The sequence below is a fragment of the Algoriphagus yeomjeoni genome, from assembly GCF_003259505.1.
In the GTDB taxonomy this organism is placed as follows: Bacteria; Bacteroidota; Bacteroidia; order Cytophagales; family Cyclobacteriaceae; genus Algoriphagus; species Algoriphagus yeomjeoni.
Genome location: NZ_QLLK01000005.1, coordinates 57,672 through 288,357, shown reverse-complemented (window position 1 = coordinate 288,357; position 230,686 = coordinate 57,672). Strand labels below are relative to the sequence as shown.

The 230,686-nt window shown below is 40.5% G+C and carries 207 protein-coding genes, 7 tRNA genes and 2 pseudogenes (2 of these 216 only partly in view); 89 read left to right on the top strand and 127 right to left on the bottom strand.

The genetic code is table 11. The features are described 5' to 3' along the window. From LV83_RS10600 to LV83_RS10525, 16 genes are all read right to left on the bottom strand, one after another. A protein-coding gene (locus LV83_RS10600; protein ID WP_111611501.1) for an MFS transporter crosses the window boundary here: on the bottom strand, nucleotides 1–358 show its beginning. The gene continues 830 nt to the left of window position 1, outside the view; the window shows 358 of its 1,188 coding nt (coding positions 1–358); its start codon is at nucleotides 356–358; its stop codon lies beyond the left edge, outside the window. Nucleotides 359–420: 62 nt separating this feature from the next. Next, the gene (locus tag LV83_RS10595; RefSeq protein ID WP_111611500.1) at nucleotides 421–1,890 is read right to left on the bottom strand and encodes an NAD(P)H-hydrate dehydratase; all 1,470 of its coding nucleotides are present in this window, start codon (nucleotides 1,888–1,890) and stop codon (nucleotides 421–423) included. A 1-nt stretch (nucleotide 1,891) separates the two neighbouring features. Beyond that, on the bottom strand, nucleotides 1,892–3,205 hold the full coding sequence (locus tag LV83_RS10590) for an MFS transporter (RefSeq protein WP_111611499.1): 1,314 nt from the start codon (nucleotides 3,203–3,205) through the stop codon (nucleotides 1,892–1,894). A 63-nt stretch (nucleotides 3,206–3,268) separates the two neighbouring features. Continuing rightward, complete coding sequence (locus LV83_RS10585; RefSeq protein ID WP_111611498.1) at nucleotides 3,269–3,733, bottom strand: ExbD/TolR family protein; 465 nt, start codon at nucleotides 3,731–3,733, stop codon at nucleotides 3,269–3,271. 1 nt (nucleotide 3,734) lies between these two features. Next, the gene (locus tag LV83_RS10580; protein WP_111611497.1) at nucleotides 3,735–4,370 is read right to left on the bottom strand and encodes an ExbD/TolR family protein; all 636 of its coding nucleotides are present in this window, start codon (nucleotides 4,368–4,370) and stop codon (nucleotides 3,735–3,737) included. Between the two features lies 1 nt (nucleotide 4,371). Beyond that, the gene (locus tag LV83_RS10575) at nucleotides 4,372–4,701 is read right to left on the bottom strand and encodes a hypothetical protein (protein WP_111611496.1); all 330 of its coding nucleotides are present in this window, start codon (nucleotides 4,699–4,701) and stop codon (nucleotides 4,372–4,374) included. A 56-nt stretch (nucleotides 4,702–4,757) separates the two neighbouring features. Continuing rightward, nucleotides 4,758–5,564, bottom strand: coding sequence for a MotA/TolQ/ExbB proton channel family protein (locus LV83_RS10570; protein WP_111611495.1), 807 nt, complete (start codon nucleotides 5,562–5,564; stop codon nucleotides 4,758–4,760). Between the two features lie 1,068 nt (nucleotides 5,565–6,632). Then, nucleotides 6,633–6,722: transfer RNA gene (locus LV83_RS10565), tRNA-Ser, on the bottom strand. Nucleotides 6,723–6,876: 154 nt separating this feature from the next. After that, complete coding sequence (locus tag LV83_RS10560; protein WP_111611494.1) at nucleotides 6,877–7,548, bottom strand: hypothetical protein; 672 nt, start codon at nucleotides 7,546–7,548, stop codon at nucleotides 6,877–6,879. Nucleotides 7,549–7,715: 167 nt separating this feature from the next. After that, the gene (locus LV83_RS10555; protein ID WP_111611493.1) at nucleotides 7,716–8,783 is read right to left on the bottom strand and encodes an asparaginase; all 1,068 of its coding nucleotides are present in this window, start codon (nucleotides 8,781–8,783) and stop codon (nucleotides 7,716–7,718) included. Beyond that, complete coding sequence (locus LV83_RS10550) at nucleotides 8,780–9,556, bottom strand: TatD family hydrolase (protein ID WP_111611492.1); 777 nt, start codon at nucleotides 9,554–9,556, stop codon at nucleotides 8,780–8,782. Before LV83_RS10550 ends, LV83_RS10555 begins: the two co-directional genes overlap by 4 nt. Nucleotides 9,557–9,685: 129 nt before the next feature. Continuing rightward, a complete protein-coding gene (locus LV83_RS10545; RefSeq protein WP_111611491.1) occupies nucleotides 9,686–10,795 on the bottom strand; it encodes a glycosyltransferase in 1,110 nt (369 codons plus the stop codon). Next, nucleotides 10,792–11,418, bottom strand: a complete 627-nt coding sequence (locus LV83_RS10540) for a polysaccharide deacetylase family protein (protein ID WP_111611490.1) — start codon at nucleotides 11,416–11,418, stop codon at nucleotides 10,792–10,794. The genes LV83_RS10545 and LV83_RS10540 overlap by 4 nt, the downstream gene beginning before the upstream one ends. Continuing rightward, the gene (locus LV83_RS10535) at nucleotides 11,419–12,630 is read right to left on the bottom strand and encodes a PP2C family protein-serine/threonine phosphatase (RefSeq protein WP_111611489.1); all 1,212 of its coding nucleotides are present in this window, start codon (nucleotides 12,628–12,630) and stop codon (nucleotides 11,419–11,421) included. It lies immediately after the preceding gene. 2 nt (nucleotides 12,631–12,632) lie between these two features. Continuing rightward, a complete protein-coding gene (locus LV83_RS10530) occupies nucleotides 12,633–12,884 on the bottom strand; it encodes a hypothetical protein (RefSeq protein WP_111611488.1) in 252 nt (83 codons plus the stop codon). 33 nt (nucleotides 12,885–12,917) lie between these two features. Next, nucleotides 12,918–14,018, bottom strand: coding sequence for a glycosyltransferase (locus LV83_RS10525; protein WP_111611487.1), 1,101 nt, complete (start codon nucleotides 14,016–14,018; stop codon nucleotides 12,918–12,920). A gap of 21 nt (nucleotides 14,019–14,039) precedes the next feature. Here LV83_RS10525 and ruvC point away from each other — a divergent pair, with 21 nt between their 5' ends. Next, entirely contained in the window at nucleotides 14,040–14,615 is a 576-nt protein-coding gene (ruvC, locus tag LV83_RS10520; protein ID WP_111611486.1) for a crossover junction endodeoxyribonuclease RuvC, read from the top strand. Between the two features lie 49 nt (nucleotides 14,616–14,664). Here ruvC and LV83_RS10515 read toward each other — a convergent pair whose 3' ends face one another. Then, the gene (locus tag LV83_RS10515) at nucleotides 14,665–15,216 is read right to left on the bottom strand and encodes a porin family protein (RefSeq protein WP_111611485.1); all 552 of its coding nucleotides are present in this window, start codon (nucleotides 15,214–15,216) and stop codon (nucleotides 14,665–14,667) included. Nucleotides 15,217–15,396: 180 nt separating this feature from the next. Here LV83_RS10515 and LV83_RS10510 point away from each other — a divergent pair, with 180 nt between their 5' ends. Beyond that, nucleotides 15,397–15,960, top strand: a complete 564-nt coding sequence (locus tag LV83_RS10510) for a Crp/Fnr family transcriptional regulator (RefSeq protein ID WP_111611484.1) — start codon at nucleotides 15,397–15,399, stop codon at nucleotides 15,958–15,960. 20 nt (nucleotides 15,961–15,980) lie between these two features. Here the strand turns inward: LV83_RS10510 and LV83_RS10505 are convergent, their stop codons facing one another. From LV83_RS10505 to LV83_RS10495, 3 genes are all read right to left on the bottom strand, one after another. Beyond that, nucleotides 15,981–16,520 (bottom strand): hypothetical protein, encoded by a 540-nt coding sequence (locus tag LV83_RS10505; protein ID WP_111611483.1) that lies wholly within the window; start codon nucleotides 16,518–16,520, stop codon nucleotides 15,981–15,983. A gap of 159 nt (nucleotides 16,521–16,679) precedes the next feature. Further along, nucleotides 16,680–17,849, bottom strand: coding sequence for a PepSY-associated TM helix domain-containing protein (locus LV83_RS10500; RefSeq protein WP_111611482.1), 1,170 nt, complete (start codon nucleotides 17,847–17,849; stop codon nucleotides 16,680–16,682). Beyond that, complete coding sequence (locus tag LV83_RS10495) at nucleotides 17,849–20,227, bottom strand: TonB-dependent receptor (protein ID WP_111611481.1); 2,379 nt, start codon at nucleotides 20,225–20,227, stop codon at nucleotides 17,849–17,851. The genes LV83_RS10500 and LV83_RS10495 overlap by 1 nt, the downstream gene beginning before the upstream one ends. 199 nt (nucleotides 20,228–20,426) lie before the next feature. Here LV83_RS10495 and LV83_RS10490 point away from each other — a divergent pair, with 199 nt between their 5' ends. From LV83_RS10490 to LV83_RS10435, 11 genes are all read left to right on the top strand, one after another. Further along, nucleotides 20,427–21,035, top strand: coding sequence for a hypothetical protein (locus LV83_RS10490; RefSeq protein ID WP_111611480.1), 609 nt, complete (start codon nucleotides 20,427–20,429; stop codon nucleotides 21,033–21,035). A 71-nt stretch (nucleotides 21,036–21,106) separates the two neighbouring features. Further along, nucleotides 21,107–22,477: a purple acid phosphatase family protein gene (locus LV83_RS10485; protein ID WP_111611479.1), complete on the top strand. Its 1,371-nt coding sequence runs from the start codon at nucleotides 21,107–21,109 to the stop codon at nucleotides 22,475–22,477. A 261-nt stretch (nucleotides 22,478–22,738) separates the two neighbouring features. Next, the gene (locus tag LV83_RS10480; RefSeq protein ID WP_245947033.1) at nucleotides 22,739–27,655 is read left to right on the top strand and encodes a translocation/assembly module TamB domain-containing protein; all 4,917 of its coding nucleotides are present in this window, start codon (nucleotides 22,739–22,741) and stop codon (nucleotides 27,653–27,655) included. Continuing rightward, nucleotides 27,597–29,942 carry a translocation and assembly module lipoprotein TamL gene (gene tamL / locus LV83_RS10475; RefSeq protein WP_449353830.1) on the top strand — a complete coding sequence of 782 codons (2,346 nt, stop codon included), beginning with the start codon at nucleotides 27,597–27,599 and terminating at the stop codon, nucleotides 29,940–29,942. Before LV83_RS10480 ends, tamL begins: the two co-directional genes overlap by 59 nt. A 126-nt stretch (nucleotides 29,943–30,068) precedes the next feature. Beyond that, nucleotides 30,069–30,527, top strand: a complete 459-nt coding sequence (locus tag LV83_RS10470) for a DinB family protein (RefSeq protein WP_111611477.1) — start codon at nucleotides 30,069–30,071, stop codon at nucleotides 30,525–30,527. Between the two features lie 137 nt (nucleotides 30,528–30,664). After that, nucleotides 30,665–31,036, top strand: coding sequence for a VOC family protein (locus LV83_RS10465; RefSeq protein WP_111611622.1), 372 nt, complete (start codon nucleotides 30,665–30,667; stop codon nucleotides 31,034–31,036). A gap of 51 nt (nucleotides 31,037–31,087) precedes the next feature. Then, nucleotides 31,088–32,299: a class I SAM-dependent methyltransferase gene (locus LV83_RS21610; protein ID WP_245947032.1), complete on the top strand. Its 1,212-nt coding sequence runs from the start codon at nucleotides 31,088–31,090 to the stop codon at nucleotides 32,297–32,299. A 220-nt stretch (nucleotides 32,300–32,519) separates the two neighbouring features. Continuing rightward, the gene (locus LV83_RS10450) at nucleotides 32,520–34,265 is read left to right on the top strand and encodes a hypothetical protein (protein ID WP_111611476.1); all 1,746 of its coding nucleotides are present in this window, start codon (nucleotides 32,520–32,522) and stop codon (nucleotides 34,263–34,265) included. An 11-nt stretch (nucleotides 34,266–34,276) separates the two neighbouring features. Further along, complete coding sequence (locus LV83_RS10445; RefSeq protein ID WP_111611475.1) at nucleotides 34,277–35,371, top strand: ferritin-like domain-containing protein; 1,095 nt, start codon at nucleotides 34,277–34,279, stop codon at nucleotides 35,369–35,371. Nucleotides 35,372–35,382: 11 nt separating this feature from the next. Then, nucleotides 35,383–35,832, top strand: coding sequence for a VOC family protein (locus LV83_RS10440; RefSeq protein WP_111611474.1), 450 nt, complete (start codon nucleotides 35,383–35,385; stop codon nucleotides 35,830–35,832). A 144-nt stretch (nucleotides 35,833–35,976) separates the two neighbouring features. Next, nucleotides 35,977–37,083 (top strand): acyltransferase family protein, encoded by a 1,107-nt coding sequence (locus tag LV83_RS10435; protein WP_111611473.1) that lies wholly within the window; start codon nucleotides 35,977–35,979, stop codon nucleotides 37,081–37,083. 186 nt (nucleotides 37,084–37,269) lie between these two features. Here the strand turns inward: LV83_RS10435 and LV83_RS10430 are convergent, their stop codons facing one another. From LV83_RS10430 to LV83_RS10160, 55 genes are all read right to left on the bottom strand, one after another. After that, on the bottom strand, nucleotides 37,270–37,806 hold the full coding sequence (locus LV83_RS10430) for a pyridoxamine 5'-phosphate oxidase family protein (RefSeq protein WP_111611472.1): 537 nt from the start codon (nucleotides 37,804–37,806) through the stop codon (nucleotides 37,270–37,272). Between the two features lie 281 nt (nucleotides 37,807–38,087). Further along, nucleotides 38,088–38,963, bottom strand: coding sequence for a cysteine synthase CysM (gene cysM, locus LV83_RS10425; RefSeq protein WP_111611471.1), 876 nt, complete (start codon nucleotides 38,961–38,963; stop codon nucleotides 38,088–38,090). A 73-nt stretch (nucleotides 38,964–39,036) separates the two neighbouring features. Next, nucleotides 39,037–39,885, bottom strand: coding sequence for a serine O-acetyltransferase (locus tag LV83_RS10420; RefSeq protein ID WP_111611470.1), 849 nt, complete (start codon nucleotides 39,883–39,885; stop codon nucleotides 39,037–39,039). 20 nt (nucleotides 39,886–39,905) lie between these two features. After that, complete coding sequence (locus tag LV83_RS10415) at nucleotides 39,906–40,457, bottom strand: hypothetical protein (RefSeq protein WP_111611469.1); 552 nt, start codon at nucleotides 40,455–40,457, stop codon at nucleotides 39,906–39,908. Further along, on the bottom strand, nucleotides 40,438–40,725 hold the full coding sequence (locus LV83_RS10410) for an FtsB family cell division protein (protein WP_111611468.1): 288 nt from the start codon (nucleotides 40,723–40,725) through the stop codon (nucleotides 40,438–40,440). The genes LV83_RS10415 and LV83_RS10410 overlap by 20 nt, the downstream gene beginning before the upstream one ends. Nucleotides 40,726–40,829: 104 nt before the next feature. Continuing rightward, complete coding sequence (gene eno / locus LV83_RS10405; protein ID WP_111611467.1) at nucleotides 40,830–42,110, bottom strand: phosphopyruvate hydratase; 1,281 nt, start codon at nucleotides 42,108–42,110, stop codon at nucleotides 40,830–40,832. 22 nt (nucleotides 42,111–42,132) lie between these two features. Then, nucleotides 42,133–43,230, bottom strand: coding sequence for a glutamine-hydrolyzing carbamoyl-phosphate synthase small subunit (carA, locus tag LV83_RS10400; RefSeq protein WP_111611466.1), 1,098 nt, complete (start codon nucleotides 43,228–43,230; stop codon nucleotides 42,133–42,135). A gap of 119 nt (nucleotides 43,231–43,349) precedes the next feature. Beyond that, on the bottom strand, nucleotides 43,350–43,898 hold the full coding sequence (rplQ, locus tag LV83_RS10395; RefSeq protein WP_111611465.1) for a 50S ribosomal protein L17: 549 nt from the start codon (nucleotides 43,896–43,898) through the stop codon (nucleotides 43,350–43,352). Nucleotides 43,899–43,904: 6 nt separating this feature from the next. Beyond that, nucleotides 43,905–44,894, bottom strand: coding sequence for a DNA-directed RNA polymerase subunit alpha (locus tag LV83_RS10390; RefSeq protein ID WP_111611464.1), 990 nt, complete (start codon nucleotides 44,892–44,894; stop codon nucleotides 43,905–43,907). A 39-nt stretch (nucleotides 44,895–44,933) separates the two neighbouring features. After that, the gene (gene rpsD / locus LV83_RS10385) at nucleotides 44,934–45,539 is read right to left on the bottom strand and encodes a 30S ribosomal protein S4 (RefSeq protein WP_111611463.1); all 606 of its coding nucleotides are present in this window, start codon (nucleotides 45,537–45,539) and stop codon (nucleotides 44,934–44,936) included. A gap of 18 nt (nucleotides 45,540–45,557) precedes the next feature. Then, complete coding sequence (rpsK, locus tag LV83_RS10380) at nucleotides 45,558–45,956, bottom strand: 30S ribosomal protein S11 (protein WP_057939435.1); 399 nt, start codon at nucleotides 45,954–45,956, stop codon at nucleotides 45,558–45,560. 14 nt (nucleotides 45,957–45,970) lie between these two features. Next, on the bottom strand, nucleotides 45,971–46,348 hold the full coding sequence (rpsM, locus tag LV83_RS10375; protein ID WP_091692107.1) for a 30S ribosomal protein S13: 378 nt from the start codon (nucleotides 46,346–46,348) through the stop codon (nucleotides 45,971–45,973). 3 nt (nucleotides 46,349–46,351) lie between these two features. Then, nucleotides 46,352–46,468, bottom strand: coding sequence for a 50S ribosomal protein L36 (gene rpmJ / locus LV83_RS10370; protein ID WP_082632371.1), 117 nt, complete (start codon nucleotides 46,466–46,468; stop codon nucleotides 46,352–46,354). A 7-nt stretch (nucleotides 46,469–46,475) separates the two neighbouring features. Beyond that, complete coding sequence (gene infA / locus LV83_RS10365) at nucleotides 46,476–46,694, bottom strand: translation initiation factor IF-1 (RefSeq protein ID WP_057939437.1); 219 nt, start codon at nucleotides 46,692–46,694, stop codon at nucleotides 46,476–46,478. A 1-nt stretch (nucleotide 46,695) separates the two neighbouring features. Beyond that, nucleotides 46,696–47,469: a type I methionyl aminopeptidase gene (gene map / locus LV83_RS10360; protein ID WP_111611462.1), complete on the bottom strand. Its 774-nt coding sequence runs from the start codon at nucleotides 47,467–47,469 to the stop codon at nucleotides 46,696–46,698. Nucleotides 47,470–47,471: 2 nt separating this feature from the next. Next, nucleotides 47,472–48,791: a preprotein translocase subunit SecY gene (secY, locus tag LV83_RS10355; RefSeq protein ID WP_111611461.1), complete on the bottom strand. Its 1,320-nt coding sequence runs from the start codon at nucleotides 48,789–48,791 to the stop codon at nucleotides 47,472–47,474. Between the two features lie 4 nt (nucleotides 48,792–48,795). Then, entirely contained in the window at nucleotides 48,796–49,242 is a 447-nt protein-coding gene (gene rplO, locus LV83_RS10350) for a 50S ribosomal protein L15 (protein WP_111611460.1), read from the bottom strand. Between the two features lie 2 nt (nucleotides 49,243–49,244). Next, entirely contained in the window at nucleotides 49,245–49,424 is a 180-nt protein-coding gene (rpmD, locus tag LV83_RS10345; protein WP_057939441.1) for a 50S ribosomal protein L30, read from the bottom strand. Between the two features lie 5 nt (nucleotides 49,425–49,429). After that, a complete protein-coding gene (gene rpsE / locus LV83_RS10340; RefSeq protein ID WP_111611459.1) occupies nucleotides 49,430–49,948 on the bottom strand; it encodes a 30S ribosomal protein S5 in 519 nt (172 codons plus the stop codon). 6 nt (nucleotides 49,949–49,954) lie between these two features. Next, entirely contained in the window at nucleotides 49,955–50,305 is a 351-nt protein-coding gene (gene rplR / locus LV83_RS10335; protein ID WP_111611458.1) for a 50S ribosomal protein L18, read from the bottom strand. A 6-nt stretch (nucleotides 50,306–50,311) separates the two neighbouring features. Then, on the bottom strand, nucleotides 50,312–50,869 hold the full coding sequence (gene rplF / locus LV83_RS10330; RefSeq protein ID WP_111611457.1) for a 50S ribosomal protein L6: 558 nt from the start codon (nucleotides 50,867–50,869) through the stop codon (nucleotides 50,312–50,314). Nucleotides 50,870–50,878: 9 nt separating this feature from the next. Next, a complete protein-coding gene (gene rpsH / locus LV83_RS10325) occupies nucleotides 50,879–51,274 on the bottom strand; it encodes a 30S ribosomal protein S8 (RefSeq protein ID WP_092894627.1) in 396 nt (131 codons plus the stop codon). A gap of 82 nt (nucleotides 51,275–51,356) precedes the next feature. Continuing rightward, nucleotides 51,357–51,626: a 30S ribosomal protein S14 gene (gene rpsN / locus LV83_RS10320; RefSeq protein WP_086539683.1), complete on the bottom strand. Its 270-nt coding sequence runs from the start codon at nucleotides 51,624–51,626 to the stop codon at nucleotides 51,357–51,359. A 2-nt stretch (nucleotides 51,627–51,628) separates the two neighbouring features. Then, entirely contained in the window at nucleotides 51,629–52,189 is a 561-nt protein-coding gene (rplE, locus tag LV83_RS10315) for a 50S ribosomal protein L5 (RefSeq protein WP_086539684.1), read from the bottom strand. Next, a complete protein-coding gene (rplX, locus tag LV83_RS10310; RefSeq protein ID WP_111611456.1) occupies nucleotides 52,182–52,526 on the bottom strand; it encodes a 50S ribosomal protein L24 in 345 nt (114 codons plus the stop codon). Before rplX ends, rplE begins: the two co-directional genes overlap by 8 nt. A 2-nt stretch (nucleotides 52,527–52,528) precedes the next feature. Further along, a complete protein-coding gene (gene rplN / locus LV83_RS10305) occupies nucleotides 52,529–52,897 on the bottom strand; it encodes a 50S ribosomal protein L14 (RefSeq protein ID WP_086500285.1) in 369 nt (122 codons plus the stop codon). Between the two features lie 2 nt (nucleotides 52,898–52,899). Then, on the bottom strand, nucleotides 52,900–53,163 hold the full coding sequence (gene rpsQ, locus LV83_RS10300; RefSeq protein ID WP_111611455.1) for a 30S ribosomal protein S17: 264 nt from the start codon (nucleotides 53,161–53,163) through the stop codon (nucleotides 52,900–52,902). Between the two features lie 18 nt (nucleotides 53,164–53,181). Next, the gene (rpmC, locus tag LV83_RS10295) at nucleotides 53,182–53,364 is read right to left on the bottom strand and encodes a 50S ribosomal protein L29 (protein WP_086500279.1); all 183 of its coding nucleotides are present in this window, start codon (nucleotides 53,362–53,364) and stop codon (nucleotides 53,182–53,184) included. Nucleotides 53,365–53,373: 9 nt separating this feature from the next. Continuing rightward, the gene (rplP, locus tag LV83_RS10290; protein WP_111611454.1) at nucleotides 53,374–53,793 is read right to left on the bottom strand and encodes a 50S ribosomal protein L16; all 420 of its coding nucleotides are present in this window, start codon (nucleotides 53,791–53,793) and stop codon (nucleotides 53,374–53,376) included. Nucleotides 53,794–53,816: 23 nt separating this feature from the next. Then, nucleotides 53,817–54,548: a 30S ribosomal protein S3 gene (gene rpsC / locus LV83_RS10285; RefSeq protein ID WP_086500275.1), complete on the bottom strand. Its 732-nt coding sequence runs from the start codon at nucleotides 54,546–54,548 to the stop codon at nucleotides 53,817–53,819. Nucleotides 54,549–54,557: 9 nt separating this feature from the next. Beyond that, nucleotides 54,558–54,950 carry a 50S ribosomal protein L22 gene (rplV, locus tag LV83_RS10280; protein WP_111611453.1) on the bottom strand — a complete coding sequence of 131 codons (393 nt, stop codon included), beginning with the start codon at nucleotides 54,948–54,950 and terminating at the stop codon, nucleotides 54,558–54,560. Nucleotides 54,951–54,952: 2 nt separating this feature from the next. Beyond that, the gene (gene rpsS, locus LV83_RS10275) at nucleotides 54,953–55,231 is read right to left on the bottom strand and encodes a 30S ribosomal protein S19 (protein ID WP_057939455.1); all 279 of its coding nucleotides are present in this window, start codon (nucleotides 55,229–55,231) and stop codon (nucleotides 54,953–54,955) included. A 2-nt stretch (nucleotides 55,232–55,233) separates the two neighbouring features. Beyond that, complete coding sequence (gene rplB, locus LV83_RS10270) at nucleotides 55,234–56,058, bottom strand: 50S ribosomal protein L2 (protein WP_111611452.1); 825 nt, start codon at nucleotides 56,056–56,058, stop codon at nucleotides 55,234–55,236. A 13-nt stretch (nucleotides 56,059–56,071) separates the two neighbouring features. Further along, a complete protein-coding gene (gene rplW / locus LV83_RS10265; RefSeq protein ID WP_111611451.1) occupies nucleotides 56,072–56,359 on the bottom strand; it encodes a 50S ribosomal protein L23 in 288 nt (95 codons plus the stop codon). Between the two features lie 4 nt (nucleotides 56,360–56,363). Next, nucleotides 56,364–56,993, bottom strand: a complete 630-nt coding sequence (gene rplD / locus LV83_RS10260) for a 50S ribosomal protein L4 (RefSeq protein WP_111611450.1) — start codon at nucleotides 56,991–56,993, stop codon at nucleotides 56,364–56,366. Nucleotides 56,994–56,996: 3 nt separating this feature from the next. After that, complete coding sequence (gene rplC / locus LV83_RS10255) at nucleotides 56,997–57,629, bottom strand: 50S ribosomal protein L3 (protein WP_091692120.1); 633 nt, start codon at nucleotides 57,627–57,629, stop codon at nucleotides 56,997–56,999. 238 nt (nucleotides 57,630–57,867) lie between these two features. Next, entirely contained in the window at nucleotides 57,868–58,173 is a 306-nt protein-coding gene (rpsJ, locus tag LV83_RS10250; protein WP_008203035.1) for a 30S ribosomal protein S10, read from the bottom strand. A gap of 12 nt (nucleotides 58,174–58,185) precedes the next feature. Beyond that, nucleotides 58,186–60,309, bottom strand: a complete 2,124-nt coding sequence (gene fusA / locus LV83_RS10245) for an elongation factor G (RefSeq protein ID WP_111611449.1) — start codon at nucleotides 60,307–60,309, stop codon at nucleotides 58,186–58,188. A gap of 5 nt (nucleotides 60,310–60,314) precedes the next feature. Continuing rightward, complete coding sequence (gene rpsG / locus LV83_RS10240) at nucleotides 60,315–60,782, bottom strand: 30S ribosomal protein S7 (protein ID WP_111611448.1); 468 nt, start codon at nucleotides 60,780–60,782, stop codon at nucleotides 60,315–60,317. A gap of 18 nt (nucleotides 60,783–60,800) precedes the next feature. Then, nucleotides 60,801–61,208 (bottom strand): 30S ribosomal protein S12, encoded by a 408-nt coding sequence (gene rpsL / locus LV83_RS10235; protein WP_111611447.1) that lies wholly within the window; start codon nucleotides 61,206–61,208, stop codon nucleotides 60,801–60,803. A gap of 98 nt (nucleotides 61,209–61,306) precedes the next feature. Further along, complete coding sequence (locus tag LV83_RS10230) at nucleotides 61,307–61,630, bottom strand: DUF3467 domain-containing protein (RefSeq protein WP_111611446.1); 324 nt, start codon at nucleotides 61,628–61,630, stop codon at nucleotides 61,307–61,309. A 323-nt stretch (nucleotides 61,631–61,953) separates the two neighbouring features. After that, nucleotides 61,954–66,267 (bottom strand): DNA-directed RNA polymerase subunit beta', encoded by a 4,314-nt coding sequence (gene rpoC, locus LV83_RS10225; RefSeq protein WP_111611445.1) that lies wholly within the window; start codon nucleotides 66,265–66,267, stop codon nucleotides 61,954–61,956. 48 nt (nucleotides 66,268–66,315) lie between these two features. Beyond that, nucleotides 66,316–70,191, bottom strand: a complete 3,876-nt coding sequence (rpoB, locus tag LV83_RS10220) for a DNA-directed RNA polymerase subunit beta (protein WP_111611444.1) — start codon at nucleotides 70,189–70,191, stop codon at nucleotides 66,316–66,318. A gap of 156 nt (nucleotides 70,192–70,347) precedes the next feature. After that, entirely contained in the window at nucleotides 70,348–70,728 is a 381-nt protein-coding gene (rplL, locus tag LV83_RS10215; protein WP_057939465.1) for a 50S ribosomal protein L7/L12, read from the bottom strand. Between the two features lie 42 nt (nucleotides 70,729–70,770). Further along, on the bottom strand, nucleotides 70,771–71,313 hold the full coding sequence (gene rplJ / locus LV83_RS10210) for a 50S ribosomal protein L10 (protein ID WP_111611443.1): 543 nt from the start codon (nucleotides 71,311–71,313) through the stop codon (nucleotides 70,771–70,773). 2 nt (nucleotides 71,314–71,315) lie between these two features. Further along, nucleotides 71,316–72,014, bottom strand: a complete 699-nt coding sequence (gene rplA, locus LV83_RS10205) for a 50S ribosomal protein L1 (RefSeq protein ID WP_057939467.1) — start codon at nucleotides 72,012–72,014, stop codon at nucleotides 71,316–71,318. Nucleotides 72,015–72,024: 10 nt separating this feature from the next. Beyond that, nucleotides 72,025–72,468, bottom strand: a complete 444-nt coding sequence (rplK, locus tag LV83_RS10200; protein WP_091692127.1) for a 50S ribosomal protein L11 — start codon at nucleotides 72,466–72,468, stop codon at nucleotides 72,025–72,027. Nucleotides 72,469–72,471: 3 nt separating this feature from the next. After that, nucleotides 72,472–73,029, bottom strand: coding sequence for a transcription termination/antitermination protein NusG (gene nusG, locus LV83_RS10195; RefSeq protein ID WP_111611442.1), 558 nt, complete (start codon nucleotides 73,027–73,029; stop codon nucleotides 72,472–72,474). A gap of 18 nt (nucleotides 73,030–73,047) precedes the next feature. Further along, nucleotides 73,048–73,236 carry a preprotein translocase subunit SecE gene (gene secE, locus LV83_RS10190; protein WP_086500235.1) on the bottom strand — a complete coding sequence of 63 codons (189 nt, stop codon included), beginning with the start codon at nucleotides 73,234–73,236 and terminating at the stop codon, nucleotides 73,048–73,050. 16 nt (nucleotides 73,237–73,252) lie between these two features. Next, nucleotides 73,253–73,326 (bottom strand) — tRNA-Trp (locus LV83_RS10185). A 119-nt stretch (nucleotides 73,327–73,445) separates the two neighbouring features. Then, entirely contained in the window at nucleotides 73,446–74,633 is a 1,188-nt protein-coding gene (gene tuf, locus LV83_RS10180) for an elongation factor Tu (protein ID WP_111611441.1), read from the bottom strand. 63 nt (nucleotides 74,634–74,696) lie between these two features. Then, nucleotides 74,697–74,768, bottom strand: a tRNA-Thr gene (locus tag LV83_RS10175). A gap of 32 nt (nucleotides 74,769–74,800) precedes the next feature. After that, nucleotides 74,801–74,873: transfer RNA gene (locus LV83_RS10170), tRNA-Gly, on the bottom strand. Between the two features lie 158 nt (nucleotides 74,874–75,031). Beyond that, nucleotides 75,032–75,114: transfer RNA gene (locus LV83_RS10165), tRNA-Tyr, on the bottom strand. A 149-nt stretch (nucleotides 75,115–75,263) separates the two neighbouring features. Then, on the bottom strand, nucleotides 75,264–77,876 hold the full coding sequence (locus LV83_RS10160; RefSeq protein ID WP_111611440.1) for a M1 family metallopeptidase: 2,613 nt from the start codon (nucleotides 77,874–77,876) through the stop codon (nucleotides 75,264–75,266). Nucleotides 77,877–77,942: 66 nt separating this feature from the next. Between LV83_RS10160 and LV83_RS10155 the strand changes: the two genes are divergently transcribed. The 3 genes from LV83_RS10155 to frr all read left to right on the top strand — a co-directional run bounded on the left by LV83_RS10155 (nucleotide 77,943) and on the right by frr (nucleotide 79,904). Next, nucleotides 77,943–78,437, top strand: coding sequence for an acetyl-CoA carboxylase biotin carboxyl carrier protein subunit (locus LV83_RS10155; protein ID WP_111611439.1), 495 nt, complete (start codon nucleotides 77,943–77,945; stop codon nucleotides 78,435–78,437). A gap of 185 nt (nucleotides 78,438–78,622) precedes the next feature. Beyond that, nucleotides 78,623–79,333: a UMP kinase gene (pyrH, locus tag LV83_RS10150; protein ID WP_111611438.1), complete on the top strand. Its 711-nt coding sequence runs from the start codon at nucleotides 78,623–78,625 to the stop codon at nucleotides 79,331–79,333. Between the two features lie 10 nt (nucleotides 79,334–79,343). Continuing rightward, complete coding sequence (gene frr / locus LV83_RS10145) at nucleotides 79,344–79,904, top strand: ribosome recycling factor (protein WP_111611437.1); 561 nt, start codon at nucleotides 79,344–79,346, stop codon at nucleotides 79,902–79,904. 56 nt (nucleotides 79,905–79,960) lie between these two features. Here the strand turns inward: frr and LV83_RS10140 are convergent, their stop codons facing one another. The 5 genes from LV83_RS10140 to LV83_RS10120 form a co-directional block, all read right to left on the bottom strand. Next, nucleotides 79,961–82,621 (bottom strand): DUF5686 and carboxypeptidase regulatory-like domain-containing protein, encoded by a 2,661-nt coding sequence (locus LV83_RS10140; protein ID WP_111611436.1) that lies wholly within the window; start codon nucleotides 82,619–82,621, stop codon nucleotides 79,961–79,963. Nucleotides 82,622–83,090: 469 nt separating this feature from the next. Next, a complete protein-coding gene (locus LV83_RS10135; RefSeq protein WP_111611435.1) occupies nucleotides 83,091–86,441 on the bottom strand; it encodes an FG-GAP-like repeat-containing protein in 3,351 nt (1,116 codons plus the stop codon). Between the two features lie 103 nt (nucleotides 86,442–86,544). Further along, nucleotides 86,545–87,147 (bottom strand): hypothetical protein, encoded by a 603-nt coding sequence (locus tag LV83_RS10130; protein WP_111611434.1) that lies wholly within the window; start codon nucleotides 87,145–87,147, stop codon nucleotides 86,545–86,547. A 182-nt stretch (nucleotides 87,148–87,329) separates the two neighbouring features. Further along, nucleotides 87,330–88,964 carry a RagB/SusD family nutrient uptake outer membrane protein gene (locus tag LV83_RS10125; protein ID WP_111611433.1) on the bottom strand — a complete coding sequence of 545 codons (1,635 nt, stop codon included), beginning with the start codon at nucleotides 88,962–88,964 and terminating at the stop codon, nucleotides 87,330–87,332. An 18-nt stretch (nucleotides 88,965–88,982) separates the two neighbouring features. Beyond that, nucleotides 88,983–91,949: a SusC/RagA family TonB-linked outer membrane protein gene (locus LV83_RS10120; protein ID WP_111611432.1), complete on the bottom strand. Its 2,967-nt coding sequence runs from the start codon at nucleotides 91,947–91,949 to the stop codon at nucleotides 88,983–88,985. A gap of 1,001 nt (nucleotides 91,950–92,950) precedes the next feature. Here LV83_RS10120 and LV83_RS10115 point away from each other — a divergent pair. The 4 genes from LV83_RS10115 to LV83_RS10095 all read left to right on the top strand — a co-directional run bounded on the left by LV83_RS10115 (nucleotide 92,951) and on the right by LV83_RS10095 (nucleotide 103,802). Further along, the gene (locus LV83_RS10115; protein ID WP_111611431.1) at nucleotides 92,951–96,241 is read left to right on the top strand and encodes a VCBS repeat-containing protein; all 3,291 of its coding nucleotides are present in this window, start codon (nucleotides 92,951–92,953) and stop codon (nucleotides 96,239–96,241) included. A 390-nt stretch (nucleotides 96,242–96,631) separates the two neighbouring features. After that, complete coding sequence (locus LV83_RS10105; RefSeq protein ID WP_111611429.1) at nucleotides 96,632–99,934, top strand: VCBS repeat-containing protein; 3,303 nt, start codon at nucleotides 96,632–96,634, stop codon at nucleotides 99,932–99,934. A gap of 179 nt (nucleotides 99,935–100,113) precedes the next feature. Continuing rightward, on the top strand, nucleotides 100,114–101,454 hold the full coding sequence (locus tag LV83_RS10100; RefSeq protein ID WP_111611620.1) for a vanadium-dependent haloperoxidase: 1,341 nt from the start codon (nucleotides 100,114–100,116) through the stop codon (nucleotides 101,452–101,454). A gap of 173 nt (nucleotides 101,455–101,627) precedes the next feature. Continuing rightward, the gene (locus tag LV83_RS10095; RefSeq protein ID WP_111611428.1) at nucleotides 101,628–103,802 is read left to right on the top strand and encodes a bifunctional alpha,alpha-trehalose-phosphate synthase (UDP-forming)/trehalose-phosphatase; all 2,175 of its coding nucleotides are present in this window, start codon (nucleotides 101,628–101,630) and stop codon (nucleotides 103,800–103,802) included. A gap of 285 nt (nucleotides 103,803–104,087) precedes the next feature. On the opposite strand, the gene LV83_RS10090 is transcribed toward LV83_RS10095, so the two are convergent. From LV83_RS10090 to LV83_RS10050, 9 genes are all read right to left on the bottom strand, one after another. Continuing rightward, nucleotides 104,088–104,981: an N-acetylmuramoyl-L-alanine amidase gene (locus LV83_RS10090; RefSeq protein WP_111611427.1), complete on the bottom strand. Its 894-nt coding sequence runs from the start codon at nucleotides 104,979–104,981 to the stop codon at nucleotides 104,088–104,090. A 587-nt stretch (nucleotides 104,982–105,568) separates the two neighbouring features. Continuing rightward, nucleotides 105,569–107,350 (bottom strand): glycoside hydrolase family 15 protein, encoded by a 1,782-nt coding sequence (locus tag LV83_RS10085; RefSeq protein WP_111611426.1) that lies wholly within the window; start codon nucleotides 107,348–107,350, stop codon nucleotides 105,569–105,571. 167 nt (nucleotides 107,351–107,517) lie between these two features. After that, nucleotides 107,518–108,657, bottom strand: a complete 1,140-nt coding sequence (locus tag LV83_RS10080) for a 6-bladed beta-propeller (protein WP_111611425.1) — start codon at nucleotides 108,655–108,657, stop codon at nucleotides 107,518–107,520. 71 nt (nucleotides 108,658–108,728) lie between these two features. Then, nucleotides 108,729–108,950: a hypothetical protein gene (locus tag LV83_RS10075; RefSeq protein WP_111611424.1), complete on the bottom strand. Its 222-nt coding sequence runs from the start codon at nucleotides 108,948–108,950 to the stop codon at nucleotides 108,729–108,731. A gap of 372 nt (nucleotides 108,951–109,322) precedes the next feature. Then, the gene (locus LV83_RS10070) at nucleotides 109,323–110,456 is read right to left on the bottom strand and encodes a 6-bladed beta-propeller (protein WP_111611423.1); all 1,134 of its coding nucleotides are present in this window, start codon (nucleotides 110,454–110,456) and stop codon (nucleotides 109,323–109,325) included. Nucleotides 110,457–110,962: 506 nt separating this feature from the next. Beyond that, nucleotides 110,963–111,529 (bottom strand): nicotinate (nicotinamide) nucleotide adenylyltransferase, encoded by a 567-nt coding sequence (gene nadD, locus LV83_RS10065; RefSeq protein ID WP_111611422.1) that lies wholly within the window; start codon nucleotides 111,527–111,529, stop codon nucleotides 110,963–110,965. Between the two features lie 3 nt (nucleotides 111,530–111,532). Beyond that, nucleotides 111,533–112,105, bottom strand: coding sequence for a guanylate kinase (gene gmk / locus LV83_RS10060; protein ID WP_111611421.1), 573 nt, complete (start codon nucleotides 112,103–112,105; stop codon nucleotides 111,533–111,535). 2 nt (nucleotides 112,106–112,107) lie between these two features. Further along, a complete protein-coding gene (locus LV83_RS10055; RefSeq protein WP_111611420.1) occupies nucleotides 112,108–112,380 on the bottom strand; it encodes a mycothiol system anti-sigma-R factor in 273 nt (90 codons plus the stop codon). A 12-nt stretch (nucleotides 112,381–112,392) separates the two neighbouring features. Further along, nucleotides 112,393–112,986 (bottom strand): sigma-70 family RNA polymerase sigma factor, encoded by a 594-nt coding sequence (locus LV83_RS10050; protein ID WP_111611419.1) that lies wholly within the window; start codon nucleotides 112,984–112,986, stop codon nucleotides 112,393–112,395. 285 nt (nucleotides 112,987–113,271) lie between these two features. On the opposite strand from LV83_RS10050, the gene LV83_RS10045 reads away from it, so the two are divergent. From LV83_RS10045 to LV83_RS09975, 16 genes are all read left to right on the top strand, one after another. Continuing rightward, on the top strand, nucleotides 113,272–114,111 hold the full coding sequence (locus tag LV83_RS10045) for a lysophospholipid acyltransferase family protein (RefSeq protein WP_111611418.1): 840 nt from the start codon (nucleotides 113,272–113,274) through the stop codon (nucleotides 114,109–114,111). Between the two features lie 153 nt (nucleotides 114,112–114,264). Continuing rightward, on the top strand, nucleotides 114,265–116,535 hold the full coding sequence (locus LV83_RS10040) for an ATP-dependent helicase (protein ID WP_111611417.1): 2,271 nt from the start codon (nucleotides 114,265–114,267) through the stop codon (nucleotides 116,533–116,535). 65 nt (nucleotides 116,536–116,600) lie between these two features. Beyond that, nucleotides 116,601–117,269, top strand: a complete 669-nt coding sequence (locus LV83_RS10035; RefSeq protein WP_111611416.1) for a DUF4290 domain-containing protein — start codon at nucleotides 116,601–116,603, stop codon at nucleotides 117,267–117,269. Then, nucleotides 117,269–118,576 (top strand): UDP-N-acetylglucosamine 1-carboxyvinyltransferase, encoded by a 1,308-nt coding sequence (gene murA / locus LV83_RS10030; RefSeq protein WP_111611415.1) that lies wholly within the window; start codon nucleotides 117,269–117,271, stop codon nucleotides 118,574–118,576. Before LV83_RS10035 ends, murA begins: the two co-directional genes overlap by 1 nt. A gap of 272 nt (nucleotides 118,577–118,848) precedes the next feature. Further along, the gene (locus tag LV83_RS10025) at nucleotides 118,849–120,567 is read left to right on the top strand and encodes an IlvD/Edd family dehydratase (protein ID WP_111611414.1); all 1,719 of its coding nucleotides are present in this window, start codon (nucleotides 118,849–118,851) and stop codon (nucleotides 120,565–120,567) included. 1 nt (nucleotide 120,568) lies between these two features. Next, complete coding sequence (locus tag LV83_RS10020; protein ID WP_111611413.1) at nucleotides 120,569–121,330, top strand: SDR family NAD(P)-dependent oxidoreductase; 762 nt, start codon at nucleotides 120,569–120,571, stop codon at nucleotides 121,328–121,330. Beyond that, the gene (locus LV83_RS10015) at nucleotides 121,323–121,997 is read left to right on the top strand and encodes an acetoacetate decarboxylase family protein (protein ID WP_111611412.1); all 675 of its coding nucleotides are present in this window, start codon (nucleotides 121,323–121,325) and stop codon (nucleotides 121,995–121,997) included. The genes LV83_RS10020 and LV83_RS10015 overlap by 8 nt, the downstream gene beginning before the upstream one ends. A 286-nt stretch (nucleotides 121,998–122,283) precedes the next feature. Then, the gene (locus LV83_RS10010; RefSeq protein WP_111611411.1) at nucleotides 122,284–122,943 is read left to right on the top strand and encodes a hypothetical protein; all 660 of its coding nucleotides are present in this window, start codon (nucleotides 122,284–122,286) and stop codon (nucleotides 122,941–122,943) included. Nucleotides 122,944–123,051: 108 nt separating this feature from the next. Beyond that, entirely contained in the window at nucleotides 123,052–123,312 is a 261-nt protein-coding gene (locus LV83_RS21295; RefSeq protein ID WP_146613704.1) for a hypothetical protein, read from the top strand. Between the two features lie 33 nt (nucleotides 123,313–123,345). Next, on the top strand, nucleotides 123,346–124,632 hold the full coding sequence (locus LV83_RS10005) for a M20/M25/M40 family metallo-hydrolase (protein WP_111611410.1): 1,287 nt from the start codon (nucleotides 123,346–123,348) through the stop codon (nucleotides 124,630–124,632). Nucleotides 124,633–124,673: 41 nt separating this feature from the next. Further along, on the top strand, nucleotides 124,674–125,468 hold the full coding sequence (locus LV83_RS10000) for a glycoside hydrolase family 25 protein (protein ID WP_111611409.1): 795 nt from the start codon (nucleotides 124,674–124,676) through the stop codon (nucleotides 125,466–125,468). A gap of 137 nt (nucleotides 125,469–125,605) precedes the next feature. Beyond that, entirely contained in the window at nucleotides 125,606–127,150 is a 1,545-nt protein-coding gene (locus LV83_RS09995; RefSeq protein WP_111611408.1) for a cupin domain-containing protein, read from the top strand. Between the two features lie 179 nt (nucleotides 127,151–127,329). Continuing rightward, complete coding sequence (locus LV83_RS09990; protein WP_111611407.1) at nucleotides 127,330–127,764, top strand: hypothetical protein; 435 nt, start codon at nucleotides 127,330–127,332, stop codon at nucleotides 127,762–127,764. 476 nt (nucleotides 127,765–128,240) lie between these two features. Beyond that, complete coding sequence (locus LV83_RS09985; protein WP_170124566.1) at nucleotides 128,241–129,320, top strand: fatty acid desaturase family protein; 1,080 nt, start codon at nucleotides 128,241–128,243, stop codon at nucleotides 129,318–129,320. Nucleotides 129,321–129,414: 94 nt separating this feature from the next. Continuing rightward, on the top strand, nucleotides 129,415–130,935 hold the full coding sequence (locus LV83_RS09980) for a sulfatase family protein (protein WP_111611406.1): 1,521 nt from the start codon (nucleotides 129,415–129,417) through the stop codon (nucleotides 130,933–130,935). A gap of 75 nt (nucleotides 130,936–131,010) precedes the next feature. Beyond that, nucleotides 131,011–131,769 carry an SDR family NAD(P)-dependent oxidoreductase gene (locus tag LV83_RS09975; protein WP_111611405.1) on the top strand — a complete coding sequence of 253 codons (759 nt, stop codon included), beginning with the start codon at nucleotides 131,011–131,013 and terminating at the stop codon, nucleotides 131,767–131,769. A gap of 91 nt (nucleotides 131,770–131,860) precedes the next feature. Here the strand turns inward: LV83_RS09975 and LV83_RS09970 are convergent, their stop codons facing one another. Then, on the bottom strand, nucleotides 131,861–133,492 hold the full coding sequence (locus tag LV83_RS09970) for a sulfatase family protein (protein WP_111611404.1): 1,632 nt from the start codon (nucleotides 133,490–133,492) through the stop codon (nucleotides 131,861–131,863). A gap of 192 nt (nucleotides 133,493–133,684) precedes the next feature. Here LV83_RS09970 and LV83_RS09965 point away from each other — a divergent pair, with 192 nt between their 5' ends. From LV83_RS09965 to LV83_RS09955, 3 genes are all read left to right on the top strand, one after another. Then, the gene (locus tag LV83_RS09965; protein ID WP_111611403.1) at nucleotides 133,685–134,071 is read left to right on the top strand and encodes a VOC family protein; all 387 of its coding nucleotides are present in this window, start codon (nucleotides 133,685–133,687) and stop codon (nucleotides 134,069–134,071) included. A gap of 49 nt (nucleotides 134,072–134,120) precedes the next feature. Next, on the top strand, nucleotides 134,121–134,507 hold the full coding sequence (locus LV83_RS09960; RefSeq protein WP_111611402.1) for a VOC family protein: 387 nt from the start codon (nucleotides 134,121–134,123) through the stop codon (nucleotides 134,505–134,507). A 150-nt stretch (nucleotides 134,508–134,657) separates the two neighbouring features. Continuing rightward, entirely contained in the window at nucleotides 134,658–134,888 is a 231-nt protein-coding gene (locus LV83_RS09955) for a VF530 family protein (protein ID WP_111611401.1), read from the top strand. A gap of 217 nt (nucleotides 134,889–135,105) precedes the next feature. Here the strand turns inward: LV83_RS09955 and dnaN are convergent, their stop codons facing one another. The 6 genes from dnaN to LV83_RS09925 all read right to left on the bottom strand — a co-directional run bounded on the left by dnaN (nucleotide 135,106) and on the right by LV83_RS09925 (nucleotide 141,389). Next, on the bottom strand, nucleotides 135,106–136,230 hold the full coding sequence (dnaN, locus tag LV83_RS09950) for a DNA polymerase III subunit beta (protein ID WP_111611400.1): 1,125 nt from the start codon (nucleotides 136,228–136,230) through the stop codon (nucleotides 135,106–135,108). A 240-nt stretch (nucleotides 136,231–136,470) separates the two neighbouring features. Next, nucleotides 136,471–138,159, bottom strand: a complete 1,689-nt coding sequence (gene gldG / locus LV83_RS09945) for a gliding motility-associated ABC transporter substrate-binding protein GldG (protein WP_111611399.1) — start codon at nucleotides 138,157–138,159, stop codon at nucleotides 136,471–136,473. Continuing rightward, complete coding sequence (gldF, locus tag LV83_RS09940; RefSeq protein ID WP_111611398.1) at nucleotides 138,156–138,875, bottom strand: gliding motility-associated ABC transporter permease subunit GldF; 720 nt, start codon at nucleotides 138,873–138,875, stop codon at nucleotides 138,156–138,158. The genes gldG and gldF overlap by 4 nt, the downstream gene beginning before the upstream one ends. Beyond that, nucleotides 138,872–139,777, bottom strand: a complete 906-nt coding sequence (gene gldA / locus LV83_RS09935; RefSeq protein ID WP_111611397.1) for a gliding motility-associated ABC transporter ATP-binding subunit GldA — start codon at nucleotides 139,775–139,777, stop codon at nucleotides 138,872–138,874. Before gldA ends, gldF begins: the two co-directional genes overlap by 4 nt. A gap of 233 nt (nucleotides 139,778–140,010) precedes the next feature. Continuing rightward, nucleotides 140,011–140,529, bottom strand: a complete 519-nt coding sequence (locus tag LV83_RS09930; protein ID WP_111611396.1) for a peroxiredoxin family protein — start codon at nucleotides 140,527–140,529, stop codon at nucleotides 140,011–140,013. A 161-nt stretch (nucleotides 140,530–140,690) separates the two neighbouring features. Then, nucleotides 140,691–141,389 (bottom strand): SDR family oxidoreductase, encoded by a 699-nt coding sequence (locus tag LV83_RS09925; protein ID WP_111611395.1) that lies wholly within the window; start codon nucleotides 141,387–141,389, stop codon nucleotides 140,691–140,693. A gap of 147 nt (nucleotides 141,390–141,536) precedes the next feature. Here LV83_RS09925 and LV83_RS09920 point away from each other — a divergent pair, with 147 nt between their 5' ends. Next, nucleotides 141,537–142,838: an amidohydrolase gene (locus LV83_RS09920; RefSeq protein WP_111611394.1), complete on the top strand. Its 1,302-nt coding sequence runs from the start codon at nucleotides 141,537–141,539 to the stop codon at nucleotides 142,836–142,838. A gap of 22 nt (nucleotides 142,839–142,860) precedes the next feature. Then, on the top strand, nucleotides 142,861–143,322 hold the full coding sequence (locus LV83_RS09915; protein WP_111611618.1) for a DUF3995 domain-containing protein: 462 nt from the start codon (nucleotides 142,861–142,863) through the stop codon (nucleotides 143,320–143,322). A 1-nt stretch (nucleotide 143,323) separates the two neighbouring features. Here the strand turns inward: LV83_RS09915 and LV83_RS09910 are convergent, their stop codons facing one another. Together LV83_RS09910 and LV83_RS09905 are read right to left on the bottom strand one after the other, a co-directional pair. Next, nucleotides 143,324–144,487 carry an alpha/beta fold hydrolase gene (locus tag LV83_RS09910; RefSeq protein ID WP_111611393.1) on the bottom strand — a complete coding sequence of 388 codons (1,164 nt, stop codon included), beginning with the start codon at nucleotides 144,485–144,487 and terminating at the stop codon, nucleotides 143,324–143,326. Between the two features lie 79 nt (nucleotides 144,488–144,566). Beyond that, a complete protein-coding gene (locus LV83_RS09905; RefSeq protein WP_111611392.1) occupies nucleotides 144,567–145,943 on the bottom strand; it encodes a DEAD/DEAH box helicase in 1,377 nt (458 codons plus the stop codon). Nucleotides 145,944–145,990: 47 nt separating this feature from the next. On the opposite strand from LV83_RS09905, the gene LV83_RS09900 reads away from it, so the two are divergent. The 6 genes from LV83_RS09900 (at nucleotide 145,991) to LV83_RS09875 (ending at nucleotide 153,770) form a co-directional block, all read left to right on the top strand. After that, complete coding sequence (locus LV83_RS09900) at nucleotides 145,991–147,334, top strand: dihydroorotase (RefSeq protein WP_111611391.1); 1,344 nt, start codon at nucleotides 145,991–145,993, stop codon at nucleotides 147,332–147,334. Nucleotides 147,335–147,410: 76 nt separating this feature from the next. Further along, nucleotides 147,411–147,486: transfer RNA gene (locus LV83_RS09895), tRNA-His, on the top strand. 343 nt (nucleotides 147,487–147,829) lie between these two features. Beyond that, on the top strand, nucleotides 147,830–149,746 hold the full coding sequence (locus tag LV83_RS09890; RefSeq protein WP_111611390.1) for an amylo-alpha-1,6-glucosidase: 1,917 nt from the start codon (nucleotides 147,830–147,832) through the stop codon (nucleotides 149,744–149,746). Between the two features lie 10 nt (nucleotides 149,747–149,756). Beyond that, entirely contained in the window at nucleotides 149,757–151,043 is a 1,287-nt protein-coding gene (locus LV83_RS09885) for a glycosyltransferase family 4 protein (RefSeq protein WP_111611389.1), read from the top strand. Then, a complete protein-coding gene (locus LV83_RS09880; RefSeq protein WP_111611388.1) occupies nucleotides 151,040–152,251 on the top strand; it encodes a glycoside hydrolase family 57 protein in 1,212 nt (403 codons plus the stop codon). Before LV83_RS09885 ends, LV83_RS09880 begins: the two co-directional genes overlap by 4 nt. A 433-nt stretch (nucleotides 152,252–152,684) precedes the next feature. Further along, a complete protein-coding gene (locus tag LV83_RS09875) occupies nucleotides 152,685–153,770 on the top strand; it encodes a hypothetical protein (RefSeq protein WP_111611387.1) in 1,086 nt (361 codons plus the stop codon). Between the two features lie 62 nt (nucleotides 153,771–153,832). Here the strand turns inward: LV83_RS09875 and panB are convergent, their stop codons facing one another. From panB to LV83_RS09855, 4 genes are all read right to left on the bottom strand, one after another. Next, the gene (gene panB, locus LV83_RS09870) at nucleotides 153,833–154,654 is read right to left on the bottom strand and encodes a 3-methyl-2-oxobutanoate hydroxymethyltransferase (protein ID WP_111611386.1); all 822 of its coding nucleotides are present in this window, start codon (nucleotides 154,652–154,654) and stop codon (nucleotides 153,833–153,835) included. 4 nt (nucleotides 154,655–154,658) lie between these two features. Continuing rightward, nucleotides 154,659–155,150, bottom strand: coding sequence for a phosphoribosyltransferase family protein (locus tag LV83_RS09865; RefSeq protein WP_111611385.1), 492 nt, complete (start codon nucleotides 155,148–155,150; stop codon nucleotides 154,659–154,661). A 61-nt stretch (nucleotides 155,151–155,211) separates the two neighbouring features. Then, on the bottom strand, nucleotides 155,212–156,135 hold the full coding sequence (gene rsgA, locus LV83_RS09860; protein ID WP_111611384.1) for a ribosome small subunit-dependent GTPase A: 924 nt from the start codon (nucleotides 156,133–156,135) through the stop codon (nucleotides 155,212–155,214). Between the two features lie 25 nt (nucleotides 156,136–156,160). Next, entirely contained in the window at nucleotides 156,161–157,399 is a 1,239-nt protein-coding gene (locus LV83_RS09855) for a 3-deoxy-D-manno-octulosonic acid transferase (protein ID WP_111611383.1), read from the bottom strand. A gap of 187 nt (nucleotides 157,400–157,586) precedes the next feature. Here LV83_RS09855 and LV83_RS09850 point away from each other — a divergent pair, with 187 nt between their 5' ends. Both LV83_RS09850 and LV83_RS09845 read left to right on the top strand, forming a co-directional pair. Further along, nucleotides 157,587–158,072 (top strand): low molecular weight protein-tyrosine-phosphatase, encoded by a 486-nt coding sequence (locus tag LV83_RS09850; RefSeq protein WP_111611382.1) that lies wholly within the window; start codon nucleotides 157,587–157,589, stop codon nucleotides 158,070–158,072. After that, nucleotides 158,065–158,940, top strand: coding sequence for a fructosamine kinase family protein (locus LV83_RS09845; RefSeq protein WP_111611381.1), 876 nt, complete (start codon nucleotides 158,065–158,067; stop codon nucleotides 158,938–158,940). The genes LV83_RS09850 and LV83_RS09845 overlap by 8 nt, the downstream gene beginning before the upstream one ends. Nucleotides 158,941–158,959: 19 nt before the next feature. Here the strand turns inward: LV83_RS09845 and LV83_RS09840 are convergent, their stop codons facing one another. Both LV83_RS09840 and LV83_RS09835 read right to left on the bottom strand, forming a co-directional pair. After that, on the bottom strand, nucleotides 158,960–160,084 hold the full coding sequence (locus LV83_RS09840; RefSeq protein ID WP_111611380.1) for a Gfo/Idh/MocA family protein: 1,125 nt from the start codon (nucleotides 160,082–160,084) through the stop codon (nucleotides 158,960–158,962). 93 nt (nucleotides 160,085–160,177) lie between these two features. Then, nucleotides 160,178–161,446, bottom strand: coding sequence for an aspartate kinase (locus LV83_RS09835; RefSeq protein WP_111611379.1), 1,269 nt, complete (start codon nucleotides 161,444–161,446; stop codon nucleotides 160,178–160,180). A gap of 57 nt (nucleotides 161,447–161,503) precedes the next feature. Here LV83_RS09835 and fbp point away from each other — a divergent pair, with 57 nt between their 5' ends. Together fbp and LV83_RS09825 are read left to right on the top strand one after the other, a co-directional pair. Next, nucleotides 161,504–162,526 (top strand): class 1 fructose-bisphosphatase, encoded by a 1,023-nt coding sequence (gene fbp / locus LV83_RS09830; RefSeq protein ID WP_111611378.1) that lies wholly within the window; start codon nucleotides 161,504–161,506, stop codon nucleotides 162,524–162,526. 82 nt (nucleotides 162,527–162,608) lie between these two features. After that, nucleotides 162,609–163,775: a PQQ-dependent sugar dehydrogenase gene (locus LV83_RS09825; RefSeq protein ID WP_111611377.1), complete on the top strand. Its 1,167-nt coding sequence runs from the start codon at nucleotides 162,609–162,611 to the stop codon at nucleotides 163,773–163,775. Between the two features lie 183 nt (nucleotides 163,776–163,958). Here LV83_RS09825 and LV83_RS09820 read toward each other — a convergent pair whose 3' ends face one another. From LV83_RS09820 to LV83_RS09810, 3 genes are all read right to left on the bottom strand, one after another. Further along, entirely contained in the window at nucleotides 163,959–165,017 is a 1,059-nt protein-coding gene (locus LV83_RS09820; protein WP_111611376.1) for an NAD(P)H-dependent glycerol-3-phosphate dehydrogenase, read from the bottom strand. Further along, nucleotides 164,995–166,692 (bottom strand): 1-acyl-sn-glycerol-3-phosphate acyltransferase, encoded by a 1,698-nt coding sequence (locus LV83_RS09815; protein ID WP_111611375.1) that lies wholly within the window; start codon nucleotides 166,690–166,692, stop codon nucleotides 164,995–164,997. Before LV83_RS09815 ends, LV83_RS09820 begins: the two co-directional genes overlap by 23 nt. Before the next feature lie 89 nt (nucleotides 166,693–166,781). Continuing rightward, nucleotides 166,782–167,258 (bottom strand): DUF4199 domain-containing protein, encoded by a 477-nt coding sequence (locus tag LV83_RS09810; protein WP_111611374.1) that lies wholly within the window; start codon nucleotides 167,256–167,258, stop codon nucleotides 166,782–166,784. Nucleotides 167,259–167,405: 147 nt separating this feature from the next. Here LV83_RS09810 and LV83_RS09805 point away from each other — a divergent pair, with 147 nt between their 5' ends. The 3 genes from LV83_RS09805 (at nucleotide 167,406) to LV83_RS09790 (ending at nucleotide 170,943) form a co-directional block, all read left to right on the top strand. After that, nucleotides 167,406–168,380, top strand: a complete 975-nt coding sequence (locus LV83_RS09805; RefSeq protein ID WP_111611373.1) for a polyprenyl synthetase family protein — start codon at nucleotides 167,406–167,408, stop codon at nucleotides 168,378–168,380. A gap of 243 nt (nucleotides 168,381–168,623) precedes the next feature. After that, a complete protein-coding gene (locus LV83_RS09800) occupies nucleotides 168,624–169,583 on the top strand; it encodes a Fic family protein (RefSeq protein ID WP_111611372.1) in 960 nt (319 codons plus the stop codon). A 403-nt stretch (nucleotides 169,584–169,986) separates the two neighbouring features. After that, nucleotides 169,987–170,943, top strand: coding sequence for a hypothetical protein (locus LV83_RS09790; protein WP_111611370.1), 957 nt, complete (start codon nucleotides 169,987–169,989; stop codon nucleotides 170,941–170,943). Here the strand turns inward: LV83_RS09790 and thrC are convergent. The 3 genes from thrC to thrA are packed head-to-tail and all read right to left on the bottom strand — an operon-like array spanning nucleotide 170,935 to nucleotide 175,623. After that, complete coding sequence (thrC, locus tag LV83_RS09785; protein WP_111611369.1) at nucleotides 170,935–172,233, bottom strand: threonine synthase; 1,299 nt, start codon at nucleotides 172,231–172,233, stop codon at nucleotides 170,935–170,937. The genes LV83_RS09790 and thrC overlap by 9 nt on opposite strands. A gap of 4 nt (nucleotides 172,234–172,237) precedes the next feature. Then, the gene (locus LV83_RS09780; protein WP_111611368.1) at nucleotides 172,238–173,173 is read right to left on the bottom strand and encodes a homoserine kinase; all 936 of its coding nucleotides are present in this window, start codon (nucleotides 173,171–173,173) and stop codon (nucleotides 172,238–172,240) included. After that, nucleotides 173,173–175,623 carry a bifunctional aspartate kinase/homoserine dehydrogenase I gene (thrA, locus tag LV83_RS09775; protein ID WP_111611367.1) on the bottom strand — a complete coding sequence of 817 codons (2,451 nt, stop codon included), beginning with the start codon at nucleotides 175,621–175,623 and terminating at the stop codon, nucleotides 173,173–173,175. Before thrA ends, LV83_RS09780 begins: the two co-directional genes overlap by 1 nt. A gap of 530 nt (nucleotides 175,624–176,153) precedes the next feature. On the opposite strand from thrA, the gene LV83_RS09770 reads away from it, so the two are divergent. Next, nucleotides 176,154–176,576, top strand: a complete 423-nt coding sequence (locus tag LV83_RS09770; RefSeq protein WP_111611366.1) for an META domain-containing protein — start codon at nucleotides 176,154–176,156, stop codon at nucleotides 176,574–176,576. Between the two features lie 6 nt (nucleotides 176,577–176,582). On the opposite strand, the gene LV83_RS09765 is transcribed toward LV83_RS09770, so the two are convergent. Genes LV83_RS09765 through LV83_RS09755 form a run of 3 tightly spaced genes read right to left on the bottom strand, consistent with a single transcriptional unit; the run spans nucleotide 176,583 to nucleotide 178,191 of the window. Further along, nucleotides 176,583–177,038 carry a hypothetical protein gene (locus LV83_RS09765; protein ID WP_111611365.1) on the bottom strand — a complete coding sequence of 152 codons (456 nt, stop codon included), beginning with the start codon at nucleotides 177,036–177,038 and terminating at the stop codon, nucleotides 176,583–176,585. Nucleotides 177,039–177,044: 6 nt separating this feature from the next. Then, nucleotides 177,045–177,497: a nuclear transport factor 2 family protein gene (locus tag LV83_RS09760; RefSeq protein ID WP_111611617.1), complete on the bottom strand. Its 453-nt coding sequence runs from the start codon at nucleotides 177,495–177,497 to the stop codon at nucleotides 177,045–177,047. A gap of 16 nt (nucleotides 177,498–177,513) precedes the next feature. Next, entirely contained in the window at nucleotides 177,514–178,191 is a 678-nt protein-coding gene (locus tag LV83_RS09755) for an SDR family NAD(P)-dependent oxidoreductase (protein WP_111611364.1), read from the bottom strand. Nucleotides 178,192–178,250: 59 nt separating this feature from the next. Here LV83_RS09755 and LV83_RS09750 point away from each other — a divergent pair, with 59 nt between their 5' ends. Both LV83_RS09750 and LV83_RS09745 read left to right on the top strand, forming a co-directional pair. After that, the gene (locus LV83_RS09750; RefSeq protein ID WP_111611363.1) at nucleotides 178,251–179,144 is read left to right on the top strand and encodes a mechanosensitive ion channel family protein; all 894 of its coding nucleotides are present in this window, start codon (nucleotides 178,251–178,253) and stop codon (nucleotides 179,142–179,144) included. After that, nucleotides 179,125–179,463, top strand: coding sequence for an MGMT family protein (locus LV83_RS09745; RefSeq protein ID WP_111611362.1), 339 nt, complete (start codon nucleotides 179,125–179,127; stop codon nucleotides 179,461–179,463). Before LV83_RS09750 ends, LV83_RS09745 begins: the two co-directional genes overlap by 20 nt. Here the strand turns inward: LV83_RS09745 and LV83_RS09740 are convergent. Further along, entirely contained in the window at nucleotides 179,458–180,906 is a 1,449-nt protein-coding gene (locus tag LV83_RS09740; RefSeq protein ID WP_111611361.1) for a sodium:solute symporter, read from the bottom strand. The genes LV83_RS09745 and LV83_RS09740 overlap by 6 nt on opposite strands. A 53-nt stretch (nucleotides 180,907–180,959) precedes the next feature. Between LV83_RS09740 and LV83_RS09735 the strand changes: the two genes are divergently transcribed. The 7 genes from LV83_RS09735 (at nucleotide 180,960) to LV83_RS09705 (ending at nucleotide 184,152) form a co-directional block, all read left to right on the top strand. Continuing rightward, nucleotides 180,960–181,253, top strand: coding sequence for an ATP-dependent Clp protease adaptor ClpS (locus LV83_RS09735; protein WP_111611360.1), 294 nt, complete (start codon nucleotides 180,960–180,962; stop codon nucleotides 181,251–181,253). Nucleotides 181,254–181,268: 15 nt separating this feature from the next. Next, nucleotides 181,269–181,889: a recombination mediator RecR gene (recR, locus tag LV83_RS09730; protein WP_111611359.1), complete on the top strand. Its 621-nt coding sequence runs from the start codon at nucleotides 181,269–181,271 to the stop codon at nucleotides 181,887–181,889. 49 nt (nucleotides 181,890–181,938) lie between these two features. Further along, nucleotides 181,939–182,012: transfer RNA gene (locus tag LV83_RS09725), tRNA-Ala, on the top strand. Nucleotides 182,013–182,150: 138 nt separating this feature from the next. Next, nucleotides 182,151–182,570: a hypothetical protein gene (locus LV83_RS09720; protein ID WP_111611358.1), complete on the top strand. Its 420-nt coding sequence runs from the start codon at nucleotides 182,151–182,153 to the stop codon at nucleotides 182,568–182,570. 44 nt (nucleotides 182,571–182,614) lie between these two features. Continuing rightward, nucleotides 182,615–183,037, top strand: a complete 423-nt coding sequence (locus LV83_RS09715) for a hypothetical protein (protein ID WP_146613703.1) — start codon at nucleotides 182,615–182,617, stop codon at nucleotides 183,035–183,037. A 15-nt stretch (nucleotides 183,038–183,052) separates the two neighbouring features. Next, a complete protein-coding gene (locus LV83_RS09710) occupies nucleotides 183,053–183,325 on the top strand; it encodes a hypothetical protein (protein ID WP_111611356.1) in 273 nt (90 codons plus the stop codon). After that, nucleotides 183,325–184,152 carry a Cof-type HAD-IIB family hydrolase gene (locus tag LV83_RS09705; RefSeq protein WP_111611355.1) on the top strand — a complete coding sequence of 276 codons (828 nt, stop codon included), beginning with the start codon at nucleotides 183,325–183,327 and terminating at the stop codon, nucleotides 184,150–184,152. Before LV83_RS09710 ends, LV83_RS09705 begins: the two co-directional genes overlap by 1 nt. Before the next feature lie 118 nt (nucleotides 184,153–184,270). On the opposite strand, the gene LV83_RS09700 is transcribed toward LV83_RS09705, so the two are convergent. Then, nucleotides 184,271–184,948: a DUF2461 domain-containing protein gene (locus tag LV83_RS09700; protein WP_111611354.1), complete on the bottom strand. Its 678-nt coding sequence runs from the start codon at nucleotides 184,946–184,948 to the stop codon at nucleotides 184,271–184,273. Nucleotides 184,949–185,146: 198 nt separating this feature from the next. Continuing rightward, on the bottom strand, nucleotides 185,147–186,442 hold the full coding sequence (locus tag LV83_RS09695) for a UDP-N-acetylmuramoyl-tripeptide--D-alanyl-D-alanine ligase (RefSeq protein ID WP_111611353.1): 1,296 nt from the start codon (nucleotides 186,440–186,442) through the stop codon (nucleotides 185,147–185,149). Nucleotides 186,443–186,535: 93 nt separating this feature from the next. Between LV83_RS09695 and LV83_RS09690 the strand changes: the two genes are divergently transcribed. The 13 genes from LV83_RS09690 to LV83_RS09625 all read left to right on the top strand — a co-directional run bounded on the left by LV83_RS09690 (nucleotide 186,536) and on the right by LV83_RS09625 (nucleotide 203,191). Next, complete coding sequence (locus LV83_RS09690) at nucleotides 186,536–188,620, top strand: T9SS type A sorting domain-containing protein (RefSeq protein WP_111611352.1); 2,085 nt, start codon at nucleotides 186,536–186,538, stop codon at nucleotides 188,618–188,620. Nucleotides 188,621–188,680: 60 nt separating this feature from the next. Beyond that, complete coding sequence (locus tag LV83_RS09685) at nucleotides 188,681–190,384, top strand: amidohydrolase (protein WP_111611351.1); 1,704 nt, start codon at nucleotides 188,681–188,683, stop codon at nucleotides 190,382–190,384. Between the two features lie 356 nt (nucleotides 190,385–190,740). Then, nucleotides 190,741–193,674 carry a S9 family peptidase gene (locus LV83_RS09675; protein ID WP_111611350.1) on the top strand — a complete coding sequence of 978 codons (2,934 nt, stop codon included), beginning with the start codon at nucleotides 190,741–190,743 and terminating at the stop codon, nucleotides 193,672–193,674. 262 nt (nucleotides 193,675–193,936) lie between these two features. Beyond that, complete coding sequence (locus LV83_RS09670; protein WP_111611349.1) at nucleotides 193,937–194,518, top strand: hypothetical protein; 582 nt, start codon at nucleotides 193,937–193,939, stop codon at nucleotides 194,516–194,518. Nucleotides 194,519–194,633: 115 nt separating this feature from the next. After that, nucleotides 194,634–196,025, top strand: a complete 1,392-nt coding sequence (locus LV83_RS09665; protein WP_111611348.1) for a mercuric reductase — start codon at nucleotides 194,634–194,636, stop codon at nucleotides 196,023–196,025. Nucleotides 196,026–196,029: 4 nt separating this feature from the next. Beyond that, a complete protein-coding gene (locus LV83_RS09660; RefSeq protein WP_111611347.1) occupies nucleotides 196,030–196,824 on the top strand; it encodes a tryptophan-rich sensory protein in 795 nt (264 codons plus the stop codon). Between the two features lie 8 nt (nucleotides 196,825–196,832). Then, entirely contained in the window at nucleotides 196,833–197,381 is a 549-nt protein-coding gene (locus LV83_RS09655; protein WP_211320475.1) for a lipocalin family protein, read from the top strand. Between the two features lie 190 nt (nucleotides 197,382–197,571). Next, nucleotides 197,572–198,138, top strand: coding sequence for an NfeD family protein (locus LV83_RS09650; RefSeq protein WP_111611346.1), 567 nt, complete (start codon nucleotides 197,572–197,574; stop codon nucleotides 198,136–198,138). Between the two features lie 12 nt (nucleotides 198,139–198,150). Continuing rightward, entirely contained in the window at nucleotides 198,151–199,665 is a 1,515-nt protein-coding gene (locus tag LV83_RS09645) for a flotillin family protein (RefSeq protein ID WP_111611345.1), read from the top strand. Between the two features lie 112 nt (nucleotides 199,666–199,777). Continuing rightward, the gene (locus tag LV83_RS09640) at nucleotides 199,778–201,076 is read left to right on the top strand and encodes an OmpA family protein (protein ID WP_111611344.1); all 1,299 of its coding nucleotides are present in this window, start codon (nucleotides 199,778–199,780) and stop codon (nucleotides 201,074–201,076) included. A gap of 66 nt (nucleotides 201,077–201,142) precedes the next feature. Beyond that, on the top strand, nucleotides 201,143–201,787 hold the full coding sequence (upp, locus tag LV83_RS09635) for a uracil phosphoribosyltransferase (RefSeq protein WP_111611343.1): 645 nt from the start codon (nucleotides 201,143–201,145) through the stop codon (nucleotides 201,785–201,787). Nucleotides 201,788–201,794: 7 nt separating this feature from the next. Next, entirely contained in the window at nucleotides 201,795–202,733 is a 939-nt protein-coding gene (locus LV83_RS09630) for a calcium/sodium antiporter (protein WP_111611342.1), read from the top strand. Further along, on the top strand, nucleotides 202,730–203,191 hold the full coding sequence (locus LV83_RS09625) for a hypothetical protein (protein WP_111611341.1): 462 nt from the start codon (nucleotides 202,730–202,732) through the stop codon (nucleotides 203,189–203,191). Before LV83_RS09630 ends, LV83_RS09625 begins: the two co-directional genes overlap by 4 nt. Here LV83_RS09625 and sdaAA read toward each other — a convergent pair. Continuing rightward, entirely contained in the window at nucleotides 203,180–204,088 is a 909-nt protein-coding gene (gene sdaAA, locus LV83_RS09620; RefSeq protein ID WP_111611340.1) for an L-serine ammonia-lyase, iron-sulfur-dependent, subunit alpha, read from the bottom strand. The two genes, LV83_RS09625 and sdaAA, sit on opposite strands and share 12 nt — an antisense overlap. Before the next feature lie 144 nt (nucleotides 204,089–204,232). Next, nucleotides 204,233–204,637 carry an OsmC family protein gene (locus tag LV83_RS09615; RefSeq protein ID WP_111611339.1) on the bottom strand — a complete coding sequence of 135 codons (405 nt, stop codon included), beginning with the start codon at nucleotides 204,635–204,637 and terminating at the stop codon, nucleotides 204,233–204,235. Nucleotides 204,638–204,707: 70 nt separating this feature from the next. Here LV83_RS09615 and LV83_RS09610 point away from each other — a divergent pair, with 70 nt between their 5' ends. The 3 genes from LV83_RS09610 (at nucleotide 204,708) to LV83_RS09600 (ending at nucleotide 206,929) form a co-directional block, all read left to right on the top strand. Further along, nucleotides 204,708–205,436, top strand: coding sequence for a hypothetical protein (locus tag LV83_RS09610; protein WP_111611338.1), 729 nt, complete (start codon nucleotides 204,708–204,710; stop codon nucleotides 205,434–205,436). 54 nt (nucleotides 205,437–205,490) lie between these two features. After that, nucleotides 205,491–206,369 carry a lipoyl synthase gene (lipA, locus tag LV83_RS09605; RefSeq protein ID WP_111611337.1) on the top strand — a complete coding sequence of 293 codons (879 nt, stop codon included), beginning with the start codon at nucleotides 205,491–205,493 and terminating at the stop codon, nucleotides 206,367–206,369. 245 nt (nucleotides 206,370–206,614) lie between these two features. Beyond that, nucleotides 206,615–206,929: a hypothetical protein gene (locus tag LV83_RS09600; protein ID WP_111611336.1), complete on the top strand. Its 315-nt coding sequence runs from the start codon at nucleotides 206,615–206,617 to the stop codon at nucleotides 206,927–206,929. A gap of 192 nt (nucleotides 206,930–207,121) precedes the next feature. Here the strand turns inward: LV83_RS09600 and gcvP are convergent, their stop codons facing one another. Then, on the bottom strand, nucleotides 207,122–210,010 hold the full coding sequence (gene gcvP, locus LV83_RS09595) for an aminomethyl-transferring glycine dehydrogenase (protein ID WP_111611335.1): 2,889 nt from the start codon (nucleotides 210,008–210,010) through the stop codon (nucleotides 207,122–207,124). 278 nt (nucleotides 210,011–210,288) lie between these two features. Here gcvP and LV83_RS09590 point away from each other — a divergent pair, with 278 nt between their 5' ends. From LV83_RS09590 to LV83_RS09570, 5 genes are all read left to right on the top strand, one after another. Beyond that, on the top strand, nucleotides 210,289–211,785 hold the full coding sequence (locus LV83_RS09590) for a M28 family peptidase (protein WP_111611334.1): 1,497 nt from the start codon (nucleotides 210,289–210,291) through the stop codon (nucleotides 211,783–211,785). Between the two features lie 215 nt (nucleotides 211,786–212,000). Next, nucleotides 212,001–213,041: a quinone-dependent dihydroorotate dehydrogenase gene (locus LV83_RS09585; protein WP_111611333.1), complete on the top strand. Its 1,041-nt coding sequence runs from the start codon at nucleotides 212,001–212,003 to the stop codon at nucleotides 213,039–213,041. A gap of 53 nt (nucleotides 213,042–213,094) precedes the next feature. Then, nucleotides 213,095–215,599: an FtsK/SpoIIIE family DNA translocase gene (locus LV83_RS09580; RefSeq protein WP_111611332.1), complete on the top strand. Its 2,505-nt coding sequence runs from the start codon at nucleotides 213,095–213,097 to the stop codon at nucleotides 215,597–215,599. Between the two features lie 33 nt (nucleotides 215,600–215,632). Further along, complete coding sequence (locus LV83_RS09575) at nucleotides 215,633–216,286, top strand: LolA family protein (RefSeq protein WP_111611331.1); 654 nt, start codon at nucleotides 215,633–215,635, stop codon at nucleotides 216,284–216,286. 42 nt (nucleotides 216,287–216,328) lie between these two features. Next, nucleotides 216,329–217,519, top strand: coding sequence for a 6-bladed beta-propeller (locus LV83_RS09570; protein WP_111611330.1), 1,191 nt, complete (start codon nucleotides 216,329–216,331; stop codon nucleotides 217,517–217,519). A 68-nt stretch (nucleotides 217,520–217,587) separates the two neighbouring features. Here the strand turns inward: LV83_RS09570 and LV83_RS09565 are convergent, their stop codons facing one another. Together LV83_RS09565 and LV83_RS09560 are read right to left on the bottom strand one after the other, a co-directional pair. Continuing rightward, a complete protein-coding gene (locus LV83_RS09565) occupies nucleotides 217,588–218,457 on the bottom strand; it encodes a VOC family protein (RefSeq protein WP_111611329.1) in 870 nt (289 codons plus the stop codon). Next, nucleotides 218,450–219,334: an SRPBCC family protein gene (locus LV83_RS09560; protein ID WP_111611328.1), complete on the bottom strand. Its 885-nt coding sequence runs from the start codon at nucleotides 219,332–219,334 to the stop codon at nucleotides 218,450–218,452. Before LV83_RS09560 ends, LV83_RS09565 begins: the two co-directional genes overlap by 8 nt. Before the next feature lie 236 nt (nucleotides 219,335–219,570). Between LV83_RS09560 and LV83_RS09555 the strand changes: the two genes are divergently transcribed. After that, complete coding sequence (locus tag LV83_RS09555; protein ID WP_111611327.1) at nucleotides 219,571–220,551, top strand: GlxA family transcriptional regulator; 981 nt, start codon at nucleotides 219,571–219,573, stop codon at nucleotides 220,549–220,551. A 233-nt stretch (nucleotides 220,552–220,784) separates the two neighbouring features. Then, nucleotides 220,785–221,414, top strand: a pseudogene (gene ribB, locus LV83_RS09550) (3,4-dihydroxy-2-butanone-4-phosphate synthase); the annotation flags it as partial. Between the two features lie 189 nt (nucleotides 221,415–221,603). Here the strand turns inward: ribB and LV83_RS21795 are convergent. The 6 genes and pseudogenes from LV83_RS21795 to LV83_RS09525 all read right to left on the bottom strand — a co-directional run. Then, nucleotides 221,604–222,176: pseudogene (locus tag LV83_RS21795) on the bottom strand (glycoside hydrolase family 127 protein); the annotation flags it as partial. 15 nt (nucleotides 222,177–222,191) lie between these two features. Next, nucleotides 222,192–223,655, bottom strand: a complete 1,464-nt coding sequence (locus LV83_RS09545) for a glycoside hydrolase family 127 protein (RefSeq protein WP_394335800.1) — start codon at nucleotides 223,653–223,655, stop codon at nucleotides 222,192–222,194. A 202-nt stretch (nucleotides 223,656–223,857) separates the two neighbouring features. Then, the gene (locus LV83_RS09540) at nucleotides 223,858–224,856 is read right to left on the bottom strand and encodes a DUF1593 domain-containing protein (RefSeq protein WP_111611326.1); all 999 of its coding nucleotides are present in this window, start codon (nucleotides 224,854–224,856) and stop codon (nucleotides 223,858–223,860) included. A 9-nt stretch (nucleotides 224,857–224,865) separates the two neighbouring features. Further along, nucleotides 224,866–226,260 carry a DUF1593 domain-containing protein gene (locus LV83_RS09535; protein ID WP_111611325.1) on the bottom strand — a complete coding sequence of 465 codons (1,395 nt, stop codon included), beginning with the start codon at nucleotides 226,258–226,260 and terminating at the stop codon, nucleotides 224,866–224,868. 90 nt (nucleotides 226,261–226,350) lie between these two features. After that, on the bottom strand, nucleotides 226,351–227,739 hold the full coding sequence (locus LV83_RS09530; RefSeq protein ID WP_111611324.1) for a pectate lyase family protein: 1,389 nt from the start codon (nucleotides 227,737–227,739) through the stop codon (nucleotides 226,351–226,353). Nucleotides 227,740–227,784: 45 nt separating this feature from the next. Next, the gene (locus LV83_RS09525) at nucleotides 227,785–229,089 is read right to left on the bottom strand and encodes a nucleoside hydrolase-like domain-containing protein (RefSeq protein ID WP_245947031.1); all 1,305 of its coding nucleotides are present in this window, start codon (nucleotides 229,087–229,089) and stop codon (nucleotides 227,785–227,787) included. 553 nt (nucleotides 229,090–229,642) lie between these two features. Between LV83_RS09525 and LV83_RS09520 the strand changes: the two genes are divergently transcribed. Both LV83_RS09520 and LV83_RS09515 read left to right on the top strand, forming a co-directional pair. Beyond that, a complete protein-coding gene (locus LV83_RS09520; RefSeq protein ID WP_111611323.1) occupies nucleotides 229,643–230,419 on the top strand; it encodes a DeoR/GlpR family DNA-binding transcription regulator in 777 nt (258 codons plus the stop codon). 25 nt (nucleotides 230,420–230,444) lie between these two features. After that, nucleotides 230,445–230,686, top strand: the 5' portion of a protein-coding gene (locus LV83_RS09515; protein ID WP_111611322.1) for an L-fucose/L-arabinose isomerase family protein. Its footprint extends 1,174 nt past the window's final position; only the first 242 of its 1,416 coding nucleotides appear in the window; the start codon lies at nucleotides 230,445–230,447; its stop codon lies off the right edge, out of view.

The window sequence follows — 230,686 nt, the reverse complement described above, 5'->3', positions numbered from 1 at the left end:
CAATAATAGCTAAAATCAAAGCCGATGTTAACCCACCGAATAAACCTGAGATCACTCGAGCAGCCAAAAGAACTGGGTAGCTAGGTGATAATGCACATCCTAAAGTGGCAATAGCGAAACCTATGTACACCCAAACCAATATTTTTTTTCGATCAAAACGGTCTAAGACAAAGGCTCCAAAAAAACTTGAAATTCCTGCGCTAAATGTATAGCATGAAACTAAAAGTCCAAATTCACGCGGTGAAATATCAAAGATCCGCATGAGCTGAGGCCCTAAGGGCATCAAAATCATAAAATCGACAATGTGAATAAAATTGATGGCGGCTAAAGTCCAGAGTAAAAGCTTCTCTTTGTTCATAGTAAAAATGGATAAATGAGAAACCTCAGGAAAACTGATAAAGTTTGCTTAAACAGAAATAATCAAGAAATATTCAAGTGAAGGTAAGTCGCTGGAATTGCTTCTATGATATCACTTGCAACCATAGATCTCCTCTTAGTACGTGAGGCTATTTCTCCTGCCAAACCGTGATGATAAACGCCACAAAGCGCAGCATTTTCAGGAGTGTACCCCATACCTAGATAAGAAGTAATCATTCCTGTAAGCACATCTCCAGAACCTCCAGTTGCCATATATTTAGTCCCAGAAGAATTGACAACTTGTCTTCCATCAGGTAAACTTACAACTGTATTTGCTCCTTTTAGCACCAAAATTAATTGGTTCTCTAAAGCAAATGCTTTTGCCTTTTCTAACCGCTCTGGATGATTCCCCGCAGCGCCAACGAGTCTTGTAAACTCTCCGATGTGAGGAGTAAGAATAGAACTCTTTGGAAGCAAGGGCACCAAATCACGATACCTCGCTAATAGATTCAATCCGTCTGCATCTATTACAATAGGCTTTTTAAAGTCCTGTAGAAACTGCCGGAATAAACGCTCCCTATTTTCCGTCCCCCAGCCTGGACCTATCCCTACCGAATCGTAAAATTCAGGATTTGGGATCAGTCCCCATGAGGCCATCGCTTCAGGAACAGCAGTTTGGATAATAAAACGTTCTGAATCCTCCATGTGACAAGTAACCAAGCCTGAACCTGTTCGCAAGGCACTTTTAGCACATAGAATAAGTGCTCCCATTTTTCCAGGACTCCCGCCCATCAGCAGTACCTTACCCATATCTCCTTTGTAACTAAACCTGCTAAAAGATTTATGCAATGGAGGAATGTCTTGTGCTTCCAGATAATATAATGATGAATCTATCCCATTGTAGGCTGCATTTACTACCCCAATTTTCAGGACTACTAATTCACCAACAAATTCACCGTGCTCTGGTAAAATCAATGAAAGCTTCGGAAATTCAAAACTAACAGTAAAGTCTGCTTTTATCGCTGTATTTGATACAATGTCATCGGAAGGCAAGCCCGAAGGGATATCAATGCTGATTACCTTTCCATCATATTCATTCAACCGAGTAATATACTTCTTCGCAACTGGTCTAAGCTCTCCCTTTAAACCAACGCCAAGAAATGCGTCAATCAATATGGAATCCTCTGGAAACTCCCAATTTTCAAAAGATATAAGGTCAATCGACTTGGGAAGATTGTTATAGTTCAAAAGTCCATCAGGACTCAATTTGTCAATAGATTCAAAACATTGAAGTATTGAAACTGAAAATGATTTCTCAGTTAATAATCTCGCAATTGCCAACCCATCGCCTCCGTTATTTCCACCTCCTACAGCAATTAGAACAGGAGAGTTTAGAGAAAAATTTTGGTCCACAAACCAATTCACAAAAGAATGCGCAGCCGCCTCCATTAACTCATGGCTTTCTTGCCCGCATAATTTCAGGTGTTGTGAATCAAGATCTTTGACTTGATTTCCAGCTAGTATTTTTTGCATGTTATCCTACTTCAGGTCCCAACCCCTTCTTAGGGATAGTAACTAAAAGTAGGAAACCTAAGCCAACAAGAAAAAATAAACCTAGAGAAAGAGCAGAGTTCCTCATACTTCCTGTGATTTGCTCTATAAATCCATAGGAGAAAGTACCTAGGACAATAGCTACCTTCTCGGTCACGTCATAAAAGCTAAAATAGGAAGCATGGTCTGTGGTGTCTCTCGGGATTAACTTGGAGAATGTTGATCTAGATAAGGACTGTATTCCTCCCATCACCAATCCGACTACAAAAGCCAAGGCAAAAAACTCATATACAGTATAGACATAATATGCACCTGCGCATATCCCTACCCAGATCAAAACCATAATCACCAAACTCTGCTTATTCCCATATTTTTTGGAAATAAACGCAAAGAAATAGCTACCTGCTATGGCCACTATCTGAATAATCAAAATAGTCATGATTAACTGATCACCAGGTAATCCAAGTTCCTTATCTCCAAACGTGGCAGCTAAGTACATTACTGTTTGGACACCCATAGAATAAAAAAAGAAGGAAGCGAGAAATCGATTCATCACTTTTATTTGCTTTACCTCATTCCACACTTTTCGTATTTCTTGGTAACCTTTGAGCAAAAACTCTTTTCTAATATCCTTTCCAAATGGGTTTTGTGGTAGTATTCTGAAAGGAATCTGAGAAAATCCAGCCCACCATAGACCCGTAATTAAAAATGAAAAACGTGCTGCCATGCCATCATCAGAAAGCATAAACCAAGATGGAAACTGGATCATTAGCAAATTCACAACTAATAATATAACACTACCAATGTATCCCAGGGCAAACCCCTTTGCACTTAAAAGATCAAATTTATCAGGAGTGGTAATCTCTGGTAAATAGGCATTGTAAAAAACAATACTTCCAGCATACCCCACACTTGCTAAGACACTAAAACATATCCCCCACTCAAGATTATTTCCATCAAAAAAGAAAAGAGCAACACATGAAAGAGAGCCCATATAGGCAAAAAACTTCATGAATTGAAGTTTTTTTCCGCTTGCATCAGCAATACCAGACAGTATTGGAGAGATCAAAGCAATAATTAAAAAGGAAAAGGAAATGGAATAAGAATATAAAACTGTGTTTACGATTTCAAAACCAAAAAAATCAACAGCATCATTAGCGCTTAACCCCTTTGTAACACTATTAAAATAAACTGGAAAAATCGTCGAAGTAATCACCAAACTGTAAACTGAATTTGCCCAGTCATACATCGCCCAGGCATTTTGAATTTTCTGGGTGTCTTTAAGAGAAGCTAGCATAGGTACTACAAAAAAAAGCTATCCCTGGAATTGGGATAGCTTTTATATAATCAATAGAAAATATTAATCGTTCTTAACTTTACCTGTAGAAGCGTAAAGTATTCTTCTTGCATCTGCCTCTCTTAGTTCAGTCTGAACATCAGAGATAGGACCCATTTTCACATCTCTATCAGCTTTCATGGAAATAGTAATTAATCCACGATCAGATTCAGGAAGCAAATCACGCTCTTGGTTCACCCACTGAACAATATCAGGAGTATTCAATAAGGCATCATTCGCTTGTACTCTAGGTTCTGTACCATAAAGTGCTGTATTCTTAGGCTTACCAATGAAGATATAAGAAATAAGCGTCTTTTTCTGAAGCTTTTGAAGCTGGGTTGCTTGAGGAATTTTCTGCTCCACCAATATCTCCTGATCTCTTAACACGGTTGTTACCATGAAAAAGAAGAGTAACATAAAGATAATATCCGGTAACGCTGAGGTTGGGATATTCTCCGAGACTTTATTTTTCTTTCCGAACTTTCCCATTTTAATTTCCTCCTATCTTATTAGGTTCTGCAATAGATATAGCCATCGGAATTCCTTCCTTGCCTTTATCCTGTAAACTTACTTCAGCATCATTTTTACCAGTCAATGCTCTATACTCATCAGTACTTAAATTAACTCGAGCAGCATAAATATCGAAGTATGCCTTCTTAGTTAAATCAAATACTTCAAGATATTTGTCATAGCTGGTACCACGGTCTGTTTTTATCGAAACTACCGCCTCTCCTGGATCATCCGAAGAATCTGGAAGTTTTGCTGACAATGCTTTCAAGGAAGCTGGAAGCGTGTTATAAAGCGCTGTACCCTCTTCATCTGGCTGACCAAAATTCAAGATAAACGCCTTAACATCTTCATCTAATCCATCAGGATTATCTCTGAATTCACCTTCAACCAACAACTGATCATTGGCATTAAGTAGAATAGTGAAGATATTTCGCTCATTCAGATCAATTTCTGGAGGAGGATTGTTTGGATCAAGCTTCGGAGGAAGAATATTTAAAATACCCTTATCCGATGCGATCGTAGTGGTGACGAGAAAGAAGATCAGTAGCAGGAAAGCAATATCTGCCATAGAGCCTGCATTGACCTCCGTACTCATTCTATTTTTCTTTCTGGCCATATTACTTTATCGCTTTATTCAATTCTGTCAATACGATGCTACCTAAAGCAACGAGTGCAAGAATATAGGTGGTGATAAGCATTCCGCCAACTAACTGAGATCCCGCAGGAGTCAAGTTAAAAGGAGAAGCTTCAAATTTTGGAAGTACTTCATTGCTTGAAATTGAGTAAGCTATGAAGAACAAAACAACTATACCAACAATTCCCACTGCAGTTTTAAGCAAGCTTTTTGGATTATCCAAAGACTTGATCAATGGCATAAAAACAGCCACTACAGCACCAACTGCGATTAGGATGTAACTTCCGTATAATAAGATGTCATAAGTATCCATAATGTAGTTTTTCTTTGAGGTTAACGTATAAATTCAGGTCCAACAAAATTGACGGCTTACTTGCCAGTCAATTTATGCTTAACCAAGATGTCAACCAATGTTATGGAAGCATCTTCCATGTCATTAACCAAAGAATCAATTTTAGCTACACAATAGTTGTAGAACAACTGAAGGATGATCGCTACGATCAAACCAGCAACTGTAGTCAAAAGGGCGATTTTGATACCACCCGCAACTAGAGATGGAGAGATATCACCAGCTGCTTCGATAGAATCGAATGCACCGATCATACCAATTACTGTACCCATGAATCCTAACATTGGAGCTAGAGAGATGAAAAGTGAGATCCATACCAGACCTTTTTCCAATCTACCCATTTCTACAGAACCATAAGAAATAATAGATTTCTCCACCATCTCGATTCCTTCTGAATATCTCATCAGACCTTGAGTAAAGATAGAAGCTACAGGACCTTTAGTGTTTTTAGTAACATCTTTGGCTGCTTCTACTCCTCCTGATTCAAGAGCATCTTCCACTTTAGTCAACAATTTCTTAGTGTTGGTCGTAGAAAGGTTCAGGGTGATGATTCTTTCCAATGCAACCGCAAGACCCAAGATCAAACAGATCAATACTGGAGTCATGTAAAGAGGATCACCTTCGATGAATTTCTCCTTTACAACTTGGTGGAAGCTTAGCTCCTCTTCAACGATCTCATCGTCAATAATTGTAGGAGATGCAGCAGGCTCAACTGCTACTGGGGTTGGTTCTTCTTGTGCTGCGGTATCTGCTGCATCTTGTGCGTTAGCGATGACAGGTGCGAAAAGGATGCCTGCAAGCATGAACAAAGCGATTAACTTTCTCATAATGTGGATTTTAAATAGACTTTTGATAAAGGTTAAATGGTTTCTACTCTAGAATCGAGTTTTAAAGTTATCATTTTTTAAATTCAAAAAACAAACGACTCTTTTAGAATTTTGTGAAAAATCAGGCTTATATCTCAGGATTAAGCAAGCTTTTACACGAACGGAAGTAATTCCTTTTACATTTTAAAAGATCATATATCTCCAAAACTCGGTGTAAGGTTCTTATTTTTTCGCAGAAAGAAAAATTAAAATGTCTAAGAGAGCCAAGCTTTCTTATAATTGATCATAAAACACTGACTAATCGATTATTACAACCTGAAACATTTTAATACTATTCCTCAATGAAATTTTTCTAATTGTCTATAAGTTGCAAAAATCCTTGAAGAAACGAACTATACTCCTAATCATATTTAACAAAGTTTAAATTTTTCACTGTTGCTTTTCCTGACATATTCCCAAAAGCTATTCCGTAATAGCATATGTAGCTTTCTATTATTTCTTCTAGTAAATAATTAACCTTCCAAGTAAGGTTTAGTGAAGTAAAAAAGACCCAATACACCTTGGGATATGATTAGAACCACAAGCTTTATTACTTTGAGTTGATTTGCATTTCGATAAAAATAGTTTCAGCATTTGATCCCGTGATCTATCCATCGCCTTCATGACCAAAACACATTAGAGGCACCTAGAAAAGGAAAATATTAATTAGAATCTCGTTATGCTTTTTCCAGAACCTCAGGATGAGAGACAATAAAATCCAATGATGTATCGATGAGACTTTTGAAAGTCCCAACTCAAGGCGAATAACATTCTGGTCTATTAGTACTTAAGCCTAGCCTACAACCTGCAATTACTAAAACAATCAAATCTTAACTATCATTATTTCAGATAGTTAGGGCAATACTCTGTAGAGAGGACGGGATTGCTCATATGCACAGCCATGCCGCACCATCTCTCGCGTATCTCCCGATGTTCGATTTCAAACCCCAGAGTTCTCATCCCCTTCCACTTTTGTACTTGAATAAATGAAATAGAAAAAGCCAGTTTTATTGCTAAAACTGGCTTTTCTGGTAGAGAGGAAGGGATTCGAACCCTCGATACCCTCACGAGTATACACGCTTTCCAAGCGTGCGCCTTCAGCCACTCGGCCACCTCTCTAGGTTGGCTTCCGATCCAGTATTCCGAATCGGAGTGCAAAGAAATGAATAAATTGAGCCTCCTACAAACTATATCTAAAAAAAACACAGGAATCTAATTCCCATTCTTTTCATTTAAGAAGGTTTTCAAGAAAACACGTTTAGAATTTCAAATTTCAGCCTACTTCAGTTTCAAGGATTCCTGCGCATTCAATTAGGAAACTGAAATTCGCATATGGAGTGCTTAGCTGATTTTGATCTAGCTGAAACTCCAAATTAAACCAGGAATCAAATTGGACTATTTTAGCAGGTTTGGACTCAAAACTTCTACTGTGGATATTCTGACTATCAACTAGGACTAGGTTAGATTCTAAATAATGGCCAGGCTGCCATTGTGAGTTGTGAATGAAAATCTTGAGAATATTTGTTTTGGTATTTAGCAATCCGAAATAAGGTCTTTTCACAGCACGCTCAGAGGAACCAAAATTTCGCATAACTAATACCCATCCATCCTTTGAATAAATATCTTTTTCAATCGTATTAAGCGGGTTGCCCTGTGTATACCAAGGTGCCGGAATAGTAAGTTGCGAAATAGTTGGGGACTGAGGAAAGTCAATGTATGCAGACACCATTTGATTTACTGATTGCCAGTCCCATGATAAATCGGTTCCTGATTCACTCAAAATATCCTGCTCACTATGGTTGATGGAAAACCTAAAAACAGTCTCCTTAACGATAATTTTTGCTTCTTGAATTCCCTCTATCTGATCATCCATTTGGCAAGAAAACGCGAAAACTGCTGTTGCTATGAAAAATGCAGCTGTTGAAAATGACTTCAAATTCCTCATCCGTATATAGTATTAAAAACCCTTTAAAACTAAGTGTTTTATTCAATGAAATTTGCGCTAGCCTCTTGAAAAGTGAAATATTAACAATAATTTAAAAAAAAGCTGTCTCCTTTTTTCTAACTAAACGGAACAATATACTCAAATGCGAAATTGAGCTTCCCCAAGAGTTAAGCACTCATCTCTCCTGCCAATGGCACCTTCAGCTTTGCAATAATCTCCGAATGCTTATTTTCCTGGCCTAGTAAAAACATCAATTTCGTCACTGCTGCTTCGGTAGTCATATCCGTACCACTGATCACACCTACATTCAGAAGCTCCTTACTTGTTTCGTATCTGCCTTGGATAACTCTTCCGCCATTACACTGGGATACATTAAGAATAATTATCCCTTTTTTGATTGCTTTTTGGAGTGAATCCATAAACCACTCTTCACTTGGACTATTTCCAGAACCATAGGTTTCCAGCACTATCGCCTTCAATCCCTTTATATTTAGCGTCGCATCGATCACATTCTGAGTGATTCCTGGAAACAACTTTAGGATAAGTACATTGTTATCCAGTGAGTTTCTATTCACTAATTTCTTATGGGTTTCAATGGGGCGAATGGCCTGGGTATTATAATCTATGACAATCCCAGACTCGGCCAGTGGCGGATAATTCTCTGATTCGAAGGCATCAAAGTGAACGCTCTGCACCTTCTTGGAGCGATTTCCCCTTAGCAACAGGTGGTTAAAGAAAATACATACCTCTGGCACTATTGGCTCTCCATTGATTTTTGCGGTAGCAATTTCTAAAGATGTCATCAGATTTTCCCGAGCATCAGATCTCATTGCTGAAATTGGCAATTGCGCTCCCGTAAAAATCACCGGCTTGTTCAATCCTTGAAGCATATAGCTTAGCATGGAAGCTGAATAAGCCATGGTATCTGTACCGTGTAGAACTACAAAACCATCGTAACTATCGTAATTCTCATAGATTATATACGCCATGTCCTTCCAGTGGCTCATCGTGACATTAGAAGAATCAATCGGCTCAGGGAATGAAATCACCGTGATAGCGATATCCATCGTGTATAGAATAGGGATTTTCTCCAGAATCTGCCCAAAGTTAAACGGCACCAATGCACCACTATCATCATAGGCCATGCCAAGCGTTCCTCCAGTATATACAATAAGGACAGAAGAAGTTTTACTCGTGCGAAGAGCTGTATTTAATCTAACTATTTTATAATTCATGATCCAATCTCACGGAATAGGTTAAGGGCATTTTGTTTTGTTTGAAGAGCTACCTCCTCCTTCGAAATCTGCAAGAAATCTCCGATTTTCTCTGCAATAATAGGTAAATATGCCGGAGAGTTCCTTTTCCCCCTAAAAGGTACGGGGGCTAGGTAAGGAGCGTCAGTTTCCAGCACTAAATGCGCTATACTGATTTCAGGAATGACTTTATCCAATCCCCCATTTTTGAAAGTCGCCACACCACCTATTCCAAGTAGAAATCCCATTTCAATAATTCGCTTGGCCTGAGCTAGATCTCCAGTAAAACAATGGAAAATTCCTTTTAGGTTACCATTGTGCTCCTCCTGAACAATAGCTATGGTTTCGTCAATAGAGTCCCTACAGTGCAAAACAATGGGTAAATCTCTTTCTTTTGCCCAATTGATCTGAATTCTCAGCGCTTCTTTTTGCTGCTCAAAAAATGTTTTGTCCCAATAGAGATCCAATCCGATTTCACCCACTGCTGCAAATTGCCTCCTATTTAGCCAATCCTCCATGATCACTAACTGATCCCGAAAGTCTTCCTTCACATCACATGGATGCAATCCCATCATCGGAATACATAATCCTGGATATTTCTCCTCACAGTCAAGCATTGCCGCGATCGTTTCCACATCCACATTCGGCATATAAACGCGCTCAACCCCAGCTTCTCTGATATCTTGGATCACCTGATCCCTATCGGAGTCAAACTTGGAAGAGTAAATATGCGCGTGTGTTTCTATATAATTCATAGGGTTATATCTTACTTTTAAAGGCCATTACTTGGCCAGGTACCTAGGGGTGGAATCTCGTATACATTACACTTTTCCCCATGTGTTCCAATTTCAGTCATACCGCCGATCTGCATGGCAGGCTCAGTTTCATGGGTATTCTCTGGATTTCCATTTGGTTTTGGAAGGCCAAAAATAGTAAAGAATAGTAAGGAGGATAGTACTGAAATTATAAAAATCAAAAACCAGCAAGGAAACCCAACCTAATTTAACTCCCACTTTTCTGGCTAACGCAATAAGAAACACGCTTTGTAACAACGATTTCATCAAAGCTAGAATAATCCCAAGCGATGGGTAAAGTAGGATTAAACCTGTAATCACTACAAAATAAATAAATTGAAATGATAGAATAAACTTCCAATAATATGGCAAAGTCATCACTCCACTCATCCAGCGCTTCCGCTGTTCAAGTAAAGCCGAAAAATTGATTTCTGGCTTGGTGATGGCAAGCATTCTAGGACTCACTTGATGTGCTATTTTAAATCCTGATTGCTGAATGGCTCTTGAGATCTCGAGATCTTCGGTAAGGCAAAAGGGCAAATTTTTAAATCCTCCAGATCGTCCATAGGCCTCTTTACTAATAGCCATGTTGTTACCAAGTCCTGTTGTCTGAACTCCCAAATCCGTAGCCACTTTGACAAAACCCAATGTCAACCACCAATCAATCTCCTGAAACTTCTCTAACAAACTTTTTGCCTTGACTTTAGTAATTCCAATCACCAGACCAATAGTTTCACCGAAACAAGAAACTCCTTCGCGAATCCAATTTGGGTTTACCTCACAGTCTGCATCTGTAAAAAAATAATATTCCCCAATCGCCTTTTCTCCCAAAATTGCCAAGGCATTTGCCTTACCATTTTGGTTATATAATCCAGTTTGGAGTGGAGCAATAGTTAAGAAAGTTCGATTAGGTTGTTTCCCACACCAATTTCCCAAAATCTCAGGGGTAGAGTCTGAACTTTGGTCATCAGCAAACAGGAACTGGATTCGATCAGAAGGGTAATCCAACTTTTCCAAGGAGCATAGAAGGTCAGGGAGATCTACTTCTTCATTTCGTGCTGCAACTAAAACTGAAACTAATGGTAAATCAAAATCAGTATCCTTAGCATGGTTTTTCCAGAAAAATCTCATTCGAATCAGCAGAACAACAAACTGTATCTGAATCAATGCCAAAGCGCCAATGAACAGCCAAATGATCATAACAGTCCAGTTTTCCACCCCATTTCCTGTATGTAATCAAGGTATGATGGCAAAATTTTTGGCAAAAGTGCTTTAGTTTTTAACTGATCATGGAAAACTGCAATAGAGCCTACGCGAGTATGCTTTATAGATTTTCTCAACACCACTTCAGGCTCAATACGTTGATCATAATCTCCTGATAGCATCGTCCACATTACAATATCATAGAATTTGGACACCTCCACTGACTGGTTCGATTTGATCAAACCATAGGGTGGACGAAAAATTTTCGTCTTTATGCTCAAAACATCCTGAAGGGTTTTATCGCAGAGTTCAATGTTTTCTAAATAGTCGGGATCTACTGTTTTCCAGCCATTTATATGGTTGAATGTATGATTTCCTAGTTTATGACCTGCCTTGATGATCTCGTGAGCTAAGGTTGGGTTCTTTCTAACGTTATCACCGACCACAAAAAAGGTAGCTTGCTGATTTCTTTTGGCCAATTCCTGCAAAACATAGTCGGTAACTCCAGGCACTGGACCATCGTCAAAAGTCAAGTAAATCGTATTATCATCTACACTTTTCTTCCAAATCCTCTCAGGATAAAGCATCTGAAAAAACCTTGGAACGGTATGCAAAATCATCTATTGAAACTTTAAACTAAGCAACGTCAAGTCATCTCTCAGAGGAACATTTTTTGAAAAAGAATTGATCTTCTTCAAGAACTTTCGGTGAAAGTCATCTGGATCCAAGCCTCCATTTTTACTTACAAATTTCTCTAATCGCTCCTCCCCAAACTCCTCTCCGGTTGGATTCATAGCTTCGGTCAGCCCATCAGTATATAGATGCAAAGAAAAGTTATTGAGACCTTCTCGCTTTCCTATTTCCAGAAAAGGCAGTTCATCAAAAGCCCCAAGAATCGTCGTCCCAGCATCTAAATTCTCACCTTTATCCGCTCCTTCTCTATACAACAATGGCGGATTATGCCCAGCGTTGACATAGGAAAGTTCCCGGGTTTTGAAGTTGAAGTAACCAAGGAAAAAAGTAATGAATCGCTCACCATTGGTATTTTCAAACAAGGTGTAATTCAATTGCTTTACCACCATTTCCAAATCAGCATCGCTTCGCAAAAGTGTACGAAGTGCTGCCTGAAAATTAGACATGAGCAAGGCAGCAGAAATTCCTTTTCCAGAAACATCGGCAATACAGAAATAGACTTCATCTTTTGATTTGCGGATCAAATCATAATAATCTCCTCCCACCATACTATGAGGTAAATAAGTCACTTTTGCCTTGAGTTCTTTATCAATAGGAAGTTCTGCTGGAAAAAGCATTTGCTGCACCTGAGAGGCTATCGCTACCTCACGATTCAAGATCTCCTGTTCCAACTGTTTTCTGGCGAATCGCTTATTTTCCAAAGCCACCACCAAAATATTGGTTAAAGCTTGGGTGAAGTTCAGATCTAAATCCAAACTCAAATCCTTTCGCTTGAGAAAGAGAATCGCAAGCATCTTGTCTTTGTGGTAGACTGGCAGATAGGTTTCGAGCTCCGCAAAGGAATATTGCTCTTCCAATTCCAACCTCAATTCTCCTGTAGACTTTTCATCCAAAACTTGGTCGGTAGAAATCAACTTAGGCACATTCCCCTTCACTCCGTGGGAAATTTTATTTTCAAAAGCTCCTTCCTTTGCCACGTATAGAATCAGCGCTTTGATATTCAAATGGACTAGGCAGGTAAACTTGAAAATATTGAGCAAAACTGCTTCAGACTGATTTTCATTAATAGCCTGAGTGATCTCTAGCAGAGATTTAAGTTGCAGTTCCTTCCGTTGGAATTTGTGTGTTTCTTTGATCAATTTTAAAGTGTATTATGTGCCATTAGGCCTTTTTTCGTTGCCAAAAAATATAAATCTTTTCCTTCTTTGCTGATGTCAACAGCCCCAAATCTTTCTGTATCAGGATCATCTAGACATTTGATTAAGCCTTGAGCATAGAGACTCTGTAAAGTTGCTAATAGCAATTCATCTTCCCAAGCTAAGGTTTCGATAAGGTAGGTATAGGGCTGGACAAAATAGAGTTCGTCCATCAAGTCAAATTCTGCTTCGCTCATGATCTAAGTTTCAGATTGTAAATTAACACTTCTCTAGTTCTCCCTACCTTTCCAAGTAAATTTTCCGCTTAAAGCTGCAATCCCAACTCGCAAAACATAAAATGGATGCACCAGGGAAGTTTGAAGCATAGAAATATTACTCGGTTGCGCATCCAGCATTTTAAGGACTTTTCCCAAACTCAACTTTTCTGCTGCGATTTTGATCAGCCAAACTAACCCAAAAGCTACAATTCCCTTTGCTCCAAGAAAAACTAAATAGGCGCTTCCTATCCATATCAACTGAGTCAGAAAAGCTCCCGCTGCCGATAACGCATGAGAAAAAGAAAAATGCGCCTTCCATTTACTCGCCCACCGAACGCGCTGATTGATCAAGGAATCCCAGGTAGGTTCAGGCTTCGTCTTAACTAGAGTTTCTGCTGAAGTTAAATAGAGACAAGCTCCTCTGCCATATTCCTTATGGATTTTCTTCAGCAAAAACTCATCGTCGCCGGAAGCAAACTCCCGATTACCCTCATATCCATTTACTTGCTCAAAAGCCCCCTTTCTGTAAGCCAGATTCGCAGCACTGCACATCAAAGGATTTTGGTGAACAAAGGAGTAATTGGTAAGCAATAAAATACTTGCCCAGTCTAAAGTTTGAAAAGCTTCTAAAAACCCAGCTCCTCTTTCGGTGAGAACAGTTCCTGCTACCAACTGAACTTTGGGTTCCTGAAAAGGCAAGACCATCTTTTCTACCCAAAACTCTGAAAATTCACAGTCGGCATCTGAGCAAAGTATGATTTGACTTTTAGCTTCATTTACTCCAAATTCCAGCGCTCGCTTCTTGCCAGTTTTCTCACTTCTTACTATTTGAACATTTTCATTTTTCCTTAAGGACTCTTGTAAAAGCTCAAATGAGATATCTTCAGAATGATCGTCTATCAACAGTACCTCTAGGTTTGGGTAGTTGAGCTTCTTAATATTGGAACTTAGTCTATCGATACTTTTAGCTTCATTTCTGAAAGGAATGAGCAATGTTACTTTGGGAATAAATGTCTGATTAGGTGATTTATCAGATTTAATCGACCAAAATCTACCCATCCACCAAAGCAATGTGAAGTAACTCAGGGACCAAATGAGGTAAAAACTTAGCATGTTTTGGGCTAACTTGCGGGGGTGAGCAAAGAACAAGAAAAAGCACCAAAGGAAAAAATCATCTTAGGGATAGATCCCGGGACGAACGTGATGGGTTACGGGGTGATTTTGACTGAGGGCAAAAAGTATAAACTCCTGCAATACGGCGTAATTCATCTGAAAAAGTATGAAACTCATGAGTTGAAACTCAAGAAAATTTTTGAACGAATCACAGGAATTATAGAGGAATTTTTACCCGACAGCGTTGCCCTGGAAGCTCCTTTCTTTGGTGTCAATGTGCAATCCATGCTAAAGCTTGGTCGTGCGCAGGGAGTCGCTATGGCTGCAGCTTTGGCTAGGGACATTCCTATCACCGAATATTCTCCTAAAAAAGTGAAGCAGTCTGTAACCGGAAATGGAAATGCTTCCAAAGAACAAGTGGCTGCCATGCTTCAGACCCTATTTTCATTGACTGAACTTCCAAAAATGTTGGATGCTACAGATGCTTTAGCTGTCGCACTTTGCCATCATTTTCATGAGGGAAGATTACAGACCAAGGGAAGAAATGCGGGATGGAAATCATTTATTGAAGATAATCCAAGCAGGGTTAAAAAGTAAAAACCCGGCCTAAACCGGGTTTTAATAATTTTCAAAGACAATTGATCAATTAGAAATCATATCCTAAAGACACCTTCAACACATTGTTTTTAACATCCTGATTGTAATAATTGACACTTTGGAAACCTATATCGTAACTCAACTGCGCATTGATACCCAATGGTAAGTTTGCTCCTACACCTATCACACCGGCTATATCATACCCTCTGATAGGCTCTGTGGTAGATTCTGTGCTTCCGTCTGAAAACTCCCGCTCCCTAGACACCAGTACTGAAGCCTGTGGACCAGCAAAAACATTTAGGAATGGAAGGAAATTAACGCGGACTAAGACGGGAAGATCCACATAATTCAAAAGTTCTTTTTCTGTGAATGGAGATCCGTTCATAAGATTCCTGTATCCTTTCTGCGAATATTGAATTCCGGGTTCAACAGCCAGAAAACCATCACCTACCTTGTAATATGCTCCTACATGAAATCCGGAGAGCGCATCAGTATCAAAATCAGAGAAATTCGCACTGCTATAACCTGCACGAACACCGAATTGTGCATTTGCTGTAGCAAACAGGCCTAGAAAGAAAACGAATGCTAAAATATTTTTCATGGTAGTTATGATTTAGTTAATGCGATTTCTGGAATAAAAACAACGGTTTGATCAATAAAAACTGATATAATTCCTGATTTAGGACAAGCGTTAGATAGCTTCTTTTTAAATTAACCGCATAAATTTATGCTAAAGGTCACAAGTTAAAATTGGCTGCTGTTACTTTTTAATACCGAACTAATGGAAAATTTCTCAAGCTTATTCAGCAAATTCCCTACCATAAGTGATGAGGCAAAGCGTGCATTCGCCAGTCAACTAGAAGAATTTGAAGTAGAAAAAGGATACTTACTTGAAAGAGAAGGGCAAATAAGCAAGTACCTCTATTTTGTAGCGGTAGGTTCTGCGAGAAGTTATTATATCCGTGACAACAGGGATATTACTGTTTCCTTTACGCTAGATGAAGAGTTTGTCACCGCAATGCATTCTTTCATTACGAGGAAACCTTCTTACGAAAACATTGAAACAATGGAAAAAAGTAAGGTATTCAAAATCTCCTACGATAATCTCCAAGCCTGTTTTTTGAAATTCCCAGAACTGGAACGTGCTTATAGAATGATCTTGGAGCAATATTATATAGTATTGGAGGAGCAACAGATCTTCACCAAATTCAAAACTGCTAGGGAAAGATACCTCGAATTGATGCAATACCGGCCAAAAGTGATCCATAAGGCATCTGTAGGTCAGATTGCCTCATTTCTCGATATGACTATTGAAACTCTCAGTAGGATCAGAGCAAGAATCTAGCTTTTTCAAACAAACAGCTATCAGCTTCCACTTCCCTTGAACTGATCTTCTTTATAGGCGAATAGCACATTGAAGGTAGTTAAGGAGCCGTAACATCTGGTGATGTATTGCTGCATATTAATACGGTCTTCGTCGTCAAGTTTGGGATGATTATTAATGTTTTGCTCCAAAACTCTCAGCTTCTCTCTCACCATTACAATCTTGTGAAAGAAAGTAGCCATAGGAATTTCTTTTGGCTGAAGACTTTTATCATTTGGCTCAAAAATCACATTTCCACCCATCCATTTACCCCCGAGAGGTATAATCGGTGCTCGTTCAGAAGTTTGAATTAAAGCTTCCCGAATTGCCTTTTCTACATCCTTCATCGTCAGCATAGGGAAGTCTGGAACCTTAGCTTCCTCCACTGTAAAACCCTCGTAATCCCTTGCGAGTGTCTTTACTTCTTCAGTCGAATAAAAATAGATTTTATAATAGGTGTCGTCCACAGAAAGAATCATTCCTGTCCCGAATTTCGGATGTACCAATTTGCTTCCCGGAGCTAATTCACTTGCTGATGCCATTTTAAAAATGTTTAGGCCACCAAAATAAGGAATTTTGACAAAAACTAAACCCTTACCTATCCAAGAAATACCCTATCACACTGTCTCAAAAAAGAAAGGTTGCAAAACCTTGCAACCTTTCCACCTTACAACTTTTTAATTTTCACTTTTTACTTGAACTCAAGCCTCCGTCAACTCACGCCTCACCTCCTTAATCTCAGCGACCGGCTCTTTTTTAGGTTTATTTCTCCTTCCCCACCAAATCATAAAACCTGTCACCGGAAGTGAGGCAAATATCGCACTCAATAAGAAAGCTAAGACTTTTCCAGGCAAACCAGCTATAGCCCCTACATGGACATCGTAGTTCATCCGCATGATTTTCTGAGCCACAGTAGCCTCTTCAAACCGATTGTAAAAATGCGTTACTGGGATTTCCTCCAAGGTATTTTGATCAAAATATCGGTAATCCGATTTCCAATAAGTCATGGCATCCGGGTTGGCATTGGCGGCAAGCGCCGAACCTTCGAATTCAGGGGGATGCACTTCTATCCAGTCTGCATTCGGATATTCCTGATTCATTTTCATCCAGACTGCATCCAAAGCGGGAATCTCACCCTGATAAGTTTTCGTAGAATCCGAAAGTGGATTGTAGTACTCCACAAACTTTTCCCCGCCGGAAGCCACGAAATAAACTCCGTCTCTAAACCATACAAATCCCCAAACCAAACCAGTGATTGCAAAAACCAGGGCAAAAGTCATGGCATAGAAGCCTAGCACTTGATGCAAATCGTAGTTCTTTCTTCTCCATCTAGCAGACCATTTTATCTTCAGACTTTGCTTCAGATTCTTCTTTTTCTTTGGCCACCAAAGAATCAGTCCCGAGATCACCATAAAAAGAAAGATCAAGGTAAAACTCGCCACTACAGGTTGTCCGATCTCAGGAGGCAGCCAGAGATAGAAATGCCCATCCAAAACTATTCGGAAAAAGTCAGCATACTCATCTTTTAGCTTGAGTACTTCGCCTGAATAAGGGTTGATGTAAGCGATCTGGTAGTGATCGTTTCCTTCCCCGTAGCTGAAGAAAATCGCCTGAACAGATTTTTCTTTCTTAGGGTAAAGAATCGCATGAAGATGCCCTTCGGGAAAGGTTGCCTGTGCGATTTCACTGATTTCACTGGGTGGCAAAACAGCTTTTTCCTGAGGCTCGACAGACATAAATGAATATGTCAAATCTTTGATCTCAGCCTGAAAAGCGTAGATACATCCAGTCACTGCCACTATAAACACCACTAGCCCGGACGAAAGTCCGAGCCACAGGTGAAGCTTATTTATTGTCTTTTTTAGATTCATTAAAATCTATAATTAAGGCTTAGAGATACGTTTCGAAGATTCTGAGGAGTCACTGTGGACCAACCTGAATAGTATTTCTGATCTGTCAGATTGTTTACTTTCAAGGCTAAGAAATATTGCGACCCTGTATAAGAAAGAGATGCGTTAAATACTTGGTAAGCCGGCAATGCAAATGACCCAATATTATCTCTGTTGAGTGTTAAATGCTCGCTTGCAGCATTTCCACCAAAGCCAAGACCGAATCCTTTCAATGTCCCAGCTGAGAAAGAATAACTTGCCCAGAAATTTACCAAATCAGCTGGACCCGCCTCTTCTGGCCGCATTCCCAAATAACCACTTTCTGGATAATCCTTCGTCACTTCGGCGTCGTTATGGCTGAAACCAGCTACCAAATTCAAGCCTACAACTGGCGTGGCAATCACACTGAATTCAAAACCCTTACTCACCACTTCACCTCCTTGAATGGAATTATTGATGTTGTTAGGATCGGTCATCACACGATTTTTTACTGTGATATTATAATAGCTGGCGGTGGCGGCGATCTTATCTTTCAATAAGTTTGTCTTCACTCCAAACTCGTACTGATTGGCATTTTCAGGATCAAAAGTCTTGAATCTTGCATTGGTCCCGTCTGCATCAGTCACAGTGGTTGGAGCCACATTCGAGAACCCATTCATGTAGTTACCAAAGATGGAAACCTTGTCTTTTATTGGCTGATAAACGATCCCAAATTTTGGAGAAACAGCAGTCTGGGTATTTTCTTCGGTATCATCGCCCCAAGCTTCATTTTTGAAATTGTCTATTCTTACACTTGCCATCACAGAAAGCTGAGAAGTCAATTCTATCACATCGGACACATATGCACTTAATACTCGGGTATTTCCGGTTGTATTTCCTTCAAAGGTATCTTTCAGTAATTCATCAACTCCAGCTTGAGTCAAAACTCCTGTGTCGTTTCCATCGGAAAGTGTCACTACGCCATTTCCAACCCATCCACTACTGCTGTTGAGAATATCCTGATCGTAGTAATCAACACCTGCGATTAGTTTATTCCTCATAGATCCCAACTTGAAATCCCCGATGAAATTTTGCTGGATATCGGTAGAAATTGTTTGGCCATTTCGATCAGAAATATATCTGTAGAAGGAGTCTCCATCACTTCCGTCAAACAAATAGTGGTAGTACCCGTCAGTTTTTGTGGTACTTCTAGAGACTACAGTCTGAGAAGTCCAGTTATTGGAAAGTTTGTAGAAAGCCTGAGCCTGAAGTGCGTAAGAGCTGTTATTAATGCTTAATTCGTTTCCGGTAAAGGATCGCTCATAATTTCTTTCAAATGGTTCAATTGAGTCAAAAGTCAAAGGGTTTGATCTGTTTAAGAAAATCATTGGAGCATTCACAGAATTAGCATTCAAAAATTCTGTGTTGATCAAAAACGAAAGTCTTTCGCTTGCTTGAAACTTGAATGAAGGGGCGATAAAAAAGGAGTTTCTTCCACCTGCATCCTGAAACGTATTGTTTGACTGGTATGCGGTATTCACTCGCATGGATGCATTTTCATTCAAAGGCACATTCACATCACCTGTGATTCTGTTCAATCCATAACTTCCCGTGATAAAGCCGACTTCACCTTTAAAAGTTTCGGTTGGACGCTTAGTGGTGATATTGATCAATCCACCATAGGAAATCACGGAACTTCCGAAAAGTGTCCCCGAAGGCCCTTTAATTACGTCTACAGTTTCCACATTTGCAGGGTCAAGGCCACCGTTATTCAAGCTTGGCATTCCATTGACCATAGTTGGCTGTACCGAAAATCCCCTCATAGAATAATATTCTGCACCGTCACCTCCACGCCCAGTTGATTCCCAAAGCCGTGTCACTCCAGTCGCATTTTTCAGGGCATCATTCATATTCGTCACCACTTGCTCTTTCAAAAGTTTCGAAGAAACAGAGTTGTAAACTTGAGGGTTTTGCAAATCTGTCAAAGGAAGCTTTGCCACTGTGAAATTGCTATCCGCATAAAACCTGTTGGATGTCTGATCTGTGACGATTACTTCTGAGAGATCTGTGGAGCTTTCTGACAACGTGAAATTCACAGAAAGCGTCTCGCCAGCACTTAACTGGATAGTTCTCTCCTGCTTTTCTATACCTACAAATGAGGCATAAACAGTGTAGATTCCCGGAGCGATATTCTTGATTTCGAAAAAACCATTCCTGTCAGTTGCATTTCCTTTTGCAAGGCCTTGAATCCCTACATTTACAAATTCCATCGGCTGATTATCCGAGGTAGTTACAAATCCTTTGATGCTTGCTGACTGAGCAAATGCACCAAAAATCGAGAGATAAAATAGAGCGGATAGGTAAAGTCTTCTAAGGTTCATGTTGTTTTAACTTTCAAATATTCCACAAACCTATTACTTAGATTAATTCTAAACAAGCACTATTTAGAATTAATCTAAAAAAAATATTACACCGCAGTTATGCATCTGATTTCTCCAATAATTTTGCATCAAACCATTGGAGAAATCACTATTAAGAAGATTTTGAATAAATTGAATCCTTAGATTTTCCAAAATTCACATGAATACTATTCCGAAACTGATTCTAAGTGGTATCTCTATTTTTCTTGGCTTCACCTTTTGGGGGGCTGGTATGGCAAAACTTTTTCATGATCACCAGTTTTTTGGCTGGATTGGGCCGGTATGGTTGATCGAAGAACTGGAACCCTATGGATTAGGATTCTATGGTAAGTTTATAGCCTTCAGCCAAATTATAATAGGATATCTTTTGGTCACTACACGATACAAATTACTCGGTAGCATTATGATGATTCCTTTGATTGGAAATATATTGATGGTGACTATTTCCTTGCAGTGGCGCGGAACACCGCTTGTCTTGGCTTTCCTGCTAGTTCTGGATCTAATTTTACTTTGGCAATACAGAGATTTCTTTAGACCATTAATTGATGAAGGCAAAAGCAGTCATGATATTAAAGTGAGAAAAATACGGACTGTAAACGGTCACCTCGTTTGGTTTGCAGGCCTTGCACTTCAACTTTTTGCAATTCCGGTTTCTTATTGGAATTGGATAGTTGCCTGCGCGATAGTTTTGATTGGTCTTACCCTATCCGGATTAAGCTTTCGAGTAGATAGGATTTTGACTAATAAGGATGATTTAAGAATTACTTAATACAGCTTTTGAAAAGAACTTCTCTTTTATGGGCTTCTTTACATAAAAATTTTTACCAAAACTCTGAATTAATGCACACCTCAATTAAGATTGCTATGACCATGCTGTTTATTGCAGCATCCTCATCTGCACTTTTCGCTCAGAATTTTAAGCCTTCAGAATTCCCTGACCGCATCATTCTTACTTGGTCTGATGACCCGATGACCACCCAATCGGTCACTTGGAGAACTTCTCCTGACGTGAAAGTTTCGAAGGCACAATTCATTTTGGCCCCAAATACCCCAATTTATCTAGACAGTGTCGAGACGTTGCCTGCAAGCACTGAATTTCTCGACGTAGATAGTGTAGCAGCAAACTACCATTCGGTTACTTTTCAGGAGCTTCAAGCAGCAACAACCTATGCCTATCGTGTGGGAAATGAAGGCACGTGGTCAGAATGGTTTCAGTTTACCACCGCACCAAAAAAGGGAACACCTTTTACTTTCGCCTATTTTGGAGATGCGCAAAACAATCTCAAATCTCAATGGTCAAGAGTTATTCGGCAGGCCTATTCCAACCTTCCAAAAGCGGCATTCATGGTTCACGCAGGTGATCTCATCAACAGCACGCAATCCGACTCCGAATGGGGTGAGTGGAACTATGCTGGGGGATTTATCAATGCGATGATCCCTAGTGTAAGCACTCCTGGTAACCATGAATATGACAGCGAGGAAGATGGGACTTTAGTTTTAGATTACCATTGGCAAAAGCAATTTACATTTCCTATAAATGGCCCAAGCGAGTTTTCGGAGACTGTTTATTACATCGATTATTCAGATTTGCGATTGATTTCTTTGAACTCACAGGAGATAGTTCAAAATGAAAAATCCATGGAGACCCAGCGAGTTTGGTTGGAAAAAGTACTTGCTGGTAATACTCAAAAATGGACAGTCATCACTTTTCATCATCCGATTTATTCCTCAGGAACCGGTCGTGACAACAAAGAATTTAGAGAGGCATTCAAACCAATTTTTGACAAATACAAAGTTGACCTCGTGCTACAGGGACACGACCATTCCTATGGTAGAGGAAGAAACCTTCCTTCTGGCGTAGCTAATCAAGATCCAGCAGCGCAAGGTCCGGTATATGTAGTTTCAGTTAGTGGACCAAAAATGTACAATCTGACTTTTGACAAGTGGATGGATCGGGCAGCTTCGAACACCCAATTATTCCAATTGATTAGCATAGAAGGAGATCGACTTAGCTATGGGGCATACACTGCCACAGGAGATTTATATGATGCCTTCGACCTGATCAAGACAGAAAATCAGCCAAAGCAATTCATCGATAGAGCCGATAAAGCAATCCAAGAGGCAATAGAATTGACTCCAGGATCTGAAAAGAAAATGACTCCTGAAGAAATGGCAGAGTACATGCGGACTTACAAAAAGGGGAGTAAATGAGGCTTATCTAAATCAATTATCTCAACAAAACAAAGAGCAGGCAGGTTAAAAGTATAGGTAATATTAGGCAAACTGGCTTATTTATTGCCCCATTATAGTCTTAGGGACATGTACATTTACGCCACTATTTAAACGCTCAATTCCATTAAAAGCTTTTTAGCCAAACTTTTAAAAATTCTAGGTATCACAATTATTACTATTCTGGTGATAGTTGGTGCCCTGATTCTCTTTATTCGTAGCCCTTGGGGCCAGGGGATAATTGTGGATAAAGCGACTAGTTATGTTTCGGACAAAACAGGCACTGAAGTATCTGTAAAGCGACTTTTCATCACTTTTTCGGGTAATATTTATCTGGAAGATTTATACTTGGAAGACACCGATGGAGACACCTTAATCTACTCCAAAAACCTTGAAGCTGGTCTTGCTTTTGCTCCCTTAATATCCTCCGGCAATATCAATGTAACCAAGCTAGAATGGCAAGGTCTAGTCGCCAGAGTGAGTAGAAGTGAAACCACCGAAAAATTCAACTTCAACTTTCTTATTGAGGCTTTTGCTTCTCAAACTGCGGATTCGACGCAAACTGTTACTGCCGATACGACTGCTTCAGCCCCACTCAACATCAATCTTTCACCTATTTCACTAAGGGATTTTGACATCACATTTGTAGATGAAGTGATGGGAATAGATGCCGCACTTAGGTTAGGTGAATTAGAGGTCACCATCCCTGGACTTGATTTTGAAAAATATGAGTTTGACATTAAAAAAATAACCCTCCAAAACACCCAAATCAAATACCATCAGACTAAGCCTTTCCCACCAACCGAAGATTCTTCAGAGGAGACTTTAATTCCTCTTATAAATCTGGATGAATTCAGATTGGTAGATGTGTCTGCGGATTATGCCAGTGCACCAGATAATCAGGAAGCACAAGTCCAGATTGGCGATTTACTTATTGTACTGCCTGAAGCTGATCTGCAATCTCAGACAGTCAAGCTGAAGACCTTGGACTTAAGAAACGCTTCTATTCTTTTTCATGATTTCTCGATTCCTACGCCTATTGAACCTAGCACATCAAGTCCTTCTACTCCATTTGAATGGCCTGATTGGATAGTAGAAGCTGATAAATTAACAATTGATTCGACTGACATTGAATATAAATCTGCTGATGTCCAAATCAAAAAAGGTGAATTCAATCCTGAATTTATTACCCTTACTAACTTGATTTTTGATGCTGAAGATTTTTACCTAAAAGATGAAAAAGTAGGCCTAATCCTACAGGAGTTGCACTTCCAAGAAGGAAGTGGTTTTGACCTAAACGAATTCCATTTTTCCTTTGAAGCTGGCAATAATTCAGCTAAGGTTGAGAACTTGGTGCTGGCTACCAATCGAAGTAAACTCGACGCAGAACTAGCTGTTGAATACCCATCAATTCAAGCACTCATCGATAATTATGAGACTCTTAAATTTGACGTAACTGTTGAAGAATCTGCGTTGGACGTACGGGACAGCTACTTTTTTGACCCAACACTGGCGCAGGACACACTTATACAAGAGCTTTCAAAAGCCCCGGTGTTGTTGGATTTTATAGCAAAGGGAGACCTCAAAGCGATGGATATCCCAAGCCTAAACCTGAATTGGGGGAAAAGTGTCTTCAAGGCAAATGGAACGGTTCAAAACCCATTGGAGGTAGAGAAGCTTGCATTCGATTTCCCTGAAATAAATATTCAAACAACTAGAGAAACCTTACTGAAATTCGTCAAGGAAGAGGAGTATGGAATCAAATTTCCTGAGCAGATCGACCTACAAGCAAATACCAGAGGAATGCTAGATGACCTTCTGGCCAACTTGGATTTGGAGACGAGCATGGGAAATGTATTGCTTGATGGCTCTTACCAAGATAACGGGAGCATAGCTTTCAAGGCAGACCTCAAAGTGAACCAGTTGCAACTGGGTAATCTTCTTAATCAACCAGAACTGGATACGCTTACATTTGAAATCAGGGCTACTGGTACAGGATCTAGCCTGAATGAGCTAAATGCGGAATTATCCTCCACATTTGAGCGTCTCAGACTCTATGGCTCGGATTATTCAGGATTGAAACTAGAGGGTAAATTAACAGATGGCGCAGGAGATTTAGAGGCGGGATTAGATTCAGAGTATTTAGATTTTGAGCTGATAACCAAATTGGTTCTTGACTCAGTAAATTCAAAAATAGATCTCAACCTAGACCTAATAGGAGCTGATTTCTATGAGCTTGGGCTTACTGATAAAAGTGCTAGAGCAAGGCTAAAGTTAGACGCCAAATTCAATGGGAATCTTGATGAATTTGAGCTTGATGCTCAATTGCAGGATGGGATTTTATTATATGATGAAGCGAATTATCCAATTGGAAAAGCTGCGATCGATGCGAATGTGGGAGAAGATTCTACCAACGCAGTTATTTCCAGTAAAATTCTAAATGGTTTTGTCCGAACTAATACTAATATCACTGATTTGACTGCAGCCATTTCAGAACATTTTCGACAGTATTTAGATAAAGCCGACTCGGTAAATTTGACTGGCAATCGAGGAATAGTCATGAATATGGATTTGAGCATCTCGGATGATCCTTTATTGAATGATGTCCTTTTGCAAGGAGTGGAAAGATTTGACTCGGCGAGAATTAAGGTTGATTATTTTCAAAAAATAGATTCTCTTACAGCTGATATTTCCTTTCCTTATGTCAACTATTCGGGTACGGAAGTGGATAGTTTGGGACTGAGAATAAACTCAAACAAAGAAGATCTCAACCTTTATGTTGGTTTTCAAGATTTGACCTCAGGTCCTTTGCGTATCGGCAAAACATTCCTGACTGGTGATTTAGATGACGGCCGAATGTATTTGGATTTTAATTCGTACGAAGAAGATGAACTAAAGTACCATGTGGCTTCTGACATTGGACTGAATGGTGACACGATCGACTATCATATTTCTTTTCTTGACTTAATTCTGAAGGGAGAAGAATGGACTATAGCGGATAATAATCTGGTAGCCTATTCTGGCGAAAGTCTCGACTTCAGAGATTTTAAGTTCACAAAAGGAAATCAAGAAATCTCCTTTGTAAATAATGTAGAAGGATTTACAGACGAAAATATTGCAATGGTATTTAGGGATTTCAGACTTTCTACCATTACCAGTTTATTGAATCCCACAGAAATTATTGCCGGGGGAAAATTGGATGGTCGACTGGTTGTAGAGAACCCTTTCGGCGCAACTGGGCTAATGGGCGAGCTAAAAGTAGATAGTCTTAAAGTCGTAAATGTACCGCTTGGCAACCTCAGCCTGGAAGCTACCGCAAAAAGTCTTGGTGATTATATTATCAAACTTGGGTTGAAAGACGGTGGGTTTGACCTGGACTTAACAGGAGATTTTGTAGCAGATGAAACAGGCGGAAACTTTGACCTGAAGTTAGACCTGAATAGAATAGAAATGGATAAAGTAGCTGCCATTTCTCAAGATCAAATCTTGGATGCCACAGGTTTTCTCTCCGGAACCATTACAGCGAACGGAACAACAAATGATCCTAAGTACACAGGAGAGATTCAGTTTAATGAAACTTCATTTGTGCCAGCTGAACTCAGCACAAAATACATTCTATCCGATGAAACGCTGAAAGTAGACAATGCTGGAGTTTATTTTGATCAATTCACCATCAGAGATGCTGAAAGTAACTCCTTCGTTATTGACGGTACGGTAGGCACAGAAAGCTACATCAACCCAACATTCGACCTGAAGCTTACCGCCAAAAACTTCATGGCAGTAAATTCTACTGATAAAGAGAATGAATTGATATATGGCACAGGATCTCTTGATGCAGATGTCACTATCCAAGGAGATTTGCTACTGCCAGTAGTTAAGGCAAATCTGGGAGTAAAAGACAATACCGACTTAACAGTCATCATTCCGGAATCTCAGATTGACTTAGTGGAAAGACAGGGCGTCGTTTTATTCGTAAACAAGGAAAACCCAGATGATATCTTAACGCGTCAATCTGAAGAAACTACAAGTGCTTTCTCTGGGTTTGATATACAAGCAATATTAACTGTAGATCCTGAAGCACTTTTTACCATAGTAATAGATCCTTCCACGGGTGACAACCTTCAAATTGCTGGTGATGCGAACCTCCAAATGGATATTAACCCTAACGGGCGAATCACATTAAGTGGCAACTATGAGATCTCAGGAGGCAACTACGAAATGTCCCTCTATAATCTCGTGAGTAAAAAGTTTGAAATCAATCAGGGGAGTCGTATCACATGGAATGGGGATCCAATGGATGCAAACATGGACATTCAGGCAATTTATAGGGTAGAAACCGCGGCCTCTGAACTTATGTCTGCACAGCTCACTGGCAGCACTAATCAAACGCAAGTTCAGTATCAGCAAAAGCTTCCTTTCTTGGTATACCTTAATGTGGAAGGTGAGTTGCTAAAACCAGAAATCACATTTAGACTAGATATGCCTGAGAATCAACGGGGAGCATTTGGAGGAAATGTGTATTCACGAGTACTACAAATAAACGAACAAGAAGACGAGTTGAACAAGCAGGTATTTTCACTGCTTGTTCTCAATAGATTTTTCCCATCCACTGGTAGTGATGGTTCCAATGGAGGTGCAGAGGCAATAGCTAGAAATTCGGTGAGTCAAGTGCTTTCTGATCAAATGAATGCGTTGTCAAATAAACTCTTTGGAGACAGCGGATTCCAAGTTGGCTTTGATGTAGATAGCTATCAAGATTATCAATCGGGAAGTGCACAAAATAGGACTGATCTCAATATAAATGCGCAGCAAACTCTCTTTGATGACCGCCTGGTGGTGCAGGTAGGAAGCCAAATGGATCTGGAAGGAAGTACCCAAAACTCAGACCAGCCTAATTCTATCTTGGCAAATATCAGTTTTGAATACTTGCTCACAGAAGATGGGCGTTGGAGAATCCGTGCTTTCCGTAAAAATCAATTTGAAAGTATCATTGACGGACAACTTATCGTCACAGGAGGTGGCTTAATTTTCAATCGGGAGTTCAATGAATTCTCCGAACTATGGAAGGCACCTATAGATCCAAATAAGGAAAACCCGATAGATGAGTTGGAAGAAAATAAGGAAAAGCAAGCTAAAGAATCGGAAGAAAATGAGGATTAAGAGGTTCATATCGGTTATCTATTTAATTCTACTTGCAACTATGATTGGCTGCAGCGTGAAGAAGTATATACCCGAGGATGAATTCCTTTATACAGGAGCCGATCTTAATCTCCAGACGGAAGTTGAAGATATCAAAGGACTAGAAGATGTAGAGGAAGAATTGAATGAACTTCTCCGTCCTGAGCCAAACTCAAAATTCCTAGGAATGTACATCGGTCTTTGGGCTCATTATAAAGGAACTCAAGAAAAACCTGGATTCATCAATCGCTTTTTAAACAAAAAAATCGGAGAAAAACCGGTGTATTTTAGTCAAGTAACGCCAAGCCGAACAGAAGAACTGATCATAAATAGACTGGAAAACCGAGGGTTCTTTTACAGCACGACAAATTCTGAGGTGATTCGAAAAGATAAATTTGCTAAGGTTGATTACACAGCTACAATCTCGGAACCTTACAAACTCACAGAGGTAGTAGTCGAAAGGGATAGTCTAGAATTGGAAAAAGTAATCATCGAGCTGATGAAGGAAACTACCCTCGACTCGGGAAGCAGGTTTGACCTACAAACATTGACCGCTGAAAGAAACAGAATTGATTTAGCGCTAAAAGATAGAGGCTATTACAACTTTAACAGCGACTACCTAATTTTCGAAGCAGATACAAACATCTCTGACAGCGCAAGGCTATTCAAGCTTTATCTCAGGCTGAAAAATAATGTGCCATCCAATGGAATAATCCCCTATATGGTAGACACTATCAATGTTTTCCCAAATTATTCTATTGACGAAAACAGTGTGAAATCTGATACGGTAACGCTAGCTGGCAAAAACTTCATTCAGGATAAGAAAGTCTTCAAGCCAAAACTATTGAATGACTATATCCTGATCCAAAAGAATGAACGATATAACCCGACCCTTTCCCGACTTTCCAGTAATAGGCTAAGTTCAATCGGTAATTATAAGTTTGTAAATCTGCGCTATAAGGAGTTAGCAACTTCTGACTCACTTGGTCATCTCACCGCCAATTTCTATTTATCTCCAATGACCAAACGCTCCTTAAGGGCTGAACTTTTGGCAGTATCCAAATCAAACAACTTCGCTGGCCCTGCTTTGAATTTGGTTTATAGAAATAGGAATCTATTCAAAGGTGGTGAAACACTCAATTTGACTGGAAAGGTGGGGTATGAGTTCCAAATAGCTGGAGGAGAAGGCAGGAAAGGGCTTCAATCCTTGGAGCTGGGCTTAGGCGCTGATTTAATTTTCCCGAGGGTCATCTTCTTCGTTCCTATCACAGAAAAGTTCAGCTACTCGGTCCCTAAAACCAAAATGGGACTAAGTGCAGAATACCTCAGCCGAGGTGGACTTTACCGTTTGAACTCAATTTCAGCGAAATATGGCTATTTCTGGAACGCTAACCAGTTTGCCTATCACGAGATAAATCCGATCAGCGTAAGCGTAGTAAACCTCAGTAAAACTTCTCCTGAATTTGAGCAAATTTTAGATGACAACCCTTTCTTGAGACGTAGTTTTGAGCAGAATTTCATCGCAGGCATCAATTACACTTTTAACTATAATAAGTTAAATGACAGGTTCCGTACACATGGCTATTTCTTTGGGCTGGGGCTAGACTTTGCCGGAAATACGATAAATCTACTCAATAAAATATCCGGGAAGGATGATGGGAAATTCTTGGGGCTGGAATATGCCCAATACGGCAAAATTGATTTTGATCTACGATATCATCTGAATATTGATAAAAAGCAAACCATCGCCACCAGACTTTTTGCAGGCTTCGGGTTGCCTTTTGGCAATTCACAATCTTTGCCATATATCAAGCAGTATTTTTCTGGTGGACCAAATAGCGTAAGGGCATTCCGAATACGCTCCATAGGACCTGGAACCTATAGACCTGAGGACTTTAGTCTCAATTCATTCTTCGATCAATCTGGAGATGTGCGCATTGAAGGTAATATAGAATACAGATTCCCGATCGTGTCTTTGCTGAAAGGAGCGCTATTCATGGATGCAGGAAATATCTGGCTGATGAACGAAAATGAAGCCTTGCCCGGCGGTAAATTCACATCTAACTGGTGGAATCAGTTAGCTGTAGGAACTGGGTTTGGGTTACGTGTCGATATTGAGTTTTTTGTGATTCGCTTCGATTTGGCGACACCACTACGCATACCATATTTGGAGGAGGGGGAGCGCTGGGGAAATAGCTTTGATGTAGGTAGCAAAACTTGGAGAAAACAAAACCTGATCTTCAACTTTGCAATTGGATATCCATTCTAAAGTGCTCAGATTGCTACTTTTTATTTCAGAATAGCTTACCTAGTTAAAGCTGTTTTTTTACTTTCTCAGTATATTGTTAAAAATAAGCTCTGGCAACATGAGCATAAAAACCTGTAACTAGCCTCTATGAATAACGACTTTCACATCTGGGAAAACAATCGGAAAATCTACCTGAAGTTTCTTATTCACAATTCTTTGGAACAATTGAATGAAGTGCCTAAGGGTTTCAATAATAACTTGCTTTGGAATATCGGCCATGTAATCGTGGTGCAGCAACGCCTCGTCTATGGACTCGCCAATGTACCATTGAATATTTCTGATGATATTTTTCAAAAATATAAGCCCGGAACTAAGCCTAGCATCCCCGAATCTCAGGACACCATTGAGCTATTCAAGGAGCTTCTGATCAAGCCAATCACACAGACAAAGGCTGATTTTGCAACAGGAAAACTGCAACAATACACACCTTACACCACATCCAAGGGCTTTCATCTAGCCAAGGTAGAGGATGCAATAAGTTTCAATAATTACCATGAAGCCATGCATTTGGGCACCATGATAAGTCTCTTGAAATTCATTAAATAAACCTAATCAATCTTGATATGAACCGTTTTGTTCTTTTTAGCAGCGCAGTAATGACATCCTTTATCCTAGGTTTTTTCTTAAATTCTTTTTTGGAATCAAACCCTGCAAATACATCTAAAAACATAAACTACACAGCTATGAAACTAGGAGCATTTTCTATTAGTCTCAGCGTCAAAGACCTTGAAGCTTCCCGAGCATTTTATGAAAACCTTGGCTTTACCCAGTTTGGTGGAGCTATGGAAAGTAATTACTTGATTATGAAAAATGAGAGTACCCTGATTGGGTTGTTTCAAGGCATGTTTGAAGAGAATATCTTGACTTTCAATCCAGGTTGGGATGAAAATGCTCAGGAAGTGGAAGGTTACCTGGATGTAAGAAAAATCCAGCAGCACTTAAAGTCTGCCGGCGAAGAAATCATCAACCCGGCTGATGAGAACACATCAGGACCAGGCAGCTTTTTAGTCAAAGATCCAGATGGAAATATGATTCTTTTTGATCAGCACTTATAAGCAACCCATTTCAAATTACTAATTGTCATTTTTCACCCCACAATCTTACCAATGAATAAGTCAAGTGTCTCAGAAATCCGCGAAAGATTCGATAATGATGTAGAACGATTTTCAAACCTAGATACAGGCCAAGTGGCTACTATCGATGCTACGATTTCTCTGGAACTAATTACTGAAGCCGCAAAACGAATCGTCCCCAAAGCAGAAAGTATTCTTGATGTGGGTTGCGGAGCGGGAAATTATGCATTGAAAATGCTTAGCAAAGTTCCTGATCTGTCGTGCACATTAGTGGATTTAAGTGGGAATATGCTTGAGAAGGCAGTAGAACGGGTTTCAGCTGAAACTCAAGGTAAAGTATCAGCTTTCCAAGGAGACATACGGGATATTTGGCTTCCTGAAGGAAGTTTCGACATTATTTTAGCTGGAGCAGTTTTGCATCATCTTCGGGAAGATGAAGACTGGGAAAGAACCTTTGCTAAACTTTTTAAGCTGCTCAAACCAGGAGGATGTCTCATGATATCTGATTTGATTACGCAAGATACTGACTTGCTCAATGCCTACACGTGGGAGCGCTATGGTGAATACCTAGAAGAAATCGGCGGAAAAGATTATCGTGAAAAAGTACTGGCTTATGTAGCCAAGGAAGATTCGCCAAGATCAATGAATTACCAGCTAGACCTGATGAAACAGGTAGGATTTAGCCAGGTTGAGATTCTGCATAAGAATATGTGCTTCGGGGCTTTTGGGGGAATTAAAGCGAAAACACCTTTGCCTAAATCTAAAGAAGACACCAAAAACACGAAAATCATCTTTGATTTCCTAGAGGAAATCGGAATACCTACAAAATCTCAAAAACTTGATAACACCTTCCTACCTGGGCTAAAAATTGAAAAAGGCGTTTTATTATATGACCTGGAAACACTTTTATATCCAGGTGATTTACTCCATGAAGCTGGACATATCGCGTTGATGACCGAGGAAGAGCGAAAAACAATTGTAGGTAATGTCAAAGAATATAGAGCACCAGGACAAGATGATGAAATTGGCGTGATGCTTTGGTCCTATGCTGCTTTGAAGTATTTGAATCTTAATCCGGAAGTAGTCTTTCATCCTGATGGATACAAAGGAGATGCTCAGATGCTAATTGACTCCTATGAATCTGGGGATTTTAAAGGGTTACCATTATTGGTATGGATGGACTTATGCGACTCAACGGAATTTCCCAAAATGAAAAATTGGATTAGGAAAGAACTTAACAACTGAGCTAACCATATATATTACAATTATATATTAGCAAACAACATTATACTACTCTTATAATCAAATTTTTATGAAATTGTCCAACCCCACAATAGGATTATCTCGATATTATAAATAATTAAATAACTTATTATCAGATATTTATAATTAATTTATTAGCTTTTAAAAAAGACATCAACTAACTTAAGATTATACTTTTTATTAATCTTTTAAACTTATAAAAATGTCTTATTTAAACTCACCCCGATTAACTTTTTCGGGGCAATTCCAGGCTGACCCCTCTACGGTCAACAATGATCCCACACATTTCAACAATGTATCATTCCGACCTGAGTATCAACAATACACGGAAGGAAAGAACGCAAATGGCTGGTGGAATCCTGATGGTACAGGAAACTGGAGATTTCTAGGATGTACTGTGAAAAGCGTTACCTACTTGGATGGCACCAGCACGTTTCACCATGCAGATGACCCCATCATCGGAATGTCTATCATGGATTCTGACTCCAAGGTCTGTGGTAAAATAGTGGATCTAGACTCCCAACAGCAGGGTGTTTCTGCGCTTTGGGGATTAATTGTCAGACTAGTTTCGGGCGAAAAGGATCTATTTAAAGCCGACTATGAAGTTGCCGCATTTACCAACTTATGGTTTACCAGGTCGCTGGATCAGACCCACGATGGAGCGGCATCCGCCACTTACCAGTCTATTTTGAAAAACATAACTTGGGATTTAGAAGAGAGTAATTCCAGGTATCTCAAAGAATTGTTTGGGTGCAGCCCGGATCAGCTTTCCATCCAGTTTACTGTGGATAGATACAATGGCGACCACACTTCCCCTCAATTCACATTGGGAAGAATAGTAGGCTCAATCGGTCCTTCCACTACTTCTGAACCTAAGCATTTCACCGTTGGCAGGCAGTTTTTCCCTACTAATTCAAGTATTAGCTGCTACGCCTCAGCTGTGCTGGACTCTCAAGTAAAATGCCTTTCACTCGATCTTAGTAACTCCTTCCAGTTCGACGTAGATAAAGCTACAGGTCATGTGGTTTTAGCCCAACATAATAAGCTAATTCTAGCTGTGGATAAAGGAGCTACGAATTATCCAGACTACGAATTTCTGGCAAACATTCCCTACCATGAGCCTGATTGGTACCTAGGCTCTTCTGGGGTTTGTAGCATTCCGCTCAGTGAAACTCAATTTGAACTAGCAGAAAAATACCCTCTAGTTATAGTCACTCCAAACAATCCCAACGATCCTGACTTAATCGCATCTACGAAACAATCAACCCCAGTTTTTCAAGAATTCAAAGAATACGTCTGCGCCGATTACCCGGTGTTTTACTTGAATCCTGGAGAGTCATGCGAAGCCCAGTTATACGCTTCTTCACTAGGCAAGCCTTTACCAAATCGTTCGGTTTCATTCGCAAGAAACATAAATGCGTTGGGCCCAAATCCTCCAGTTATAGGTGTGCCGGTAGAAGCAATTGATTTCCCTGAAACCTTAACCACCGACGCTGAAGGAAAGCTAAGCTTACCCGTGAAAGCTGGCGATCCAGGTAATCCTAGATCCTATATAGATGGGCAAGTATACGGAATAGCCTATAACTTAAGCAACACCTATTTTTCCAATTGCAACCAGAATAACTTCATCAGTCTGTTGGTTTTTGACAGCGTGGAACAAACTAAGATCGACAATCCTACCTGGTCAGACTTACAGCCTACCATGCAGCAATACGCCAATCTTTATCCATTGATGTCAAAAGGGATTTTCAATCTGGCTGATCAAGAAGTAGTTGATAAAAATGCTGAGATATTAAAATTTGTCTTCGGAAAAGAGAAATCTGATCCAAACTACATGCCTGTGACGCGAGATCTCTCGAGGGATAAACAACAAATGATTCTCAATTACCTGGATGGCATACTTAGCCAAACCGGAAAAAAAGATGAAATCACTTATAAAAAACTTTAATCCCTCCACTCATGATCTTACTTAAAAAAATAACTATCGACTCAATCGAGGACTTAAGAAATGCTGTACAAACAGCCATAGAACTCGAGCATTCAACTATCCCACCCTATTTGACTGCAAATTTCACATTGCACAATACCGGAAATGATGAAATCTCCAATATCATAGGCTCCGTGGTCGGAGAAGAAATGCTGCACCTTTCGATTGCGAGTAACTTACTGACAGCCATTGGTGGAAAGCCTTGCTTAAATAAACCTGATTTTATTCCTACCTATCCGGGACCATTACCGGGAGGCGTTGATTCCGGGCTAACTGTTCCTTTGGAGAAATTCTCGGTGGACTTGGTCCAAAATGTCTTTATGTCCATTGAAGAGCCAGAACATCCCATATCTATCAAGGCATTAGCTAATTATGCTGGCAGTGATGAACCGATGACCATAGGACAGTTTTATCAAAAAATTAAAGACAAATTAAAACGAATGGAAGAAGCTGCAGGTCCTGGGAAAACAATTTTTACTGGCAAAATTGAAGATCAAATGACTTTTGAGAAGTTCTTTCCGGCAAATCTGCTATTTCCTATCACAGATTTAGATTCAGCAATTAGAGGAATAGATATCATTGTAGATCAAGGTGAAGGTACTAGCACTGATCCTTTTGTCAATCCTGACGATTCTGAAATTGAAGAGCCTGCACATTATTACCGGTTTCAGGAGATTGTCAAAGGCAAAAAACTGGTCAAAGATCCTAATGCAGAAAATGGCTACTCCTATTCGGGAGCACCGGTTCCATTGGACAGTACCCATATTCCGAATATGTGGCCGAACCCAAAAATGTCAGATTATCCGACGAATTCCTTAGCGTTTGTGAACAGCAAGTTTTTCAACTATTCCTATACGTATTTGCTCAATAGCCTGCATCGCACATTCAATGGAGAACCTGAACAAATTAATGAAGCTATGGGCTTGATGTTTTCACTTAGGCTATATGCCTTAACTCTTTTGAAAACTCCAGATCCAAACCATCCAGGATTTATGGCTGGACCTAGCTTTGAATTTGTGACTGGAGAGGATTTGACTCCAGCTGAAAGAGCCAAACTGAAGCACTGAACTCAACTTCTATGACTTTCAACTATGAACAGCAGGTCACCAAAATCTCAGTAAGTGATATGGTAAAGTCTCTCACGTTCTACAGAGACATCCTAGGCTATGAAGTAGAAGACAAGTACACAATTAACGCTGGTGGGTCTTATGAAAAAAACTCCTATATACAGATGAACCTAAATGTAGATGAGGGACTAAAATCTACAATTGGGTTATTTGTTGATATAGAAAAGCCATTTGACCCGCCACCGGATAGTGGAACCGTCCCAAGCCTTATTGTATCAGACATTAAAAAGGGCCTGGAATATCTTCAGTGTAAAAATGTAGCTATAGATCCCGTTTCTGATGAGGAATTTATAATTGAAAACATATCAGACGAAGGCTACGTAGATCGGTTTTTCTTCTTTCGAGACCCAGACAACAATTCTCTGGTAATGAGACAAAATCTAAAAGAGAAGGAGAAATAAGTAAGCAATAATTCTATTCAAGTAGTTAAGGGAAGACGCTAATAAAGCCTCTTCCCTTTTTTGATTTCCACTGGTCAAGTTTACAATAATATAAACTTCCATTTTTTATATCTTAGAAAAACCACTGACTCTAAACCCATACCCATGAGTAACCTGAAACTTTCTAACCAAAACAGGCTTGTTTCCCTAGATGTATTTCGAGGAATAACTATGTTCTTACTTGTAGCTGAAGCAGCATCAGTTTACCATACACTTTTGGAGGCTAATCCTGAAGGAGCATTCCTTCATCCTTTTTTCACACAATTCACCCATCATCCTTGGCATGGGCTGCGGTTTTGGGATTTGATCCAGCCATTTTTCATGTTTATCGTAGGTGTAGCTATGCCGTTTTCTCTGAACAAAAGAATGGCGGTAGTTAGTGACCGAAGCAAGGTAACCCGCCACATTCTGAAACGATGCCTCTTACTATTTCTCTTCGGGACAGGTTTGCATTGCGTCTATGCAGGAGAATTGGTATTCGAGCTGTGGAATGTCCTAACTCAATTATCTTTCACCATTTTGGTCACTTATTTTCTTTTAGACAGATCATGGAAAGTACAATTAGGAGTTTCATTGGCTCTACTTGCCTTGACGGAAATTTTGTATAGACTTTACAATCCTGAAGTTCCATATGAGCATGGAACCAACTTTGGAAATTATATAGATCAAATTCTGATGGGGCAGGTAAATAATGGAGGCTGGGTAGCTATTAATTGCATTCCGACGGCTGCCCATACGATTTGGGGAGCGATTTGTGGGAATTTACTTCTTTCCAAAAGGTCAGAAAAAGAAAAGATAAAAGCGCTCGTAATAGCTGGAGTAATTGCCTTGGCAATCGGTTATGGATTGGATATAGCAGGAATCACCCCTATTGTAAAGCGGATCAGTACCACCGCATTTGCTTTTGCTTCTGGTGGTTGGGCGATGTTGGCATTAGCTTTCTGCTATTGGTTGGTGGATGTCAAAAAAGTAAATTCCTGGGTTTTCCCATTTGTGATAGTTGGGATGAATTCCATATTCATTTATCTCTTTGCAGAGACTTTAGGACATCGCTGGCTTTATGGCTTTATAGAAATTTTCAGCGGTGGGGTCTTAGAATCGATTGGAATAGGAGAAGCTGTCATCGCTATTATTACTGCATTTCTGACTCTGGGTGCAATGTGGTATTTATGCTACTTCCTTTATAAAAAGAAGATCTTTTTCAGGATCTAACTGTCTCGCGGCGACGCAACGCCGCGGCGAAATTATGTTGATATTGTTACCGTTACACATCTTCTCCTTCCGCTCAATTTCCCTTTCCATCCAAAACCTTTGCGCTTTCTTCGTGTCCTTCGTGGCTAAGAAATAAAAAAATGTGATCCAGTTTCCCAGATCACATTCGAACTTTAAAGTCCCCCATTATACTTTCAAAGTTCCTTCAATGGAATCATCCATTGTTTTCCCTGAAATCGCACTGATCAAAACTTTGATTCCAGCGACAGTATTTCCATGCTTGTTGTCCCAATAATATCCGCTATCAGGGATAAATTGTATGACTGAGATTCTAGGATCATCTTTTCCTTCGGTAAACCATGCCTTAACTGTTGGGTCCCAAAGTTCTTCAATTTTTGCGCGATCATCTGTAATTACAGCATGACCATTCAATTCTAAGAAATCTGAATATGATGAACCTTGAAAATATAGCGTCACGTCCGTATCAGCTGCAATTTCCATATTCTTCATACTATCCTTTGCGCTGAGAAACCAGATATTCCCAGCTTCATCAGTCTTTTGGACAGACATAGGACGAGACTTATGAGAGTTATTGAGACTTGTTGAAGTCACAAAAAAACATGATCCTGATTTATCAATCAATTCACGGATTTTCTTCACTGCTTCCTGTCCAGCAAGGTTTTCTCTGTTATGTTCTTCCTGATTTTCATTAATTGAGTTCATGGTCTAGTTGGTTTAAAATTTCAAATTAAAACCCAGTAATCGGGTTCATTAGAAATAATGCAAACCAGCTGCCCATTGAGACCTTGTAGCAACAAATTCTTTTACCGTAAAGAAAAACCCCTCTGAGAACCACATATAGGCTAATTTTTCACCTATGCCTTTTTTGAAGGATAAACCTGAATGGGTTCAGGCTATATCTTTTATACCTAGATCGGGGAAAATGATTCCTACCAGAGTTGATGGATTCAACTTATAAAATCAGAATACGAGTAAAGGGCATATCACCCAAAAAGATCGGAGCTCAAATATCTATCACCACGGTCACAGGTAATACAAACAATCACTCCTTCTTTCAAAGTTTTGGAAAGCTCGATAGCTGCATGTAATGCTCCTCCGCTGCTCATCCCGGCAAGGATACCTTCTTCTCTTGCCATTCGTCGAGTCATTTCAGTGGCCTGATCCTGACTAACATCTATCACCTGATCAACTCTACTCGAGTCAAAAATCTTTGGCAAAAACTCGGGTGACCATCTCCTGATACCGGGTATGCTTGAGCCATCAGTTGGCTGAGTTCCTACAATTTGAATTTCAGGATTTCTCTCTTTCAAATACTTGGAAACTCCCATGATTGTCCCTGTGGTCCCCATCGCAGATACAAAATGAGTCACTTCACCATCTGTAGCCTCCCATATTTCTGGTCCAGTTGTTTTGTAGTGAGCTAGGTAATTATCCGGATTAGCGAATTGGTCCAACATCAAATAACCCTCCTTGCTCATCTTCTCTGCCAAGGTTCTAGAATATTCGATTGTTTTTGCCGCTGGCGTGAGAATCACTGTAGCTCCGTAAGCTTCCATAGAAATCACACGCTCTTTAGTGGAATTATCAGGCATGATTAACGTCATTTCCAGTCCAAGAACTTTGGCAACCATCGCCAAGGCAATTCCTGTGTTTCCGCTGGTTGCTTCTACTAGCTTATCTCCGGCTTTAATATCGCCGCGATCCATGGCACTTCTAAGCATATTATATGCTGCACGATCTTTCACACTTCCTCCTGGATTTTGACCTTCCAGTTTACAAAAAATCTTGACTTTGGGATTTACTGGAATATGATCTAGCTCTACAAGTGGGGTATTGCCTATAAGTTCAAATAGTTTCATGCGTTTAGTATTGATAGAAGTTTGCTCGCATGGAATTCGCTCGCTAAAATATTATTCTTTCCTAGAATAAATACTAGTGGCTCATTTCATCTTGATCATTTTTGAAAACGTACATATCTGTCACAGCAGAGTCTGCGTGGTACATTTGAGTTTGGTAATAAACTTTGCTTTTTGGGGCGACACTTTTCGTCAGCCAAACATTGCCACCTATTGTACTGCCTTTCCCAATAACCGTATTACCGCCAAGAATAGTCGCTCCCGAATAAATCACGACTTCATCTTCTATGGTCGGATGCCTTTTGTTATCTGCATCCGCTTTATCTACGCTCAATGCTCCGAGAGTAACGCCTTGATAGATCTTCACGTGATTCCCAATGATAGTCGTCTCACCAATCACCACTCCGGTACCATGATCAATACAGAAATGCTTCCCAATGGTTGCCCCTGGATGAATATCTATTCCCGTACGGCTATGTGCAAATTCTGTGATGATTCTTGGAATCAAATTGATACCTAAGCCCAGAAGAGAATGCGCAATTCTATAGGCTGCGATAGCATAGAAGCCTGGGTAGCTTCTAAGTATTTCCGTCCTTGACTTGGCAGCAGGATCTCCAGCATACATGGCATCAACATCCTGATTTATCCAGTCATAAATCTGTTCCAGATTATCAAAAAAGACCTTCGCTAGTTGTGAACCTTTGCCCTTATGTAAATGAGGGTTTCTCTCCAAAATAAAAGATAAATCATCCTGCAGAATAAGTAAAGCCGCTTCTATTTGCAACCTATCTTCGATCTTTTCTACGGTATACTCCGGGAAAAGGAGCCCAAGCGTATCTTCAAAAAACTTCTGAATCACCTTTGGTGAAGGGCATTCAGAACAATCCTGATGAGCTTTGTGAAGTTTTGAAATAAAGGATTCCATTAAAAATGTATTAGGTGTATCTACAGCACAAAACCAACACGAATCACGTATGGTTCACCATAAGGCGAACGAAGATTATCATGCAATACATTATAGAGGAATGTAAAGTTTGCACCTCCTCTTGGGCCAAACGGGGCGAAATAACCACCACCTAAGAAGATTGCATTGGACCAAATCCGTTCAAATCGCTCTGAAAATCGATTATAATTATCGAAGTTGATAGATTCATATTCCGCATGAAGGAAGATATTTGGAAAGATATTATATCGACTGAAAAGCCTGCCACCGTAGGAGGATGTTTCTCCACCTATGTAGCGTCTATCATTAAAATATTGATAGGTGATCCCAACACCTGATGAAAACTTCGGGGTAATCATCACACCGACTAGAGGAGAAAAGTCAATTAAAGTGACGGTTCCAAATTGCATCCCAAAGTTCCCCCCATAATACAATCGATCTTTAAGCTGAATAGAATCACCTTCATAAATCTCACGCTGCGCAAATGTGGACGATTGAAAAAGGGCAAAAGCAAGAAAAAATAGGAGTAGGTATTTACTTTTTAACAATGACATAGAGATCTTCAGTGTTTTTTTTCATTAAGTACTTCTCACGGGCAAACTTCTCTAAGAGTTCTGGATTGCTCATCAATTCTTCTCTTTCTGCTTTTATTTTCTCTCTTCTCTCAAGGTAAAACTCTTTTTGATCTTCCAACTGACCCAACTTAGAGCTCAACTTAACTTGGTTAACTACGTTGTTTGAGTCAATAAAAATCATCCATGCTACAAAAAAAACAAGTCCTAGAAAATAAAAGCTTTTGGTGTACTTAAGGTATTTGCTCATATGAAATGATTGATATTCTAAGTCAAGTTACAAAAATGATGCAAAAAAAAGACAGCTCACTAATGTAAGCTGTCTTTTAAAGAAATCTATAAAATCGGATCTAATTAGAATTTACCATTGAAAACAGCTGCATCACCTAATTGTTCTTCGATTCTGAGTAGTTGATTGTATTTAGCCATACGATCAGATCTAGACGCAGAACCTGTCTTGATTTGTCCACAGTTCAATGCCACAGCTAGATCAGCGATAGTTGAATCTTCAGTTTCACCAGATCTGTGTGACATTACTGCTGTAAAACCTGCCTTATGGGCAAGATTAACTGCATTGATGGTCTCAGTCAAGGTACCGATTTGGTTTACTTTGATTAGGATAGAATTTGCAGATTTCTCTTCGATTCCTCTCTGAAGAAACTTAACGTTTGTAACGAAAAGATCATCACCTACCAATTGAATTTTGTCACCGATTTTAGCTGTCAACATAGCCCAACCTTCCCAATCTTCTTCAGCACAACCATCTTCGATAGAGTCGATAGGATATTTTTCAGTCAGTTCAGCTAAGTAAGCAACTTGCTCTGCTCTGCTTCTTGCTACTCCAGTTGAACCTTCAAATTTTGTATAGTCGTATTTTCCGTCTACAAAGAACTCAGAAGCTGCACAATCCAAGGCGATTGTTACGTCGTCACCTGCTTTGTATCCAGCTTTAGCAATAGCGTCCAAAATACTTCCAAGAGCTTCTTCAGTTCCTCCAGAGAAGTTAGGTGCAAATCCACCTTCATCACCTACAGCAGTGCTAAGTCCCTTGTCATGAAGAATTTTCTTGAGGTTGTGGAAGATCTCAGTTCCCATTCTCATTGCTTCTGAGAAAGTAGGTGCACCAACTGGACGGATCATGAACTCCTGGAATGCGATAGGTGCATCAGAGTGAGAACCACCATTGATAATGTTCATCATAGGAACTGGTAATGTGTTTGCATTCACACCACCTACATACCTGTATAGAGGTTGATTTGACTCCATAGCGGCAGCCTTGGCAACAGCTAGAGAAACACCCAAAATTGCATTTGCACCAAGATTACCTTTGTTTGGGGTGCCATCAAGATCGATCATAATCTGATCAATCATATTTTGCTCAAATACATCAAAGCCTACTAATTCAGAAGCGATAATGTCATTCACATTTGCTACTGCTTTAGTAACACCTTTGCCCATATAGGCACCTTTATCTCCATCGCGAAGCTCTACTGCTTCATTGATACCTGTAGATGCACCACTTGGTACAGCTGCGCGGCCAAAAGCTCCATTTTCTGTATATACATCTACTTCTATAGTAGGATTTCCTCTAGAATCGAGGATTTGTCTTGCATGAATTGATTGAATCAACGTCATAGTTTTAAAAGGTTTAAGGGTATTAATTTTTATTGATTAAAGAAATAAAATCGTCAAACAGATAGCGGGAATCATGTGGTCCAGGAGATGATTCAGGGTGGTATTGAACTGAAAACGCAGGCTTGTTTTTAAGACGAATTCCAGCAACTGTATTGTCATTCAGATGAACATGCGTGATTTCTACATCAGGATTTTTCTCTGTATCCTCTCGCGTGATATTAAAGCCATGATTCTGGGAAGTGATTTCACTTTTACCGGTCAAAACGTTTTTAATAGGATGGTTTAATCCTCTGTGACCATGGTGCATTTTGTAGGTAGAAATCCCGCAAGACTCAGCAAGGATTTGGTGTCCTAGGCAAATTCCAAATACGGGCTTGCCTGTTTCTAAAATATCCTTGGTAGTTTTCACTGCATATTCCATTACTGCCGGATCACCTGGACCATTAGAAAGGAAATATGCATTTGGCGCCCATTCTTCCATTTCTGAAAGAGTTGCCTTAGCGGGAAAAACCTTGCAATAAACGCCACGGTCAGCTAGGCTTCTTAGAATATTCTTTTTGATTCCAAAATCCATGCAAGCAACCTTAATTGAAGAATTTTCATCTCCAAAATAATAAGGTTCTTGAGTAGAGACAGTAGAAGAAAGCTCAAGACCATCCATATTAGGCACCTTTTCAAGCTCAGCTTGTAAGCCCTCAAGATTATCTTCAAATTCGGAACTAATAATGGCATTCATTGCACCTTTAGACCGAAGGTGCCTAACCAGTTGCCTAGTATCAATATCTGCAATACCAGTGATACCGTTCTTTACCAAATAATCCTGTAAAGAACCAGAGGCATCTAGGCGAGAATAAACGTCTGAAAAGGTGTTCACTACAATTCCTCCGATAGTAGGGTGGTCAGATTCCACCTCTTCATCAATCACACCGTAGTTTCCTATGTGAGAAGTAGTAGTTACAATGATTTGCCCAGTGTAGGATGGGTCGGTATAAATTTCCTGATACCCGGTCATTCCGGTGTTGAAACAAATTTCTCCACCATTTGTCCCAGGATTACCAATTAAAGAACCGTGAAAGACCGTACCATCGGCCAAGAGTAATGTTGCTTTTTGTTTGATCATTTTGCTGAATAATTGCCCAAAGTTAAATATTTATTGGGAAGGAAGATAAATGAAAAGGGTATAAAAAAAGGATTGAACTTATGTCCAATCCTTTCAATATCGTCAAGTCACCGATCAACTTATTTGTTATCAGTTTCTTCGTCCGCAGAATCTGCAGATGCCTCAGGAGCTTTTGGCTCTTCAGTAGCTTCTTCTTTAGCTGGTGCGACCTCTGCTTTCGCAGTATCTTCAGCACCTGCTGCTTTACCAGTACCTCTACGAGATCTTCTAGTAGTTTTCTTAGCAGGCTTAGTATCTTTCAACATCAACTCGTTGAAGTCAACCAATTCGATGATACACATTTCAGCGTTATCACCTAATCTGAAACCAGTTTTGATAATTCTGGTATATCCACCTGGACGAGTAGCTACTTTAGAGATCACTTCACCAAATAGTTCGATGATAGCTTCCTTATTTTTCAAATAAGCAAAAGCCATACGTCTATTATGCGTAGTATCTTCTTTAGCTCTAGTCACTAGTGGCTCCAAGTACTTCTTCAATTCTTTTGCCTTGGCAAGCGTGGTTGAGATACGCTTGTGAAGAATCAGCGAAGTTGCCATATTAGAAAGCATTGCTTTTCTATGAGCGGCCTTCCTTCCAAGGTGGTTAAATTTCTTACCGTGTCTCATTATTATTTATTCTTCATCAAGTTTATACTTAGAAATATCCATCCCGAAGGTCAGGCTTTTTTCTTGAATAAGTTGCTCTAGCTCAGCTAAGGACTTCTTACCAAAGTTTCTGAATTTCATCATATCAGAAATCTCAAGTTTGGCAAGATCACCTAAAGTCTTCACGTCAGCAGCTTTAAGACAGTTGAATGCTCGAACAGAAAGGTCAAGGTCACCCAAATTGGTCTTAAGAAGCTTTCTCATATGCAAGAATTCTTCGTCAATTGGCTCCGGCTCCGCGATACCAGTTGAATCTAGAACCATAGTCTGGTCAGAGAACAACATGAAGTGTTGGATAAGGATTTTGGCAGATTCCTGAAGGGCTTTTTCCGGGTGGATTGAGCCGTCAGTAGAAACTTCCATGATCAATTTTTCAAAGTCAGTCTTCTGCTCTACCCGCGTATTCTCCACACTGTATTTCACATTTTTAATTGGCGTGAATACAGCATCAATAGCGATAGTACCGAAGATTTGCTCTTTTGGTTTGGATTCTTCAGCTGGTAGATACCCTCTTCCTTTCTCCATCGTCAATTCGATCTCAAAGTTTTTAGTCTCGTCGATGTGACAGATTACCAACTCTGGATTTAAGATCTCGAAGGAAGAAGTAAACTTAGCAATGTCACCTGCAGTGAAGACAGATTGATTCTTAATCTCAACAGTGATTTTCCCGTCAAATGCCTCATGCACTTTCTTGAATCTCACTTGCTTAAGGTTCAAAATAATATCTGTAACGTCTTCAACTACACCTTCGATGGTCGAAAACTCATGCACTACACCAGGTATTTTGATGGCAGTGATGGCATAACCTTCCAAGGAAGAAAGCAAAATTCTTCTCAGGGCGTTACCGATTGTAACTCCATAGCCTTTTTCGAGTGGTTTGAATGTGAATAAGCCATGAAAATCATCGGCTTTTTCCATTACCACTTTCTCGGGCATTTGAAATGCTAGTATGGACATATATCTCGTTCTTTTTTAAAAGCTGAAAATAGTAAAATATTACTTAGAGTAAAGTTCGACAATGAGTTGCTCCTTGATATTCTCAGGAATATCATCTCTGCCTGGAACACTGACGAATTTGCCGGTCAACGATGTGCCATCCCACTCTAACCAGGAATATTTATTAGCACCTCTACCTGCTAAGCTACTTGTGATTGCTTCTAGAGACTTCGATCTCTCTCTTACAGAAACTACATCACCTGGCTTAAGTGTAAACGAAGGAATGTTAACTACCTCACCGTTTACAAGCACATGCTTGTGAGATACTAGTTGTCTAGCGCCTCTTCTGGTAGGGGAAATTCCCATTCTATATACCGTGTTGTCCAATCTTGCTTCTAGAAGCTGAAGAAGGTTCTCTCCGGTGATTCCAGTTTTTCTGGAAGCAATATCAAACATCTTAGCGAATTGTCTTTCCAATACTCCGTAGATGTATTTTGCTTTTTGCTTTTCAGCAAGCTGGATTGCGTATTCAGACTGCTTTTTTCTTCTACCTCTTCCGTGCATGCCAGGAGGGTAGTTCTTCTTTGCAAGTGCTTTGCTATGTCCTTCTATAGCTTCGCCGAATTTTCTGGCAATTTTTGCTTTAGGACCTGTATATCTAGCCATTGTATTACAATTTTAAAATTAAACTCTTCTACGCTTAGGTGGACGACAACCGTTGTGCGGCATTGGAGTCACATCGATGATCGTAGTCACGTCCAATCCTACATTTTGCAATGTTCTGATCGCTGATTCACGACCAGATCCTGGACCTTTTACAAATACTTCGATTTTTCTCAAACCTAAGTCATATGCTACTTGTCCACAGTTTTGCGCCGCCATTTGAGCTGCGTAAGGAGTATTTTTCTTTGAACCTCTGAAACCCATTTTACCGGCAGAAGCCCAAGATATTACTTGACCTGCATTGTTGGTAAGAGAGATAATGATGTTGTTGAAGGACGCTCTGATGTGAGCTTGACCTACAGCTTCGACCTTTACTACTCTTTTTTTACCCTTTGCTTTATCGTTTCTTTTCTGAGCCATAATCTAATCAGGTTTTATTTAGTTGCTTTTTTCTTGTTAGCAACTGTTTTTCTCTTACCCTTCCTTGTTCTGGCGTTGTTCTTGGTGTGCTGACCACGAACTGGAAGTCCTTTTCTGTGTCTCAAACCTCTGTAGCAACCAATATCTTGTAGTCGCTTGATGTTCAATTGGATCTCTGACTTTAATACACCTTCGGTTCTGAACTCTTCAGCGATAATGTTACGGATAGCAGTTGACTCATCGTCATCCCACTCACCTGCTTTTTTATCGAAAGAGATACCGGCCTTGGTCAGGATAGCTTTGGCTGCAGATCTACCTATTCCGAAGATATAGGTAAGACCGATTACGCCACGCTTATTGTCTGGTATATCTACACCTGCAATTCTAGCCATAATTTAACCTTGTCTTTGTTTAAACTTAGGATTCTTCTTATTGATGACATACAAAACCCCTTTTCTACGGATTAGCTTGCAGTCAGCACTTCTTTTTTTGATGGATGTTTTTACTTTCATCTCAGTCTTATTTATATCGATATACAATTCTGCCTTTACTCAAATCATAGGGAGACAGTTCCAACTTTACTCGATCACCAGGAAGAATCTTGATATAATTCATCCTCATCTTCCCAGATATGTGAGCGATCAGTTGATGCCCATTCTCTAGTTCCACTTTGAACATCGCATTAGACAATGCCTCTTTGATCGTACCGTCTTGCTCTATTGATGTTTGCTTGGCCATATTAGAATTTAAAATTCTCTTCTATGTATTTATGAGAGGTTAATACCTCTGTTCTATCTTCAAATATCGCTACTGTATGCTCATAATGTGCTGATGGCTTTCTATCCGCAGTGCGAATAGTCCATCCATCCCGCTCTTGTACAATATTTCGTGTTCCAAGATTAATCATGGGCTCAATTGCGATCACCATTCCTTCTTTTATCAAAGGACCGCTGCCCTTCTTTCCATAATTGGGAACTTCTGGTGCTTCGTGCAGACTTCTACCTAATCCATGTCCGACTAACTCTCTGACTACAGTGTAGCCTTTAGCTTCGACAAACTTTTGAATAGCATTGCCTACATCACCGATGCGCTTCCCATAGACAGCTTGCTCAATTCCAATGTAAAGTGAATCTTTGGTGGCTTTTAATAATGCTTTAACAGCAGGAGAGACCTCACCAATGGGGTATGTATAAGCGGAATCGCTATGAAAACCTTGGTGAAAGACTCCACAATCTACTGAGATTATATCGCCATCTTTCAATTCATATTCACTGGGAAAACCATGTACAACTACTTCATTTATAGAAATACATAGCGAAGAAGGAAACCCATTGTAGCCCTTGAAAGAAGGAACTCCATTGTGATCCCTGATAAACTCCTCAGCAACCTTATCTAGAAAAGAGGTCTTTACCCCTTCCTTGACATATTTCGCTACTTCCCCATGGGCTTTAGCTAGTATATCGGCACTTTCTTTTATTAACTTAACTTCTTCCGAAGTCTTATAATTGATCATCTTTAGGCAACTTGGTAATTAGAAGGGTTATTCTTCACATTACCACTTTTCATCATGCCTTCGTAGTGTCTCATCAACAAATAACTTTCAATCTGTCTCAATGTATCCATGATAACCCCTACCATAATTAGTAGAGAAGTACCACCATAGAACTGAGCAAACTCTCCACCCACACCGGATATAATCGCAAGAGCAGGAAGAATCGCTACTGCAGCTAAGAGAATAGATCCCGGAAGTGTAATCTTGGAAATAATTCCATCGATGAATTCCGATGTAGGAGCTCCAGGCTTAATCCCTGGAACAAATCCTCCATTTCTCTTCATATCTTCAGCGATCTGCTCAGGATTAACTGTGATAGCAGTGTAAAAGAAAGTGAAAAGGATGATCATTGCTGCGAAAAGCAGATTGTATTGCCAAGAAGTGAAATCACTGAAAGTAGCTCCAATGTAGTTAGCGATGTCATTCTCTGAAGCCCAGATCTGAGCGATCAAAGCAGGAACGAACATCAAAGACTGAGCAAAGATGATTGGCATAACTCCAGACGCATTTACCTTAATAGGTATATACTGTCTTTGTCCACCATAAACTTTACCCCCTACTACTTGCTTAGCATACTGCACAGGAATTCTTCTTGTCGCTTCGGTCAAGGCAATTACCCCAACAACCACGAAGAACAATACAGCGGCTTCAATAAGAAGAAGCAACATACCTGAAGTACCTTTCTCCAGACCTTCGGCAATGATCGCTCCAGGGAATCTAGATATGATACCAATCATAATAAGCATTGAGATACCATTACCTATACCTTTTTCAGTGATTTTCTCTCCCAGCCACATGCAGAACATGGTACCAGCGGAAAGTAAAACCAAAGAACTAAACATAAATAAAGTAGAGCTAACCATCACTGCTCCTGTAGGCATAATAGTAGCGGACACATAACCGATACCTTGTGCAATAGTGATTAGGATAGTCAAAACTCGAGTGATCTGGTTGATTCTTTTTCTTCCAGATTCACCCTCTTTTTGCATTTTCTGAAAATATGGTACTCCGACAGTCAATAACTGCAACACGATGGAAGCAGATATATATGGCATGATGCCTAGACCGAAGATAGATGCGTTACTGAACGCTCCACCAAGGAAGGTATCGATCAATCCAAAGATTCCTTCGGGCGCATCTCCTAAACGAGAAGGATCAACACCAGGCAGAACTATGAACGACCCTAATCTGAATATGATCAGAAATCCGATCGTATTCATGATTCTAACTCTAAGGTCTTCGATAGAGAAAATGTTCTTAACTGTCGAAATAAACTTTTTCATTAATTTAAATTGTGTTTACCGTTCCACCCAACTTCTCAATAGCTGCTGCTGCAGTTGCTGAGAATTTATGAGCAGTTACGTCTAATTTGGATTTCAATTCACCTCCACCGAGGATTTTGATTTTGTCATTCTTAGAAGCAATACCATGAGAAACCAACGCTTCCATGTTTACTACTTCAAGATTGTATTGCTCAGCAATGCTTTGCAATGTATCCAAATTTACTGGTTTGAACTCTACTCTATTCAAGCTTTTGAATCCAAATTTAGGAACTCTTCTCTGAAGTGGCATTTGACCACCTTCGAAACCTAGTTTAGACTTATAGCCTGATCTAGATTTAGCTCCTTTATGACCTCTTGTAGAAGTTCCACCTCTACCTGAACCTGTACCTCTACCAATTCTCTTACGATTTTTGGTAGATCCTTCAGCTGGTGTTAATGTATGCAGTTTCATAATTAAGCTTCCTCCACTTTTACAAGGTGATTAACTTTATTTACCATACCGGCAATCTGAGGCGTATTTTCTACGGTCACTGATTTGCTGATACGACCTAGACCCAAAGCAGTGATTGTTGCTTTTTGATCTTTTGGTCTATCAATGGTACTTTTGGTTTGCGTGATTTTGATCTTAGCCATTTCGATTATCCGTTAAATACTTTAGACATTTTAATGCTTCTCTGTTGTGAAACAGCGATAGCATCTCTTAGCTGAGTCAAAGCTTCAATAGTAGCTTTTACCACGTTGTGAGGGTTAGATGATCCTTTAGATTTTGCCAATACGTCAGTAACGCCAGCACTCTCTAAAACTGCACGCATTGCACCACCTGCGATAACGCCTGTACCTGCTGCTGCTGGTTTGATCAAAACAAATCCTCCACCATATTTTCCAATCTGCTCATGAGGGATCGTACCCTTTAAAATTGGAACTTTAACCAAATTCTTTTTTGCGTCCTCGATGCCTTTCGTGATTGCATCAGTTACTTCATTGGCTTTACCCAAACCGTAACCTACAACACCCTGACCATCTCCTACTACAACGATTGCTGAAAAAGAGAATCTTCTACCGCCCTTTACCACTTTGGCAACACGGTTGATTGCTACTACTTTTTCTTTTAAATCTGTATCTGTAGCCCTGATAGGCTTTCTTCTTAGTTGAGACATAGCTTATTAAAATTTAAGGCCTCCTTCTCTGGCACCATCTGCCAAAGCTTTCACATTCCCATGATACAAGTAGCCATTTCTGTCAAATACTACGGAGTCCACTCCGTTCGCAACAGCTCTTTCAGCAAGTTTTTTACCTACTTCTTTGGAAACTGATACATTAGCGTTAGCCTTTGCTCCCAATTCTTTGGAAGAAGCCTGTGCCACAGTCTGACCTTTAAGGTCATCGATAAGCTGAGCGTAGATGCCAGTATTACTTTTGAAAACTGACAAACGAGGTCTGGAATCAGTACCAGAAATCTTTCTTCTGATACCCTGCTTGATTCTAAGTCTTCTGGAATTCTTATTAAATGCCATAACCTATTATTTTTTAGCGGCAGTTTTACCAGCCTTACGTCTAACTTGTTCACCAACGAAGCGCACACCTTTTCCTTTGTAAGGTTCAACCTTACGAAGAGATCTGATTTTTGCAGCTACTTGTCCAATCAATTCTTTATCTATCGATTCTAAGGTAATGATTGGATTCTTACCTTTTGCAGTCTCAGCTTTAAGAGCTACCTCATCAGGAAGCATCATAAAGATATTGTGAGAGTAACCAAGATTCAATTCAAGAATCTGTCCTTGGTTAGACGCTTTAAAACCTACACCTACAAGCTCCAAATCTTTCTTGTATCCTTCAGAAACACCAATCACCATATTGTTGATTAGCGATCTGTAAAGACCGTGAATAGACTTGTGTCTCTTAGAATCAGTAGGTCTAGTAACAACGATCTCGTTGTCTTCTACTTTCACTGTGATATCAGGATTCACATCCTGCACCAGTGTACCTTTTGGACCTTTAACAGTCACAGTACCTTTGTCTGTGACGTCTACAGTAACACCGCCAGGTATATTTATTGGTTTTTTACCTATTCTAGACATGATAGTAAATTAGTATACGTAGCAAAGAACTTCTCCACCTACACCCTCAGTACGGGCTTCTTTGTCAGTCATTACTCCTTTAGAAGTGGAAACGATTGCTATACCAAGACCATTGATTACTCTTGGAAGCTCCGTATGTTTCACATATTTTCTCAAACCTGGCGTACTAACTCTTTTCAAGCTTACAATTGCGTTTTGCTTTGTAACCGGATTAAATTTCAGAGCAATTTTGATAGATCCCTGAGGACCGTTTTCTTCAAACTTGTAATTCTGAATATATCCTTTCTCGTGCAATACTTTTGTAATCTCTTTTTTGATGTTAGAAGCAGGGATTTCTACGATTCGGTGAGATGCCTTGATGGCGTTTCTCAACCTAGTCAGATAATCAGCTATTGGATCAGTCATTGTATTTTATAGTCTAGCTACACCCGTTTTGGGCGTGCAAAGTTACGAATTGATTTTTATAATAAAAACTACTGTCGTTATTTTACCAGCTGGACTTTGTCACTCCAGGGATTTTGCCTGCTGAGGCCATTTCTCTGAAGGTTACCCTGTTGATACCGAACTTTCTCATGTAGCCCTTAGGACGACCAGTTAGTTTACATCTATTGTGAAGTCTAACTGGAGACGCGTTCTTTGGCAATTTGTCAAGTGCTTCATAATCGCCAGCTGCTTTAAGCGCGGCTCTTTTATCTGCATACTTGGCTACCAGACGCTCTCTTTTTCTCTCACGAGCTTTGATTGACTCTTTTGCCATGACTATTCTTCTTTAGTTTTTTTAACGAAAGGCATTCCGAAAGCCTTAAACAATTCTAAACTTTCTTCATCTGTTTTAGCAGAAGTCACAAAAGTAATATCCATTCCAGAGATTCTGTTGACTTTCTCAATGCTGATTTCAGGGAAGATAATTTGCTCTTGTACACCTAGTGTATAATTACCTCTTCCGTCAAAACCCTTATCAGAAATACCTTTGAAGTCTCTCACACGTGGAAGTGCGATAGTGATCAAACGATCAAGGAATTCGTACATAGTCTGACCTCTCAAAGTAACTTTAGCTCCGATAGGCATTCCTTCTCTCAACTTAAAGTTGGAAACAGAAGTCTTTGCGATTGTCGAAACAGCTCTCTGACCAGTGATCAAAGAAAGCTCTTCTACACCTTGGTCAACCAATTTCTTATCTGCTACAGCTGCGCCGATACCTTTGTTAAGAACGATTTTCTCCAACTTAGGTACTTGCATTACTGAAGAGTATTGAAACTTCTCTTTCAAAGCAGGGACGATCTCGTCCACATATTTTTGCTTGATTCTTGGATTAGCCATTGATCACCTCCCCAGTTTTCTTAGAGTATCTTACTAATTTACCATTTTCACCTTCCTTGCGACCTGTTCTAGTGGCTTCACCAGATTTAGGATCTACAAGCATAAGGTTACTAATATGCATGGAAGCTTCTTTCTTATCGATACCGCCCTGAGGCTTAGCTGCAGTAGGCTTCACGTGCTTAGTGATCATATTAAGACCCTCAACGATTGCTCTACTTTTTTGCTTATCTACGGAAAGTACTTTTCCTGTTTTGCCTTTGTCATCACCTGCGATCACTTTGACAGTGTCACCAGTTTTGATATGAAGCTTTGGTTGCTTGTTCATTTTTCTTTCCATGATTACAATACTTCAGGAGCCAATGAAACGATTTTCATAAACTGCTTCTCTCTCAACTCTCTAGCCACTGGGCCGAAGATACGCGTGCCTCTAGGCTCGTCGTTGTTGTTCAATAACACAGCTGCGTTGTCCTCGAAACGGATGTAAGAACCGTCTTTTCTTCTTATTTCCTTACGAGTACGCACGATTACCGCTCTTGACACGGTACCTTTTTTCATGCTGCTGGAAGATAGAGCTGACTTTACTGTCACTACGACTTTATCGCCGATTGAAGCATATCGCTTTTTTGTTCCTCCCAATACACGGATTACTAGCACCTCTTTGGCACCAGAGTTATCCGCTACGCTTAGTCTTGATTCTTGTTGGATCATAATTACTTAGCCCTTTCAATAATTTCAACTACTCTCCAACGCTTGTTCTTACTCAGCGGACGAGTTTCGCTGATTTTCACCAAGTCGCCTGGGTTACAATCATTTGTCTCGTCATGAGCCATAAATTTGGTTGTTTTGGTAACAAACTTACCGTAGATGGCATGCTTTACACGACGCTCAATTACTACAGTGATGGATTTATCCATCTTGTTGCTTACCACTTTACCAATTCTTTCTTTTCGAAGATTTCTCTCTATCGTAGCCATATTCTTTTTGTTAGCTAGTTATTTGGCAGCCAATGCAGTCTTTAATCTTGCGATAAAGCGCTTGGTCTCGCGGATTCTGTTAGGATTCTCTATAGGAGATATCGAGTGCGCAAACCTAAGTTTGGTTAGATTCTCCTGCTCAGCGACTAGTCGCTCGGCGATTTCACTGTTTGAAAGTGAATTGATTTCAGTATTTTTCATAGTGCTTTCTTATTCAGCGTAATCTCTACGAACAACAAATCTGGTACTTACAGGTAACTTCTGCTGTGCAAGTCTCAACGCCTCTTTAGCTGTCTCCTGGCTCACGCCAGTAGCTTCGAAAAGGATCGTTCCTGGTTTAATAACGGCCACCCAATATTCTGGAGCACCTTTACCTTTACCCATACGAACCTCTGCGGGCTTTTTAGTGATAGGCTTGTCAGGGAAAATTCTGATCCAAACCTGTCCTTCTCTTTTCATTGCTCTCGTCATTGCGATACGAGCTGCCTCGATCTGACGGGATGTGATCCATCCTGGCTCAAGGGACTTGATGCCAAAGTTGCCAAAAGAAAGCGTATGCCCTCTTTGTGCAATGCCTTTGACACGGCCCTTTTGCATTTTCCTATATTTAGTTCTTTTTGGCTGTAACATGAGTTCTCACTTATGGGTGAAAATTAGTTATTTCTTTTTCTTCGTCTTGGACCATCATTTCTCTTAGGACCGGCATTACGAGCACCTTTAGGCTCATTTGCAGCTCCTTGATTCGGAGAAAGATCTCTTTTACCGTACACTTCACCTTTGAAGATCCAAACTTTGATCCCGATCAATCCATAAACCGTAAGGGCTTCTGAAAGTGCGTAATCAATATCTGCTCTCAATGTGTGAAGAGGAATTCTTCCTTCTTTGTACATTTCAGAACGGGCCATTTCAGCTCCGCCTAGACGTCCAGAAAGTTTAACTTTGATTCCTTCCGCTCCCACTCTCATGGATGCTGCGATAGCTTGCTTCATAGCTCTTCTAAAAGAAATTCTTGCTTGAAGCTGCTGAGCGATCGATTCACCTACCAATTTCGCATCTAATTCAGGACGCTTGATTTCGAAGATATTAATCTGAATATCCTTATTTGTGATATTCTTAAGTTCTTCTTTCAGCTTATCTACTTCGGCTCCACCTTTACCAATTACAACACCTGGACGGGCAGTATGTATCGTAAGAGTGATTCTCTTAAGCGTACGCTCGATAATCACTTTAGAAATACCTCCCTTAGGAATTCTGGCAAGGACGTACTTACGGATTTTCTGATCTTCGTATAGTTTTTCAGCGAAGTCTTTCCCACCATACCAGTTGGAATCCCAGCCTTTGACTACACCAAGTCTAAATCCTATTGGGTTGATCTTTTGTCCCATAGTCTGTTCTTAATTTGCCTTTTCGTTTGTTTCTACTACATCAGCGGTAACTTCTTGAACGTCGAATGAATCAACGATAAGCGTTACATGATTTGATCTCTTGCGGATTCTGTGACCTCTACCTTGAGGAGCTGGTCTTAATCTCTTAAGCATTCTACCTTCATCTACCATTACGGTTTTGATGAATAGGTCAGCCTCCTCCAGTTTAGCGTCAGGGTTTTTCGCCTGCCAGTTGGCTATAGCGGAAAGTAACAACTTCTCAAGTCGAGCAGCTCCATGGTTAGGAGTGAACTTCAATATGCTAAGTGCTAATCCTACTCTCTTGCCCCTGACAAGGTCAGCCACAAGGCGCATCTTACGCGGAGATGTAGGGACATTATTTAATTTTGCTAATGCTTCCATGATTATCTCTTTCCTTTATCTTTTTTGGCAATGTGGCCTCTGAAATTTCTGGTAGGAGCAAATTCACCTAGCTTATGACCTACCATGTTGTCTGTTACAAATACTGGAATGAACTTATTCCCATTATGCACAGCGAAGGTATGTCCTACGAAATCCGGAGAAATCATTGATTTTCTTGACCAAGTCTTGATTACCGATTTCTTTCCTGATTCGTTCTGAGCATCCACTTTCTTCACAAGATGGTGCTCGATATAAGGACCTTTTTTTAATGAACGTGCCATAATTATTTAGATCTTTTGCTTACGATGAACTTGTTTGAATACTTCTTAGGAGATCTTGTTTTCTTTCCTTTAGACAATAGACCTTTTCTAGATCTAGGGTGTCCTCCAGAAGAACGACCTTCACCACCACCCATTGGGTGATCTACTGGGTTCATTGCTACACCTCTTACACGAGGGCGAGCTCCGAGCCATCTCTTACGACCGGCTTTACCCAATACTACGTTCATGTGGTCTCCATTGGAAACAGTTCCAATAGTTGCCATACACGTATTTAGTACAAGTCTCATCTCACCAGATGGAAGTTTCACCGTCACGTATTTCCCATCACGGGCTACGATCTGTGCATAACCTCCAGCACTTCTTACCATTGCGGCACCTTTTCCTGGCTTCAATTCCACACAGTGTACAATTGTACCCATTGGAATATTCACCACTGGCATCGCGTTGCCCACTTCTGGAGCAACTTGCTCACCGGAAATCACTGTTTGTCCCACTGACAAACCTTCCGGGGCGATAATGTAGGCCTTAGCACCATCTGCATAATATAGTAGGGCGAGACGTGCCGTTCTGTTTGGATCATACTCGATAGCTTTCACTACTGCTGGTACACCGAACTTATTTCTTTTGAAGTCTACAATACGTAGTCTTCTCTTATGACCTCCACCGATATTGCGGACAGTCATTTTGCCTTCATTATTTCGTCCACCTGACTTCTTGATAGGAGCAAGAAGAGATTTTTCCGGCTTCGACTTTGTAATCTCGTCGAACGCTGGAGCTACTCTGAATCTTGTCCCTGGAGTTACAGGCTTCAACTTTTTAATTGCCATGATATAGATTCAATTAAATTTCTCCGTAAAAATCAATCACTTCACCGTCGGCTACTTGCACGATTGCTTTCTTGAAAGCATTGGTAAAGCCTGAAACCACTTTAGCTTTAGTGTATCTAGATTTATGCTTTGCAGCATATCTGATGGTTCTGATAGAAACCACTTTCACACCAAACGTTTTTTCTACAGCAAGTTTGATTTCCGGTTTCTTCGCAGTTTTTTCCACGATGAATCCATAAACGCCTCTTTCGTTCATGGCAGAAATCTTTTCTGTAATTAAAGGCTGCTTTAGAATATCCATTGTCTTATTTCGATAAAATGGTTTCCAACTTACTTAAAGAACCTTCACAGATCACTAGGTGATCAGCGTTAAGAACTTGGTAAGTATTTACATCATTTACAGTCACAACTTTTGCCTTTGGCAAGTTTCTGCTAGAAAGGAACACGTTAGCATTTTCCTCAGGAAGGACTAGTAACGTCTTCTTATCTCCTAGAGACAAACCGTTAAGCAATGCCATGTAGCTCTTAGTTTTGGGAGAGTCAAATGAAATGCTTTCCAATACTGACAAGCTGTTATCTTTCACTTTATATGTAAGTGCAGATTTTCTGGCTAGTTGTTTTACCTTTTTATTCAATTTGAAAGAATAGTCTCTTGGCTGTGGGCCAAATACTCTTCCTCCTCCTCGGAATAGCGGCGACTTGATAGATCCAGCACGTGCACTACCAGTGCCCTTTTGCTTCTTGATCTTACGAGTAGAGCCAGCTATCTCATTTCTCTCTTTAGACTTGTGCGTACCTTGTCTTTGGTTAGCCAAGTACTGCTTTACATCAAGGTAGATCGCGTGATCGTTAGGTTCGATTGCGAAGATCTCATCAGACAAGCTGATTTTTCTACCTGTGTCTTCTCCTTTTTGATTAATTACTGCTAATTCCATGGCTTACTTCTCTAGAATAACGAAAGAATTTTTAGGACCAGGTACAGAACCAGAAACCAATAGTAGGTTTTTGTCAGCATAGATTTTCAACACTCTAAGGTTGACCACCTTTACTCTGTCTCCGCCCGTTCTACCAGCCATTCTCATTCCTTTGAATACTCTGGATGGCCAAGAACATGCACCAATTGAACCTGGGTGTCTGCCTCTGTTGTGCTGACCGTGAGTTTGTCCACCCACACCAGCAAAACCATGACGTTTTACTACACCCTGGAATCCTTTACCTTTTGAAGTTCCGATAGCATCTACGAAGTCACCTTCGATAAATACTTCACCAGCCTTCACAGTAGCTCCTAGATTTACCTGGCCTTCAAACTCGACCCGGAATTCTCTGAACTCAACAACTTTGTGCTTTGGTGTTGTACCAGCCTTTTTAAAATGACCGATTAATGGTTTTGGCGTATTTTTCTCTTTACGCTCACCATAAGCCAACTGCACTGCGTTGTACCCGTCTGTTTCAACGTTTTTTACTTGCGTCACTACACAAGGACCAGCTTCTATTAGCGTGCATGCGACGTTACGTCCATCGGCACTGAAAATGCTAGTCATTCCTACTTTTCTACCTATTATACCAGACATCTTTTATAAGATAATATAATAACCCACAGGCATTTGTCTGCCGGGGCTCCTTTTAAAGGACTGCAAAGTTACTGAAATAAAATTCTGTAACAAATCCGAAATCCTATATTTTACTATGAATATGAAATTTTTCAATTGTGACTCAGGCATTTATAGCCTTCGCATAACAACTAGAACCTCCTGAAGCAAAAAAGACCTGCTCCGAAAAGCAGGCCTTTAGTATATTAACCCAGTCCGATCAAACTTTGATCTCTACATCTACTCCACTTGGAAGCTCGATTTTCATCAAAGCATCTACAGTTTTTGAAGAGTTAGAGTAGATATCTACCAACCTTTTGTAAGTACACAGTTGGTATTGATCTCTAGCTTTTTTAGACACGTGTGGAGATTTCAAAACTGTGAATTTCTCCTTTTTAGTAGGCAATGGAATTGGACCTACTACTACTGCGCCAGTGGCTTTCACTGCCTTTACAATCTTCTCTGATGACTTATCCACCAGGCTGTGATCGTATGATTTTAGTTTTATTCTGATTTTCTGATTCATCGCAAATATTATTTAGTCCTTCTGACCTTTTACTGTAGCAATTACACCTTCGGCAATGTTGTTAGGCACTGACTCATAGTGAGAGAATGTCAATGAAGCTGTAGCTCTACCTGATGTGATAGTTCTTAGATCAGTAATGTAACCGAACAACTCAGACAATGGTACAGATGCTTTGATTACGGACGAAGTACCTTTGGTATCCATTCCTTTCATCAAACCTCTTCTTCTGTTCAAGTCACCAGTGATTGGACCAGTGTACTCATCAGGAGAAACTACATCTACTGCCATGATTGGCTCAAGTAATTGAGGCTTACATCTTTTAGCTGCATCTTTGAAGCCAAGTCTTGCTGCTAATTCGAAAGAAAGAGCATCTGAATCGACATCGTGGAATGATCCGTGGAACAATCTCACTTTCATAGACTCGATAGGGTATCCTGCCAATGGACCATTTTTCATGGACTCAGCAAAACCTTTCTGTATAGAAGGGATAAATTCCTTAGGAATCACACCACCTACGATCGCGTTTACAAAGTCAAGTCCTGGTTTGATCTCTCCAGTTTCTGGATCTGGATCTCTAGGACTAAGCTCAAAGGAGATATCCGCAAATTTACCTTTACCACCTGTCTGCTTCTTGTATACTTCTTTGTGTTCAACAGAACCAAACAAAGCTTCCTTGTAAGCAACCTGAGGAGCACCTTGGTTGATTTCAACCTTGAATTCTCTTTTCAGACGGTCAATAATGATATCTAGGTGAAGCTCACCCATTCCTCTCAAGATAGTCTGACCAGTCTCATGATCAGTATTTACTTGAAGTGTAGGATCTTCTTCTACCAATTTGGCGATAGCCATACCCAATTTATCAACATCCGCTTGAGTCTTAGGCTCAATTGCGTATCCGATAACTGGCTCAGGGAACACCATTGATTCAAGAACTACTTTACGCTTTTCGTCGCAAAGTGTATCTCCAGTTTTGATATCTTTAAAGCCTACTACTGCACCAATATCACCTGCTCTTAGGGCATCGATTTGGTTTTGCTTGTTAGCATGCATTTGGAAAACTCTTGAGATACGCTCTTTATTTCCAGAACGGCTATTGAATACATAAGAACCAGAATTCAAGATTCCAGAATATGCTCTTACGAAACATAGACGACCTACGAATGGATCTGTAGCGATTTTGAACGCAAGTCCTGCAAATGGCTCAGTTTCATCTGGAGAGATTCTGACATCTTTCTCCTCATCATCTAGATCATGTGCAATAATGTCATCCTTGTCCATTGGAGAAGGAAGCAGTTCCATTACAAGATCAAGCATAGTCTGAACACCTTTATTTTTGAAAGAAGAACCACATACCATTGGTACAATCTTCATATCAATAACTGCTTTTCTCAAAGCAGTAAGGATTTCTTCCTCAGTGATTGATTCAGAATCTTCGAAGAATTTCTCCATTAAAGACTCATCGTAATCAGCAACTGCTTCTAAAAGATATTCTCTGTATTCAGCAACTTCCTCTAGCATATCTTCAGGAATCGGAACTTCTTCGAAAGTCATTCCGAAATCTTCCTCATTCCATACGATAGCTCGATTGTTGATCAAATCAACTACACCGCGGAATCTATCTTCTGCACCGATTGGAAGCTGCAAAGGAACAGCGTAGCTGCCTAGCATTTCTTTCACCTGCTTACAAACCTCAAGGAAGTTTGCACCGGCACGGTCCATTTTGTTTACGAATCCAATACGGGCAACTTTATAGTTATCCGCAAGTCTCCAGTTAGTCTCGGACTGTGGCTCTACGCCATCTACAGCACTGAAAAGGAATACCAATCCATCGAGAACACGAAGTGATCTGTTTACTTCAACAGTAAAATCAACGTGACCGGGAGTATCGATGATGTTGATCTGGTATTTTTTCTCTCTGTAATTCCAAAAAACGGTAGTCGCAGCTGAAGTAATAGTAATACCTCTCTCCTGCTCCTGAGCCATCCAGTCCATGGTGGCTGCACCGTCGTGAACCTCACCTATTTTGTGAGATACGCCCGAATAAAAAAGAATTCGTTCTGTCGTCGTCGTCTTGCCCGCATCAATGTGCGCAGCAATACCAATATTTCTGGTAAGTGTTAAATCTCTTTTAGCCATATTGATTAGAATCTAAAGTGGGAGAATGCTTTGTTGGCTTCAGCCATTCTGTGCGTATCATCTTTCTTCTTCACGCCGGCACCTTCGCCTTTGGAAGCAGCGATAATTTCGCCAGCTAGTCTGTCCATCATTGTCTTCTCACCTCTTCTTCTGGCGTAGCTGATCATCCATTTCATTCCCAATGCAACCTTTCTGTCAGGACGGACTTCCATTGGAACCTGGAATGTAGCACCACCAACTCTACGACTCTTCACCTCAACGGATGGAGAAATATTGTTTAGCGCTTTTTTCCAAACTTCAAGACCATTCTCACCTACTTTGGATTCTACCTTTTCTACTGCATCGTAGAAAATTCTGTAAGCAATACTCTTCTTCCCATCGACCATTAGATTGTTCACAAACCTAGTTACTAGGGTGTCATTGAACTTTGGATCAGGAAGAATATATCTCTTCTTTGGTTTCGCTTTTCTCATTTTTTCTAAATGTTTTTATTATTTTTTCTTTGCCGGAGCTGCAGCACCTTTGCCTGCCTTCGGTCTTTTAGCACCATACTTAGAGCGACCTTGCTTGCGGTCTTTAACTCCTGCGGTATCTAGTGCACCTCGGATGATGTGATATCTCACACCCGGTAGATCCTTCACACGACCACCTCTGATCAAGACGATCGAGTGCTCTTGTAGATTGTGACCTTCTCCAGGAATGTAAGCATTCACTTCTTTTCCGTTTGTCAATCTCACCCTCGCCACTTTTCTCATTGCAGAGTTTGGCTTCTTAGGGGTTGTAGTGTATACTCTGGTACAAACTCCTCTACGCTGCGGACATGCGTCCAATGCTCTAGATTTTGATTTGGTTTCCAGTGTTACTCTACCTTTTCGTACTAACTGTTGAATAGTAGGCATTAACTGATAAAATTTAGTTTTCCCGTAAACTGTTAAATTTTGGACTGCAAAGGTAAACAAAGTAATAAGAGTAACAAAGCTAAGCAGTTATATTTTTACTAGGCTTCTCCAGGGCTTCCAAAGCTAATCGGAAATTGCGGAGCTCCTCCCGATTGGTTGATCTTCCCAAATGCTGCTTCATACTTCTCAATGTTATCTTTCAGTGCTGAAAGCAATCGCTTGGCATGATCCGGAGTGACGATGATTCTTGACTTTACTTTTGCCTTTGGTACGCCTGGCATCAAGCGAATGAAATCGATCACAAATTCAGAATTTGAATGTGCAATCATCGCCAAATTAGAATAAACCCCCTCAGCTACTTCTTCTGAAAGTTCTACATTGATCTGCTGATCTCCTTTTTTTTGTCCGTTGTCGTCTTGCATGGTTGATATTTTATGTAATTAGAAGCACTGATGCCAAAAGCCCTATTTCTTTTGATTTACTTGTTGGAAGACCGAAGACCGAAGACCGAAGTGGCCTCAATTCCATTGTTGACCTAACCCTATAATGCTTTTGTCTCTTTACTTCTAATTAAGATTACATTTCTATTAGGACTTCAGTAGTCTTATTTATCGAGTTGTCAAATCTAGTTTCTACGAAAATATATTGATTGTGTACTCTGTGAAAAACTCAGCGTCCACTGCGGTTAAGTTTAAGAAAAAAGGCCTGTCGTGAAACAGGCCTTTTAATTTAATTTATTTGAATATTACAGGATTGCTTCGCTAGATCGTTTAGCATTTCGCTCCATGTTTTCTGAAAGCTTCTCATATTCTTCTTGAGAACCCACAATCATCGGTTGCAATCTTCGCTGACCGGTACCGGCAGGAATCAAGTGACCAACAATTACGTTTTCTTTCAGACCTTTCAATTCATCTCTCTTACCTCTAATCGCTGCCTCAGAAAGCACCTTAGTAGTCTCCTGGAAGGAAGCTGCAGAAATAAATGATTCAGTACCCAAAGATGCCGCAGTGATACCTTGTAGTGTAGGCTTAGAAACCGCAGTTTCAGCATCACGTACCTGTACCAACTTAAGATCCTTACGCTTCAAGCTAGAGTTCTCATCTCTCAATCTTCTTGCAGAGATAATCATACCTGGCTTCAGCGTAGAAGAATCACCTGCATCCATGACCACTTTACGGTCAAGAATATTATCATTCTCTTCTCTAAATGCCCACTTATCAACTACCTGGTTCTGAAGGAATCCAGTATCACCTGCATCAAGGATCTCAACTTTCTGCATCATTTGAGATACGATCACCTCGATGTGCTTATCGTTGATTTTTACACCTTGAAGACGATATACTTCCTGGATTTCATTTACCAAGTACTCTTGAACAGCAGTTGGGCCTTTGATAGACAAGATGTCATTTGGAGTGATTGCTCCATCAGAAAGTGGCTCACCAGCTCTGATAAAGTCATTCTCCTGAACCAGGATGTGCTTAGAAAGAGACACCATGTATTTCTTAATTACGCCATCTTTCGACTCAATGATGATTTCTCTGTTACCTCTCTTGATACCACCGTAAGATACTACACCATCGATTTCAGAAACTACAGCCGGATTGGAAGGGTTTCTTGCTTCGAATAGCTCAGTAACTCGTGGAAGACCACCGGTAATATCTCTAGTCTTACCTACAGATCTTGGGATTTTCACCAAGATTTGTCCAGACCTTACTTTATCACCTGCCTCAATTGCCAAGTGAGCACCTACTGGAATATTGTATCCTTTAGACTCTTCACCGTAGTTTACAATAATTGCAGGGTTCTTAGTTCTATCTTTTGTATCGATGATTACTTTCTCACGGAAACCTGTCTGATCATCGGACACTTCCTTGTAAGTAACACCTTCTACAATAGCTTCAAATTCAATCTTACCATCAAATTCAGAAAGGATAACTGCATTGTATGGATCCCACTTACAAAGAGTCTGACCCTTAGTAACTTTTTCACCATCTTTCACATTTACAATAGCGCCATATGGAGCATGATTAGACACTATAGTCTTACCTGTCTTAGAGTCATTGATCTTGATCTCACCGGATCTACCCATGACAACCGTCACCGGCTCGCCATCTTTATTTGTAGTCTCAATTAATCTTAACTCCTCGTCAAATTCCACTACACCGTCGAACTTCGCGATAACACTGGCTTCTACGGCCATGTTGGATGCTGTACCACCTACGTGGAAAGTTCTCAATGTAAGCTGCGTACCTGGCTCACCGATAGACTGTGCAGCGATAACACCTACAGATTCACCTGTCTGTACCATATGGCCAGATGAGGTTAGATTTCTTCCGTAACATTTTCCACAAACACCTCTACGAGTCTCACAAGTCAATACAGATCTGATTTCAACTTCGTCTATACCAGATTCATCGATCAAACTAGCTACCTCATCGCTAATCATTACACCAGATTCAATAATTAACTCATCGGTTTCTGGATGGTAAATATCATGAACGGAAACTCTACCAAGAACTCTTTCAGAAAGTGGCTCTACGATATCGTCATTATCTCTCAATGGCTGTACCATAAGTCCTCTCAAGCTACCACAATCGTCTTCAGTGACGATCATATCCTGAGCTACATCTACCAGACGTCTGGTTAAGTAACCAGCATCGGCAGTTTTCAATGCAGTATCGGCTAGACCTTTACGTGCACCGTGAGTAGAGATAAAGTACTCCAATACATCCAGACCTTCTTTGAAGTTAGAAAGAATCGGGTTTTCGATGATCTCACCTACAGAACCTTGAAGGTTTTTCTGTGGCTTAGCCATCAAACCTCTCATACCACCCAACTGACGAATTTGTTCTCTGGAACCACGAGCTCCTGAGTGCATCATCATGTAGATCGCATTGAATCCTTGCTTATCCTCTTCCATCTGCTTCATCAGATTATTAGTCAAATGAGAGTTGGTACGAGTCCAGATATCAATTACTTGATTGTATCGTTCGTTGTCCGTGATTAGACCCATTAGGTAGTTGTTCCATACTTGGTCAACTTCTTCTTTGGCCTTGGTAATCATCGGCTCTTTTTCTTCTGGGATAATTACATCATTCAGCCCCATAGATAGACCGCCTTTGTAGGCCATCTGGAATCCAAGGTTTTTTATATCATCCAAGAATTGAGCTGTACGTGCCATTCCACATACTTTAACCACTTTGGCAATAATCTGCTGAAGTTTTTTCTTGGTCAAAAGCTCATTTACATAACCTACTTCTTTTGGCACAAACTGGTTGAAAATCAATCGACCAGCTACGGTCTCAACGATTTCATCCTTATAACCTCCATCTTCGGTTCTTAGTTGTACTTTACATTTGATGTTCGCATGTTTGGAGATTTGCTCTTCATTCATGGCGATAATCACTTCCTCAACACTGTAGAAAGTCATTCCTTCACCAGCCACAACCTCATCAGGAGTAGATTTCTTACCCTTAGTCACGTAGTAAAGGCCCAACACCATATCCTGAGACGGTACAGTGATTGGAGCTCCATTCGCTGGGTTAAGTATATTGTGCGAAGAAAGCATTAAAGTAGAAGCTTCCAAAATTGCCTCATGTCCTAGAGGAACGTGAACCGCCATCTGGTCACCGTCAAAATCGGCGTTGAATGCAGTACACACCAATGGGTGAAGCTGAATAGCTTTTCCTTCTATTAGTTTTGGTTGGAAAGCTTGGATACCTAGTCTATGAAGTGTAGGAGCACGGTTAAGAAGCACAGGATGCCCTTTCAGTACATTTTCCAAAATATCCCAAACCACTGGATCTTTACGATCCACGATTTTCTTAGCTGACTTTACTGTCTTTACAATTCCTCTTTCGATCAGTTTTCTGATGATAAAAGGCTTGAAAAGTTCAGCAGCCATATTTTTAGGAAGACCGCACTCGTGAAGCTTCAACTCTGGTCCTACCACGATCACAGAACGACCGGAGTAATCCACACGCTTACCGAGCAAGTTTTGACGGAATCGACCTTGCTTACCTTTCAACATATCAGAAAGGGATTTCAGAGCACGGTTTCCATCGGATCTTACCGCATTTACTTTTCTAGAGTTATCGAAAAGAGAATCTACAGCTTCCTGAAGCATTCTTTTTTCATTTCTCAAAATCACCTCCGGAGCTTTGATATCGATCAATCTCTTAAGACGGTTGTTTCTGATAATAACTCTTCTGTAAAGGTCATTCAAATCGGAAGTCGCAAAACGACCACCATCTAAAGGAACCAATGGACGCAATTCCGGTGGAATCACTGGAACCATACGAACTACCATCCACTCTGGGCGGTTTTCGATTCTAGTTCTAGCATCACGGAATGCTTCAACAACTTTCAGTCTCTTCAGTGCTTCTGCTTTTCTCTGCTGAGAAGTATCAGTTGCAGCTTGGTGACGAAGTGAGTATGAAAGATCATCCAGATCAATTCTTGCCAAAAGCATCTCCAACGCTTCAGCGCCCATTTTGGCGATGAACTTGTTAGGATCCTCATCGTCAAGCATATGGTTCTCCTTAGGAAGCTTGTCCATGATATCCAAGTATTCATCTTCAGTCAGGAAGTCTAGATACTGAACTCCCTCTTCTGCTTTGATACCTGGCTGAACAACAGCGTAACGCTCGTAATAAACAATCTGATCAAGCTTCTTAGTCGGAAGACCAAGAAGATAACCGATTTTATTAGGAAGAGATTTGAAATACCAAATGTGAGCAACTGGTACTACCAGCTCGATGTGCCCCATTCTCTCTCTTCTCACTTTCTTCTCTGTAACCTCTACACCGCAGCGATCACAGATAATACCTTTATACCTGATGCGCTTGTACTTGCCACAATGACACTCCCAATCCTTTACAGGACCAAAGATTCTCTCACAGAACAAACCGCCCATTTCAGGCTTGTATGTTCTGTAATTGATAGTCTCTGGCTGGGTCACTTCACCGTTTGAGCTATCCAGAATAGATTCTGGGGAAGCCAAACTGATGGTGACTCTGGAAAAATCATTGTTAAGTTTTTTATTTTTTCTGAACGCCATAGTTTTTTGAAAGATATGTAAAGGGCTCTTGCGAGCCCATTCGCTTTATTAATCTAGGGTAATTTCAAGAGCCAAACCTCTCAACTCATGAACCAATACGTTGAATGATTCAGGAATATTAGGCTTAGGAAGGTTTTCACCTTTCACAATCGCTTCGTAAGCTTTTGCTCTACCAATTACGTCATCAGACTTCACTGTCAGGATTTCCTGAAGTACGTGTGATGCACCGAATGCCTCTAGTGCCCAAACTTCCATCTCTCCGAAACGCTGACCACCAAACTGTGCTTTACCACCCAATGGCTGCTGCGTAATCAACGAGTATGGTCCGATTGAACGTGCGTGCATCTTATCATCTACCAAGTGACCCAATTTCAGCATGTATGCAATACCTACTGTAATCGGCTGATCGAATTTCACACCTGAAAGACCATCGTAAAGGTAAGTACGACCATAAGCTGGTAGACCTGCCAATTCCAATTCGTGAGATACTTCTTCCATAGAAGCACCATCAAAGATTGGTGTAGCATATTTCTTATCCAGTTTCTGACCGGCCCAAGCCAATACAGTTTCAAAGATCTGTCCGATGTTCATACGAGAAGGTACACCTAGTGGATTCAACACGATATCCATTGGGGTTCCATCCTCTAGGAATGGCATATCCTCGTCTCTTACGATTCTTGCTACGATACCTTTGTTACCGTGACGACCTGCCATCTTATCACCTACTTTAAGCTTACGCTTCTTAGCGATGTAAACTTTGGCAAGCTGAACGATACCAGCAGGAAGTTCGTCTCCTACCTCAAGAGTGAATCTTTCTCTTTTGAAGGTACCAGCAATCTCATTTCTTGAATTGATAAAGTTTTTCACCAAGTGGACGATCAACTCATTCACATGAGCATCGTTTGTCCAATCGTCAAGAACAATATCAGAAATAAGGTTAGCCTCTTCCGGGACATTGTAATTGCTCTCATCTCTGTAAGGATTCTTAGCAGGGAAAAGATTATTTTCAATGTTTTTAGCATTAAACTTCTGGCCTTTCGTGATGATTTCATCACCAAACTTATGCTTAACGCCTTGTGAAGTTTTACCATCAAGGATAGTCACCATTTTATTGATCATTCGGGCTCTAATAGCCAAAAGATCTTTGGAGTATCTAGCTTTCAGTTTTTCAACTTCAGCTTTAGCTTTAGCTCTGACATCCTTATCTTTCTTAGGTCTAGCGAAAAGCTTGGTCTCGATCACAACACCATTCAAGGAAGGTGAAGCTTTCAAGGAAGCATCTTTTACGTCACCAGCTTTATCACCAAAGATTGCTCTAAGCAATTTTTCTTCTGGAGTCGGATCAGTTTCTCCTTTTGGAGTGATCTTACCGATGATGATATCGCCTTCTTTTACCTCAGCTCCAATCGCAATGATACCATGCTCATCAAGATTTTTAACTGCTTCTTCAGAGACGTTAGGGATTTCAGAAGTCAATTCTTCTTCACCTCTTTTCGTATCACGAACTTCCAGTTGGAATTCTTCTACGTGGATCGAAGTAAAGATATCTTCTCTAACTACTCTCTCCGAGATTACGATCGCATCCTCAAAGTTGTATCCTTGCCATGGCATGTAAGCCACTTTCAAGTTTTTACCAAGAGCAAGCTCACCGTTATTAGTAGAGTAACCTTCTACCAATACCTGACCTTTTTTCACCTTCTGGCCTTTCAGCACCAAAGGAGTAAGGTTGATCGTGGTATCCTGGTTAGTTCTTCTGAATTTGATCAAGTCATAAGACTTGTATTCGTCTGTGAAATTCACCAAAAGCTCATCATCAGTCAGATCGTATTTGATGACAATTTTCTTAGCGTCCACATAATCTACTACACCACTTGCTTCGGCAATGATGAGAGATCTAGAATCTACAGCAGCTTTTGCTTCCAAACCAGTACCTACGATAGGCGCTTCAGCTTTCAACAAAGGAACTGCCTGACGTTGCATGTTTGATCCCATCAATGCACGGTTGGCATCATCATGCTCCAAGAATGGAATCAAAGAAGCCGCAACAGATACAATTTGGTTAGGAGCAACGTCCATATAGCTAATTTCAGATGGCTCCAATACTGGGAAGTCACCTTCAAATCTTGCTTTTACTTTTTCATTGATAAACTTGCCAGTCTCGTCCAAAGGAGCGTTTGCCTGTGCAATGTTGTGATCATCTTCTTCTTCAGCAGTTAGGAACAATACATCCTCAGCTTTCAAGCTTGCTTTGCCGTCCTTCACCTTACGATAAGGAGTTTCAAGGAAGCCCATTGAGTTCACTTTTGCGTGAACACAAAGAGAAGAAATCAAACCAATGTTTGGACCTTCTGGAGTTTCGATAGTACACAAACGACCGTAGTGCGTATAGTGAACATCTCGAACTTCAAATCCTGCTCTTTCTCTAGATAGACCCCCTGGACCCAAAGCTGAAAGTCTTCTCTTGTGAGTCAACTCCGCCAAAGGATTGGTTTGATCCATGAACTGAGAAAGTTGGTTGGTACCAAAGAAGGAGTTAATCACAGAAGAAAGCGTACGCGCGTTGATCAAATCGACTGGTTTGAAGTCTTCATTGTCACGAACGTTCATTCGTTCACGGATCGTTCTTGCCATTCTGGCCAAACCTACACCGAATTGGCTGTAAAGCTGCTCGCCTACAGTTCTTACTCGTCTATTGCTCAAGTGGTCAATATCATCGACTACTGCCTTAGAGTTGATAAGTCCAATTAGGTATTTTACGATGTTGATAATATCTTCCTTCGTAAGGACGATTTTATCTGAATCGATGTCAAGACCTAGTTTCTTGTTGATTCTATAACGACCAACTTCACCTAGATCATAACGCTTATCAGAGAAGAACAAGCTATGAATCACCTCACGAGCAGTAGACTCATCAGGTGCTTCAGTATTTCTCAACTGACGGTAGATAACTTCCACAGCCTCTTTTTCAGAGTTAGAGCTATCTTTTTGTAATGTATTATAGATGATAGAGTAATCAGCCACATTCACATCTTCTCTATGGAGAATGATGCTCTTCGAGCCTGAATCCAAGATCATTTCAATGTCTTCGTCTGTAAGTACAGTATCACGCTCAAGCAATACCTCATTTCTATCGATAGAAACTACTTCACCAGTATCTTCATCAACGAAATCTTCTACCCAAGTTCTTAGAACCCTTGCAGCTAGCTTACGGCCAGCTACTTTTTTCATTGCTGTTTTCGTAGCATTGACTTCTTCAGATAGTCCGAACAGATCAAGAATATCTTTATCAGAGCCATAGCCAATTGATCTTAGCAAAGTTGTAACAGGAAACTTCTTCTTACGATCGATGTATGCATACATGACATTATTAATGTCAGTCGCAAATTCAATCCAAGATCCTTTGAAAGGGATAATTCTGGCAGAGTAAAGTTTCGTACCATTTGTATGCTTGCTTTGCGCAAAGAATACACCTGGAGAACGGTGAAGTTGTGAAACAATAACTCGCTCAGCACCATTAATTACAAATGACCCTTTCTCGGTCATATACGGAAGATTACCTAAGAATACTTCTTGCTCAATCGTTTCGAAATCTTCATTATCCTCGTCGTGACAAAGTAATCTCAACTTTGCTTTCAACGGTACAGAGTAGGTCAAGCCACGGTCAATGCATTCGCTCACAGAATATTTCGGTGGGTCTACTGCGTAATCAATGAATTCGAGAGTAAAATTTTCTCTGGAATCACTGATAGGGAAGTTTTCTGCGAATACTTTAAATAAACCGTCTGCCCGGCGCTTTTCTGCAGGAGTATCCAATTGGAAAAAGTCTTTGAAAGACTGCAACTGAATATCTAGAAAATCCGGATAGCTTTTGACCACCTTAATGGAGGAGAAACTTTTCCTTTCGGTTTGATTCTTGATAGCCAAGGTAGTGTATGTTTATGGTGAAATTTTAATAGCGAAATAATTCTATTTTCGCTTAGAATAATGCAATTTTGAACCCGTGCATAAACAGGAAAAGACCTGACTAAAATAGTCAGGTCTTAGGTGTGAACCCCAACCTAATAGTTGCGGTTCAGCAAATTATTTGATCTCTACTTCAGCACCAGCTTCTTCCAAAGACTTCTTCAAGCCTTCAGCTTCGTCTTTAGCAACGCCTTCTTTCAATGCTTTAGGAGCTCCGTCAACTAGTTCTTTAGCCTCTTTAAGACCAAGACCAGTCAATTCTTTTACAAGCTTAACGACTGCCAATTTAGATCCACCAGCAGCTTTCAAGATTACGTCGAAAGTCGACTTCTCTTCTTCAGCTGCAGCTTCTCCAGCACCAGCACCACCTGCTACAACTACTGCGCCTGCAGCAGCTGGCTCGATGCCATACTGATCCTTAAGGATATCTGTCAATTCTTTAACCTCTTTTACAGTCAAGTTTACCAACTGATCTGCAAGTTGCGTAAGATCTGCCATTGTATTTGAAATTTAATATTTGTTTGAATTATTTTTTTTAACTTATTTTTCTTCTCTATCAGCAAGCGTATTAAGCACACCAGTAATATTGTTCTGGCCACTTTGCAATGCTGAGATCAGATTCATCGCTGGAGACTGCAACAAGCCGATTAGATCGCCTAGCAATTCTTCCTTTGACTTCAACTTAGATAACATCTCTAGGTTTTCTTCTCCGATGAAAATATCTGCATCGATAGAAGCGCCTTTGAATGCTGGCTTAGTTGCTTTTTTACCTAATTTTTTTCTAAAATCCAGCAATACGTTTGCTGGTAAATTACTCGTCTCTTTTGAGAATAAAATTCCAGAGAATCCTTTCAATGCTTTATCTGATAACTCAGTAAAGTCAGCATCTAAATTTTCCAGTGCTTTAGTGACCAAGGTATTTTTGTACACTTTGTACTCCACGCCTTTGTCAAAACAAGCTCTTCTGAAAGCATTCACTTGAGCTACAGAAAAACCTGAAGCATCAGTGATATAGAAGAAAGGGTTTTCCTTAAATTTCTCAGTAAGACCGTCGATTATTACTTTCTTTTCGTCTCTAGTCATGATTAAATTCCTTGAATGCTACCCTTGTCCACTGCTATACCAGGAGACATTGTACTGGATAAATGAATACTCTTGAAATATGTTCCTTTAGAGGATGAAGGCTTAAGCTTAGAAATAGTAAGGATAAGTTCTTTTACATTTTCTTCGATCTGCGCTGCAGTGAAGGATGCCTTACCAATACCTGCGTGAATAATTCCAAATTTATCTACTTTGAAATCGATTTTACCCGCTTTTACTTCTCTTACTGCCTTAGCTACATCCAGAGTAACAGTTCCTGATTTAGGATTTGGCATAAGACCTCTTGGTCCTAATACTCTACCCAATCTACCTACTTTAGCCATTACGTTAGGCATAGTGATGATGACATCAATGTCAGTCCATCCGCCTTCGATTTTAGCTATGTAGTCGTCCAAGCCTGCGTAATCTGCACCTGCTTCGGTTGCTTCTGCTACTTTGTCAGGAGTACAAAGCACCAATACTTTGATGTCTTTGCCTGTACCATGAGGAAGCGCAACAACGCCTCTTACCATTTGATCTGCTTTACGTGGATCCACACCCAAACGGATGTCAAGATCTACAGAAGCATCAAACTTCGTCATAGTAATATCCTTCACGATAGTAGAAGCTGCCTCCAGGGAGTACACTTGGCTTGGGTCGTACTTAGAAAGAGCTTCTTTTTGCTTTTTTGTTAACTTAGCCATTGTTTTTTATTTATACTTCCCAAGGGGCTTTTCCAGATACTGTGATTCCCATGCTTCTTGCTGTACCAGCTACCATTTTCATAGCAGACTCAACTTTGAAAGCATTAAGGTCAGGCATTTTTACCTCCGCTATCTCCTTAACCTGATCCCAGGTTACTGATCCTACCTTTTTACGGTTTGGCTCAGCAGATCCGCTTTTAATTTTCGCAGCCTCTAGCAACATATTCGCTGCAGGAGGTGTTTTTACTACGAAGTCAAAAGACTTATCTGAGTAGATCGTAATCAATACAGGAAGCACTTGACCCATTTTATCCTGGGTACGTGCATTGTATTGCTTACAAAACTCCATTATGTTCAGACCCTTGGAACCAAGAGCCGGACCTACTGGAGGCGACGGGTTTGCCTGGCCACCTTTCACTTGTAGTTTTAAATAACCAGTGATTTCCTTAGCCATTGCTTAGTCTTGTTTTTCTACTTGTATAAAGTTTAATTCGACAGGAGTATTTCTTCCGAAGATCTTAACCATAACATTAAGTTTCTTCTTCTCTTCAAATATCTCCTCTATTGTTCCGGTAAATCCACTGAAAGGACCGTCCATTACTTTGACAGTCTCTCCGACTATAAATGGTGTATCCAGTTTCTCTGCGAACTCGTCGATCTCTTCAACCTTACCTAAAATACGGTTGATTTCTGACTGACGAAGTGGCTCAGGGGTTTTGGAAGCCCCGCCTGAGTTTGATCCTAAGAAACCGATTACTCCCGGAATGCTTGTAATTACGTGATTGGCTTCACCATTCGAGAGATCTGCATTGACCAAAACGTAGCCAGGAAAGAAATTTCTCTCCCTAACACGCTTTTTGCCATTACGCATCTCATATACTTTCTCAGAAGGTATTAAGACTTCAGGAATAAAGTCGCCGATATCCTGTCTGGAAATTTCATTGTCCAAATAGGTTTTAGTTTTCTTTTCCTGTCCCGCTACTACTCTGAGTACGTACCATTTATGTTCAGCCATTCTGTAATGTCAATTCAATTAGAATAAATCATAAAACCATTTCATGATGTTCTCGAATCCTAGATCAACTACCCCGATAAAAAGGGCAAAGATCAAAGATGCTACTAACACCAAAACTGCACTATTTTGAAGAAATGAATATTTAGGCCATGTGACCTTATTCACCATTTCATCATAAGATTCTAGAACAAAGTTTTTCAGATTCATAGTATACTTAACTTACTGGCACGGGCAGAGAGATTCGAACTCCCATCAACGGTTTTGGAGACCGCTATTCTGCCGTTGAACTATGCCCGTGTAAATGAACGCCCCGCTAATGGGAACGCAAAATTAGGTATTGATTGCTAAAGAAACAAATGCGATCCCAAAATAATTTGAGATCGCATTGTATAAATAGTCAATCTGTGATTGATGAATTAGTCAAGAATTTCAGTAACCTGACCAGCTCCTACTGTTCTACCACCCTCACGGATCGCAAAACGAAGACCTTTCTCAAGAGCAACCGCGTTTAGCAAAGTTACTTCGATAGTCACGTTATCACCTGGCATTACCATTTCAACGTTTTCTGGAAGTTTGATCTCGCCAGTTACATCTGTAGTTCTAAGGTAGAACTGTGGACGGTATTTGTTGAAGAATGGAGTGTGACGTCCACCTTCTTCTTTAGAAAGAACGTAAACTTCAGCGTTAAAGTGAGCGTGAGGCTTCACAGATCCTGGCTTACAGATAATCATACCACGTTTGATTTGTGATTTTTCAATACCTCTTAGCAATAGACCTACGTTATCACCTGCTTCACCTCTGTCAAGAATCTTACGGAACATCTCAACACCAGTTACTGTAGACTTAAGGCCTTCAGCACCCATACCGATGATGTCAACTCCTTCACCAGAGTTGATAACTCCTCTCTCGATTCTACCAGTAGCTACAGTACCACGACCAGTGATCGAGAATACGTCCTCTACAGGCATTAAGAATTCTTTATCAATCGCTCTCTCTGGAAGAGGAATGTAATCATCTACTGCGTTCATCAATTCCATTACAGTCTCAACCCACTTCTCTTCACCGTTCAATGCACCAAGTGCAGAACCAGCGATTACAGGGATGTTGTCACCGTCGAAATCATAGAAAGAAAGTAGTTCTCTGATTTCCATTTCCACAAGCTCAAGAAGCTCAGGATCGTCAACCATATCTACTTTGTTCATGAAAACTACTAGTTGAGGTACACCTACCTGACGAGCTAGAAGAATATGCTCTCTAGTTTGAGGCATTGGTCCGTCAGTAGCTGCAACTACTAGAATCGCGCCATCCATTTGGGCGGCACCTGTTACCATGTTCTTTACGTAATCAGCGTGACCTGGACAATCTACGTGAGCGTAGTGTCTTTTTTCAGTCTGATATTCTACGTGAGAGGTGTTAATGGTGATACCTCTTTCTTTTTCTTCTGGTGCGTTATCGATTGAAGAAAAGTCTCTTAATTCAGATAGACCCTTACTAGCCAGTACGGTAGTGATGGCAGCAGTCAAAGTGGTCTTTCCATGATCTACGTGACCAATCGTACCGATATTAACGTGCGGCTTGGAACGGTCGAATTGTGCTTTTGCCATGCGTGAAAATCCTCAGTTTAAGTTTAAAGATATATTTAATTTTTTTTCAATTTAATCGAAATGAGCCAACGAGGGGATTTGAACCCCTGACCCCTTCCTTACCAAGGAAGTACTCTACCCCTGAGCTACGTCGGCTTAGACTCTTATGCTTTCTTGCGAAAGCAAAGAGCGGGAGACGAGGCTCGAACCCGCGACCTGCAGCTTGGAAGGCTGCCGCTCTACCAACTGAGCTACTCCCGCTTGTAATCTTTCGAGATGATATCATCTCTGCCGCTCTACCTCTAAGTATTTGATCTTTCGATTGATACCTTGGAGAGCTACTTCCATATAAATCTGGTCTTGTCCAGATTTTTTCGCCCTGCAAAATTAGAAAAAAATTTTGCATTAAGGCAATGGTGTGGGGGAAATAGGATTCGAACCTATGAAGACTTAAGTCAACGGATTTACAGTCCGTCCCAGTTGGCCGCTTTGGTATTCCCCCAACTAACGTTACTTTCCGAACCTTTTTGTTCGGCTTTTCTATCGTAACGGATGGCAAAATTAGAGGCTTTTATTAAAGATTCAAAACATGCATTTCAAAATTGATGAGATTTTATCAGTTTTATTTCCAAACGTTTATAAATCAATGCATTAATTTTCATCTTTTAAGCTTTCTAGAAAATAGTTGTAATAGGATACCAGCTCGCTATCGACTTCCAGGGCTGCCACCTCACTGATTCTATTTAAAACCTCGGGATTATCTGAAAATCCAAGTAGCCCGAGAAACGCCGCTTTACGAATATAATCTCTAGTATTATTCCTCATCTTGTCTAATAAAAAATTTATAGCTTGGCCTTCACCTGCAGCTGGAAAACGGGTAAAGTATTCACTAAAATATCCTAAGAAGTAGTACAAGCCTTCACCCGAAATGGTATTTGCCTGATCAAGAAACCAGCCCCCCTTATCTTCTATCGCATTGATAATATAATAGTCTGCTAGGGGAATCACCATTCTGAAATTTGTCTCCTTCGCGTAATTTTCTATCAGCAATGGGTCAATTTTTTCAACATCACCACTTACCAAGCCCATCAAGGCCGATCCAGCAACCAGATAAGATGAATCCTTGGCGAGTTCTACAAAAGTGTCATAATAGTCATCAGGTGAAAATGCTGAAAGCGCATCTATTGCACCTGCTCTTACTGAATTTCTTGAATCATTTTTTGCAATCTGAAGTACTTTTCTAGCTAATTCCGGGGTATCCTTTAGCCACTCAGGATATCCTTGAAGAATGGACAAAGCAGATTCCCTCACAGACCAAAACTCATCCTCCAGCGCTTCTGCAATTATAGATTCTAATTCTGTTACTGCTGCCCAGCTAGCTAAACTATCTAGCGCCTCATAGCGAGCTATTCCAAATTTGGAAGTTTGGAACTGAGCTCGCATTTGATCTGCATTTAACTCCATGGATTTAGTAGCAAGTAGGTTTTTCTCTTCATCAATGAATAGTAACTCTATTGGCGACTCATTATTCAGAGAAAATTGCTGAGAGGCTTTGGTGACCATGAATTCCTTTCTTTTCCTAACTCCCTCTTCATACCAGCTGATTTCCAAGGGAAGTTGATAAAGTGGTGTATCACGCAAATCTTGCAGCTGTTTAATGGAAATATTAATGTTTGTTGGGTCTGAATAATCCACTTCAACATGAAGATCAGGATGCCCTTTTGCTAAAAACCATTGATCAAAAAACCAATTCAAGTCTTCTCCACTAACTTTCTCTAAGGCTATACGAAGGTCATTCACTTCTACATTCTCAAAAGCATGTTCAGTTAAGTAGTAGTTCAGTCCTTCATAAAAGACTTCTGAACCTAAGTATTCGCGAAGCATGTGCAGAATAGCACCACCTTTTGAATAGCTATGTGAATCAAACATATCTTCAGCATCTTCATAATCGAAGCGAATCAGATTGACTTGCTTTGTCTCTGCTTCCGAAAAGTAATTTTCTGTCTCCGCAATGAGCTTAAGCTTTGCCTCATCTGGCCCAAATTTGTATTCATTCCAGAGGAACTCACTATAATTTGCAAAGCCTTCATTTAACGTGAGGTTTGCCCATGATTCTATTGTGACGTAATCACCAAACCATTGGTGAAATAGCTCATGTGCAATAATGAAATCCATTTCAGAATCTATCGCCTCCCGTTCTGTCATGCGCAATTCCTCCATGAAAACAGACACCGTAGTATTCTCCATCGCACCAGAGACAAAATCTCGGACAACTACCTGATCATACTTAGGCCAGGGATACCTCACCCCAAGTAATTCCGAAAAGAAACCAATCATCTCAGGGGTATTTTGAAAAACCTGTTCTGCTCCCTTTTCATATCCTTTTTCTACAAAGTAACCCAATGGAATATCCTCCCAATTTGCCTCCACTTTTCCAAAATCTCCTATAGCAAATGCAGCCAAGTAAGCCGAGTGAGGAAGCTTCATTTCCCAGTGATCCTTTCTAAACCCATTCCCCAAATCTTCCTGATTGACCAATTCTCCATTACCAATCGAAATCAAGGAATCTGCAACGGTTAATTTTATCAACTGGGTGAATTTATCATTAGGAGAATCGATCGTAGGAAACCACTTAGAGTTATGTGCAGTCTCCCCCTGAGTCCAAATCATTGTTGGCTTATTAGGAATAGTATCCAGAGGATCAATAAAATAAAGCCCTTTGGTGTCGGTAATTGCCTCACTACCACCTCCAGCGTTTCGCTCGGGAAAACCTGTGTAATTTATTTCTATTTGAAAAGTATCAGTTTTAGTTAATTTCCTTGGAAGGTGAATTTGAATTTTCTCCTCATCATATTCATATTTTAATGACTGCTGCTCCCCACCCTCAAGGAAAAATAATTCCTTTAATTCAAAATCTTGGGCATCGAGCAAAAGCTCTGTAGCTGGAGAGGAATAAGGTTTGATAGTCAGTAATGCTTTCCCTAAAACAGTTTGATTTTGATAATCAAATAACAAGTCCAAGTCAGTATGTAAGATATCAAAGGTCTTAGTCGCCGAAGGTTGATAGGATTCTATAGCTTGCTCTTTTTCTGCAATAAGCCTTTTCAAACCCAACCTGTCCGATTTTGCATCTTGATTATCATTGCTTTCAAGATCAGAAACAGCGACAGATTTACAGGATATTATAAAAAGAAGGGAAAAAATCACACAAAGGATAGATAAACACCAAACTGGCCTTTGTTTTAATTCTTGAGATTGATTCATATTTAATGCTTACGAAAAAGAGTCTGTTTTATGGGAAATTGTATATTCGAGTTCAAATTAACATGAATGTTTACAGTTACAATCCAAAATAAAACCTATTCGGTCGAAAAAACCGACGAGGCAATGCAGGTAAATGGCAAATCAATACATTGGGATCTTCAGTGGATTTCAGAGCGAAAAATTCACCTGATTTCTGAAAAAAAGTCTATTGAAGCTGAATTGATTGATATTGATAAAGCCACCAAATCAATCCAAATCAAACTGGGGAATAAAATTTCTAAGGTTCATCTCAAAGACAGATTCGACCTGCTTTTAGAGCAAATGGGAATGAATAACATGACCACACAAGCGCTAAAAGAAATAAAAGCACCAATGCCGGGGCTCATATTGGACCTAAAAGTAAAGCCAGGAGATGAGGTCAAAAAAGGAGAGGTGGTATTAATCCTAGAGGCTATGAAAATGGAAAATATCCTGAAATCTCCAGGAGATGGAATCGTGAAAGCAGTCAAAGTTTCTCTCAATCAAAGTGTAGAAAAAAACCAAGTCCTGATTCAATTTTAGCTTTTAAGCCTAGCATAATGAATTGAAGAAATTATATTTGTCGGATTATTTTGTCCAAATCGTTCATCTTCCGATTCCTTTTCAGTCAATCAGCTAATTTCATTTTAGTTCTATGCTGGGAAAAATTTGGCTTAAATAATCGCTAAAACAGCGATAACCAACCTCTGAAAAACAATTAAAAACCGATGAAATACAAGAGAATACTGCTCAAACTCAGTGGAGAAGCGCTAATGGGTGATAAGAGTTATGGCATTGATCCAGTTAGGCTGCAGCAATATACACAGGAGATCAAAAAAGTCCATGACATGGGTGTGGAAGTAGCTATTGTAATTGGAGGTGGAAATATTTTCAGAGGAGTACAAGCCGAAAAGTCCGGAATCGACAGAGTACAGGGTGACTACATGGGCATGCTTGCTACCTTGATCAACGCTATGGCGCTGCAAAGTGCTCTTGAGCAAGGAGGAATGTACACTCGCCTTATGTCTGGTATCAAAATCGAAAGCGTTTGCGAGCCGTTCATCCGTAGAAGAGCTATCCGTCATTTAGAAAAAGGGCGTATTGTTATTTTCGGAGCAGGTATTGGCAATCCATACTTTACAACTGATTCTACAGCCAGTCTAAGAGCGATAGAAGTAGAGGCAGACATCGTATTGAAAGGTACTCGAGTAGATGGTGTATACACCGCAGATCCGGAGAAAGACCCATCAGCCACAAAATATAAAACCATTTCATTTCACGAAGTGTACGAAAAGAACCTCAACGTCATGGACATGACGGCCTTTACCCTTTGCCAGGAAAACAATCTGCCAATCATCGTTTTTGACATGAATGTGACAGGAAATCTAAGCAAATTGGTACAAGGCGAAGAAATTGGTACTTTGATCACTTCTCTTTAAGCTAACTATCATGGAAGAAATCGAATTATACTTAGACGAAGCAAAAGAATTGATGCAGAAAGCAGTAGAACACACTTCTGCTGAACTTTTGAAAATACGTGCAGGTAAAGCAATGCCAAATCTTTTGGATGGTATTATGGTTCAATATTACGGAGCTAATACTCCGTTGAATCAAGTATCTTCTGTAAACACCCCTGATGCCCGAACGCTTTCTATCAAGCCCTTTGAGCGCTCGATGATTTCAGAAATAGAAAAAGCAATCATCAACTCGGACCTTGGACTAGCTCCTCAAAACAATGGAGAGGTAATCATTTTGACTATTCCAGCGCTTACCGAGGAAAGACGTATTTCTCTTGTCAAGCAGGCAAAGCACGAATGCGAAGGAGGAAAAATCTCTCTTAGAACTGTTCGAAAAGACATCAATGATGAGCTGAAAAAACTTCAAAAAGAGGGAGCTTCAGAGGATGAAATTAAAAGAGCTGAGGATGTTGTTCAAAAACTAACAGATCAATATTCCACGAAAATAGATGAGCTTCTTGCGAAAAAAGAAGTGGACATCATGAAAGTCTAACTCATAAAAAAACCCGGTTTTAAGCCGGGTTTTTTTTATGAATTTATTTTCCTCTTTTAATTACTAGTACTGATATTGATAAAAGTAGCCACTCCAAACCTCACCCCGCCGCGAAGAAATTTGGCATCTTCAAATCCTGCACCCAGCTCCACTCGGAAAATTCGAAATAGGTTATCCAGCGAGTACCCGATTTCCCAATAGTTGGGAGAATTGTCTGTTTTTAGGTAATTGAAGAAGATATTTTCTCGCACTCCAGAGAACCTTAGCATTGGCAATTGGGTGAAAATAAATTTCCTAAATTGGTAGTGAACTATGCCTGAAAAGTACTTGGAATTAGTACTGTATTTATAATAATCCATGAAGCGGTAATTAGAGGCTGGACCAAAATTGGAAAAAATGGTACGGTTTCCTCCGAAGTGCTGAAAATCCGGGAAGTAGACTTGGTCGTTCGATAAAAAGGCTCCAGCTGAAAGGTTGAAATCTAGCTTTCCGCTAACTCCAAATGTATAATCATGCTGAATTCCAAGCTCCAAGTGATCAAAATCGGCAGCCATTCCATCATTACTTATTCCGCCAAATGCTTTGTTGTAAGCTAACTTTATCAAGGGAGAGCGACCCGTTATAGGATACTTTCGGCCATTTCGAATCCCATATTTCACCCCCGGTCGCCATTCCAGCTCTGCATTTAATTTTAGTATATCATGATCATCAAAGGAATTGATGCCTGTCTCCACATTTTCTGGCTGATTTGGAGTATAAACTCTTTCCGGCTTTTTGTAAAAGCTGTAATTATTGGTGTTGAAAAGTTCGGTTCGATGCGCATAGGTCATGTTCACCCGATACGTAATCCCGCCATTTACCCTGTGAGCCCAATAGGCCTGAGCAAAGTCCTGCTCATATAGCTTCATATAATTCTGCCTAAAAAGCAGAGAGTAGACTGCGTTTACCTGTTCGTTGATAGGTTCTCCACCATTAAACTGATAGATATATCTTCCACCCCTAACTCCAAAAGTAGTACCCGAGATAGGTAAAGTACTGGACCATCGAAAATCGATTTTTCCATAAAAGCGATTGCTCGAAAATCCGTACCGAAGCTCAGGCTCTATATTGAAGCTTTTGCGATGCCTGCTTACGCTATCTGCCAATTTTGTCACAGACTCTTTTCTATAAAACAGTCCCATCCCAAGTTTGAAACCCTCTACAGTATTGAAGGAAATCTTGGTCCAATTTTGCTTAAATCCAACTGAAGCTCCTTTTCCTAAATTGTAAGTGGCCCCGTTCATAAAGTCCAGTGGCTTATACTTACTTCTTGCTTTTTTAGCGACCGAATCCACCTCACTCATCTTTGCTACTTCTACTGTCGCCAGACTATCATCCCGATTATATCCTTGAATTTCACTCTCTGTCAAAGGTACAGGGCGAATGCTATCCCAATAAGCTTGACCATATTTCTTGGCCATAGAGTCCACCTCATAATAGCTTTCCTCTATCACCTCTGGCTCATCCCGCTCTTTCAGCGATTCTTTCTCATACTCATTCATGAGCTTACGATATTCCTTCCGGGTCTTGGGTTCCTCTTTAGCTAGCTGCTCTAATGCAGAAACAGACTTGTTAAACCCAACTGCCTCATCTGGCACTTCCTGTACTTTTTCATCTATAATCTCAGGGACCACTTCCAAGTCAGGATTCAGCTCAATTTCATACTCTCTGGTAGAAGCCAGGTATTTGAAGTTACCTTCAAACCCAAATATCTTACCTCCAAAATCATAGGTGTGAGTCAGTGGCATCCACACGTTTTCTGCTACAGGAGCATATTGCTGCTTTGCTGTAATCTGAAAGCCAAGTAAAGAAGTCTGCAAATTCAAACTATGAATTGCCCACAAGTCTTCGATAATATAAATGAATCCCTCAAAAACCTGCTCGCCTCTGGATCGTGGAGTGACTTTAATCTTGCTGACCATCACATCCTGGTCAAAAAAGCTTCCTTCGTATTTAAATTTATAATAGATAAATGCCGAACGGGAAAGGGGTGAAATAATCCCATTAATTTTCTCTTGATAGAACGTAGTTTGAATATATGGCGCAGGAGAGGTGGACTGATTATCCCCATTCGTACGAATAGAAATCACCCTTTCTTCCACTTTGTTTGGCTGCGTAAAGGTGATTCTGGAAACTGACTCTGAGGTATATGCCTCATTGAGTTTGAAACCTTCCTTTTCTATAGTTTTTCTGAGAAAAAATGGAGCATCGGTCAATTTCCCCGTACCTTTTAGATAAACCGTCATGCTATATTTCTGAATCTGCAGCTTATGGTATTTTGCTTTTGCAATCGCTTTTCGCATAATAGTCAAAGCAGGATCTTCCGCTCCAGCCCTCACTTCCACTTCAGCCAGCGTATATTCTTGCGGCTCCATCACAAAATCTTTTGTAATCCATTCATCGGTCACGATAATGGTTTCAAGTTGAGATTTGTATCCTAGGTATTGGATCAGCACGTCATAAACACCTTTTGGGAGCTTGTATTCAAAACTCCCTTCTTCATTTGTCGGTACTCCGTCTCCTAAATTTCGAATATAGACTGATGCATAAGCTAAGGGTTGCCCATCTACTGATCTCACAGTTCCTTTGATTCCTTGTGCCAAAATAGAACTCTCAGAAACTAAGAGGCTTAGTAACAAAAAAACAGATCGAATAAAAATCTTAAAGAATAATCGCATAAATTAAATTATGGCACTAAATATACCTGATTACCTGTGGTTGAATATAACTTCTTAATATGATTTAAGGATTTAAAAAACGCTAACCGGTTATCCTAGTATATACACAGTTCAATTTTCACTTTTTATTGGTCTTCCTTCGTTACCCGACCTCCCGTTGTATACTTGAAAAGATTTTGAGTTTCCAATAATCCCAGATCGAGAAAAATTGAAAAATCAATTTATCAAACTACCCCCTCCAACGTGAGGAATTAAGAAGCAAAGAGGAAAATTCAAAAGAAAAATTCACCATCTAGGCTTTGCCTTTCCAAGGTGAAACGTAGGCTAAATTATTGAAGTTTAGACCCTCTTGACATGAAAAACACCTAGTAGGTTATCTTTTTAGTATTCAGTTCACAGTACTAACTAAATAAAATTGTCTGTGTCTTAAATCGGTAGTCTTAATGACTCTTAGCTTTTCAAAAAAAAACTACTTAAGCAATTTTACCTCATCGATCTGAATTACCTCTAGTGAATCGCTATTTTTTGCATAAATCAACCAAGTAAGATCCTTGACTGATATCTTTTTGATCCCTCTCACATCACCTCGAATTTTAAGCCGGTTTTGAGTATCAGCCCTAAAACTCCCAAGAGAATCTCCTAATAAAATCTGACCCCAACTCCCCTGATAAGCCCCATAATAAGGTGATGCACCAGTTTTGTTACCCCCTAATACCAAATCGAGATGTCCGTCCTGATTCACATCTACCACCTCAATCGCCTCAAGTGGCGCAAATTGAGCCTCCGCAGGCAAATTTTGAATGCGGAAATCCAGACCGTCTTGATTTACCAATACGATAGATTCAAACATATGGGCTTCGAGGTATTTCGCCTCCTTTGCATTTAAATAAGACAACAATTCCTCTACACTCTTTCCTGCAAAATCGCGGTAGCGTAAAAACTCCTTTTTGAGGATTGGCATTTGCTTTACAAGCTCATCTTTAGAAGCTACCGTATAATATTTTCCTTCCACTGGATAAGAAATAATCTGCTCTGAAGTTCCATTTTGGTCAAAATCATTTACAATCATTTTAACAGGCTCCGTTTTGGAGGCTTTCAAGCGACTATTCAATCCCAAATTTCCAATCACCAGATCTGGAAAACCATCCCCATTTAGATCTTCTGCAGCAATTGTATTCCACCAACCTTTTGATTTTTCCAGTCCAAATGAAATGGTCTCATTAATTAATTTTCCTCCTCGATTCATGAAAATGCTGATTGGCATCCATTCGCCCACTACAATCAAATCGAGATTTCCATCTAGGTCCAAATCTTCCCAAACCGCATCCTTTACCATCCCTATCCATTCCAAATCTGGAGCAATTTCCTTCGTTCGGTTTACATAGTTATTTCCTCCTTGATTTTGGAATAAATAACTCTTGGGGCTATATCCATATTTACCAGCCACGTTTCTGCCCCCAATCATCAAATCTACCAGTCCGTCTCCATTAAAGTCTGCCGCTTCGACAACCGAGACTTGAGTATTAGGCTCCAATTCTACTGGTACTTTTTGATTAAAAACCCCCTTACCATTATTGAGGTAGATCCGGGTAGACTCTCCTTTATCATTAGCGATTTGGATATTACCTCCCCTTCCTACTAATAAATCTAAAAATCCATTTCCATTACTATCAAAAAAAATCGCACTTACATCCTCCAAACTAGAGTCTTCATCCAATAAGGCTTGATGAATTCTATAAAATCGACCTTCTTTACTTTGAAGAAACACTGCCCCTGACTGCCCAGCAGCCCCGCCAACAAAAACGTCATCCATACCATCTCCATTCAAATCTCCTACGGCTAATGCAGGGCCTTCTTGCGATAATTTATGTGGCAGCAAAGGCTCAGTATTAAAATCATTAAATTGATTTTCAATGTGTTGAAAATCAAGGCCTGTAGAGGCTTTATCCAAAATCCTTAACACTGATCCTTTTGAATTTGCAGAAGTTTGGGAGGTATAACTCGCATTTGATTCATCCAAAACAAGCGTTTCATTGGCTTTGATATTCTTCAGGGTTTCTGATTTACCGCTCGACCAGGTAACTTTTAGAGAATCTACGTACTGCAAATTCCCCAATCCAAAATGGACTTCGGGGGCAATGGTGGATTGAAATCCTCGACTGGTGAAATTTTCCTGAACTTGGACCTGATCTTGGTAATACAACTCTACCCTAGCTCCAATCCCAAATTGGTTTAAACCCAAGCCCTTGAATCTCAACTTTAGATAATTTACGGTTTTACTATTGTCAGAAAACTGCCCCAATCTGTTTTCATAAATTCCAGCTGATTGGTTGATATTGTTAATAACCAAATCTAGATCCCCGTCATTATCCAAATCCCCATATATCGCTCCATTAGAAATGCCTTTGCCGAAAACGCCCCATTCTTTGGAAACATCTGTAAACGTCAGATCTTTATTGTTTTTAAAAATAAAATTATCGACCTCTCCAGCAGGCATTTTCCCAGCTAGCGCAAGATCACTCATGTCAGGTTTGTTTTGCAAGCCATCTTTTAGTTCAGGATTGGTCACAAAATTCATATAATCCAGGTCGTTGGGCCTTCGTACTATTCCGTTGGAAACAAATAAATCTTTCCAACCATCATTATCAAAATCACCAAACAATGCTGCCCAACTCCAATCTGTCGCATAAACACCAGAGTATTGCCCGATTTCCGAAAATGTTCCATTGGAATTATTCAGTTGAAGGCTGTTCCTAGATACTTGTCTTTCAAAACCAAACCCCAATTTGAGTTGGTAAACTTCTTCACTATCTTCTCCGGCTGACATTTTTTGAATGATCTCATCCCTAGGCAACATATCCATGGTGATAAAGTCAATCCATCCATCATTATTAAAATCTGAAAAATCACTTCCCATCGAGAACCTACTACTATAATTGACGCCCGTAGAAATTTGTTCTATAAATGTCCCATCTTTCTGATTGATATAGAGGTAGTCATTCTCATTAAAATCATTTGAAACATAGATATCTGGCCATCCATCGTTGTTTATGTCCGAAATACCAATCCCCAAACCATATCCGATTTTACTGGAAAAAATACCCGCTTCCCGTGTGATTCCGGTAAACTTCTTTTCCCCACTTTCCAAGTTGTTTCGATAGAGTCTGTCCCCCGCAAACCCATCATCATAATACCTAGACTCAGCACCTCCATAACTCCTTTCGGTGTGTACAGCATGATTCAGTAAATACATGTCCAAATCACCATCTCTATCGAAATCAAAAAATGCAGCTTGCGTGCTGAATCCTTGGAAATCCAAACCATATTCTTCCGCACTTTCCGTAAAAGTCAAGTCACCGTTGTTGATATATAGTTCATTTCTCCCGGCCACTGTTTTCCAATTCCCCAACCGACAAACGTAAATATCCAGTAATCCATCTCCGTTGATATCGGCCATAGAAACTCCAGTTTTCCACGGCCCCTCAGACGACAGTCCAGCTTGGGTGGTGATATCTTCAAAAACCATCTCTCCGTTATTCAAATAAAGTTTATTAGGTCCCTGATTAGAAGAAAAGTAGAGATCAATCAGTCCGTCATTATTGATATCTCCAGCTGAAACCCCACCTCCATTATAAAAATACAGGTATTCAACGATATTAAACTCTTCTGTTTCGACCAAGGCATTGATAAATTCAACACCTGTTTTATCTGTAGGAAGACTTACGAAAAGTGAATCCTGTTGCTGTAAATCAGGTTTTTGCAAACATGAAGTCAGAGTGAGAAGCGTAAAAATGAAAAAATGAAAACTGGCATTTTTCATTGGTATAAATTGTTTCATCATCCACTTAGAATGCTCAACCTAAACTTTCCCTGTAGTAGGAAATTGTGCAGATGGATAGATCGCCACTTGGATCATTTTTGGCTCAATTAGATAGGTTTTGCTCTTGAGACTGGCTTTTTTCAAATTCTTCTTTAAGCCTCTTCTCTACCTTTAAATCCGTGAAGACAGCTTGTACAAACTGTTCATCTTTGACAAACAAGTTGATTCTTCTTTTACCATCAATTTTATAGTATACTTTACCTTGGGTAGGATGGTTCAGTAATTTAAAATCATCTCCGTATGTCAATTTATATTTTTCTAAGACTTTTGGGAGGAGGCTTTCAGCCCAATAATGTCTGTTCCAAGGTGCCCAAGCTACATAAGAATAGAGGACAGGCATTTCATAAACTTTTTCGTCTATGAATGTCGGAAAAAACCGCATGCTTACTTCACTGTCATATTCATCCACAATTCTGTGCTCTACATTGGTGGATCCACCAGGACCTTGAGTAATTTTTTGTTGTTTATTCAATTCAGTGCAATGATCAAAAAAGTCTTTTTGGGGCATGCCTAAATAAAAACCTAAAAACAAGTTATCTGATTCCAATGGATAATCCTCAGAGGAATTAAAGAATGAAGAATCACAACTCTGAAGGACAATGCTCAGAATTATTAAAGAAAATAATTTGGTTAAATATCTTCGCATGGATAAATGGGTCATAAACAACTACGGAAATTCTCTCTAAGCATCTGATATGCGAGATGGAGAAATTAAACGAATTTGAATCTATTTTTCAATCTTATTTAAAACAAATTTGGAGTATGAAGCTCTTAAAAAAAAAGCAAGCTGAAATTTCAGCCTGCTTTTTGGTCTGTATTGAATACTGATTAATTGTATCCAGGGTTTTGTTGTAATTTTGGATTCGCAAGTAGCTGAGGCTGAGGAATAGGGAATAATTCCAAATAGCTTCCAGGAGAGTGAACCTGCTTTGGCCTATTCATACCTTCATAAGGCCACCAAGCATCGCCATACTTTTTGAATCGGATTAAATCCTGTCTTCTAGTCATTTCGACATACATTTCCCTACCTCTTTCCGCAAATAGATTTTCTTCGGTCAAAGTAGTGAAAGGATCCAGGTTACCTGCTCTGTCTCGAATTTGATTCACCAAGGCCAATGCTTCAGTGGTTTCCCCCATTCTGAACTTAGCTTCAGCAAGTGAAAGAATGGCATCAGATAACCTGAATATCACAAAGTCATTGCTCATATTATCAGTCCCGCCCCTTTCAAATTCGTATTTCGCAATTCTAGCTCCTGCTTGACGTAAACCTCCAGGAGATATTTCATTCAAGTAAGGCATGAAAGTTAGTGGAGGTCCATTTGGATCACCGTTTCTTCCTGTAGGATCTGTAGGTTCAACTCCCGGATCTACCAATGTTGTACCATCAGCTCTAAATTGAGGTCCTACCAAGAAATTGCTTAATCTTCCGTCTCTCGTTCCAGTGGATTGTTCTAAAGCCAATCCCTTCCAAACGGGACCTTGAACACCTGGATTTTGAGCCGGATCAACGTATGAGTTATAAAATTCTTCAACTGTCTGATAGCCATTCCATGGCTGTTGGGTAAGGTTGAAGGTAGACTGGCTTACAATATGTAGTGTCATCATTACCCAGTTAAAACCACCAGCAAATACCTTATCATAAGGATAGACAAAGATATTTTCGGTGGATTGACTGTTATTTATTACAAAATTATTTTGGTAAGATGGCATCAAGCTGTATACACCGCTATTAATAATCTCTGAAGCATCTGCAGCAGCTAGAGCCCATTGAGGAGAACCTGTATATACCTCTGCATTGAGGTAGAGCTTCATTCTGATCATTAATGCACTCCATTTGGTCATTCTTCCATATGTTGTCCCGTCTTTTGATACTGGAAGCAGTGGAATGATTTCATTGAGTTCACTCAATATAAAATCATAAACTTCTTGCCTAGATCTGGTATCTGGAGCCTCCTCATTAGTAAAATCTGTTACAATAGGGACATTACCAAAAGCATCCATAGCCCAGTAATAATAAAGAGCCCGTAATGCCCTGAGTTCAGCGATAAACGCCTCAGAGTTAGGATTATCCAGTGTTTCAAAAGAAAAGATCAATCTATTACAGGTATTGATTCCTCCAAAAAGGAAATTCCATGAATTTTGAAAGAATGGATTATCACTTTTGAATTCATGCTGATGCAGTTGCAAAAGAACTCCTCCATCAAACCAGTCTCCCCCTTTATGTGAAACAACAATTTCGTCAGAGGCGATTTCATTGATAGACCAAAGTCCGGAGTGATTCCCAAGTCCACCTAAGGATGTGTATGCTGCTCCAAGCGCAGAAATAAATTCTTCATCTGTTTGGAAAAAGTTATCAGCTGTAACAGCGCTAAAAACTTCTTCTTCTAAATCGACACATGATGATGCGAAATAGCTCATTCCCAGGCAAATCAAGAAGTATCGTATGTTTAGTATTTTTTTCATGATATCTTATGTTTTAGCTTAGAAACTTAGATTAAGGCCTAGAGTAGTAATCGTCGTGGTGAAATAAGTTGCTCTTCGCTCAATTCCCGGAGCAAGAGGATCATTATTTGACTCTGAATCTCCATATCTCACCTCAGGATCTACACCGGTATATCCGGTAAACATGAAAGGATTTTGAACTGAAATATAAGCCCTAAATCTTCCAACTGCTTTGCCTGGCTCAATATTGAAATTATAGCCGAGAGTTGCATTGTCCAAAACTACAAAATCAGCTTTTTCAACATGCGTGCTATTGTATTCTGCTTTAGTGATATTCGGATCAAAGTATTTGGTGTTTACAATATTCCAGTTTTGAACTGTTGTACTCTCCGTATTCTCATAGAAACCTCTGTAGCTGTTAATTAGGTAATGACCAAAAGATCCTCTAAAGAAGAAATTCAAATCCCAATTCTTATAAGCTATGGAGTTATTGAAACCAAAATTCAAAGTAGGATAAGCTGTACCTAATTGGGTTCTATCATCATTACAGTTACAATAAACCGGATTTCCGTTTTCATCTTCAGCTGTACCATTAATTACTTGCATTATCGGACTTCCATCATCACTGACACCTACTTGAATTGGTCCCCAAATTTGCCCTAGCGGCCCATTTTCCTGAATCCTGATCAATTGTGTCAGGTTTTGACCTGGTGATCCAAAATTAGAGCGGTAATTAACTTCTCCGAAACTTAAATCTCCTGCAGACAAGCTTCTAAGATTTGTCTTTAATGTTGAGAAATTGACTCCCGTAGTCCATCTGAAATCAGCTGTCTGAACAGCTTTATAGTTTAACATGACTTCTAGACCAGAATTGGACATTTCACCTATGTTCAATTGGGTAGTAGGAAATAAGTTTGGTGGTACAGGTACGTTGATTGGTAAAATCATTCCTGTAGTCACCCTTGTATAATAGTCGATAGCACCATCAAGCTTGTTATTAAAGATCACAAAGTCCAAGCCCACATTATATTCATCCTTTGTTTCCCAAGATAAATCTGGATTTGCGTTTGAAGTTGGTCCGTAAGACGGTATAAATTGCCCGTTATAGAAGAAGTTTCCCTGACGTCCAAATCTCAATAAAGAAAGATAAGATTCTCCTGGCTGGGTTCCTGTTCTACCATAACTTGCCCTGAATTTCATCGAACTTACACCTGGAAGGTCTACCAAATTTGCGATGTTCACACCTGCACTGATTGCAGGAAACAAGCCCCACTTATTGTTAGCTCCAAATCTAGTTGAACCTTCATATCGAGCGCTCAGAGATAATAGGTAGGTATCATCCAAATTGAAATTAGTCCGCCCAAAGAAGGCTACTAATTTGTTTGTGTTGGCATAACTTGAAACGTTTGCCAAACCATTGGCAAAATCAAGTGCTGCACCGATGTTATTGTAAGTAAATGCATCTGTCAGAAAATTACCAGCTTGGGTAAAATCTCCTTGATAAAAAAATTCCTGATAAGAATATCCTCCCAGGATCGACACACCAACTTTACCCAAGTTTTCATAATAATTCAATGTAGCCTCAAACAGATCATTTAGACTTTCATTATTTCGAATAGTGGCCAAACCATTTCTACCAAATCCACCTCCGAATTTCGCTGTTTTGGGAGAATAAGACCCTCTCCATTCAGTTTCTCGCTGAGTGGAATAAAACAATGCACCGCTAAATTTACTAGAGAAATTGTATTCTCCACGGATACTGGCCAAAAGGCTGTTATCTCTACCATCTGCGATGTTTTGTTCTGCAATGGATACAGGATTGAACCAGTCAAAAATATCTCGCTCTGAATAGCCTCCAAAATCAGGACTTTGTGGGTTTGGATCATAAACAGGGAGCGTTGGATTGCTTATAATAGCATATCTAAAGGCGTTTTCGTTGCCAAATTCTCTATCGACTGAGGTATTGGAAATATTTACCGTAAATGTTGCTTTGTCTTTTAGTGCTTTTTGAGTTAGACTCAATCTGGCATTTAATTGGTCGAATCCGGAATTAATACCAACACCATCAACATTTCTAGAATTGATCGAAACTCTATAACTGGTGCTTTCATTTCCTCCACCGAGCGAAAGATTGTTTATAAGACTAACTCCTGTATTAGTTACCTCATCAAGCCAGTTGGTACTACCTCCAAGGTCTCTGGAATTAGGTATTGCCTTGTATTCTTCAGCATTCATGACACTGATTGTCCTAGCAACATTTTCGATAGCTACACTACTGTTAAATTCAACAACAGTTCTTCCCTTTCGGCCCTTTTTTGTGGTTACCAAGATCACACCCGCTGATCCTCTTGTGCCGTAAATCGCAGCTGCAGACCCATCCTTCAATACGTCCATGGATTCTATATCATTTGGATCTACTGTACTTAAGGAAGCTCCAATAACACCATCAATAACAACTAGAGGCGAAGCATTTTCTCCGATGGAAGAGATACCTCGCAATCGCACATTAAATCCACCATTGGGATTTCCTCCTGGCCTTGCGATGTTTAGTCCCGCAACTTTTCCTTGAAGCAGTTGCGACGGATTATTAACGGTACCTTGATTAAAATTCTCTGATTTGATACTGGTTACCGCACTGGTTATCTCCTTCTTTTCTTGCGTACCATAACCCACAACTACGACTTCTGTCAGAGCTTGTATATTTTCGGCTAGGGCTACATTGATTTCTGTCCGGTTTCCCACCGCCTCTTCTACGATGTTATAACCGATAAATGAAAATCGTAAAACATCACTGGGGCTTGCCTCGATAGAATAGCCCCCATCCAAATCTGTCACCACTCCTTGCGTGGTACCACTAATTAGAATACTTACTCCCGGGATTCCTTCCCCAGTTTCTGCATCTGTAACTTTTCCTGTTATCGTAGCTTGCTGTGCAAATGCCGACTGACATAGGCTAAAAGCGAAGCATAAGAATAACATGAAAATCAACTTTAAATGTTTCTTCATGTGATTTTGGGTTTTGGTTAATTGTTTAATGAGCTCTTTTGGAAAATCTTTATTCTTTTGCTACTCAACAATTTCAGAAGCTCTTTTCTGAAATAAATGGCAAAACAACTATGCTTAATTTAAGGCATTATACCTTCAGACCAAAGGACTGTTGGAACTTCTCCTCAGTTTTATGAATTCAAATAATAATTTTAAATTCTAAACCTCAATAAAAGCATTTGATTCAAAATATCTCAAGGCAATTTTAAATAAAAATTCTGCATTCTAAAATAAAACCAAAGATAATTGTAAAATTATTTGAATAACAAAACAGCTATCTAATATGCCCTTTTGAGAACCTTCTAATTCCAAGTTTGTTTAAAATAGTTTGTTTTGCCTCTGAAAAAAAATGAACAGATTTCCCATGAATCTAAAAACAAGCTTTGAAATTTGAATTTGATTAATCAATTGTTATAAAACTGTTCAAATCGGGTGCTTGGATACCTAAATCAACCAAAACCACAGACTTAATAAAAAGGCTACGAGCTTAGGCAAAGATTTTTATAGTATTGGGAATATGAGCATGGGCTACCTCAAAAGCATTTTCTCATTTCTTATGAACTTTAGCTAATTCCCTTGTTTTGTGGATCAGGTAGAAAAAACCACTACACCTGTTTTTACCTTGTTTCAGATTGAGTAAAACTTTATCTCGATTTTGGTCAAACCAAACAAACTGGTAGATTCATAAAATTTAAAAGCATTTATGCCAACACCTGTGTCATTTAGGTTAATTTATGACCATGGATAATTTGCTGAAGTTTCTAGTAGTTGGCCAACCAAGTTTAGATTCGCTCGGTGAAATAAATTTAAGTTCAAACTGGAGCTTGTATGTTTTTCAGTTCTCTTGTAATAAATCAATAGAAACCCTAACGAAACTCAAATTCCAGTTAAGTTCTCGAATTTGAGATGTATTTAAAAAGGAGTTGAACTTTTGTTCATTTCCTGTTTTATGAACATAGTCAATGAAGCAAAAAACCCTTCTTATTCTTCTGTTTTTTACCAGCCTTTCTTGCCATAGAAAAGAGAAAAGTGATGACATGCTGTTCCAACTACTTTCAGAGGAAGATTCAGGCATATCCTTCAGAAATGACCTGGCATATACCGAAAAAGTTAACCCCTACACTTTTCGCAATTTTTACAACGGAGCTGGAGTAGCGCTAGGTGATATTAATAACGATGGACTAACTGATATTTTCCTGGCAGGAAATCAAACTTCAAACAGACTTTACCTGAACCTGGGAAATCTGAAATTTAAAGACATTACCGACCAAGCTGGACTAAACTCAACTGGCTATTGGACTACTGGAGTAAGTATGGCCGACGTGAACGGAGATGGATTTCTGGATATTTACGTTTGCAAATCCGGCCCTCCAGGCGGCGAAAAACGCCACAATGAACTTTTTATCAATACTGGGAATCTGACATTTTCAGAAAAATCCAACGAGTATGGAATTGCTGAAAAAGGGCTGAGTCAACATGCTGTTTTCTTTGATTTTGACAAGGATGGAGATTTGGACATGTACCTCCTCAGTAATTCGACACGATCTATTGGAATTTATGATCTGAGGATTGGGCAGCGCGATACACGTGATCCAGAAGGAGGAAATAAGCTATTCAGGAATGATGGAACAAGCTTCACGGATGTATCTGAATCGGCTGGAATTTACGGTAGTAACATAGGCTATGGTCTTGGTGTCACAGTGGCTGACTTGAATAATGATAATTGGCCGGACTTTTACGTTTCTAATGATTTTTTTGAAAGAGATTATCTCTATTTCAACAACCAAGACGGGACATTTACTGAAGTTCTTCCTGAACTACTCCCAGAAATAAGTCTGGGTAGTATGGGGGCTGATATTGCTGATCTGGACAATGATACCCGTCCAGATATTTTTGTCACCGAAATGCTTCCAAAAGAACTATCACGCGTCAAAACGAAGACCCCTTTCGAAGATTGGGATAAATTTCAATCCAATGTAAAAGCTGGATATCATCAGCAATTTACCCGAAACACGCTTCAAAGAAATCTGGGATTCAGACCTGGAACTCAAACCCCAATTTTTGCAGAAGTCAGTCGGATGGCAGGCGTAGAGGCAACAGACTGGAGTTGGGGGGCTTTGATTTTCGACATGGACAATGATGGACTGAAAGATATTTTAGTCACCAATGGAATTGTGAAAGATTTGACTGATTTTGACTTTGTGGATTTCTATGTCAACAATCAGAAGAAAGTAAAAGGTTTTCAGGAAGACTCTATCCTTTTGACTAAAATGATTGATGCATTTCCATCCAATCCTCAGCAAAACTTTTTATTTAAAAATCAGGGAAATTGGAAATTTGAAAACCTTGCTCAAAGTCTGGGTTTAGATCAGCATACATTCAGCACTGGATCAGCCTATGGCGATTTGGATAATGACGGAGATCTGGATTTGGTGATCAATAATTTAAATGACCGGGCTTTTGTATACAGGAATACCAGTTCGGACAAAAAAATAGGCAACTATCTCAGCATAGAACTAGGTCAGGAATTTGGCACAAAAATTACCGCTTACACTGCAGATAAAAAGCTTTTTCAAGAGTATCAGCCAGTCAAAGGATACATGTCATCGGTAGACCCTAGGTTGCATTTTGGCCTGGGTTCAGTAGAAAAACTCGATTCCCTGGAGATTATTTGGCCTGATGGCAAAACCCAAATCATCAGAGACGTTCAGACCAATCAAGTATTGAAACTCTCACCCGAGAAAGATGAAAATGCCAAACCCGATTTAGAAGAATTTCCAGCCCAGCTTTTCGCTCAAAAAGTTTCAAAAATCCCTTTTCAGCATCAGGAGAGTAACTTTATAGATTTTGATCGAGATCGATTACGATTTTGGATGATCAGCAACGAGGGACCAAAAGCTGCCAAAGCAGATGTGAATGGTGATGGGTTGGATGATCTTTTTATTCCGGGAGCGAAAGAACAAGCCTCTGTTTTGTTATTTCAAAACTCAAATGGCGAATTCATTTCCAAACAAACAGAACTCTTTGCTTCGGATGCCATTTCTGAAGATGTCACGGCTCTTTTTTTTGATGCGAATCAAGATGGAAAACCGGATTTGCTCGTAGGTAGTGGTGGAATCGAGTTTGGAGATAATTCCCTGGCATATTCAGACCGGCTTTACCTCAATGATGGAACTGGAAATTTTCAAAAGTCCCCTCAATACTTTTCTTCAAACCCGACTGCCTTTCTACTTCCTATGGATTTTGACGAGGACGGAGATTTGGATTTGATCGTCGGCAGCCGGGTCATTCCATTTGCATATGGAATCCCAACAGGGCTACAAGTCTGGGAAAATGATGGAACAGGAAATTTTAAGCAAATTTCTCAAAGTCTCAACCCTGAACTCTCAAAAATCGGGATGCTGACCTCCGCTGATTTGGCAGATTTGGATGGAGATGGAACACTTGAAATCATTGTCGCCGGTGAGTGGATGTCTATTAGGATTTTCAGTTTTGAGGGAAATAAATTGATTGAAAAAACGAACGATTTTGGTTTCGAAAATACCAGTGGCCTTTGGAATTGCCTGTTTGTTTCAGATGTGAATAACGATGGATATCCCGACATTCTTGCCGGAAATCACGGCTTAAATTCACGACTTCGAAGCCACAGCAGCTCTCAGCTTAGAATGATCCTAAACGACTTTGATCAAAATGGAACCTTAGATCAGATTCTTTCGCAATACGAAAATGAAAGAACAATTCCATGGGTGCTTAAACCTGCCTTGCTCCGTCAAATCCCCTCTTTACGAAAGCAATTGCTAACCTATGAATCCTACCAAAACAAATCTTTAGAAGAACTTTTCCCAGAAGCTGTTTGGGCAAATTCCTTAACTTTAACAGCTGGAATTCTAGAAACCAGCCTTTGGATAAACGATGGAACCGGCAATTTTCTACGCACTGATTTACCCCTTGAAATCCAATCTGCTCCAGTCTACTCCATCACTTCCATTCCTGGAAAAACTGGGGAGTCCTTCTTGATTTTTGGAGGAAATCAAAGCCGGATCAAGCCAGAATTGGGGAGTCAAATGGGAAGCTATGGCTGGGTCCTGAAACCTAATGGAAAAAATCAGTGGAAAATTCTAAAGCCTGAAGAAAGTGGTCTGTTTGTTCCCGGTGAAATTCGGGACTTTATTCAAATCAGTCTTGAAAACAAACCAAATTTAGTAGTATTACGAAATAATGATAAACCCTTGGTTTTTGAATTCCGCGATTAATTCTGCTTTGCCCCTTTTTCTTTTCTCACTCCAATCCCGCTACAAAGGAAGAGATAGAAAAGAATTTTATTTTTGGGATCAAGTCAAACAAAATTCCATGGAACAAGAGCAGGGAAGGGTTAGAAAATCAAGCTTTGGAACTTCCGCGGAAATGAACAGACAGAAAAATTTAATTATTAAATCCACCAATCTTTCGATTAAAAATCAACCCAAAAGACCAACTTGGATTCCAACTAATGCTGGATTTATCGATTTGAAAAGTGAGGGAGAACTCCAGTTTAAAGTGAAAAAACACCAGCAAATCAGAGCCTTCCAAAAGTACTTCTCAGATCTGCGTCTTGAAATTTCGGATCGGTCTTCAGAGAAAAAAATAAAGAATAAGAGCATTTCATGAGGAACCAAATTGCAAGCCTAATCATCGTAGTTTTACTTTTTTCCTGCAAGGAAGAAACTGAAAAACGAGCTACCCTTTTTCAGGAAATTGACGGTGCGAGTTCCGGGGTAGATTTCCGAAACGACTTAAGCTTTAGTGAAGATTTCAATATTTTTACTTACCGAAACTATTATAATGGAGGCGGAGTAGCCATTGGGGATATTAACAACGATGGGCTGGCGGACCTATATCTTACAGCCAACCTAGGTCCGAATAAACTTTATCTTAACAAAGGGGAGTTCAAATTTGAAGATATAACTGAGCAAGCAGGGGTGGCCGGAACGCGCGCTTGGAGCACAGGCGTCTCCATGGCTGATGTAGATGGGGATGGATTTCTGGATATCTATGTTTGCAATTCCGGGGACATTTCCGGTGACAACAAACAAAATGAACTTTTTATCAATCAGGGAGATGGGACTTTTCTAGAAATGGCAGAGGCTTATGGTCTGGCAGACCAGGGATTTTCCACCCATGCAGTTTTTTTCGATTATGACAAAGATGGCGATCTAGACGTCTATTTATTGAATAATTCCTATCAGGCAATCGGCTCGTTTAACAAAATGCAAAACGAACGAATCAAACGGGACAATGTAGGCGGTGACAAACTTTTTAGAAATGATGCTGGGATATTCAAAGATGTATCCGAAGAAGCCGGCATCTATGGCTCAGTCATCGGTTTTGGTCTGGGGATTACGATCGGGGATGTCGATCAGGACACCTGGCCCGACATTTTCATCTCCAATGATTTCTTCGAAAAGGACTACCTCTACATCAACAATCAAGATGGTACTTTCTCAGAATCCTTGGAAAAGTCTATGCGCTCTATCAGCGCAGCATCTATGGGTGCAGACATCGCCGATATCAATGGCGACGGCCTTTTGGATATTTTTGTAACTGATATGCTTCCTGAATCACAAGTCAGGCTGAAGCAGGTTACGACTTTTGAAAATTGGGACAAATACCAATTCAACAAGACTTACGGGTACCACTATCAGCTTTCCCGCAATATGCTCCATCTGAACAATGGAGACGGGACCTTCAGTGAAATAGGCAGACTCAGCAATGTAGAAGCCACAGATTGGAGTTGGGGAGCGCTGATGTTTGACATGGACAATGATGGGTTAAGAGATATTTTTGTAGCGAATGGCATCTATCAGGACATCACTGACCTGGATTACTTGAATTTTATCGACGACGATAAAACCAAAAGTCAAATCATCTCCCAGGAAGGCGTCAATTTCAAAGCACTTGTGGACCCAATTCCTATCAATCCCATCTCAAATTATGCTTTTCGTAATCTGGGTAATTTAAAGTTTGAAAATATCGTAGACGATTGGGGGCTTGGTAAAGCGATCCATTCGAACGGAGCTGCATACGGAGACTTAAACAACGACGGCACACTCGATCTGGTGGTAAATAATGTCAATCAACCTGCTCAGATTTTTAAAAATCAGGGGAAATCTATCAATCCCACTCATCACTTTGTTCAGTTGCAACTGAAGGGAAAAGGAAAAAACACACAGGCTGTAGGAACACAGATCCGTTTAAAATCAGGAGACCAAATATTCTATACAGAGCAAATGCCCAATCGCGGTTTTCAGTCATCTGTAGACCCGAAAATCACAATTGGTTTAGGGGATTTGAAAGTGATTGAATCTATTGAAGTTCTTTGGCCTGATGGAAAATACACGGAATTAAAAAATCAAGTTGCCGATCAGCTATTAGTATTGAATTGGGAAGATGCTGGCGAACTCCCTTCTGGAACATCCTTTTTTGAAAAGCCTAACAACCAACAATTCAGCAAAGTTGAAAACTCAGGTTTGAGTTTCCTTCATGAAGAAAATCCATTTGTGGATTTTGATCGAGACCGACTGACATATATCATGTATTCCACTGAGGGACCGGCGTTTGCTAAAGCTGATGTAAACGGTGATGGGCTAGAGGACCTCTTTTTTGGCGGAGCCAAAACCTTCACGGCAAAACTCTTTCTCGCTTCCCCATCCGGAAAATACTATGAAAGTCCACAAGAAGCATTTATTCAAGACAACGCATCAGAGGATACCGATGCAATATTTTTCGATGCAGATGGTGATGGAGACCTGGATTTGTTTGTGACATCAGGAGGTAATGAATCCGGTTTCGGGTCAATAGACCTGGCGGATCGATTGTATTTAAATGACAGTAAAGGAAATTTCACCAAGAATCTATCCGCTGGATTCACCACAGTTTTCGGCAGCAGCAGCTCTGTGAAACTAATCGACATCAACAAAGACGGAGCACTTGATTTATTTGTAGGAGGAAGACTGGTTCCTTTCACCTATGGCGCCCCAGCAAACAGTCAGCTTTGGGTTAATGACGGGAAGGGTAAATTCACTGAAAAGTCGGCTACACTGGCCCCAAGTTTGAAAAATCTCGGAATGATAACAGATGCCGCCGTACTTGATTGGGATCAGGATGGAAGCGATGATTTGGTTTTGGTAGGTGAATGGACCGCACCAATCTTTCTGAAAAATAAAAATGGCCAATTCGAAAGAATTGAAATGCCAGAACTTGAAACATTGAAAGGCTGGTACCGGGCAGTGAATGTAGCGGATTTAAATAACGATGGGCTTCCAGATTTGATTTTGGGCAACAATGGGCTGAACTCACGATTCAAAATCTCCGCTGACTCCCCTGTAAAAATGTACTTGAATGATTTTGATCAAAATGGATCTATCGAGCATATTTTCGCACAAGAAGTTGGAGGAGTCCAAATTCCCTATACACTGAAACATGAACTTGAGCGTCAAATACCCTCTGTGAAAAAGAAATACATCCGCTACAGTAATTACAATAATAAATCTTTGACAGATATTTTCCCTTCAGATATTATTGATCAATCCATCATCAACGAAGTAAATAATCTTGAATCCGGAGTGCTCATAAATGAAGGAAACGGGAAATTTTCCTGGAAACCATTTCCTATCCTAGCTCAACGCTCCTACGTTTTTGCAATTGCAGTTTTAGATTTAAATAAGGATGGAAATTTGGATTTGATTCTGGGAGGAAACCTAGCCCAAGCAAAACCGGAAGCCGGAAAATACGACGCCAGCTATGGCGAGGTATTATTAGGTAAAGGAGATGGAACATTTGATTATTGGGAAAATGCAGCCCATGGCCTCAAAATAGATGGGGATATCCGGGCATTTGGACTTCTGGAAAACAGAAAACTTCTGGTGGTAAAAAACAGTGCCGAAGCTGAAATCTGGGAGTACAAGTGAGATTCAAAAAATGCACAATGATTGATTTATAGGCTGAAAAGGTGAGCAAAATCATTTGCTTAAAGCCTAATTTCCAATACTTTTGCCAACCCACACTAGGTTATCATTTCTTAAAAAGCTTGAGCTTGGCGCCTGATTACCTTAAATTTATAGCCCAATTGATTCAATCAGATATTAAAATGCGTTTACTAAAATCCATATTTGGCATATGTTTGCTATTCACAGCAATATCCTGCGCAAAAGAAGTCGATTATTCCCAAGCCATCACAGATGGGCATTATCTCAGTGAAGCACAGAATAAAATCACAGAAGTGATCATCCACGATATTTTCTCCCCTCCCGTAGCGGCGAGAATCTACAGCTATGCTTCTCTTGCAGCTTATGAAGTGGCGGCTTCTGTAGATCCGAATTACGTTTCTCTCATGGGACAATTAAATGGTTCGGAGAAAGTGGCTTTTTCCCCTTCCGAAAAAGTGTACCCACCCTTGGCTTCTCTGGCAGCCTACTACTACGTTGGAACGGGATTGATCTTTTCTGAGGAATTGATGAACGAGCACAGAGATGCAGCTTATGAAGCTTTAAAAGAAAAAGGTATTCCTGATGATGTGTTTGAAGCATCCATAGCCTTCGGCAAAGAAGTAGGAGATGTAATCAAAGCCTATTCATCCAAAGATAATTACCATCAAAGCCGATCATTTCCAAAATTCACTATAACTGAAGAAGAAGGAACATGGCAACCAACTCCTCCTGCTTACATGGAGGCAATTGAACCACACTGGAATAAAATAAGAACCTTTGTTCTTGACTCTGCTTCCCAATTCAAACCACTACCACCTCCTGCATTTTCTACAGATCCGGATAGTGAATTCTTCAAAGTAGCTAAGGAAGTCTATGATGTGGACAAGGCAGCTACTGAGGAGCAAAAAGAAATTGCGCTTTTCTGGGATTGTAATCCATACAAAATGAATGTAAAAGGCCATGTGATGTTTGCGGAAAAGAAAATTACCCCAGGCGGACACTGGATGAGTATAGCGGCTATTGCATCCAAAGCAGCGGAAAAAGACTGGAAAGGAACTGCCGAGGCTTTGGCTATGACAAGTATCTCTCTGAACGAAGCCTTTATTTCCTGCTGGGATGAGAAATACCGCAGCAACGTCATCAGACCAGAAACATACATCAACCAACATATAGATGAGCAGTGGGTGCCACTTTTACAGACGCCACCATTCCCCGAGCATACCAGCGGACATAGTGTGGCTTCGGCAGCTTCAGCCTACACCTTGGCACATTTGTTTGGCGATGAGTTTCATATTGTCGACAGCTCTGAAGTAGCTTATGGCTTACCGATAAGAGAGTTTGACTCCTTCTCCCAAGCCGCTGAAGAAGCCGCACTAAGTAGATTCTACGGAGGAATCCATTACCGTCCAGCCATTGAATATGGTATTACGGAAGGAAGGGATTTGGCTAAATTCATCTGGACAAAAGTGGACACAAAACCAAAAAATGTAGCCAGCAAATAAACTTGAAAGCACCCGAACAACCGGGTGCTTTTTTGTTATCAAATCATGAAATACAGTGATTGATTAAACTCATTAAGTCTCTTCTTGTTTATATTTTGGCGGATATTCTTTATCTTAACTTCTCACCTTTTTGAATTGGACTTTTCCTTTTCTTGTTTTTAAACTACCTATATATGTCAAAAACCATTATCGTTTCCAATCGCCTTCCTATCAGTCTTCGTCATCGCAATGGCAGATTTGAATTTAAACCAAGTGCTGGAGGATTAGCCACTGGTCTTGGGTCAATCTATAAAGAAGGAGAAAATATTTGGATCGGATGGCCTGGAAATACTGTTGACGATCCCGAACAAAGAGCTGAAATCATCCTTGAACTTCACGATCTCAAAATGGCCCCGGTTTTCCTCTCTAAGGAGGATGTTGAAGAGTTTTACGAGGGATTTAGCAATGAAACGTTGTGGCCTGCATTTCACTATTTCACCCAATACATGGTATACAACCCAGAGCATTGGGATGCTTATGTTCGTGTAAACCAGAAATTCTGTGATGCGATATTGAAAAAAGCAGGACCAGACGATACAATCTGGATTCATGATTACCAGCTGCTTTTACTCCCGCAGATGCTTCGAGAAGTATTGCCAAATGCTACTATCGCATTTTTCCAGCATATCCCTTTTCCTTCCTATGAGATCATACGGATGATACCTTGGAGAAAAGAGCTCTTGGATGGCGTTTGCGGAGCAGATCTGATCGGATTTCACACCTATGATGACATGCGCCACTTCCTCAGTGCGGTAGGAAGACTTACCGGACTATCCAGCGAAAGTGGCTACATACAAGCTGAAAACAGGATCATCAATGTGGATTCCTTCCCGATGGGGATTGATTACGACAAATTTGCCAAACAAGCCAAAAGTAAGAGGACACAACGCTTTGTCGGAGAATTTGGCAAGCAAGTGGAAGACCAAAAGCTATTACTAACAATTGATCGACTCGACTATTCCAAAGGTATTCCTCAGCGTATTCAGGCTTTTAATCAATTACTAGAGCAGCACAAAGAATTGCATGGCAAAGTATCCATGATCATGATCGTGGTGCCTAGCCGGGACAAAGTCCAATCTTACAAAGAGCTAAAAGAGGAAATTGACTTACTAGTAGGTCGGATCAACAGTGAATATTCCACGCTGAATTGGGTGCCGGTGCATTATTTTTACAGAAGTTTCCCTTTCGAAGAACTCAGTGCATTTTACAACATGTCAGACATCGCGTTGGTAACTCCTCTGCGTGACGGCATGAATCTAGTTTGTAAGGAATTCGTGGCAAGCAAAACTGATCAGACGGGTGTATTGATATTGTCTGAAATGGCTGGTGCATCCAAAGAATTGCAGGATGCTATTTTGGTCAATCCAAATGACAGACAAGGCGTAGTCGATGCGATTTACAATGCGCTATCCATGCCTCTGGCAGAGCAAAAAGCCAGAATCAGCAGCATGCAGGAAAGCCTGAAAAAATACGATGTATTCCAGTGGGTGAAAGTATTCATGGATCGTCTGGATCACGTGAAGAGAAAGCAGGAAGAGCTTACCTCCAAAGATGTAGATGCTAAAGTGATGAACGAGATTCAGGCAAATTTTAAAAAGGCCAAGAATGCTGTTTTATTCCTAGATTATGACGGTACACTTACCGGATTTCACTCGGATCCTCAGAAGGCTATACCAGATGCAGAATTGAAAGGAATTGTGAAAGACCTTAGTAAACTTGCACAAGTAGTAGTCATCTCAGGAAGAGACAAAGACACCCTCGGCAGGTGGTTTGATGGTCAAGATATTGATATGATCGCCGAACACGGTGTGTGGGTCAAAAAGAAAGAGAACAAGGGAGATTGGGAGCTTTATGCAGAAATAGAAGACGGATGGAAAGATGATATCCGTCAGATCATGGAGTATTACGTACTTAGAACTCCAGGAGCATTCATCGAAGAAAAGCATCACTCACTTGTTTGGCACTATAGAAAAGTAGAAAGTGGTCTGGGAGATCTCAGGATGCGGGAGCTCTTCAGTCATCTGAAATATATGGCAAGAGGACACAACTTGCAGGTTTTGGAAGGAAATATGGTCTTGGAAATCAAGCGCCCGGATATCAATAAAGGCCGAGCTGCAACAGCCATGATGAAAGGTGGAGAATATGATTTCATCTTGGCAATAGGTGATGACTGGACGGATGAAGACACGTTCAAAGCGATGCCAAAAAATGCTTACTCAATTCGTGTAGGCTATGCTTTTACCCAAGCGAATTTCAATATCAAATCCGTCAAGCAAGTGAGGCAATTGCTTCAGAAATTGACTTCTTGATGTTAATAGGATTATTCTCAACGTTGCCAGTTGCCATAGATTCTTTGCTTATCTGGCCGGAAGACCCTTGCCCGAACTACAGGCGGGGATGACCGAAGACCCAAGCTGGCTCAATTTATAAGTTTCACATCACTTGCATTGCTTTTGCCTACATACTGGCAGAAAAGCGGATATTCCTTAAAATAAAAATTAATGTAGGGGCGAGAGATTTTTCGCCCCTTTTTTTGGTTCATGACTTGAACCAGTGAGTTCTCCGCGTCACCCCGTGACCTTCGCGGTTAAAAATCACAAATACTTTTTATACAGGTTCTCGAGAATCCTTTTATCCGATTCAGTTAATTCAGATTCTATATCATGCTGCACGAAATGTAGCTTGAATGAACGAATCGCCGCTTTTTCATCGCTAACATCATAGCCGATGATTCTCAGTGCGAGAACTGGATCAAGCCTTGGCTCTGGTATGGAATCGGAATTTTCGATGGGAATTGAAGTCGAAGGCTGAGAAGATAGAACGGGAAAAACCACTTCCTCATCGTACCACAAACCGAATCCCTCATCAGCTAATTTTTTCCAAGGAAAATAAGTACTCGGATCGACTTTGCGTGAAGGAGCAATATCAGAGTGCCCTATAAAATTGGCAGTAGGAATAGAATATTTCCATTTCAATCGTTTCAGCAACACCAATAAACTTTCGATTTGGGCAGTTGTGAATGGCTCACTTCCGTTATTATCAAGTTCAATCCCTATTGAGGCAGAATTCAAATCGGTATCATTTCCCCAGCGACCTCTGCCTGCATGCCAGGATCGCAAATAATCATTTAACATCTGAACGATTTCTCCATCCCGACCTACTACATAGTGCGAACTTACCTGAGTTCTGCTCAGTGTAAAGGTGGTAATTGTCTGCGCCAAAGAATCCTGTGCCGTATGATGAATGATCACATAGTTCGGCTTTCTGATGCTGAAGTTGGTTGTTCCTACCCATTCATCAGTGATGCTCAGCGTATCGTAATCAAGCTCAGCTTTAGTTTTTGGGATTTCTTGAATAGAAGCAGTGGCATTTTTCACTGCCTTTTCGTGAGCTTTATTATTCTTTCTGTAAATGTCCTTGGAGCAGGAAACAAAAGCGAGTGAAATACTCACAAAAAGAAGCGTCGAGAAAATTCTATGGAAACTCATGGTCAATACTAGTTAATCTGAAATCGAAGCTACAAGTATTGTACTAAGCCCGAAAACCAAGCCTATAAAAATGCAATAAGTTATCAAAATGAAGAATATCAACACGTTTCGTTCCGTAGGAACGTCTGGTAGGAAATCAGGCACCATACGTTCCTACGGAACGATAAAAACCGAAACAATATCCAACCTACCAACCAATTGTCCCTCTGGGACAAAAAAAGTCGAGGTTAAACCACATAGCCACATAGAGATCATAGCGACTGATAATTATATCAAGTAAAACTAAGTTTTGCCATGTGCCTATGTGGTGAACATTCTTTTTCTTAAAACTCTGAGCCTTGGCGGGAGACACTTCGACTTCGCTCAGTGTGACACAAACGATTTTTAGTATGACATGCAGCAATTAAACGCCGCGCCTCCCATACAGCTGTCGGGAGCGCCTTCGCGGGAAAACTTTAACCAATAAAACCTTCGAGGTCTAAAAAAGACCTCAAAGGTTACATCCAGTCCAAGTTCTGCAGAAACAGGAAAACACTAAGTTGCGCCCTCCGTGTCACCCTCTGTGAACTTTGCGGTTCAAATTAGTATCACAAGAAATTCGGTCTATCCAACTTCCTTCCTATACGGAAAGCTGCATTCATCAAGCCCACGTGAGAGTAGGCTTGAGGGAAATTTCCCCACTGACTTCCGGACTTTTGATCTACATCTTCAGAGAAGAGATGCAAGTGATTGCAGTATTTCACCAAGGTCTCAAAGCCTTCAACAGCCTCATCCAGTCTACCAACACAAGCCAGTGCCTCTATGTACCAGAATGCACAAATCAAGAAGGTAGTCTCTGGCACCCCAAAATCATCCATGTGCTTGTAGCGATAGAATAGGAAATCCTTTGCCAACAACTCATCTTCCAAGGCTTTCAGGTGATCATTTGCCCTTTCCAGATCTTCCCCAAAATACCCCATGGTGATCAACTGTAGTGTGGAAGCATCCATATAAGTAGAGCCTAGCGCTTGCCCATAGGCTTTCTTCTCAGGCAGATAGCAGGATTCAATTTTTTTAATAGCCACATCACGAAGCGCTATTGCTTTTTGGTACATGCTGTCGTCTTTCAGACGAATCCCAATTTTTGCGGCAGCACAGGCTCCAGCCCAGTGAAACAAGAAGGTATAACAGTGCTCCTGAGCTAGATTTCTAAACTCCCAAAGCCCCGCATCTTTCTCATTCATTGTTGCTTCGATCTTATTCAGCAAGTTCATGATCATCGGTTTGGAGCTACTTCTCTCCTCTTCCGTAAAACGCTGATCGGAATACAGCGGCAGCAAGGAAACCAATACCTGACCGTATAGGTCATTTTGAATATGGGTGTAAGCTTGGTTACCAAAGCGAACCGGCTTCTCACCCAAATAACCATCAAGATCAGAAATCTCCTCCGTCAAAAGCGAATCTCCTGTGATGGAATAAAGTGGCTGATAGCGGCCATCTTCTCCCGGACGGAGGTTATGAATAAACTCAAAGTATTTTTCCAGCTCCTCAAAGTGACCCAAGCTATTGAAACAAGTCAGTGTATAATAGCTATCCCGAATCCAGCAATAGCGATAATCCCAGTTTCTGGTAGATCCTGGGGACTCAGGCAAACTGGTCGTTGAGGCTGCAATGATGGCTCCTGTATCTTCGTACTGGTGGATCTTGAGGATCAAAGCCGAGCGAAGTACCAGCTTCTGATGGAAGTTAGATATACTGGTGGACTTTACCCATTCTTGCCAATAGGCAGTAGTGGCATGTAAAAACCGCTCCGAAGTAGTTTCAATTGGAGCTTCCAGAGGTCGTCCATAAGTAAGCACCAAATAAACCGGCTTATTCAAAGCAAAAGCCTTCCCATCCATTATGTAGCTCAAAGGAGCATTCGTGGATAGTCTTAGCTCCTGATCAGTATCCATAAACCGAATATGATTAGACCCCATGCTAGCCTTCAGCAGTCTGGCGCCGTGCTCAGAAGAAGGCTGACATTTGATCAGGATTTTTGGGGATCCTGATATCGCTTCGATCTTGCGGATCAGCATCAGCGGCTTGTAGTATCGATCAAAGTTTTTGAACCGTGGAGCAAAATCAGTGACAGCATAACTACCCTCTTCTGATTTGACCGTCGTCTTCAGCACATTGGTGTTTTCCAGATACTCCTGGGAAGACTTAAAGTCTCCTGACTCCGGATGAATGGTGAATTCACCTCCCTTTTCCCGGTCGAGCATTCCCCCAAAAATAAAATCAGAATCAAATCTTGGCAGACACATCCAGCTGATATTAGTGTCCAGTTCCACATGGGCGATGAATGCACAGTTGCCGATCACCCCACTCCCGTAGGTATGTTTTTTCATTAAGGTCAGGTTTGAAGTTGAAAAGTTTGGCTTTTGGGTCAATCTTCAAGAACGCAAAAAAGGGGATAGCATGCAAAAATCCTCTCCCCATATTCGCCTGATATCCTTATAAAACCATTCTGAAAGGATAACCAATCCCAAACATGTAATATTGACAAGACCAGATACTAAAAATCAAATTCAACTAGAAAAAGTACTGGATTTCCTTCTTGATCCAAATTATCACTAAGGTCCTTTAATTTCTCAAAATGAGGGGTAGTACTTTGGTAACTTTCTATCCCTGCCAAAACATTTTGAGGATTTGCCCTAAAAACAAATTTGTCCCCAATAACTCCAACTGGAACTGCTCTAGGGTCAAAAGTAATTTCGTCTATTAGATTTGATCGTTTATATATAACAGATTTATTTGACTTATTTGAATAGATATAAACCCACGCTTCACCTTCAACAAAAAAAGCTAAATACTTATAATCTTTTGTTTCATGAAAATCAAAAATATTACAATACTGACTTCGTGCGTTAGCAATAGCCTGTTCAGGATCAGGGCTATTCAGTAATTCATTAATATTGGATTTTTTCTGTTGGAAATCAATATATAAGTATGGAACAGGTCTCTGAAAATCAGTGATCTTAAACAGGGTATCATTCAGCTGACGTCTATAAATCGCCTCTCCTTCCGGGGAATAATACATAGGATTAATCAGCGAAACATTTAAAGCCCTAGTATGATAAGGGAAAAATGAGTTTTCTTTCTGGAATTCATTGGTACTTAGAACGAGATTATCAGCATCTCTACCTGCTCCTATAAATGCATATCCCTCATTATATTTGATGAATTTTTCTCCGACGAAATCATCAATTTTATCCATCGATAAGTAGTCTCCATTGGGCTCAAAATTAAGAAACCGTCCATAGTCGAGAACTTTTACTTGGCCATTGACGATATCAAAATCCATTGCCTGTTTAAAACCTCCCGGTCCTTCACTGTTATGGCCTATGAATCGTTGGAATTTGCCATTTTTATCAAAGACAAAAACCCTTCTGCCATAAATAAAATCCAAAATATAAAACTCATTCTTATAATAACGGAACTTATGAATATCTCTGAAAAAAATAGGAGTCTCTGATTCATCGTAATTGTCAAGTGGTATAATATCCACATCTGTTTTTACTAATTGAGAAAAGTTGACTTCTGTTTTTTCTTGCGTCAGATCCACCGATAGGCTATTTAGATCTAAATCCTGATTGCTTGACTGACATCCCAAAACAACTAAAATCAGTAAAAAGAAAGCGTTCTTATTGTACATAAATGGAATAATTAGGAAGACCAAAGGAAATCATTCCTTTGGTCAAATTCATTTAATTTAAAGACTTGCACCTAACCTATTTCAATAACTAGATCACAGTCTCTTGTTTGCTCTCCCCAAGTATCGCAGATATTTCCATCTCCTGTTAACCAACAAACTTCATACGTTCCTCCAGATCCATCTGTACAAGGCAATTGTTTCCATCTCATTTCGTCTTCTTCAGCCAGAAGATCCCCAATGCTAAAGACCATAGCCCCCATAAAGAAGGCCATTCCAAATAATAACTTTTTCATAAAACTTTAAGATTGAATTAATTAAAAAAACCCTGCCGGAATCAGGTCTCACTTAAGACTTCGGTATAAGTTTATTATTTTTTTAATCGCAAGGATTAGTTTGAAAAAGAACTGCATCTGTATTTAAAACAAATATCTGTGTATCACCCTCATTTCTCACAATGAAAACTGCTTCACCTGCTGCGTAGCTGCAAGCTGAACCTGCCCACAGATCACTGACACTGCTTATTGATACAGCTTCTTGTCCTGGATATAGTCTAGACCTCTATAAAGAAGGAGATCTCTCACATAGGAATCATCTTTGAGGATTTTACGAATAAGGACAGCGGAAATATGATCACCAAAGCATTCAAATCAGACTCTCTTTTAGTTTCACTCATCAATCTCAAAGAAAAGAAGCAGAAACTCCTCAGACTCCAACTCCCCCATTTGAAGGGCGGCATCCGCTAGGCTCTTGTTATTTGAAAAATCCCAGTTCCCATCTTCGCCAGCCTTCAGCACCGCAATGAACTCTCCATTATGTCCCATCCCCAATATCCCCTCAAAGCCAAGGTCACCAACTTCCTGCCGGATAAACTCCTCAGTATCATAGAGCTTATTAGTTGATTTTGATAGTAGCCTACCTTTGATTCTCGGATATTTAAATGTTGTGAAGGAAAGGAAATTATCATTTTGAAAAATATCAAAAATGCCAATAAACATTTGGCTCTCTACAAAATATTCTAATGGACTGGGATGGTTACCATAATCAATTTTTGAAATCGGAGATTCGAAATCAAAAATATAATCAGTTGAAATTTCTCGGCTCTTAGTATTATAGCGAAAAATGGTGTCTCTATTTCCAACAGTAAAATTGAAATTGTCCTCATTAATTTGGGAAATTAGATTCCTCCCTTCCAAGGGGGTGTTGTCTAAATAATTCACATAGGGTATGGCTGACGTGATTAATTGATTATTTTCAAACACTTGAAAACCATCCCCTAAATTTAAAGAGCCATTATTTACCAGAATCTCAATATCATCTGAAGGTAATAAGTCCGAATAATAAATATTTTCATTATACCTCTCCTCTCTAATGAAATTACCATTAAGATCGAAAAAATACTTTTTCCTATAGTCCATAGGAATCAGAATAAGTAACTTCTCCTTTTCATCATAATATATATTCTCCAGATTCTTGTATTCACCAGGACCATCCCCTATTCTATAAATATGACTAAGGTACCTTCCCCTATCATCAAAAATAAGCACTGCATTTCCCTTAATTTTATCGACGACGACAATTCTTTCTTCGATCGATATGACTTTAAACAGACTTCCTATTGGTGAAAAAGAATTATCTGAAAAACTGACTAATCGAGCAGACTTTAGCTTGAGATCTTTGACAGAGGCTGTTGATTTAATTTTTATTAAGGAGGATCCAACCTCCTCTGGGGAGGTTTGTCCACATGAAAAGAAAGCACAAAAAAAAAGAATTTTGAAAATGTGAAATAATCGTTTGATCATATCTTTAGATAAATTGCTAAAGCGGGTTGTTTAGACCCGCATTGAACTAATTAATTTGTGAATGTACAAGCAGTGGTGGATGCAGCATTACATTTTTCCCCATCTAGAAGACCCCAAAAGTTTGTTTTTCGATTGCAAACAGTAACTTCTATTTCTTCTCCATCGATCTCTACCGATTCTCACAGTCGCCTTCCCCATCTAAAACTCGGGCATTTGCAAAAGAGCCACTAAATGACATACCTGTAGCAGCAAGTAAGACCATCCCAAATAATAATTTTTTCATAATTGAAAATAGTTAAAGATTTTTAAAAAAATCCCGACCGGAATCAGGTCTCACTTAAGACTTCGGTATAAGTTTACTATTTTTTTTTAATCGCAGGGATTAGTTTGAAAACAACCAGGAAATTATTTAAAAAAACAAATAAACGTGTATCACTTTCATTTTCAATTTGATAACTGCTTCTCCTGCTATATAGCTGCACTCTGTGGCTGATCACTGATACTGCCTACTGATAAAGCTTCTTATCCCGGATATAATCCGCCACTCCATCAGGAAGTAGGTATTTGACAGACTTACCGGCAAGAATAGATTTTCTTATAAAAGTCGCGGAGATGTCCAAAAGCGGCGCTTCGATCAGGGTAATACTCGGGTGCTCAAAAGTAGTTGCATCGCCGGGTCGTGGATAGACGAAGATCTCATAGTTGTCCAGAATCGTCTGGTAGTTCTTCCATCGCTTCAGCTGGGTGAGATTATCCGAACCTAAAAATAAACAAAACTGATGCTGTGGATATTGGTCAGTCAGGTAAGCGAGTGTATCTATGGTGTAGCTTGGCTTAGGCATGGAAAACTCCACATCTGAGGCACGGAACTGATAATTGTCCTCGATCGCGAGTTCCACCATTCTCAGTCGATCAAACTCATGAATCAAAGACTGACGCTTTTTAAGCGGATTCTGCGGACTGACCACAAACCAAACCTGGTCTAAATCGGTGCGGTCATGAAGCGTGTCTGCGATGATCAGATGACCAATATGGATGGGATTGAAGGAACCGAAGTATAGACCGATCTTCAAAACTTATCTGGCTAAAAATTCGCTGACTAAATACTCAGCTTCTGCGCTTGACTTTGAAAACTCGTCATTGACTACCGTCACATCAAACTGTGGCTCAAACTTGGATTCAAACTCTGCCTTGAATATTCGACGGGAAAGTGATTCTTCTGACTCTGTTCCTCGATCATTTAGTCGTTCTGCCAGCACTTTCAAACTAGGTACTTTCACAAAAATCGCCAATGCCTGATCTCCAAAGTATTTCTTTAGGGCTAATCCACCTTTGACGTCCACATCGAAAATCACAGCTTTTCCGGAATCCCAGATGCGCTGAATTTCTTCCTTGAGCGTACCGTAGAAATTACCTGCATAGACTTCTTCCCATTCTATAAAATCGTCGTTGTCGATATGCTGTTTGAACTGCTCTTGGCTTAAAAAGTAGTAGTCTTTTCCATGAACCTCATGTCTGCCACGCTTGTCACGGGTACAGGCAGAAATAGAAAATCCCAGATTTGGGATAGTTTGGATCAGGTGCTTCACTAAGGAAGTCTTGCCTGAACCCGATGGCGCTGAAAAAATAATGGCCTTTCCTTGGGTCATGACTATATAATATCCTGAATCTTTTCTCGAATACGATCCGCTAGTTCAGTGGGTACAGCGTGTTTGGTGCATTTTGTTTTCAATACATCTCGGATAGCCTGCTCCAGGTGGTAATGTTCAAAGCAAGGTTGACATTTGGCCAGCTTTTCCTTCAATACTTCCTTGCCGGAATCTTGAAGTTCACCGTCCAAAATACTTTCTAACAGCTCAAAGCACTTGCTCTCGTCGCTGCATTGCTTCTTTCGCTCTCCAGATGGGTTGTCATTCATTTCCATGGGTAATTTTTTTTAATCCTCCTCGTCCGTATTGTATCCCATATTGTGGGCGTAACCTTGAAGTTTCTCTTTCAATAGATTTCTTGCGCGGTGCAATCTGGATCTTACTGTCCCAATTGGGATATCCAGAATCTTGGCCATCTCCTCGTAAGTGAACCCTTCCAAGTCGCACAAGATAATCACTGTTCGAAAATCAACTGCCAGGCTATTCAATGCATTAGAGATCTCGTCACCTAGCATATCCTTCACCGACTCAGCTCTGAGATCGCTAGTAGTTTGGTAGTGAACATCATCGGAGTTGTAATAAGTTTCAACTTCCTGATAATCTACCTTTGCAGGCTGCTTACTTTTCTTCCGGTATTCGTTGATAAAACTGTTCTTCAGGATTCTAAATAGCCAAGCTTTGGCATTAGTTCCCTGCTCAAAAGAGTTGATAAACCGATAGGCTTTTAGGTAAGTATCCTGCACAAGATCTTTGGCATCATCTTCATCGAAGGTGAGCCTGTAGCCAAAATTGTACATTGAGTCTATGTGTGGCATAAACTCCCCATCGAAGATGGCATTTTTCTCTTCCTGAGAATATTTTCTGCGCTGGACTTCCGACATATGCCTCAAAAGTAATGATTGGGTCAATTTATTACTAGTTATTACTAGAAAATGAGAAAAATTCGAACGCATAAGATTTGAATATCGTTCGTACACCTTGAAAACTTTGATATAAAATCTTTTTCCCGTCTCTATTTCTGCTTGGGTTGAAAATTGAAAACTAAATAAATCACCAATAGCAAAGGAGCTCTTCGCTGTAGATATTGGATATTCATACCAAAAGAATTCGTGTGATTTCCTTTTCTTTGTTAGTTGTTATGATCTCCGTGATATGCCTAAAAACTCATGAGCTTTGTAATTAAGCTAATCTCTTACCTTCCACTTCCAATACTTTATCTGATCTCCGATATACTTTATTTGGTAGCTAGATTTATTCTTGGCTACAGAAAAAAAGTTATTGATGAGAATTTGAAATTTGCTTTCCCGGAGAAGTCAGAGAAGGAACGCAAAAGAATCAGAAATAGCTTTTATAGGAATTTCACTGATTCGTTTGCCGAAACGATCAAGCTCCTGACTATTTCTCAGATAGAGTTTGAGCGAAGATTTGAGATGGTTAATTCACATTACCTGGACGAAGTGGTCAATTCCGGCACTTCGGCTTTAATGGTTTCAGGCCACTTATTCAACTGGGAAATGGGGGTAATCGGTATCAATCAAGCGATCCAGGCTCCTGTAGAAACGGTCTATTTGAAAGTCAACAACCCTTTCTTCGATAGCTTGATGAATACTGTTAGGACACATTTTGGCGGAAAAGTTACAGAAAAAAAGGCTTTTCGGAGGACCATGCTTACCTTAGCAAAATCTCCCAGAGTAGTATTACTAGGTTCAGATCAGCGCCCTCCTACTGCGGAGAAAAGATACAAAAGGGACTTCTTAAATAGACCCGCGGTCTTCTTTGAGGGAGCAGAATTTCTTTCCAAGAAAATGAACCTCCACGTCATCTACGGCAAAATGACCAAAACAAAGAGAGGCCATTATCGCTACGAAATGATCAAATTAGCTGAGCCTCCATTTGTCGGACATTACGAGCACAGCATCACGGATCAGTTTTGTGAAATGCTCGAAGAAAACATCAGACTTCAGCCGGATCTTTATCTCTGGAGCCACAAGCGATGGAAAATTTAAATTGAAAGAACTTGTCCGCCATGGCGGATTGAAAAATTGGAAAATTGGAAGCTTGAAAATTTCCAAATCCCACTTTAAACCTCAAATCTTGATACTAGTTACTTGATACCTAATCTTGACTCTTGTATCTAGCTTCTTGAATCTAAAAAATAAATGGATTACCTCGATAGTTTAAACCCAGAGCAGCGAATGGCTGTAGAGCATACGGATGGACCCGTTATGATCATCGCTGGTGCCGGATCTGGCAAAACCCGTGTGCTTACCTACCGAATCGCTCATCTGATTTATGAAAAGGGAGTAGATGCATTCAATATTTTATCGCTGACTTTTACGAATAAGGCTGCAGCAGAAATGCGCCACAGAATAGAAACCTTGGCTGGTTTAGAAGCTAGAAATACCTGGATGGGGACCTTTCACTCCGTCTTTGCAAAAATACTTAGAGTAGAAGCCCCAAAAATTGGTTACCCTTCCAATTTCACCATTTACGATTCTGACGATTCCAAATCACTCATTCGTTCGATCGTCAAGGAAATGCGTTTGGATGACAAAGTTTATAAAGCAAATGCAGTTCTATCGAGAATCTCTGGTGCCAAAAACCGCCTGATTACCTGGAAGGTGTATCAGGATGATCCATTTGTGAAAGCAGATGACGAAGCTGCGATGAAACCAAAAATGGGAGAAATCTACCAGCGCTATCAGGATAGACTTTTCAAAGCTGGCGCGATGGACTTTGACGATTTGCTTTTCAATACGAACATCCTTTTTCGAGATCATCTCGACGTGCTGAATAAATACCAACAGCGCTTCCGCTATGTGATGGTGGATGAGTTTCAGGATACTAACCTTTCCCAATATCTGATCACCAAAAAGCTAGCAGCTGTCCATCAGAACATCTGTGTGGTAGGTGACGATGCGCAAAGTATCTATGCCTTCCGTGGAGCGGACATCCAAAACATCTTGAATTTCGAGAAGGATTATCCGGATCTATTCGTGGTGAAACTGGAGCAAAACTACCGATCCACGAAGACAATTGTGGATGCAGCAAATTCCATTATCGACAAGAATAAAGCCCAACTCAAAAAAAACGTCTGGACTTCAAACGGAGATGGAGATCTTATCGAACTGGTCAAAGCAAGCACTGACAGCGAAGAAGGCCGAATTGTTGCCTCAACAATTTTCGAAGAGCGAAATACCAAAAAGCTAAATAACAGCGATTTCGCTATCCTTTACCGTACAAACTCACAATCCAGAGCGATAGAGGAAGCTTTGCGAAAATTGAACCTGACTTACAAGATCGTGGGTGGTCTTTCTTTCTACCAACGGAAGGAAATCAAGGATCTGATGGCTTACATGAGATTTACAGTGAATCCCGTGGATGAGGAAGCTTTCAAACGGATTGTGAATTATCCAAAGCGTGGTATTGGAGATACGTCTGTCGATAAAATTTTGGTTGCAGCTTTTGATCATGATATGCAGCTCTGGGAAGTGGTGCAAAATGCGCATAGCTTCATTGGTGGTAGAGCTGCAAGTCAACTGGATGACTTTGCGACTATGATCAAAGCATTTAAAATCGAAGTGGAGCGAAAGGATGCCTTCGAAGCAGCAAGTAGCATAGCGAAGCAAAGTGGTCTTTTGCGCGAGCTCTATGAAGACAAAACTATAGAAGGACTGAACCGCTACGAAAACGTTCAGGAATTGCTCAATGCCATCAAAGAATATGTGGATAATGAAGAGAATGAGGACAAAAGCTTAGGAGCTTTTCTACAAGAAATCGCTTTGCTCACAGACAATGATCGAGATAAAGACACCACAGATGCGATCACGCTAATGACTATTCACTCTTCCAAAGGACTGGAATTTAAGCAGGTTTTTGTGGTGGGAATGGAGGAGGATTTGTTTCCTTCACAGATGATGATGCAAAGTCGGGAAGATCTGGAGGAGGAACGGAGATTGTTTTACGTAGCCACCACCAGAGCGATGGACAAATTGTATTTCACTTATGCCCTGACTCGATATCGCTATGGTAGATTGCTAAATTGCGAGCCAAGTAGATTCTTGGAAGAGGTTTCACCAGATTGTATCAAAGTGAGTAAAAAAGTATCTTCGAAAGAAATGCCTGGAGCTTTTCGCAGAGAAGGATTACCTGGAAGCTCAGAATCGGCATCAGGCTATATTGGAATAAAAAAGAAGCCGGAAAGCAGGATGCCGACAGCGATGAAACTGCATACGCCTAGCCCGGATTTCAAGCCTTCCAATACGAACAATCTTCAAGCAGAGCAATTGGTAGAACATCCAAAGTTTGGCTTTGGGAAAGTTCAAAAGATTGAAACAGAAGGAATTAACCGAAAAGCATCGATTCAGTTCGAGCATTTTGGCGAGAAAACATTATTACTTAGCTTTGCGAAGCTCAGAATTATAGACTAATCACCTGCACCCCTGCCTTTTGGTAATTTTTTCATTACCTTAAATAGCGCTAAACGGGATGCACTATGGAGCCACTAGAACTAGATAAACAAAAACTCATTTTGAAAGAATACGGCAAAAACATTCAACGCCTCGTTGATCACATCACGGCGATTGAAGATCGTGATAAGCGCACCCAAAGCGCCTATACTGTAATTGAAATCATCAAACAGCTCAATCCCAGCGTAAAGCAGGAGAACGACCAAAAGCTTTGGGACGACTTGTACATCATGTCAGATTTCAAACTTGATGTAGACGCTCCTTTCCCGATGCCTGAAAAGGAATTGCTTGGCAAAAAGCCACTGCCTATTGGTTATCCTACCAGTGAAATCAAATTCAAGCATTACGGCCGAAATATCGAGAAATTGATAGAAGGAGCGATAAAGCTTGATGATGACGAGGAGCAGGAAGCTGCAATTATTTTTATCGGTCAGCTCATGAGAAGCTTTCACTCCACCTGGAACAGAGAAAATTTCGATGATGCCATAATCTTAGACGACATCAAGACGTTATCCAAAGGGAAACTGCACATCGATCTGGAGAAGGTGAAACAAAATGGACTATTTGAATCCAATACGCACCGGGACTTCAAACCACCTCGCCAAGAAGAGCGCACCAACAGTAAAAACAAGCGATCCAATCACAATAATAAGCGTCGCTCAAATAACGGACACAACAAAAAACGTAGAAATTAATGGGGTCATTTCGGGTCAATGGTGGAATTAAACTCAAAGGAGAAATAATTCCTCAGGGAGCAAAAAACGAAGCACTTCAGATTCTATGCGCTGTTCTTCTCACACCGGAGAAAGTAACCATAGATAAAATCCCAAACATCGTAGATGTCAATAAGCTTATTGATTTGTTGAGCGATATGGGTGTAAAAGTCACTAAAAAAGGTCCTGAGACGTATACTTTTCAAGCTGACGAAGTCAACCTTGACTTCATGGAAACAGAGGAATACCTCAAAAAAGCCTCAGCTTTAAGAGGATCAGTAATGCTTTTGGGTCCTTTGCTAGCTCGATTTGGTACTGGAAAGCTATCTAAGCCAGGAGGAGACAAAATCGGCCGTAGAAGAATGGATACCCACTTTACTGGTTTCCAGAAACTCGGAGCAAAATTCAATTACGATTCAAAAAATGAGATTTTCCACATCGATGGAAAGAATCTAAAAGGTTGCTACATGCTTCTCGATGAAGCTTCTGTAACTGGTACAGCAAATATTGTCATGGCGGCCGCAATGGCTGAAGGAACTACGACTATTTATAACGCAGCTTGTGAACCTTACCTGCAGCAGCTTTGCGACATGCTGAACCGCATGGGAGCGAAGATCTCAGGTGTTGGATCAAACCTGCTCACTATCGAAGGTGTGAAAAAACTGGGAGGCACCACACATAAAATGCTTCCTGATATGATCGAGATCGGATCTTTCATCGGTCTTGCAGCCATGACTCAATCCGAGATTACGATCAAAGACTGTCAAATTCCTCGCTTGGGAATCATTCCTGATATGTTCCGTAGGATGGGTATCAAACTAGAATTCAGAGGAGATGATATCTTCGTTCCTGCTCAGAAGCATTACGAGATTGAGACTTTCATTGATGGTTCTATACTGACAGTTGCCGATGCGATTTGGCCGGGATTCACTCCTGATTTGTTAAGTATCGTTTTGGTAACAGCCACCCAAGCAAAAGGGACTGTTCTTGTTCACCAAAAGATGTTTGAGTCCCGTTTATTCTTTGTGGATAAGTTGATCGACATGGGAGCACAGATTATCCTTTGTGATCCGCATAGAGCCACAGTGATTGGTTTAGACAGAAAAACTGAACTTCGCGGAATCCGCATGACTTCCCCAGATATTCGAGCTGGGGTAGCCTTGCTTATCGCAGCTCTTTCTGCTAATGGCACATCAATCATCGATAATATCGAGCAGATCGACCGAGGTTATCAAAATATTGACGATAGACTAAGAGCTCTAGGAGCAGAAATTGAGAGAATCTCTTAACAGTATATAAATACTTACCTGTGAAGGGCTTTGAATGATTTTCAAAGCCCTTTCTTTTTTCAGTGAGTCTATTGACAAGGATTTTTTATTCTCTCTAACTCATTACCAACACTTTATCAGAAAGATAGGCTTCCACCAGAGATTCCACTAAGAACTTGACCTTATTCAAGAATCTATTTGGACATAAAATAAATACCAGAGCAATATTCTTTCATTTCTTTCCTTTGCAAAAATTTTGGTAAATTCTGGCTTTAATAGCCAAAACAACCTATATGTCAAAGAAAAAACTCCGGAGCCAAGATTGGTACGGACGCACAGGAAAAGACGGGATTATTTATCGGTCCTGGATGAAAAACCAAGGTTTTCCTCACCACCTTTTTGAAGGAGATAAGCCTGTTATCGGAATCTGCAATACATGGTCCGAGCTTACTCCCTGCAACGCACATTTTAGAGATCTAGCCGAAGCGCTGAAGCGCGGAATCTGGGAAGCTGGAGGGTTTCCACTTGAATTCCCAGTAATGTCACTGGGTGAATGCTCTATCAAGCCCACCGCCATGCTTTTTCGAAATCTTGCTAGCATGGATGTGGAAGAAAGTATCCGAGCAAACCCAATGGATGGTGTAGTCCTCATGTGCGGATGTGATAAAACTACCCCTTCTTTAGTCATGGGAGCGGCATCTGTGGATATTCCTTCAATAGTCCTTTCAGGTGGCCCTATGCTAGTCGGCCGCTACAAAGGAAAAAAAATAGGCACTTCTGACATCTGGAGATTTGCAGAGGAGTTCAAGCTCGGTAAAATGACCCAAGACGACATGATAGAAGCCGAGGCAGCTATGTCTCGCTCAGTGGGGCACTGCGCACCTATGGGCACCGCATCCACTATGGCAGCAATGGTTGAGTCACTTGGTCTCTCCTTACCTGATAACGCCACCATCCCTGCAGCTGATTCAAGACGCAAAGTGCTTGCACACATGACGGGTATGCGGATCGTCGAAATGGTAAATGAAGACTTGAAAATGAGCAAAATCCTCACGCGCAAAGCATTTGAAAATTCTATTATGGTGAATGCAGCTTTGGGAGGGTCAACCAATTTTATCCTGCACCTTACTGCCATCGCCAAAAGAATTGGAGTAGATGTTGATTTGACTGATTTTGATAAATTTTCTTCTATGATTCCGCTGATTGCTAATGTGCAGCCATCTGGAGAGCATTGGGTGGAAGACCTATTTTATGCTGGAGGCCTTCCAGCGGTAATGAAGGAAATTGAAAAACATTTGCATCTCGGTGAAATCACCGCAAATGGTAAACCTATCGGTGAAAACTTCTCTAAAGCTCAATGCTATGATAGAAATCTAATAGGCACTTTCGAAAAACCTATAAAACCTGACTCAGGAATTGCAGTTTTGAAAGGCAACCTTTGTCCCAATGGAGCTGTCATCAAGCCATCCGCGGCCACTCCTAGCCTACTGACTCACACCGGCCGAGCAGTTGTTTTTAACGATATAGATGATTACAAAGCCAGAATTGATACTCCTGAGTTGGACATCGATGAAACCTGCATCATGGTAATGAAAAACGTGGGGCCAAAAGGCTATCCTGGAATGCCTGAAGTCGGCAATATGGGGTTACCCCAAAAGCTCCTTGCTAAAGGTGTCAAAGACATGGTTCGTATTTCTGATGGAAGAATGAGCGGAACAGGATATGGTACAGTGGTCCTCCACGTATCGCCAGAGTCAGCTATCGGTGGACCATTGGCATTAGTTCAAACTGGAGATATGATTGAGCTAAATGTTCCTGCAAGAACCTTAAACCTGTTGATCTCTGACGAAGAATTTGAAAAAAGAAGAGCGGAATTTAAGCCTCTAAACTTGCCTTATGAGCGTGGCTACGTCAATTTATTTCTAGACAAAGTCAACCAAGCTCACGAAGGGGTAGACTTTGATTTCCTCCAAGGCAGTTCAGGATCCGAAGTAAAACGGGATTCGCATTAAAATGATACCCAAAAAAACCGCTATAATCACCGGAGCAGGGCAGGGAATTGGATTAGCAATTGCCGAAAAACTTGCTGCCCAAAGTGTGAATATCATTATTAATGACCTTGAAGAAGGGCTCATTACTGAAGCCTGTAAGAAAATTAGTATTGCTCATGGGGTACAAGCCATTGCTGTTTCCGGGGATTCTAGCGCTGAGGAAGTGATAGAAGAGTTGATACAGACAGCTCTGACCAATTTTGGAACACTGGATATTGTGGTAGCTAATTCAGGAATCACATTATTTGGACCCTTCTTGGAGTATTCCAGAGCAGATTTTATGGAAGTGACCAAAGTAAATCAACTAGGCACTTTCTTCTTGGCTCAGGCTGCTGCAAATGTGATGAAAGATCAGGTGAATGGTGGTGCGTTGCTTTTCACTTCTTCCGTCACAGCGCATCAAAGCCATGAAAATCTCGCTGCATATGCCATGAGTAAAGCTGCTCTGGAAATGCTTGCGAAGAACTTGGTTCTCGAACTTGCTCCATTTAAAATCAGAGTAAACACTATTGCACCAGGAGCAACGGTAACAAACAGAACTATCCTTGATCCTGAATATGAAAATACCTGGTCGAAAATCACTCCACTAGGCAGACCGGCTGCAGTGAAGGATATCGCGAATGCAGCTGCGTTTCTGGTTTCTGATGAAGCAAGGCATATCACCGGACAAACTTTAGTGATAGATGGTGGATGGACAAGTGTTAGCCCTTCACCTTATGCCTGAAAATCATCAAATCATTCTCAAGAACTTGAAATTGTTCAAGCAGGCTCCCGCACCATGGAAATTGCAGGGAGAGGGGATAATTTTGGTCTATAAATTTTCAAGAAAATGGCTGGAGCGCAATGGGGATTTACCAGATCATTTGAAAGGAAAATTTAAAGGTGGCTTAGGCTACCTAATGTTAGTAAACTATAATTCCTCACCAGTTGGCCCATACAAAGAATTACTTTTCCTACCGGGGAAATTTTCTCTTTACGACAAGCAGTCTATCACCAAAATCTACGTGAGTACTGAAGTAAGTACTCAAAATGGTCGATCCAATTGGGGAATTCCAAAACAGACTTTAGAGATTTCCTGGGAGAAAATTAAGGGCATGGAGCATATTGAAGTTAAAGACGGTGACAAGATTGCTTTTTCATGCAAAGTGAAGTCTGGTGGAATTCCATTTCCTATGTCAACAAGTTTTTTACCTATAGAACTACACCAACTATGGGATAAGGTTGATTTCTTCACAAAACCCTCAGGGAACGGTTGGGGAAAACTCGCTAAAGTCAAACACTTAACTATGGATCCTACTTATTTCCCTGATCTCACCTCTAAAAAACCATTGTTCGCAGTAAAAATTAACCCTTTAAATATCGAATTCCCTAAAGCGAAGTATGCTTTATAATACCATTTTAATAACGAATACCATTATCACTAGAGCATTCAGATACTAGAAAATAATTTGCATCGCAGCTAATTCACTTCTGGATAGTCAAAGTTATACTGCAAGTAACTTCAACAGGAAAAAGTGAATATTTCTTCCCCCTTCATTTCTTTGTATGTTGTTTATAAATAGGTTTTTTAAATTCATCCAAAGCCTATTTCAACTATTTGAGTACCAGAGGTATAAAAAGTGGCTAAAAAATCAATCTGAATCTTAAGTCTGTTAACTTTATAAAAAAAACTTATCCATGAAGAATCTTACGCTCATATTATTGCTAGTCTGGGCTCTCCAGGCTTGCCAACCAAAAGAAACTATGCCGGACACCTTGCCTATGAAAGTAGCAATGGCCTATGGTTTTGATAAGTTTGACGAGGTAAACTCTATAGCATACACATGGAATGTGCAGCGCGACTCAGTGAATGTACTATCACGTGATTGGAAATGGAATATCAAAGATAGTACAGTCTATTACTCAGGAACTGACACCACATTTACATACAGCCTCACTGCAGAGTCTATGCCTGATAAAGACGCTGGATTTGTCAATGACAAATATTGGTTTATGATGCCATTCCAACTGGCTTGGGACACTGGGTACACCTACGAAACTGAGGAAAATGTACCTACACCGATCAAGGGCACCAACTCTACTAAACTGACCATAGTTTATAGCTCAGGAGAGGCTAAAGCACCAGGCATGGGATACACTCCAGGTGATGCTTATGATTTGTATTTGGATGATAATCATAAAATTTTAGAATGGACTTTTAGAAGAGGAAATGGTGCCGAAGGCAGAACTTGGACTTGGGAAAATGAAGAAAAATTTGGCCCAATCACCTTGGTAAAAGACCATATGGGAGCAGATGGAAATCGGTTTATCTGGTTCTCCAATATTTCGGTGAATTAACCAAATACCAAAAGTCAAATAGAGCCGTTTGCATGTAGCAAGCGGCTTTTTTGTTGCTTTTACTTATCTTAAATGCTCCGGATTTCTATGATTAGCAAACCCCAAAAAATGAACTCCAACAGTAGAAAATCTTATCAAAACATCCAGTCTATTGATTGGGTCGGGGTTAGTCTCCTATCCATTTACAGCCTTTTCAAAGTCCAAGATAGACTACACCGTAGGAGAAATCATGGATTTGGTAATTACCTAAATTCCGAATGCTCCTTTTACTACAACCGTGAGCACATTAAAATCCGGGAATTAAGATCAGATTATTTAGGCTTTCCGGTTACACATTTTGCAAGTGGCAACTCTTTGAAGATGTTTTAATAGCTTTATATTCTATCTACTTATTCACCTCCCATGAAAAAAATCATCTTAGTATTTTTCCTTCTAGGCTTACATTACTCTATTTCTGCCCAACGGCTCTCCCATGATGAAGAAAAACTGATCGCCGAAGTAGAGAAAAACTACCAAGCAACCGTAGCGCTTCTTGAAGAGGTAACTAATATAAATTCAGGTTCACTCAATCTGGAAGGAGTAAAAGCTGTTTCCGATGTTTTCGAAAGGGAATTTCAAAAGATTGGATTTGAAACAGAGTGGTATAAACTTCCTCCAGAGGCCAAGAGAGCTGGACATTTTATCGCTACGCGCAAAGGAAATTCCGGGAAAAAGATTTTTATGATAGGTCATCTCGATACAGTTTTCGAGAAAGATATGCCGTTTACTCCTTTCACCTATTTAAATGATTCTACCGCAACGGGACAAGGTGTAAATGACATGAAAGGTGGTGATGTAATGATTTTGGCGAGTCTGAAAGCCTTACATGATTTGGGAATGTTGGAGGATAAAACGATTACCGTTTATTTCACCGGCGATGAAGAAAGCTCAGCTGATGAGGAGCTCTCACGAAGGGATTTTATTGCAAGAGCAAAAGAACATGACATTGCCTTGGCTTATGAAACTACCCAGAGTTTCGGCATCGCAACTGTAGCGAGAAGAGGCAGCAGCGGATGGAAACTAAAAACTAGCGGAAAACAGTCCCACTCCAGCGGGGTTTTCAGGGAGTCTGTGGGATACGGAGCTATATACGAAGCCGCAAGAATTTTAACAGAATTCCAAGAAGAATTGGCAGGAGAACAGTATTTGACCTTCAATCCAGGACAGATTATTGGAGGTTCAGATATCAGTTATAATACCGAAACAGGAAAGGGAGAGGCACTTGGCAAAACAAATATTGTTGCCAGAGAGGCATTTGTAACTGGTGATTTGAGGTTTTTAGGCGAAGAACAAAAAGTAGCCGCAAGAATAAAAATGAAGGCGATAGTGGCCCGACATCTAAATCAAACCGATGCCGAAATCACCTTTGAAGATGGATTGCCATCCATGATTCCTACGGAAGGAAACTTGGCTTTGGCAGAGAAACTTAACGAACTGAGTCAAGAAATGGATTTGGGCGAAGTGAAACCTGGTGATCCAGGCAGTCGCGGCGCTGGAGACATCTCCTTTGTTGCTGACTTCGTGGATTGTTTAGATGGTCTAGGTGCTTCAGGAAATGGAGCCCATGCTCCTGGAGAAACAATTAACATGAAAGAATACCCTGAATTAATCAAAAGAAGCACCTTATTCCTTTATCGATTGACTAGGTAAACCAGTAAATTCGCGCCTCTTCGAAATGATATTAAAGATAAATGCCAAATAAAAAGTCAAGGTCTGCGCCGCTAGGTTTAGTATTTCTTGGAGTGATCCTGACCTCCGCAGCGGTGTTTTTTATTTATACTACTTGGATCCAGCTTCATGGCAAACCTTCTTATGTCAACAAGCCAATTTCTGAGCATGAGGAATTGAAATTTGATTACGTCTTCAAAACCCAAGCTGATGGCATTTTGGGTATAGATATCTCTCATTATCAAGGTAAAATCAATTGGGAAGAAATCGAGCTAACAATAAAGGATAGACCTATTGAATTTTTTATTTTTCGAGCAACAATGGGTGATGATCAAGATGAGCTTTTTGAGGAATATTGGAAAGCTTTAGATACTGTGAATATCAGGAGAGGTGCTTATCACTATTATCGTCCCAACCAGAATAGCAGCCTGCAAGCAGAGAACTTCATCAAAAATGTAAGTTTGAAACCCGGTGATTTTCGCCCAATACTCGATATTGAGAGGCATTCCACGATTCAATCCAAAGATAGACTCCGAGAGGGAATTCAAAACTGGCTCAATTTAGTCGAAGCTCACTTTGGGGTAAAACCTATTATATACACAGGCGACACTTACAATCTTGAGGTTTTGAGTGGTCATGGCTTTGAAGATTATCCTTTGTGGGTTGCAAATTATAATCCTATCCGAGAGCCAAAAAGTGACTTGTGGATCATTTGGCAATTCACAGAAAAGGGAAGGGTAAAAGGAATTAAAGAACCGATTGACCTAAACGTGTTGAGAGGTGGACCCAAAACGCTGGAGTCACTTCTGATCTATTAAGAAGGCACTCTGATTTAGATTCAGACCTTCTAAATACTTGACTTTAAGGGGCAATCCAAAACTCTTTTCCCATGGGATAAGTGAAAAAGTATTATAATTTGCGAAAGCAGTGCTTTTAACCTAACCCAAAAAAGACCGTGAAGACTTACTACTTCCTTTTATTTTTTCTTCCACTAAGTACATTCAGTGTGAAGGCTCAAGACGGCTATGAATACGGCCCTAACTCAGAAGTCTATGAGACCATTCCGAAGGGAATTGTGTCAAAACATTCCTGGGAGAGCACCACATTTCCAAACACCATCCGAGATTACTATATCTACGTACCAGCGCAATATGATGCCTCGGAGCCAGCTGCATTGATGGTTTTTCAGGACGGGCATGCCTATGTCAATACAATAGGAGATTTCAAAGTCCCTACCGTTTTTGACAATCTAATCGCGCAGGGGAAGATGCCAGTGACCATTGGGCTTTTTATCAATCCTGGCCATGATAAGAATCTGCCAGAACCAGAAAGTCCATATAGAGTCAGCAACAGAAGCTTGGAGTATGATGACATGTCCTCTACATATGGTGATTTCTTGTTGAATGAAATGATTCCAGAATTGAAGAAGAGTTATAATATCTCTGACGATCCTAAAATGAGAGCCATTGCCGGACTTTCTTCCGGAGCCATTTGCGCGTTCAGCGCGGCTTGGTTTCATCCAGGATCTTTTCATAAAGTACTCAGTCACATTGGAAGTTTCACGGACATCCTTGGTGGACACAATTATCCACCGATGATTCGTAAGACTGATAAAAAGGACATCAAAGTGTTTATGCAAGACGGCTCATCAGATCTAAATAATCAATTTGGGAATTGGTGGCTAGCCAATCTGCAAATGGAGTCTGCACTGAAATTCAAGGATTATGAATATGAGTTTGTTGGAGGTACGGGAGGGCATAATGGCAATCATGCAGGTTCGATTTTACCAGAATCTCTAGCTTGGCTCTGGAGTGATGTAGTGCCCGAAAGAGTCGCATCACAAGTATATTCTTTTCCTTCTGGTAAAGCTGACACCGTCCTGATGAAAGGAAAAACTATGCATCTTGATGATATGGACTTTACAGTGAACTTCATCAATCCATCGGCTCAGAAGGCCTTTTTCGATACCAAAAAAGAGCAAATCTTAATCATCAAGGAAGGCGAGGTAAAAGCAACTTTGAACGGTAAATCCAAGACTCTCGGAGCGAACAGCGTGGTAGTGATCATGCCTGGTGACAAAGCGGAATTTATAGCTAAATCTGAAGGCGTGGCATATTATCAGATGGCTTATACTTCAAAGGATATCGATGTGGAACGGGGAAAAAAGGCAGGATCAGAAATCTTGGCTTACAGCGAACTCGACTATAAAACGCATGACCGAGGTGGGATTCGAAATTATTTCCACCGAGAAACTGCCATGTGTCCATACTATGAAATGCACATGACAAATCTGAACCCAGGCATAAAAAGCCATGAACCGCACACCCATGTGGCCACAGAAATAGTAATCATGATAGAAGGTGAAACAGAGATGGAAATTGGTAACCAGAAATATCTTGGTAAAGCTGGAGATGTTTATTTCTTAGGCTCATCAGTCCCACATGCGATTCGAAATATGGGAAATGAACAGACTAGGTATCTCGCATTTCAGTGGAATTAAATTTAAAGGAATATGCTAAACAAAACCTCATAACTGCGCTGTGAAAAACCAACACTGAAGATCTAAACATCAAGACCGAAATGCAGATTCTCTAAAAATGAATAGCCTCGGCCTCAAACTGGCATCCCATTAAATTTTAGTATTTTACATACTTTCAATCCACCCGTTTTCCAGTACAAATGAAAAAAACCATCCGAATCTTATCTGCCTTTGTCACTTTTGTAGCTGTATTTTATTTTACATTTTGGATTTTCGGAGCTATTGTATCAATATTTTTCGATTCAGACCCTCCGAAATGGGCAATGGTAATTTCGAGCATTGCAAGTTTTATTACCGCAGGCTATCTAGCATATCATGTTTGGAAAAAAAAAGAAAATAAGAAGCCGAGTCAAGGATCTTACATACTCGCTGGAGCTCTCGGGGTAGGTGTAGCAGGCTTCATACTAGGTTTTTTTGGCCCATTGATTTTGACCCCTGAAGCCAACCAAGGACCTTTACTAGGTATTCTTATTACCGGTCCAGCTGGTATTGCAATAGGTGCCATAGGAGGCTCCATTTATTGGGAAATAAAAAAGAGAAAGGCCAAAAAAGTTGTTAAAGACAATCAAAATTGATTATTTCAAATTAAGCTTATGTAGTCCAGGATTTTCACAAAAGCGAATTGACAAGTCCAAAATTAAGACAGATCAGGCCTTAGTTACCCTTATTAAATTTAATATCACCCTATCAAACTACAAATCAAGTACATCACCAGCTTGAAGTGTAAACTTCTGCTAATATGGATTTGAAAAATAGATCAAATACATACCTCAAGCCCTATTCACCCCAAGTGGTAATTATATGAATCCTTAAAACTTAAGAATTTCACTTTAATCCACTACTCCTAATCGTGTGTGAAAATGAATAAGATACAGGGCATTAACAATAACGTGAATTGAATTAAAATCCTTTACCTGATGGAATGTACTTATTTAAATAACTAATGGAAGAGTCTGAAATTTGTTCAAAACAAATTCACCTCGACAGATGTAGTTATAGGAAAACCCAAACTCTTTCAACAGAAAAAGAGGTACCACAGCAACATATACAAATGAAAAAATTAAAATTCGATAAAACTGGAAATGCTGAATTCTCCAAAATCTTACGAATCAGGGTTAATGATCACTTCAAAAATAACAACAAGAATATTTATGGGAATGCAAATATGGTCTTCAAGACTGTTATTATGCTGTCCGTTTTTATTATCCCAATCATCATTATCTGCACAGGTGTAATAGCTAATGCATACTTACTTTTCACACTATACATTACAAGCGGACTTGGGATGGCTGGAGTGGGCATGGGGGTAATGCATGATGCCATTCACGGTTCCTATTCCAAAAATCAGACTGTGAACAAGTATTTGGGATATACTATGAATCTCATTGGGGCCAACGCCAATGTTTGGAAGGTGCAGCACAATGTACTTCATCATACTTATACCAATATTGATCATGCTGATGATGATATCAACGCCCCGTTTTTCTTAAGATTTTCTCCTAACGCTAAACTGTATTGGATCCATCGGTTTCAATACTTGTACATTTGGTTTTTTTATGGGCTCTCTACGATTTCTTGGATTACTACTAAGGATTTTGTCCGCGTAAACCGATACAAAGAAATGGGCTTTTTCAAAAAAGGATCAGAATTCAAAAAGGAGATCTTAAAAATTCTTGGATGGAAAATCTTCTATTACTCTTATGCGCTTGTGATTCCTCTACTTATGGCGCCTCTGCCAACTTATATAATCATTCTAGCATTTTTGAGTATGCATTTCGTCACGGGAATATGCATCAGTGCAGTGTTTCAGACGGCTCATATAGTCTCAGACGCATCCTTCCCACAGCCCGACGCTGAGGGTCAAATGGAGGGAGATTGGACAGTTCACCAGCTGGCTACTACCAGCAACTATGCACCGAAAAGTAGATTCTTTTCATGGCTTATAGGTGGGTTGAATTTTCAGGTTGAGCACCATTTATTTCCTAATATATCACACGTTCACTATCGTGAGCTTTCAGTTATAGTTGCTGAAACAGCTCAGGAATTCAATGTGCCATACTTAGTAAGAGACACGTTTATGGATGCTATTAGTGATCATATCGATATGTTGAGACAGTTAGGAAGAGCTTAGGGGATTTTCTGACGAAAAAGCACCTCTACTTTAAAGGACGAAATTTGTAACAAGGCACGAAGTAGCTTAACTTATTTGGCTAAACCCTGTAGCCATGACAGCCTTTACTATTCTCCTTTTATTGCTCACTTTTTTTTCAGGTCCAAAAGAAAAAGAAGCCCCAAAAGCTCCTCAGCCAAATATCCTGTTTCTGATAGCAGATGACTGGTCATATCCGCATGCTGGAGACTATGGTGACCAAGTTGTGCGAACTCCAACTTTTGACCGATTGGCTGCAGAAGGAGCATTATTTACCAATGCCTATACCGCATCCCCTTCTTGCTCTCCTTCCCGAGCAGCTGTGCTATTGGGTAGGTATCCGCATCAAAATGGCGATGGAGGAAATCTCTGGTCTGAATTCCCCAATGCCCATCCTACCTATGTACAGATATTAGCGCAAGCAGGATATTTCACTGGCTCCACTCGTAAAGGTTGGGGGCCAGGAGAGTTTCAGGTCACTGGATTTTCCCATAATCCCGCTGGAAAAAACTATGAGGATTTCGAGGCTTTTTTAGCCGAAAAGCCACAAGATTCACCTTTTACATTTTGGTTTGGGAGCACAGATCCGCATCGGGAATATGTGCCTAATACCGGAATCCAGACGGGAATGAAATTGGAAGATGTGGACGTACCTGGTTTCTTCCCAGACAATGACTGCGTGCGAAATGACATCCTAGATTACTACTTTGAGATCGAGCGCTTTGATCGAGAGTCTGGACAACTAATCCAAATGCTGGAGGAAATGGGCGAACTCGATAATACCATTATCGTGATGACCAGTGATAACGGCATGCCTTTTCCTAGAGCTAAGGCTAACTTATACGACTACGGCACGCGAATGCCTCTGGTGATCAGATGGCCAAAAAAAGTGCAAGCTGGAACCGTCATCGATGATTTTGTGAATTTTGTAGACTTTGCTCCGAGCTTTGTGGAGGCAGCAGGCCTAGTGCAGAGCTCCATGTCTGGCCAATCCCTTTGGCAGTTAGTAGCTGGAGAAAAGCAAAACCGGGAGCAGGTGTTTCTGGAAAGAGAACGTCATGCAAATGTGCGTAAAGGGGACCTATCCTACCCTATGAGGGCTGTTAGAGATCACAAATACCTTTACATCCGAAACATGATGCCGGAGCGAAATCCTGCCGGAGATGCCACCGTTCATCAATCGGTAGGTCAATATGGGGACGTGGACAATTCCATCACCAAGTATTTGATCATGAGCATGGAGGGAAAAATTCAGGCAGGAAAGCCTGATTATTTCAGTTTAGCTTTTGGCAAAAGGCCTCCGGAAGAACTTTATGACGTAATCGCAGATCCCTACCAATTGGTGAACTTAGCCGAGGATAAAACCTATGCAACTGTCAAAGGCGAAATGAAGAAAAAGCTTCAAAGCTGGATGGAAGAAACCGGAGATTTGAGAGCAAGCGATCCCCGCTCTTTGTATTGGGATGAAGTTCGCTATACGCCCAGCTATCAGCTGAAAAACTATGATTTCGAGCAAAGAATAGAGGAATACCGTATTATGCCACCATTTGGAAAAGATGCCAAAGAAGGTATTCCATGTCTTGACACAAATCCCTAGATAAGAACTATCAAAAGGTTGAAACCAAATCCTAAGTGCGGGATCTAAGCGCGCAGCATCTATTAAACCCCAAAAATGAGATTAAACCAAAAAGTAGCCGTCATAACTGGTGCCACGAGTGGAATGGGAAAAGCCATGGCCGAACGATTTGTCAGTGAAGGAGCCTCCGTGATTTTGAGTGGTCGTGATGAGACGAGAGGTAAGGAGCTAGAAAAAAAGCTTGTTGAAAAGGGTGGAAAAGCAGTTTTCATTCCTGGTGACATTTCTCAACTAGCAGTAAATGAAACACTAGTCCAAGAGGCTATTCGGAATTTTGGCAAACTGGATATCGTCGTAACCAATGCTGGAAAATTAGGTTTGGGATCGGTAACGGATATTTCCATTGAAGAATGGAATGAAACCATAAGAACCAACCTAAATTCCGTGTTTTACCTGTGCCGATTTGCGATTCCTGAGATGCAGAAAAATGGTGGAGGAGTCATCCTAGCAACTAGTTCGATCGCGGCTTTTAAAAGCTTTCCCAACCATGCTGCTTATTGTGCAAGCAAAGCCGCGCTGGTAGCATTGGTCAAAGAAATGGCCTTGGATTATGGCCCAACTATCCGTGTGAACACAATTTGTCCAGGCCCAGTTGATACGCCCATGATCTGGGATTCAGCCAAAGCATTTGCTGAGCCTAACACCATCGTGCAGCAAACAGCCAATAACACGTTGATGAAGCGACTTGGAGATCCAGAAGATATTGCTTCGCTGGCCTTGTTTCTGGTTTCCGATGAAGCCTCATGGATCACTGGTTCTGCCTACACCATTGATGGCGGGATTTTGGTGAAGTAGGAGCGATAATTCTATTTATTTGGCGGAAAAAAACCCAAGGGTCTCTGCTCGGAATTTGCATCCCCAAGCACCGACAGCAGCATAACTCGCATTACTTCACTACCATCGCCTCCTCGCTTGGCTCATAGCCGATTCGATGGGCTAGCACATAGAGTGAATCCCCCGCATTCATTTCAAAAGGAACCTGATACACTGACCACACATCAGTTGCAGTCTTTTTGAAGCCAATCGAAGCACCTTCTGTTGCTGATGAAAGTGACACTTTACCATCTCCAACAAGTACCTCAACGGGTTTGGTGGTTGGTGGATAATCTGCTCCTCCCCACCATTTGCTTACCATTTCCATTTCAGGAATAGCTGCCATATCTCCATAATCTTCCACCCATTTTAGATGCGCATTGCGGAGCTCAGCGAGTTTATCTGCATAGTTCGGGTCACTTACTAGGTTAGTGAATTCGTACGGATCAGACTGAGTATCATATAATTCTTCTTCAGGCTTGCTCTCATCAAACCACCGCTCCTGATTTTCATCCAGCTTTCCTTCTTCATGCAACTCGAGCAAATGAACCATCAAAGCGTTGCTTAATCTGTAGGCTATTTTCTGATAGTTTGGCTTTTCAGGCATGTAGTTCTTGATGTACTTAAATCGACCATCACTTACGGCACGCACTCTATCTACTTCAGAATCCATTCTATCCCGAGCAGCATAGATATACTTTCTTGGCTCTGATTTTTGCTCTCCCAAGAACGCTTGACCTTGCATGTTTTCAGGGATTTTCACTCCCGCAAGGGATAGAACCGTTGGCCCAAAATCCACAAAACTTACTAGCTGATCATCCACTGTTCCGGGTTTGATGAAAGGTGCTTTTATAAAAAGTGGAACTCTCAGACCTCGGTCATACAGCTCTCGCTTATAATATGGCATACCATCTCCATGATCTGAGTAGTAAAAAATGATCGTATTCTCATACAGTCCATCGTCCTTAAGCTGCTGGAGGAGTTCACCCACTTGAGCATCGAAACGCATCACATTGGTGATAAATCTAGCCAGAGTCCTCCGAGTAATCGAATCATCTGGATAAACAGGGGGCACAGTCACGTCTGCAGGATCTACTAAGAGACCCTCATTTTCCCTAGCCCAAACTTGTGACTCATGGGTCGTGGTATAATTGAAAATCGAGAAAAAGGGTTGATCAGGATCTTTTCGATTTCTCCAGTGCGCTTTATTACTACTTTCATCCCACATGGTACCCGGAGCTTCAAATTGAAAATCCTCTTTTACATTATTGCTAGTATAGTATCCTGCCATACGAAGGTACTCTGGATAGCCAAGCATTCCTTCTGGAATCACCGTCGAATAAGGCTTATGATCAGGTGGATAATTTGCGCCGGGAGCAGAAGAAAAGGAAAGCGTTCGCATATGCATCGCACCGATCGAAGTTTGGTATGCTCCAGTAATCAGCGCTGCACGACTTGGAGCACAGACACCCGCAGTAGAAAAGGCATTGGTAAAAATCACCCCCGCTTTTGCCAATGAATCCAAAACAGGTGTTTTTCCTCCTGTACCTCCATATACGCCCAAGTGCTCGGGAGACATGTCTTCATTTATAATCCAAAGTATATTTGGACGTGTTGGATAAGTGATTTCCGCAGGTTCTTGTAGTTCCTTTTGACAGGAATAAAAGAAAAATGCAAGAAGACAAATGGAAAGTATATTCTTCATAGGCCAGTGGGTTTAAGCAATTCAAGATATTCCATTTACCCTAGAAATTAAAACTTTATGATCATGCCTTAAAAACAAAGCTTTAGAACATTCTACAATTCCGCCATTGATAGTAAAGTTCTTTGGAATCAGTTTCAGCTTTGGTAACTTATTGTGAAATCTACCAGTTTTGCAATCGCTCATATCTTATCCATGAAAACTGATTTTATATGTACTATCCCAGTCCTACCTTCTAAAGATATTGCTAGAGATTTGGATTGGTATTATCAAAATTTTGGGTTTGTGAAAACCTTCGGGGATCATATGTACGCTGGCATGCGACTGGAAGGAATTGAGCTACACTTACAATGGCATGCTGACACTCCTGATGATCCGCTTTTGGGAGGTTCGGTAGTCCGCATATTTGTCAAAAATATCGAGCCCTATTTTGAATCCCTAGTAATCAAAGGAGTAGTAACTTGCGATAAACTTCGCAAAAACACCTCTTGGGGCACACATGAATTTGGTCTCTATGATTTGAACAACAATGCGATTTTCATCGTCGAGGACATTGTATCCTCAGCAGAAAAAACCTCTTAAATACACAGATATACTTCTTATTAAGATAGGATTTACCCTATTTTGATAGATGAAACAACAACTGGGGCAGATCGCCATATTGGTCAGAGATTACGACGAAGCGATTGAATACTACACCAACGTATTAGGATTTGAGCTACTTGAGGACACTCACCTAAGTGATGTGAAGCGCTGGGTTCGTGTGGCTCCTCCCGGATCTACTTGCCATTTGCTGTTGGCAAAAGCAGCTGACGAACTGCAAAGAAATCAAATTGGCTTTCAGTCTGGAGGAAGGGTCTTCCTGTTTTTATACACAGATAATTTCTACCGGGATTACCACAACTACACAGCAAAAGGGGTAGAATTTATCAGAGAGCCTTCTGAGGAAGCTTTTGGGACCGTTTCCGTCTTTAAGGATTTGTATGGGAATTTGTGGGATTTTATTGAGAGGAAATAAAAAAGCTGGATGATCGATGTCAGATGACCGATGTAGCTTTTCCTTAAATTTTAAGCAACTTCTAAGAAGTTCATCCTTCACTTTCATACCTCATCACCGAGTTATTCAAAACAATTCATAATTTTAAATTCACCCATTTTAAATTATCCATTGGAAAACCAACCCAACAACCCACTTCACGGCATCAAGCTAGCAGAAATCGTCGAGCATCTAGTTGAATTCTATGGCTGGGAAGAACTCGGACAGCGCATTACCATCCGATGTTTCACACATGACCCTTCGATCAATTCCAGCTTGAAGTTCCTACGCAAAACACCCTGGGCTAGAGAGCGAGTGGAAGGGTTATACCTGAAGTCGTTGCGGGATGCGAAGAAAAAGTGAGTTTCTGTTTAGCCAAGAAGAGCGCAAAGAAGGCACTAAGGTTTTCGCAATTAATTAAAACTTTTCCCTCCTGACAGCCACTCTCATTTCTGCACTTTGCGCTTTCTCCGTGCACTTTATGGTTAAAATCCCAAGACCTTCGAGATTTTCTAAACCTCAAAAGACACAAAAAAAGCCCGAAGTAAACTCCGGGCTCTTACTTTATGGTCTGTGGTTGTTATACGTAGTTATTCAACATCACCGGCATTACCAGCATTAGGATGTCTTCGTTTTCGTCTTGCTCAGCTGGAAGAATCAAACCTGCACGGTTAGGAGCAGAGAACTTCAAGCTTACTTCTTTGCAAGAAAGGTTATTCAACATTTCCACCAAGAACTTCGCGTTGAATCCAATTTCGATATCTTCTCCATCGTGCTCACAAGAAAGTCTCTCGTTCGCTTCGTTTGAGAAATCAAGATCTTCAGCAGAAATCATCAATTCGCTACCCGTCAATTTCAATCTCACCTGATGGGTAGTTTTGTTCGCATAGATTGCAATTCTTCTCAATGAGCTTAACAATTCTGAACGATCAATTGTCATCACGTTCGGATTTTCCGCAGGAATTACATTTTCGTAATCAGGGAAACGCTCATCGATCAGACGACAAATCATCTTGATGTTATTGAAGTTGAAATAAGCATTCGACTGATTGAATTCCACAGTTACTGGCAGATTTTCTGAAGGCAAAGTTGACTTTAACAAGTTCAGCGCCTTACGAGGAATAATCAATGTAGCTGCTTCCTGGGAAGCAATATCAACTCTTCTATATCTAACTAATCTATGTCCGTCAGTTGCTACGAAAGTTGTATTAGTTGGGCTTAGATTGATATAAACACCAGTCATCGCAGGACGAAGTTCATCTGAGCTAGTGGCAAAGATGGTATTGGAAACAGCTGAAGAAAGCACCTCTGTGGACATGTCCACAGAAGTAGCGTTGCTTACAGTTGGGATTTTAGGAAAGTCCGTTGCATTCTCACCAGCCAGTCTGTAGCGACCATTGTCAGAACTGATTTCCACTGCATATGTATCATGATCAATGCTGAAAGTCACTGGCTGCTCAGGAAGGTTCTTCAACGTCTCAATCAAAATCTTGGCTGGAACCGCAATATTCCCATCTTCTTTGGCCTCCACGTTGATCTCTGTGATCATCGATGTCTGCAAATCAGATGCAGTAATGGTCAATAGACTCTCTTTGATCTCAAAAAGAAAATTCTCCAAAATTGGCACTACAGGATTGGTAGTGACCACACCGTTGATAGCCGAAAGCTGCTTTAATAAGGCAGATGAGGAAACAATAAATTTCATATGATTATAATTTGTCTTTTGAAGGCCATATGTCCGCCCGGCTTACGTCAGTCGGACGGGGAATCTCGCATGCATCATAATCATCCCAATTTGAGAAGCTTAATAATGCTCGATTTCATATCGTAGGGCTTATTTGATTTTTACTTTTGAATGGGAGTAAATTTATAAATAAATTCTAATTCGAACCGTCGTATAAATGATTCTCTGAAAAATTAATGGTTTAGATCCTATTTTTCTTTCCTAGTTTACTCTCCGACTGTATTTATTCTTTCGATTCCACCAGACAATTCCTCCAAAAATCAACAATACAATCACAGGAGCCAGCACATTCAAACCTTGCCAAAACGTCTTTTCCTGTGCGATCTTAGCCTTATTCAATGGGCGAATCTGAAACGTGCGGGTTCGAGAAGCAATAATCCCTTCTGGATCCGAGAGATATTGAGCTAAGTTTTTCAGAAAAAGCTTATTAGCAAAAGTCGTCTGGCTAAATGGATCTTCTCCTAACGCCAACGGAGTACCATCTTCGAGATTAGTCAGAGCTTGGAAAACATCTCCATCTCCTATCACGACCACCTTTCCTTCACCACTTTCTTTAAAATCTGCTTTTGCAAAGCCTTCCGGCAAAAATCGGTTTTTATACAAAGAGCTGAATTCTCCTTCTAATAGATAAGCAAGGGGTAGATTCTTTAGTACAAACTGCTTCACATCAGGCTCTTGCTCCATATCTGAAAAGGCAACGCGAGTTGGCGCAGGCAAAATTCTAGATAAATCAGAGCTAAAAATCAATGGAGTTTTATGTACCCCTTCCGCTTTTACAGTATCGAGACTGCTAGCAAATCGAAATTCAACAACGTCCAAACCTTTAGTAATTGCATGGTCCTGCATTCTGCCAGCCAAAATATGAAAAGGCCAAGGCAAAGAAACCATCTGAGGTTGACCACCAAAATCACCTCCCATCACGGGGATGTAACCAAAACTCAAATCCTGAATCAAATCCTTATTTACTCTAATTCCATAGCGGAAAAGAAGCTGGTCCAATCCCAGATCAACCGGCATCGCAAGAGTACCTTCTCCACCAGCATTTTCAATATCTACAGCCACGCCATCAAGCAAGACCACTAGATTGCCTCCACTCATTACATATTGATCAAGCAGATAAATCTCCCGCTCAGTAAATGCTTCCTTTGGCCCTTGGATAAATATTATCTTAAACCCAACTAAATCTGCGGGAGTGTTGGCTTGCTCAAGTGGAACCTTAAATAATTCAAAATCACCATCTAGGGCTTCGACCATGCCATATCCTTCATCCGAACTCATTTCTCCATGGCCCATGATCATCGCTATAGAGGAGGATTCTGGAGAAATTAACTTGCGAATCGCATTACTTAGCTCAAACTCCAGATTTTCGATGGATTGATTTAGAATCTGATCGGGACTCATTCCTCGCTCTCCTTTGAGAATTAGTGCACCAGTTTCATATTCTTGATTGCTCACTAGAATGCCTGGAAAAATGAGCTGAGTCTGCAAGCCAGTGGCCTGATTGACAGAAAGATTTACCGGATTTATCGCATATTCGGTGAGGGAAAGTACAAACTCCTCTTGCTTTTCAGCTTCTATACTCAAGGGATCAAAATAAGAATATGTGATCTTTTCAGGGCTATAGGCATTGAAAGTCCTTACTGTTTCCTCAACTGATTTTTGCAATCTCCTCATGCCTCCAGGAAGATTTTCTCCTACCAAAAGTATATCAACATGAAGTGGCTCCGCAATTTGCGAAAGCACTTCTTCAGTAGCCGGATGCAAGGAATAGCGTTTTTCCTCGGTCAAATCAATTCTGAAATTCAGGAATTGCGCAACCAAAGCAAAGAGTAAAATCCCTCCAAAAAAGAGCAACCACGGCTTTGCAGTATGTACAGCAGAATTTTTCATTTATTTCTCAAAACCAAAACCGCCCCGCCCAAAAACAACCAAATCATACCAAAAAGAAAGAATAAATCAGTGGAATCAATGACTCCCCTACTCAAATTGATATAATGAAAACTCAAACTAAAATCAGATGCCCAATAGGAAAAGTCTCCGAGTTGCATATCTGCCAATGCCGAGAATCCGAAGTATAAAACAAAACACAAAAAGACCCCGAGAACGAACGCCACAACTTGCTGTGAAGTAAGCGAACTTGCAAAGAGACCAACAGCCGCAAATACTGCCCCGATCATAATTAATCCTATCCAAGAACCGAAAAAGCCAGCCTGATCTAGGTTTCCAACCGGGTCTCCAAGCTCAATGATACTATAGAAATAAATTAAAGTCGGTAATAGCGCCACTAGCACCAGGCACAGCATTGCTATGTATTTTGCCAAAATAATCTGCACCAGTGAAAGTGGAGAAGTCCTCAAAAGCTCCCAAGTGCCAGTCTTGCGTTCCTCTGCAATAGCCCGCATAGATAAAGCAGGAACCAGAAAAGTAAACACATAAGGCGTATAGCTGAATAGTGCTTCCAAATCTGCAAAACCATAATCCAGCACGCTTGTTTCTGGAAAAACCCAGACAATCAACCCTAACGAAATCAGGAACAACGATAGAACCAAATAGCCTAACAGGCTACCAAAGAAGGAATTGAATTCTTTTAGGAGAAGGCTTTTCATCTAGTGATCTCGCGAAAAATTTGTTCCAAATTCTTTTTGCTTTGATTCAAACTGATCAGATTCAAGGAGCGTGCCTGCACAATATTCATTACAGCTTTTCTACCTAAAGTAGCGTCTTGACATGAAATCATCACCTCCGAAGTCCCTTTAGAACCAAAAGTCACAGGGCCAATATTCTCAAACCATTCCAACTGCAGTTCTTCTTCAGTCTCTAGAATGAGTTGAACCTCATTTACTCCAGATTTCAAATTGCTAAGTGAATCTGAAGCGAGTATTTTACCTTTATTGATAATGACTACATCATGGCAAATAGCTTCCACTTCCTGCATAATATGCGTAGAAAGTATGAGTGTCTTTTCCTTAGCCACTTCTTGAATCAAACTCCTTATTTCCACCAGTTGATTTGGATCGAGCCCAGTAGTCGGTTCGTCCAAAATAATCACCTGCGGATCGTGGATTAAAGCTCGCGCAAGTCCTACGCGCTGTCTATAACCTTTAGAAAGTTGTCCGATTTTCTTGTGTTGTTCTGGCTCTAAACCAGTTCGATTTAGCATTTCCCTCGTTCGGGATTTTAATGTTTGGCCTGACATACCATATAAGCCACCCGAGAATTCTAGAAATTCCCGTACGTACATATCCAGGTAAAGGGGGTTATGCTCGGGTAGATACCCGATTAGTTTACTCACTTCCTTTGGTGAATTGACAGGGTCTTTTCCCATCACGCTGACTACTCCAGAATTGGCAGAAATGTAACCGGTAATCACCTTCATGGTAGTTGATTTACCAGCTCCATTTGGTCCCAAAAAACCAAGGATCCTTCCCGGTGTTGCCGAAAAGGACACTTCATCAAGTGCTTTCTGATTTCCGTAAAGTTTGGTGAGCTGGGATACTTCTAGTGACATGTAGCTTTTTTAGTCAGTCAAAAGTAAGGAAAAATTGTAGTTTCCCTTAGTTGAGATGAATTAGGGAGTCAGGGTTTAGAAGGAAACTTACTCCTCGTGATTAATCTTAAAACAAAAAAGCATGTATTTCAAATACATGATCTCGCGTATTAGAAATACAAGCTTTTACAAGTGATTTATTCGCAGAGACTTAAGTAACCAAAACACTCAAAAACCTACTTTATGATTTAATTCTATCCTCCCAATTTCTCCAGTAATAGATCAATCTTCGTGATCCCCACATACTCGGCTACTAGCTGCTTGTCTGCATCGTAGCAATAGATGGAAGGAACACTCCTGATTTGCAAGAAACTTGCAACCTCCATATTTGTGTCGAGAAGGAAATGAACATTGTTCTTCTCTTTGATCCCCAAACCTGTTGCAAAATCAATCATTTCATCCAAAGGCTGAACCGTCGTTAAAATAATACTATAATCTTTGAACTCCTCAATTCGTTTTGAAAGCTCCCCAAGCTCTTCCTGACATAGATGACAAGTAGAATTGAAGTAAATAAAAAGTGTCGGCTTCTCGCCTGCCACTTCATGTATCGAGGTTGCTTTGCCATTGATGTCATTCAATGTAAAATCAGGCAATTCACTAGGTGCTGAAACCGGGGCCGCTGTGGCAGGAGTTCCTATTTGAGATAAATATCCCATGTAAGTAGCACCTCCTAAAAGGACTACGAGAAGAATAATCAGATTTGTTTTTTTCATCAGTTAAAAGATTACTTTCAAAATAAACACATAACTCTCTTAAAACAAGGCTGGAATTGCCCAAAAGGTCAAATTATGTTTTCTGTGTTTGTAAATAATATAAGTTGAAACACTGTTGAAGGCAGATCATTTGCCCGCTGATTGTATCTCAGTGACGCCTATTATTTCTTACCCTTTGGTCTAAGCGGTCTGCATTCCACATCCGCCACAAAGTAGTTCGGATGAGTTTCCAGTGTTTGTACCATTGTGGTAGCGACATCGATCGGTCTCATCATATTTTCATGGGCATCCACTCCCGGTATTTCATCAAAGAAATTGGTCTGAATAGAGCCTGGATAAATAGTAGAAACTTTAATCCCGAAATCTCTTAGCTCCATATATAAAGAATGAGAAATCCCTCGAACGGCATGCTTTGTACCTACATACCCTGCAAATTTGTTCACTCCATTCAATCCTGCTATGGATGCAACATTCAATATATGTCCTTCATCGGCAGCCTTCATACCCGGGATCAAACGCTTGGTGGTGTAGAAAATCCCATGAACGTTGGTATCAAACATTGCTTTCCAATCCTCAGAGGAAAAAGTCTCTGTATCTCCTGCTACGCCAAATCCAGCATTGTTAACCAAAATCCGAATATCCTTCCCTAGTTTTCCAACGGTGGCTTGAAAAGCACTTTCTACCGATTCTTCTTTAGATACATCACAGGAGAAAAAGTGGAAATTTTCATGCTGAAAATCAGGCGAATTTCTTCCCCAGCCAGCAACGACTGTTCCTTTTTCAAGCAGTAATTTCACTAACTCCAGCCCTATTCCTTTACTCACGCCAGTTACTACCGCGATCTGATTATTAAGTTGCATAGATTCTTTTTTAACGATTGTTCTATACAAAGTCAATTCAGGTGAAATAGTTCTTTGAAAGATGACTTTTCAGCATTTGGCTGGGAAAAAGCTTGAGCATTAAGACATTTTTCTAAATTTGATAAATACCAATACAAACCTCCATCCATGAAATACCTTTTACACTCCCTATTTCTTGTACCAATGTTCGTAGGAGCAGGAACGCTTTTCGCCCAAACTGAGCTCCGACCAGCTATCGACACTAAGGCAAATTCAATTGAATCCAAAGTGATTGAGTGGCGCCGCGATATTCACATGCATCCTGAATTGGGAAATCAAGAAACTCGTACCGCAAAGAAAATCGCAGATCATCTTCGCTCACTTGGAATTGAGGTAACGGAAAATGTAGCTGTAACTGGTGTGGTCGGAGTTTTAAAAGGTGGAAAGCCTGGACCTACAGTCGCACTCCGCGCTGATATGGATGCGCTGCCAGTTACTGAAAGAAATGATTTACCATTTAAATCTGTAAATACAGCTACTTATAATGGTCAAGAAACTGGAGTGATGCATGCCTGTGGGCATGATTCCCACGTAGCCATTCTGATGGGTGTGGCAGAAGTGTTGGCCAGCATGAAAGATGAGCTGGAAGGGAATGTAAAATTCCTATTCCAGCCAGCTGAAGAAGGTGTCTATGATGTTGATATTGCCGGAGCAGAGCTAATGGTAAAAGAGGGAGTGATGGATGACGTGGATGCCGTTTTCGGCTTGCATATCAATTCGCAAACAGAAGTTGGAAAGATAGGCTATAGATCCGGACCGATCATGGCAGCTGTGGATAATCTAGAAATTACCGTAAAAGGAGTACAAGCTCATGGCGCCTATCCTTGGTCAAGTGTGGATCCAATCGTAACCAGCTCACAAATTATTATGGGACTTCAGACCATTCTTTCCAGAAGTGTAAATGTCACCCAGAATCCAGCAGTAGTTACCATAGGAGCTATTCATGGGGGTATTCGGCATAATATCATTCCTGAGGAAGTGGCGTTGATCGGGACAGTTAGGACTTTTGGAGATGAGCAGCAAAAGCTTGTACATAAGCGCATCAATGAGATCGTAACTAATATTGCTGAAAGTGCAGGAGCTACTGTAGATTTAAAGCTTGAGAAATTATATCCTTCCACCGTAAATGACCCTGATTTGACAAAGGAAATGCTCCCAACGTTAGAAGCTGCTGCCGGTGCAGAGAATTTAATCTATTTGAATCCTGTGACTGGGGCTGAAGATTTCAGCTTTTTCCAGCGGGAAAAGCCGGGCGTATTTATTTTTCTTGGTGGGATGAAAAAAGGCGGCGATCCGCTTACTACTCCTTCACATCACACGCCTGGATTCTATATCGACGAGGGTGGATTTGTGCTAGGAATGCGAACCTTGAGCTATTTTGTGGTGGATTATATGGAGAAAAATAAGTAGAGAAGAATTATAGCTCATGATTATGAAACCAATCGTAGCGATACTATTAATTGTAATCTTCTCTGTTCTTGCTTTAATTCATTTTTATTGGGCAATTGGAGGTCAATGGGGATTTGAAAGTGTACTGCCTACAAATGAACAAGGTCAGCAAATGCTGAGTCCGAAGACACTTGATAGCATAATTGTTGGATCTGGACTAACTCTATTCGCAGCTTTTTATTGGCTAACGTTCATTTCAGTAAATCGCAAATTACCATTTTGGGTTAGAATTATTGGGCTTTGGGTAATCCCACTAATTTTTGGGTTGAGAGCTTTGGGTGATTTCAAATACATTGGTTTTTTCAAGCAAATTAAATCTACGGAGTTTGCGAAATCAGACACTTGGTTCTTTTCTCCTTTGTGCTTGATTATCGCGATATTGGGATTTGTATTACTTGTTAAAAGCCTGCGAACTTCAGATAAATCCAAGGAAATCATATTTTAGATCAAAAAAGTGGGGGTACTTTAAACGCCCCTTCATAGTATTTCTCGAAAATGAAATTCTCATCAGACAACTTTTTATAGGCAGCAATCTTCCCAGGTGTATCATTCCCAATGAATGAATTCACTAGCTCATTAAAGGAAGTAAGCTTCAGCACTTTCTGTAGTCCATGCCCGTCGTTGAGGAGAATCAATGTGCAATCAGAGTAGTATTCCGCAAGCACATCATATGATTTGGAGTAAATCAAATGGTCAAAAGCTCCTCCGATCAGAATCATCTTTCCCTCAAATCCCAACAATCGATCGTAGTTGGTTCCATAGAAATCGAAGTTGTCATTTTGATAGGTGTTCCAAAGTGGATTACTCAATTCTTTCAGTAATTCTAAACTTGGGTTGATCTTCTGAGAAGAATCTTGCATTCCCGAGACTGCTATCGCATGTTCAAATGCCCGCACAAGTAATGGGATATTTGTTGCAGAATCTTGGTTAAAAGCCAAACCCCTCAGAACATCCTGAAAAATCATAAATTCAATCAGATTGTACTTCGCAGCGGCCTTTCTCCCCAAATTTACATTGTAGAAATTTGCATAGTAACTGAAATCAAAGTTCTGCTCATCACTAAGCGTCAAACCTTGAAAGGTTAATCCTGAGGAAGAAAAACTCATGTTCTTTTGTACGTCAAAAACCAAGGGATTAACACTGATCATTCTGCTTACATGCTGAGGAAACAAGGAAAGGTAATTCTGCAAAACCATCGCAGACGAGGAATATCCGAACAAAATCACTTGCTCTTCCCCGAGTAATTCCTCCCTGATCACTTCTACATCGCGTGCGACCTGATCTTGGTTAAAAAGGGTGTAAGCCAATTCATAATCTGGACTTCCAGTAAGCATCACACCTCTTTTTAACTCCTCATTATTCTTCCTTCCTTTGATCAAAACAAAATTGCTGAACTCAGAGAAATCCAGCAATTCATCAAAGGGCATATAAAGTTCGTCGAAAGCATCCTCTAATAGAAATACCGTTTCCTTTTCTGAATCAAACTCATTTAAGAATGTAACTTGAATTTCGATTTTCCTTGAATCGGGCAGTAAATGGTTATATGGAACCAAAAACGGCTGTGCCTGAAGGGAAGCACTGACAAAAACAAAAAATAAAACTAATCTCACATCTCAAATTTTATCATTGTTGATAAAACTTCAAACAGATAGAGATTAGTTTTAGTGAAAATTAACCTTCAGCAAAGAATCAATTATTTCCTTTATTCTTCTGGTGCTTAGTCTTCAACTGATTTCTGTTGGTCTTGGCTTTAGAATTTTTATTGCCACGCTTCTTCTCCTTTTCTTGAGCCTCTAGATGTGGATTTGGCTTTTTATGCTCCTTTTTCTCGTGAAATGCTCCCTTATAGTCAGGATTATCTCTCTGGAGTAAACGATCCAGCTCACGTGCATATGCTTGCTTCTCCTCATAAGGAGTAGCGGTCACATCGACTTCATCAGGAATTGGAGCTTCTTCCACCTTCATGCGTATGATTTCCTCGATCTTTTCGAAGTGATACTCTTCGGCAGGATTCACAAAGCTAATCGCCTTGCCTTCATTTGTAGCTCTACCAGTTCTACCGATTCTATGTACATAATCCTCATAGATCAGCGGAACATCAAAATTGACTACGTGAGAAACCATCGTCACATCCAATCCTCTGGAGGCAACATCCGTCGCAACTAGAATCCGAACGTCTCCACCTTTGAAATCCTCGATAGAATTGATCCGGGTATTTTGTCCTTTATTCGCATGGATCACTCGCACTTCTCCATAACTTCTATGGCTCAAGAAGGCAAAAACCTCTTCCGCATTTCTTCTGGATCTGGTAAAAATGATGGCTCTGTTGATTTCCTCATTCTTAAATAAATGAGCGAGAAGACTCAGCTTCGTTTTAATGTTTGGTACCAAATATTTTATTTGCCCAATAGTTTCTGCCGTAGTCGCCTGAGGAGTTACTTCTACTCTTTCAGGAAACTCCAAAAACTCCGCGGCAAAGCGATCGATTCGTTCTCCAAAAGTGGCAGAGAAAAGTAAGTTCTGTCGCTTTCTTGGGATGATTTCCAAAATTGATCTGATCTGAGGCATAAAGCCCATATCCATCATTTTGTCAGCCTCATCCAGCACCATAGTTTTGATTTCCTTAGTGAGGATTTTCCCTTTTCTATAGATATCCAAAAATCTCCCAGGAGTAGATACGATAATATCAACACCTTTCTCTATGGTCTCAATTTGCGTCTTTGGCCCCAAACCCCCATAAAGCGCAACCATTCTCAAATCGGTATTGGCAGACATTTGGACTACTACTTCTTCGATCTGCATCACCAATTCACGAGTTGGCGCCAAAATCACCGCTCTGGCATGATCCCCTTGGGCATATTTCACTTTCATGAGAACCGGCAACACATACGCAGCGGTCTTTCCTGTACCTGTCTGAGCAATCCCAAGCACATCGTGGCCAGCAAGAGCCAGCGGGATTGCCTTTTCCTGAATAGGCGTGGGATGAACATAGCCGGCATCCGCCACAGCATTCAATAGCTGTCGATTTAGCTTAAATGCTTCAAAAGTTGAGGCCTCATTGCTCATGATTCGTTAATTTTGGTTGAATAAGTAAAATCCAAAAAGGAGTAAAGATGAAAAGTATTCTGATCACCGGTGCAAATATAGTCAATGAAGGCCGGATAAGTCCGGGCGATGTATTTATAGAAAATGGAAGAATCTCAAAACTTGGTGCTGACCTCAGTTCGGAGCAAGCAGATATCCATATTGACGCAACTGGAAAACATCTTTTTCCAGGTCTAATTGACGATCAGGTCCACTTCAGAGAGCCTGGATTAACTCACAAAGCTGAGATCTATACCGAAGCAAAAGCAGGGGTAGCTGGTGGAACAACTTCTTATATGGAGATGCCAAATACCATTCCTCAGGCAACTACAGTGGATTTATTGGAAGAGAAATATGCAAGAGCTGCTGAAGTTTCCTTGGCCAACTATTCTTTTTTCATGGGCGCGACAAATAGCAACTTGGATGAGATTATGAAAGTTGATTTTGAGAAAGTTTGCGGATTGAAGATTTTTCAGGGTTCTTCCACAGGAAATATGGTAGTAGACAATATTGAATCCCTAGAAGGAATATTTAAAGAATGTAAAGCCATTATCGCAATCCACAGCGAAAACGACGACATCATCAAAGCGAATTTCGATGAGTTTAAATCCATCTACGGCGATGATATCCCTGTCAAATTTCACCCAAAAATCAGATCAGAGGAGGCTTGTTATGACGCGTCAAGCAGAGCGGTAGCCATGGCAAAAAAGCATGGAACGCGCCTACATATTCTACATATCAGTACCGCAAAGGAATTGGAGTTGTTCACTAACACCATTCCTTTGGAACAGAAAAAAGTGACCGCTGAAGCTTGTATCCACCACATGTGGTTTGCTGAGGAGGATTATGAGACTAAAGGAAATCTCATCAAATGGAACCCTGCAATAAAAACAGCTAAAGACAGAGAGGCTATTTTTAATGCAATGCTAGATGGCACCATTGATGTAGTGGCTACAGATCATGCTCCTCATACCATTGAAGAAAAAGCTCAGGTGTACACAAAGGCACCATCAGGTGGACCACTGAACCAACATAGCTTGGTAGCCATGCTGGATTTCTATCATCAAGGTAAAATCAGTCTTGAAAATATCGCCTTGAAAATGTGTCACAACGTCGCAACTTTATTTCATATCAAGGAAAGAGGGTTTATCCGGGAGGGATATTTTGCCGATCTGACACTTGTAGACCTAAATAATCCATGGAAAGTTGAAAAAGAAAATATTTTATCAAAATGCGGCTGGTCGCCTTTTGAGGGCCATACCTTTAAGTCAAAAGTCACACATACAGTCGTTTCTGGACATTTAGCGTTCGAAAACGGTACATTCCATGAAGACAAGAAAGGCGAGCGTCTTAGATTTATAGGAAAATTTTAACCTGACTCTTGCAAAGAGAATAGCGAATTATTACTTTTGCAGACCGTTTGGAAGAAACCAGTCCAAATGTTTAAATGGTGATTGTAGCTCAGCTGGTTAGAGCGCTGGTTTGTGGATCCAGAGGTCGCCGGTTCGAACCCGGTCTTTCACCCAAAAGCCCCTCACTTTGAGGGGCTTTTCTAATTAATATAGCCTCTATTGGCACAGCATTTGATAATTCACCGCCAGAACTAAACCAACTTCAGATGTTTACTTTGTTCAAAACTTCGCCAAAATTTCCTCAGGTAAAACCCATCAATATTCGCATGGCAAAAAGCTACTTGATGAAATTTGAAGAATCGCTTAGAAATTTCGAAGAAATTCAAAAAGAAGCGATTCACTCCTGATTATTTCAACAAAAACAGAAGGTTATGGAAACATAACCTTTATTTTTTTGCATTTCATTTTTCTTGTCGGATCAAAACTCTATTTTTAACAACATAGAATTTTTCCCACATGAGTTATATCCATTTCGATAAAACACAACTAATTAATCTGAATTATTCTCTTGAGAGAGAGATCATCAGATCCAATCGTTCAGGCGCATATACTAGCACTTCGATAATCTGTTGTAACACCCGTAAATACCATGGGTTATTAGTAGTCCCTCAACCAAAAATCGACTCCCAAAGCCATGTAATGTTATCTACCGTTCATGAAACGGTTATTCAGCATGGTGCAAGCTTCAACTTGGGAATCAGCAAATTCCCTGGAAATTACTCTCCAAGGGGTCATAAATACTTAGAGGATTTCGATTCTGAGCCCATCCCGAAACTGACCTATCGGGTCGGTGGAGTTCTATTGGAAAAAGAACTGATCTTAGACACCAACCGAGATCGATTGATGATTCGATATACGTTGTTAGATGCTCACTCACCGACAAAAATACGGATTCAACCATTTTTAGCTTTCAGAGGTTACCACGACCTTTGCAAGGCAAATACGCATATCAACAAGAAGTTTAAGAGAGCACCAAATGGTGCAATTTTCCACCTTTATGACAAGTACGACCCCCTTTATTTGCAGGTGTCAAAGAAGGTAGAGTTTGTACCAGCACCTGATTGGTATTACAATGTCGAGTATATATTAGAGCGCGAGCGAGGATATGATTATCAAGAAGACCTGTATGTACCAGGGTATTTTGAATTTGAAATAGAAAAAGGAGAATCTGTTATATTCTCAGCAGGATTGACAGAGGCGGATCCAAAAACACGTCAAAATGCCTTTGAGAAAGAAATCGCAAGAAGAATTCCAAGAAGCAATTTTGTAAACTGTCTGAAGAATTCAGCAGGCCAATTTTTACGACAACGGGATGGAGACACCAGAGTCATTGCTGGATATCCTTGGTTTGGCTGGTGGGGTAGAGACACTTTCGTAGCCGCTCCAGGACTTACGCTCACCACTGGTGATAGTAAGACTTTTCTAGATATCATGGATACCATGTCCCGCGACTTGAAAGGTCCACTTTTTCCTAATGTAGGAAGTGGGGTCACCACGAACATGAATTCTATAGATGCGCCACTTTGGTACTTCTGGGCATTGCAGCAATACATCAAGTATACCGGAGATAGTAAGACCATTAAAGATCGCTATTTAGGTAAAATGAAAGGAATTATTGAGGGATACCTTAATGGTACCGATTTCAATATTCACGTTTTAGAAAATGGTCTTGTATATGGTGGCGAGGAAGGAAAGGCACTTACCTGGATGGATGCCGTTACCCCAGATGGGCCGGTTACTCCTAGGATTGGCTGTCCAGTAGAAATTCAAGCACTTTGGTATAATGCACTATGTTTCTACTATGAATTAACTGGTGATGAGGACATAGCAAGTCATGCTGCGAAAATCAGTAATACTTTTGAAAAGGAGTTTTGGTCTGAGGAACATGGGTATCTGGCAGATTATATTGATGGAGAAGAGAAGGACTGGGCTATTCGTCCAAACATGATTTTCGCTACCTCCCTGCCCTATGTGATGCTTAGTGATGATAAATGTGACGCAGTTCTTGAGACGGCAAAATCAAAACTTCTTACGACAAGAGGAATGCGCTCGCTTTCTCCGGATGACCCAGCCTATAAAGGGTACTACTTTGGTGACCAAATCAGCAGAGATCAAGCCTATCACAATGGTACGGTTTGGGTTTGGCCTCTTGGCCACTTTGTAGAAGGATACATTAGGCTACATGGGAAGTCAAGTGCTAATTTTATTAATAAAATCGTAAAAGGTTTTGATGGAGTAATGACTCAATATGGAGTAGGGGCGGTGGCAGAAATTTACGATGGAGACCCGCCGCATCGTCCGAAAGGAGCGATATCACAGGCGTGGAGCGTATCAGAATTGCTTAGAATGATGGATTTGGTCAAAAAGATATAAAAGACTTTTTATGAAGGTGCTAATGTTTGGGTGGGAATTTCCACCACATATTTCTGGAGGTCTAGGAACGGCTTGTTATGGTTTAGTCAAGGGATTGGCGCATCATCATCAAGACATTATTTTTGTTGTACCAAAACTCTGGGGAGACGAGGAGCCATTGGCAGATTTTGTCAATGCAAGTGATGTTACCATAGATTACCGTGAAAAACGGTTTAAAAAATTCTGGAAAAACCTCACTTATTTAGAAGTGAGCAGTTTTTTAGTCCCTTACTTAGGCCCTGATGAATTCAAGAAATACACCGATTATGCAATCCATGACAGAACTGATGTGGACGAAAGTGTATTTTCAAACAAATTTGAGTTTAGCGGAAAATACGGCAAGGACTTAATGATGGAAGTTTCCCGCTATGCTTTAGTAGCAGCCCATATTTCCAAAAACAAGGAGCATGAGATCATTCATGCCCATGACTGGCTATCTTTTCCCGCAGGAATTGCTGCAAAGGAAATCAGTGGAAAGCCTATGGTAGCCCATGTGCATGCTACGGAATTTGACAGGTCTGGAGAATCTGTCAACCAAGTGGTATATGATATCGAGCGCGCAGGAATGGAAGCTGCAGATCATATCGTGGCAGTAAGTCAGCTAACCAAAAACATTATCATTAAGAAATATGGCATTCCTGCCGAAAAGGTAACTGTTCTACACAATGCGGTTCTGGATGCAAGTATTATCAAATCCAGCTACCAAAAGAAAGTTCCTGAAAAAATCGTAACCTTCTTAGGAAGAATCACCTTCCAAAAAGGCCCTGAATATTTCGTAGAAGCTGCAAAAAAAGTCATCGAGCGCGACCCTAACGTTCGCTTTGTAATGGCCGGAAACGGGGATTTACTCAATCGAATGATTGATAGAGTAGCCGAGCTCCGGATGGGCACAAAGTTCCATTTTACAGGATTTCTAAAGGGTGACGATGTAGATCACATGTATGCTATCTCAGATGTCTATGTGATGCCTTCAGTATCGGAGCCCTTTGGTATTTCTCCTCTAGAGGCTGTTCGACACAATACTCCTGTAATTATCTCCAAGCAATCAGGCGTGGCAGAGGTCCTGAATAATGCAATCAAAATTGACTTTTGGGATATTGACTCCATGGCAGATGCCATTTTTGCTTTGCTACATTATGATGGTATATCTAAAATGTTCAAGGAGCTTGGAACTGAAGAATTGAAAAAATTAAAATGGGAACATGTGGCTGAAAAACTTGTCACTGTGTACCAAAAAACATTATCGAAGAAACCATGAGAACCCTATGCTTTTACTTCCAGGTTCATCAGCCATACCGTCTGAAACCTTATCGTTTTTTTGACATCGGTGACGATCATCATTATTGGGACGATTTCCTCAATCGTAGTGTCATGAGAAAAGTAGCACAGAAATGCTACTTGCCTATGAATGCTTTATTGCTGGAAATGATCAACAAATACAATGGAGCTTTCAAAGTAAGCTTTTCTATGTCTGGTGTGTTTTTGGATCAGTTAGAAGCTTATGCTCCCGATGTGTTGGAAAGCTTCCAAAAACTAGTGGCAACTGGTCATTGCGAACTGCTCAATGAAACTTATGCACACAGCCTAGTAGCTTTGAAAAGCAAGGATGAGTTTCAAAATATGGTGAAAAAGCATCAAGAAAAAATTAAGACCCTCTTCAATGGTTACAAGCCAAAAGTGTTTAGAAATACAGAGCTTATATATTCAGATCAAATCGGCGCAATGGTATCTGAAATGGGTTTTGAGGCTATTTTAACTGAAGGGGCGAAACACGTACTTGGATGGAAAAGTCCAAATTATGTATACGTAAATAGCATTGATCCAAAACTGAAAGTATTGCTTAAGAACTTCCAGCTTTCAGATGATATCGCATTTAGATTTGGAAACAAAGGCTGGGATGACTACCCCCTTACTACTGAGAAATTTGTGAAATGGATAAAGAATGTCCCTGAGGAAGAAGAGACTATTAATCTATTTATGGACTATGAGACGTTTGGAGAACACCAATGGGCTGAAACTGGAATTTTTGAATTCATGAAGTCTCTTCCAGACGCAGTATTCAGCCAGACTAACTTTACTTTTTCTACCCCATCTGAGGTAGCTGCGAAGATCTCACCAGTCGGAAAGATACATGTCCCTATACCGATTTCTTGGGCAGATGAGGAGCGTGATTTGACTGCATGGTTGGGAAATGACCTGCAAGACGAAGCATTTGATAGGCTTTTCGAAATGGAAAAATTGGTCAAAGGTTTAGATGACGATGATATTCAGCGTGACTGGGCATACTTGCAAACAAGTGACCACTTCTACTATATGTGTACCAAGTTCTTTTCAGACGGAGATATACATGCCTATTTCAGCCCTTATGATTCGCCATATGAAGCATTCATCAATTACATGAATGTGCTAAGCGACTTTATGATAAGAGTAAAAGAAAAAATATCTGAAAAGGAAGCTAGCGCTTGATGTAGTAGGATAAATAATAATAGAAAGACCGGTTTTCATCGGTCTTTTTTTGTGTTGATAGGGTCAATTCTAGCTCAATTTATTACTCCAGTATTCACCTCCAAAAGCGCTCAGATTGTAGCTTTTCAACTTTCAAAACTTGGCTATTTCCAGTAGCAGGTAAAAATTAGTTAGATAGTTTTCAGGTATTTTGACAGAAAAAAGGTTTCGCTAGACGATTTTTTTCATACGACAAATGCCCTATTTAGGAGTCAAACAAACAGACTCCTTAAGGATACCAAAATTTACAGTAATTTGATTTTCAAATACTTACATAGTTTTTTAGCAATTCTTGTGTGTAGAGAGCGATTAGTTCATATTTAAAAATCCCATGTCTATCATCTAATTTAGAGGAGTCAGATAAAAACAACCGTCTTTACTAATAACTCTAATCATGAAAATTACACTTCTAACAATTCTTCTCTTTTTGGCAGGAATACTTCAGCCCGCCGATCCTTACATTTCCTCGAAAGATTATGATGTAAACTCCTTTCACCGAGGTAAGCAATCCTCAAAATCTCCTAAGCGAGTTTATATTCAAAAATTCAGAGTACTCTTTGAAGTTTTTGAAGAGGCCTCTGCAAGTACAAAGGGAAGTACAAATAATCGTGCAAATAGAGCAACTACAGTGTCCGGCACCAAGACTAGCATGGGCGTACAGCTGAGCGGAGTAGATATACCGGATTTTCAAAAAATAGTAGATGAAGCATATGCAGATTTTGCGGCTCAACTCGAAGCCGATGGCTACGAAATCATATCAGCGGAAGAGGCAGGTAAAACTGATTACTATAGCGGATATGAATTAGTCAAAGGTGGAGCATCTTCTACTGATCAAGCGACAGGGTTCGTGATGGTTACTCCCCAAGGATATGATTATTGGGTCAAAGGAATTGCGAATGATGGAAGGGAGAAAGGGACTTTTACAGATACAAGTTCCAAGCTTTCAAAAGACCTAGGGGATGCTTATGTCGCTGAGGCTACATTTATTTTTCCTTTTGTGGCTTTGGACGCGAGTTCAACCAGTTTTGCAAACTATGCCTCGTCAAAAGTGAAAGCTGATATTAACTTAAGAATGGCTGCTGCTATAGGTGCAACAGATAACGAGCAAATGAGTCTTGGGAAGTTTGCAAAGGGTTTTACCCAATCATCCACTTCGGCCCGATTAGCATCCCAAGTACGCTTTGTGGCCGGTCATTTGATCAGCTCTCCTGCATTTGACTCTTCTACGGGATTGAAAAGAGATGTTTATTTCGAAGATATTTTTGCCGAAACGAAACTCGTTGAGGTGACCTCTGCTGAAGTTGCTACCTTCAGTAAAACTGCCTACCCGCAATTGGTAATGGTATCAGGTGGAGAGCTAAACTTAGCATCTCACTATGTTGCCTGTAACAAAGATAATTATGTAAAATCTGCTAAAGGGTCGATTTCAGAACTGATCGGGAGCGGCATCAGCAATTTTAAGGAACTGGTAAAGGATTAAGGAAGAGGTTTGGTCAAGAAAAAAGGTATATCGCTTGATATACCTTTTTTTGCTTTAACGCTTTAATAACTCTCTCCCTCATTCGGAAAGTCTTTGCTCTTCACATCTTTGATGTATTGACCAAAAGCTTCCATCATTATTCCCTGAAGATCTGCATATTGTCTTAAAAAACGAGGTTTAAACTCCTGAGTGATTCCGAGCATATCGTGAACCACTAGTACTTGTCCATCAACTCCACCTCCAGCTCCAATTCCAATAATAGGGATAGAAACAGATTCAGCCACTTTCTTAGCCAGATGAGCAGGGATTTTCTCCACTACAATTGCGAAGCAACCTAACTCTTCCAAAAGCTTTGCATCCTCTAAAAGCTTAGTCGCTTCAGCCTCTTCTTTTGCTCTTACTGTGTATGTACCGAATTTATAAATAGACTGCGGAGTCAAGCCCAAATGACCCATGACCGGAACTCCAGCACTTAATATTCTAGCAACAGATTCCTTGATTTCAGATCCTCCCTCAACTTTCACAGCATGTGCGCCGGATTCTTTCATGATCCGAATAGCCGAACGTAATGCTTCAGAACTATTCCCTTGATAGCTTCCAAAAGGAATATCAACTACAATAAAAGATCTGCTCACAGCTCTTACGACTGAAGAAGCATGATAGATCATCTGATCCAAAGTAATCGGTAAGGTAGTCTCATGCCCTGCCATCACATTGGAAGCTGAATCTCCAACCAAGATGATATCTATCCCAGCAGAATCCACGATTTTAGCCATGGAATAATCATAAGATGTGAGCATGGAAATCTTCTCACCACGATCTTTCATCTCTTGGAGAATGTGCGTGGTGATACGTTTTACGTTTGCCGAAGAGTGTACTGACATAGTATTAGTGTAGATATACGAAGTAATTATCTCCTGAGAAATCTACTTTGATATGTTCATTGAGTGTAGTAGAAAGTTCAAATCCCGTATAATCAGGTCGAATGGGAAAAAGTCCATGACTCCTATTCACCAGTACAGCAATTTCCATTTTGTAAAGTTCCTCATCCAAAAATGGCTTCATCGCATAGACCAAAGTCTTTCCAGTATTGAGAACATCATCTACCAAAATCAAGGTTTTACCCTGCAGATCTATTTCATGCGAAAGCTTAACCTCTTCTGAAGCGATGTGAGCTTTGTCTAAAATAATATCCGTTTGTTCGATGGTTAGAGGAGAAATTGCCCTAAGTTCTGTAGCTAGGAGATCTGCTAGAGTTTCCCCCATTCCAGAAATCCCTGCAAGGACTACAGCTTTTGAGTTGAGATTTCGCTCGTAAATCTCATAAGCCATTCTGGTAATTTTCTTCTTTATCTGCTGGTGATTGAGTACTTCGCTCATGTTATTTTATAAAAATGAAAATTAGGCCAATTCTACTTGGATTCAAAATCACGCAGGCAGCTTATCTATAGTCATCCTCTTCATTGAGGATATTCAGATAACTTTCGTAGCGGTATGGATGGATATATCCAGCTTCCACTTTTTCGAGCACAACGCAACCAGGCTCATTCACATGCTGACAATTATTGTACTTGCATTGCCCCAGGTATTTTCTCATTTCTGGAAAATAATGGGAAAGCTCATTGTCCTCAATGTCAAGAATCCCAAACTCTTTAATACCCGGAGTATCAATCAAATCACCACCATTTTCCAACGCAAAAAGCTCGGCGAAGGTAGTCGTATGGACACCTTTGGATGTGAATCCGGAGACTTCTTTGGTATGCTGAGCGGCAGCTGGGACCAAAGCATTAAGTAAAGTCGATTTTCCTACGCCTGAATGTCCAGAAATCAAAGTTGATTTCCCAGCGAGTACGGAATCGAATTTTTCTTTGAGATTTTCTTCTTTAAGCGCGGAAACCTCTAAAACTTTATACCCCAGCGGCTCATATATTTCTTGTATATCCAAGAGCCAATCCTCTGCTTTTTCTCCAGACATTTGATCCATTTTATTCACTACCAAAATGGCAGGAATCCTAAAACTTTCCGTACTGACAAGAAATCTATCTATAAAACCTAATGATGTCCGAGGGCTTTTCATCGTGATAACAAGAATCGCCTGATCGAGATTACTGGCTATGATATGAGAAAAATGTTGTTTACGTGTAGACTTCCTAATCACGTAATTATCTCTAGGTAAAATATCTGAAATCACGGCTGTCTCCTGATTTTCTTCCTTCTCCAACTCCACCCAATCTCCCACAGCAATGGGGTTGGTCAATTTTAGCTCATCCTGTTTGAATTTCCCCTTTAATCTAGAAGAAACAACCTCTCCATCAATTTGAACTAGATACCAGCTTCCAGTGGATTTTATCACCCTTCCTTTCATATCCTTTTACTTTCTTAAAATGGCTTTATGAAACTAGTTCCTCCACTTTATTTACAATTCTTTTTGCAGCTCCAATATTCATTTCAAGCCATTTCTGAGCTGAATTCACACTTTGTTGGTAAAATTCTGGCTGCTCCAGTTTCTTAAAAACCACGCTTAAACTTTCAGGCTCACTCACCTCAAATCCACATCCTTTAGCCTGACTCTCTGCTGCCTCAGGAAATTTTTCAGTCTTTACCAGCTTGCCGAAAATCACCGGGACTTTGAACCCTATCGGCTCCAAGATATTGTGCAGCCCTTTACCGAATGCTCCACCGACATATGCTATTCTGGCAAATTGATACAAGGAACTAAGCATTCCAATATTGTCAATAAAAATCACCCCCGGAGAATTGTCCGAATCCCAAAGTGAATACCTAACGGCAGTCAAAGATAACTGATCGGCCCATCGATTCATTGGTTCAGGACTCAAATCATGTGGAGCGATTATCCATCTGTAGTCTGGATTTGAATTCATCAGCGGAATAAGCAAATCCATATCCTCCTGCCAGACCGAACCCGCCACAAAAGTGGGTTTATCACCAACCCATTTAGCCATTGCCGGATAGTTTTTATGATTCCTTGCTGTTTCCGCAACTCGATCAAATCTAGTATCGCCAGTTATACTAGTTTGTTGATAATTTATAGACTTAAGTAAATCAAAAGTGTTTTTATTCTGAGTAAAAATGTAATCGAACTGGAACAGGATGTTTCTGAAAAAGCCGTCTCTTTTGAAATAAATCTGATCTGGTCGAAAGGATGCTGAAAACAGAAACAAAGGAGTCTTCCTAACTTTCACAGCATTAATATGATGATACCAAAGGTCGTATTTGACAAAAAAAGCAAGACTAGGATTAAGGGTATTGACAAAATTTTCCGCCTGCCTCTTACTATCCACCGGCAGGTAGGTAATAAAATCCACATTAGGCTGAGATTTTTTAATCACGTGGTCATATCCCGAAGGACTGAAAAAGCTGACAGCTACCAATTGAGCTGGTTTCACGCGTTTTAACTCAGCAATGACTGGTCTAGCCTGCTCATATTCTCCTAAGGATGCTACATGAAACCAAGCTAATTCTCCTTGGTTTTTAGACCTAAATGCTATCAGTCTTTGAAACAGATTTTTTCTACTAGAAGAGAAATGTCTAATTTTGGGTATAAAGAGTCCGCTTAGCAATAAAAGTATTCTGGCAAAAAATATCCCGATTCGATAAATCCATTTCATTTCTCAAAAGTAGTTATTTGACCTGAAATAGTTTTATTCATGATTTATTCTGATAAAAAGGTTTATTTGAAGGTTAGTTTTGAATATTCATTCAAAAAAAGACTACCCTCGCCGTGCATTTCCCCCTAAAATTAGGTACTTTCAAAACCTTTGTTTTTCAAGTAGCTAGTTAAGTTCAGCTAATAATATGATTAGAGTTTTATTTGTTTGTTTAGGTAATATATGTAGATCTCCACTTGCAGAAGCTATTTTTAATTATAAAGTAGAGCAAGCCGGTATGAAATCACAATTTAAGTCCGATAGTGCTGGGACTTCTGATTTTCATATAGGAGAACTGCCTGATGAGCGAACAATAAAGTGCGCCAAGAAATATAATCTACCCGTTAATCATCGGGGCAGGCAAGTAAACCGTACAGATTTCAGAGATTTCGACTACATCCTTGCCATGGATGAAAACAACCTGCGAAATCTAAATAACTTAAAAGCGAGGTATGGTTTTAAGGATAAAGAAATTCACCTCATGCGTGACTTTGTACCTGAAACACAAGGCTTGTCAGTTCCAGATCCATACTATGGCGGAGAGGAGGGATTTGAGGAAATATATCAGATATTAGACGAGGCCCTTGATTGTTTCCTTGTAGAGGTAAAAGCGACCCATCATCTCTATGCTTGATCAGCACGAGATCTACGAACAAATACTTTTTGAAAGCCTAGGCACTATGGTTGAATTAAAATCAGCCTCTCTCGTAGCTGCTGGAAATCATAATCAGGGCATCCGAATAGAAAGCAATTCAGGTATATTTTTCCTAAAATTAAACTTCGACCATGAACGGGATATTCTTTACAAAGAAGCGGAAGGATTAAGTCTCATTCGAAAAGCCACTTTTCTGAAGGTTCCTGAAACTTATGGCTGCGGAAGAGTTGAGGACTATAATTTTTTACTGTCTGAATTTATCCCAGAGGGAAAAACCAAACATGATTATTGGGAAAACCTAGGCCTTGGTTTAGCACATCTTCACCTGACTTCCCAAAATGAATTTGGCTTAGAAAACGACAATTACATTGCTTCGATTCATCAAAAAAATCTACAGACAGCTAATTGGGTAGATTTCTACATTGAGCAACGATTGGAACCCCTGATCGGAAAAGCCTATTTTGATCGCTTGATTCCGTTGGAATTCTTAAAGAAATTCCAAGAAATCTATCCGAAATTGGAAAGTAATTTCCCTAAAGAAAAACCTTCATTAGTTCATGGAGATTTATGGTCTGGAAATGTGATTGCTACTCCTGACGGGGAACCATGCTTTATAGATCCTGCGGTGTATTTTGGACACCGGGAAATGGACATAGCTTTTAGCCGCCTATTTGGAGGATTTGATTCAAAATTTTACGAGTCCTATGAATCTGTTTTGCCATTAGAACTAGGTTTTGAAGACAGAATGGGATTGTATAATCTATACCCGCTATTGGTTCATTTGAATCTTTTTGGCGTAGCCTACCTACCAGGAATCGAGCGAATCATCAACCGATTTGTTAAGTAAGCTAGCCAATTCCCAGATCTCAGGTTAGACTCAAGGTCACTTTCTCTCCAGTTTTTACAGCTTCGAATATTGCGTCAATAATCTTCATATCCCTCACTCCTTCTTCACCATCCACTGGAACTTCGGGCTTTTTCCCATCAAAAATAATAGCAGCCATTTCATCCATCTGAACGGTCTGGTGAGTGACAATTGGCTCATCAAGTGGCCCTTTATGTGTCATCCCTTTGATAGGACCATAGCCAGTGGAAGGCTGCATTTCTACCCAACCCTTGCTGCCATTCAGATAAAACCTATCCAAATTATTCATGTTGTACGTGGACAGACAAGAAGCGATTACACCACTTGGGAAACCAAGTTGAAAAGTGATCGTCTCATCAATTCCTTCTTTAAATTTCTCAGGATTTGTTTTGACCTCCTGTGCTGTCACCCAAATTGGTTCTTCGCCAACCATATATCGCGCACCATTGATTGAATAAATACCGATATCCATCATAGCTCCTCCTCCAGAAAGTTCAGGGTTTAATCGCCATTGAGTTGGGTCGCCGATTGTAAAGCCACTCAGCCCTTGGAAAAATCTTATTTCTCCCAATTCACCCGATTCCCGCATTCTTATTGCTTCCAAAGTGTTCGGCTCGAAGTGCATTCTGTACCCAATCAATAAATGAACTCCAGCAGCACTGCAAGCATCCACCATAGCTTGCCCATCAGCAGCATTGACAGCCATTGGTTTTTCACTGATAGCATGCTTTCCAGCTTTCGCTACCCGGATCACTTGATCTTTGTGCAAGGCATTTGGGGTAATTACATAAACTGCATCAATGTCTGGATTATCTTTAATCGCATCGAAATTCTCGTAGTTGTAGCAATTCTTCTCAGGTATCCCATACTTCTCTCTCCATGTCACAACTTTTGATGGAGTACCACTAATTACTCCAACTAGCTTTACTCTTTTGCAAGTCTGAATCGCTTCAGCCACGCGTGTTCCGTAGCTTCCCAAGCCCATGATAGCTACTCGTAACGTTTTTTCATCTCGGGTGAATTCAGAAATAGATTCTGCCATTGCTGTGAAAGGGGTTAAAGTTGGTAAAGTCAATGCCATAGCGGAAAGACTGGCTTTTTGTAAAAATATTCTTCTTGTTTCCATAGGTTCGGTTTAGGTTAGAGAGTTTGACTTCCCTGAAAATATTGATTTTCTGCCAAATAGCATTGCTACTCTTTCAAGGAATTCGGGATTAACCTATTTCAAGCGCCGAACTATTTGAGTTGTGTTCCTGGTACTTTGCTCCAAAAGAACTTCATAATCCGATATTAATTTTGCAAGGGCGGCAGGATCAGCATGAAGAACTGTAAGAAGCTCAAGCCCCTCGTTATATCTAATCTCGAAATCATTTTTTAGCTCAGCTAGCAATTGCTCCAATTTAAACAACTGTGAATCGATAACAATAGAAATTGTAATTGCAGAGGTCTGCAGCATATTCACGCGCAACTTCAGACGCTGCAATTGCTCATAAATCAGATGGATATGTTTCTCTTCAATAAAGGCAAAATCAGTGACTTTAAAACTCACGAGTATCTGGTCCTTCTTCACTACTATCGTCTGTGCAGCTCCAGCTTTTGAAAGATTATGAATCTTTGTTCCAGCCTCCTCAGGGTTGATAAATGACTTTACAAAAAGCGGAATCCCAGCGTTTGCTAGGGGTTTAATTGTTTTGGGGTGAATGACGGAAGCTCCATAAAAGGTCATTTCTGCAGCTTGTTGATAATCCAGCTCAGAAAAAAGGACCGTATCACTGAAAATCTTCGGATCAGCATTTAATACCCCTGGGACATCTTTCCAAATAGTCACCGAAGCCGCATCCAAACTTGCAGCTAAGATTGCGGCGGTAAAATCCGAACCCTCTCTCCCCAGAGTTGTTGGTCTTCCCTTAGGGTCTGAGCCGATAAAGCCTTGGGTCAAAACTGGAAACTGCTCCAATTTTGGTTTGAGTTGAGTTTGACAATTTCTGCGGGTTTTCTCCCAATCCACTTTTGCAAAACGAAAATCACTATCGGTACATATTAGCTCTCGAGCATCCTGCCAGAGAACCAGCAAATCCTGGAAGCATAAATACTCCATGACGATTCGGGAAGAAAGTAACTCCCCAAAACCTATTATCCGATCGTAGTATTCGTCATAGTTGTCTTTAGAAATAGGATTGTTGAGCTCATGATGGAGCAGGATAAAATAGTTCTCGATTTTAGGGAAAATTACATGCTCGGCTGGAAAGAGCTCCTTACAAATATCTAGATGAAAGGCCTTTAAAATTGTACTATTGACAGAATAATCCTGATCCTTTAATTTTAATGAAAGAATAGTTTCAAGATGGTTAGTCGTTTTCCCCATAGCTGAAACCACAATCACAAAATTATTTCGCAATCGATTACGGAGAATTTTAGCTAAGTTTTTAACTGCAGCCGCGTCTTTTACAGATGCACCACCAAATTTATAAATCTGAGTTTTTGTCATTAATATAATTGCTTAATTTCAAAATGAATTAAATCACTAATTGAACTATTCCAAGAAATGAAAATTTTACCCTATGCACCAGACCAAAGCGGTCTAGCCTATTCGGTCGGCACCACCCTAGATCGATTTATCAAACTCAAACAAAGCGATTTCCCATTTGCTTCCGGAGAGCTTTCTCAACTTTTGCGAGATATTGCTCTAGCCGCCAAGATAGTGAATAGAGAAACTACAAGAGCTGGTCTTTCCAACATTGGAGGAGCTTTTGGTCAAGTAAATGTCCAAGGCGAAGAACAGCAAAAGCTAGATGTCATTGCAAACATCAGGTTTATGCGTGCTTTGAGTAAAGGGGGCGAAGTCTGTGCCATAGTTTCTGAAGAGGAGGATTCAGTGATTGATTTAAAAAATAGTTCTGGCAAATACGTCGTGGCAATAGATCCATTGGACGGAAGCTCGAATATCGATGTCAATATTAGTATAGGAACGATATTCTCTATCTATAGAAGAAGAACTCCTGCAGGAAGCCCAATTCAAGAAAAAGACATCATGCAAGCTGGAACAGAACAGGTGGCTGCCGGTTATGTGCTCTATGGATCTTCCACGATGCTAGTTTACACTACAGGTCGGGGAGTCAATGGCTTTACTTATGAGCAGTCACTAGGTGAATTTTTTCTTTCTCACCCTGACATACAAGCACCAAAAAACGGGGAGATCTACTCAGTAAATGAAGGAACTCAGCATGATTGGGAAGAAGGTTTCAAATCTTATATTAATCAATGCAAAGAAAGAAGGTATTCCGCAAGATATATAGGCTCACTAGTGGCGGACTTCCATAGAAACCTCCTGAAAGGTGGAATCTACCTATATCCTGCTACTAAAAAGAACCCTGCTGGCAAACTCCGCCTGTTATATGAAGCGAATGCGCTGGCCTATATCGCAGAGCAGGCTGGAGCGATGGCAACGGATGGAACCCAACGGATTTTGGAGATCCTACCAACTACTCTTCACCAAAGAACACCACTTTTAATTGGGTCTCAGGAAATGGTGAAAGAAGCTGAATCATTTTTGTCCAAACCAGCCTAAAGTCGTATTAAATAAGCGCTTTATATAAAAAATGTCAGGAATCGAAAGATGTCCTTTATCTTGCACTATTAATTAACTGACTATGAAAAATATAAAAAACCACCTTCCAATTGCGCTCTTGGTTGCAGGAGTTTCATTTTGGGCATCTTGCTCGCCAAAAACTGAAGAAGTTGTAGAAGAACCAATAGACGAGACATATGCTGTTCAAACTGAAGCCATGTTGATCAATGTCGATACGCTTTATACAGGATTCGAAAATCCATGGGGCATGACCTGGCTTTCTGATGGCAAAATGCTTGTCACTGAGAAAAAAGGTGAGATACTTATCTTCCAAGACGACAAGTTTACTGGAGAAAAAGTACAAGGCCTTCCAGAAGTTTGGACGAAAGGTCAGTCCGGACTATTGGATATTACAGCTCATCCGAAATTTGATGAGAACGGTTGGATCTACATTTCCTACGGAAAGCAAATGCAAGACAGCACTTCGGCTACGACAATCATGAGATTCAAACTTGAAGGAAATAATGCTGTCAGTCAAGAAGAGTTAATCCAATCTCTTCCAGCTTGGAAAAGCAATGGTCACTACGGTAGCCGAATCGTATTTGACAATGAAGGATACCTTTACTATTCAAGCGGAGAGCGTCAAAACACTCCTACAAATGCCCAGGATTTGACAAATGGCCATGGCAAAGTTCACCGCATAAATGACGACGGGACAATACCAGCTGACAATCCATTTGTAGATATGGAAGGGGCTGTAGCTTCGATCTGGACTTACGGTAATAGAAACCCTCAAGGTCTTTATTTCGACAAGGAAAATAATAGGCTTTATGAAACTGAGCATGGTCCTCAAGGTGGTGATGAGCTGAACTTGCTTGAAAAAGGTAAAAACTATGGCTGGCCAGTAATTACCTGGGGAATTGGATATGATGACAAGCCTGTTTCTGATATTCAGGAAAAAGAAGGAATGGAGCAACCTTTGACATACTATGTACCATCTATTGCTACTGCAGGTATGACTATGGTCACTTCCGATAAATATCCAGCTTGGCAAGGCGATATTCTTATCGGTGCTTTGAGGAAAATGCACATCAACCGTGTGGATATGAATGGAGCAGTTGCTGGAAATCAAGAAGTAATGCTGCAGGATATCGGTAGAGTTCGCCAGGTGTCCCAAAGCCCAGACGGCTACATCTATGCGATCACTGAGGGCACAGGCCTAATGGTAAAATTGATCCCGATTCGATAATTCCAGACAAGTCTCTTGTGAAAAAAAGCCACTTTTGATTTCTCAAAAGTGGCTTTTTACTTTTTAAATAGCTGGAATATTTTTCTGTCTTATTACGAAAAAATGCAGCAAGTCCAGCTTCTGGAGAAGCAGGACAACTTTACGCTCTCTGCGTGAAAATCCGCATCCATAGCAGTAAAAAGCTTAAACAAAGTCCACATCCACATTAAATGGATATTTCATCAAAAACTGAAGCGCTTCTTCAATCTCCAAATCTTCAAAAAGAACCCGATAAAGATTCTCCGTTATAGGTGCCCGAAGATCCGCTGTTTCTAAAAATGCCTTGATAATTCTTACCGTATTGATTCCTTCGGCGACCTCTTCCATATCAGCTAGAATTTCCTCTAGTGTTTCTCCCTTTGCCAATCTAAAGCCTACCGTAAAGTTTCTGGAATGTACCGAGTTGCATGTCGTGACCAGATCGCCAATCCCTGCTAGCCCCATCACAGATTTGATGCTGCCGCCAAGGGCATTGCCTAAGTGAATCATTTCCACCATTCCTCGGCTGATCAGCAGACCCTTTGCATTTTCTCCTAATCCCAAACCAGCCAAGGCGCCAGAGGCAATTGCGATGATATTCTTCAAAACTCCGCTGATCTCAACGCCGATAATATCCGAATTCCCATACACCTGGAATTTCTCAGATCTCAATAAACTCTGCCCTTCCAAGATCACCTCATTGTATTTGCTAGCTATCACAGTTGCAGCAGGCTGACCTTGAGAAAGTTCTTTAGATAGATTTGGGCCAGCCAAACATCCAACTCTTACAGCTACGGTTTCCTGAAGAATTACTTCACTCATGGTCAGGATTTGACTTCTCTTGATTTTCTTGACCGTTTCCAGTGTTTCGCCTTCCTTCAGATTAAGGCAGAGGCCTTTTGTCCCATGAATAATCAAATGATATGGGAAAAGAAATGGAGAGAAAATTCTCACTACATTCTGAAAGCCAGATGAGGGGACCATGAAAAAGAGCACATCACAGCTTTGGCAAAGTTGCTCTGGATCATTTGATGCTACTATATTCTCATTCATAGCCCTTCCCTGCGCCGTGTGAGTAGCATTGATCTCATCTACCACTTCCTGTTTTCTGGCGTAAACCATCACAGGGTTTTTAGCTGCAAGGATATTGGCTACCACCGTTCCAAAGCTGCCAACCCCGATCACACCAATATACTTTGGCTTAGTAGAGTTTTTCGAGTCCATATCCTGTTAATCTATTGTGATAAAAATAAAGTAGACTCATGTCATCCGTACCTATATTTCCATTTTTATCTTGAATTATTGGTCGTTTGGCGTGGTACATCCCCACATTATCCATTCCTCGCTTGATGATTTCATCCAGGTCTAGGGCAAGGTGCGGCGCTGTATTAATTAGACCCTGTGCCTTCAACTCATTTATTTTATCCAAAACCAGTTGACAACTCTCCCTAAAATCCTCGTATGGAATAGCTATATCTTCCTCTGGAAGTCTCAATAGATCGAATAAGTCCAGCTTTTTATTTCGTTGTTTGATCATTTCAAATGCCACAAAAGCAACTAAATGAGAATTAAACACACGATTGATCTTATGAAACTCCTCCACTATTCGCTTCCCGAGCATATTGGTATACTCTTCTTCGCGCTGACTATCCACAGATACTTTTCCATCGGAGATAAAGTAATCCCGTGTATTAATCACCCGATTGTTCTTATCTAAGCTTCTCCCTTCCTCATCAACATAATTCCCAAGTACATCCATAGCTTTTCCAACCGAAACTGAGATGTCAGATCCTTTGGTGAAAAACTTGATGAGGAATTTTGAGATCTTGTAAGAATTCGAAAACTCATCATTCTCTTTATAGTATCGTTCTTGTCCTGTAATGCTCAAATGATCACGAATCAAACTCGGTGCTTCCAACACAAAGTGGTAATTGATCGTGACAGGCACGATGAAAATCTTGCCTGAGATATCGTTTAAGCCATTTTCAAAATTTGCCCGCTGCGCTTCAATCGCCGTACTCAAAAGTCCGAGCTTCAACTTAGACTCAATCATACCACTTCGAGATCGTGTACCTCCCGGAAAAAACAAGGAATGACATCCAAACTGAATGGCCTCTTTTGAATAGGTTTTCAATGTCTCCAAGTACATCAGATTCTTTTTCCTCCGATCCACTTTGTAGGCTCCGAGTGAATTCATAAAGTAGGCAAAAATGGAGATGTTGAAGAGATTCAATCCTGCTCCATAAATAAATGGTGGCAACCCCAAAACAGAAATCACCCATCCAATTAGAATACTATCCAAATTACTGAAATGGGTAGGCACCATTACAACGGTCCCCTTGGTAGCTAGATCACGCAATTGATCTGTTTGACCCGTAATCTGGATCTTATCCTGAAGTGTATACTGATTACTGAATATGGATTTAAAGCCTTTGACCCGAGCAGCATTGAGCAGTCGAGAAAAGCCATAAGTAACTACCGAGCGGGTGAATTTATAATGAGTAGTCTTGAAATTACTTGCAATCTCTTCCGCATAGCGGGCCGTAATGCTATTCAAAACCCCCTTATATGCTTGAAATTTCTTGGCTTTATTGTTAGCAGTTTCAGTACTTATCTGGACCAAAGAGGATTTTACTCCACTCCAAAAAGACGAATCGTCATCCGGATCAACTACCCAAGGATTTTGTTTTATCCTCAGTTTTTCGCGGTATAAAGTCGTCTCTAACTCTTCCTTGAGAATATCAGAATTGTTGCTCGTGAGGTTGAGAATTCTATCCTCAGACAAATCCGCCACTTTCTTCACAAATTCTTTCCGCTCTCTAGCAAGCTTTACTACTGGCCATTCGTCCTTGCTAGGGTGAATTGGCTCGTACTTATGTTTGATATATTTCTCCTCCAAGTAACTGGCTTTTATTAAAAATCAACTTAAAGATAGTGAAAAAGCCCCTTCCTAGCTGAAATACCCCGCTGCGGAAAGGATCAAGTTCATCACTTTGATTTAACAAAAATAGCAACAATTGCCGAGGTAACAGTACCCATTATCAGCGCGCCTATGATAGACTGTATCATGTAGCTCTTTAGATTGAAATAAGCTTCAGCTGCTTCCTGGGTCATTTCACCAGAACTAACGGCATAGTTAATGACGTTAGGAAAATATTCAGGTGTAATGAATTCAATAGTTATGTATTGTGCTAGCGGACTAAAAATCGCAACAATTATTGTGATGATAAAACCTGTAATAAAACCTTGCTTATAGCTCATCAATCCATAATAATGATTCTTCTTTTTATCCAATAAGGCAAAAACATAGATAAGGATAGAAGGAATGGCTACAAAATTAGTGAAGAATGGATGATCAGCTATTTTCTCATCATGGTAGCCTAAGGACTTTTCCAAAGCCATCCAAGCGAGCATCATTATTACAAATATCAACGCCCACTTGATCTCAATTTTAATATTCTTCATAGTCTTCAGGGTTTAGGGTGCAAAAACGTACTTACAAAATACATAATTAATTAAAATCAGCACCATTTTTAATTGATTGCTGCTACTAGCCTTCTAATCCCTTGCCCATGAGCGAAAGGGTATTATTTTTACGGCATCAAAGACCGGATGAAACCAGACCTTAAGCAAATACAAATACCAATAGAGAATGAAATGGCTCAGTTTGAGCTGAAATTTCGGGCCTCTATGAAATCTAAGGTCAAGCTCCTCGACCACATAACCAATTACATTGTCAAGCGCAAAGGCAAGCAGATGCGCCCAATGTTTGTTTTTTTGACTGCTGGAGTTTGTGGTGGAATCAATGACTCCACTCACCGTGGCGCTGCGCTAATTGAATTACTTCATACTGCGACGCTTGTACACGACGATGTGGTGGATGACGCGAATTACCGTCGTGGGTTTTTCTCTGTCAATGCCCTTTGGAAAAACAAAATCTCAGTTCTTGTCGGCGATTACCTGCTTTCCAGAGGTTTGCTTTTGAGTGTGGAAAACAATGACTTCAAACTTCTGAAGATCGTTTCCAATGCAGTTAAAGAAATGTCTGAAGGAGAATTGCTGCAAATCGCTAAAGCACGTAAGCTCGACATCACAGAGGAAGTTTATTACGATATCATCCGTCAGAAAACTGCCAGCCTGTTGGCTTCCTGCTGTGCAGTAGGTGCTTCCAGTACTGACAGCAGTGATGAAACTATCGCCAAAATGCGGGAATTCGGAGAGAAAGTCGGGATGGCATTCCAGATCAAAGACGATCTTTTTGACTACGGAGAAGATGAAATAGGTAAGCCAGTTGGGATTGACATCAAAGAAAAGAAGATGACCCTTCCGCTGATTTTTGCCTTATCAAAGGCCGATTGGTTGGAGAAAAAGAAAATTATCAACTTGATCCGAAACCGAAGCGAAGACAAGAAAGCAGTAAATCAGGTTATTGATTTTGTGAAGAAAAGTGGCGGATTGGAATACGCAAAAACCATCATGGATAGATTCTACGCAGAAGCTCTTGATATCCTAAAAACCTTCCCTGAATCGGAATATAAAACTTCCCTGGAAGGATTGGTGAGCTATACGATTGAGAGGAAGAAGTAGGTTTTATTGTTTGTTTGCAAATAGGTCTTTGATCTAAATCGCCTTGATTTACGGGCTGGAAGACGGGAGACGGGAGACCGAAGTAGCCTCAATGCTAGTTTTTACCTACAAATAAGCAGGTTTGATGTTGTTTGTTGAATTCGCAAAGTAGACTAATCACTATTTCTCGGCTTTAATCATCCGATTATATCCTCTGTAATCTCAATAATAATATCTTTGATAGTATCAAATGATACTATCACCATGAAACCTCCCTACGATATCACGCCATCCATCTTGCAATTGGTCAGCTCGATCTCAGAAAAAATCGGAGAGGTAAATGCACTTTTTTTGGACAAGCAGTCACCTCAGCTTCGCAAGCAAAATAATATCAAAACCATCCACTCCTCTCTTCAGATCGAGGGAAATACACTTTCGGAAGAGCAAATAACTGCCTTAATTGAGAATAAGAAGATTATCGGCCCACAGAAGGATATTTCTGAGGTCATAAATGCAATAGAAGTTTATGAATTTCTAAACTCCTATAAAGCCTCCTCTGAGAAATCATTCCTATCCGCACACGCAACTCTCATGAAGGGATTGGTTGATCAACCTGGAACTTATCGCTATCGCGGGGTTGGAGTAGTAAAAGGATCACAAGTTGCGCATTTGGCACCGCCAGCCTCAAATGTCCCTGGACTCATGAAGGATCTTTTCACTTACCTGAAAAAAGATGACGAACTTGCTTTGATCAAAAGCTGTGTATTTCACTACGAAATGGAATTTATTCATCCCTTTCTGGATGGAAACGGTAGAATGGGAAGGCTGTGGCAAACGGTAATTCTCAAAGAAAGGTATCCTCTTTTTGAATTCCTTCCCTTTGAAACGCTGATCAGTCAAACTCAGGATGAGTATTACGAAGCATTAGCCAAAAGGGATAAATCAGGATCGTCAACAATTTTTATCGATTACATGTTAAGAATCATCGATAATTCTCTAGTCAACCTACTTAATACCAATAGCCAGACTTTAACCTCAGAGCAGCGGATCGCGCACTTTATTTCTTTAGGAAAAACAGGATTTAGCCGAAAGGACTACATGGATGTCTTCAAAACTATTTCCTCTGCTACCAGTCGTGATTTGAAAAAGGCAGTAGAAGCAAGTCTAATTCTGGCTGAAGGAAAAGGAAATCAGATGAGGTATTTTCTATCAACAAAAAAATAACAGACATGCCTTCTATCATGAAAACTTTCTCAAAGAAAAACATTACTACGATTCTCTTTATAAGTCTCCTAACTATTTCAATGTATTTTACTTACCAAATAGTAAAGTTACATACCTCCCTTTCTTTATATCACTCCATTATTTTCATAATACCAATTCCTCTAATGCATTATTTCTATTTAAAAGATCATGATAAAATGAATCACTTCATTGGTAGAATAATCCAAGACCTTATGCTAGCATTAATAATATTTATATTATTATACATTTTTCTAAAATTAAATGGCTTGTTTCATAAAATTGGCAGTACATCTAATCTAATTACCGCTATAATGATTTGGGTATTCATATCAGAAATAGCATTCTCATTACCTTACACATTTTATTCTTTTCTTAAGAAAAAATGAAAAGGCTGTACAAAATTCTAGGAATTCTATTTTTGTTTGCATACAGCGCTGCGCTATATGATTATTACAGAAAAAATAAAGATGCTTCTGTAGAAAGGTATAGAATACTAGACGATTCTTCCGAGTTAGAAATGAGTGATTTTCTAAGTTTTCAAGAGATTTGGACAGGTATGGATGCAGAAGTAAGCGTTGGGCTAGTTCTCCAAAAGAATGAAACCCTTGAAGTCAAAGCATTTATTGACCGTCATCAATCTTGGTATAGAGCAGGGTTAGTAAGTTCAGAAGAATTGTTTACTCATGAATCATATCATGTTAAGTTAGCCAAGTCAATGGCAAAAGAGCTAAATAAAAAAATAAAAACTAACAACTATGGTGAAAGTAAGATCCACTCTGAATTATCTCGCTATCGAAAAAGGTTAAGTTTTTTACAAAAAAAATATGACTTTGAATCAAACCATAGTCTGAATGAGGTAATGCAGATCTACTGGGAATGTAAAATCGATTCAATGCTTAATCAAGAAGAATCATACGAATTATTTAATAACGTCTCAGCTTTTTTTCCTGAAAAACCAAAAGCAAACTACCTGCTTTATGATCATGATACGTTCTTAGGATATACAGTGAAAAAGAAAAAAATCGAATTTATTATATGGAATTTAAATGAAGTCTATCTAGATACTTTAATGTTAGAAAATTGGTCTGTGGATTTTCTTTTCAATCAAGGACTAACGAACATTATAATCAATTGGACTCCAAATCATCCTAACGCTATTTTAGAAAACCATTCGGAAGACAGCATAAACATGATGACTTTTAAAGATAAACTTCTATTAGACAGCGTAAACCAGCTTTATTATGCCCGGTTCTCTTACCCGGCTAATCCACTTTCAGATAGCATCTACCAAAAAATGGGGAATCAATTTTTCAATTCCATAAAAATAGACTCAAAATAAACCTTTCAAATACCCCTTAAACTCCTTAAAATCATTCCCCATAGCTTCTACTTTTTTCTTTCCATCCATAAAAGCCGCTAAACGCTCCGGAAGCTCAAGTTTCAAATCCAGTGCTCTCTCCACCGTTTCACGGAATTTTCCAGGATGGGCAGTTTCCAAAAATACGCCTTGATAGTCTGAGTTTTCAGCCATAAAATCGCTTAATCCCAAATACCCAACCGCGCCATGAGGATCCATTGTGTAGCCAGCTTTTTTCACCTTCTGCATCGCTACTTCTGTTTCTTGATCCGAGTAGAAGTACCCCTTCACATTATTCTTTAAGGTCTTTTCATCATTATCATAAAGCGCCAAAAGCCTAGGAAAATTACTTGGATTGCCGACATCCATGCTATTGCTGATCGTAGCGATGGAAGCCATAGCGGCAAATTTCGCCCCGTTCAAATAATCCGGAACCACCTTATTCACATTGGTTGCAGCAACAAACTGATCAATCGGCAAGCCCATTCTTTGCGCTAATATTCCCGCTGCGATATTCCCGAAATTCCCCGAAGGAACAGCAAAAGCTACTTTTTTACCGTTCTTTGGAAGTCTGGAAAATGCATAGAAATAATACAAACACTGTGGAATCCAGCGGGCTACATTGATGGAATTAGCCGAAGTCAGCAACAGCTTTTCATTCAGATCCTTATCTAAAAATGCTTCCTTCACCAACTTCTGACAATCGTCAAAAACACCGTCAATTTCCAGCGCGGTGATGTTTTGCCCCAAGGTCGTAAACTGCTTTTCCTGAAGTTCACTTACTTTTCCCTTCGGAAAAAGAATGATCACTTCCACTCCATCAACGCCCAAGAACCCATTTGCCACAGCACTTCCCGTATCACCAGAAGTTGCGACCAGTACGCGAACCGTGCGATCAGATTTCTCCATCAGCATGCTCATCAGTTTGGAGCAGAATCGGGCGCCGAAATCTTTGAATGCCAGCGTTGGTCCATGAAAAAGTTCGAGACTATACACATCGTCCTCCACTTTCACCAGCGGTGCGTCAAAAGTCAGCGTGTGATCTACCAATTCCTTGATCTGATCCTGGCTCAATGTCGAAGAAAACAATGCTCCAATGACTTCATATCCTATTTCCTGAAAAGTCATTTCAGGTAATTTATTCAAAAGATCTTCCGATAAAACAGGAATTTCCGTTGGCATGTAAAGTCCCTGATCTGGCGCCAACCCTTTGATCACTGCCTCAGCGAGATTGACTTGATGCGCTGAATTATTTGTGCTGTAGAACTTCATAAACTTATTTTTCTTCGATGACGTATGCGCCTCGGGTGTTGATTTCAGAGAAATACACATCAACGTCAAGTCCAATTTTTGAAAATATTTCTTTGCCTGCTTTTCCTACGGCCTCGGCTGTTTCCTTTCCTTTGGAAAGTGCGAATAGCGTAGGTCCCGAACCGGAAATCCCCATCCCCAATGCTCCAGCAGATTTCAAGGCTTCTCTTACTTCGTAAAACCCTGGAAGCAAAACCGCGCGATATGGCTCAGCGATCACATCTCGAAGGGATCTGGAGATCAACTCAAAATCACTTTCATATAGCCCAGCAATCAATCCAGCAACATTCCCGGACTGAATAGTCGCATGCTTCATAGGGATCTGGTCTCGCAGTACAGATCTAGAATCTGCCGTTTTCAGCTCATAATGTGGATGTAGTAGCGTGCAATATAGGCCAGATGGCACCGGAAGTTTAATCACATCCAGCGGATGATAATCTCTTACCAATACAAAACCACCCAATAAGCTAGGTGCGACATTATCTGCATGTCCAGCGCCACAGGCAACTTTCTCTGCAGCTATCGCAAAGGGCAACAAATCTTTTTTCTCAAATGGGTCTCCAAGCAATCTATTCGCAGCTTCTAGAGCAGCCACGGCACTTGCGGCACTGGAGCCCATCCCCGAACCCAAAGGCAAACCTTTTGTCAGGTAAATATTCATCCCAGCTTTGGAATCCAACTCATCCAACATGGCTTGAATAGCCACGGCGCAAGTATTTTTCTCCGCTTCTAGAGGAAGCTTTCCTTCGTCTCCCTCAATGGAAACCACAACCAATCCTGGCTCGTCTTTTAAAACCAGCTCTACGGTATCGCCCATTGCATCAATCGCAAATCCTAGGATATCAAATCCACAGGATACATTCGCAACAGTTGCTGGGGCAAAAGCTTTGACAGAGCGCATTATTCTCTAGTGTAGTTACCGATACGAATCACATCTGCAAATACACCTGCTGCAGTCACATCTGCGCCAGCACCTGGACCTCTGATGATCATCGGTCTATCACGATATCTATCTGTCGTCAAAAGAATCATATTATCAGATCCGCCCAAACCACTAAATGGATGAGAGATAGGCAAAGAATTCAAGCCCACTTTAGCTTTTCCATTTTCCAAAGTTGCCATGAAGCGAAGTTTTTCTCCTTTGGCTTCCGCTGTTTTTAGCATTTCAGCAAAGTCTTTATCATGGGTTTTCAAGACTTCAAAAAACTCAGGAACAGTACCTAAATCCTGACAGTCTTCCGGAACCATACTTTGAATATCAATAGAATCAAATTCTAGGTTTTGTTCAGCTTCACGACCCAAAATCAAGATCTTTCTCGCCACATCCATTCCGCTCAAATCGTCTCTAGGATCTGGCTCAGTGTAACCTAATTCTTTCGCTTTTTTCACCACTTCGGAGAAAGGATCACCTTTTTCCAATTCAGAGAAAATGTAATTCATGGAGCCAGATAGCACCGCTTCAATTCGGATCACTTTATCTCCACTCAGCATCAAATCTTGTAATGTATTGATGACAGGAAGTCCTGCTGCCACGTTGGTTTCATACAGGAATTTCACCCCGCGTTTTTTAGCAATTCTTTTCAAGTTTTTGTACTGCTCCATTGAGCCAGAATTGGCCTTTTTGTTAGGCGTGACGATAGCAACTTTTGCTTCCAAAACCTGAGAATAAAGCTCTGCCACATCCTGACTTGCAGTACAATCCACAAATACGGTATTGGAGAAATTCATCTCCTCCATAGTATGGATGAATTTGCTAAGGTCAGTTTTTTCATCCGACTCACTCAATTGGTATGGATTGCTGAGATCAAAACCATCCTCATGGAAAGCCATATATCTACTATTAGCAAGTCCATGCACCTGAATATCTAATTCATTATCTCCGCGAAGTTTTTGCTGCTGAGTAGTAATCATTTTGATCAATGCCTGTCCGATCAAGCCCGTACCGACTAAGAATACGTGTAGTACTTTATTCTCAGAAAGGAAAAATGCCTCGTGAAGTGCATTCAATGCCTTTTGCAAATCAGGCTGAGGAATTACTGCTGAAATGTTCAGCTCCGAACTTCCTTGTGCTATTGCTCCCACGTTAATATTATTTCTACCCAGAGCGCGGAACATCCGGCCTGAAGCACCAGGATTATGCTTCATGTTTTCTCCAACGACAGCCACCGTAGCCAAGTCATGTAACAAGATTACCTCGTCCATTTCTCCTGACTTAATTTCATAGAAGAACTCTTTTTCTACAGCTTCTTTTGCCAAATAGGACTCTTGGGTTTTGATGGCAAGACAAATGCTATGTTCAGAGGAAGCTTGTGAAATCAACAAAATGTTAACTTTTGCCTCTGCCAAAGCTTTGAAAACACGACTTGTACCCACCACAGAGTCAAGCATTCCAGCTCCCTGAACAGTTACAATAGACACATTTGGAATAGAGCTTATTCCTTTGATCAAAGCGCCTGGACTTACTTCTCCATTGATGAGCGTACCCGGATTTTCTGGCTCAAATGTGTTTTTAATGTAAATCGGAATGCTCTTACGCATCGCAGGCTGCATAGTCGCTGGGAAAATTACTTTGGCCCCGAAATGCGAAAGTTCCATAGCCTCATTGTAACTCAGCTGAGGAATGGTGAATGCTGTATAAACCAACTTTGGATCTGAAGTCAAAACTCCAGAAACATCTGTCCAAATCTCAAGATTCTCAGCATCCAAAGCCGCAGCAAAAATAGCCGCAGTATAATCAGAACCCGATCTACCTAGCGTAGTAGTTTCTCCTTTTGCAGTGGATGCAATAAAGCCTGTGATTACTTTGATGCCATCGTGCTTCGCAAAGTAATTTTTGATGGCAGAGTTGGTGAATTCAAAATCCACTTTTGCCTGCCCAAATCTATCATTGGTTCGGATAACTTCCCGTGCATCAAGAAACTGCGTTTTAAATCCATGCCCCTGCATGGACTCCGCAAGGATAAATGCCGCTAGTCTTTCTCCAAAACTTGCTACATAATCAAGTGTGCGAACAGAGTTTTCCTTGATCAGGTAGATCCCATGAAAAAGATCCTCTAGCTCTTTGAATCTCACTTTCACAAAAGTCATCACAGTGGATTGACTTTGCACTGCTATCAGTTGACGCACAATAGTCAGGTGCTTTTCTTCCAGCATTTGAAGGACCTCACGATATGCTTCATCTCCCTCTCTCGCCAACTGGGCAATTTTCAGTAAACTCTCTGTGACTCCACCAAAAGCAGAAAAAACTATTGCCACTTCATCTTCCTTCAGTTTGTCCTGAATGATGGAAAAAACTCGCTGTATATTTTCTGGATTCGCTACGGATGAGCCACCAAACTTGATGATTTTCATGTCTTATAACTGGTTTTTATTAGTCATCCCGATTATTCGGGACAGGCTTTGGAGTCTCGCATAGTTGGTAATAATACCTTTGTTTGAACCTTCGGCCATGCTCGATTTCATAAATTTTACTTCTGGAATTAATTACTTGGGAAATTAAAATTGGCCAATTAAGGCCTCGGGGGCGGGTACTTAAAATATATAGACGGGATCAACCCGTAATGGTGGTACCCATCCATGTCGTCATAGAAAAAGTGGTGCAGGCGCTCGCTTCCATGGCTGGAAGTAGATTTAGGTCTAAAGAGATTTTTGCTGCAAATACCATAACTGGACAATTGATGTGACAATCTTACTGCCAAAATTTCTATTAGCCAAACAATCCATTGTAGTTTTTTGAAAAAAAAGGAAATTCTATTAGTAATAAGGCAAGAATTCTAAGAAAAACTGAGATTCTAATATAATCATTGTCAAAGTGATTCAAATACAAAATTGAATTTGGACTCATTTTGCTTATTTTAGAATACCACTAAATCCACGGAAAAATGCGCACTGCCAAAACTTACTCATTTGGACTTATCTTCCTGCTTTTTATGAGCTGCGCAGGGACCAAAGCAATAAATCCCCTCAATAGCCTAAAAAGCAATAGCTGGGCACTTTCATCATTAATGGGCAGCGGACTGGACATGAGTCAATTTGCTGGAGGAGTTCCTTCCTTGAGCTTTCTTGATGACGGAAATCTTGCAGGGTTTACAGGTTGCAATAACTTCTCGGGAAACTTCATGCTGGAAGGCACTGGACTTCTCTTGGACCCTGGGGCAATCACAAAAAAAATGTGCCCAGGCAATGGGGAAAAGGTCTTTATTTCAGCTTTGACTAAGGTAAAAGAACTGAATATCAGTAAAGACAAACTCATCTTACTTGATGGAGCCACCGAGTTGATGAGTTTTGTCCCTAAGAAAGACTAGGTTAAATTATAGCAATTCTGTGATGGTGAGATTTCTGCCGCGGAATTCTACCTGCTCATTTTTTTTGCGTCCAACCAAAATTTCGCCAAGGGGTGAGTTTTTACTTAGCATAAAAAGCTTCTGATCGTCCACAGCGATTTGTCCGAGGCTAATTGAAATCAGGTACTTGTCGTTACCCAACTGGACCAAGCTACCTTCCTGAACGGAAGGAGAAGTCTCTTTGATCGCCTGCAATCTGCACAGCTCGTCAAATTCAAAATTTGCTTGCTTCAACTGATTTTCTACAGTCATCAGGTCACGGGACATTGTTTCCCGTCCTGTCTCAAACTTATCTCCTGCACTACTTTTAGTATCTTCCAAAATCCCATCATTGATCGCTTTTCGCTCGGCTTTCAATAAGTTGATTTTCTCTTTCACCTGCACAATCGCAGTTTGGTAAATTTTTTCTTTAAACGTATTCATAAAATATCAAGAGCAGCCGTCTTTTCGGCGAGTATCGATGATGTAAACTATTTTCCAGCCTGAGGCCATTTTGACTAATTGAAATGAATTCACGCCGCAATGGCTGAATTTGTCATTGGCATAAAACTCATAAGGAGTCCAGGCTGTAGCCATAGGCCCGTCAATGTTGATTTGGTAGTCAGTGATTCGTTCATCAAGCTTCATTTCCACAGGAAGACTTCCAATTCCCTTCACAAAATCAGCCACTGAACCAGCTTTTACTGTGCCGGTATCACCTGTTGTTTCAATGGTCTGCATGATGGCATTTTCTGAAAAGACCGAAGCAATCTGCTCAGCATTTTTTGCTCTCATCCCATCAAAAAGTGTCTGAATCACTTCCTTTACATCAGCTTCATCTGTCTGAGAAAAAGCAGGGAATACCAAAATAAGGGAGAATAGACCGAATAGTAGATTTTTCATTTTCGCTAGTTTTAACTTAAACTTCACCATAAAGTTTGAATGTCATATTTCTCAAAGAATGTGTATTTACAGCGTAATGCATTGCCTCTGCGATCTCGTCCGCCCGCACCCATTTACTGAAATCGGCGTCAGGCATTGACTCACGATTAGGCGGTGTGTCGATGATGCTTGGCACGAAAACATGTGATCTAATTGGCGTGTTTTTCGTCTCCTCACCAACTATTTCAGCTAAAGAAATCACCAACTTTTTACTTAAGGCATATGCCAAAGATCCACCAGCGTCCTCCATTTGTAGCGCCGGTCTAGCACCCACAAAAAGAAAAGTACCTTTGCCCTGCGACTTCATGATTGGCAAAAAGCCCTTCACTAAATGAAAAGCAGAAAAGAAATTAAGCGAAAACATTTTCTCCAATCCAGCCTGACTTGTAGCAGATAATCCACCAGAGGAGTAGCCCCCAACTAGAAAAGCTAAGGCATCTACATCGCCATACTGCATATTATACTCTTTGATAAATTCAGCAACTGCTTTTTCATCAGTTACGTCCACCTCATAGGCATCATCAGATTCTTCTACCTCCTCGTTTTTTCCGGGATGGAGAAGCGCAATGATATGATAGCCTTCACGCTTAAACTTCTCAACTACTGCCGAACCTAAATTTCCTCCTGCTCCTGTGATAATAATATTTCTGCTCATACTACTCCAAAATTCTTTCTGATATTTGTTAAAATTAGCCTTAATTTTTCAAAAACGTCATGAATCAACTCAAAAGCATAATAAAGAATCAGGAAAACATACGAAGAAGAAATTTCTTTTTAAAGTTCCTCCTACTTGTGGTTTTGATCACAGCTTTTGAATCAAATAGCTGGTTTAGCCCATTCTTCGATACGCATATTATCGCTTCAAATCTGATTAGAGCTGCAATATTCTTACTTAGCGGAAACTTGATTATTTCTCTTGCGAGAATTATCACGCTACAGTTTTATCTCAAAAGAACGGAGGAATCCAGAGTACAGCCCAACTTTGTAATCGGTATAGACCGTCTCTCCACATTGCTAAACATTATGATCATTTTGATCACGATGATGCTCGCTTTTGGGGTTCGCCCACTAGAATTTTTGACAAGCATCACAATCGTGGCTGCAGCAATTGCATTGCTCACGAAGGATTACATTACCAATATTGTAAACGGTTTGATCATGATGTTTTCAGATCAATTGGAGATTGGAGATAAGATTTTGATCGGAAAAAGCATGGGATTTATCAGAGATATTACGCTGATCAATATGGAACTGAAAACTGAGACTGGCGAAATTATCATTATCCCAAACACGCTCGCCCTTACCTCTGAAGTGGTCAATTACTCCAAAAATAATTCACATCAGGTAATCCTGGATTCAGAAATCCCTTTCTATTCTGCGATCTTATTGAATGAGCTTGAAAGTGCGTTAAGTCATTCATTACGAGAATTTTCTGATCACGTATTTATAGATGGCGCTCAATTAACAATAATCGAGAGAAAACCAGAAAGCATCATCGTTCGCTTCCAATTCCCAATCAAATCCGGGGAGAAAATCATCGAGAAAAACGTCAAGAAAACTGTAAACCAAGCCTTAATCAACTGGTCAAATGAAACCCGAAAAGCCTAATTATTTCGATCTCGTTTATCAGGTAGTCCGTCTCATTCCTAGTGGCAGAGTTACCAATTACGGTGCGATTGCGCATTACTTGGGAATTAAAAGTGGTGCCAGAATGGTCGGATATGCCATGAATGCGGCACACACCATGTCAGATGTTCCTGCGCATCGCGTGGTGAATAGTCAAGGGTTGCTTACCGGAAAAGGACATTTCGAAACACCCACCAAAATGCAGGAATTGCTGGAAAAAGAAGGGGTAAAAGTCGTGAAAGACAAAGTCCAGAATTTCGAAAAGGTTTTTTGGAATCCTGAGTTGGAATTGGCTTTATGATTTATTAGATCGAAGCAAATACAACCCAACAAACATAATCAGTCCATTCAAAATCAGAGCTTCGAAGCCGAATTTGTAGCCCCAGAATAATTTCTCCGAATTAGACGCTATCGCAAAAGTCAACACTGGTGCAAAGACAGCGAGGTAAGGAACGAACCTATCCTTCACCTTCCATTTGGTGAAAAGCCCAAAGGAATACAGACCAAGCAATGGACCATAGGTATATCCTGCAATCACAAATACAGAATTAATCACACTTTGGTTATTGATTACATGAAAAGCCATAATGACCAAGAACATGATAAAAGTGAATACTATGTGGACTTTCTTTCGAACTGAGACTCTTTTTTCCGCAGGGTATCTTTTTTCTATCTCTAAGAAATCTATACAAAATGATGTAGTAAGCGCTGTCAACGTTGAATCCGCACTGGAGTAGGCCGCAGCGGTGATTCCCAACACGAAGATGATCCCAGCAAAAGGAGAGAAATACTCTGTAGCAAGGAGTGGGAAAAGCTCGTCAGTTTTTAAAGGAATCTGTATACCTTGAGTCTCGGAATACAGGTATAATAATACTCCTAATGAGAGAAAAAGGAGATTTACGAATACAAGAATGATCGTAAACCAGAACATATTTTTTTGCGCCTCGCCTATATTCTTACAGGTCAGATTCTTTTGCATCATATCCTGATCCAAGCCGGTCATGACTATGGTTATAAAAGCCCCAGAAATAAACTGCTTGAAGAAATTCGTACCTGCTTTCCAATCCCAGTTGAAAATCTGAGAGCGTGAATCATCGGAAACAGCCTTGATGTAATCACCAACTCCATTGAAATTCAGCTCATTTCCGACCATAATTACGCAAACCACCACAGCCGCAAGCATAAAAAATGTCTGAAGTGTATCTGTCCAAACCACCGTCTTGATGCCTCCTCGATGAGTATATAACCATATCAAACCAACGGTTATCAATACCGAAACCCAAAATGGAATTCCCAAGGAATCAAAAAGGATCAGTTGAAGTACACTTGCAACCAGGAAAACCCGAATCGATGAGCCTAAAGTTCTGGACAGAATAAAGAAAAATGCGCCTGTTTTATAGGACCAAAAGCCAAATCTATCATCCAGATATGAATAGATGGAAACCAGATTTAATCGGTAATAAAGCGGCAAAAGCACCTTGGCTATCACGAAATAACCCAGCGTATAGCCCAAAACAACTTGGAAGTAAAAAAAGTTAGTATTGCCAACTTCCCCGGGAACTGAAATAAATGTAACTCCTGAAAGAGAGGCTCCTATCATCCCAAAAGCCACCAAAAACCAAGGGGATTGGCGGTCTCCAGTAAAGAAGGTATCAGCAGAAACTTTGCGAGAAGTGAAGTAAGAAATTAGAAATAGAAGTAAAAAATAACAACAGATTACCAGGAGAACTAGTTGTGAATTCATAAATCGTATTGAAGTGGGTTCGCTAAGTTGTCCAATATTCTTAATTTTGCAAAATGAATCATTCAAACGAACCACTTCCATACATTGAGGAATCAGAAGTTCTGGTGGAGGATTTGATAGATATTGAATCCAACGACCTGATCGTGTACAATGACGAATTCAACACCTTCGATCATGTGATCAAGATTCTGATGAAAGTTTGCAAGCATAACATAGAGCAAGCGGAACAATGCACGATCACCATTCATTATAGAGGGAAATGTGCCGTAAAAAAAGGCAGCATGACAGAGCTAAAACCTATGTGTGAGGCTATATTAGATGCCGGAATCCAAGCCGCAATAGAATAACACAACTACGCCTAAGTGAATTTCCCCTCCAAACTGATAGAAGATGCTGTCACCGAAATCTCCCGACTCCCGGGTATCGGTAAGAAAACAGCGCTTCGACTAGCACTTCACCTTCTCAAGCAGCACGAGGCAAACACCGAAGCTTTGGCTTTGGCGATCACCCGTATGCGTACAGAGATTCAATATTGCAAAACCTGCCACAATATCTCTGATGCGGAAGAGTGCAGCATTTGTATAAGCCATCGTCGGGACGGCTCGCTTCTATGCGTCGTAGAAGATATTCGTGATGTGCTGGCTATAGAGAATACAAATCAGTTTCAGGGAAAATATCATGTGCTAGGAGGAGTAATTTCTCCTATTCAGGGCATAGGGCCGGAGGAATTGAAAATAGAATCTTTGCTCTCTAGAGTAGAAGTAGCTGCGCAAAGTGCACCCATTAAAGAAGTTATTTTAGCGCTTAGCGCCACGATGGAAGGAGATACCACTTCTTTTTATCTGGCGAAAAAGCTAAAAGAAAAAGGTGTGCAGGTGAGTTCAATTGCGAGGGGAATTCCTGTGGGGGGTGAGCTAGAGTTCACTGATGAAGTAACTCTTGGCCGTAGTATCATGACCCGAATTAATTACGCTACCGAGTAAAATTTCTTTTGCGTAGGAAAAACCTAGGTCTATATTTGCAAACCTAAATGGGGGATTAGCTCAGCTGGCTAGAGCGCCACACTGGCAGTGTGGAGGTCACCGGTTCGACTCCGGTATTCTCCACTAAAGCTTCACAGAAATGTGGAGCTTTTTTTATTTTTTAGGTTAGGCCAATTCAATACTCCTGAAACTTTTATGTAGCACTTACTTCTTCAAATCCGTATTAAATATACTTTTGAAACATATTTAAACTGAATCTCAATGCATCGTCTATTAGTAGTATTTCTTACATCGTCGCTACTATTTTCTTGTGAAGACAGTATTGATTGCGATGGTTTCGACCTTGGAAAAGAGTTTGAAATAGCAATAGATGAAACTATACAAAACTGTCCTAAAAACATTTCATTGACACTATTAGATGTTCAGGATTCCCGCTGTCCTGCAAATGCAGTCTGTATATGGGAAGGGATGATCGTGGTAGAAGGGAAACTCACGGTAAATGGAAAAGATATAGACTTGCAATTGAGTACCAATGAAAATGTAAGTGCATACCCTAATCAGTTCTCCACATCAGATTACACTGTCAAACTGATCGATGCTATCCCATATCCAGACCTAAACAACCCTCACAAAGCAACGGATAAACGTGCTGTTTTGATCGTTTCGAAAAGATCTACTTAAGATTGTTTAAATTCGCATGATTTACTTCCCAACTGGAAACCAAAATGCGAAATCGAATACTTATCGTCTTATTTTTACTAGTAACCTTCAGTTCCTGTTCCTGTAACCCTGAAAACATCGCAAAATTTGCGTTCAAAGGCATGGAAGCAATGATGGGCGAAGGCTTTATGCCTTCCGAGGAAATTAGGAGACTCGGCAATTTTCAAGGGATGAATGTCAACCTCAGCAAGTCGACTACCGATGACGAGACCATTTCCACCATTTTCCTAAAATTACAAAATGGAGACCCATTAATTCTGGGAAACCAACCGGAGGTTTTGGCAAGAAAATGTGCAGAACTTTACCTACGGGATTTTGAAAATGCTGAAGATTATCAACAAATTACCGTACAGTTTATTCAAACAGACCCTACAAATCCGGAAAATGTGGCAATGCAGGAGTATATGTTTGACACGAAAGATTTTTAACTCAACCTATTCTTTATGGAATTACCTAACGAATACAAGAAACCGCCTACCTCACTTGGGGAGTGGATAATCGCTGTCTTGGTAAAACGCCTTCCTTTGATCGGCTTGATCATGCTCATCGTATGGGCAACAGACAAAAACACAGATCCTGATAAGGCAAACTGGGCTAAAGCTGAGCTGATCGTGAAACTTATCATTTTCGCCCTTGTAATAATTTTTATAGCTGTCATTGGCTTTGGTGTATTCGCTAATTTCGCTGAAGATGTAAACTGGTCCGACTTCGATTAATGCAGATAAAAGCTTTTTGCTCTGATATTGACGGCACCCTCCTCAATTCGGTACGCGATCTTTCACCTCGTCTCAAAGCTGTGGTGGCAGATTTACCTGAGAATTTCCCGGTGATTTTGGCTAGTTCACGGATGCCTGATGCCATGCGACATTTGCTTCATGACTTGAACCGCTTCCCCCAACCTTTGATTGCCTACAATGGTGGCTATGTGCTAAGTGCTGATGGAGAAGTATTGGAGGACGTGACCATTCCTGTGGACTTGGTTGCAAAGATTCTTAAACTAACCGAAAAAACTGATATTCATGTGAGCTTGTATCAGGGAGAAAAATGGTACGAGGAAAAAGATGATTATTGGTCTCAGCGGGAAGTGAAAAATACTAAAGTTCAATGTGATTGGCTTCCTGGTCACGAAGTGGTTGATCTTTGGACAAAGAATAATTCTGGCGCTCACAAAGTCATGTGCATGGGTGAATCGAATGAGATGGCATGGCTCTTTGGTGAGCTACATTTCGAGCATTCTCTTGATTTGCACTTGTATCGATCCAGTGATACCTACCTGGAAATTGCACCAAAAGCTATTTCAAAAGCCACCGGCTTGAGGAAAATCCTGGAGCATGCCTATGATTTCGGGATGGAATCCGTGGTAGCTTTTGGAGACAATTACAACGACATAGATCTCTTACAATCAGTTGGCTGGGGAGTCGCGGTGGACAATGCGCGGATGGAAGTAAAAGCTGTCGCTAAAGAGATCACACATCACAATAAAGAGGATGGCGTTGCAGCGGTATTAGAAAAAATTAGAGATTTGAAATTTAATATCAGCTAAGAAAGCTAGCTTCTTGACACTAAAGTCTTGGCTCCTGATTCTAGAATCTTGGTTCTTGAATCTGGGCTCTCAGTTCTCTAGACTTTAATCTAGCTACCTTATACTTGCTACTTAGAATCTACAAAAGCCCTGATCCGTCCTCAACATCCTCAATTGCTTTGGAAAGGAATTCCTGAAGTGGTCTCATCTTCTGAAAACCTTCTAAAGTGATATTGATAAAATTACCTGATTCAATATCTCCATCAGAAATTTTGGAAGACACCGTGAAGCTTTTCAACCTTAAATAATCAATATACTCATGATCAGCCTCGTAATCACGGGGACTGGTTTTGAGTTTTTCACCTTCAATCTGCCCGAATTGAGATTTGAATACTGGGTTGCTTTCAATTTTCGCCAATTCAGCTCCAGAGTAATCGATTTCCTTTCTGATTTTTTTCAATGTCTCAGTCATAGGCATCCAGATTCCACCAGCTAAAAACGAGTTGCCAGGCTGAACCTGAAGGTAATAACCAGGACCTTCGGACTTCTTGCCTTTTGGAGAGAAATAGGCCCCAAAGTTGGTTTTGTAAGGTTGTTTATTCGCTGAGAAGCGGATATCCCGATTTTGCCGGAAGACACAATCCTTGGGTTTGAACACCAAGAGTTCAGGTTCCCACTCGCCAATTCCTTTTAGCAAAACTGCCACATCTTCCAAAAATTCAGCCCTTGTATCCAAATACCATTTCTTGTTGGCATCCATCCATTCTTTGGAGTTATGTTCGGCTAGGGCAGCAAGAAAAGGCAAGTATGGACGCATAATCATATCAGAATTTAAGGGTTGAACTCATGAAATCGAGCATGACGAGAACTTCACACAATTGGATAATTATCAACCATGCGAGATTCCATCTGGCAATTGAAAATCAAATTATAAAAAGATGAAATAAGTTAACTGGCTATAGGTGAAATTGATTTCAAAAAGAAGAATATATTGTTTTTAGACTATTGAACCTGTCTAGATAAAATCTACCAATCCCTCCAGCTTCATGCCACGGCTACCTTTGATCAGAATCAGGTAATCCTCCAAATTGCTGTCCTGAAGCCAGTTTCTGAATGAAAAAGGATCTGGGAAATACAATGCCTTAGGATACTTCGCCAAGGCTGAAACTATCAACTGACCTGTAAAACAAACCTTGTCTATCTCATATTCGCTGATGACTTCTCCTAGCCGAGCATGCTCAGATTCCGCATGATCTCCCAATTCAAACATATCCCCGATAATCAGCATTTTGTGCTTTTTGCCAGTCATAGTCCCGAAGGTTCGAATGGCCACCTCCATACTTGAAGGATTCGCATTGTAAGCATCCAGAATAATCAGGTTACTTCGCTTCTCTACCAATTGAGAGCGCATATTAGAAGGCTGATAAGCTACAATGGCCTCCACAGCATCCTGCATTTCCACGCCAAAAAACTTCCCAATCGTCAAGGCAGTGGCGATATTCCCAAAATTATAAGCCCCGATTAAGTGGCTTAAGTAAACTGAGTCATCTCCTCCCACCGAAAATTTCACAAAAGGATTGGCATCTATAAAGTTCACCTCACAGAAATCTCCCTTGGCAGGATAAAGAATTGGTGCCTCGAATCTTTTTGAAAAATTGGACAAGATTGGATCCTGAGAATTGATAAAAACCTTTCCGTGATTTTCTCTCAAAAACTGGAATAGCTCAGTCTTAGTTTTAAGAACACCTTCCGGCCCTCCCATGCCTTCCAAATGCGCTTTCCCGATATTGGTGATCACACCATGAGTCGGCTCGGCGATCAAACAAAGCTCTTCAATATCGCCCTGCTTATTCGCTCCCATTTCCACGATCGCGATTTCGTGCGCTTCAGTAATTGAGAGCAAAGTCAGTGGCACGCCAATGTGGTTATTAAGATTCCCTACTGTTGCTGCAGTTTTGAATTTCTTACTCAAAACAGCCTTCATCAATTCCTTGGAGGTTGTTTTGCCATTTGAACCAGTCAACCCAATGATCGGAATATCCAATTGCTTTCGATGATGATTTGCCAAATCTTGAAGCATCTTCAGACAATCTGCTGCCAAAAAATAGCGCTCATCGTCCTCAACAAAATGGGTTATATCATCAATAACGACTACTGAAGCGCCCATTTCCAACGCTTTTGGCGCAAAAGCATTCGCATCGAAGTTTGGTCCTTTCAATGCAAAAAAGAGATTGCCTTTTTCGATTTTGCGAGTGTCAGTGCTTACGCCAGTTGATTTTTTGAAGAGAGTATATAAAATGGAGAGATTCATCGTTTTCGAAAGAATTAATTCCCAAAATAAAGGAATCATTCACATCTTTGGAGAAGGACAACCGTATTAATTTGTCTTAGCTATCACCATTCCATGCGCAAATTCTGGATTTTCACTTTTCTCATCAGTAGCTTTCAGCTGAATGCACAAGAAATTTTTCGCTTAGATCAGACCCCTCAAGTCACATTTGCCAACACTATCCTTCCCTCTCCATTTACCGGAGGGATCAATGCTGCGCAAATTGAAACGATCGATTTGACTAACGATGGCAATGAAGAATGGGTGACTTGGGATATCAATTCCCGTCAGCTTTTGGTCTTCAAAAAAGACCAAGAAAAATTCATCCATCAGCCAGAATTAACTTATGCCTTACCTAACGACATCAATGGTTTTCTCGTGTTGGCGGATTTTGATGGGGATGGCAAAAAGGATTTGTTCACTTCCACGGCTTTAGGGATCAAAGCCTATAAAAACACCTCAAGTGGCAATCAGATTTCTTGGGAAGTTGCTCAAAATTTCCTCAAACTTGACGGTTCCGGGAATATTCAAACAAATAACCTCGACACTCCTTTAATCCAGGATTTGGATGGGGACGGAGACCTGGATTTGGTGATTTTCAACTTTGCCGGAGGCGACTACATGGAGTTTTACAAAAACACGAGTGTGGAACGAAAAGGATCAGCGGATATCGACGGATTTGCTTTCGGAGTAAGTCATTGGGGAAATTTTGAGTTTTGTGGCTGCGGAGATCTTTCCTTCGGTCAAACTTGCTCAGGTTCTCCATTAGCAAAAATGGATTTGGAGGATGAAAATAACAGAATCGAGCATGCTGGCGGGCATTCTATTTTATATCAAGATTTTAATGGAGATGGAATTGAAGACTTGGTTTTAGGTCGTGATGAATGTAATATCCTCTATTTTCTTCCCAATTCAGGGACTACTATCGAACCGATTTTCACGAACTTTTCAAATACTCTTCCAGGCTATGGTGCCTTTCCGGAATTCCCAGTGTACCATATTGGCCAACTGATCGATGAGGAACTTCTTGTATCCTTAAACACAAGTGAAGCCTCCTCCAATTTTGGGATAGATTTCGCCAATTCTATCGTAAAAATCGATTCAGAGAGGAATACTGACTTTAATTTCTTACAAAATCAGATGATTGATTTGGGAGAAAATGCTAAGCCTTTCCACATTGGAAATAAGTCAAATGGGAGCTTATTCATCATCTCAAATAAATTTAAAAACGGAGAAGTAATTGCCGCAGAATCCATGCTTTTTCTAGAAGATGGAGCGTTTACTTATGTGGACGTGTACAATGAGTCACTTGAAAACCTAAAACTTATTGATGCTCAAAAACTTTTATATAATGATAAAGTAGGCAAACACCATCACCTGATCACTGGAATATCCAGACAAGGAAGCATCCCAACTCAGCTACTTTATGAGTTGGAGGAATCTGATTATCAACCAATCACCATCACTGGCTATCAGCCCCAGCGGGGAGATTATCTTCAGTTTTTCGCTTATGAAAATGAAGATCTGATGCTAGTAGCTTCGCAAAACGGGAGTCTGGATTTGTATGGGGTTGATCTCTCCAATTTTACAGCAACACTCTTAGAATCAGACTTTTTAGGGTTTGCTGACAATCCTGCCAACCGGAATCTAAGTGTTGCCGTGCTGCAAAAAACCAATCCTGATCTATATGCTGTGGATCAAAATGGGGTAATCAGCAAAATTGAGGACTTTATGCAGTCCGCTACCATTTCGGAAGTTTTGGTACAAATCGGAAATCAAACCCTTCCAACCCGTTTGGGTAGAAATACTTGGATCACCATAGTTACTGAAGCTTTTAGTGGTGCTACAGATTTGGTTTTGGGAACTAGGGCTGGTGGTTTGATTTATTTAAGTTCAACTCAGGAATCCAATCCTAACGAAGACGAATACCAAATCAAAGTTTACCCAAACCCAAATGATGGACCGATCAAAGTTCTGACGAACAAAACCTCAACTGGTACTTTGATCAATTCACTTGGACAGGAGCTTCTGAGTGAAATCACTTTTCCCGCCAACACCGAAGTGGAAATTCAAGCAGGATTTTTAACTCCTGGACTTTATATCTTAATCCTTGAATCTGAAGGTAAATTCAAGGAAACCCGCAAAATCTGGATGCGCTAATTACAGGACTGGCTTTTTGGATTGTTTGAAATAGGGTAGTTTTGGATATAATATAAATCCATGAAAAACATCTACTTATTCGCAATCTTGGGGATATTCCTCATTTCTTGCTCAACAGATCAAGCAGAACCCGCTGATCTGATTTTCACCAACGGTGTCATTTATACAGTAAATGAAGCCCAGCCGACTGCCGAAGCCGTGGCGGTAAAGGACGGGATGATTTTGGCCGTAGGCACAGCAGAAGAAATCGAAAAACACAAAGCAGAAAATACGGAGGTCATCGACCTAAATGGTGAAACCATGACTCCAGGTATCATCGAATCCCACGCTCACTTGATGGGAATTGGGTATAACAAACTGGAGCTCGACCTCATGTACGTCAAAACCTACGACGAATTGGTCGAGAAAGTGGCCGAGGCCGTTGCCAAAGCTAAACCAGGCGACTGGATCACCGGTAGAGGCTGGCATCAGGACAAATGGATAGAGAAGCCTGAAAAACTGGTAAAAGGCTTCCAGACCAACGATCAACTCAATGAAGTTTCCCCAGACAATCCCGTATTTTTGAGACACGCGAGTGGTCACGCAGCTTTCGCAAATGGAAAAGCGCTTGAACTTGCGGGAATCAGTAACCTGAAAGGTGAGCGACCAGGAGAAGTAGAAGGAGGTGAAATCATCCTCGATGAATTGGGCAATCCTACTGGTATACTTTCCGAAAGAGCTTCAGGGCTTGTGGCCAGATTGATCCCGGCGGAGACTCCAGAAAGAGCGGAAGAGGCGTTGACTTTGGCATTGAAAGAACTGAATGAAAAAGGAATTACCAGTTTTCACGATGCTGGCAGTGGTCAAAATGTAATTGACTTAATCCAAAAATTCAAAAACGAAGGCAAGCTTACGGTCCGCCAATATGTGATGCTGACAGGAACGCAACCTGCACTTTTGGAAGAGTGGTACAAAAAAGGCCCCATGATCGATAGCGCGGATCACATGTTGACCGTACGTTCGATCAAATTGAACTGTGACGGCGCTCTAGGAAATCGTGGTGCATGGCTGTTGGAAGACTATTCAGACAGACCTGATCATCGTGGTCATGAGACCTTGCCAATGGAAGTGGTATCTGAAGTTTCAGAGAAAGCTATTCCTGCAGGTTTTCAAGTGTGCTCACACGCGATCGGAGATCGTGCAAACCAGGAAATCCTTGATCGTTATGAAGCTGCTTTTGCAAACCATCCAGATTCCAAAAAACTGAGATTCCGCATCGAGCATGCTCAACATATCCATCCAGATGACATTCCAAGGTTCGGCGAAATGGGCGTGATCGCTGCTATGCAAGCCATTCACCTAAGTTCAGATCGTCCTTGGGCTATCGATAGATTAGGTGAAAAACGCATTGTCGACGGTGCTTATGTATGGCAAAAGCTGATGCAAACCGGAGCTGTAGTAACCAACGGAACAGATGCACCTGTGGAGCCTGTTGATCCTATTCCATCTTTTTATGCTTCTGTAACTCGTAAAACTTTAGAAGGAATGCCAGAAGGAGGCTACGAAGGAGATCAGAAAATGACGCGTGCTGAAGCATTGAAATCCTATACCTTGGATGGCGCCTTTGCCGAGTTTGAAGAAGATTTCAAAGGGTCGATAGAAGTCGGAAAAGCAGCTGATTTCACGGTTTTTGATAAGAACATCATGGAAGTTCCGGAAGATGAAATTTTGAATACCAAAGTAGCTATGACTGTAGTGGGGGGAAAAGTGGTATATAAAAAGTAGGTTGTCGGTTGTCGGTTGTCGGTTGTCGGTTGTCGGTTGTCGGTTGTCGGTTGTCGGTTAAAGAAAACGACGTTTCAACTATTCGGTTTGCAATTTTCAGAAAGTCTCAGATCGGAAGATTTGGGACTTTTTGCTTTCTCAAAACCCAATAATCTACTTTTTCATCACGCATTTTTGATGATCTATCAATTTGACACCCTAGTTCTATCAAAAAAACTTATTTTACATTCTTAAATAAAAAATCACATGAAATCGAGCCTGCCTGAGGCAGACAGGCATGACTCAAGAGTCACACACTGGGATGATTATTTCCCATGCGAGATTCCATATGACCGCTAAAAAACAATTTTAAACAGATGAAAAAACTCTTTACATTTTTCTGGCTTTTTTGCTTGGTATTTCACCTGGCAAATGCTCAAGATGAAGCTCCAAAGCCCATTTCTTGGAAGGATATTCCCACTTGGAAATCCATGAACACAGGCACTTTCCAAATCTCTCCCGATGGCAAATGGGTTGCCTATGGGGTGACTGCTCTTGAAGCAGATGGAGAAGTGATCCTTCAGTATGTAAGCGACCCAGATTCCACTCAAACTTTTAAAATAGGATTTACCTCCTACCCATCCATTCAATTTAGTGAGGATAGCAAGTGGATAGCATTCAAAGAATATCCAACTTTCAAGGAAAAAGAAGCCAATAAAAAGTCAAAGGGAAAACCGCTTCATGACAAGGTTACACTAATGAAATTAGGATCAAGCGATAAGGAAGACAAAAAGACCTTCGAAAACGTGAGTAACTTTTCTTTCAATGGAGAAGCTTCCTCGCACCTGGCCATCAATCTGACCAAAGACGGAGGCGGAGATGCCAAAGGTTCCGATTTGTTGATTTATCACCTGAATACAAAGAAGGCTCAGAATTTCGGAAATGTTGCGGAATTCTCTTTCAACAAAAGCGGCAATTACCTAGCCTATACGGTCGATGCTGCCAATCAATCTGGAAATGGCATTTACTTATTGAACCTGAGTAGTAATAGTACCACCGTGCTGGACTCCGATAAAGCTTCTTACAAGTCTCTTAACTGGACTGAAAAAGGCGATGCATTTGCAGCTTTGAAAATGGTCAAAGACAAAAAGTATAAGCAAGACCAAGGCAAATTGGTTGGAGTGAAAAACCTTAACAGCCCTCAGGTGGCTGTTTATGATCCTGCGAAAGATTCCACTGGATTTTCTAAAGAATACACAATCAGCCCAAATCGTCGCCCGATGTGGTCAGAGGATTTGACCAGACTCTTTTACGGAATTCATCCATTGGTTTTAGCCAAAAAAGAAGAGGTAAAGAAAGAACTGGATAAGGATTCTGTGAAGATGGCAGAGGCGGAAGCGATGAAAAGAATCATGGCTGACACTTCGATGAATTCCATAGCTGACTTGAAAAAAGCACTTTCGAAGTTGGATTCAGGGAAAGTAAGTCCCAAAGACAACGATGCCGATAAGCCTGATATGACCATTTGGCATTGGAACGACAGCCGTCTTCAATCCCGTCAGCAAGTGCTGGAAAACCAGGATAAAAACTACAGTTTCTATGCGATGTACAATGTGGCCACCGGCAAGCATATTCAGCTTCAGGATAGCAGCATGCGCAGTCTAAGTATTTTGGATAAGGAGAAATATGCGGTAGGATCTGATAATCAATCTTATGAACTTCAAAGTAATCTTGACGGACAGAATTACCAGGATTTCTACATAGTAGATCTCATGACAGGTGAGAAAAAGACACTTTTCACCAACTTCTACTTACCGGGATATTCTTCCTACCCTCGTGGTTCTACCGACGGCACAAAGCTAATTTATGGCTACGATGGCAACTATTACAGCTACGACATAGCCTCAGGCGAGGAGACTAATCTGACTGCTGGCTTACCCGTTTCTTTCGTAAATGAAGATGACGATCACAACGTGAAAAAGCCTTTGGAGGGTTCTCTGGGTTGGAGCAGTGATAGCCAATATGTGTTATTGAATGACGGTTGGGACATCTGGCAAGTACCAGTGACGGCAAAGGGTGAAGCTGTGAATCTTACCCAAAATGGCAGAACAGAAAAGATCAGGTATCAATACAGATTCTCTTTGGATCCGGATGAAAAAGGCATCAATCTCAGCAAGCCTCTTTACATAAGAACCTACGGTGAATGGACTAAGAAAAGTGGGATTGCTGTAATTAATGCTTCCAAAAAAGGTTTGGAGCCAGGCGCAAAATCTCTGATTTGGGAAGATGCGAGTATTGGCTCCTTGAGAAAAGCAGAAAATGCGGATGTGTATTTCTTTAGTAAGGAAACATTCAATACACCAACTCAAATTTTGACAGCAGATGCATCTCTTTCATCGCCAACAAAAGTGACTGAAAACGCACCAAAAGCAGATAAATATGCTTGGTCTGCTGGCACTAGATTGGTTGATTATGTTTCAGATAAAGGAGACTCGCTTCAGGGAGCGCTTTTCCTTCCTGCCAATTATGTGGAAGGGGAGAAATATCCTACAGTAGTATATTACTATGAAAAGCTCTCCCAGACTCGTCACAACTGGACAAACCCTGGCTTTAGCGGAACTGGCTGGAACCCGAATGTTTACACAAGTAATGGCTTTGCCGTATTTATTCCAGATATCGTTTACACAATGGATGATCCTGGCATGTCGGCGGTTTGGTGCGTTATCCCTGGGGTAAAAGCTGCTATTGAGACTGGCGTGATTGATGAGGAAAATATCGGTATTCACGGTCACTCGTGGGGTGGATATCAAACCTCATTCCTGATCACTCAGACCGATATGTTCAAAGCAGCTGCTGCGGGCGCACCTTTGACTAATATGATTTCCATGTATGATTTGATCTACTGGAATTCAGGAGGAGGAAACATGTCTATCTTCGAAGCATCTCAGGGTAGATTTACCGGAGGACCTTGGGAAAACTGGGAAGCATACGAGCGAAACAGCCCAGTCTATCATGTGAAAAATGTAACCACTCCACTTTTGATGCTACATAATGACAAGGATGGTGCTGTGGACTTCACTCAGGGAATTGAATATTACTCAGCTTTGAGAAGATTGAAAAAACCAGTGATTTTGGTGCAATACAAAGGAGAAAATCACGGGCTAGGTAAACTGGAAAACAGAAAGGATTACTCGGTGCGAATGATGGAGTTCTTTGATCATCATCTCAAAGGAGAAAAAGCTCCTGAATGGATGTCTAAAGGAATTGATAAAATTGATCTAGATGAACATCTGGAAGAAAGAGCATTTTAATCTGAGAGGAGCTGTAAAAAGCTCCTTTTTTTCTGAAAGTCTTTTTTAACCACGGTGAGCACGGAGGGTTTCGCAGAGGACACAACTCATTTCGTTGAAGTCCTCGCCAGGCGAGCTTTGAACTATGGCAATGCAGTCTCCTGACTGCTTCAAAAAATTACTATCGACCAATCAATTCTTCCTCCTATCACCAAACGATTGTTCGATAGAGGGACATTTGTTTTCTTTGAAACTAATTCGCAAAAACGAATAGTAATACCTCATGCAAGAAACCACCGAAAAGAAGAGCCGTAATTCAGAACTAGATTTTGCGAAGCTACGCTCCATTTGCTATCAAGATACAGATCCCAACTATCATGAACATTTGGAGACCTACATGTATGAACAGGATTTTGACACAGTTTGGGATAGCTACATAAATATTTCACCTGAAAAAGCATGGAGCGGGAGAATGATACATTTTCATCACTTGTATTCCAGACAAACCGGAGAAGAGGTTTTCCCCGGACAGGTTTATACTGGCGGAATGGGTAAAGGACAAGTCCTCATTTTGAATTTACATGTATTCAATGGAGCCATAAAACTTCAAGTGGGTCATGAAGTAATGGAAATAGATAAAGCGAAAAAGCTGATTAGAATCTGCTATTTGGAGAACTCCAAATCTGAAGGCTCCCAGTTCATCCGATTCAAGTCACTACCAAATGGCAAAACACAAGTTTCGCATAAAACATTTTATAGAAGTGGCTCTTGGTTCCGGGACAAGGTCATTTATCCCTACTTCCACACCAAGGCTATCAATGAATTTCATGGAAACGTAAGGAATTGGATAATTTCAAAAATCTAAGAAAACAAACATACTTCTTGGGAGGGAGTATGAATATCAGGCTCCTTTTTTTGTGTCTGGCTTTCTGTTTGTAACTTTTAGAGAAACAAAATTCATTTATCAAACTTTTTAACCCATGATAGAGGACAGAGTAGAAACTTTTGATGCCATCATAATAGGTTCTGGCCAGGCAGGGAATCCCCTTGCTTTGGCGCTAGCCAAGGAAAAATGGAAAGTTGCAATAGTTGAGAAAGGCGCTTTAGGCGGAACATGTGTTAATACAGGATGCACACCAACGAAAGCTTATGTAGCAAGTGCAAGAGCTGCATGGGCAATTTCCAATGCTCATAATCTGGGAATCGAAGTGCCCAAATCGCCCAAAGTCAATTTAAAAGCGATCAAGAAACGAAAGGACAAACTTGTGACAGATTCTAGACTTGGAATAAGAAAGGCTCTGGCAGACTCACCTCAGGTCACGATGATAAGGGGGACAGCTTCATTCCTTGACAAGACCAGGGTAAAAGTCGGTTCGAGAGTATTGAAATCTTATAAAATCTTTCTCAATGTGGGTGCTCGAGCAAGAATTCCTGAGGGATTTGACGACGTGGATTACCTAACAAACACCTCCATTCTTCAACTTGACAAAGTCACTGATAACTTGATCGTGATTGGGGGTAGTTACATCGGGCTGGAATTCGCTCAGATCTTCCAACGACTAGGCGCTAAAGTGACTATTTTAGAAATGGGGAATTACTTGATTTCAAAAGAAGATCAACACACTTCCGAACTAGTCCGTGAAGTACTAGAAAAAGAGGGAATAAAAGTAATCTGCGGTGCCAAATGCATGAAGGGCAAGAATAAAAAATCTGGAGGCATAACGGTTACTTTCGAAAAAGACGGGAAAGAAAAAAAAGTCAGTGGTTCACACGTTCTCCTTGCAACAGGCAGAATCCCTAATACTGATTTGCTCAAACCGGAAAAGGCGGGATTGATAATTGATGACCACGGATATGTAGAAGTCAATTCCAAACTGGTAACCAACGTAGAAGGAATCTATGCTTTAGGAGACTGCAATGGCGAAGGCGCATTTACTCATACTTCCTACAATGACTTTGAAATTATGGCAGATCAGCTTTTAGGAGAAAAGAAGCGGACACTGGATGATAGAATTACCAATTATGCCTTATACATCGACCCACCACTCGGTAGAGCAGGGATGACGCTTTCGCAGGCAAAGGAGTCAGGAAAGAATTTATTATTTGCCCGTATGCCCATGAGTGATATTTCGAGGGCAAAAGAAAAAGGAGAAACTCAAGGGAAAATGGAGGTAATCGTAGATGCTGACAGCGAGCAAATATTGGGAGCCGCAGTTTTTGGCACTGGCGGCGATGAAATCATCGGTACGTTTTTGACTACCATGTATTCGAAGCTGAGCTACAAAACGCTCATGAACTCAGTTCAAACCCATCCTACCGTAACTGAACTCATCCCTACCCTACTTCAACAACTTAAAAAAGTTGATCATTAATCACATGAAAAAATCACATAAAGCATACGCTATTCTCAACTTGATCGTCCTGCTGGCAATCATCTTTTGGAATTATTGGGTGAATGCAAAAGGTCTCAATGGAAATACCGTTAGTTCGCTGAGTGCAGATTATGAAAACCTCTTCACTCCAGCCGGATATGCATTTTCCATCTGGGGATTGATCTTTTTGGCGTTGCTTGCACAGGCTGTTTTCTTTATCCGAAGTGCATTTGGTACTGAAAAAGACTCTGACTTCCTCTCGCAAATTGGTCCATATTTGATCATGGCCAATATAGGAAATGGACTTTGGATCTATATGTGGCTCCTGGAATACACAGGACTCAGCGTCATTGTGATGCTGGGAATTCTTACTTCACTACTCATTGTCATTCTGAATACAAACATGGAACGGTGGGACGCTCCCCGGTCTATTATTTTCTGGCTATGGTGGCCTATCGCTCTTTACAGCGGTTGGATTGCGGTGGCTACCATTGCGAATATTTCGGCATATCTAGCCAAAACCGGTTGGACAGGTGGAATCACCGAAATCACCTGGGCGATAATCATGATCATCGTAGCTGTAGTGGTAAATCTGTTTATGATCGCCACTAGAAACCTGAGAGAATTTGCTTGTGTAGGTATTTGGGCTTTAATAGCCATTGCCGTCAGACATTGGGAAAGCATTCCCGCTATCCAATGGACGGCACTAATCGGAGCCTTAATGCTGTTCGTCGCAGTCAGTATTCACGGCTACAATAACAGGAATACTGCACCATTTAATCTTAATCGAACCAACTAAAACCTAACATGAGAACTTTAAACAAATCAGAAAAATTTGCCTTGGCAATGCCAATACTGGCCGCAGCAGGCATTATGTTTCTTTCTCATAACACTCAAGCGCAAGATTTAGAGACAGTTCCTTACGTGGATCTTGAAAAATATGCAGGCGAATGGTACGAAATCGCTTCATTTCCACAATTTTTTCAGAAAGGATGCACCTGTACCAAAGCCACTTATACACCGAACGAGGATGGTACTATCCATGTAGAAAACAGTTGTAATCTTCCGGCAAAAGGAAAAACAAAAACCTCCACTGCCAAAGCTTTTGTAGAAGATGGATCAGGCAATGCAAAGCTTAAAGTTCAATTCTTCTGGCCGTTCAAGGGAAAATACTGGATCATCGATCTGGCCAAAGATTATTCCTATGCAGTAGTTGGTCATCCTAATAGAGATTACCTCTGGATTTTATCAAGAACTCAAGAAATGGATTCGGCGACTTATGATGGCATTTTGCAGAGAGTCAAAGAGAAAGGATTTGACCTCAGTAAACTTGAAAAAACTGTACAGTGTAATTAATTAAACATTTTGAAATCCCAGAAGTAAACTTTCTGAAGTTTTTGGTTTGATGAACCTTAAAGAAAATGACTTTCAGTGCTCACACAATCAAGGTTTGAATTCGTGTTTAATTATTCTAAAATAAAAAATTAGTAATTAGATATTTTTTAATATTTTGAGACTGTCAAAGCAGGCACTAACTCAACAGAACATGGAATTTTTAGATGGATTAGATCCACAACTCAAACTCTTCTGGTATATCGCGATACCGGTTTCTTTGATATTTGTGCTGCAGACGATTTTGACTTTTGTCGGATCTGGAGGTTCAGATGGCTTGGAAGCTGATTTTGATGGTGATTTTGACGGTGGAGAAGCGCCATTTCAGATGTTCTCTTTTCGTAACTTGATTAATTTCCTGCTTGGTTTTAGCTGGACAGGGATTTCATTTTACAAACTTATCCCAAATACCACACTTCTAATAGTAGTCAGTTTAGCCGTAGGCTTTGCCTTTGTATATTTCTTTTTTGTCATCATTAGGCAAATCCAAAAACTCGGAGAAGACAATACTTTTCGCCTGGAAAAAACGCTGAATAAAATAGCCGATGTCTACCTAGCTATCCCCGGCAGAATGCAGGGAAAAGGTAAAATCATGGTCAGTTTAAATGGCTCTGTGCGTGAAATTGATGCCATGACCGAACAAGACAAAATAGAAACCAACGCCACCGTAAGAATCAAGCGGGTAGAAAGTGGCAATATCCTTATCGTAGAAAAGCTTTAACTCAATTCATTCATGGATCCATTAATACTGATCGTCGTTGCGACCATTGTCGCCTTCGTGACCATTCTAGCACTTGTTTCAAGATACAAACGCTGCCCGTCAGACAAAATCCTAGTTGTATACGGTAAAACTGGAGGTACATCCGCACGCTGTATTCACGGAGGCGGAGCATTCATCTGGCCTGTTATTCAGGATTATGCATACCTTGATTTGAAGCCGATTTCCATCGAAGCTAATTTGACTAATGCACTTAGCCGTCAAAATATCCGCGTGGATGTTCCTTGTAGGTTTACAATTGCGATTTCAACGGATACAGATACGATGAATACCGCCGCTGAGCGTTTGTTAGGATTGGCCCATGAGCAAATTCAGGAGCTTTCTAAGGATATTCTTTTTGGCCAATTGCGTTTGGTGATCGCTACCATGACTATCGAGGAAATCAACTCTGATCGGGATAAATTTTTGGAAAGCATTTCTAAAAATGTAGACAGTGAGCTCAAGAAAATCGGTTTGAAGCTGATCAACGTCAACGTGACGGATATCAAAGACGAGTCTGGATACATTGAAGCCCTAGGTAAAGAAGCTGCTGCAAAAGCAATCAACGAGGCAAAGATCTCAGTTGCTGAGCAAGAAAAAATAGGTGAAACGGGAAAGGCGCTCGCGGATCGTGAAAAGGATGTTCAGATTGCAGACACCCAACGTGATCGTGATGTGAAAATAGCTATTACCAATAAAAACCGAGAAGTTAGCATCGCGGAAGCAGCCAAGGACGAGAGTATCGGTAAAGCTGAGGCTCAGCGGGATACCAGAGTAAAAACTTCCGAAGCAAACGCCGTCGCAATCAAAGGAGAAAACGAAGCTAAAATCTCCATTGCTCAGTCTGATGCTCAGCGACGAGAAAAAGAAGCAGAAGCGTTAAGAATTGCCTTGGCATCAGAAAAAGTGCAAAGTGCCCGAGCACTCGAAGAAGCCTATCTCGCGGAGCAAAAAGCTGAAACTGCTAGAGCCGACAGAGAAAGATCCACTCAGAATGCTAACATTGTCGTACCGGCAGAAATCGCTAAACAACGAGCAATCATAGATGCCCAAGCCGAGGCAGAGCGAATCAGAGAACAGGCCAAGGGCGAGGCTGACGCTATCTTCGCCAAGATGGACGCAGAAGCAAGAGGCCTTTACGAAATATTGACCAAACAAGCGGAAGGTTACCGTGAAGTGGTAAGTGCAGCAGGTGGAGATCCTACCAAAGCCTTCCAGCTTCTTTTGATTGAGAAATTACCTGAATTAGTAAAAACTCAAGTGGAAGCAGTCAAAAATATCAAGATTGATAAGATCACCGTTTGGGATTCCGGCCAAGGTGAAAACGGAAATGGATCCACAGCTAATTTTGTATCAGGAATGATGAAAACTGTACCTCCATTAAATGAACTCTTTAACATGGCAGGACTGAATCTCCCAACCTATTTGAAAGGTGATGACCTAATAGAACCTCAAAAAAAGAAGGAGGAGCACAAGCCTGAAGAAGAATAACTTTACCCTAAAGCCTGGTCCATTCCAGGCTTTTTTATTGTCAAAATTTATTGAATTGAGCATAGATTTTGCGTTGATTTGCCAAATCATCCTAAAATTACCTCTTCATCAAATGAAAAAACAGTTACTTACCCTGATTCTTCTAGGGCTAGCAAATATTGTAATTGGGCAAAGTGAGTTCAATCGCTGGTCTCTAGAAGCAAATGCTGGCTTCAATAAACCTATGGGACCAATTACTCCCGGGTATCTATCTCCAACATTAAATTTAGGTCATCTGGATTTGGGTGTACGCTACATGCTCAATGAAAAATTCGGTTTAAAAGCTGATGGTGGTTTTGGGTCCTTCTCCGAGTTTAAAGATGAGAGTCCTGAATTTAGCACAAAGTATGTAAACGTTAGTTTTCAAGGCGTTTTTAATTTATCTCGGATAATGAACTGGGAATCATTTACCAGAAAGTTCGGAGCCTTAATGACTTTTGGTCCAGGTGTAGGGTATCTCAAACACGAGGCCCGACCAGAGGATATAATAGACTTTAATCCTGACCAAGTCTATTCTATTAATTCGAGTATTGCTTTACTTTATAAAATATCAAACAGAATCTCTTTAGCTGGTAATACCGCGGTAATTATCAATGGTCGTCAAAGATATACTTTTGATGGAAATGAATTCAATTCACCTGGCAGACCGGACTTGCCAGAAGTGCCTAATGGACATGCCACAGGAACTTGGTGGACGGCTACCCTAGGACTTAATTTCTACCTTGGAAAAAATGAAGAGCATGCAGATTGGTATATCGCTGCTGATAAATATGCAACAAAAGCAGAGCTTGCTTCTGAAATCAATGGTATCAAAGACATGTTGAAAGACTCGGATGGCGATGGCATTCCTGATTACTTGGACAAAGAGCCAAATACACCCGCTGGAGCAAGAGTGAACACTTCAGGAGTAACGATGGACTCTGATAGTGATGGAACTCCTGATCATCTAGATAAATGCCCTTTCATTCCTGGCCCATCTTCTACAAATGGATGTCCAGTAGAAGAGATAAAAGAACAAGTTGATTTTTTCAAAAAAGCGATTAATGACGGCTATGTGAATGTCTACTATGCTTTTGATAGCGCTAAACCTCTCGATTACTCAACTAGCTCCGCCAGCTATGTGTCAAACTTCTTAAAAAAGAATCCTGGCTTAAGTGTTGAAATCAAAGGATATGCTGACGAACTAGGCCCTGAAGATTACAACATGAAACTCTCTGAGAAAAGAGCTAAGTCTGTATACGATGTCTTAATTGCCAGTGGAATTGACGCTTCAAGACTTTCATTCAAAGGTTATGGTGAGGACACCAGCGTAGACAAATCATCTACCGATGCTAGGCAAATGGCTAGAAGAGCTAGCTTTGAAGTGAAATAACTATTATTTCAAACTTTACAAAAACCCGGTTCCCAAAGAGCCGGGTTTTTATTTTATCTTCGCAGCATGTTTGTTTTATCTGACACTCCTTCCTTGGCAAATCATTTCTTGAGCGAAATGAGAGATGTACTCACACAGGACGATAGAATGAGATTTCGGAAAAACTTAGAGCGAATGGGTGAAATTTTAGCCTATGAAATTTCAAAGTCTTTCGAATATTCCAAAAAGAGCATACAAACTCCACTCACTTCAACTTCGGTGTTCACAGCTACAGATAATCCAGTTATTATCTCAGTAATGAGAGCTTCGTTACCATTTTATAATGGCTTCTTAAATTATTTCGATAAAGCGGAAAGTGGGTTTATTGGGGCATTCAGAGATGAAAGTACAGCAGGAGAAGTCAAGGTCCAACTAGGCTATCACGCGAGCCCAAGTTTAGAAGGAAAGATCGTAATCCTAGCCGATCCTATGCTTGCCACGGGCAAATCAATAGTAGAATCTATCACTACCCTACTTACCCATGGCAAACCCAAACATATTCATATAGCCTCAGTCATTGCTGCTCCCGAAGGCATCGATTACATCAAAGAAAATATTTCTTGCTCTTTTTCACTTTGGGTAGGTGCAATTGACGAAAAATTAAACCACCAATCCTACATCGTTCCTGGGCTAGGAGATGCAGGAGATCTTGCTTTTGGTCCAAAACTTTAATCACTCCATGCTCCCATACTTTCTATTATTTCTTGGCTTGGCTATTTTGTTATATGGTGGAAAAATACTCGTAGACGGTGCCTCCGCAATGGCTGTAAAGCTAGGCATGAGCGCAGGCTTGATCGGAATGACAGTAGTTGCATTTGGCACATCAGCGCCAGAGTTATTAGTAAGCGTCAATGCTGCTTTGAAAGGCAATAGTGATATTTCTATAGGGAACGTTATTGGTTCTAATATTGCCAATATTGCCCTAGTACTCGGAATAAGTGGTATTTTCTATCCCATTTTGATCAAAAAAAGCCATATCCGCTTTGACTATTTGGTGACCTTATTAGTTTCAATTCTCTTCTATGGCTTAAGTTACAATGGACTTATAGGAATTTGGGAAGGCATCTTGTTGTTCGGGTTATTTATTGGATTTAATATCTTCCTTTTCAAAAGCCCTACATCAGAGTTGGTGGATAATACGGAAGTAGAAGAGGAAATAGAACAGGTGAAAAATTACTCTTGGTTTGCCTCCATTGCATTATTTCTTGGAGGCGTTTTAGGATTATATTTTGGGTCAGAACTATTGGTGACAAATGCCGTAAAAATCTCCAGAGAATTCGGGGTTTCCGAACGAATAATTGGAGTTACTATCATCGCTATTGGAACTAGTCTTCCTGAGCTAATCACCTCAATTATAGCCGCTTTATCCAAAAGAACGGATTTAGCATTAGGGAATATTTTAGGTAGCAATATCATGAATATTCTATCCATAATCGGCCTTACGGCGATCATTAAGCCGATCGGAGTATCACAAGAATTTATCGATTCAGATTTCCTTTGGATGCTTGGGATTACGCTGTTCTTATTCGTGCTCATGCGTACGAAGATGAGAGTTTCAAAAGTTGAAGGCTCGCTACTATTGCTTAGCTATGCTGCCTACTTGTTCTTCCTTCTATGATCGAGAATATTCTAACCCTTCTCGGAATTTACTTTCTAGCTTGGTTTAAATTTCTAGCTGGACCTGTTTTAGGCTCTGCCGCAGGCTATTCTACAATTGAGAATATCTTGATCACTATTGCAGGAATGATGACAAGTGTAATGATTTTTACACTTCTGGGATCAAAGATAAAGGCTCTTTTCGAAGGTAATTTCCAGAAAAAACCAAAGTTGATCTTCTCCACAAAAAATAGACGAATAGTTCATCTTTGGAGAAAATACGGTGAAATAGGAATTGCATTCTTTACCCCTCTTTTATTTACACCTGTCGGAGGGACACTGATCATGGTTTCCTTTGGAGTCAAAAAAAGACACATTTACATGCATATGCTCTGGAGTGCATGTTTATGGGCAATAATCATTTGCCTAACTATAGATAAAATTTTAGCGGTTCCTTTTGTCCAAAGCTTATTGCTCTAATTCATCATCAGGTAATATTTCTATATCTTTTATCAGAACCCGCTCAGAAATAGCCTGTCCAGTCAAAGTAGCTGCCAATCCTCCAAGAGCCGTTTCCTTGTAGCGACTTTCCATTGAAGCTCCAACTTCACCCATTGCTTCCACACATTCATCTACAGGGATGACAGCACTTACATTTGCTAAAGCAATCTGAGCAGAACTGAAAGCAATGGCTGCTGCACTTGCATTTCTAACCACACAGGGTACTTCTACTAAGCCTGCCACTGGATCACATATCAATCCCAACATGCATTGAATAGTCACTGCCACAGCATTGAAAATCTGATCAGTATTTCCTCCCAAGCAATAAACGATTGCTCCAGATGCCATAGCTGCAGCTGAGCCTGTTTCGGCTTGACATCCTCCCACAGCACCTGCCAAACTCGCTTTTTCCTCTATAATCAGTGCAATTCCTGCTCCTACCAATAGTCCCTCAACAATCTGCTCATCAGTCAAATCATGGATTTCCTGTAGCGTAACCAAAGTTCCTGGCAATATCCCACTCGCCCCTGCCGTAGGTGCTGCAACTACCCTTCCCATACAAGAATTAACTTCCTTGGCAGCTAATGCTCTAGAAATTAGCTTTTGAAACTCCGGAGAAAGCACTGAAAGTGGATGATTATATACTTTCTTCGCACCATTGTTGATCATTCCAGAACGGGATGTCATTTCCTCCTCCAAACCAGTTTTCACAGCATCTTTCATTACTCCATACGCCTGCAAAAGACCTGCTTTTATCTGATCTTGTGTGCCATTTTTCTGATCTACTTCATATTCAATTACCGACTCAGGTAGCGATATGTTTTTCTCTTCACAATAGCTTTTCCAGCCCTTAAAGGATTCAAATAAATAACTCATGTTGGGTGGGTTTATATTCTATAGTTTACTTATTGATAATAACAGCAATCTAAACTTCTTTGTAATACTAGCTAGAAGACCGATGTGGCTCTCCAATTAAAGTCTAACAAATCATAGATTGCTGTTGTCGTATACTTAGATTACTCAGAAATCAAACTTCAGCGTCTGCTTAATCTCTGGATCTAAGCTCAAAGCAACTGGACAAGTCTTGGCTGCATTTTTCAATTTTTGGATCATTGCAGCATCATTAATTGGATTTTCCCAGTGAAAATCAACAAGGATTTCACTTATTTTTCGAGGATTAGACTGCATTATTTTAGTCACTTCCCAAGTTAAGCCATCTAAAGATACAGAATCTCTAGTTGCGACAATGCCCATAATCGTCACCATACAACTTCCTAAAGCACTAGCAACCAAATCAGTAGGAGAAAACTTCTCGCCTTTTCCATTATTATCAACAGGAGCATCGGTAAGTAATTGGGTACCTGACTGCAGGTGCTCAGACTCTGTTCTCAAATTCCCTAAATATGAACTTTTTATAGTGGGCATAAACTCTTATTTTTAAAATCAGTTAAAATACTAACACCCAAAAATAGGGCTATATTTTCGACCAACCCGAATGAACAAACTGAAATTCATTTTACCGCTGTTATTACTCACCTTTTCCATTGATTCTTTTGCCCAAAGAGAAGACATAGGCAATTACGAATATGATAAGGAATACATGTTTGGCTTAAACAAGAACACGAATGGAGGATTAATCGGTGGTATAGTCTTCAAAGTAGGTACACGATTGGACGATACACAGTTTAGCTTTTGGGCTGTGGAACTTTCCAATGTGAAGAACCCAAAGGAAATCAGATACAATACCGTTCTGGGCAACAGCTATATTTTCGGTAAGTCTAACTACCTCTATTCGATCAGACCACAATATGGTCGTGAAATAATCCTCTTCAAAAAAGCACCAAATCAAGGTGTACAAGTTTCAGCGCTTGCGGCTGTTGGGCCAACATTCGGGCTCATTGCTCCTTATTACATAGAATATGCACTGAACAGAGTAGAAACTGTACGCGAGCAATACGATCCAGAAATTCACCAAAGTCGATTCAATATTTTAGGCACAGGTCGTCTTTTCGAAGGAATAGGGCAATCAGAGTTTGCTATTGGCGCCAATCTTAAGGCTGCATTATCCTTTGAATTTGGAGTTTTTCGCTCAAATGCAACAGGATTGGAACTTGGTTATATGCTCGAGGGTTTTACCAAAGAAATTCCTCTGATCCCAACTACAGAAAATCGTCAGCTATTCCAATCAGTTTACTTCACGTTTTTCTACGGGTTCAGACAGTAAGTCAACTTGGGTTTTGCCCTTGCCTGACTTACCTTTGCATCAAATCAGAAATCAATGATCGAATTACCTGTAATTTCCGAAGAAGCTACCCGAAGAAAAAAGCCAGATTGGCTTAGAGTAAAACTTCCCGTAGGAAAAGAATACGCCAAAGTCCGCAAACTGGTAGATGAGCACAAGCTTCATACGATTTGCGAAAGCGGCAATTGCCCAAACATGGGCGAATGCTGGGGAGCCGGTACTGCAACCTTTATGATTTTAGGGAATGTCTGTACACGTTCGTGTTCCTTTTGCGCTGTAGCTACTGGCAGACCGCCAGAGTATGACACCGACGAGCCAAGAAGAGTAGCTGAAGCAATCAAACTCATGGGTGTAAAGCATGCTGTATTGACTTCTGTTAACCGTGACGAGTTGAAAGACAAAGGGGCTGAAATCTGGTATCAAACAGTAATTCAAACTAAAGAGCTTTCTCCTGAAACCACCATAGAAACTCTTATCCCAGATGTCAAATCAAATTGGGATGCACTATACCGAATGATCAGCGCAGGGCAGGAAGTTGTTTCACATAATATGGAAACTGTGGAAAGTCTTTACCGAAGAGTTCGCCCTCAGGCAAAATATGCCCGTTCACTTGAACAAACCAAGTTGACAAAAGAATATGGCAAGAGGACCAAAACTGGTATTATGCTAGGATTGGGAGAGAAAAAAGAAGAGGTGTTCAAAGCAATGGATGATCTGGCAGAACATGGCTGTGATATCCTAACACTGGGGCAATACCTACAGCCTACCAAAATGCACATCGAAGTGGCTGAATTTATCCACCCGGACCTTTTCGCCGAGTATAGAGAAGAAGGATTGGCTAGGGGATTGAAATATGTAGAGTCAGGACCATTGGTAAGATCCTCTTACCATGCCGAAAGACATGTGAATGTGTAGATATTACGCTAATTGATGCAGTACCCTAACTTTCTCTGCTTTACCCGACAGAAGACCGAAGACGGGTGACCGAAGTAGCGAATTCGCTAGTGTCAACCAATTCCTTGGTTCTTTTTTCACTTTGCAAAAAGAAACATCCATAAACTTAATAGGCAATTTTTATAAGCGCATTTGGGGTGTGCTTTTTTTATGCCTAATTTTTTAATATTTTGAGAGAGATTATCTCACACTAAACTTTTAACCAAATGGTAAAAATTGAAAAAATTGGAGTTTCCTCCGCAGCCAAAATCTATGGTTTGACACTGGGTGTCCTTGGCTTTGTAATCGGCATATTCTATGCGATTTTCCTATCTGCGTTTTCTGGCTTGTTAGGTGATTCTTTTCCTATTGCCGGAGCAGGTGGCATAGGATTAATCATGGTAATTGTTTTTCCCATCATGTATGGAATAATAGGTTTTGTAGTCGGAGCATTGGGAGCAGTGATTTACAATTTTGTAGCATCAAAAATCGGAGGCTTGGAAATCCAACTTTCGAAAGATGATAAAATTCCGATGATGTAAACAATCAGTAGTGAATAAGCATAAATAACCTACCAGTCATTGTCCCGCTAGGACAAAATATCACATTCGTTAATTGAAATATAAAATTGAATACAAACAATTGCGCACTCCGCATGACCTCGGGGATCTCTGCAGTTAAAATGAAAAGGGCTACCAAATGGCAGCCCTTTCTTTATTTATCTGCAAAGCCAATTAGGCCTCTTCACTAGCATAAGCTTCCACTGGAATACAGCTGCAGATCAAGTTTCTGTCGCCGAAAGCAGAATCAATTCTACGTACAGTAGGCCAGAATTTATTCCCTTTTACATACTCAAGTGGATACACCGCTTTTTCTCTGGAATAAGGCAAGTTCCAATCATCAGTAAGAACCATAGTCGCAGTGTGCGGTGCATTTTTCAATACGTTCTCTACTTTATCAGCTTTTCCATCTTCGATCTCCTGGATCTCAGCACGGATAGATAGCAAGGCATCGCAGAATTTATCCAATTCAGCTTTAGTTTCAGACTCAGTTGGCTCAATCATCAACGTACCTGCAACCGGGAAAGAAACAGTAGGTGCATGGTAGCCATAGTCCATCAATCGCTTTGCGATATCTTCAACCTCAACTCCAACTTCTTTGAAAGCTCTGCAATCCACGATCATCTCATGCGCGGCTCTTCCTTGAGTTCCCGTATATAAAATCGGGAAGTGATCTTTTAATCTTTCTTTGATGTAGTTCGCGTTCAAGATCGCCATGGTCGTAGCATTCTTCAAGCCATCTCCACCCATCATTGCGATGTATGCGTAAGAAATTGGCAAAATGCTCGCACTACCATATGGTGCTGCTGAGATAGAAGATACAGCCTGCTCTCCGCCAGCTTTCACGACAGGATTTCCTGGAAGGAATGGTGCCAAATGACTTGCTACGCAAATTGGCCCCATGCCTGGTCCACCACCACCGTGAGGAATACAGAATGTTTTATGCAGATTCAGGTGACAAACGTCAGCTCCAATTCTTCCTGGGCTAGTCAAACCTACCTGCGCATTCATATTTGCTCCATCCATGTAAACCTGTCCACCATTTTCGTGGATGATCTGACAGATTTCCTGAATTGCTATTTCGAATACTCCGTGTGTAGAAGGATAAGTAACCAAAAGTGAGGAAAGATCATTAGAATGAGCTGTTGCTTTTTCTCTGAGGTCCTCTATATCAATATTTCCCTTTTCGTCACATTTCACCAACACCACTTTCATTCCAGCCATGACAGCCGAAGCAGGGTTGGTACCGTGAGCGGAAGTTGGGATCAAAGCTATATTTCTATGATGATCACCTCTACTTTGGTGATACGCACGAATTACCATAAGTCCAGCAAACTCACCTTGCGCACCAGAATTTGGCTGTAGAGAAGTATCTGCAAAACCAGTGATTTCGTTCAGCCAATGTCTCAAGTTTGCAAAAAGCTCTTGGTATCCGGCAGTCTGGTCAGTTGGTGCAAATGGATGCATTTGTCCAAACTCAGGCCAAGTCACTGGGATCATTTCCGCAGTTGCGTTCAGCTTCATGGTACAAGATCCCAACGAAATCATGGAATGAACCAAAGACAAATCTTTGTTCTCCAAACGCTTGATGTAACGGAGCATCTCATGCTCACTTTGAAAGTTGTTAAATACTGGATGAGTCAAGTATTCAGAAGTCCTTACCAATCCTTCTGGAAGTTCCAATTCAATCCCAGAAGCCAAAGCAGATAGATCAGGAGCTTCTACTCCTTTTGCTTTTGCAAACACTTCCACAACAGAAGCAACATCTTCCAAAGTCTTAGCTTCATCAAACGTCAAGAAAACTGTATCGAAGTCATAACGGAAGTTCATTTCTGAAGAAAGTGCCAAAGACTGTATCGCATTTAGCGATTTGGTTTCAATAGTTACTTTAATGGTATCAAAGAAATTCTTGGATGGCACTTCGTAACCCAATTGCTCAAGAGCCTTTACCGTTAGTTTAGCAAGTCCATGTGTTCTTAATGCTATATTCTTCAGACCTTTTGGTCCGTGATAGACTGCATAGAAACTAGCCATTACAGCTAAAAGAACCTGTGCCGTACAAATATTTGAAGTTGCTTTTTCTCTTTTGATATGTTGCTCACGGGTCTGTAAAGCCATTCTGTAAGCTTTGTTGCCTTCGCGATCCTGAGAAACACCAATGATTCTTCCCGGAATCTGACGCTTATAAGCCTCCTTGGTAGCAAAGAATGCAGCGTGAGGTCCACCATAGCCCATTGGTACTCCAAAACGCTGGGAAGATCCAACCACTACGTCAGCACCCATTTCTCCAGGAGCGGTTAACAGAGTTAAAGCTAAAAGATCAGCAGCAAACGCTGTAGTTACATTGTTTTCTTTGGCAGCGGCCACAATCGCAGAGTAATCACGCGCTTCTCCATCAGCATCTGGGTATTGAAACAATACTCCAAAAAGATTCTCATCAGTCAGGTCCAAAGAATCAATGGAACCATAAACCAACTCTATTCCTACTGGCTCAGCTCTTGTCTCAAGGACTGCTTTGGTCTGAGGAAATACTTTCTCGTCTACAAAGAATTTTGTCGCGTTCTTTTTTTCTCGTGGCTTTGCAGCAAAAAGCATATTCATCGCCTCAGCAGCTGCTGTTCCTTCGTCAAGCAGCGAAGCATTTGCAAGCTCCATTCCTGTCAATTCCATCACTACGGTCTGAAAATTGATCAAAGCTTCCAATCTGCCTTGTGCTATTTCTGCCTGATAGGGAGTGTAGGCAGTATACCATCCTGGATTTTCAAGGACGTTTCTCAAAATCACTCCAGGTACTAAAGTATCGTAGTATCCCAATCCTATAAATGACTTGAATACCTTATTTTTGGAAGCCAGTTTTTTGAAATCCTTCAAAAACTCAGATTCCAACTTTGCTGCCGGAAGATCCAACGGACGCTCCAGTTGGATAGATTTTGGTACGGTTTGGTTGATTAATTCCTCTAAAGTTGAAGCTCCGATTTTCTCCAGCATCGCTGAGATCTCTGCATCTGTCGGGCCATTGTGTCTGCTCTCAAATTTGACAGCATTAGAAAGATTGATCTTCATATAAGAACGTTAAGACGATGAACTATTTGGGTTTGAAATCTGCTGATTTTTCAAGGTGCAAAGGTACAATTTATTGAAAGATAATGCTTTCATGAACCCCATTATTTCCTTTTTGTTCGATCAAAATTTATAAACGGTTTATTGAAGGGTAGAAAATTTCTCTAGTTTAGCGCCTGAAATGCAAATAGATTGAAATCAGACCTTTAATCACTCTTTGGTTATTTGAGTGTTCTTAGAGAGATTTCAGTCTGAAATCAAAAAAACCTAACTATATACTGATGAACAAAAGTCTGTTATTGACGGGCGCAATGGCTCTTGGCCTTGCACTTCCGTCGTTGGCTCAGCAACCTGCGCAGGTGAAGTACGCCAACACAATTACCGCTGGAGACCTAAAAGAACGTCTTACATACCTAGCATCTGACGAAATGAAGGGTAGAGACACGGGTTCTGAAGAACAAAAAGTAGCCGCTAATTATTTAGCAGACTTTTATAAGAAAATTGGCTTAACTGGTCCTGTAGCTGGAAGTTACTTACAGCCAGTAGAGCTAGTAAGCGCTTCTTTTGGTGATGTTTCTCTGAAAGTAGGCAAAAATAAATTGGTCAATAATGAGGATTTCGTTTTCATTGGAGACGGTGATATGAAGAAAGCGGCGAAAACTGACCTAGTTTTCCTTGGTCTAGTATCCGAAGAAAACCTTGCTAAAGTTGACGTAAAAGACAAACTGGTAGGCATCTGGGCTGTAGGCGTAAGGTCAAACGATCTCTTGACCCAAGTAATGGATGCTGGTGCCGCAGGAATCGTGATAGTAACTATGGAAGGTCAGGCTAATTTTGACCGTATTGCTAACCGTTACAAAAGCTTATCAGGTAAAGGAAGAATTGGCTTCCCTAAGGAAGTTGAGCAAAAACCAGTATTTATGGTAAGCTCTGACAAAATGGGCGAATTATTCAACACGCCTGTAGAAGAGCTTAAAGAAGCAGCAAAAACAAATCCTGAGTCTATCAAGTCTCAAAAAGCTACCTACCAAATCGAGAAGATAGTTGAAGAGGTAGAAAGCTCAAACGTAATGGGCTACTTAGAAGGAACTGATAAGAAAGATGAGTTAGTTGTTATTTCTTCTCACTATGATCACGTAGGAGTAAGCAGCACAGGCGAAGTATTCAACGGAGCTGATGATGATGGCTCAGGAACTGTTTCTGTTACTGAAATTGCTGAAGCATTTGCTATGGCTGCAAAAGACGGCATCAAACCAAGAAGATCCATTCTATTCCTAAATGTAACTGGTGAGGAAAAAGGACTTTTGGGATCTGAGTACTACTCTGACAATGCAATTTTCCCACTGGAAAACACAGTAGTAAACTTCAACATTGACATGGTGGGTCGAATTGATTACGAATATCAAGATGCTGAAAATACAGATTTCGTCTATGTGATCGGTTCTGAAATGCTTTCTACAGATTTGAAAAAAATCCTTGAATACAACAACATCACTTACTCAGACTTGATCTTGGATTATAGATATGACGCTGAAGATGATCCAAACAGATTCTACTACAGATCAGATCATTACAACTTTGCGAAGCATAACATCCCAGTAGCATTCTTCTTCAACGGAGTTCATGACGATTATCACCAAGTAACTGATACGGTGGATAAAATCGAATTCCCATTAATGGAAAAGAGAGCAAGATTAATTTTCCACACAGTTTGGGACGTAGCCAACAGAGAAAATAAGCCAAGAGTTGATGGCACAAACACTAGAACTGAGAGATAATTAATTTTATCTCTTAGACTGAAAAGGCTATTGGAGAAATCCAGTAGCCTTTTTTGGTTTTAAAGGAGAATGAGATAGCTCCCGATACGTCAACTTTGGTTAATCATATTACCGAAACGACTCAACTATGTAGTCAAGAAAATTGATTTCACTTTTACAATCATCAAATTTTATAAAAACGATATCTTTGCCCCAAGAACCCAATCAAAAACTCCGTGTATAAATCCCTCCTCAAGCCACTTTTTTTCTTAAAAAAACCTGAAGATGCACATCACTTTACTGTTGATCTGACACGCTTCAGTTTCAACCTTCCAATTGTTGGCTCGATTGTAGAATCGACTTTCAAACTGGAAGACAAAAAGCTAGAAAGGGAAGTTTTTGGATTGAAGTTCAAGAATCCAGTTGGACTAGCTGCAGGATTTGATAAAGACGCAAAGGTAATCGATGAAATGGCCATGCTCGGTTTTGGCTTTATCGAGATTGGAACTTTAACCCCAAAACCTCAGGAAGGAAACCCTCAGCCTCGTTTGTTTCGACTTCCTCAAGACGAATCACTTATCAATCGTATGGGATTCAATAATGGAGGAGTTTTCGAGGCAGTGGAGCGTTTGAAAAAACGCAAGTCAAACGTCTTGGTGGGAGGGAATATTGGTAAAAACAAAGTCACTCCAAACGAAAATGCGGTTGATGATTATTTGATTTGTCTGGAAGCACTGCATGATCACGTGGATTATTTCGTCGTGAATGTGAGCTCTCCAAATACGCCAAATCTTCGAGATTTGCAGGAAAAAGAACCGCTAAAAGCCCTGCTTCAGGCCGTAAAAAATGCGAATGACCTGAAGCCTAAGCCAAAACCAATATTGCTAAAAATTGCTCCAGACCTTACTGACGGACAATTGGACGATATCATCGAAATCGTGAAAGAAACAAAAATTGATGGGGTAATAGCGACCAACACAACCATCGATCGTTCACAACTGAGCACTTCCGAGGCTGAAGTAAAAGCCATTGGTGCTGGAGGGGTCAGTGGAAAAGTGCTAGGCAAAAGAAGTACTGAAGTCATCCGATATCTTTCTGATAAGTCGAATAAGGCCTTTCCAATCATAGGAGTGGGTGGAATCTTTTCGGCCGAGGATGCAATTGAAAAACTCGAGGCCGGAGCAAGCTTGATCCAAGTGTACTCGGGCATGATTTATGAGGGACCTGGGTTGATCAAAAAGATTAAAAAAGGATTATTGGCTCATTTTTCGCAGTAATTTGTCAATCTAAATTCATTAATCTTATCTTAAATCGGATTTGAATCGAATACATGGCCACCAATTCACCAAGGACCAATACTTTTAGAAAAAAAGGAGAACCCACCAAAAAGAAAGGAGCAGGCTTCAAAGCACCGACTCTTTCGTTTGGTAAGATAAAAACAGCCAAGATCAGCTTGACGCTGGGAATACTGCTAATGTCTTCAGCTATTTTTCTGTTTATTGCATTTATCAGCTACCTGTTGAATGGCCCTGCGGATCAAAGTCTGGTTATGAATAATCCCGACGAGGCGATTCGAGATACTGCCCGTGAATCTACTAATTGGCTAGGATACCTAGGTGCGCAAGCAGGAAACTGGATGATTTATCGCTGGTTTGGAATTGCAGCCTTCTTATTTCCTCCATTTCTGTTTTTGCTTGGGTTCAAATGGGCTTTCAAAATCTCTCTTGTTTCCCTCACACGTTATACATCATTCGCTCTTTTCTTCACGTTCTGGCTAGGTTTATTGACAGGATATGTGGTCATTTTGATCCAAGGCTATTCCTACTGGAGCTTCCTTTCGGGCGGGTTTGGCTATGAATTGGCTAAGCTTTCCGCGGATTTTCTTAGCTGGGGCACGTTCATTTTACTGGGCGGATCCATGCTCATTTTTGTGATTTTCTTTTTTGACATTGACAAATTGGACTGGTTTAGTGCAAAGACTTCCGATTCAGAATTGGAAGAAGATGAGCTAGAAACCGTCGCTGCTTCTCCTGTTAAAAACCCTTTCAAAGAGGATGAGGAATTAGAAGATGAAGAAGAAATTGACGACGACGGTAGTTCTTGGATTGTCAAGGGTCAAGAGGAAGATGAAAAAGCAACGTCACCAATAGCACTAACCCCTGAGTCACCACCAAAGCCTAAGAAAGAGGAGATTGCTTTCGATGTTCCTCAATTGAACATCCTGGATCCTATTGTAGATCGTGAAGCAGAAAGAAAAGCTGACGAAAAAAACTTCTCTGTCGTAAAGCCTGCAGGCGAGGAAAAAACAGCTGAGGAAGTCGAAAATTTAGACGCGTATGATCCTACCCTCGACCTTCCACACTATAAATATCCAACGCTTGATTTGCTGAATGAATACGACGTCCAAAAAGTCACAGTAAGTCGTCAGGAACTTGAAGACAACAAGAACAAGATTGTTGAGACTCTTGAAAACTTCAAGATTGGAATTCAGGAGATCAAAGCGACAATCGGACCAACAGTAACACTTTACGAAATCGTCCCAGAACCTGGTGTAAAAATCTCCAAAATCAAGAATTTGGAGGATGATATTGCATTAAGCTTAGCTGCCTTAGGAATTCGGATTATAGCTCCAATTCCTGGAAAAGGTACGATCGGTATAGAAGTGCCAAACAAAAATAGAGAGCTTGTCCCAGCTCGGGCTGTTTTGGGCACGGAGAAATTCATGCGCTCAGACAAAGATCTTCCTGTCGCTTTAGGCAAGACAATTTCCAACGAAGTCTTTGTAGTAGATCTGGCAAAAATGCCTCACCTGCTGATGGCTGGTGCCACTGGTCAAGGTAAATCGGTAGGGTTGAACATGATCTTGGCTTCGCTGATTTACAAGAAGCATCCCTCACAATTGAAGTTTGTTCTGGTAGATCCTAAAAAAGTAGAATTAACACTTTTCAACAAGATCGAGAGGCACTTTTTGGCAAAACTTCCAGGAGCTGAAGAGGCCATAATCACCGATACCAAAAAGGTGATTTATACGCTAAATTCTCTTTGTATCGAAATGGACAATCGATACAATCTTCTGAAAGATGCCGGCACCAGAAATCTCAAGGAATACAACGCGAAGTTTGTAGCACGTAAGCTCAATCCAGACAATGGACATCGCTTTATGCCATACATCGTTTTGGTAATTGACGAGCTTGCTGATTTGATGATGACTGCAGGTAAGGAAATTGAAGGCCCGATTGCACGACTTGCACAATTGGCACGTGCAATTGGTATTCACTTGGTAGTCGCTACGCAAAGACCTTCAGTTAACGTGATAACCGGTATAATCAAGGCGAATTTCCCAGCACGGCTTTCTTTCCGGGTCACCTCCAAGATCGATAGCCGCACTATCCTAGATGCAGGTGGAGCAGATCAGTTGATCGGTATGGGAGATATGCTTTTATCTCACGGATCGGAAATGACGCGTATTCAGTGTGCTTTCTTAGACACACCTGAAGTCGATTCTATTTGCGATTGGATAGGTGAGCAAAAGGGCTATTCTGACGCTTATTTACTTCCTGAATTTGAAGGGGAAGATTCTGACAATTCTGTTGGAGATGTTGATTTTTCAGATCTTGACCCACTTTTCAACGATGCTGCGAGACTGCTTGTGATGCATCAGCAAGGCAGCACTTCTCTGATTCAGCGCAAGCTCAAACTAGGGTACAATCGCGCTGGACGAATTATCGATCAACTGGAAGCTGCGGGAATCGTGGGAGCTTTTGAAGGGTCAAAAGCACGCGAGGTGCTTATTCAGGATGAAGCTAGTTTGGAACGGTTATTGAATAGTTTGTAATAGCTGTTCAATTAGTACCAACAGCACCATTACATGAAAAAAATCGCCCTAGTTTATACGCTTTTTCTAGCCATACTATTCTCGTTCGAAGCCACCGCTCAAAAAGACCCTAAAGCAAAAGTTGTTTTAGATGCAATGAGCCAAAAGTTTCAGGCAATGAATGGTTTTACTGCAAATTTTGACTTCACTTTCCAAGATGCCTCCGGCACTGGAGATAGACAGTCGGGTGATATCGCTGTCAAAGGCGAGCAATACCGCCTAAAACTCCCAGATCAGGAAATCTACAACGATGGTAAGACGGTTTGGACTTATATCCAATCTGATAATTATAAGGAAGTTACCATCAATGATGCTGATCAAATGGAAGGTGAACTCACGCCATCAAATATTTACAGAATATACGAATCTGGATATAGCTATAAACTACTTTCGGAAAAACAATTTCAAGGCAAAACAGCAGTAGTAGTAGAATTACTAGCTGAGAAGAACAATGCTCCCTTCGAACAGGTCAAGCTGATGATTGACAAAAGCAACTCTAACCTACTCGGTTGGGAGATGTTCGACGGTCAAGGAGGTGTATTTTCCTACACCTTTAAGAATCTTAAGCTAAACGCCAATCTTCCTTCTAACTATTTTGCGTTTGACACAAAGCAATATCCAGGAATTGAGGTAATTGATTTAAGGTAGTCGAGTTTTTTCCTTATACTAGTAGTCATAAAACTACATGTTATGAGGACTACCTGCATTTTTGCCTTTTTTGCCTTCCTGATTTTTTCTTGCCAAACAAATGAAAATCAGTCTGAAAACAATGCAAATGACCTTCCTAGCTACCGCTTGGAGACAGTAGACTCTGTTACTGTAAAAGGTATTCTTGCCCGACTTTTTTTATTTCAGGCAGCCGATGAGGATCATATTATCTTCAGAGATGCGACTACTTCTGATGTTTACGTGTTCGATAGAGAAGGAAACTCAGTCGACAAGTGGGACAAGACTGGTGATGTGCCGGGGGCTTTTTCGATGTCAGCTGGTAATTTTGCCCAGGATAAAGCGGGTAATCTAGTTATTCTGGATATCATGAACGGTATCAAAATATTCAAAAAAGACGGGGAAATCCTCCAGAATTTTGGCATTTATCAAAACCAGTGGAGTTTGGGAGGAGCATTTTCACTTTTTAAATCCTATCAGGTTATTCAAAAGAATGGCAAGGAGTACCTGTTATATTCATTGGATGTAATCGAAGAATCACCTGACGATTATGGACCTGAATACCTTCAAGAAAGGGAAAACTTGATTCTTACGGATCTTGAAACTGAGGAAACCAAAACTTTTCTACCATTCCCTGAAGGATCTCAATTTCTTAATGGCAACGTATTTCTCTTTAATGATTTCAGACCAGTATTCAAATACGATGAGAAATCTCAACTCCTTTATCTCATGTTTCAAAATGAGCCTATTCTTTATACATATGATTGGGCTGGGGCTGAACCTGTCTTACTAGAGAAAACAGATTTAAATCTTGAGGGATTTGTAGCTGGCGAAGGATTCGAAAAAGGAGCTGTGAGTTTTGCTAAAATATCTGATAGAACGATCAATCCAGCTCCATCAATAGTACTCAATTTGGAAAAATATGGTGAAGATTTATTGATCACCTATAAGCCTTCGCCAGCTGACAAGGGTGATATAGCACAATTGGCTTCTGGGGAAGCTTCCAAAGAGCTGAAGGCAAAGCTATCTGAGGAAACAAAAAAACGAACTGTAGTTTTGACTCAGAAGGGAGAAATTGTTCCGGTAAGCTTGCCAGAAATGAACCCTTATGATTTTGCAGTTATTGGAGAGGATATTTGGTGGATGAAAAAGCATACCGGCGAAGAGGAGCAGGAGGATTTTACAGTGTACAGAGGTAGGTTGGTGGAGGAGTAATTTCTATATTGATTTACTGGGGACCATTAAAAAATCCTGCTTCTTGAGAAGCAGGATAAGAATTGATTTTATGCGTTTTTAAGCGTCTCAATATCAAACTTTTTCATTTTCATAAAAGCCTGAACAACTCGCCCAGATCGCTCAGGATCAGACATTAAGGCAGAAAGGATTTCAGGTACAATCTGCCAAGAAACTCCAAACCTATCCTTTAGCCATCCACATTGGCTTTCCTTACCGCCTTTTTCCAAAAGCTTTTCCCAAAAATAATCGATCTGAGCCTGATCCTTGCATTCCACTACAAAAGATAAAGCTTCGTTGAAGTCAAAATCGTGTACGATAGCACTGTCCATTGCAGCGAATACTTGTCCATTCAGTTCAAATTGCGCATGATTGATTTTCCCATCTTGTCCATTCGGATCATTAGGCTCATATCTTGAAATAAACTTGGTACCCGAGGCTGGAAAAATACTAGTGTAAAAGCCAATAGCTTCTTCAGCCTTACCGAAGTTTGTCCCTGAAAACATTAAAGCTGGAATAAAATTCTGGTTGGAGTTCTCAGGTTTATCTATCGTTAGCTGCCAAGTCACACCAAATTTATCCTGTACCCAACCATACTTTTTACTCCAAGGATAGGTATCCAGAGGCATCATTGCTCTGCCATTTACAATCAATTGATCCCAAACTGCCTGAATTTCAGTTTCACTTTGAATAATTGTGTAAAAAGAAATCGCAGGTGTAAACTTGAATTCCGGCCCTCCATTGAGGCACATAAACTGCTGACCTGAAGACTCAAAAATGACTACCATCTGGTTTTCAGATACGATTTTGGAATCAGAAAATAATGAGCAATAGAACTCTGCAGCCTCCTTTGCATTACCATCAAACCACAAGCAAGGGTAAATGGCACTATTAAGCGTGTTTACAGAATGACTATCCATTTCTCTCACAGATTTTTTTGAGTTTGTCCAATGCTTTTGGCCACATTCCAGAGAAATATTCATCGAACTCCATAGAAGAATCCAGATCTATCTTAACTAAGGTATCTCCTCCTTTTTCCTCGAAAGTGTACTTCTCATGAGCACCTTTCCACATTTCTACTTCTTTTCCTTCCAAGATTTCTACTCCTTCCTTTAGCTCTCCAAGATGCTCTATATCTACATGCTTGCCCGGATCATTTTTAATTATTTTACTTACCATACCATTTTGATTCCCTTCTTCTCCTTGAGCAACGAAATAGATTTTGGACCCTTCCTCCCATGTTCCTATAAATGTAGAGCCTGGAGAAAAAACATCGGTCCACTCCTCATATGTAGGCTTTTCCAGCATGACTTTATAGACTTCTTCTCTGGTTTTTTTGATCAAAACCTCAAAATGTAAGGTGATCAAGTTTGTTTCAGATTCTGTATAAGTTTTGAAGTTTACCAAAATAGCCTGCCATCCATCTCTTTGCATTTCTACTGAATTTTCCATTTCAGCATCGAAAACCTCAGTGATTTTAACACCATCAGGCACTTCCTCAAACTTCACTTTTACAGTGCGCCCGTCTTCCATAATATAAGAGTAATGGGAATGAGTTTCTACTTCCTGATAGACTCCACCAAAATCAAATCCCATGCTCCCATCCTTAGCCTCCATTCGGGAAGTAAAGCTTCCGCCTGGCTGAAGGTCAACATCAGCTTTGGTCGTGTGCCACTCGGGAGAAGCAAAGTTCCAATTCACAATATGCTTTGGCTTGGTGAAATAATCCCAAGCCTTTTCAAGAGAAACATCTACGACGATATCAACTGTGATTTTGGTTTTTTGAGTAGTATCCATGGTTTTCTGATTTAATTACAAAAATTTACTTAACAAATTTAGGAAGTCAAACTACTTTGCCCCCTGTTCAATTCAGACAAATGATGAGCGATTTGCGACAGGAAGTATTAAATTCAACTAATGATAATGAGGCATGACTTCAGCATGCGAGGTTGAGTTAAATGTTAATCAAATGAGTTTCTCCTGAATCGAAATTAGCAAAGACTATTTAGTCAAACGAATTCAATTAAATGCACATGAAGAACATTGCTATTCTAGTCCCTGAACAATCTGTTTTACAGGCAATTGCAGATCCCCAATATTGTTTTTCTGCTGTTAATGATTTCATGGTCAAATCAGGAGGCACGCCACTTTTCAAGGTAGAATTGGTCGGAATTAATCGAGAAGTTAAATTAAACGGTAACTGCTATTCCGTTTTTCCTAATCAACTTTTAGATACTGCAACGAAGCCCGATTTGGTGGTGATTCCTGCACTTTTTGGAGACATGAAAGTTGCAATTGAAGCGAATAAAGCATACATCCCGTGGATCAAAGATCAATATGAATCAGGAACTGAAATTGCTTCACTTTGTGTTGGAGCATTTCTTCTCGGAGCAACCGGTCTCCTGAATGGCAAAAAATGTTCTACACATTGGGGATTTACAAATCTATTTCGAGAGCTCTATCCAGAAGTAGAAGTTCAGGATGGGACGATCATAACAGAAGAAAACGGCATATATTCCAGCGGAGGAGCTAATTCGTATTGGAACTTATTGCTGCATCTGGTGGAAAAATATGCCGATAGGGAGGTAGCGATTTTGACGGCAAAATATTTTGCTATAGATATTGACAGAGATAGCCAGAATTCCTTCTCCATGTTTAAAGGTCAAAAATCGCATCAGGATGAAGCTGTGAAAAAAGCTCAGGAATACATAGAAAAAAAACTGGAAGAAAGGATTACTGTCAATGCACTGGCTGATGAAGTAGCTGTTGGAAGAAGGAGCTTTGAGCGTAGATTCAAGCGGGTTACCAATAATTCTGTGCTGGAATACATTCAGCGGGTAAAAGTGGAAGCAGCAAAAAGAAGCTTCGAAACTTCCCTTAAAAATATTTCAGAAGTAATGTTTGATGTGGGATACACTGATACGAAAGCCTTTCGGACCACTTTCAAAAAAATAACTGGCCTCACTCCGATTGAGTACAGGAATAAATACAACAAGTTTGCAAGGATGAATTGATTTAAGAAATCACATATCATGCTGATTTCATACTATTACTCTAATTCTCATAGGGTCACTTTTCATAATTTTCGTTTTTGAAGGCTACTCCTATTCTTTGTAGGAAACAGAGGTGCTTAGACACAACGGAAAGAAACCGGAAAACAATTTCCCTGTAAGTCTTTGAGTTCTTCCAATTTGGAAAGGAATAAAGGTTAAATTTGCAGTCCCATTTTCATCAAACTTTATCATTAGTGGAAAATTATCAACTAGACTCTATTGAAGATGCAATCGAGGCTATCAAAAACGGCGAAGTTATTATTGTAGTAGATGATGAAAACCGTGAAAATGAAGGTGACTTTATATGTGCTGCTGAACTGGTAACACCAGAAATCATAAATTTCATGGCTACTTATGGTAGAGGTCTAATTTGTGCGCCAGTCAGCGAAGAAAGGTGTGAAAAATTAGGATTGTCCCTTATGGTTTCAAACAATACTGCGGCATACGAAACTCCCTTTACTATTTCGGTAGATTTGATTGGGCATGAGTGTTCTACCGGAATATCGTCCTCAGATCGTGCGAAGACAATTCGAGCTCTTGTCGATGATACTATACATCCGAGTGAATTAGGAAAACCTGGTCATGTTTTTCCTCTAAAAGCCAAAAGTGGCGGTGTACTTAAAAGGGCTGGACATACCGAGGCTGCAATTGACTTCGCACTATTAGCAGGATTGTCACCTGCTGGAGTATTAGTAGAAATATTAAATGAAGATGGTACTATGGCTAGGCTTCCAGATCTTTTTTTGGTAGCGAAAAAATTCAACTTAAAGCTGGTCTCGATTGAAGATTTAATTGCATACAGAAATAAAAACGAATCCTACCTCAGCAATTAGATAGGGTTCGATCCTGCGCCCACTAAATTTCCCTTCTTCACCTCTGCTATCACTCGTTAAAATCTCGTAAGTCGAGTAACACCGTCATCCGTGACAGTAAAAATAACGGGGTTTGACAAAGGATCAACTCTACAATAGTTCTGCTTTCCAATTGCTGAAAAAGTCTCTTGTGTCAAGTGCTTACTTCTTCAGGGGAATCCAAACAGACATTTCTGATTTGCCCCTATTGCCCCAAGCAAAATAGGGCACTAGCCTGATCTCCAGCTCTTTTAACTCACTTTTGGAGTCAATCGGGCGATACAAATCTCCATTCCAATCTTCATCTGTTTGTACCAAGGCTGTTCCTTCTAAGAAAGCAATTTGTGCACCTGAAATTGCTTCTTTAACTGCCTTCAATTGTATATCTGCTGGAATTTTCACGTCAAAAATTCTAGCGTCACTAATATCGGGTGACTCGATACAGTATACAATTGGTCCTCGCATTACTGCAACTTGATTTCTTGTTTCCTCCACCAACGGGTTTGCTTCCATCAATCGCACAGGCATAGGCAGGTACAGTTCGATCACATCTCCTTTTTTCCAGATTCGAGTCAGGCTTGAGTAGCTTCCTGCTATTGCCTTTTCTGTAGCTTTTTCACCATTTATCTTTATCTCAGCATTTTCAGCCCAAGCCGGAATCCGCATATCAATAGCAAAAGGACTACCTGAAGATTTTTCAATTTCTAACTTTATCGAACTATCCCAAGGGTAATCTGTCTCTTGTTTGACCTACAAATCAGCACCACCCAATAGCCTTGTCTTTAAAGTGTTGCTACCGTACATATTTACTACCAATCCCTTTTTTGATAAGGCATAGGCATAATTCTGAGATTCGGCGACCGTTCTTACCACATTGGGTGGACAGCAATTTGACTTGGAAATATAAGGTTGTCGCTCTTTCGACCACCGAAATTCAAACGGTAAATCATCGTCCACTCGGAGAGGATTGGTATAATTAAAATGAGTACCTTCCAGATCTGTTCCGGACAACACACTGTTGAATAAACTTTGCTCCATGATATCTGCAAATCGACTGTCTCCAGTTACCAACAGCATCCTATGGTTCCAAAGGACATTTCCAATATTGGCACAGGTTTCATTGTAAGCCGATATATTCGGTAGTTGATACGCCTGTCCATAAGCTTGATGCACCTGCTGAATGATCGGCTGATTGTAGGTGGTACCATTTGGCGAAACTCCATCGTATAAAGCTCCGGTCGCACCAGTGATATACAATTTTTTATTTACCACATCCTGCCATATACTTTCCAAAGCCATCATCAATGAATCCTCGCCTGTCTCTGCATACAAATCCGCCACCCCAGCATAGAGGTAATTAGCTCGAACGGCATGACCTACTGCTTCTCGCTGTTGACGGAAAGGAATCCGGTCTTGGTTATGGTCGGTGCCATCAGTGATCATTCCGCGTATATCTATCATTTTCTGCGCGAGGTCCAGATATCGCTGGTCACCGGTCGTTCTGTACATCTCCACCACTCCCATATAATGTGAGGGACAGATGGCATTTTGAGCTTGCTCAGCAGTTGCATCCTGGTGGTATTCCACAAGAAAATCTGTCGCTTTTACTGCTATATCCAAAAAGTCAGTCTGCCCAGTAGTGCGGTAATGCAAACTGGCTGCTGTCATCAGATGTCCCATATTATAGGTTTCAAAATTCATCCTATCCTCAAACTCTCCAGCATCTTCAGGATTATTTCGCTGCTTGATGATTGTGGACGTATGAAGGTATCCATCTGATCGCTGAGCATCGGCGATTACTTTAATGATGCGTTCAAGCTCGTTGTAATATCTTGGATCTCTGGTAGTAGCATATACAGATACAAGTGCTTCAAGAGTTTTGTAGAAATCCCCATCATGAAATGGAGCACCTCTGTGTCTTCCTTCCTTGTACCCGGCGGCTATCTCAAAGTTAAGAAAGGCATGGCTCAACGTATCATTTTCATAAACCTGCAACATGTTCATTGCCATGGTATCCTTACTCACTTCAGCCCAATGTCCCCAAAACCCACCAGTCCAATGAACGGCATCCATATCCACTGAAACCTGTTTAGCAAAAGGACTTTTAGAAGTGTTGACCATTGCTTTTTCCTGCGCATTTACTTGCGCAGCAAAGACAAGAAGAACACTACAAAGTAGCCCCATCCTTAGTTTCATGTATTTACTTTTAGTCATTATCAAATATTTATATAGTTGATAGTCAGCAAATTGGTTGTTTTAAAAAGGAATTTTCCAAGTTTACATTACCGACCCAAGCCCTCTAGTTCATGTAATGAGAAATGAAAGCTGCGAGTTGATGTCCAATTGGGCTTAGAAATTGGTTGTTGCATTTCATTTCTGCCAAGTTTTACCCTATTGGTATTGTGATACAGAGCATTTAATAAATCATCCAATCAGCTCGTATTTGAAAATCTAATTGAAAATCAACTTTCCATTTAGAAATTGAATCAGGCCCAAGTCCGTCTATATAATGATTGGTGCCTTCTACTCTTACATATTGTCCGCCCCAACTTTCTTGAGTAGGGTCTTCAGGGTCATTTATTCCTCGAGCTGCGCTTAGCAAATAGAGAAATGCGGGACTATCCCCCTCTATTACACCAGCTCCGGCCATTGCTTTTGGTGGATAAATAGCCCCAAGTGGTCCATGGTTATTGATTACGTTTTCTTCCGCCCATTCTTGGGAACCCACTTTGAACATACCCTGGTAGGTTTTCTTGGATTCTATAATATGCAGCTGGGGGAAATTATCCATCAACCATCCATGGCTGGCATCCTGACATGCAATTAGGAATATTCTCATTTTGCCTAAAAAGGCCTCCAACTCCTCGGGACTTCTAGTGTTTTGGACTTTCCAGATAGCTTGCGCAACTTCCCTTGCGCCACCCCACACTCCAATATAAACGGGTCTAGGGTCAGGCTTGTCTACTGTTTCAATAATCGCAATTGAAGCTTCGCTGTCTTTCCCCGGCCCTATTATCTCATTCCAAGGCTGTTTTTCACATCCCCACTTGATCGGAATGTTCTGACGGTTGCCTCTCCCTTCGAATGTGACAGATTTCAGGTAGTCTGCAGTCGGGAATTTAGGATCATGCTTTCTCAGGTTCTCATCGACTAGATCGTACTTATCCAGTACTTCTAAAATAGTTTGCTTGTCTGCCACCATTTCGAAAGTTCCTGCAGATGCGATCAGTGCTTCAACCTCCAGCTCGTTGGAATAGAGTAAAAATCTAATCATAGACTGCACATCATCCGGGTCACTATTGGTCACCGGAATTGGTGGGAAATCAGAAGAGACGATCACGCGATATTGAGCCAGGCTGGCTGAATTAATCCCAAATAGGAATCCTACAGACACTATTAGTTTATTGAAATTCATCTGTTCTATCTATTTCACTGCAATGATAATTCTTCGATAACTTGTCAGATTTGGCGAACCATTGTCAGTTACTTCGCAAATGACATGAATAGTTTTACCTGAAGAATCTGGTGGTAGGGTGAATTTTATTGAGTCAGAATCATTATTCGGAATGACTACTTTCCCGCTATACGTACCAGCCTCTGGAATAATCCACCATTTGTAGCTAAGCTCATCTTCTTCTAGATCATAGGACTTTGAGGCGTCTAGGATAACATTTTGACGCTTTTTAGCTTTGACTTTGAGGATGCCAATACCTGGATTTTTGTTGATTACAACTATTGGATTGCGGTTGCCGCTCCCTTCATTTGCCCAGTCCATTCGCGCTGCAAAATTGTTAAAAGTGGCAGGATAGAAATAACTTTCATAGGTTCTTGACACTTCGGACTCAGGATCCTTATAATTTCGGAAAGAAGAAGTTACGCTATCTTCAGTCAACCCAAACTCAAAGTATCCACCCCAACCAACCTGTGAAGGAACCATTGGGTCATTTAACCCATTTGGCATCAAGTGTAGAAAGGCTGGAGTATCACCTTCGACTCCATACTTATATTTTGGATATACCTTACCCAGGTTTCCATGGCTTTGTATGTGAGCCCCATATTCTTCCCAGTTTTTCTTCCCGGTACCATTCTGGTATCTCCAAGCGGACTCGTCCCAGATAAAAAGTAGATCCTCTTCAAACTCACCACGCATCCACTGATGAGAGCTGATGTCATAGGGAGTTTTCTGGTCCCGGTCTTGATCAGTAATAGTATAGATAGGAATTTTATTGAGGAATTCTTTGAGTTCAGATTCAGATCGTTCTTGCTTTACTTTCCATATGGACTGTGCGATAGTATTTCCTCCTCCCCATACAGTAATCCACAAGGGACGCTCATCCTTTTCATCTGCAAGTTCGATGATCAACTCACTTCCAGGTGAATCATTGTCTTTCCCGAGAAACTCCTTTCCGCGGTTTTTACTGCCAAAAACTGTGATGCTTCTTAAGTACGAAGGACTTGGCCAATAACCAATATTTTGATGGGATTCATCTGCAGCAAAGCCCTTTTGCCCAGATCGCTTCATCAGGTTTGGGAGATCCTTTTCGTAGGCATCAATGGCATCATGAATCAGCTGGAAAAAGTCCTCCCGCGTTTTATCCAAACTCCAACCTGTAGTGTAAATAATACTTTCGATTTCGAAGAGGTCAGCATGTACTAATAACCTTACCAACGATTCGCTATCATCTGTCTCCCAGGTAGACACATCAGTTAAAATTACTATACGGGGCTTGGGAGTATCACCTGTAGGTACCTGTTGCGCCAAAAGCACTGAGTTATTGACCACTAAGGTTAGTATTAGGGATAAGAATTTTATTTTCATGATTGTTTTTAATTGTGAGACTTGGGTGACTTTGAAAATCCTCATCTCAGAGAATGAAATTGATTTCCAGTTTATTTTCTTCTGATAATATTACATAATGGAATTGAGATACTTTTCCAGCATAGTATAACCATCTTGAATTATATTTCGATCACTTGAATCAGATGGATCAAGTCCATTTTTCTTTTCCCATTCATCCGGCATTCCATCGTGATCTGAATCTGTGAGTGCAGGCAAACTCTTTAATTCAGGCCAGCCACCTACATCCTCCTGAGTATCTATAATTCCTGATTTTTTTGAAGTATCTGCCAAAGTGATTCTCTTTCTATAGGTACCTCCTTCATAGGTGGTAAAACCGCCTTTCGTTTCATTGACAATCCGGGTATCCACTGCATCCCGCTTAGGCAAAGTAGCCCCAGCATTTGCAAGTACTAAGTCAAATGCTTCTTCAGCGGACTGCTGATTGATAGGCATTGATTCCCATGGTTTTTCAAGTCTGACATATTGAATATTTGAGTTGCCACCTTGAGGTTGTACCCCACCATCCCAATTGTCAGCCGTGACGCGATCACTCCCAATCATCACATTATCAGCAATAAACCATTTACCAAAATCACTGACATCGCTACGCATGGATGGATTTGCCAATCTGTGAGAATTTTCACCCGCCTGTGTCGCAGGCCCAGGCTTATAGTAGTTAGCTACCATATTGATAATCGAAAAGGTAAATCGAGGATCCGTACCTTGTTTATTTTCACCGCCATAGGTGCTGTTATACCCCCAATTATAAACCACGTTATTTCTATAATCCGTGTAACCAGAACCCGAAGCCATTCTCGGGTTTCGACTTCCATGATGCGCTAGTAAATTATGGTGATAGCTACCAAAGTTCGACCCCCATATACCACCGAAGCCATGAGCTCCCTTTACATGGTTTGAATCGTGCATGCTTTCGGAAATAATACTCCATTGTACCGTAATACTATCATTATGATAAATTGACATGGTCTCATCAACACTCCAGCTGGCAGAAATATGATCCAAAATAAGGTGCTTATTATATCTGCCTGAAACCGCATCAGCATCATCGCCAGATTCATTTCCCAGTCTAACTCTCAGATACCTTACAATCACATGATCTGCTTCGATTACCAATGGATTTTTTTTGATGCAAATACCATCTCCGGGAGCTGTTTGACCAGCTATGGTGATATAGGGATTCTTGATCCGTAAAGCACTTTCGAGTGCTATGGTTCCTGATACGCGAAATACAACCGTTCGCGGTTCCGACGCTTCCACAGCAGCTCGCAAACTTCCCTCTCCACTATCATTTAGATTGGTAACTTCATACACTTCTCCTCCACGACCGCCTTTTGAGAACTTCCCATATCCTTCTGCGGTAGGAAATGCTAACTGCTGAGAAAATGCCGAAGTGATAGCAATAATGCTTATCACTACGATTAAATTAATTCTTTTCATAACGAGGGGCTTATTGTTATTTCTTTGAATTTGAGTTAGGCACACTTACTTTTCAAGCCATTTCCATCTTTCCGCCCAATCCAATAAAAACTCTTTCCTATGTTTTGAGATTGTTTTAGCTCCCTGTTGATCCTTTATAAAGAGAGCCGGATCTAGTTTGTCACTATACCAATTATTTCCTAGCTGATAATCATCTGGCGAAGCCTTTCCTGGCCAAGGATCCGTACTTATATAACCGCCTTCCAAGCCATCTAATTCAGCAATTGCACTTCGGGTTTTGTAGGTTCCTTTCTCTGGTTTTTTGGAGCTATACTTTACCCCATACATACCTTCCCCTAAGTAATATCCTGGCCAGATTTGATTTTGTACTTCCAGTTCAAATACAACCGAATCTTCTGAAACACTCAATTCTGGACCAGTAAATCTCCATTCAATAGTGCCATAAGCAGCTACTGTATCCTCCAAAGTACTTCCGTCTATAAAAATATTTCGTGAGCTGTGATCGATTTTCTCAAAACTACCTCCCCAGCTTTCCCCCATAGGATCATTTGGATCGCCGCTCATCAGGTAGGCAAGTGATGGAGTATCCCCCATTTTGATCCTACCATCATAATACTTGATAAAATCTTTCCCCATAGCACCTCTGCCCTGTATGTAATTATCATAATAAGCATCACCCTTCACATATTTTGGAGAATCTTCATCCATAAACCAACCTCTGTACGTTGCATTTGCCTCAATCATCCACAGATCCGGATGGTGCTCAGCTATATAAGAATAGGCATTGATGCTCCATTTCTTGTTGGGTCCTCCTATCCAATAGACGCGAATATTGTCTTTGATCTCCGGTGCATCGTGGAGTGCCTGTGCGAGATCTTCAATGCCACCCCACACAAGTACCCATAGCGGTTGATCACTTTCTTTTTTAGCGCATTGAATAATCCATTCCGACCCTTCTGTAGCAGTAGCAAACCCTTTGAATGGTGCCGCATTTTTCTCGCCTTGCTTGGTGATATTCCGAAGTGAATTAGGGGAAGGCAGTTCTGGAGCGTGCTTCAGAAGTTGATTGTAATCGCTTTCATAATGCTCAATGATATCCAGAAAATCCTTTTTACTCCCATCACCAAAAGGAGAAGAAACCAAACCTTCAATTTCGAATTGATCAGCATACATCAATAAGTGTATCATCGATTGGAAGTCATCAGGATCTGTCCCTCCTATATCTGAGCTGATCAACACTCTGGGTTTATGACGCTCGTTTTCAGCAGTATTACAGCTGAGCAATGTTAAAAAAGCAATCATTACAACCAATTCCATCCCACTAATTATAGTTCTATTCATACGTAACATTCGTGAAGTTTTGAAACTGAAGATACCATACTAACAAATAACCAAGTGATTGATCCTATATACCTGCTAATTGACACTCAAATGTATCAAAAAGAAAGTAAACGAAGAATAAAAAGAAAATAAACGTAAATTTTTCCCAGCAAATTCTTTGTTTATTTTTATTATTAGCTAGATTTACCCTAGAAATAGCTTCAAACACTTATTATTTATTTCATATACTTTCGATATTGTGAGATTACCAATAAAGCTATGGGGTTCGCCAGAGAGTCAAATGATAAAGTAAAGTCTGCGGGAATCACTAAACATACTAATGAACAATAAATAGATTGGCCTAGAGGGTTAGAAGGGAGAACTCTGCTGATAGCAGGAGGGCTCCCCTCTTTTTGAATGGCACTAACAATTTCCTAAGTCACAAACTTCCATTCTGTTCACAATTACAACTCGAATTTAGATCAGATATAGGTTTGAGAATATTTTGCGAAAGCAAACAAAATGAAAAGCTAAAGTTTTCGAAATAGGTTACTTTTGTTTTTCACCAAGAAACAAAAATTCCATGCTCCCTAAACAAAGAAAAGAAAAGATACTAGAACTGCTTAAAGAAGATGGATCCGCTAAGGTCATTGATCTGGCTAGGATCTTTAAAGTAACTGAAGTTACCATTCGACAGGACCTGGAAAAACTAGAGAAAAATGGATTGGTAAATCGGGAACATGGCGGCGTACATCTAAAAGATGTGGAAAATAAGGTCCGTAACTTCTCTTTGGTACATCAAGACAATCTAAAGGAAAAAGAAATCATCGCAGAAAAATGCCTTGAATTCATCCAACCGGGCGACACCATTATTCTAGACTCTGGTTCTACTACCACGGAAATCGCTAAAAAAATTGTAAACATCAAAGGGCTCACAGTAATTACCAACGCTCTGAATATTGCACTAATGCTTGGCGCTAATCCAAATATTGACATCATCATGACAGGGGGAGAATTCAAAGCACCTACCCTTTCATTGACAGGACAAAAGGCCGCAGATTTCTTTAAAGGGCTGAATGTCCAAAAACTCTTTCTAGCAACTGCCGGAATATCACTGAAATCAGGGCTTACCTATCCTAGTCTTAGTGACCTAGTTGTCAAAAAAGCAATGATTGATGCGGCAGACACTACTTATCTAGTAGCAGACTCTTCCAAAATCGGAAAAAGTGCCTTTGCTAGTCTGGGAGCGCTTTCTCTAATAGATTATATCATTACAGATGAGGGGGTAGAAAATAAACATAAGGAAGTTTTTAAGGAACACGACATCCAATTAATCATCGCAGAAGACACATCTAAATAAGCACTAGTCAGCTATATCACACGTAATGAAAAAGCAAAATATAACTTTAGGGGTAATCATTGGGAACCGAGACTTTTTTCCGGATAAACTTGTGACAGAGGCACGGATAGAAGTACTGAAAATGCTGGGTGAACAAGGAATTCAAACAATTATCCTGGATGAGACAGACACCAAACTTGGTGGAGTAGAAACCTATACTGATGCAAGAAAATGCGCAGACCTATTCAAGAAACATAAAGATGCTATAGCTGGGGTTTTGGTGGTTCT

Excerpts from the sequence above, each read along its gene's own strand:
- LV83_RS10595 (WP_111611500.1), bottom strand. The coding sequence starts at position 1,890 with ATGCAAAAAATACTAGCTGGAAATCAAGTCAAAGATCTTGATTCACAA.
- LV83_RS10590 (WP_111611499.1), bottom strand. The coding sequence starts at position 3,205 with ATGCTAGCTTCTCTTAAAGACACCCAGAAAATTCAAAATGCCTGGGCG.
- LV83_RS10585 (WP_111611498.1), bottom strand. The coding sequence starts at position 3,733 with ATGGGAAAGTTCGGAAAGAAAAATAAAGTCTCGGAGAATATCCCAACC.
- LV83_RS10580 (WP_111611497.1), bottom strand. The coding sequence starts at position 4,370 with ATGGCCAGAAAGAAAAATAGAATGAGTACGGAGGTCAATGCAGGCTCT.
- LV83_RS10575 (WP_111611496.1), bottom strand. The coding sequence starts at position 4,701 with ATGGATACTTATGACATCTTATTATACGGAAGTTACATCCTAATCGCA.
- LV83_RS10570 (WP_111611495.1), bottom strand. The coding sequence starts at position 5,564 with ATGAGAAAGTTAATCGCTTTGTTCATGCTTGCAGGCATCCTTTTCGCA.
- LV83_RS10560 (WP_111611494.1), bottom strand. The coding sequence starts at position 7,548 with ATGAGGAATTTGAAGTCATTTTCAACAGCTGCATTTTTCATAGCAACA.
- LV83_RS10555 (WP_111611493.1), bottom strand. The coding sequence starts at position 8,783 with ATGAATTATAAAATAGTTAGATTAAATACAGCTCTTCGCACGAGTAAA.
- LV83_RS10550 (WP_111611492.1), bottom strand. The coding sequence starts at position 9,556 with ATGAATTATATAGAAACACACGCGCATATTTACTCTTCCAAGTTTGAC.
- LV83_RS10545 (WP_111611491.1), bottom strand. The coding sequence starts at position 10,795 with ATGATCATTTGGCTGTTCATTGGCGCTTTGGCATTGATTCAGATACAG.
- LV83_RS10540 (WP_111611490.1), bottom strand. The coding sequence starts at position 11,418 with ATGATTTTGCATACCGTTCCAAGGTTTTTTCAGATGCTTTATCCTGAG.
- LV83_RS10530 (WP_111611488.1), bottom strand. The coding sequence starts at position 12,884 with ATGAGCGAAGCAGAATTTGACTTGATGGACGAACTCTATTTTGTCCAG.
- LV83_RS10525 (WP_111611487.1), bottom strand. The coding sequence starts at position 14,018 with ATGCTAAGTTTTTACCTCATTTGGTCCCTGAGTTACTTCACATTGCTT.
- LV83_RS10515 (WP_111611485.1), bottom strand. The coding sequence starts at position 15,216 with ATGAAAAATATTTTAGCATTCGTTTTCTTTCTAGGCCTGTTTGCTACA.
- LV83_RS10510 (WP_111611484.1), top strand. The coding sequence starts at position 15,397 with ATGGAAAATTTCTCAAGCTTATTCAGCAAATTCCCTACCATAAGTGAT.
- LV83_RS10505 (WP_111611483.1), bottom strand. The coding sequence starts at position 16,520 with ATGGCATCAGCAAGTGAATTAGCTCCGGGAAGCAAATTGGTACATCCG.
- LV83_RS10500 (WP_111611482.1), bottom strand. The coding sequence starts at position 17,849 with ATGAATCTAAAAAAGACAATAAATAAGCTTCACCTGTGGCTCGGACTT.
- LV83_RS10495 (WP_111611481.1), bottom strand. The coding sequence starts at position 20,227 with ATGAACCTTAGAAGACTTTACCTATCCGCTCTATTTTATCTCTCGATT.
- LV83_RS10490 (WP_111611480.1), top strand. The coding sequence starts at position 20,427 with ATGAATACTATTCCGAAACTGATTCTAAGTGGTATCTCTATTTTTCTT.
- LV83_RS10485 (WP_111611479.1), top strand. The coding sequence starts at position 21,107 with ATGCACACCTCAATTAAGATTGCTATGACCATGCTGTTTATTGCAGCA.
- tamL (WP_449353830.1), top strand. The coding sequence starts at position 27,597 with ATGAGTTGGAAGAAAATAAGGAAAAGCAAGCTAAAGAATCGGAAGAAA.
- LV83_RS10470 (WP_111611477.1), top strand. The coding sequence starts at position 30,069 with ATGAATAACGACTTTCACATCTGGGAAAACAATCGGAAAATCTACCTG.
- LV83_RS10465 (WP_111611622.1), top strand. The coding sequence starts at position 30,665 with ATGAAACTAGGAGCATTTTCTATTAGTCTCAGCGTCAAAGACCTTGAA.
- LV83_RS21610 (WP_245947032.1), top strand. The coding sequence starts at position 31,088 with ATGAATAAGTCAAGTGTCTCAGAAATCCGCGAAAGATTCGATAATGAT.
- LV83_RS10450 (WP_111611476.1), top strand. The coding sequence starts at position 32,520 with ATGTCTTATTTAAACTCACCCCGATTAACTTTTTCGGGGCAATTCCAG.
- LV83_RS10445 (WP_111611475.1), top strand. The coding sequence starts at position 34,277 with ATGATCTTACTTAAAAAAATAACTATCGACTCAATCGAGGACTTAAGA.
- LV83_RS10440 (WP_111611474.1), top strand. The coding sequence starts at position 35,383 with ATGACTTTCAACTATGAACAGCAGGTCACCAAAATCTCAGTAAGTGAT.
- LV83_RS10435 (WP_111611473.1), top strand. The coding sequence starts at position 35,977 with ATGAGTAACCTGAAACTTTCTAACCAAAACAGGCTTGTTTCCCTAGAT.
- LV83_RS10430 (WP_111611472.1), bottom strand. The coding sequence starts at position 37,806 with ATGAACTCAATTAATGAAAATCAGGAAGAACATAACAGAGAAAACCTT.
- cysM (WP_111611471.1), bottom strand. The coding sequence starts at position 38,963 with ATGAAACTATTTGAACTTATAGGCAATACCCCACTTGTAGAGCTAGAT.
- LV83_RS10420 (WP_111611470.1), bottom strand. The coding sequence starts at position 39,885 with ATGGAATCCTTTATTTCAAAACTTCACAAAGCTCATCAGGATTGTTCT.
- LV83_RS10415 (WP_111611469.1), bottom strand. The coding sequence starts at position 40,457 with ATGTCATTGTTAAAAAGTAAATACCTACTCCTATTTTTTCTTGCTTTT.
- LV83_RS10410 (WP_111611468.1), bottom strand. The coding sequence starts at position 40,725 with ATGAGCAAATACCTTAAGTACACCAAAAGCTTTTATTTTCTAGGACTT.
- eno (WP_111611467.1), bottom strand. The coding sequence starts at position 42,110 with ATGACGTTGATTCAATCAATTCATGCAAGACAAATCCTCGATTCTAGA.
- carA (WP_111611466.1), bottom strand. The coding sequence starts at position 43,230 with ATGATCAAACAAAAAGCAACATTACTCTTGGCCGATGGTACGGTCTTT.
- rplQ (WP_111611465.1), bottom strand. The coding sequence starts at position 43,898 with ATGAGACACGGTAAGAAATTTAACCACCTTGGAAGGAAGGCCGCTCAT.
- LV83_RS10390 (WP_111611464.1), bottom strand. The coding sequence starts at position 44,894 with ATGTCCATACTAGCATTTCAAATGCCCGAGAAAGTGGTAATGGAAAAA.
- rpsD (WP_111611463.1), bottom strand. The coding sequence starts at position 45,539 with ATGGCTAGATATACAGGTCCTAAAGCAAAAATTGCCAGAAAATTCGGC.
- rpsK (WP_057939435.1), bottom strand. The coding sequence starts at position 45,956 with ATGGCTCAGAAAAGAAACGATAAAGCAAAGGGTAAAAAAAGAGTAGTA.
- rpsM (WP_091692107.1), bottom strand. The coding sequence starts at position 46,348 with ATGGCTAGAATTGCAGGTGTAGATATACCAGACAATAAGCGTGGCGTA.
- rpmJ (WP_082632371.1), bottom strand. The coding sequence starts at position 46,468 with ATGAAAGTAAAAACATCCATCAAAAAAAGAAGTGCTGACTGCAAGCTA.
- infA (WP_057939437.1), bottom strand. The coding sequence starts at position 46,694 with ATGGCCAAGCAAACATCAATAGAGCAAGACGGTACGATCAAAGAGGCA.
- map (WP_111611462.1), bottom strand. The coding sequence starts at position 47,469 with ATGATCAATTATAAGACTTCGGAAGAAGTTAAGTTAATAAAAGAAAGT.
- secY (WP_111611461.1), bottom strand. The coding sequence starts at position 48,791 with ATGAAAAAGTTTATTTCGACAGTTAAGAACATTTTCTCTATCGAAGAC.
- rplO (WP_111611460.1), bottom strand. The coding sequence starts at position 49,242 with ATGAAACTGCATACATTAACACCAGCTGAAGGATCTACCAAAAATCGT.
- rpmD (WP_057939441.1), bottom strand. The coding sequence starts at position 49,424 with ATGGCTAAGATCAAAATCACGCAAACCAAAAGTACCATTGATAGACCA.
- rpsE (WP_111611459.1), bottom strand. The coding sequence starts at position 49,948 with ATGTCTCAACTAAGAAGAAAGCCTATCAGGGCTACAGATACAGATTTA.
- rplR (WP_111611458.1), bottom strand. The coding sequence starts at position 50,305 with ATGGCATTTAATAAGAATTCCAGAAGACTTAGAATCAAGCAGGGTATC.
- rplF (WP_111611457.1), bottom strand. The coding sequence starts at position 50,869 with ATGTCTAGAATAGGTAAAAAACCAATAAATATACCTGGCGGTGTTACT.
- rpsH (WP_092894627.1), bottom strand. The coding sequence starts at position 51,274 with ATGACTGATCCAATAGCTGATTATCTGACTAGGTTGAGAAACGCCATC.
- rpsN (WP_086539683.1), bottom strand. The coding sequence starts at position 51,626 with ATGGCAAAAGAGTCAATCAAAGCTCGTGAGAGAAAAAGAGAGCGTCTG.
- rplE (WP_086539684.1), bottom strand. The coding sequence starts at position 52,189 with ATGGCTAATCCAAGAATCAAGCAAAAATATGTGGACGAGATCGTCCCT.
- rplX (WP_111611456.1), bottom strand. The coding sequence starts at position 52,526 with ATGGAAAGAAAAATGAACAAGCAACCAAAGCTTCATATCAAAACTGGT.
- rplN (WP_086500285.1), bottom strand. The coding sequence starts at position 52,897 with ATGATCCAACAAGAATCAAGACTAAGCGTAGCGGATAACTCTGGTGCC.
- rpsQ (WP_111611455.1), bottom strand. The coding sequence starts at position 53,163 with ATGGCTACGATAGAGAGAAATCTTCGAAAAGAAAGAATTGGTAAAGTG.
- rpmC (WP_086500279.1), bottom strand. The coding sequence starts at position 53,364 with ATGAAAAATACTGAAATCAATTCACTTTCAAACAGTGAAATCGCCGAG.
- rplP (WP_111611454.1), bottom strand. The coding sequence starts at position 53,793 with ATGTTACAGCCAAAAAGAACTAAATATAGGAAAATGCAAAAGGGCCGT.
- rpsC (WP_086500275.1), bottom strand. The coding sequence starts at position 54,548 with ATGGGACAAAAGATCAACCCAATAGGATTTAGACTTGGTGTAGTCAAA.
- rplV (WP_111611453.1), bottom strand. The coding sequence starts at position 54,950 with ATGGAAGCATTAGCAAAATTAAATAATGTCCCTACATCTCCGCGTAAG.
- rpsS (WP_057939455.1), bottom strand. The coding sequence starts at position 55,231 with ATGGCACGTTCATTAAAAAAAGGTCCTTATATCGAGCACCATCTTGTG.
- rplB (WP_111611452.1), bottom strand. The coding sequence starts at position 56,058 with ATGGCAATTAAAAAGTTGAAGCCTGTAACTCCAGGGACAAGATTCAGA.
- rplW (WP_111611451.1), bottom strand. The coding sequence starts at position 56,359 with ATGGATATTCTAAAGCAGCCTTTAATTACAGAAAAGATTTCTGCCATG.
- rplD (WP_111611450.1), bottom strand. The coding sequence starts at position 56,993 with ATGGAATTAGCAGTAATTAATCAAAAAGGAGAAGACACAGGTAGAAAA.
- rplC (WP_091692120.1), bottom strand. The coding sequence starts at position 57,629 with ATGTCTGGTATAATAGGTAGAAAAGTAGGAATGACTAGCATTTTCAGT.
- rpsJ (WP_008203035.1), bottom strand. The coding sequence starts at position 58,173 with ATGAATCAGAAAATCAGAATAAAACTAAAATCATACGATCACAGCCTG.
- fusA (WP_111611449.1), bottom strand. The coding sequence starts at position 60,309 with ATGGCTAAAAGAGATTTAACACTTACCAGAAATATTGGTATTGCTGCG.
- rpsG (WP_111611448.1), bottom strand. The coding sequence starts at position 60,782 with ATGAGAAAAGCGAAACCAAAGAAGAGATATATTCTTCCTGATCCAAAG.
- rpsL (WP_111611447.1), bottom strand. The coding sequence starts at position 61,208 with ATGCCTACTATTCAACAGTTAGTACGAAAAGGTAGAGTAACACTGGAA.
- LV83_RS10230 (WP_111611446.1), bottom strand. The coding sequence starts at position 61,630 with ATGCAAGACGACAACGGACAAAAAAAAGGAGATCAGCAGATCAATGTA.
- rpoC (WP_111611445.1), bottom strand. The coding sequence starts at position 66,267 with ATGGCGTTCAGAAAAAATAAAAAACTTAACAATGATTTTTCCAGAGTC.
- rplL (WP_057939465.1), bottom strand. The coding sequence starts at position 70,728 with ATGGCAGATCTTACGCAACTTGCAGATCAGTTGGTAAACTTGACTGTA.
- rplJ (WP_111611443.1), bottom strand. The coding sequence starts at position 71,313 with ATGACTAGAGACGAAAAGAAAGTAATAATCGACGGTCTTACTGAGAAA.
- rplA (WP_057939467.1), bottom strand. The coding sequence starts at position 72,014 with ATGGCTAAGTTAACAAAAAAGCAAAAAGAAGCTCTTTCTAAGTACGAC.
- rplK (WP_091692127.1), bottom strand. The coding sequence starts at position 72,468 with ATGGCTAAGGAAATCACTGGTTATTTAAAACTACAAGTGAAAGGTGGC.
- nusG (WP_111611442.1), bottom strand. The coding sequence starts at position 73,029 with ATGGCTGAACATAAATGGTACGTACTCAGAGTAGTAGCGGGACAGGAA.
- secE (WP_086500235.1), bottom strand. The coding sequence starts at position 73,236 with ATGAATCTGAAAAACTTTGTTCTAGAATCTTATGATGAAATGGTGAAT.
- tuf (WP_111611441.1), bottom strand. The coding sequence starts at position 74,633 with ATGGCAAAAGCACAATTCGACCGTTCCAAGCCGCACGTTAATATCGGT.
- LV83_RS10160 (WP_111611440.1), bottom strand. The coding sequence starts at position 77,876 with ATGAATCAATCTCAAGAATTAAAACAAAGGCCAGTTTGGTGTTTATCT.
- LV83_RS10155 (WP_111611439.1), top strand. The coding sequence starts at position 77,943 with ATGTTTACAGTTACAATCCAAAATAAAACCTATTCGGTCGAAAAAACC.
- pyrH (WP_111611438.1), top strand. The coding sequence starts at position 78,623 with ATGAAATACAAGAGAATACTGCTCAAACTCAGTGGAGAAGCGCTAATG.
- frr (WP_111611437.1), top strand. The coding sequence starts at position 79,344 with ATGGAAGAAATCGAATTATACTTAGACGAAGCAAAAGAATTGATGCAG.
- LV83_RS10140 (WP_111611436.1), bottom strand. The coding sequence starts at position 82,621 with ATGCGATTATTCTTTAAGATTTTTATTCGATCTGTTTTTTTGTTACTA.
- LV83_RS10135 (WP_111611435.1), bottom strand. The coding sequence starts at position 86,441 with ATGAAAAATGCCAGTTTTCATTTTTTCATTTTTACGCTTCTCACTCTG.
- LV83_RS10130 (WP_111611434.1), bottom strand. The coding sequence starts at position 87,147 with ATGCGAAGATATTTAACCAAATTATTTTCTTTAATAATTCTGAGCATT.
- LV83_RS10125 (WP_111611433.1), bottom strand. The coding sequence starts at position 88,964 with ATGAAAAAAATACTAAACATACGATACTTCTTGATTTGCCTGGGAATG.
- LV83_RS10120 (WP_111611432.1), bottom strand. The coding sequence starts at position 91,949 with ATGAAGAAACATTTAAAGTTGATTTTCATGTTATTCTTATGCTTCGCT.
- LV83_RS10115 (WP_111611431.1), top strand. The coding sequence starts at position 92,951 with ATGAAGCAAAAAACCCTTCTTATTCTTCTGTTTTTTACCAGCCTTTCT.
- LV83_RS10105 (WP_111611429.1), top strand. The coding sequence starts at position 96,632 with ATGAGGAACCAAATTGCAAGCCTAATCATCGTAGTTTTACTTTTTTCC.
- LV83_RS10100 (WP_111611620.1), top strand. The coding sequence starts at position 100,114 with ATGCGTTTACTAAAATCCATATTTGGCATATGTTTGCTATTCACAGCA.
- LV83_RS10095 (WP_111611428.1), top strand. The coding sequence starts at position 101,628 with ATGTCAAAAACCATTATCGTTTCCAATCGCCTTCCTATCAGTCTTCGT.
- LV83_RS10090 (WP_111611427.1), bottom strand. The coding sequence starts at position 104,981 with ATGAGTTTCCATAGAATTTTCTCGACGCTTCTTTTTGTGAGTATTTCA.
- LV83_RS10085 (WP_111611426.1), bottom strand. The coding sequence starts at position 107,350 with ATGAAAAAACATACCTACGGGAGTGGGGTGATCGGCAACTGTGCATTC.
- LV83_RS10080 (WP_111611425.1), bottom strand. The coding sequence starts at position 108,657 with ATGTACAATAAGAACGCTTTCTTTTTACTGATTTTAGTTGTTTTGGGA.
- LV83_RS10075 (WP_111611424.1), bottom strand. The coding sequence starts at position 108,950 with ATGAAAAAGTTATTATTTGGAATGGCCTTCTTTATGGGGGCTATGGTC.
- LV83_RS10070 (WP_111611423.1), bottom strand. The coding sequence starts at position 110,456 with ATGATCAAACGATTATTTCACATTTTCAAAATTCTTTTTTTTTGTGCT.
- gmk (WP_111611421.1), bottom strand. The coding sequence starts at position 112,105 with ATGACCCAAGGAAAGGCCATTATTTTTTCAGCGCCATCGGGTTCAGGC.
- LV83_RS10055 (WP_111611420.1), bottom strand. The coding sequence starts at position 112,380 with ATGGAAATGAATGACAACCCATCTGGAGAGCGAAAGAAGCAATGCAGC.
- LV83_RS10050 (WP_111611419.1), bottom strand. The coding sequence starts at position 112,986 with ATGTCGGAAGTCCAGCGCAGAAAATATTCTCAGGAAGAGAAAAATGCC.
- LV83_RS10045 (WP_111611418.1), top strand. The coding sequence starts at position 113,272 with ATGAGCTTTGTAATTAAGCTAATCTCTTACCTTCCACTTCCAATACTT.
- LV83_RS10040 (WP_111611417.1), top strand. The coding sequence starts at position 114,265 with ATGGATTACCTCGATAGTTTAAACCCAGAGCAGCGAATGGCTGTAGAG.
- LV83_RS10035 (WP_111611416.1), top strand. The coding sequence starts at position 116,601 with ATGGAGCCACTAGAACTAGATAAACAAAAACTCATTTTGAAAGAATAC.
- murA (WP_111611415.1), top strand. The coding sequence starts at position 117,269 with ATGGGGTCATTTCGGGTCAATGGTGGAATTAAACTCAAAGGAGAAATA.
- LV83_RS10025 (WP_111611414.1), top strand. The coding sequence starts at position 118,849 with ATGTCAAAGAAAAAACTCCGGAGCCAAGATTGGTACGGACGCACAGGA.
- LV83_RS10020 (WP_111611413.1), top strand. The coding sequence starts at position 120,569 with ATGATACCCAAAAAAACCGCTATAATCACCGGAGCAGGGCAGGGAATT.
- LV83_RS10015 (WP_111611412.1), top strand. The coding sequence starts at position 121,323 with ATGCCTGAAAATCATCAAATCATTCTCAAGAACTTGAAATTGTTCAAG.
- LV83_RS10010 (WP_111611411.1), top strand. The coding sequence starts at position 122,284 with ATGAAGAATCTTACGCTCATATTATTGCTAGTCTGGGCTCTCCAGGCT.
- LV83_RS21295 (WP_146613704.1), top strand. The coding sequence starts at position 123,052 with ATGAACTCCAACAGTAGAAAATCTTATCAAAACATCCAGTCTATTGAT.
- LV83_RS10005 (WP_111611410.1), top strand. The coding sequence starts at position 123,346 with ATGAAAAAAATCATCTTAGTATTTTTCCTTCTAGGCTTACATTACTCT.
- LV83_RS10000 (WP_111611409.1), top strand. The coding sequence starts at position 124,674 with ATGCCAAATAAAAAGTCAAGGTCTGCGCCGCTAGGTTTAGTATTTCTT.
- LV83_RS09990 (WP_111611407.1), top strand. The coding sequence starts at position 127,330 with ATGAAAAAAACCATCCGAATCTTATCTGCCTTTGTCACTTTTGTAGCT.
- LV83_RS09985 (WP_170124566.1), top strand. The coding sequence starts at position 128,241 with ATGAAAAAATTAAAATTCGATAAAACTGGAAATGCTGAATTCTCCAAA.
- LV83_RS09980 (WP_111611406.1), top strand. The coding sequence starts at position 129,415 with ATGACAGCCTTTACTATTCTCCTTTTATTGCTCACTTTTTTTTCAGGT.
- LV83_RS09975 (WP_111611405.1), top strand. The coding sequence starts at position 131,011 with ATGAGATTAAACCAAAAAGTAGCCGTCATAACTGGTGCCACGAGTGGA.
- LV83_RS09970 (WP_111611404.1), bottom strand. The coding sequence starts at position 133,492 with ATGAAGAATATACTTTCCATTTGTCTTCTTGCATTTTTCTTTTATTCC.
- LV83_RS09965 (WP_111611403.1), top strand. The coding sequence starts at position 133,685 with ATGAAAACTGATTTTATATGTACTATCCCAGTCCTACCTTCTAAAGAT.
- LV83_RS09960 (WP_111611402.1), top strand. The coding sequence starts at position 134,121 with ATGAAACAACAACTGGGGCAGATCGCCATATTGGTCAGAGATTACGAC.
- dnaN (WP_111611400.1), bottom strand. The coding sequence starts at position 136,230 with ATGAAATTTATTGTTTCCTCATCTGCCTTATTAAAGCAGCTTTCGGCT.
- gldG (WP_111611399.1), bottom strand. The coding sequence starts at position 138,159 with ATGAAAAATTCTGCTGTACATACTGCAAAGCCGTGGTTGCTCTTTTTT.
- gldF (WP_111611398.1), bottom strand. The coding sequence starts at position 138,875 with ATGAAAAGCCTTCTCCTAAAAGAATTCAATTCCTTCTTTGGTAGCCTG.
- gldA (WP_111611397.1), bottom strand. The coding sequence starts at position 139,777 with ATGTCACTAGAAGTATCCCAGCTCACCAAACTTTACGGAAATCAGAAA.
- LV83_RS09930 (WP_111611396.1), bottom strand. The coding sequence starts at position 140,529 with ATGAAAAAAACAAATCTGATTATTCTTCTCGTAGTCCTTTTAGGAGGT.
- LV83_RS09925 (WP_111611395.1), bottom strand. The coding sequence starts at position 141,389 with ATGCAACTTAATAATCAGATCGCGGTAGTAACTGGCGTGAGTAAAGGA.
- LV83_RS09920 (WP_111611394.1), top strand. The coding sequence starts at position 141,537 with ATGAAATACCTTTTACACTCCCTATTTCTTGTACCAATGTTCGTAGGA.
- LV83_RS09915 (WP_111611618.1), top strand. The coding sequence starts at position 142,861 with ATGAAACCAATCGTAGCGATACTATTAATTGTAATCTTCTCTGTTCTT.
- LV83_RS09905 (WP_111611392.1), bottom strand. The coding sequence starts at position 145,943 with ATGAGCAATGAGGCCTCAACTTTTGAAGCATTTAAGCTAAATCGACAG.
- LV83_RS09900 (WP_111611391.1), top strand. The coding sequence starts at position 145,991 with ATGAAAAGTATTCTGATCACCGGTGCAAATATAGTCAATGAAGGCCGG.
- LV83_RS09890 (WP_111611390.1), top strand. The coding sequence starts at position 147,830 with ATGAGTTATATCCATTTCGATAAAACACAACTAATTAATCTGAATTAT.
- LV83_RS09885 (WP_111611389.1), top strand. The coding sequence starts at position 149,757 with ATGAAGGTGCTAATGTTTGGGTGGGAATTTCCACCACATATTTCTGGA.
- LV83_RS09880 (WP_111611388.1), top strand. The coding sequence starts at position 151,040 with ATGAGAACCCTATGCTTTTACTTCCAGGTTCATCAGCCATACCGTCTG.
- LV83_RS09875 (WP_111611387.1), top strand. The coding sequence starts at position 152,685 with ATGAAAATTACACTTCTAACAATTCTTCTCTTTTTGGCAGGAATACTT.
- panB (WP_111611386.1), bottom strand. The coding sequence starts at position 154,654 with ATGTCAGTACACTCTTCGGCAAACGTAAAACGTATCACCACGCACATT.
- LV83_RS09865 (WP_111611385.1), bottom strand. The coding sequence starts at position 155,150 with ATGAGCGAAGTACTCAATCACCAGCAGATAAAGAAGAAAATTACCAGA.
- rsgA (WP_111611384.1), bottom strand. The coding sequence starts at position 156,135 with ATGAAAGGAAGGGTGATAAAATCCACTGGAAGCTGGTATCTAGTTCAA.
- LV83_RS09855 (WP_111611383.1), bottom strand. The coding sequence starts at position 157,399 with ATGAAATGGATTTATCGAATCGGGATATTTTTTGCCAGAATACTTTTA.
- LV83_RS09850 (WP_111611382.1), top strand. The coding sequence starts at position 157,587 with ATGATTAGAGTTTTATTTGTTTGTTTAGGTAATATATGTAGATCTCCA.
- LV83_RS09845 (WP_111611381.1), top strand. The coding sequence starts at position 158,065 with ATGCTTGATCAGCACGAGATCTACGAACAAATACTTTTTGAAAGCCTA.
- LV83_RS09840 (WP_111611380.1), bottom strand. The coding sequence starts at position 160,084 with ATGGAAACAAGAAGAATATTTTTACAAAAAGCCAGTCTTTCCGCTATG.
- LV83_RS09835 (WP_111611379.1), bottom strand. The coding sequence starts at position 161,446 with ATGACAAAAACTCAGATTTATAAATTTGGTGGTGCATCTGTAAAAGAC.
- fbp (WP_111611378.1), top strand. The coding sequence starts at position 161,504 with ATGAAAATTTTACCCTATGCACCAGACCAAAGCGGTCTAGCCTATTCG.
- LV83_RS09825 (WP_111611377.1), top strand. The coding sequence starts at position 162,609 with ATGAAAAATATAAAAAACCACCTTCCAATTGCGCTCTTGGTTGCAGGA.
- LV83_RS09820 (WP_111611376.1), bottom strand. The coding sequence starts at position 165,017 with ATGGACTCGAAAAACTCTACTAAGCCAAAGTATATTGGTGTGATCGGG.
- LV83_RS09810 (WP_111611374.1), bottom strand. The coding sequence starts at position 167,258 with ATGAAGAATATTAAAATTGAGATCAAGTGGGCGTTGATATTTGTAATA.
- LV83_RS09805 (WP_111611373.1), top strand. The coding sequence starts at position 167,406 with ATGAAACCAGACCTTAAGCAAATACAAATACCAATAGAGAATGAAATG.
- LV83_RS09800 (WP_111611372.1), top strand. The coding sequence starts at position 168,624 with ATGAAACCTCCCTACGATATCACGCCATCCATCTTGCAATTGGTCAGC.
- LV83_RS09790 (WP_111611370.1), top strand. The coding sequence starts at position 169,987 with ATGAAAAGGCTGTACAAAATTCTAGGAATTCTATTTTTGTTTGCATAC.
- thrC (WP_111611369.1), bottom strand. The coding sequence starts at position 172,233 with ATGAAGTTCTACAGCACAAATAATTCAGCGCATCAAGTCAATCTCGCT.
- LV83_RS09780 (WP_111611368.1), bottom strand. The coding sequence starts at position 173,173 with ATGCGCTCTGTCAAAGCTTTTGCCCCAGCAACTGTTGCGAATGTATCC.
- thrA (WP_111611367.1), bottom strand. The coding sequence starts at position 175,623 with ATGAAAATCATCAAGTTTGGTGGCTCATCCGTAGCGAATCCAGAAAAT.
- LV83_RS09770 (WP_111611366.1), top strand. The coding sequence starts at position 176,154 with ATGCGCACTGCCAAAACTTACTCATTTGGACTTATCTTCCTGCTTTTT.
- LV83_RS09765 (WP_111611365.1), bottom strand. The coding sequence starts at position 177,038 with ATGAATACGTTTAAAGAAAAAATTTACCAAACTGCGATTGTGCAGGTG.
- LV83_RS09760 (WP_111611617.1), bottom strand. The coding sequence starts at position 177,497 with ATGAAAAATCTACTATTCGGTCTATTCTCCCTTATTTTGGTATTCCCT.
- LV83_RS09755 (WP_111611364.1), bottom strand. The coding sequence starts at position 178,191 with ATGAGCAGAAATATTATTATCACAGGAGCAGGAGGAAATTTAGGTTCG.
- LV83_RS09750 (WP_111611363.1), top strand. The coding sequence starts at position 178,251 with ATGAATCAACTCAAAAGCATAATAAAGAATCAGGAAAACATACGAAGA.
- LV83_RS09745 (WP_111611362.1), top strand. The coding sequence starts at position 179,125 with ATGAAACCCGAAAAGCCTAATTATTTCGATCTCGTTTATCAGGTAGTC.
- LV83_RS09740 (WP_111611361.1), bottom strand. The coding sequence starts at position 180,906 with ATGAATTCACAACTAGTTCTCCTGGTAATCTGTTGTTATTTTTTACTT.
- LV83_RS09735 (WP_111611360.1), top strand. The coding sequence starts at position 180,960 with ATGAATCATTCAAACGAACCACTTCCATACATTGAGGAATCAGAAGTT.
- LV83_RS09720 (WP_111611358.1), top strand. The coding sequence starts at position 182,151 with ATGCATCGTCTATTAGTAGTATTTCTTACATCGTCGCTACTATTTTCT.
- LV83_RS09715 (WP_146613703.1), top strand. The coding sequence starts at position 182,615 with ATGCGAAATCGAATACTTATCGTCTTATTTTTACTAGTAACCTTCAGT.
- LV83_RS09710 (WP_111611356.1), top strand. The coding sequence starts at position 183,053 with ATGGAATTACCTAACGAATACAAGAAACCGCCTACCTCACTTGGGGAG.
- LV83_RS09705 (WP_111611355.1), top strand. The coding sequence starts at position 183,325 with ATGCAGATAAAAGCTTTTTGCTCTGATATTGACGGCACCCTCCTCAAT.
- LV83_RS09700 (WP_111611354.1), bottom strand. The coding sequence starts at position 184,948 with ATGCGTCCATACTTGCCTTTTCTTGCTGCCCTAGCCGAACATAACTCC.
- LV83_RS09695 (WP_111611353.1), bottom strand. The coding sequence starts at position 186,442 with ATGAATCTCTCCATTTTATATACTCTCTTCAAAAAATCAACTGGCGTA.
- LV83_RS09690 (WP_111611352.1), top strand. The coding sequence starts at position 186,536 with ATGCGCAAATTCTGGATTTTCACTTTTCTCATCAGTAGCTTTCAGCTG.
- LV83_RS09685 (WP_111611351.1), top strand. The coding sequence starts at position 188,681 with ATGAAAAACATCTACTTATTCGCAATCTTGGGGATATTCCTCATTTCT.
- LV83_RS09675 (WP_111611350.1), top strand. The coding sequence starts at position 190,741 with ATGAAAAAACTCTTTACATTTTTCTGGCTTTTTTGCTTGGTATTTCAC.
- LV83_RS09670 (WP_111611349.1), top strand. The coding sequence starts at position 193,937 with ATGCAAGAAACCACCGAAAAGAAGAGCCGTAATTCAGAACTAGATTTT.
- LV83_RS09665 (WP_111611348.1), top strand. The coding sequence starts at position 194,634 with ATGATAGAGGACAGAGTAGAAACTTTTGATGCCATCATAATAGGTTCT.
- LV83_RS09660 (WP_111611347.1), top strand. The coding sequence starts at position 196,030 with ATGAAAAAATCACATAAAGCATACGCTATTCTCAACTTGATCGTCCTG.
- LV83_RS09655 (WP_211320475.1), top strand. The coding sequence starts at position 196,833 with ATGAGAACTTTAAACAAATCAGAAAAATTTGCCTTGGCAATGCCAATA.
- LV83_RS09650 (WP_111611346.1), top strand. The coding sequence starts at position 197,572 with ATGGAATTTTTAGATGGATTAGATCCACAACTCAAACTCTTCTGGTAT.
- LV83_RS09645 (WP_111611345.1), top strand. The coding sequence starts at position 198,151 with ATGGATCCATTAATACTGATCGTCGTTGCGACCATTGTCGCCTTCGTG.
- LV83_RS09640 (WP_111611344.1), top strand. The coding sequence starts at position 199,778 with ATGAAAAAACAGTTACTTACCCTGATTCTTCTAGGGCTAGCAAATATT.
- upp (WP_111611343.1), top strand. The coding sequence starts at position 201,143 with ATGTTTGTTTTATCTGACACTCCTTCCTTGGCAAATCATTTCTTGAGC.
- LV83_RS09630 (WP_111611342.1), top strand. The coding sequence starts at position 201,795 with ATGCTCCCATACTTTCTATTATTTCTTGGCTTGGCTATTTTGTTATAT.
- LV83_RS09625 (WP_111611341.1), top strand. The coding sequence starts at position 202,730 with ATGATCGAGAATATTCTAACCCTTCTCGGAATTTACTTTCTAGCTTGG.
- sdaAA (WP_111611340.1), bottom strand. The coding sequence starts at position 204,088 with ATGAGTTATTTATTTGAATCCTTTAAGGGCTGGAAAAGCTATTGTGAA.
- LV83_RS09615 (WP_111611339.1), bottom strand. The coding sequence starts at position 204,637 with ATGCCCACTATAAAAAGTTCATATTTAGGGAATTTGAGAACAGAGTCT.
- LV83_RS09610 (WP_111611338.1), top strand. The coding sequence starts at position 204,708 with ATGAACAAACTGAAATTCATTTTACCGCTGTTATTACTCACCTTTTCC.
- lipA (WP_111611337.1), top strand. The coding sequence starts at position 205,491 with ATGATCGAATTACCTGTAATTTCCGAAGAAGCTACCCGAAGAAAAAAG.
- LV83_RS09600 (WP_111611336.1), top strand. The coding sequence starts at position 206,615 with ATGGTAAAAATTGAAAAAATTGGAGTTTCCTCCGCAGCCAAAATCTAT.
- gcvP (WP_111611335.1), bottom strand. The coding sequence starts at position 210,010 with ATGAAGATCAATCTTTCTAATGCTGTCAAATTTGAGAGCAGACACAAT.
- LV83_RS09590 (WP_111611334.1), top strand. The coding sequence starts at position 210,289 with ATGAACAAAAGTCTGTTATTGACGGGCGCAATGGCTCTTGGCCTTGCA.
- LV83_RS09580 (WP_111611332.1), top strand. The coding sequence starts at position 213,095 with ATGGCCACCAATTCACCAAGGACCAATACTTTTAGAAAAAAAGGAGAA.
- LV83_RS09575 (WP_111611331.1), top strand. The coding sequence starts at position 215,633 with ATGAAAAAAATCGCCCTAGTTTATACGCTTTTTCTAGCCATACTATTC.
- LV83_RS09570 (WP_111611330.1), top strand. The coding sequence starts at position 216,329 with ATGAGGACTACCTGCATTTTTGCCTTTTTTGCCTTCCTGATTTTTTCT.
- LV83_RS09565 (WP_111611329.1), bottom strand. The coding sequence starts at position 218,457 with ATGGATAGTCATTCTGTAAACACGCTTAATAGTGCCATTTACCCTTGC.
- LV83_RS09560 (WP_111611328.1), bottom strand. The coding sequence starts at position 219,334 with ATGGATACTACTCAAAAAACCAAAATCACAGTTGATATCGTCGTAGAT.
- LV83_RS09555 (WP_111611327.1), top strand. The coding sequence starts at position 219,571 with ATGAAGAACATTGCTATTCTAGTCCCTGAACAATCTGTTTTACAGGCA.
- LV83_RS09545 (WP_394335800.1), bottom strand. The coding sequence starts at position 223,655 with ATGACTAAAAGTAAATACATGAAACTAAGGATGGGGCTACTTTGTAGT.
- LV83_RS09540 (WP_111611326.1), bottom strand. The coding sequence starts at position 224,856 with ATGAATTTCAATAAACTAATAGTGTCTGTAGGATTCCTATTTGGGATT.
- LV83_RS09535 (WP_111611325.1), bottom strand. The coding sequence starts at position 226,260 with ATGAAAATAAAATTCTTATCCCTAATACTAACCTTAGTGGTCAATAAC.
- LV83_RS09530 (WP_111611324.1), bottom strand. The coding sequence starts at position 227,739 with ATGAAAAGAATTAATTTAATCGTAGTGATAAGCATTATTGCTATCACT.
- LV83_RS09525 (WP_245947031.1), bottom strand. The coding sequence starts at position 229,089 with ATGTTACGTATGAATAGAACTATAATTAGTGGGATGGAATTGGTTGTA.
- LV83_RS09520 (WP_111611323.1), top strand. The coding sequence starts at position 229,643 with ATGCTCCCTAAACAAAGAAAAGAAAAGATACTAGAACTGCTTAAAGAA.